This window comes from Streptomyces sp. NPDC043427 (assembly GCF_056436655.1).
The window spans coordinates 533,595-764,280 of sequence record NZ_JBWKCC010000001.1 but is presented as its reverse complement, the minus strand read 5'-3'; the positions used below and the strand labels follow the sequence as shown (position 1 = coordinate 764,280).

Here is a 230,686-nt window from a genome sequence, read left to right as displayed (position 1 = left end):
AGCGTGTGGTGTTCGGCCTGGTCATGGCCACGCTGATGGTGCCGGGCCTGGTCACCTTCGTGCCGCTGTACGTGCTGGTGGCCAACATGAAGCTGACCGGCTCCCTGCTCGGGCTGATCCTGCCGTTCCTGGCCACCCCGTTCGGGGTCTTCCTGATGCGGCAGTTCATCTCCACCCTGCCCGATGAACTCATCGACGCGGCCCGGGTGGACGGCTGCCGCGAACTGGCCATCTTCTGGAAGATCATTCTTCCGCTGACCAGGCCGGCCCTCGCCACCCTGGGGATCATCACCTTCCTCGGCTCGTGGAACAACTTCCTGTGGCCTCTGGTCGTGGCCCAGAACGAGAGCCAGTACACCCTCCCCGTCGGCCTCGCCCTGGCCAGCAGCGGACAGGACTTCACCCGCTTCGGCGTCCTGCTCGCCGGAGCCGTGGTCGTCCTGCTGCCGGTGACGATCGTCTTCCTCCTGTTCCAGCGCCACTTCGTGGCCGGCATCGCCACGACCGGTCTGAAGTGACATCAGCCCCGGCGCCCTTACCCGGGCCCCACGCGCCGGTTCCGCACCACCCCCGTCATGCACGCGCGCCGCCGTGCATGGCCGTCATGCCCGCAAGGAGCCGCACCATGAACCGCACCACCCGGCAATGGCGCCGGACCGCCCTGACCACCACCGTCGCCGCCGCCGTGCTCGCGACCCTCCCCGCCCTTCCGGCCGCCACCCCGGCCTCCGCCACCCCTGCGTCCGGCAAGGCGTCGGTCTGGCTGACCGACCCGTCCACCGGCACCTACCTCTCCAAGCAGTCGCCGGTGACCTGGAAGGCCGGCTCGGCATCCACGAGCACCAAGACCATCACGGTCGACACCACCCGCAAGTACCAGCAGATGACCGGCTTCGGGGCCTCCTTCACCGACTCCTCCGCCTGGCTGGTCGGCACCAAGCTCACCACCAAGCAGCGCAACGCCCTGATGCGCGACTTGTTCAGCCGCAGCGACGGCATCGGCCTGAGCTTCCTGCGCCAGCCCATGGGCGCCACCGACTTCACGGTCAACGGCAACTACTCCTACGACGACATGCCGACCGGCGGGAGCGACCCCACGCTCGCCAACTTCTCCATCGACCACGACCGGTCGTACACCATCCCGCTGCTGAAGCAGGCCCAGAAGCTCAACCCGCAGCTGACCGTCATGGCCACCCCGTGGAGCCCGCCCGGGTGGATGAAGACCGGTGACACGATGAACGGCGGCCAGATCAAGCCCGCCGCCTACCAGCAACTCGCCGACTACTTCGCGAGGTTCCTCAAGGCGTACAAGGCGGCCGGCGTCCCGGTCCGCTACGTCACCCCGCAGAACGAGCCGCTGAACAACACCTCCGCCTACCCGAGCACGAGCCTGACGGCGGACCAGGCCAAAACCTTCATCAACGACTACCTGGCCCCGACCCTGCGCAAGCAGCACCTGTCGACCGGCATCCTGGGCTACGACCACAACTGGGACGTCACCAGCTACCCCGAGTCCCTGTACACCGACGCGGCGAGCGCCAAGAACGTCGCCGGAACGGCCTGGCACTGCTATGCCGGCGACGTCTCGGCGCAGAGCGTCGTCCACAACGACTACCCGAACAAGCCCGCCTTCCAGAGCGAGTGCTCCGGCGGCAGCTGGGAGGGCACTGACGCGGGCGCCACCTTCGCCGGCACCATGGACAACATCATCAACGGCCCGCGGAACTGGGCCCAGAGCATCATCCGCTGGAACATCACCCTCGACGGCTCCAGCGGCCCCACCAACAACGGCTGCCAGGGCTGCCGCCCGGTGGTGACCGTCTCCCAGAACGCCGATGGCACCTACTCGTACAAGCCGACGGCCGACTACTGGGGCCTCGCCCAGGCCAGCAAGTTCGTCCAGCCCGGCGCTCGCCGGGTCGCCTCCAACTCCTTCGGCAAGGGGGACCTCGAGGACGTCGCGTTCACCAACCCCGACGGTTCCACCGCGCTGATCGCCTACAACTCCAGCACCGCGGAGCGCACCTTCACCGTCCGCTGGGGCGACCGCGCCTTCACCTACACGCTCGCCGCGGGAGCAGCCGCCACCTTCACCTGGAACGGCACCCAGCGTGGCAGCGCCGCGCCGTCCGCCATCGGCTCGGTCGACATCCCCTTCCGCAACCCCGACGGCAGCCAGGCCCTGATCACCTACGACAGCAGCCTGCTCGCTCAGCAGCCCCAGGTCCGCATCGGCAACCAGTGGCTCGGCTACACCCTTCCCACCGGCGCCTCGCTCACCCCGCCCACCGGTGAAGTGGGCCTGTCCCGCGACGGCTGGCAGGCGACAGCCTCCGCGAGCAGCTCGGACGACCCGCCGTCCAAGGCAATCGACGGCGACGCGTCCACCCGCTGGAGCCTGGGCCACGGCATGCAGCCCGGCGACTGGTTCCAGGTCGACCTCGGCTCCACCCAGACCTTCGACCAGGTCGTCCTGGACACCACCGCCTCGTCCGGCGACTACGTCCGCCAGTACGAAGTGTCCACGTCCGACGACGGCACCACGTGGAGCAAGCCGATCGCGACTGGGGCGGGCAGCACCGTGGCCCGGATCCTGCTGCCCACCACCACCGCCCGCTACATCCGGGTGACCAACGAGGCCGGCTCGGGCAGCTGGTGGTCGATCCACGACCTGTCCGTGCTCGCTCCCGACGGCAAGGCCACCACATCAAGTGCCAGCAGCGGCAAGGGCGTTCAGCGCAAGAGCGCGGCACTGCCCGACGGCACCCGGCTGACAGCCGTCTACAACTCTGGTGGCAGCACCGCCACGTTCGACGTCCCGTTGGGCGACACGACGTACAGCTACCGCCTGCCCGCCGGTGCCGCAGCGATCTTCACCACGCGTTCGGCCTGAACCCGAACCTCACCACCCCCCACAACTCCCCCTCGTGGTCTGGGTCATACACCGCGACGCCGCTCTACGAGCCGCATCGGCAGGCCGTCGTGACCCAGCCACGCGTACCACCCCGAGGAGGTGGCGTTTCGATGAAGGAAAATGAATACGGCGAGGCCGTAGGCGACATAGGAATGAGGCTCGGTACCTCGCGCCGCAGGTCGGCCTGGGCTCGTTTCACGGGCGCGGCGACATCCGTCGTGTCAGCGGTATCCGTGGTGATCGGCCCGGGTGACCGTGCCAGAGCCGGCGCCCCCGTCCACTCGCGGACCGCACAGTCCACGGTCCCGTCGGCGACCGTCCGGCCAGGTGCCCGCGCACGCACCCCCAGGAGGACAGCGTCGATCGGGCTGGCCCTGGCCGGCCTGCTCCTGGGCACGGCAGCCGTGCCCGCCTCGTCCACCCCCGAACCGGGTAAGGCCGGCGGCGACGACGGCTGGGTGCTGAGCACGACCGACACCTCGAAGAACTACGCTCCGACGTTCGTCGGCAACGGCTACCTCGCCGCGCGGGTGCCCGCGGCGGGCCACGGCTACAGCAGCACGCCCATCGTCACCCAGTCCCAGCTGGCCGGCTTCTACGGCGCCCCTTGGGAAGGGGCCGAGGAGCGGGCGAGCCTGCCGAGTTGGACCACGCTCGGCTTCGGCGGCAGTGGCAGCGGCGGTGTCTACGGCATCGGCAGCTGGTCCTGCGAATTCAACCAGCTGTGCCCGGCCGCGTACGGGAAGATCTCCGGCGGCGCGTTCGTCGAGAACTCCCATCCGGGTGGGATCGTGGGCGGCTACCTGGCCGGCCTGAACACCGGTGGGCCGACGGTCGGCGGCACCGGCGTCGTTCCGATCCGTGACGCGCCGGCCGGCAAGGCCACGCTGGCCATCCGGTACTCCAACGGCAGCGGCGACCCGCAGACGATCCACCTCGGCGTCAACGGCTCGCTCCAGCAACTCACCGTGCCCAGCACGGGCAGTTGGGACGACTGGTCGGTGCTGACCGTGCCGGTGACGCTGACGGCGGGTGACAACACACTCGAGATCACCGTCAAGGAGGGTGACACGGCGCGGGTGAACGTCGACTACCTCGCGGCGTATCCGGACGGCTCACAGCCACCCACGGAGATCGCCCCCAGGACGGTCGGCACCACCAGCAAGTACCGGCAGTCGCTGGACCTGCGCACCGGCGTGCTGAGCACGTCGTTCGACTGGACCTCGCCCGCAGGCGACACGACCAGCTTCGCCTACGAGGTCAACGCCAACCGCGCGGAGGGCCATCTGGGCACGGTGAACGTGCGCGCCGTACCGCACTGGAGCGGAACGGCCACCGTCGTGGACGAGTTCGACGGCCGGGGCCTGCACCGCGCCTCCACCACCGACCCGCACGTGGACGGCAAGGCCGCGGCCCTCTCACAGACCGTCGTCACCGACGGAAAGCTCGCCACCGCCGGGCTCAACTCGGTACTGCGCGTCAACGACAAGGCCGTGCCGACCAAGGCGATGGACGTACCCGACGGCAGCGCCGCACAGAGCGCCGTGTTCCCGGTCCGCGCCGGTCAGACGTACCGGATCACCAAGTACGTGGGCATCGCTTCCAGCGTCGACACCGATCGATCACTCAAGGCCGCGACCCCGCAGCAGGCCGCAGCGAGTACCGCGGCCCGCGCTGCCAAGGCCGGCTACCAGCAGCTGCTCGCCCGCAACAACAATGAATGGTCGCGGCTGTGGCAGTCGAGCATCTCGATCCCCGGTGACAGCGCCATGACCGCGCAGATCCACGCGTCGATGTTCTACCTGCTCGCGAGCATGCGCCCCGGTGTCACCTGGAGCACCAGCCCGGGCGGGCTGTCCTCGGACGGCTACAGCGGTCACGTGTTCTGGGACATGGAGACCTGGATGTACCCGGCGCTGCTCGCCCAGTACCCCGACATCGCCAACGGGGCGAACACCTACCGGCAGAAGCTGCTGTCCGCGGCTGAGGCGAACGCCGCCAAGCTGTCCACGCCCAGCCAGCCGATCAAGGGCGCCAAGTTCGCCTGGGAGAGCGCGCTGACCGGCAAGGAGACCGCCCCCGACCCCTGGGGCACGTACGAGGTCCACATCAACTCCGACATCGCCCTGGCGCAGTGGCAGTACTACCAGGCGAGCGGTGACAAGGCGTGGCTACGGGACAAGGCATGGCCGGTGCTGAAGGGCATCGCCGACTACTGGGCCACCCGCGCCGTACCCAACTCGTCCGGCGGCTACGACATCAACGACGTCATGGGGCCGGACGAGTACAACTACCCGGTGGACAACAGCGCGACCACCAACGCCGGAGCGCAGGAGTCACTGCGCATCGCGATCCGCGCCGCGCAACTCGTGGGCCGGACCGCCGACCCGGCGTGGAAGAAGGTCGCCGACGGCCTGAAGATCCCGGTCGACACCAAGAACAACATCCACCCCGAGTTCGACGGCTACGACGGGCGGACCGTCAAGCAGGCCGACGTCACCCTGCTGCAGTACCCGTGGGCTGTGCCGATGTCGCCCAGCCTGGCCCAGAACGACCTCGACTACTACAAGGAGCGCACCGACCCGGGCGGCCCGTCCATGACGGACGCGATCGCCGCCATCAACGGCGCGGCCCTCGGCTCGCCGGGCTGCCAGGTCTACGACTATCTCCGCAACAGCGCGGAGCCGTACCAAGCCGCACCGTTCAACCAGTGGTACGAGACCCGCAACGGCGGAGCGTTCAACTTCACCACCGGCCAGGGCGGCTACCTGCAGGAGTTCCTGTACGGGTTCACGGGGATGCGCTGGGGAACCGACGCGGTCACCATCGACCCGTTCCTGCCGCCGCAGCTGCCGGGGGTGAACATCACCGGGGTGAAGTGGCACGGACGCACCTTCGACGTGACCGTCGGCCAGCAGACCACCAAGTTGACCCTGCGCTCCGGCAAGTCACTCCCGGTACGCGTCGGCAGCGGTGACGTGCGCGAGGTCAAGCCCGGCACACCGCTGAAGGTCCCCACCAGGCACCCGGCGGGCGACGCGACGCAATGCGACTCGTAGACATGGCGAGCGCGGATCCGACCGACGCGCCATCGCCGTAACCGCCGGCCCGGTCTGTAAGTCAGGGCAGACCGGGCCGGCCCGAACCGTCCCCCTCGGCCGGTAGCATCCGGGCTCTCCGGCCGAGGGGGATGCCTAGGGCTCGGTGTCCGACCACGGCGTCCGCGCCGCGAGTGCCCGCCGATCTTCCGCCGCATGAACGACGTCGAACGCGGTGACGGCAGGGCTGCGTTCGACTTTCCCACCGCCGATGCGGTGGTCTGCCTGGTCGGTGGTCGGTGGCCTCGCTCGCGGTTGGGCGGAACTGCCTGCAGGTGAAAAGCCGACCGCTGAGGACCGCTCCCAGTGAGGCATGGGCAGCCATGGGACGGCCTCGACCATCCACCGGCCCCACCCCTCTTCGTTTCCGCCCCCTCTCGTTCCTCACAGCCCTTCAGCAAGGAGCCCCGTCCGTGCGCACCACCAGAACCCTGCGGAGAGCCTGCGCCACCGTCGCCATGGCTTTGCTGGTCGTCAGCTGCGGCCAGAGCGACGACCCCACGAACGCCAACGCCCCGACGAAGAATGCCAGCGACAGCGGTAAGGGCAAGCTGGTCATGTGGTACGTGGGTGACAAGGCCGACAAGGACCTTGAGAGCCTGGCGAAGGAGTTCGAGCAGCAGAACCCCGGCATGACGGTGCAGATCACCACGGTGCCATGGGATGCCGCGCACGAGAAGCTGACCACCGCGATCGCCGGCGGCAACACCCCCGACCTGTCCCTGGTCGACTCCAGCTGGATGACGGAGCTGGCCGCAACGAACGGCCTGCGGGCCACCCCGGCCTCGATCAGGCCGTGGCTGTTCTTCCCGGGATCGTGGGAGACCACGACGTACAAGAACACTTCCTACGGAGTCCCGTTCATCGCCGACACCTCGGTGATCTACTACCGCACCGACATCACGGCGAAGGCCGGCATCAAGGGCGCCCCGGCCAGTGACTGGGCCGGTTACCTGAAAGACCTCAAGACCATCCAGGCCACCGCGGGCAAGCGGAGCCCCAAGCTGCGCCACGCCACCCAGCTGCAAACCGGCTTCAACTCCTGGCTGATCTGGCTACCGATGGTGTGGCAGCAGGGCGGGGACATCTACGACACCACCGCCAGGAAGTTCACCTTCGACTCACCCGCGGTGACCAAGGCGCTGGAGTACTACAGCGAAATCTTTAAGGACGGCCTGTCGCCGAATGACAAGACGGACTCCGGGCAGAACTTTCAGAACGGGCTGATCGGCACCGTGCAGCAGGGCGCCGGCACTGGCGGCAACCTCCACCTCAACGCCCCCACGCTGGACAGCAAGTGGCAGACCATGCCCCTGCCGAAGGGCGAGCAGGCCGCCGGCCTGGCCGCGGGGAGCGACCTCGCGGTCTTCAAGGACGCCCGGAACCCGGACGCAGCGTGGCAGTTCGTCAGGTACCTGATCGATGTCGACAACATCGCCGCGTATGCAGACGCCTCCGGCAACCTGCCCGCCGTAGCCAACGCCTGGTACGAGGCGAAGCTGGGCGACGACTCCAAGTTGGCACCCTTCCAAACCCAGCTGCAGGCCACCAGCGCCCCGCCGGCCATCACCACCTGGCAGCAGATCGCCGACACGATCGACAGCGAACTGGAGAAGCTCGCCCACGGCAAGGCCACAGTCGCCCAAACGCAGCAGACCCTCCAAGCCAAGGCAACCACCATTGGCCCCGGCCGCTGAACCCGCAGCGTGTGTATCCCCCGTACGGACGGACAACAACCCGCGGGCAGACCGGTCGGGCCCGAACCGTCCACCTCGGCCGCTGATTGCCTTTACGCCGCGCCGAGGCGAAGCCTCCGGGCGCTGGAACGGAAATCCGCTGCCTACGAGTGCGAGCCCCTTCCCTGAGTTGGCGCAACCGGCTCCGCGCACGCTGCGCCTGTCCATCCTGGTTGCGTTCGGGACGCGTTCGGGACGCAAGGATAGGAACAGACCGGCAAAGACCGAGGGATGCCGACACGGCCTGACCGCCCTGACCAGGGAAACGTCATGGATGAGCATTGATCGACAAGGGTCGCCAAGACCCTCAAAGGACTCATAATCCGTCGGCCGTGGGTTCGAGTCCCACCCGCCCCACCATGCAGGCTCCTGACCTGCGGAAACGTTCCTTGCGGGGTGCCGGATGTCAACTCCGGTTCCGGGGACCGGAATCCGCTGCTCGCGGCTTGGGGGTATCGCGTCACGCGCGCTGCTCGGTGCGATGCTGGCCTCTTTGACCTGCGGCGACGTAAGCGATCAAAGTTGTCATGGCCGCCGAGATGGTTGTTGTCGGGTTCGAAAGCAAGATCGAGGGGCCACACAGGGGCCAGAGCGGCGCTGACGTCCGCGGTACGGTCGGCCAGGTGACGGCAGCTCGCGAGGGCTGTGCCGAGCGACCGGGCGGCGAGAGAGCCCTGTTCCACGAGATCAGTACGGAGTCGGCGCCGGCACCTGCACCGTCACGCTATTCCACGGCGCCCGCCTTCGTCCCACGCTGCTCTACTCCACCACGCCCGACGTCACCACGGCCCGGGGCGCCGCCGACGAGCAGCTCACCGTCTCCCTGCCCCGCTCCGGCACGACGGCCGTGCTCCTCCGCCTCGGCGCGGCGCCCTCGGCAGAGGGCCGTGAGGTGTGACGAGGCGGGCGTGACTCCGGCTCGTCACATGGAGCGGGCCTGGCTGGAGGCGGGCACGCGGCAGCGGGTGACCAGCGACGAAAGCCAGGAGTCCGTCGCGCGGCGGGCCGGCTCCGGTGCTCCGCAGACAAGGCGGCGGCATATCTCGGTGCGCCCTCGGTTTCTCGTCGGGCGGCTGCCGCGGTCGGCTCTGTCCCTTCGGTGGAGCCTCCGAGCGGAGGAAGGTGATCCGCTGCATGAAGGTTCCGGCCCCTTCGCCGAGCTCGGCGACTGCCGGGTGCTGCCGGTGTGCCCCTCACGGATGCTCAGGGACCAGGCAGGAACCACGGGGGCCGGAACCAACCGACAAGGACCCGTGCCGGCCACCGTCTCCTTGCGTGACCCGGCATCAAGTGAAGCGCGGTCCGCGGCATGAGACACCGCGACGAAGCGACCTCTCGGGGGCAGCCGGTTGGCGTCGCCTCGGTCCGTGGGTCGCGCCGGCCCCGGGAGCCGGCGGGGAAGCCGCCGTACACCACCCTGTCAGTCCTGACCGCGCAGCCGTCTCTGTATCCGGTCCCTGGCGTCGAGGAGGGCCGGGACGAGTTCGGCGGCCTGTGCCTGCGTGCCGAGCCGGTGCAGCGGGGCGCCGGCGGTGATCGCCGCGATGGGGTAGCCGGAGGCGGAGAGAAGCGCGACGCCCACTCCGCCGACGCTCGGATCGCTGTCTCCCAGATTGACGGCCCAGCCTCGCTCGCGGATGTGCCACAGGTCCTCCATCAGCGCGGGCCACTGTTTGGGAGGGTGGCCGTCCACCGCCTCCAGCTCCTGTGTCGGGTAGCGCCTGAGCAGCTCTTCCGGCGGCAGCGCCGCGAGCATCGCCTTCCCCCCGGAGGTGCAGTGCGCGGGCAGTACGAGCCCGAGCCGGGAGCCGACGCGGACCGAGTGGCTGCCCTCCAGTGATTCGGCGAACCGCACCTGGGCTCCTTCGAGGAGCAGCAGGTTGGTCGTCTCGCCGCAGTCGGCCGCCAGCCGCTCCAGCACCGGCCGGGCCGCGTCCCTGAGGTCGACCGTGATGGTCGTGGCGAGGGCGAGTTCCTGCACCGCCGGCCCGGGGGAGTAGGACCCGCCGGGCCGGTCCTGGGCCGCGAACCCGACGTGCTTGCAGGTGGCGAGCAGCCGGTGGGCGGTGGAGGGGGCGACCCCCAGTTCGGTGGCCGCCTCGCTGAGTGTGATGGAACCGCGCTGGGCCACCAACAGGACTAGACGCAGCGCCTGTTCGGCGGACTGCAGGACCTGGGGGCCTGCCGAGGCTGTTTTCCGCATGTAAGAAGTCTAGCCGGAAGATATTGCACAGAGAGAAAAGGGGTCGTACCTTCCGTGCAGTCGGAGCACCGTGTGCTGGTTGCTCCGTTTCTCCGCATTCGTCGAAGGCGTCGAAGGGATGGTCAGCGATGGGGCTGCTCGATGAGGCATCGTGGGCGGGCAGGATCAAGCTGCTCGACTGGACCGACGGCCGCGCCGGTACGAAGGCGGTGACGGAGCCCGCCACCGGTGCTGAGCTGGGCCGAGTGGGCATGGCCGCACCCGAGGACGTCGCCGACGCGGTGGAGACCGGTGCGCGCGCCCAGCGGGAGTGGGCGCGGCTGCCCTACACCGAGCGGGCGGCGGTGCTGCGGCGGGCCGGTGAGCTGTTCGAGCAGACCGCCGAGGAGGTCGGCGACTGGATCGTCCGCGAGACCGGCTCCATACCCGGCAAGGCCGCCTTCGAGACCCACACCGCCGCCCAGGAGTGCTTCGAGGCCGCCGCCCTGGCCTCGTACCCGTACGGGCAGCTGCTGCGCTCGGCCCAGCCCCGGCTCAGCCTCGCCCGGCGACTGCCGGTCGGCGTGGTGGGGATGATCTCCCCGTTCAACGTGCCGATCGTGCTGGCCATCCGGGCGGTCGCCCCGGCGCTGGCGCTGGGCAACGCGGTGGTGCTCAAGCCGGACCCGCGCACTGCCGTGTCGGGAGGCGTGGTGCTGGCCCGGATCTTCGAGGAGGCGGGGCTGCCGGCCGGAGTGCTGACCGTGCTGCCCGGCGGTGCGGACGTCGGCGAGGCCCTGGTCACCCACCCGCGTGTCCCCGTCATCGCCTTCACCGGCTCCACCCGCGGGGGACGGGCCGTCGCCCGCGCCGCCGCCGAGCACCTCAAGCGGGTCCACCTGGAACTGGGCGGCAACTCCGCGATGATCGTGCTCGACGACGTGGACATCGACCGCGCGGCCTCCGTCGGCGCCTGGGGCTCCTTCTTCCACCAGGGCCAGGTGTGCATGGCCACCGCCCGCCACCTGGTGCACGAGTCGGTCGCCGACGCGTACGCCGAGGCGCTCGCCGCCCGCGCGGAGAAGGTGCCGGTCGGCGACCCCGCGAGCGGAACCGTCCTGATGGGCCCGGTCATCGACACCGTGCAGCGCGACGCCATCCACGCCGCCGTCACCGAGACCGTCGACGCGGGCGCGCGGCTGCGCGCCGGAGGCACCTACGACGGACTGTTCTACCGCCCCACCGTCCTGGACGCCGTACCGCTGGACTCGCCCGCCTACGCCACCGAGGTGTTCGGTCCGGTCGCCCCCGTGGTCACCTTCTCCTCCCTCGACGAGGCCGCCGAACTCGCCCTCGGCACCGAGTACGGCCTGTCGCTGGGGATCCTGACCCGTGACGTCACCAAGGGGCTGGAGCTCGCCGAGCGCATCCCCACCGGGCTGGTCCACATCAACGACCAGACCATCAACGACGAAGCGGTGGTGCCCTTCGGCGGCCTCGGAGCCTCCGGCACCGGCTCCCGGCACGGTGGCCACGAAGCCAACCTCGAAGCCTTCACCGAGACCCAGTGGGTGACGGTGCGCGGCGACCTCCCGTCCTACCCCTTCTAGACGCGAGGCGGCACACCCTCATGCCCACCAGGTTCCCCGACATTCCGCAGCTCAGCGGCTTCAACGCCCCCCTGCGCGTCGAGGCCGACATCTACGACCTCGAAGTCAGCCAGGGCGAGATCCCGCCCCAACTGGACGGCACCTACTACCGGATCGTCTGCGACCGTCAGTTCCCGTCCTTCGTCCAGGGCGACATCCCGTTCAACGCCGACGGCATGGCGACGTCCTTCCGTTTCAAGGACGGCCACGTCGACTACAAGAGCCGTTACGTCCGTACCCCCCGCTTCAACGCCGAACGCGCCGCGCGGCGCGCCCTGTTCGGCGCATACCGCAACCCTTTCACCGACGACCCGTCGGTCACCGGCATGGTCCGCGGCGTGGCCAACACCAACCTGTACTGGCACGCCGGGAAACTGCTGGCCCTGAAGGAGGACAGCCCGCCGATCCGCATCGACCCCGACACACTCGAGACCATCGGCGAGTACACCTACGACGGCGCACTGACCGGCCAGACCTTCACCGCCCACCCCAAACTCGACCCGCGCACCGGGGAGATGGTGTGCTTCGGTTTCGCCGCCAAAGGCGAGACCACCCCGGACATCGTGTACTACGAGATGGACCGCGACGGCCGCGTCATCCACGAGACGTGGTTCCAGGCCCCGTACTCCTCCATGGTCCACGACTTCGCCGTCACACAGAACTTCGTCGTCTTCCCCGTCATCCCGCTCACCAGCGACATGGAACGCCTCAAGGCCGGACAGCCGCACTTCGGCTGGGACCCGGACAAGGACGTTTTCCTCGGGGTCCTGCCCCGCAAGGGCAGCGGACGGCAGGTGCGCTGGTACCGGGGTTCCAACCGGTTCGCGAGCCACATCATGGGCGCCTACGACGACGGCCGGTACCTCCACATCGACACGCCCGTCGCCCAGTCCAACTACTTCCCGTGGTTCCCCGACCTGTCCGGCGCCCCCTATGACCCGGAACGCGCCAAGGGCCACCTGTCCCGGTGGACCATCGACACTGACGCGGACCCCGGTGCGGGCGGCCACGGCACGGACGGCGGCGACGACTTCACCGAGATCCGGCTGACCGACTGCTCCGGCGAGTTCCCGCGCATGGACGACCGCTACGAGACCCTGCCCTACCACTGGGGTGTCCTGGCCCTGAACCACGTACCGGACGACGAACGCCCCGGCATGGGATTCCGCTGGCTCGGCGCCGTCGACCTGGACCGCAGGCGCACCACCACCCGCTGGGCGGGACCCGAGTCCTGCTTCTACGAACCGCTTTTCGTGCCCGCGCGGCCCGACGCGGCCGAGGGCGAGGGCTATGTCATGGCGATCGTCGGCCGGTACGCGGAGATGCGCAGCGACCTGCTCATCCTCGACGCCCAGCGGCTGGACGCGCCGCCCGTCGCGACCGTGAAACTGCCCATCCGCCTTCCGTACGGCCTGCACGGCAACTGGCTCGACGCCTCCGAGCTCGCCCAGCGCGCCGACTGACCCACCTCAAGGAGTCCCCTCGTGACCAGCACCCTCCCCGAGACCTCGGGAACACCGAAGACATCGGGAAACCCGGAGACCTCGGCCCTGGCGGCGACGGTCCAAAGCCTGGCCCGCCGCGTCGACGCCCTGGAATCCACCCTCGCCATCCGCAACCTCCAGCACGCCTACGGCTACTACCTCGACAAGACCCTCTACAGCGAGGTCGTGGAACTGTTCGCCGAGGACTGCACGGTGATCTTCATGAACGCCGTCTACCGCGGCAAGGCGGGCGCCCGCCGTCTCTACACAGGACGCTTCCGCTCCCTGTTCACCGACGGCCGCAACGGCCCCATGCCGGGCTTCCTCCTCGACCATCCGCAGATGCAGGACGTCGTCCACATCGACGACGACGGCAACCACGCACACGGCCGTTTCCGCACCCTCATGCAGGCCGGCGTCCACGACAGCGTCGAGGACCCGCGCAAGGGGCGGGGCCGGGCCAAGCAGTGGTGGGAAGGCGGCATGTACGAGAACGAGTACGTGCGCGAGGACGGCGTCTGGAAGATCCGCACCCTCAACTACCGGCCGCTGTGGCACGGCACCTTCGAGGACGGCTGGGCCCACACCCCGCCCCACTTCGTCCCCTCTCCCAACTCCCTCTACCCTGCGGACGAGTTCGGCGCCGACGAGATCCTCCAGGACGAGACCCGCGAACTGTGGCCCAACACAGCGGTCATGGACTTCCACTATCCGCACCCCGTCACCGGCGAACCGTGGAAGAGCTCATGACGACCAGACCGGACCAGGCCCCCGTTGCCCCCGTGCTGGTCGGCGGCGAGGAACTGCCCACCCCGACGGCGCCCGTCGTCAACCCGGCCCGCACCGATGAGGTGGTCGGCGAGCATGCCCTCGGTGGCGAGAAGGAGGTCGACGCCGCGGTCCGCGCGGCCGTCGACGCCTTCCCCGCATGGGCGGACCTGCCCGCCGCCGAGCGCGCTGCGGCCATGCTCCGCGCCGCGGACGCGCTGGACGGAATACGTGAGGACCAAGCCCGCCTGATCACGCGTGAGGTCGGCAAGGTGCTGGGCGAGTCCCGTGCCGACGCCGGCGGTGCGGCGGCGCTGCTGCGGTACTTCGCCTCCCTCGCCGACGAGGTCGACCGAGAGGAACCCGCCCCCGTGACCTTCGGCCGGGGCTGGATACGGCACATCCCGATGGGTCCCGTCGCGGTCATCTCACCGTGGAACACCCCGGTCCTCCTCACCTTCATGGCGCTCGGCCCGGCCCTGATCGCCGGGAACACCGTCGTCGTCAAACCGCCCGAGATCGCCCCGCTGGCACTGTCCCGCGCGCTGGCCGTCCTCGCCGCCGAACTCCCGCCCGGTGTCGTCGGCAGCGTCCCCGGTCTCGGCGACGCCGCGGGGGCGGCACTCACCGCCCACCCACTGGTCCGCAGAATCCTGTTCACCGGCAGCATCGCCACCGGACGGCAGGTGATGCGGTCCGCCGCCGCCACCGTCAAGAGCGTCGGAATGGAACTCGGCGGCAACGACGCCGCGCTGATCCTGGAGTCGGCCCGCATCGACGAGGCCCTGGCCAGGGAGTTCGTCGCTGGTGTCTTCGCCGCCTCCGGGCAGGTCTGCTACAACGTCAAACGCGTCTACGTACACCGCTCCCTGCACGACGAGTTCGTCGAGGCGTTCACCGACGTCGCCGCGCAGCTCACTGTCGGCGATGGCCTCGACCCGCACACCGCGATGGGTCCACTCACCACCCGCGAGGGCTGGGAACGCACCGAACGGCTGCGGGCAGACAGCGCTGCCCGCGGAGCCAAGGTCACCACGGTGGGGATCAAGCGCGACCCGGCGAGCTGGGGCGGCGGCCATTTCCAGCGGCCCACCGTCGTCACGGGTATCGACCCGCACGCCGAGCTGGTCACCGACGAGCAGTTCGGGCCGATCATCCCTGTCCTCGCCTTCGACGACGAGGACGAGGCCCTCCGCCAGGCCAACGACACCGAGTACGGCCTCGCGGGATCCGTCTGGTCCGCCGACCCCGACCACGCCCTGCGGGTGGCCCGGCGGCTGGAGGCAGGTACGGCCTTCGTCAACGTCCACCGGGTCGGCGCCTCCCCGATGAGCGTCCCCTTCGGCGGCGTCAAGCAGTCCGGGATCGGCCGCACCCACGGCATCGACTCCGTACGCGCCTGCATGGAACCCCAGGCTGTCGTGTGCGCCGACGACCACGGCTCGTTGCCCGGCCTCGGTCACTTCGCCGGACTTCGGCTTCGGCGACAGCCGTAGTCAGTTCCGCTCGCACAACCGGGGCGGGGCTTCTCCCAACGCTCTCTTCACATGCATCGACGACTGCGTCATGCCGTCATGCCCTGAAAGGAACCGCATGACCGACCAGGGATACCTCCGGATCGCCACCGAGGAGGCGTTCGCACCGCCGGAACTCATCACCCGCTGGCGCGCCATGCTCGCCGAAGGCTCCTCGGGCGACCCCGGCTTCGACAGCCTCTGGGGCTTCTACATGGGTGACAGCCCACGTGCCCGGCAGATCGTCGAGCGGCTGCAGGACCTGGGCGAACGTCGCATCGCCGACATGGACGCTACCGGCATCGACCGCCAGATCATCGCCCTCACCTCCCCGGGCACACAGATCTTCGACCCCGCCGAAGGCACCGCCATCGCCGCTGCGGCCAACGACGTCCTCGCCGACGCCTGCCGCCGCCACCCCGACCGGTTCACCGGCCTGACCGCCATCGCCCCGCAGGACCCCGAGCGGGCCGCCGAGGAGATCGAACGCGGCGTGAACCGCCTCGGATTCCGGGGCGTGATCATCAATTCCCACACCCGCGGCGAGTACCTGGACGACAAGAAGTTCTGGCCCGTCCTGGAAGCCGCCGAAGCCCTCGGTACGCCGATCTACCTGCACCCCAACACGCCCTCGCCGCGCATGATCGAGCCGATGCGGGAAGCCGGCCTGGACGGCGCCGTGTTCGGTTTCGCAGTGGAAACCGGACTGCACCTGCTCCGCATGATCACTTCCGGGGTGTTCGACCGGTTCCCCCGGCTGCGGGTCGTCGTCGGCCACCTGGGCGAGGCGCTGCCGTTCTGGTCGTACCGCATCGACTTCATGCACACCGCCAGCCTGCGCTCCGGACGTTTCCCTCACCTGTCCGCCCTGGAACTCACCCCCGGCGAATACCTGCGCCGCAACATCTGGGTCACCACGTCGGGCATGGCCTGGGAACCCGCCATCCTCTTCACTCGCCAGGTACTCGGTGACGACCGGGTTCTGTACGCGATGGACTACCCGTACCAGAGCGCGCCCGCCGAGGTGAGCGTGCACGACCGGCTCCCGATCGACGCCGCCGCCCTGCGGGCCCTGTACCAGACCAACGCCGAGAAGGTCTTCGGTCTGCCGCCCTCGTCCTGAGGCTCCTGAGGCTCTCACTTCCTCCCGAGGTACCCCATGCACGCCATCCCCTTGGCCCCGCCATGCTCGAAATAAGAGACATCCATGTCCGCTTCGGCGGCCTGACCGCACTCGACGGGGTGTCCTTCGACGTACCCGACGGAGCCGTCTGCGGCCTCATCGGCCCCAACGGCGCGGGAAAGACGACGCTGTTCAACGTGATCAGCCGCGTGTACCCGGCCGCCTCCGGCCAGGCCCGCCTGGACGGACAGGACCTGCTCGCCCTGCCCGGCCACCGGATAGCCCGGGCCGGCGTCGCCAGGACCTTCCAGAACGTCGCCCTCTTCCCCGGGCTGTCCGTACTGGACAACGTGCTCACCGGCGCCCACTCCCGATCCGGGGGCAGCTGGCCGGCCGCGGCCCTGCGGTGGCGTACGGCCGTCACGGGCCGTGCCGAGCGGGCCCGCGCCATGGACATCCTGCGCCTGCTGGACCTGGACCACCTCGCGCTCGCCCCGGTCGAGGGCCTGCCCTTCGGCACCCGCAAACGCGTCGAACTGGCCCGCGCCGTCGCCGCCGGACCCCGGCTGCTGCTCCTGGACGAGCCCGCCAACGGCCTCACCCACGAGGAGGTCGACGCCCTCGGCGGCACCATCAGGGCCTTGCGCGACCACTTCCAGCTCTCCGTGCTTCTGGTCGAGCACCACATGCGGCTGGTGATGGACACCAGCGACAAGGTCGTGGTCCTGGACTTCGGCCGCCTGATCGCCGACGGCACCCCCGACGAGGTCCGCCAGGCCCCCGCCGTGATCGACGCCTACCTGGGAGGTGCCGCATGACCGCCCCCTCACCCACAGGGGCCCGCCTCGAAGTCTCCGGGCTGCACGCCTCGTACGGACCCGGCGAAGTGCTGCACGGCCTGGACTTCCACGTCGAGGCGGGCGAGGCGGTCGTGCTCCTCGGGGCCAACGGCGCCGGGAAGACCACCACCTTGCGGGCGCTGAGCGGCATGGTCCGCACCCGGGGCTCGGCCGTTCTCGACGGACAACGCCTCCTCGGCCGGCCCGTGGACCACACCGTACGACTCGGCGTCGCCCACGTCCCGCAGGGCCGGGGCGTCTTCGGCGAACTGACCGTTGAGGAGAACCTGCGGGCGGGCGCCTACCTGCGCCGGGACCGCCCCAGTGTGGAAACCGACCTCGCTCACTGGTACGAGGTCTTCCCCCGCCTCGCCGAACGCCGCGCTCAGCAGGCGGGCGGCATGAGCGGCGGAGAACAGCAGATGCTCGCCGTCGCCCGCGCCCTGATGTCCAGGCCCCGGCTGCTGATGCTGGACGAACCGTCGCTCGGCCTGGCGCGCATCATCACCCGGAGGCTGTTCGACCAACTCGGCGAAATCAACCGGGAACAGGGCACCTCCATGCTCATCGTCGAGCAGAACGCCGAACTCGCCCTCGCCTTCGCGCACCGGGCGTACGTCCTCGAATCCGGCCGCCTCGTGCGCACCGGCACCGCCGCCGACGTACGCGCGGACGACGGACTGCGCCGCGCCTACCTCGGCTACTGAGGGGCCGGCAAGGCCACTGCCGCCCGCGAGGGACATCGAGGCCGAGAGCCGCTCGGCCGCCGAACCACCGACCTGCCACCGACTCAGGCCGTCAAGGGAGACATCCATGAGTCCTGACGCCGCCAATCCGGCGTACCTACTGACACTGCTGACCGGGGGCCTGGTCAACGGCAGCCTGTACGGGCTGGTGGGCCTGTCCGTGGTGGTGCTCTACCGCGCCACCGGGCACGTCAACCTCGCACAGGGCGAGATGGCCGTCACCGGCGCCCTCACCTTCCACACCGTGCGCCAGGCCGGGCTCGCCCTGTGGGCCGCGCTGCCGATCGCCCTGGCCGCGTCGTTCGCCCTCGGGTGCGCGGTCGAGCGGGTGGTGATCCGGCCGCTGGAGCGGCGTGGCATCTTCCCGGTGCTGCTCGCCACGCTGGCCCTTTTCCTCGGTCTGAACGCCGCCAACGCCATCATCTGGGGCACCCAGCCGTTCCCCGGCGTCGGGCTGTTTCCCACGGACCTCGGCGACCGGATCGAGTTGCTGTCCGGCCCGCCGCCGTACCGGCTCGCCTACGCCGCGATCGGCACTCTCGCCGTGGTCGCGGCCGTCGGTGGCATGCTCTGGGTGGCGCTGCACCGCACCCGGCTGGGGCTCGGCTACCGGGCGGTCGCCGCCCACCGGGAGGCAGCCGCCCTGATGGGCATTCCGGTGCGCCGGATGTTCACGGTCGGCTGGGGGACGGCGGCGGCCGTGGGCACCCTCGCCGCCGTGCTGGTCTCCCAGACCACCGGCACCCTCGACTACAACCTCATGGGCTCCGTGCTGGTGATGGGCCTCGCCGCGGCGACCCTCGGCGGATTCGACAGCGCCGCCGGGGCCGTGCTCGGCGGGCTGTTGCTGGGCACCCTCGAGGCCCTCGTACCCGGCGTGTTCACCGCGATGCAGGGCGACCTCAGTCTGCTGCTCGCCCTCGCCGTCATCCTCCCCGTCCTGCTGGTGCGGCCCCAGGGACTGTTCGGCACCCGGAAGGTGGAACGGGTATGACCGCCAAGCCCGCCAAGTCCCCCGAAGTCTCCCAGCTCACCGAGTTCCCCAAGGACGTGGTCATCGGCTCGCCCGGTCACCGGCTGTGGCAGGGCATCGGCCTCCTGCTCGCCGTCGTCTGCGTGGTCGTGCCCGCCCTGCTGCTCAACGATGCGGCCCTCACCCCGATCGCCCAGGTGGTGCCGTACGCCGTCGCCGTCCTCGGCCTCAACCTCGTCACCGGCTGGACCGGCCAGGTCTCGCTCGGACACGCCGCCTTCTTCGGCGTGGGCGCCTACACGGTGGCCGTGCTCTGCGGCGACCGGGGCTGGCCCTGGGGCGCGGCCGTGCCCGCCGCCGCCGTCGCGGGCGCGGCGCTCGGCTTCCTCGTCGGCATTCCCGCGCTGCGGCTGCGCGGCCTGTACCTGGCGGTGGTGACCCTCGCCGTGGGTGTCGCCTTCCCCGTCCTCCTCACCCAGCCGTTCGCCCTGGAACTGGGCACCGGGGGAGTGGGGGGCAAGACCACCGACGTGGGCTGGCACAAACCGGCCTGGTTCGGCCTGAACGTCACCGACTTCGGCTGGCGCTACCTCGTGGTCGCCACCGTCTCGGGGGTGCTGTTCTGGCTTGCCGCCGGGCTGGTACGAGGCAGGACAGGGCGCTCACTCATCGCCGTGCGCGACCACGAGACGGCCGCCCGGGTCTGCGGTGTGTGGCCGGCCGGCGTCAGAACCGGCGCGTTCGCGGTGAGCGCCGCCTACGGTGCCCTCGGCGGCGCCCTCTACATCCTGATCACCCCTACGGTCAGCCCCGGCACCGTGGGATTCCAGATCACCCTGCTCTTCATCACGGCGATGGTCCTCGGCGGCTCCACCACCGTCGCCGGGGCCTGGATCGGCGGCGCGGCCATGGTGTTCCTGCCCCAGTGGACCGCCGACTGGGCGGGTTCGATGCCCGGCCTGGCCGCCGTCTCCAGTCAGCCCGGACTCTTCTCCAACGCCGTCTACGGCCTCCTGCTCATCGCCGCCGTCTTCGCGATGCCTGAGGGCATCGCCCCGTTCCTCACCCGCCTGCGGGCCAGGGCGGTCCGCCTCGTACCGCGCGAGGTGACCGAGCCGCCCCCCGGACCCCCCGGCACCACGCGCCTCGCCGATCCGGCCTCCCCGCTCACACCCGTTTCCGCCCCCATGTCCGCCGCCCCCGTCAGGAGAACCCGATGAACGTCTCCATCACTTCAAGGAACCTGTGGCGCAGCGCCGCCCTCTGCGTCGCCGTCGCCCTGCTCGGCACCGCCTGCGGCAACAGCCGCAGCGCCGCCGGCTCGGCCGGGGAATCCGCCGGCGGGAAGGCCGAAGCGATCTCCGCGGCCGCCTGCCCCGCCTCCGCCTCGAAGCCCCTCGCCGACGGCGCCACCATCAAGATCGGTATGAGCACCCCGCTGAGCGGCCCGCTCGCCAGCGCCGGGCTCACCGCCCTGGGCATGAAGGCGTACTTCAAGGCCGTCAACGACAAAGGCGGCATCGACGGCCACAAGATCGAGCTGATCACGCGGGACGACGCGTTCGACGCGGCACGAGCCCTCGCCAACGCGCAGACGTTCACCGGAAAGGACAACGTCCTCGCCACGGTCAACCAGATCGGGACCCCGCAGATCAATGCGGCGCAGCCGGTCGCCGAGAAGACCTGCACACCGCAGCTGTGGTCCATCACCAGCACCACGAAGGGGCTGACCGACCCCGAGAAGCACCCGTGGTCCACCCTCGGCATCGCCCCCGCGTCCGTGGAGGCCCAGGCCATCGTCGACTACATCAAGGCCACCAAGCCGGGCGTCACCGTCATGGAACTGACCGGACCGGACGCCCTCAGCACGGACTTCCACGCCTCCTTCCCGGCCCTGGCCAAGAAGGCCGGGCTGACCGTCCTGCCGAACCAGTCCATCGCCGCCGGCGCGACCAGCGTGGACGGCCCGGTGGCCGCCATGGTCGCGGCCAAGCCCGACGCGGTGTTCCTGGAGACCCTGCCGAACTACTGCCCGGGCTTCCTGAAGGCCTTGGCCACCGCCGGCTACAAGGGCATCGTCGCCGTCAACTCCGCCTGCAACGGCGCCGCCCAGTGGATCACCCCGGTCGACCCGGCGGGCGACGGCGTCGTGGCACCGATTTTCCGCAAGGACCCCGCGGACCCGCGCTACGCGGACGACCCGGCGATGAAGCAGTACCGCAAGGACATGGCCGCCGTCGGGGGCAAGGCCGAGGCGTCCATCGGCAACGCCCTGGACGGCTACAACTTCGGCGTCCTTCTGGTGCAGAACCTCAAGGACGCGGCCGGTATGGAGGGCGGCCTCACCCGCGTCAACCTGATGAAGGCCGCCTGGGACACCGAGGTGACCCGCCCGTTGTCGATCTCCCCGCGCCAGCGGACCGACGGCGCCACCGACCCGGTTCTCCTCGAAGCCGGACGCATCGACCGGTACTCCGCGAAGACCAACGGCTGGAAGTCGACCTCGACCACGTTCGACCTCGAAGGGCACACCCCGCTCGGCTGACCCGTGCGACCGCTGACATTCGCCGGGCGACCGCCGATACTCGCCAGGCGACCGATGACCATCGCCATGCCTCCGCCGGCATGCGCCGACCTTCCGGAAGGAGCCACCCCGTGATGAGCCGCACCAGCGACTCCGCCCAGGAGCTCACACAGATCCACGCCGGCGGAGCATGGCAGCCCGCCATCGGCACCGAGACAGCCACCCTGACCGATCCCACCACCGAACAGCCGCTCGGCAGCACCGTGCTCGCAGCCGCCGCCGACGTCGACACCGTCGTCGCCTCCGCGCGCGAGGCGTTCGACCACGGCTCCTGGGGCCGCAGCACGCCCGCTGAACGCGCCGACGCCCTGGACTGCTTCGCCGACGCGCTGGACAAGCGCGCCGACGACATGAGCCGACTCGTCACCCGCGAAATGGGGATGCCACTCGGCTTCTCCCGGATCAACAACGTCGACGGCCCTGCCATGATCCTCCGCTACTACGCGGGCCTGGCCCGCACCCTGGAAGAGGAGGAGACCCGCACCCCCGTCGGACCCGGCAGCCGCACCGTGGTGCGCCGCGAGCCGCTCGGCGTGGCGGCCGTGATCCCGCCGTGGAACTACCCGGTCTTCCTGGCCATGACGAAGATCGCCCCCGCGCTGGCGGCCGGCTGCGCCGTCGTCTTCAAACCCGCGGTGGAGACCTCGCTCAGCGGCGCCCTGCTGGTCCGGATCGCCGAGGAGGCGGGCCTGCCACCCGGCGTCCTCAACTTCGTGCCCGGCGGCGCGGCCACCGGTTCCGCCCTCGTCCGGCACCCCGGCGTCGACAAGGTGGCCTTCACCGGTGCCACCCCCACCGGCCGGCACATCGGCGCGGCCTGTGCCGAGCGCCTCGTCCCGGTGAGCCTCGAACTCGGCGGCAAGTCGGCGGCCATCGTCCTCGACGACGCCGACCTGGAGCAGACCCTCGGCGGCCTGGGCTTCCTGTCCTTCCTGAACAGCGGCCAGACCTGCTTCGCCATGACCCGCGTCATCGCGACCCCTGGCCGTTACGACCAGATCGTCGCCGGTCTCGCCGACGTGGCACGCGCTCAGGTGCTCGGAGACCCGCTGGACCCGGCGACGACGGCCGGCCCGCTGGTCAGCGCCCGCCAACTGGCGAAGACGGAGGAGTACGTGGCCTCCGGCATCGCCGAGGGCGCCCGTCTGGTCACGGGAGGACGTCGGCCGGCCACGCCGGACACCGGCTACTTCTACGAGCCGACCGTCTTCGCCGAGGTCGGCAGCACGATGCGGATCGCCCAGGAGGAGATCTTCGGCCCCGTCGTGTGTGTGCTGCGCGCCGTCGACGAGGAGGAAGCCGTGGCCCTCGCCAACGACTCCGCGTACGGTCTGGCCGGAACCGTCTGGACGGCCGACCCGGAACACGGGCTGGGCGTCGGACGCCGCGTCCGGGTGGGGACGTTCGGGATCAACGGCTACCCGCCCGACCTCTCCGCGCCCTGGGGCGGCATGAAGGACAGCGGCACAGGCCGCGAGTTCGGCCCCGAGGGCCTGGAGGCATACCGCGTCCTCAAATCGCTCTACATCTGACCCGCTGACTGGGCCCGAGCCGTACCCGGTCGCCTCCGGCCCGGGCGGCGCGGCACCGCAGACGCCGCAACTCGTCGCTGAGCCAGGCACTGCTACCGAAATCGTGTCCCTGCGGCAGGCCGAGAATCGCGTCTGCCCCCTGCATGCCGGCCCGGAGCAATACCTGCAAGGGGCGCCGGTCTTTCATGGTGGCTCCGTCCCAGAGTGCTGGGGCGGAGCCTCTTTGAGGTGGAGAGGCGATCCGCTACGCGAGGGTTCAAGCGCCTTCGCCGAGGTGGGCGAAGCCGCCTCAGCGCCGTTCTGTGCGGCCCTCAAGACGCGCAGGGGCCAAACAGGGGCCACAAGGACAGGCACGGATCGACAAGGACCGTATGGGGTCGACATCGATCAGCTCCTTTGACCTGGGAAAACGTCAAGGATCGGCATGGATGGGCAAGGCCCGCCAAGATCCTCAAAGGACTCATAATCCGTCGGCCGTGGGTTCGAGTCCCACCCGCCCCACCAGTAACATGCCCTGACCTGCGGAAACGTCTCTTCAGTGCCTCTGAGTCACCTACTCGGCCCCAACGGAGAGAATCCGCTGCTCACACGTACTGCCCTACGTGTCACGGCGGGCGCCTGGACGCCCTTGTGGAGGCTCTGACCTGCGGTGATTCAGGAGTAAGCTCAACTGCTGGTGGTTACGCAGCGAAGTCGAAGGCAAGATCCAGGGGACGCGTAGGGGACACAAGGAAATGGAGCGGAGCCGCAGGAAGCCGGGCGTCCTGACCGTCGGCGCCGTCACTGTCCGCCCCGCCCCGGCCTGCCGGGCACCGCTCTCCGGCCGCTGCTGTCAGCGCCGTTACCCAGTGGTGCGCGTTGAGGCCAGCAGCCTCACCAACGCCGGGCACATCCACCCCCGTGAGATAGGCAAGCGGCGGTGTGGGTGAGACCGCGGTGCACCGGATGCCTGCTACGGCGCTGGCGCCCGACGCATCAAGGGGCGGGCGGACCGACGGGCCGAGCGGGTAGCCGACGACGTTCACCGGGCAGCGTCCGCTGCCGGGGAGTCACATGCAGGTCGTGGCCATGTGGCCCTGGTGTGCGGACGATCATGTCAGTTGCTTTGGCTGAATGCGGTCGCGCACGATCCGGCCCGCCGCTTCGGCAGCCGTCCGCATCACCCCATTGAAGAGAGACAGCGTGAATGCACGCTGCTCGTGTGGCAGCTGGTGGTCGAGATCCGGCGCAAGCTCCCGACGCCGTTGGCTCTGAGGGCGGCGGCTACCCGGCGTTCACCATCCCCTCGCTCGGGGCCCCCGTCATCGCTGATGCGCCGTAAGTCCACCGCTCGATGGCGTGCTCAGTCGTCGCAAGCGGCCACACGTGTGGACTGCCGGGTGCTCGGGTCTCCAAAGCTGCCGATCCGCGGTTGAATCCCGGTGTGGCACGGAAAGTGGTGGGATTCGGCGAGGACGACCTGAGGGTGCTGGCCGGGGCTCGGTCCTTCGAGCGGGGGCTGGGGTATCTGGACGCCGTGAGCGGTCTGGATGTGGGGGAGGGTTCGGTCACCGCCGTGGTGCACGGTACGGATGTCTACGAGGTGGAACTCACCCTCGGCGGGGGTGACGGGATCTCGGGATGGTGCGACTGTCCGTACGGGCAGGAGGGCAACTTCTGCAAGCATTGTGTGGCGGTCGGGCTGACCGTGCTGCGGCGGGCGAAGACAATTCCGCAGCAGTGGGCCGCGGCGCGAGCACGGTCTTCCGGCTTGGAAGCGTGGCTTTCAGGGCTGTCACGCGACCAACTCCTGGTGCTGGTGCGGGAGCAGGTCGCCGAGGACCGGGAACTGCGCCGACGTTTGGAGCTGCGGGCAGCCGCTGCTCGCACTGACCTCGGTACGGTCCGGGATCGGATCGCCGCACTGATCGATCCGCGGCCTTTCGCCCGCTACGGGTACATCGAGTACGCGGATGCCTCAGGGTATGGACGACAGGTCGCCGAGGCGGCGAGTGCCCTGCGCGCCCTGACCGCCGGCGGGGAGGCCGCGCAGGCGGTCGCTCTGGCCGAGGAGGCGCTCCGGGTGCTGGGAGAGACGTACGGGGAGATCGACGACTCGGACGGCGTGGTCGGGGAGGCCGCCGCTGCAGTGGCTGAGGTCCAATCTGGAGGCCTGCGGGGTCGCACGCCCCGATCCGGAGTCGCTGGCGGAGTGGCTGGTAGGACGTCTGCTCGCCGACGACAGCGATGTGACGGACCTGGATCCGCTCGACTATGCCGACGTGCTGGGGCCGAGCGGACTGGCCCGCATTCGGCAGCTGGCGGCTGAGGCACTCAGGCGCAGGCCGTCCGGCTGGGCGGAGCAGTACCTGATGGAGCGCCTGGTCAAGGCGGAGGGCGACGTCGACGCACTGGTCGCTCTGTATGCACAGGACCTCGATCCGTCCGGTGCCACCCATCTGCGCATCGCCGAGGAACTGGAAACGGCAGGCCGCACGGAAGAGGCCTGGGCCGAGCGGGGACTGCGGGAGTGTGCCGCCGAGACGCACATCGACAGCCGTCTGGTCGAGCACGTATGCGTCCGGTACGCGGAGACGGGGCGGGTGGCGTACGCGTTCGCGGTGCGGCGGGACCGGTTCCGTGTCGAACGGTCCCTCGCCGCCTACCGGCAGTTGCGCTCCGCCGCCTGGGCGGCAGACTGCTGGGAGGCCGAGCGCGCGGCGGCGCTGGCCATCTTGAAGGAGGACGCCCGTCGTGAGAGCGGCGGCCGGTACGGCGGGCCCGTGCTGATAGACGCACTGCTTGACGACGGCGACCTGGACGCCGCCTGGCGGGAGGCGGCCGACCGCGCGGACGACCGACAGTGGGAGCGACTCGCCGACCTGTCGCGCGAGATACGTCCGGCCGAGGCGCTCGGCGTGTACCTGCGGCTGGTCGAGCGGTCGAAGGAGCCGACCGGGGACCGTGCCTACGAGCACCTGGCCACATTGCTCCTGGCGGCCCGTGACTGCCATCGCGTGCTGGGGACCGAGGACGCGTTCACCGGGTATCTCGCCGGCCTGCGGGCGGAACTCAAACGCCGACGCAGGCTAATGGCACGGGCTGTGAAAGGGATCGGCAGAGGACTCATCGGCAGTGGGAGAACGACAGGGACAGAGGCCGGCTCTCCCCGTCGGAAGGCAATTCCGCTGCCGGAGGGTGGTGAAAGCGGGCCACTCGACCTGGGCTGATGCCGCCCGACATTCCCCAGTTCCCCTCACGGGAGGGGTCTGCGGACCGCCAGGGGACACGCAGGGGACGGAAGGACCCGGAAAGGATCAGGAAGGCTGGCGCAGAGTCGGAACTGCACAGGGCATCTGACCTGCAATTATTGGCCGCGATCCCGCAGCGACGTCTGCCGCATCGGCCTCGATGGAGTCCGGGCTGTGGCCGGCGTCCAGGGCGCGGCGGACGCTCGCCGGGCTGAACCGCCACACCGAGGCCGAACCGTTGGTCTCCCGGTCGGCGACCGAGTCCAGCAGCGTGATCAGCCGCGCGGCGGGTGTGCCGGTGACGACGGCGGTCAGGTCGCTGCCGAAGCGGGCCGTAGTGGTGGCGTGCGGGAAGGAGACGGTGGCAGGCGGCGCCAGTCCCTCGGTGCTGCCGGCGAGCAGAGCGGCGCCGAGCGGGGACAGGGCGACGCGGGCGAGGGCACCGAGCAGTTCGGCCTCACGGACCTTGGCAGGACGGCCCGTGGGGGAGGCGACGGGCGGATCAGATGGGCGGGGAACAGCGGCGCAGGCCAAGAAGTGGTCGGCCGCTTCCTCGGCAGGCGCTACATTGACCTTTCCGTGGCGCGACTAGTGGAAAACAGGGGGAGGACATGCCGGATTTGGTGCCGGGGGATCCCCGGACACTCGGCCCGTTCCAGCTGACCGCCAGACTCGGAGAGGGCGGCATGGGGCAGGTCTTCCTCGGCCGGTCGCCGGGAGGACGACGTGTCGCCGTGAAGACCGTACGGGCCGAGATCGCGGGGGATCCCCAATTCCGGCAACGCTTCCGGCGCGAGGTCGAGGCCGCGAAGCGGGTCGGCGGCTTCTGGACGGCGTCGGTCGTGGACGCGGACCCGGACGCGGACGTGCCGTGGGTGGCCAGCGACTACATCGACGCGCCCGACTTGGCTCAACTGGTCAGCTGCGACGGCCCGCTCGCGGAACCGGACGTGCTGCAGCTCGCCGTCGGACTGGCCGAGGCGCTCCAGTCGATCCACCGGGTCGGGCTCGTCCACCGCGATCTGAAACCCTCCAACGTCCTCGTCACGGACGACGGCCCTCGCGTCATCGACTTCGGTATAGCCAAGGCCCTGGAAGGCGGACCGCCCCTCACCTCCACGGGCCTCGTGATCGGTACGCCCGGCTTCATGTCCCCTGAGCAGGCAGGCGGTGACCGGGTCGACGAGTTGAGCGACATCTTCTCCCTTGGCTCGATCCTCGTGTACGCGGCGACCGGAGTGGCTCCCTTCGGGGAGGGATCGGTGCCGGCGCTCCTCTACCGGGTCGTGCACGACGAGCCTCGGCTGGACGCGGTGCCCGCTGGGCTGCTGCGGGAGGTGGTGGGGGAGTGCCTGGCCAAGAGCCCGGAGGGCCGGCCCACCGCAGGGGAGTTGCTGGACTGGCTGAGCGAGGGGGAGTACCCCCCTGCCCCGACGAGAAGGTTGACGGCCGTACGGAACACGACCGCGGCGACGACGGCACGGGGCCCGATGCCCGGGACGGCGACGCGAGTGGTGCCCGAGCCGGGGAACCCGATCGCCGCGCCGGTACGAGTGGAGTACTCCACGTACTTCCGCAAGCGCGGCTTTGGCTGTGCCACCATCGGCGTGCTTGCCGGCGTCGCCTTCTGGTTCGTGCCGCGGCTGGCGGGCGGCTGGAGCTACGCGCTGCTGGTGCCCTTGCTGCTCTTCGGGCTGGTGTCCCTGTGGCGGGGTCTCAACATGCTGCGGCGCCCTACCCAGGGGTCGGTCGAGGTGGGAGCGGACGGTCTGACGTTTCGGAACGGGGGTCCGGGGGGCGTCGACGTCTGGCGCGGCCGCTGGGACACCGTCGCCTGCGTCACCCTGACGCCCGTCTCCTTCCGGGGAGCGGGGAAGTACTTCGCCGTTCGTGTCGTGGCCACGCCGCCACCGGGTGCGCAATGGCAGGTGCCCCCGGTCTTCACGGTCCGGCTGCCGGCCGAGCTGAACGCCCTGCGGACGGCGCACAGCGCACTGAACGGCGCCGGAAGGGCCGTCGCCGCGACCTTGACCATGACCTATTCGGAGCTCGAAACCGCCCGCCGTGAGATCGGCCGGCTCCACGAGGCCCTGCTCGCCCATGCCCCGGCCCGTTATCGCCCCGATGCCGATCTGGTGACGGTGCTGGGTCGCTGAGTGCCGGGGCCCGGACGGCTCACCAGGCGCGGACCTCTACTCGGGGCCTCCAAAGACCGAGCCAGCAGCTCGAGGTGTGAAGAACGGCCGTCGTGCGGTCTCATGAACGGACCAGGATCAGCAGGACCGGCGGCGGACGAGGTCACGGATTCTGAGGGCACAGGCCCAGCTCGCGCAGGATGGCCTCCAGTATTCCGGCGTACGCAGCCACGGCATCAGCCGCCTCCCCCGCGCTGCGGAACCGGGTGAAAGAGCACGAGATCGACGCAAGGACAGGCCAGGGGACGACAACGGAGCAGTCCGCCCGGATCAAGGCGTTGAAGAACGTGTACGCCGGTTGATCACCGGAACCAGCTTCTCGGCCTGGGCGAGCTCCCTCAGTGACACCAGGACCTCCGTGCTCGATGCGGGGTCGGCCAGCGGACGCAGCCGCTGACGGACGAACGGGGTCCGCTGTGGACCAGTTCGGGGTTGCCGCTGAGCTGGCGACTTCGTCCCTTCCCGCCTCCCCCTGTCCTCAAAGTCCGAGTTGAGGACGCGTTGAGGACAAAAGGACGGGAACAGACCGACAAAGATCATCTGATCCCAACGCTGAGAAGCGCGTTTACCTGCAAGAACGCCATGGATTGGCGTAGAAACGCAAGGGCCGCCAAGATCCTCAAAGGACTCATCATCCGTCGGCCGTGGGTTCGAGTCCCACCCGCCCCACCAGTGCAGGTCTTTGACCTGCAGAAACGTCCCCTCCGGGACGCCGAAACCCCGACTTGGGCTCAACGGATTGAATGCGCTGCCCATGAGTTCAGGGTTCCTGCGTCGGTGATAGTTCGACACTGCGCTGACCTGCGTGAATGCGTCGGACCATGGTGTGGTCGAGTCGCGCGACGGCCTCCGCGGGGGAGCCGGAGGCGAAATTGAGGACGCTGTGAGGACGCAGGTATTACGAAGGGTGGCTGCGCGGCCGCCTCGGCCGACTCCACCAGGCTGTGGCCGGTCGGAGTGAGGAGCCCTCTGGTGGACCTTGGGCATGCCCGCGGCGCTCACCCCAACCTGCGAAAGCGATGGTTGCTGGTCGTGATGTTCCGAGCGAACACACGGCTCCCGTCTGCCTCTACCGGTAGTGGAGCACCTTCGGTCGGGTTACGGGGACGACGGTGAGGAGATCGTCCAGGCCCGTGAAGTCGTCAGGGTTGGTGGTGAACAGAGGGAGATCTTCGGCGATGGCGATCGAGGCGATCATCAGGTCGGCGATGCGTCGGCGGGGTTGGCGGCCGGTGCTGACGACGGCGGCGCAGACGCGGCCGTAGATGCGGGCGGCTTCGGAGTCGAAGGGGATGGGGTCGAACTCGTTCTCGGCGCGCTGGAGGATGTCAGTGCGTCGAGCGCGTTCGGCGTGTTCGTCGTAGTCGTCCTGTTCGGCGTTGCTGCGCACCTGGTGGGGCCCGGCGGAGAGCTCGGCGAGGGTGATGGCGGTGATGGCCATCTCGGCGGGCAGCTCCTCTGGGTTGATCCACTTGCGCAGGATCATGATGTTGGTGTCGAGAAGACCCTGCTGGTGCTCACCGGGCATAGGGATCGTCCATGCCCTGCTCAGCGGTGGCGTCCTGGTCGGCGCGGAAAGCGGCCAGGGGGATGTCGGGGGCGCTGCGGGACATGGCGGCGAACTCGCCGCGGGGGACGAAGCGTCGTCGGCGGCGCAGGGGGATGAGCTCGCCGATGCGGTGGCCGTCGCGGGTGACGGTGAAGGACTGGCCGCTCTGGACCGCGTCCATGATCTCTCTGGACTTGGTGCGCAGGTCGCGCTGGGTGATCTCGGGTTGGGCGGTCATACGTCCAGGGTAGCCATCACGTGCTATCAGGTGCCACTCCGTAGCACAACGGGTGTTCCATCGAGGTCGGCGGATCTCGTGCCCCGCACTCCGGGTGGGGGTAGAAGCGGCCGACGGCCTCGGCGTGCAGGGCTATTCGGTATCTGACCGCCGAGCGAGATGTCCGATCGGACGGACATCTGGGCGCGGGGCCGCAGGTGACGGCAGAAGGGGAGAGGGGGGACTGACCGGACTTCAGGCAGGAGTGTGCGTTCAACGCACACACCCCATGCAATGGGTGGTACTGGGCTGCCACATAGGCCTGTCGGTTGCGACAAGAGGGCTACCCAAGGAGGTCGGGCAACAATCCGCACCGTTGGCTCACAGCGAAGTCCGAGGGTGTAACGCGGACTTGAAGCCGGCATCAGAGCAAGGGGACTCTAAGCCTCGTACGCTGAGCGGTCAGCGAAGCCGCTGGTCTCGGACGTCGTGCAGGGCCTCTCGCTGGGGATGGTCGAAGTCCCTGACATGTGGAAGGGGAATCCGCTGCGCCCGAGTTCGAGATTCCTGCCTCAAGTGGATCGATGCTCGTCCCGCGCCCGGGTGGTGGGGCCATGTGGACTCGTTGGGGACGCGTTGGGGACGCAAGGACAGGAACGGACTGGCAAGGGCCGAGAAACGCTGGCATGGCTCGCCCCTTCTGACCTGCAAAAACGCCACGGATCGGCGTCGATCGGCAAGGCCCGCCAAGATCCCCAAAGGACTCATAATCCGTCGGCCGTGGGTTCGAGTCCCACCCGCCCCACTTGTGCAGGTCTCTGACCTGCGGAAACGTCTCAGCGGGCGTGCGGATTCAGGGTTTTGGGCCAAGGTGTTGAATCCGCTGCGCGCGAGTTCAACGCCGTTGCGTCGACGTTAGTTCGAAGGGCTCTGAACTGCACGGACGTGTTAGCCCACCGCCGGGGCGAGCCGCCGCAGGTGGCCTGTACGAGCGGTTGGACGCTGCATTCGGGACGCTGGCAGGACACAGGTAATCGGAAGTGGCTGCCGGGGATCATCGCCTACGCCGTCTGGCTGTGAGAGGCGGGGCGCGTGCGGTGCGGCGGTGGGCCCCCGGGGCGCTGCGCCACGTCTGCCCCGGTGCGCTCGCGGACGTCCGAGGGCGACACTCCAGGGGCAAGTTCGATCAGGAACAGGCCATCCGACGTGACGCCGAGGACGGCGAGGTCGGTGATGATCCGGTGAACACACGCCTGCCCGGTCAGCGGGAGCGTGCATTCGTCGACGATCTTCGGTGTGCCGTCCTTGGTGGTGTGTTCCATGAGGACGATGACCTTGCGGGCGCCGTGCACCAGGTCCATGGCACCGCCCATGCCCTTGATCATCTTGCCGGGTACGGTCCAGTTGGCGAGGTCACCGACTGCGGAAACCTGCATGCCGCCCAGCGCGGTGACGGTCTCCTTGCCGGCGTTGATCAGGTCGGGGTCGACCTCGTTGTCGTACGGGTAGGGGCCAGTGCCCAGGATGCCGTTCTCCGAGTGCAGCACCACGTGGACGCCGTGCGGGAGGTGGTTGGGGATGAGGGTGGGCAGACCGATGCTCAGGTTGACGTATGAGCCGTCGGGCAGTTCGCGGGCTGCACGGGCCGCCATCTGGTCGCGGGTCCAGGCCATCAGTGCCGCTCCTCACGCGTGAGGACGGTGCGCTTCTCGATGCCCTTTTCGTCGGCGGGGACGGGGCCCACGACCCGGTCGACGTAGACGCCGGGCAGCCACCCGCGTGATGCAGCCGGCCGTCAGCAGGACGCCGAGCCCCTGGCCGTCCACGCCGCAGTTGTTGGAGACCACACGCGGCCGCCGGTGCCCTGCGCGAGCAGGGCGTCGATGAGGACGGTGGGGATCCCGCACAGCCCGAAGCCGCCCACTGCCAGCGAGGACCCTTCCGGTACGTCGGCGACCGCATCGGCAGCCGAGACCATGACCTTGTCCACGTTCTCTGTGCCTTTCTCCCGGTGCCGGACGCGATATCGGGCACCGGGGCATTGCCAAAGGGGCAGGGTGTTCAGGGGGTGGAGGCATCGGGCGTGGGAGAGCCGTCGCGCCGGCCCGATTCCAGCCGGTACTCGGTCATGGCCTGCGGCGGGCAGGTGGCAGAGGTATCGGGGGGACGCCTTCGATGACGGTGTTGCTGATGGTGCCGATGCCCTCGACCGTCATGGTGACGGTGTCGCCAGGGGCCAGCGGTGGGGGCTCGAAGATGCCGCCGCGGCCCCACAGTTCGGCCAGGCAGCCGCCGTTGCCGCAGGTGCCGGAGCCCAGGACATCGCCGGGGCGGATCCAGGTGCCGCGGGAGGCGTACGCCGCCATCTCCTCGAATGTCCAGGCCATATTGGTCAGCCGATCCTGACCGACGTCCTCGCCGTTGACCTGAACGGTCAGGGCGAGGTCGAGGAAGCCTTCCGGATTGCGGTGGGGTTCCAGTTCGTCGGCGGTGACGAGCCAGGGGCCGAGGGTGGTTGAGGTGTCCTTGCCCTTGGCCGGGCCGAGTTTCACCTTCATCTCGCGGCCCTGCAGGTCGCGGGCGGACCAGTCGTTGAGGATCGTGTAGCCGAGGATGTGCTCGCGTGCCTGCTCGGGGGTCAGGTCCTGGCCGGCCTCGCCGATGACGGCAGCCACCTCGAGTTCGAAGTCGAAGCGGAGACAGCCCGGCGGCAGGGGCACGTCGTCGTGGGCGCCGATCATCGCGTACGGGTTGGTGAAGTAGAACGCGGGCGCGGCGTACCACTCCTCGGGGACGGTGTCGCCGTATCCCTGAGCAACGCCCGCCACATGGCTTTCGAAGGTCATGTAGTCGCGTACGGTCGGCGGTTGCAGCGGTGGCAGCAGCCGTACGTCGGCCAGGGGCAGCGGCAGGGAGCCGGACAGGGCACGTTCGCCCGCCCCGCGCAGGGACTGCTCGCCCTCCACGATCAGATCCAGCAGTTCGACGGGGTACTCGAACGGGTGGACCTGGTCGTCGGCGACGGCTCCCGGCTGCCGTTTCCCGTCGTGGACGAAGGTCGCGAACCTCATGCCGCGCTCCCCTCCGACTCGGCCGGCCGCGTGCCGCTGGGCCCGAAGCCGACGAAGACGGCGGCGATCACAGCGGCGGCCATGCAGGCGACGGCGGTGAGGATCAGTCCGTTGTTGTAGCCGTGGGCCAGGGCGTCCGTGGTGTAGGGGGCGAGCTTGGCGCTGAGCGGACCGAGGTCCGCGCTGTGCAGGGCGAGCGGGCCGCCCTCGTGCAGGACGGCGGAGGCGATGCCGTGCTCCTTGGGAGTCAGGCCTGCGTCGGCAAGGCTGCCGGTGAGCTGACGCGCGGCCATGCCGAGGGCGACGGCGCCGACGACCGCCGGGCCGAGGGTCTGACCGAGGTCGCGGACCAGGCTGGTGGTGGCGCCCGCCATGCCGGTCAGGGTGGGCGGTACGACGTTGACGGCGGCGGCGGTGATGGCGGCGACGACCAGACCGAAGCCGACACCGTTGAGCACCAGCGGCCCGAGCAGGGGCACCAGGCCGGTTTCGTGGATCGGCACCGCCCGCAGCCACAGTTGGGCGCCGGCCAGCGAGACGAACCCGGTGACGAGCATGGGGCCGGGGCCCACGCGGTGCAGCAGCCGGACCAGCAGCGGCCAGATGAGCGGGGTGACGCCCTGGATGACCAGGAAGGGCACCGCGGCCTGGAAGGGGCTTTGGTGCTGGATGACGCCGAGGCGGATGCTCAGGTCGTACGCGCCGCCGAGGAAGCCGAACATGCCGATCACCGCCATCGCGGCCGACGCGGCGAAGGCCGGGATGCGGAACAACTCCAGGCGCAGCATCGGGGCCGCGCTGCGGCTCTCCACCGTCACGAACGCGACGATGAACACGGCGAAGGCGACGAAGGACGCGACGACGGGTGCCGAGCTCCAGCCGTCGGAGGGGCCCTGGATGATGCCGTACAGCAGGGCGAGCATGGCCACGGCGATGGCGATCTGCCCCGGCCAGTCGAGCGAGCGGCCCTCGGGGGCGCTGGACTCGGCGGCAAGCAGCCAGGCACCCACCGCGGTGATCACGGCGAGCACGCCGGTCACGCCGAACGCCCACTGGAAGGAGGCGTGTTCGACGATCCCGCCGGACATCAGCGGGGCGAGGAAGGCGCCGAGCGACAGGGCCGTGGTCCAGGAGGCCAGCCCCTTGGCTCGCGAGGCCGGGGTGGTCGTGATCGCGGTGATCATGGACAAGGACGCGGGGAAGAGCGCGGCGGCTCCGATGCCGGAGATCGCCTGGCCGGTGATCAGCTGGGCTGCCGAGTGGGACGTGGCGGACACCAGGTAGCCGACGGCGGACAGCAGCGCCGCGCCCACCACCAGTTTCTTACGGCCGTACAGGTCGCCCAGGACGCCGAAGGTCAGCGCGAGGACGGCGGCGGGCACCAGGAAGGCGTCACTGATCCAGGTCAGTTCTCCGCCGGACGCATGGAGGGTGCGCTGCATGACGCCGTTGATCGCGGCGGGCAGGACCAGTCCGATCTGGGCCAGGCAGACGGCCAGACAGCCGGCGATGATCGTGCTGGTGTGGCGTGCCGTAGCGGCCGGTGCGGCATCGGACGACCGGGCGGCGGGTGGGGCGGGGGTGGAGACCATGTCTCCTCCTTGCTGGATTTGGCGGGATGTACGGCCTGAGGGGACGGCGGGGAGCTGGGTGCACCGGAAGGGGCGGTGCGCCGGTCGGGGGAGGGCAGGGCCTCGTCAGGGCAAGCGGGGGAGCGTGGTCAGACGCGGGGGCAGAGCTCGGCCATGCAGCCGAACAGCCCGGGGCCGTCGAGTGGGGGCAGGGCGGGGTCGAGTTCCCGGTAGACGGTGTGCACGTTGACGGCGAGGCGTTCGTTCTCGTGCAGGTCGGTGAAGCGGCCGAGGCGGATGTCGCGTGCCGCGTCCATGGCGGGCATGCCGGCGGTGAAGCGGGCGGTGGCCTGCTCGTGGACGTATTCGAGGTAGTCGCGGATCTCGCGGACGGTCTGTTTGGTGGTGACGGGGCCGTGGCCGGGGACGACGATGTCGGCGTCGAGGCCCAGCAGCAGGTCGCAGGCGGCGAGCCAGCGAGCGAAGGGGCCGTGCCAGACGATCGGCGTCGCCCCGGCGAAGACGATGTCGCCGGTGTAGACCGTCCGGGCCTGCGGCACGTGCACGATGGTGTCCCCGGCGCTGTGCGCGGGGCCCACGTCGATGAGGCGGACCTCGGTGCCGCCGATGTCCAGGACGGTCTCGCCGTCGAAGAATCGGTTCGGGAGAGCGGGTTCGATGCCGGCGTAGTCGAAACGGCCGAAGATCCGTCGCGCGAAGCGCCCGGCGGGGCTGTCCATACTGGTCAGCGCCCGCATCTCGGCCGGACCCACCTGGCGCATGTCCGCAACGGACCCGCGGGCCGCGATGATCTCGGCGTGGGCCACGAGCTGGTTGCCGAACCAGTGGTCGCCGTTGCCGTGTGTGTTGACCACGGTGGTGATCGGCGCGGTGGCGGTCAGCGGCGTCAGCGCGTCGAGCATGGTCTCGGTCAGTCGCAGGTCGTAGAGGGTGTCGACGAGTAGTGACGCGCCCCGGCCGGTGATCAGCCCGGCGTTGCTCATGCCCCATCCGACCGCGCCCGCGATCCAGGCGTAACAGCCGTGTCCGAGCTCGACACAGCCCGTCTGGGATGTCACGGAAGCCACGTTGCCTCCTTGTCAGCGTCCCGAGATCTACAGCGCGAGACTTTCATCCACTGCTGGACTGAGGTCCAGCAGTGGGGAGGAATCTAGATCTGTGCTGGGGGAGGGTCAAGAGCCGTGCGGCCTTGTGTTGTACTGGGGGTCATGAAGATCCGGGACGCGGCAGCCGCCTCCGAGGACGGCGCGGCAGTCGGGCGCCAGGAGCGCAGGCGTCGGAAGCTGCACGACCAGCTGTATGAGACGGCGGTCGGTCTCTTCATCGCCCAGGGATACGAGGCGACCACCATGGAGCAGATCGCCGAGGCCGCCGATGTCGCACGGGCCACCGTCTTCAACCACTTCGCGCAGAAGGTCGGGTTCCTCGAGGAATGGGGAGTCCGCCGCCGCGCCCGCGTCGCTGAGATTCTCGGCGCCGAGCACGCCGAGGACCTGCCGGTCGGCGACCGGCTACGCCGTTACCTGAAGGAGATGGCCGACCTCAACGTCGCCTCCCGCGCCGAGACCACCGTCCTGATGGACGCCTCCGCTCGGTACGGCCGCCTCCTCCAGGACCCGTCTCTGGAGGTCGAACTCGCCAGGATCGTCGAACAGGGTCAGCAGTGCCGGGAGATCAGGGCGGACGTCGACTGCGACCAGGCCGGACAACTGCTGGCCGCCTGCTACTTCACGACAATCCTGCGCTGGATCCGAGAGGAACCAGCCCCCTTCGACCTCCAGGGGCGACTCGTCGGCGCGCTCGACATCATCCTGCTGGGCCTCCTCGTCCGCGAAGCGGCCTGACGCGGCACATCGCCCTCGCACCGCCGCACGCGCAGAGGCGAGCCAACCTTTCGGTCGACCTGCGCCCTGGGCTTTCGGGTGGGCCGCTGGGGCACCGCCTTCTTCGCCCTGGCCGCCATCGTGCTCGCGGTGATCGGAGCGAGGCGCTCTACGCCGGCATTGGGCGCTTCGGCCGCCGGGGGATCACCGGCGCCTGGCTGCGCCTCGTCTTCCCCCGTTCATCCTCGGCTTTCGCACCTTTCTCCAGTCGGCTGCCGGGGAGGCGCCGTTGCCTTCGTGGCGCTAAGCGTCGGAAGGAGAATCCGCTGCGGGTGGGTCCGAGACTCATTTTCCGAGCGGGCGGGAACGGCCTCACGTTGCTTGGGGCCGTCCATCTCGGATGTGTTCGGGACGCGTGCGGGACACAAGGATAGGAACAGAAAGGCAAAGCCAGAGAAGGACCGACACGGCTCGTGGCATCTGACCTGCTGAAACGTCATGGATGAGCGTAGACCGACAAGGGTCGCCAAGATCCTCAAAGGACCCATAATCCGTCGGCCGTGGGTTCGAGTCCCACCCGCCCCACCAGGTGCTACACGCGCAGAAGCGTTTTGGCCTGTGGTTTTGTCGTTTCTTGTGTTCGGCTCGACTGGTTGTGCAGACGTTTCTGGGAGCCTGCCCCGCCTCAGGGGCCGAGTCAGGGGCCAGTGGGCGTCCCGTATGTGGTGATGTTTCTGCGATGGCGTACAGTGTGCGGTTGCCCCTCACCTATGTGACGCGCGGCAGCAGCTACGTACTGACGGTGCAGGATCCCGCACAGCGGGCTCATACGTCACTCCTCCGCCTGCATCCGGCCCGAGATGCTGAAGTCGGGCACCCCAGCGGGGAAGGTCACGCCACCCGGCTGGCGCGGCCATGGCACGGCTTCCAACGAGGCTCGCGGCCACCTCCTCGCCGACCGTCTCGGCGGCGCGGGAGTGAAGCACAACTCCAGACACAACCTGGTCACCCAGACCCAGGACCCCACCAACTCCCCGTATCAGCGCGATCTGGTCGAGGGCCCGATCTTCGAGGCGGTGAAGCGGGGTGAGGTCGTCCAGTACGACATCAAACCGATCTACGAGGGGACCAATCCCATACCTATCCGTCTCGAATACTCCGCGTACGGCAACAGGGGATTCGAGCTGACGGGCTGGCTCGACAACCCTGCCGCCGGGGTGCGCACCGCCATACCCGGGTGGGCCCCCTGAGCGGGTAGGGTCCCCACCCCGTCGACCGAGCCGCGTGTTCGCCTGGATCCGCCTGCGACCCCTGGGAGCCTTGGATCATGACCCGCACCACCCCGCCCCGCCCCGTCGACGTGGAAGCGGCCTTCCCGGAACTCGCCGCGATGCGCCGGACCGCCACCCGGCTGCACCCCCGGCGCGGCACCCCCACGGTGCATGACAGTTCCGTCGGCGGACCGATGCTGTGGCCCGCCGACGAGCCCTGGCCGGTCTGCACGGTTCCGCACAAGCGCAGCAGCGGCTACCGCTACTCCGAGGTGGTGCGCGAGCGGGAGCTCCTGGAACGGGCCTGGCGGCGTGACCCGCGGTCCGGGCCGAATGCCGAGGAGGTCGACGAACTCGCCGGTTTCAAGCGCGGCCGACACGCCCCGCACCTCGCCGACACGGACCCCATCCCGCTGATCGTGGTGGCCCAGCTGTACCGGCGCGACGTCCCTGGCCTGCCCGACGCCGCGGAGGGGGACCTGCTCCAGGTGTTCTGGTGCGGCTTCGAACGGCACGGCGACACCCGTCACGACCTTCATGTACAGCTGCACTGGCGCCACTCCGAGGACGTCGCCACGCCGCTGGCCGAGCAGGCCGCTCCCGAGGTCATGGGCCGCCGAGAACTCGTCCCGTCGCCCTGCGTGCTGCATCCCGAGGAGATCGTCGAGCACCCGTACTTCATGACTCTCGCCCCCTCGTTGTGGGACCGCATCGACGCATGGGAAGGACCGGAAGACGACGAAGGACCTCAGTACATCTCGGACGCGTCCACGGCCCCCGGCTGGAAGGTTGGCGGCTACATCGCCTGGCCGCTCACGGGACCGCAGCCCTTGCCCTGTTCCGTCTGCGGCACGGAACTCAGTCCGCTCCTGACGGCCGACCAAACCGAATGGGACCCCAGCACGACGAGTTGGATCCCGTACGAGGACCAGCGGGACGCGGACACCATGTGGGCCAACGACCCCACCGAAGTCTCACCGGGCCGCGGCCGCCTGACCATCGCCGTGTGTCCCCGCGACGCGAACCATCCGATCGGTCTCGTCACCCAGTGATGGGGCGGTGACGGCAACGTGTTCGAGGAACTGGCCGATGAGGAAGACAGTGAAATGAGCCCCGAGCTGACCAGGCTCACCGAGATCCTCCCCAGGCCGTCCGGTCCGCCCCGGATCCCGGACTGGGACGCCGCCGAGGCAGCGTTGCGGACCGGTCCGCCTGTGGACTACAGGGAATTCATCAACGCGTACGGTGGCGGCTTCGTCGACGGCTACCTGCTGCTCCTGGAACCGGGCTGTGCCAACGATGTCTACGACCAGCTCAAGATCTCCGCAGAACGCGAGGAAGCAAATGACGCACTGTGGCAGTTCGAGGACCGGCCGGCCGAGATGGAAACCGAGGGCAACCGGATGGTCTGCTGGGCGACCACCGACAACGGGGAGTACTTGTACTGGCTCGTACAGCCTGGCGACGACCCCGACACCCGGCCCGTCCTGATCAACGACGAATCCGGAGAGGACTGGGAACGGTACGACATGACGGTGACCCGTTTCCTCACCGCGATCCTCAGCGGCGAGATCCGCTCACAAATCTTTCGGGACGACTTCCCGCTGTCCCGGCATGAATTCCGTCCTGCGCCGGAGAGGTAGGGCACAGGAGCGCATGCCACGCATCACGCCCGCCCCGTCGGCGCGGAAGCGGTGTTCACCGGCACGGGCCCGCAGTGGGACCAGCAGGAGTACGGAAGGGGGGTCCGCTGCGTCAAAGTTCCGATGCATTCGCTGAACTGGGCGGAAGCCAGCTGCCTCAGGTCCGGTGCGCCCTCAAAGAGGCTCAGGGGCCATACAGGGGCCACAAGGTTCGGAACTGACTGACATAGACCGTCCGGAGCAGGAAACGACCACCAGTGTGACGGGGCGCGGCGACGCCACCTTCCGCGTGACGAGCTGACCCGACCGGGGTGCCGGCGTCTCCAGGAGAGCGCCGACACCCCCCCTTTTTTCTGCATCCCAAGGCGGCGGCGGTCGACGGTGTCGGCTGATGGCGGTCAGGTGGTCGGTACCAGCCGCCACTGCTGGCAGTTGTTGTTCAGCCAGGACCACTGCCGGATGTCCGTGCCGTCGGCCGTCCCGCAGTTCGCGATGTCCATGACCTTGCCGGTCGCGACGTTCACCAGCCGGTTGGTGTCGTTGCCCAGGTCCTCGATCCGCCACTTCTGGTTGGCGCCGCCGTGACAGGTCCACTGGAGGATGTTCGCGCCGTCGGCGGTGCTGGCGCCCGACACGTCCAGGCACTTGCCGCTGTTGCGGTTCACGAGCGTGTACGCGGTCGGGGTGGCCGCCGTCTCCCCGGAGGGACCCGGCAGGGTGGTGCCGAGGGCCACCGGGGTGCCGAAGTTCGGCGTGCCGTCGGCGTTCCAGGTGAACTTCTGGACCCTGGTGGTGCGCTCGTTGCCGCAGCGGTCGGTGGTGGAGTCGTTGGCGTGGTAGACGATCCAGTTCTCGGTGCCGTCGGGCGATGAAGAACCCGTTGTGGCCGGGGCCGTAGACGCCGGCCGGTGCCGCTTGCAGCTTCATCGATTGCGACGCGGTGGTGGTGCTTCTTGCCTGCATGGGCATGGGGAGGCAGAGGAAGGGGATGCCGGCGCTCTCCCATGGAGGCGCCGGCATCCCGGTTTCAGGTCAGTTCGTCACGCGGAAGGTGGCGTCGCTGCGGGCCGTCGTGGTGGTGATCGGGTCGAGGCGGAGTTCGTAGGCGTAGTGGCGGATGTAGCGGTCGGGGAAGTTGTAGGACTGGAAGGACGACCAGGTGGAGTCGGCGAGCCCGGCGACCTGGCGGAAGGTGGCGTCGGCGGCGAACTGGCTGGTGCCGTCGTTGTAGGCGAGCTGGAAGTCGTAGTTGGAGTGCCGCAGGAAGTAGCCGGGGAAGTTCACCGACTCGAAGGAGACGGTGCCCGAGCCCGCGAGGCCGGTCCTGATCCGGAACTGGGAGTCCGGGCTGGTGCTGACGTTCTGGTCGATGCGCACGTCGAAGTTGGTGTGGCGCACGTAGCGGTCCTGGAAGTTGTACGACTGGAGCCGTTGGGCCGGGGTGTTGGGCCAGCGTGCGAGCACGCGGGCCTCCTCGGCGGCGGTCAGGTTCATGATCCAGCCGTGGCGCTTCTTGGTGCCGCCCATGTTGTAGCTCGTCGACGCCTGCTTCTGGTAGGCGGCGGGGTTCGACGGGTCGGTCGTCAGGACTGGCATGTAGCCGCCGCTGGTGGCGTACTGGTCCAGGTAGAGGGCCCACTTGTTGGTGCCGTTGAACTTCATCCACATCGGGCCCTCGACCATGGACCCGGGCAGGCCGATGCCGGAGAGGTCGCCGAGCCTGGTCCAGGTCCCCAGGATCGAGTTGCTGCCCTCGAGTGTGATCTGGCCGTCGCCGGAGGCCCGCACGTAGCGGTAGTTGCCGACGCCGGCCGGCATCTCGATGATCTGGGTGTCGATGATTTCCTGGGTGCCGGGGCGCTCGATGTAGCTCTGCGGCGTGGTGATGGTGCGGAAGTCGCTGGTGCGGGCGTAGAAGATGCGGTGCTTCGTCGCGCCGTTGAGGGGCACGTTCGTCGCCCAGTACAGCACGTAGTTGTTGCTGGCCGGGTCCCAGATCGCCTCCGGCGCCCACGCGTTGCGCCCGTCGGGGATGGCGCCGGCGACGTTCAGCAGCCACGGCTGTGACCAGGTGACCAGGTCCGTCGACTCCCACACCACAAGACTGCGGCTGCCGTCGTTGATGGACTGACTCCACGTCTGCCCGCAGTCGATGCACAGGTCGGTCGCGAGGATCCAGTACTTGCTGCCATCAGGGGATCTCACGAATGCGGGGTCGCGCACACCCTTCGTGCCGACCGGGGAGCGCAGGACCATGCCTCCGCCGTTGAGGTCGTTCCAGTGCAGGCCGTCCGTGCTGTGCGAGAGGTACATCTGCTGATTGGTCGACCCCTCCCCGGTGAAGTGCACCATCAGGTAGCCCGGATCGGCGGCGGCGGCCCGCTGAGGGGTGGTCAGGGTTTGTGCTGTGAAGAGCAGGCCGACAGCGACGAATATCGCCGCCAGCCGGTTGAGAAGCACGGACATGTACATTCCTGTCTTTCTGCGGGTGCCAGGGCGAGGTGAAAGACATCCTTGTTTCGCGCCGGGAGCGGGAGCGGAGGCGAGCCAAAAGGTTCCGGCAGGTACACGCCTGGTTCGAAATGTCGGACACTGTTCGTGAAAATCAGCGAAAAATTAGAGGTGAGTAAGAGTGGTGTCAAGAGGGAGAAGTCGAGAGAAGCAGCGTTGCCTCCGTCTGTCCTCACCGATGGGGTCGTCCGCAGGAGTCGTACGCACAGGAGACGCACCGGCGCGTCGCGCATAACGGAAAACACGGAATGGATGAAGGCGTGGGGCGGCACCTGAGCAGCGACCCACGCAAATCCTCCGGATTCGCTCTGGCACACTGTCGCCCTCGACACATCGGCAAGGCGACGGGACAGGTGGGGCGGGGTGCGCTCGCAGGACACGCAAGAACGGCCGGACGTCGCCGTCGTCATGGCGGCGCGGGCCGGGGACCGGCAGGCCTCGGAACAGCTGATACGGGACTGTCTGCCGTTGGTCTACAACATCGTCGGGCGGGCGCTGGACGGGCATAGCGACGTCGACGACGTGGTCCAGGAGACGATGATGCGGGTCCTGGACGGGTTGCCCGGATTGGACCAACCGGATCGGTTCCGGTCCTGGCTCGTCGCCATCACCGTGCGACAGATCCGTGACCGATGGCGCAGCGGGCGCACCTGGCTCACTGCGGAACCCCTGGAGGAGAACGCCCACGAACCAGACCCGCAGGCCGACTTCTCCGACCTGGCGATTCTTCGGCTCGCGTTGTCGGGTCAGCGGCGTGAAGCGGTGGAGGCGACCCGCTGGCTGGAGGACGAGGAACGCGAGGTACTCGCGCTGTGGTGGATGGAGAGCGCCGGTGAACTGACCCGCGGCGAGCTCTCGGCGGCCTGCGGCCTCACACCGCAGCATGCCGCGGTCCGAATCCAGCGGGTCAAGGAGCGGCTGGAGACGGCGCGCACCGTCGTACGAGCCGTGACGGCCTCGCCGCGCTGCCCGGACCTGGCCGCCGTGCTCGCCTCGTGGGACGGGCGGCCGTCCGGGCTGTGGCGCAAGCGGCTGGCACGCCATGTCCGCGACTGTCCGCAGTGCCTGTTGAGCTCGTCCGACCTGATACCGGCGGAGGGGCTGCTGGCCGGCCTCGCGCTGGTGCCGGTGCCGGCCGGCCTGACCGGCCTGGTACTGGCCAGGGCGCTGGGGGCGGACTCGGCCGGGGCGACCGTCGGCGCAGGCACGCGTACGGCGAGCGGTGCAAGCCGTACGGCGCGGACGATCGGCAGGCTGGCCGTCAAGCCCGCGGCGACGGCAGCCGCAGGTGCCATCACGCTCGCGGCTGCCGGAGTGGCCTGGTACACCGCCACGGGGTCGCACGAGCCGGCCCCGCGGCCCGCCGTCGCGGCCCCGCTGTCGCCCGCCGCCTCGTCCGTGCCGCCGTCCCCGAGAACGTCCGCCTCACGGACACCGACACGGACACCGACATCGACGCCGACAGCAGCCCCGGCGACGACGGCTGAGGCGCGGTTTTCGGGGCGGCATGCCCTACGGTCGGTCGGCAGCCCCGGCGACTACGTGAGCCAGTCCGGCCGACTCGGCGTCCTGGGCCCCGTCGGCGCCACCAGCTCCGCGGCCACCCGGCAGGCGGCCACCTTCACCTTCGTTCCCGGCCTGGCCGACCCCCGCTGCTACTCACTCAGGGACGCCACGGGCAGGTATCTGCGGCACTACGCCTTCCGCATCCGGCTGGACACCGACGACGGATCCGTCATCTTCCGGAAGGACGCCACCTTCTGCCCCCGTTCCGGTTCCACGGCCGGTTCGCTCTCCCTGGAGTCGTACAACTACCCCGGCCGCTACCTCCGCCACAGGGACAACCTCCAGCTGTGGCTCGACCCTTTCGAGAACACGGCCGCGTACCGGGCCAGCCGCTCCTTCGTCCTCGTGGTGCCCTGGACCTGACACTGAACGGCCTTGGTCTGGAACTCGCGTGACGTCGGGTCAGGCCGGCGAGGACGCGCCGGGTGTCCTCTCGGCCATGCCGTAGCCCTGCTGCAGTGCGAAATGGGGCCGAGTGGCCGAGCCGGAAGGGCAAGGGCCGCCAAGATCCTCAAAGGACTCATAATCCGTCGGCCGTGGGTTCGAGTCCCACCCGCCCCATCATGCAGGCTTCTGACCTGCGGAAACGTCTCATCAGGGGCGCGGATTCGGGACGTTGGGTCAACGGACTGAATCCGCTGCGGGACGCTGGCAGGACACGAGGATTCGGAAGTGCCGTCCGGCGATCTTCGAGTACGCCCCTTTTGCCGGGGCCGGCGGGTGAGTACGGCCGTCCACTCGAGTGCGCCCCGCCCCGAGCTGGATGCCGGGGGAACGGCCCAGTCCGTGAGCCGGGTGCAAGTGCACGGAACGAGGGCCGCTCGTCAGTGGGGCGTCGCCGCGATGCCACCGCCGGGCGTGCGGTCGGCGAGTGGCTTGGTGCCCGTCCGCGCAACCGTGGGGGCCCTGCTGTCTGAGGCCGATCATGCGGACGGGTTGCCCTGGGGTGCGGGCGATGGTTTCGAAGTCGTGGTCGTGGGTGTCGCCATCGCGCGGGACGATCCGCGGTGAACCGCCCGGGTTCGGTAGACACTCCATTCGAGCCGGAGCGGTTCTGCGCCGAGTGGCTGTCCTCCCTGGAGGACTCGGAGGCGCGGGCGGTCGAGCGGGACGCGCGGGCCACGCCGCGGCCATAGAGCTGTTGCTGATCGGTCCGGAGTGCGTGCTTCCTGGGCGGATGGTCCGAAATCGACGGGCGGTTTTTCGCCGACCGCGCTGTGGTGCCGTTCGGTGTCGTGGGAGTCCGTGATCCATGTGGCGGTTTCCGGACGGGCCCGCGTCCGCGTGGGGAAGACGGCGCTGAGCTTCCCCTTCTCCTGTGGAGACCGTGACCGGCGGGGGAGTCGGGGGTCATGGTGATGCCGGCTACCGGGCCCAGGACGGTCCGCTCAACACCAGTCGCTTAGGCTGGTTTCCTTGTCGCCGGTAAGGAGGCGCAGGCTGCGGCAGCGTGTGCTCGCCGTCCGTCCGAGGGAGGCGTTCGCGTGGCAGTTGCCGGAGGCCGGTCGACGAAGCGGCTCCAGCGGGGAACTCTTTCCCAGGGGCTCATCGTGGCGACCGCGCTGCGGATCCTCGACGAGGACGGGCCGGACGCCCTGACTTTCCAGCGGCTCGGCAAGGAGCTGTCCTCCTCCGCGACCGCGGTCTACCGGCACTTCGCAAGTCGCGACCACATCATGATCGCCGTCGCGGATGAGCTCGACAGGATCTCCCTGGAGGGGTACGAGCCGCACGAGTCGTGGGCCGAGTCGCTGCGGGACCTGGCGATCCGTGCCTGGAACACCGCGCTGGACCACCCGGCGGCCGCCGCGCTCTGCATGGGCAGAGTCACCCGGGGCGTTCACGAGTTGCGCGCCGTCGACGCCGTCCTGGAAGCGTTCCACCGCGGCGGCTGGCGCGGCCGGGAGGCCGTCCTGCACTACCAGGCGTTCTCGAACTTCATCCTCGCCATGGCGAGCAACAACGCCTGGCGGCTCGTCAACCAGCGATTCGGCGCCGAGGTGAACTGGGTGCAGGAGTACCAGTCGGCGGATCCTGACGCCTTCCCCTACGCCGAGGCGGCGAAGGAGCATCTGCGCAGCCTCGACATGACCGACGTCTTCCACCGGCAGATGGACATCCTCCTCGCGGCCCTCGAGGCGGAGGCGGCGACCCTCCCGCGCGACTGACACGCGTCAGTCTTCGCGGCCACCGCCCAACAGCGTTTCTACGGCCGAAATCGGCGGCAGGGGTGGCGCGTGCAAAGATAGTTAACGCTATTGACTACGTCGTTCACTTGGCGGCATCCTCTCCACACCGAGTGCTCCACGGCTCGCTCCTGAGCGGGGCCCACCGAGCGCCGCGCGCACCGCCTCCACACCGAACTGCTCGCGCTCGTCCCGCCCGATTCCGCGCTACCTGCGCAGAGCGCGACATCCCTCTCCAGGAGCACCCATGCGCCAGACCCGTACCCGCGCGGTCCCTGTGACCGCAGCCGTCGCCATGACGGCCGTACTCGCCGGCTGTACCACCACGGGATCGACGTCCTCAGACCCGAGCGGCGGCGATGCCGCCACGGCGACGAAGATCCGGACGACGATCGACGTGCCGGCCGGCTTCGACCCGGCCAAGGCTCTGTCCCTGCCGGACTACCAGCTCGCCCGGAACAGTTACGACACCCTCGTGCGCAAGGACGACGGCGGGCTCGTCGGCGGGCTCGCCACCAAGTGGAAGAACACGCCGACCTCGGCCACGTTCACCCTGCGCGCCGACGCGACCTGCGCCGACGGGACGCCGATCACGCCGACGGTCGTCAAGGCGTCCCTCGACCGCTACGTCGACCCGAAGACGGCGGCGCCCGATCTCCCCACGGTCTTCGGCCCCGGCAACAAGGTGAAAGTGAGCGCCGACGACGCGGCGCGGACGGTGAAGATCACGCTCGCCAGGCCGTGGGGCGACATGGTCACCGGTCTGTCGGTCGCGAGCACGGGCATCGTCTGCCCGGCGGGGCTCAAGGACCTCAAGGCCCTCGCCGCCGGTAAGGCCAAGGGCTCCCAGTCCGGCCCGTACCTTCTTGAGAAGTCCCAGTCCGGTGTCTCGTACTCCTACACGCTTCGCCCGGAGTACAAGGCATGGCCGGCCTGGCGCACGAAGATTCCCGGCAAGATCGCCGCGACACTGGAGTACCTGGTCTCGCCCGACCCGACGGCGACCGGCAACCTCGTGACGAGCGGCCAGCTCGACATCGGCAAGATCGACGCCTCCGGCATCCCGCGCTTCGACGGCGTGGGCGGCCACAGCGTGAGCATCAGCAGGTTCTCCGACTTCTACCTGCTCTTCAACGAACGACCCGGCACGGTCTTCGCCGACGTCGCCACCCGCCGGGCGGTCGCCGAGGCCGTCGACCGCGCCGCCTTCACCAAGGTCGTCTCGAAGGACACCGGTGAGCCGTCGACGATGTTCGTGCAGAAGGGCGTCCCCTGCAACGACCCCGGCTCCTCCTTCCTCGTACCGAAGGACAAGGCCGCGGCGGCCGCCGTGCTCAAGGGCAAGAAGATCCGCCTCGTCGGCCCCCAGGTCGTCGGGCCCGCCGGCGCCGGAAACCAGTACATCCAGGAGGCGCTGCGGGCCGCGGGCGCGGACGTCACCCTCGCCAACGTCGACGTCGGGGCCTGGGTCGGGACCGTGTTCGGCAAGCCTGACGCCTGGGACCTCACGGTCTTCGCCGACCTCAACTTCCTCGGCAGCCTCGCCAACCCGCTCGCCCACTTCGTGGGCCCGACCGTCCCCGAAGGCGGCGGCAACGTCGGCGCGGTGAAGAACCCCGTGGTGAACAAGGCCTTCGCCCAGGGCGCCGAGGCGACGACCGACGAGGCCCGCTGCGCCGCCTACCAGAAGGCCGCCAAGGCCCTGATCTCGCAGGTGGACGCGGTTCCGCTGGTCAACGACCCGTTCATCTACGCGCTGCGCAAGGGATTCAGCGCACGGATGCTCGGCGGCTCGCTCGACGACCCCATCCTGCGCATCACCGGCTGACGGACAGGCCGCCCGCACGCGGCGGAGACCCACGCGGCCGGACCCGGCCGTCCGGCACGGAGAATCCCCGCGCTCTTCCGGAGCCCCGCACCGAGACCCTTGCACCTTTCCGACAGGAGCCCCTGGTGATCGACCCATTCAGTACCGCTCAGCAGATCGCCGACCTCGTGCGCACGAAAGAGGTCAGCCCGGTGGAGGTGGCCGAGACTTACCTCGACCGCATCGAGCGGATCAATCCCGCCGTCAACGCCGTCGTCTGGCTCGACGCCGACGCCGTGCGCGCGGCGGCCGTCCGGGCCGAGCGGGCGGTGCTGCGCGGCGATCCGCTCGGCCCGCTGCACGGCGTCCCCGTCCCCATCAAGGACCTCAGCTCCCTCGCGGGACAACCCAACACGATGTCCTCACTGGCGATCCGGGACACCCCGCAGACCGTCACGGACCCCGACGTCCAGCTCCTCCTCGACGCCGGCGCGATTCCCCTCGGCCGGACGAACTCGCCGGAGTTCGGCGCGCTGACCGTCTCCGAGAACGCCCGGCACGGCAAGACGCGCAACCCGTGGAACCTGGCGCACACCTCCGGCGGGTCGAGCGGCGGCGCGTCGGCGGCCGTCGCGGCCGGACTCGCCCCGGTGGCGCACGCCGGCGACGGCGGCGGATCGATCCGGGTCCCGGCGTCCGTCACCGGCCTCGTGGGCCTCAAGCCGAGCCGGGGACGCGTGCCCGCGATCGTCCGGGGCTGGGAACACTCGACGACCGAAGGCGCGATCACCCGCACCGTGCGCGACGCGGCCCTCATGCTCGACGTCATGGGCCGTGCAGACCGGCTCTCCTGGTACAGCGCGCCCGAACCGGGTCGCCCGTACATCGAGGAGGTCGGCGCCGATCCCGGGCGGCTGCGGATCGGCCTGCTCCTCGACGCGCCGACCGGGCTGCCGGTCGACGAGGAGTGCCGCAAGGCGGCGCTGACGGCCGCGCAGGCACTGCGCGACCTGGGACACGACGTCGTCGAGGCCCGCCCGAAGATGTTCTCGTACGAGGCGATCATGGGCTTCACCTGGACGATCATCAGTGCCTCCACCTACGCCATCGAGGTCGACGATCCCGACGCGGTGGACCCCTACATCCGGCGCCGTCGGGAGACCGCCCTCGAGGTCACCGCGGGCGACTACGCCCGGACGGCGGCGCTCCTGCAGGCCGAGTCGCGCGACGTGGTCGCCCAGTGGGGCAGGGACTTCGACGTTCTCCTCACCCCGACCACGGCGGTCGTGGCGCCACCGGTCGGCCCCGTGTACGACGAGGCGAACTCCGACCCGGACGGCCCGCGGGCCACCGAGACCCGGATGGTCTCGTTCACCGCGTTCGTCAACATCGCCGGGCTGCCCGCCATCTCGCTGCCCGTCCATACGACCGCGGACGGACTGCCGGTCGGTGCGCAACTCGTCGGCGCGCCCTACGACGAGGCGACGCTGCTGCGCCTGTCGGCCCAGCTCGAACCGCGGTTCCGCTGGTACGAGCGGCACCCGGACGACGCGGCACTCGCGGGGGCGCTGTGAGCGCCGGATCCGCGGTCCCGACCGGACCGCTGCCCGCCGCACCCCTCCGGCGCGCTCCCCGGCTGCGGCTGGGCGGTGGCTGGGCCGGGTTCGCCGTCCGCCGGGCGGGCGGCCTGCTGATGTCCATGCTGCTGCTCGTCGTCGTGACGTTCCTCATCGTGCCCCTGCTGCCCGGGGACCCGGCCCGCGCGATCGCCGGAACCAACTCGTCCCCGGCCACGCTCGCGGCGATACGCGAACGACTGGCTCTCGACGAGCCGATGGCGACGCGGTTCGTCCACTACCTCGGCGACATCGCGTCGGGACGCCTCGGCACCTCGTTCCGGTTCGACACCCCGGTCGCGGACATCATCGCGACCCGGTTGCCGTACACCGTCCAGCTCGTCATCCCGGCCGTCCTGCTCTCCCTGGTCATCGCCGTCCCGCTGGGCATGACCGTCGGTGTCCTCACCCGTGACGGACGCCGCCGCCGGCTCGGCGTCGGCTTCGGCACGGTCGCCGGACTCCTCGCGTCGGCGCCGGTCTACGTCGTCGCGACCCTCCTCATCGTCCTGTTCTCGATCAGCCTCGGGCTGCTGCCGTCCGGCGGCGCCACGACACCGAGCGCGCTCGTCCTGCCGATCGCCGCGCTCTGCATCGGCCCGGCCTTCGCCATCGCCCGGGTCGTCCGGCAGGAGACGGCCTCGGTGCTCGCCCAGGACTACATGAGGACCGCCCGCGGCCACCGTCTGGGATCCGTGCGTCTCCACCTCCGCCACGCGCTGCCCAACCTCGTCACGAGTGTCCTCACCCTGAGCGGTCTCGTCCTCACGTCCCTGCTCGGCGGGACGATCATCCTGGAGAACGTCTTCACCTACCCAGGGCTGGGCACCGAGGTCGTCCAGGCGATCATCTACAAGGACTATCCGGTGATCCAGGGCATCATCCTCGTCGTCGGCATGCTCGCCCTGCTCGTCAACCTCCTCGTCGACGTCGTCCTCGGGATCGTCGACCCCCGCACTCTCGAGGGAGGTCGTCGTGGCCACTGACGCGACCGTGAGCCGATGGCGCCGCAACCCCTCGCTGCTGTCCGGCGCCGTGATCCTCGCACTGCTCCTCGTCGTGGCCCTCATGGCACCGCCGCTGCTGAGCGGTTCCGCCGAGACCCTCACCGACGCCGCCCGGCTGGGGCCTGGCGCCGAGCATCTCCTCGGCACCGACGCCTTCGGCCGTGACGTCCTCGCCCGGGCGCTCGTCGCGACCCGGCTCACCCTGCTCATGGCCGCCGCCGCCACCGCCGCCTCGTTCGTCGTCGGCGTCGCGATCGGCGCGCTGGTCCACCTGGCCCCCGGCTGGCTGCGCGAGACCTGTCTGCGGCTCATCGACTCGGCGGTGGCCTTCCCCTCGCTCGTGCTCGCCCTCGTCATCGCGGCGGTGCTCGGACCGGGCATGGGGTCCGCGATCGTCGCGATCGCCGTCGCCGGCGTCCCCGGGTTCGCACGGTTGACGGCGAATCTCGCCGCGACCGTCGCGGACAAGGACTACGTGCTCACCGCGCGCCTGCTCGGCGTTCCCGGCCTGCGCATCCTGGGCCGGCATGTCCTGCCGAACATCAGCGGGCCTCTGCTGGTGCTCCTCAGTTCGAGCTTCACCCTGTCCCTGCTCGACATCAGCAGTCTGTCGTTCGTCGGCCTCGGTGTGCAGAACCCGCAGTACGACTGGGGCCGGCTGCTCAACGAGGCGCTGCCGTCGATCTTCGCCCAGCCGTCGGTCGTCCTCGCTCCGTCGATCATGCTCATCGTCACCGGTGTGGGCGCCATGCTCCTCGGAGACGGCGTGGCCTCACTCGTCGACCCGCGAACCCGCGGCACAGCGCCCGCATCGACCGGGACGGCGGACGCGGCGGGACCGGCCGCCCGGGCACAGGCGCTTCAGGCGCTTCAGGCGTCGGGCGGTGCGGGGACAGCGGCCGGCACGGAGCCGGACGGCCTGCTGACCGTCGCCGGGCTGACCGTGCGGGCCGGCGACCGGACACTCGTCGACGACGTGTCGTTCACCATCGGGGCCGGCCAGATCGTCGGCCTCGTCGGGGAGTCGGGCTCGGGCAAGTCCACCATCGCCATGGCGGTCGCGGGCCTGCTCCCCGAGGGCGTGCGGGCGAACGCGTCGCGCCTTGCCCTCGGCGACCTCGACCTGCTCGGAACACCGCCGGAGCGACGCCTCGCGACCGAGATCGGCATCGTCTACCAGGACCCGATCGGCACGTTCAACCCCGCGCTGAGGCTCGGCACCCAGCTCACCGAGGTGGCCAGGGCGCATCTGGGGACGCCCCGGCGTCAGGCCGCGCAGGACATGGTCCGCGCCCTGGCCGACATCCACGTCACCGAGCCGGACCGGCGGCTGCGCCAGCACCCGCACGAGCTGAGCGGCGGCATGCTCCAGCGCGCCTCGATCGCCTCCGCGATGACGACGACCCCGCGGCTGCTCATCGCCGACGAACCGACGACGGCCCTCGATGTCACCGTCCAGGCGGAGGTGCTGCGGCAGTTCCGGCGCATCAACCGCGAGCACGGCACGGCGATGCTGTTCATATCGCACGACATCGGCGTGGTCGGCGTGCTCTGTGACACCGTCCTGGTGCTCCACGGCGGCCGGGTCGTCGACCGGACGACGGGCGGCGACCTGCGCCGGGGGACGGTCACCCACCCGTACACCCGCGCGTTGCTCGCGGCGACGCCTGCCGCGGTCGAGGCCGGTGGAACCCTCAGCGCGGTCCGGTGGACGGCCGACGTGCATGCGGCGCAGCCGAGCGGGGCGCCGTCGGACGACTTTTCCGACAAAGCCGCGGACCGCCCCCCGGCCGCGGAAGGGAGCCGCTGATGTCCGCCACCGCCACCGCACCGGACCCGCAAGCGGCCGCCCCGCTGCTGCGCGTCGAGGATCTCACCGTCGAGCTCGGCCACGGCGTCGCGGCCCGCAGGGTGCTCAAGGGAGTCTCGTTCGACATCCCCCGGGGCAGCACCCTCGCACTCGTCGGAGAGTCCGGGTCGGGCAAGACGACGCTCGCGCGGACACTCGTCGGTGTCCACAGGCCGTCGAGCGGCCGGATCCTCGTGGATGACGCCCCGCTGCGCGCCTCGCGCGGACGGGCGGGAGCCGCGACGGTCCAGATGATTCCGCAGGACCCGTACTCCTCGTTCGACCCGCGGCGCACCGTCGCGCAGTCGCTCGCCGAGGCACTCGATCCGATCCGGGCCAGGGTCAAACCGGTCCGGGCCCGGATCGCCGAGCTGCTCGTCCAGGTGAGCCTCGACCCGGACGCCATGGACCGCTACCCGCACGAGTTCTCCGGCGGTCAACGGCAGCGGCTGGCGATCGCACGGGCCCTCGCACCGCGTCCCCGGTTCGTCATCGCCGACGAGATCACCTCGGCCCTCGACCTGACGACCCAGGCCGAGATCCTCAACCTGCTCGCCGATCTGCGCCGCCGGCTCTCGCTGACGATGCTGTTCATCTCGCACGACCTGGCCGTCGTCCGGCACGTGAGCGACACGGTCGCGGTCCTGCTGCACGGCGACCTCGTCGAGCTCGGCCCGACCGGAGCCACCTTCGCCGCGCCGAACCACCCGTACACCGCTCAACTCCTCGCGTCCGTCCCGGGCGACCCGAGGTTCCGCCTCGACGACGAGCCGGCCACGACGTGAACCGACCGGACGCGGTGCGGCTTCCAGCCCGCCGACCGGCCCATGCCGGTCGGCGGGTCGTGCGGCGCTGTGGCCCTGGGCTCCAACGTGAGCGAAGCGAGGAGGTGCTCGCGGCATGAGACTGACTCCCACGGAGCGTGACCGACTGCTGCTCTTCGGAGCCGCCGAGCTGGCCCGCGCCCGCCGCGCTCGCGGTCTGCGGCTCAACGTGCCGGAGGCGACCGCTCTGATCGCGGACACCGTCTGCGAGGCCGCCCGCGACGGTGCCCGGCTCGCGGAGGCCGTCGAGCGCGCCAGATCCGTGCTCGGCCCGGACGACGTGCTGCCGGGTGTCGCGGACGTCGTCACCGAGGTGCACGTCGAGGCGGTCTTCGACGACGGTTCGCGGCTCGCGGTCGTGAGCGCCCCGATCGGCGGGTGTCTCGGTGAGCGGGCTCCGGGCGCGCTGCTGCCGGGACCCGAGCACGCCGAGCCCGAGCCGGCCGTCCGGCTGACGGTCACCAACACCGCCACCGTGCCGGTCTCCGTCACGTCCACTTCCACTTCTTCGAGGCCAACCCGCGGCTCGCCTTCGCACGGGAGAGGGCCTACGGGATGCGGCTCGCCGTACCCGCCGGATCGTCCGTGCGGTTCGGGCCGGGGGAGAGCCTCGAGGTCGGGCTGGTGCCCATCGGGGGCGACCGGATCGCGGAGGTGGTGTGCCCTCAGCCTCGGGATCTTCTGGACTTCATCAACGACGTCGTGCGGCCCGTCGAGGGCGTCGCATCCGTGGAGAACTTCCCCTACTTCGCGATTCACACTCACCGCTTCTTGTGGCACGTCGACTGAGGGATCCGAGCGTCCGAGCCCTGTTTACCCGCACCAGCGGAGGAACCTGCATGCTGCCCGACGAGTACCGCACGATCGACTTCTTCACCAAGGACGCCCTTCCCGCACCCCGCATGGCGCCGGCCGAGGCTGAGCTCATCGCTGCCGAACACCTCGGCATCACTGCTCGCGCGCAGGCGCTGGGCAGCCAGCAGGACGCCAACTTCCTGCTGCACGCCGACGACGGGACGCCCGCGGCGATTCTGAAGATCGCCAACCCCGCCTTCGGCACGGTGGAGATCGAAGCCCAGGACGCGGCAGCCGACCTGATCGCCTCGACCCGCCCGGAACTGCGCATCGCCACGGTCGTGCGCCGCCCTGACGGCTCCCCGCGGCGCACGACGGTGGACACCGAGAACGGTCCGGCCGTCGCGCGCCTGCTGCGCTACCTGCCCGGCGGCACGCTCTCGGGACCACGGCACCTGTCCCCCGGCACCGTGGCGGGCATGGGCACGATCGTCGGAAAGGTCAGCACCGCCCTGCGCGACTTCCGGCACCCGGGCCTCGACCGCGTGCTCCAGTGGGACCCGCAGCACGCCGATCGCGTCGTCGCCAAGCTCGCCGGGCACATCGACGAACCCGACCGGCGCACCGCCGTCCAGACTGCGACCGCCGAGGCCTGGGCACATGTCCGGAAGCTCGCCGCCACGCTGCCGTCGCAGGCCGTGCACCTGGACCTCACCGACGACAATCTGATCCGCTGTCCCGACAGCCGCCCGCCCATGCCGGACGGGGTCATCGACTTCGGTGACGTGACCACAAGCTGGGCGGTCGGCGAACTCGCCGTGTCACTGTCCTCGATGCTCCACCACGACGGTATCGAGCCTCACCACGTGCTGCCGGCCGTCCGCGCCTTCCACGCCGTTCGGCCGCTCTCCCCCGAGGAAGCCGATGCGGTGTGGCCGATCGTGGTCCTGCGCGCCGCCGTCCTGGTGGCCAGCGGGCGGCACCAGGCCGCCGTCGACGAGGACAACGTCTACGCCAAGGCCGCACTCGACCGCGAATGGCGCATATTCGAGCAGGCCACCTGGCTGCCCCTGCCGGTGATGATCCGCCTCATCAGGGACGCGACCGGCATGGCCGACGTGCCTGCCCGGACGACGCAGGCCGATGCGCCGGTGCGCCCTCTCCTGCGGGACCTCGTCGCCGACGACATCACCCTCCTCGACCTGTCCGCCGACGCCGATTCCATGGACCACGGAGCCTGGATGGACGCCGGCACCGAGGCCCGGCTGGTGACCTCCGCGCTCGCGGACGGCGCGGCCGCCGTCGCCACCCGGTACGCCCATGCGCGACTCACTCGGACCTCGGCGCTGTCGACGGTGTCCACCGCCACGGTGTCCACCGGAATCGACCTCTGGCTCGGCCGGGATGCCGTGGTGCAGGTGCCCGCCGCGGGGAAGGTCCTCGCTGCGGCGCCGGGCCACGTGGAACTCACCTACGGCGCGCAGGCGCTGTCGCTGTCCTTCCCCCGCGCGGTCCAGCCCGTGGTCACCACCGGTGCGACGGTGCAGGCGGGCGAGGACATCATCCACCTCAGCTCCGGTGCCTCGGTCCATGTTGCGCTGCGCGACGCCGACGGCCCCGTCGCCCCGCGCCTGGTCCGTCCCGAGTACGCCGCCGGCTGGCTCGCGCTCACCGCCGACCCCGCCCCGCTCCTCGGCCTCCCGGCCGACTCCGACCGTACGCGCGAGAGGGACCTGCTCGACCGGCGTGACGCCGCGTTCGCCACCGTGCAGGAGCACTACTACGCCAACCCTCCGCGTATCGAACGTGGTTGGCGCCACCATCTGCTGTCCACCGACGGCCGGTCGTACCTCGACATCGTCAACAACGTCACTCCATTGGGCCACGCCCACCCCCGTGTCGAGCAGGCGGTCTCCCGGCAGTTGCGGCGGCTCAACACCAACTCGCGCTTCCACTACGCCTCCGTGGTGGAGTTCAGCGAGCGCCTCGCCGCCCTCCTCCCCGACCCTCTGGACACGGTGTTCCTCGTCAACTCCGGTTCGGAAGCGGTGGATCTGGGCCTTCGCCTGGCCATCGCGGCCTCCGGCCGGCACGACGTCGTCGCGCTGCGCGAGGCGTACCACGGCTGGACGTACGCCTCCGACGCGGTCTCCACCTCGCTCCAGGACAACCCGAACGCCCTGGCCACCCGCCCCAGCTGGGTGCACACCGTGGACTCGCCCAACTCCTACCGCGGCCGCCACCGCGGGTCGGATGCCGTGCGCTACGCACCCGAGGCCGTCGCGGTGATCGACGAACTCGCCGCTGCCGGCCGCCCGGCGGGAGCATTCATCGGCGAGACCTTCTACGGCAACGCCGGAGGAGTCGCCCTTCCCGACGGCTATCTCGCCCAGGTGTACGCGGCGGTACGGCGTCACGGCGGCCTGGCCGTCGCGGACGAGGTCCAGGTCGGATACGGCCGTCTGGGACACTGGTTCTGGGGCTTCGAGCAGCAGCAGGTCGTCCCTGACATCGTCTGTGTCGCCAAGGCCATGGGCAACGGACATCCCCTCGGCGCCGTCATCGCGTCGAAGGCGGTCGCGGACCGGTACCGCGACCAGGGCTACTTCTTCTCCTCCACCGGCGGCAGCCCTGTCTCCAGCATCGTGGGCCTCACCGTCCTGGACACCCTGCGCGACGAAGACCTCCAAGGGAACGCGGCGCGCGTCGGCGGCCATCTGAAAAGCCGGCTCGAGGCACTGGCCGACCGCTACGGCATCATCGGCGCCGTCCACGGCTCGGGCCTCTACCTCGGCCTCGAACTCGTCCGGGACCGCGCCGGCCTGGAACCCGCCACAGAAGAGACCGCCGAACTCTGCGACCGCATGCTCGACCTCGGCGTGATCCTCCAGCCAACCGGGGACCACCTCAACATCCTCAAGATCAAGCCACCGCTGTGCATCGACACCACCGCAGCCGACTTCTTCGCCGACATGCTCGACCTGGCCCTCACCCAACTCGGCCACTCCCGCTGACGCCGCACATCCGCAGGCCCGGGGCCCGGCGGCGTGTACGGCATCCATCCGAGCCGCTGGACGCCCAGGCCCCGGCTCCCGCCGATGACCGGAACCGCATACAGGCGTGAGCGGCAACGCCCCGGCGCAAACCCCTTTGAGTCAACACTTTTGACCTCAGCTTGGCGTTCAACGTCGCAGGTCACTCGACCTGTGACTTGCTCGCCCGCGTTGTCGCCCGGGACACCGAAGACCTGCACCGCATCATGAACCTGTTGCTGGAAGCACCTGGGGTTGCCCTGTCCAACACCACCATCGTCCTGCTCGAGGTACAGCCCTTCAGCGTCCGGCCCCTGCTGGAGCGGCACGCCGGCCCCTGACACGGAGCGGGTGACTCGAGCTGCGGAACGATCGGCTTTCCCATCCGGTGGCCCCCGGCTCCGGGCAGCGGCAGACATCGGCAGATCGCTCACGGTAGCTGGTTCGCCTCTCCTGACGTTCCGGCCAAGCACGATGGTCATGGAGCAGGTCCACGCTTCTTGTAGGTCCGCCGCGGCTTGGTCAATGCAACACCCCTCAGGGTCTGGTGTTGCGACCACCTCTGGAACCCAAGCTGACAAGGGGGCCGGCTCACGCTGTCGAAGCCAGTCCCTCCAGGACGCGTTTGGGACGCGTTCGGGACACAAGGACAGGAACAGACCGACAAGGACTGAGCAGCTCCGGCCTGGCTCACCCGGTCTGGCCTGGAAAAACGCCAAAGACGAGCGTTGATCGGCAAGGACCGCCAAGATCCTCCATGGACTCAAAATCCGTCGGCCGTGGGTTCGAGTCCCACCCGCCCCACCTGTGCAGGTCTGTGACCTGCGGAAACGTCTCATCGGGCGTTCGGATTCAGAACTTTGGGCCAACGGATTGAATCCGCCGCTCGCGAGTTCAACGTCGCTGCTGTCGGCTGCGGTTCGAACGATTCTGGTTTGCACGGATGTGCCACTCGGTGGCCGGAGAAGGCGCCGCATGCGGCGGCTGCGATGGCCCCGGGCGCCGGATTCGGGACTTTCGCAGGACGCAGGGAAACAGCAGGGGCCGTCTCGGAGCTGTTTCGTCGGGGGTGGCCCATGGCCTCGTACCGGAGGGGGTGCCGGCCATCGACCCGATGATTGTGTTCGGGGTCCGGGCTCTGGGTGAGGGTCCGGGAGAAGACCAGGTGCCGCAGGTGGGGATAGGCGTTGGTGACACCGGCCGCAAGGCCGACCTCGTAGCTCTTGCGTCCCTCCACGACGCTGTCGAAGCAGGTGCCCTCGGCGGTTACACCGAGCGCGGCCCGGTCCGGGCCGGGCCGGGAAGGGTTTCGGGGTATTCGGCGATGAGGTGCCGGACGAAGTCGTTTGTGGGGGTCCAGAAGCCTCCCGGCCCCGTGGGGTCGCCGCCTTCCGGTCCGGTGATGAAGCCGTCGAGGGTGGCGGCGATGTAGTACCACAAGCTTGCGCATACGGTGATTCCTTCGATTCCTTCGTAGATCGGTCGTGGTGCCTGGCGCTTGGCCGAACGCCTCGGTGAGCAGGCTGCCGGTCCTTCAGGGGCCGGGAGGCGTCGCCTGACGGCCGGAGGCGGAGGCCATGCTGAGCCAGGTGTGCGGGTTGCTTTTCCAGCACCACCCCAGCTTGGGCGGCTTCAGGCTGATCCAGATCGCCCGGACGCGGCGGTCACCGGACCGCGAGCCCGAGGGTAGGTGGGGTGACCTCTTACTCGGCCGTCCAGAGGGGCCGTACCTCGAGGGTCTCCGCGGTCGGCCACGTCTTGGCGATGTCGACGGCGGCATCCCGGTCGGCGGCCTCGACGAAGACGTAGCCGCCCAGTGTCTCCTCGCCGTCCGAGAACGGGCCCTCGGTCGCCTTGGGGATGCCGTCATCCTCCCGGCGCACCGTGACAGGACGGACGGACTCGGTCAGAACGCCTGGCCGCCCACGAGGACACCGGCTTGGGCCTGCTCGCCCATCCACGCCTCGATCTGCTTCCGGTACGCGAGGCGGTCCTCCTGGATCCTCCGCCTGGATTCGGTGTTCTCGATGATGACGATCGCGAACTACATGTGGGTTCTCCTTGTCACTGCGAGTAGGAAACGAGCTGGAATGCAGGCCGTCAGGCGGACGCGTCGCTGGTGCGGCGGCCGCCGGCGGAGGCCATGCCGAGCCAGGTGTGCGGGTTTCCCTCCCAGCACCAGCCCAGCTTGGGGGCCTTCTGGCTGATCCAGAGGGCCGGGACGCGGCGGTCACCGCTGCGGGAGTTGCCGAGCGAGAAGCACTTGTTCTTCACCAGCACCTGCGGGAAGTGCGTGACGAGGGCGATGCCCTCCTCGATGGTGAGCAGGGTGCGCCCCCGCTCCGCGATCGTGGCCATGGCGTCACGGGGTACGACGCCGCAGAACTCCTCCCCGCGTTCGACGTCGAACAGCAGGTACGCCCGCTGGTCGGGCAGTTCCGCCTCCGTCGTGGCGACGAAGCGTTCGAGGGCGCCGGGTTCGAAGGAGCGGTCGACGAATCCGGGGAGTTTCCCGCCGTGCAGGGTGGTGCGCGGCATCGTCTCCTCGATCGGGGCGAGCGCCCGGGTGACGACCAGTACGAACGGCACACGGCCGGCGACGGGGTCGTACTCGCCGTACTTCGCGTCCGCCGCCAGTGCGGTGGTGCGCAAGGGCGCGAGCAGGGCGGCGAACTGCTCCGGGGCGAGTCCGGAGAGCTTCGGGTAGCCGAGCTCGGTGAGGGTGCGGACCTGTCGGTCGAACTCGGGTGCCGGGTCGAAAGTGGTCATGCGGGTTCCTCTCGTTCGGTTCGTCCGGTGAGTGCGAGTTGGTACTCGTAGGTGGTGCGCCGGCGGCGGAAGCCGAGCTGTTCGTTGACCGCGAGCATGTGGGTGTTGTCCGCGGCATTGTCGGTCTCGACCTCGGTGACCTGGGGGTACTCGTCGTGCAGACGGCGCAGCATGTGGGCCTTGAGCCATACGCTGAGGCCGTGGCCGCGGTGGGCGGGCACCACGGCGGTGTCGTACTGCTGGGCGCGCGCCACCGTGCCGCCGGGGATCACGACCTCGGTGAAGCCGGCGATTTCGGCGTTCTCGGCGGTCTCGTCGCCGTGGACGGCGGCGACGGTCAGCAGGGTGTCGCCGTGTCCGGTCACGACCGCGGCCATGGCACGCACCTGCTCGGCGTCCCAGGCGACCGAGCCGTAGTCCAGGCCGCGGGTGGGCATGCCGTTCATGGCGTTCTTGGCTGTGGCGAAGGCGTCCGCGAGCGCGTCCGGCACGGTGCCGTGCCACTCGGCCGTGCGGTAGCCGGGGTGCTCGGCCGTGGTCAGTTCGTCGAGCCAGCCGCTGTGCACCTCGCTCAGGGGCAGCAGGAGGTGGTGCAGGGTCAGGGCGCGGCGGAAGCCGTGCCGTACGCAGAACAGGTCTGCGGGAGTGCACGCGGGTGCCTCCGCGATCAGGCTGCGGCGCCCGGCCGATGCCGCTTCGGCGGCCACAGCGGCCAGCAACTGCGTGCCGGTGCCGTTGCGCCGTGCGTCGGGGCGTACATGCAGGTCAACCTCAGCCAGGTGGTCCTGGCCCGCACGCTCGAACAGGCGCAGGGTGGCCGCGCCGACCGCTCGGCCGCGGCTCCCGCCGTCATCCTTGTACGCGAGCCAGGTCAGCATCCCGCTGCCCGGCGTCGGCCCGGTGAGCCTCGCGTGCGCCTGCGCACGGGTCGGCGGGGGTGCGTCGGGCAGGTCCTCGGCCATCGATGCGGCAACGACCTCGTGCCAGGCATCGACGTCGGCCCGTGAGACAGGCTCCACGCAGACGATGCGCACTGGTTCTGCCATGAGCTGGATGTTCTCCTCGGGTTAGGGTCTATGCGGAGCGTTGATCCAAGGGGGAGGGCGGCGTGGAGCTGCGGGACATCGAAATATTTCTGACACTGGCGGAGGAACTGCACTTCGGGCGGACGGCCGAGCGGTTACACATCACCCAGGCACGGGTCAGCCAGGCCATCGCCAAACAGGAACGCCGCATCGGCGCCGCGCTGTTCGAGCGAACCAGCCGCCGGGTCGCCCTCACCCCACTGGGGGCGCGGCTGTGCGACGATCTGAAGGCCGGGTACGACCGCATCCGCGACGGGGTGGAGTCCGCGGTGGAAACTGCACGGGGGGTCCGGGGCTCCCTGCGGCTCGGGCTGTTCGGTACCCAGGCCCACGATCTGGCGCCGGCCACCAGGCTGTTCCGGGAGAGGTATCCGTCCTGCGCCCTCTCCTTCCACGAGGTGCATTTCAGTGATCCGTTCGGGCTGCTGCGCGCCGGGGAGGTCGATCTGCAGACCTGCTGGCTGCCCCTGCACGAGCCCGATCTGGCCGTGGGCCCGGTGGTCGTGGAGGGACCGCTGTTCCTGATGGTGTCCGACTCCCATCCGCTGGCCGACCGTCGGCGCGTCCGTCTGGAGGACATCGGGGGCTGTGTCCTTCCAGCGTTCCCCGAGACAGCTCCCCGCTACTGGGAGGAGGCTGTCGAACCGTTTCACACGCCGACCGGGCGGCCGATCCCGCGGGGCCCGGTGGTCACGACCTTCCAGGAGATCGAGGGTTTCGTCCTCTCCGAGGGCCTCGCCTGTGTGGTTCACGCGGACGCACCCCGCTACTACCAACGCCCCGGCATCGTGTACATCCCGATCGAGGACGCCCCGCCCGGCCGGTGGGCGCTGATCTGGCGTACGACAGCCGAGACGGAGCTGGTCCGGGCCTACGCACAGGCAGCCGAGGACGTCCTGGACGAACTGCCCCGCGAGGCCCTCACTCCGCCTCACCCCGTAGGCGGAGCTCCTCGCCGGGCTGGAGCGAACCCCAGGGCGTCCAGTGCGGTGACCAAGGTGGCCTCCTCGTAGGCGAAGTGCCGTTCCAACCGGCCTATGAGCAGGTCCAGTTCGGCCAGCACTCCGGCCGGGTCGCCGACCTCCAGCTTCTCCAGCCGGTCCGCGATCTCCGAGCGGAGGCGGGCCACGGTGCGGTGCTCCTCGCGCAGGCGGGCGAGGGTCGGGGCGAGGCCGGGGAAGGTCTTCTCGAGGGCGGGGAAGGCGTGTTCGTCCTCGCCGACGTGGTGCACTTCCAGGGCCTGGCAGAAGCTGAGGCAGTGGTCGCGCAGGTCTTTCAGCACGTCCGGGACGAGGTCACCCGACCGCGGCTGCTCGCCCTGACCCGCGACGAACGCGGCGGCCCGCGCGCGCAGTTCGCCGATCTCCTGGCGCAGCCAGGCGTGCACCTCGGCCAGCTCCCGGCCGAGCCCGCGCGCCCGGCGCCCGTCGTCGTACTCGTCGGTCTCCAGAACGACGACGGGAATGACCCGGTCGGTCCCCCGCTGGTACTCCGCGTAGCCGGGGGCGATCTCGCAGACACGGGCGAAGAGGCGGTCACGTTCCTCGCCCTCGGTGATTCGGGTGCGGGCCTGGTAGGTGTTGGTGCCGACCTCGACGGTCAGGATGGGGTTGGCGCGCAGATTGTGGTACCAGGCGGGGTTCTTGTCGCCGCCGCCCGCGGAGGCGATGACGACCGCCTGGCCGTCGATCTCCAGGTAGCCGACGGGGCTGGTCCGCGGCCGTCCGGTCCTCGCTCCGGCCGTGGTGAGCAGGGCGAGGGTGCCGCCCTCGAAGGGGCCGCCGACCTTGCCGCCGTTCGCCCGGAACTCCTCGACGACGGAGCGGTTCCACTCGGCGACGGTCGGCTCCAGCCGCTCGGCGGCGACGGCCTCGATCTCCGTCGGGGTGCCGGACATGATCGTGCGGACGTGCTCGGAGACCAGTTCGACGGGCCAGTCCCACCAGGCGGCGCGCAGCAGCCGCTCGACGTCCTCGTCGTCGTACCGCTGCTTGATGGGGCCGGCCGGGTTGCCGCCGACGACCGTGTATGGCGGCACGTCGCTGGTGACGACGGCCCCGGTGGCGATGATCGCGCCGTCGCCGATGGTGACACCCGGCATGACGGTGACGCCGTTCCCGAACCACACGTCGTTGCCGACGACGGTGTCGCCGCGGCTCGGCATCGACGTGACGACGTCCAGGGTGCGTTCGGCCCACGCACCGCCGAACATCGTGAACGGGAAGGTGGACACCCCGAGCATGGGGTGCTCGGCGCCCGCCATGAGGAAGCGGGTGCCGGTGGCGATCGCGCAGTACTTGCCGATGACGAGGCGCTCGGGGCCGTAGGCGTACAGCACGTTGCGCCGCTCGAACTCCTCGGCGCCGTCCGGGTCGTCGTAGTACGTGAACTCGCCGATCTCGATGCGCGGATCGGTGACCAGGGGTTTGAGGAGTACCACGCGCTCGTGCTCCGGCAGGGGGTGCAGCACGGTCGGGTCGGGAATCGTGGGCATGGCCTTCACCATTCCCGACCAGGACCCGGTGATCAACGACGCATTCGGGAAGGATCCATAATCCTCGGCTTATCGATCACGCCCCGGCTGGTGGTTCGTCCCGCTGCCTCCGGCCCGTCGGCCACGGCTCGCCGCGCCAGGTTGCAGGTCCGTCGGGTGCTCGGTGAGGGCGTGCTCGGCAGCCGAGAGGAAGGCCCGGATCAGAGGGTTTTCCCCTGTGGTACGCCACGCCACACCAGAGCCCACTCTCCCAACGGGGCGTCGCGGATGGGCAGGTAGACGATGTCCGGCCAGGAGTAGTAGTGGGCGGCCTCGGCCTGGATCGGCGTGACCACCTCGCCAGACGCCACCACGGCACAGACACTCCTGCCACACGGAGATACCCGGGCCACCGCGCCGGATAGGCCGTCCGGAAGGAGTTCTGGACGGCAGCAGGGCCTCCAGCCAATAGGGAGGGATCGGTGCGTCGGGGTGCGGACGGGTCACCAGACAGTCACCCAGGTCCTCCATCTCCACCGATTCGCGCCTTGCGAGCGGGTGGGAGGCGCCGACCATCAGCACCAATGGTCTGGTGCGCAGTACCGGCCCGACGGTGAGGTCGGGTTCGCGTACCGGCAGCCACAGCAACGCCAGATCTACCTCTTCCCTGCGCAGGGGCCCGAAAGGGTCGCTGCCGTGCATCTCCTTGAAGGACCAACACGAGGCTGCCGCGGGTGCCCTCGGCGGCCTCCGTCGCCGCGGCGACACCGGCGCGGATGCGGTCATAACCGGCCTTGAGATCGTCGCGGAGCCGGGCACCGATCTCGGTCAGCGTCACTCGCCTGCTGGTGCGTTCGAACAGGGCGGCGCCGATGCGCCGCTCCTGCCGGGCGATGGACTGGCTGACCCGGGCCTGCGAAATGTGCAGCCGCTGTGCGGTCCGCCCGAAGTGCAATTCCTCCGCGAGGGTCAGGAAGATCTCGATGTCGCGCAGTTCCATGTGGTCCACTCCCCCTGGTGACGCCCGGGCAGGCGGTCCCCTATGTCGGGTCACGACCTGCCGCCAAGACGGTAACCGGTTTCCGTGCGGGTGCCGATCACGGGGCCTCGTCTGCGGACCGCCAATCCTCGCAGTGGGCCGAAGCAAGCCAGCACTCAACGGAACCCGTGCGCAGATCCCTGCAACGGCGGTTGAGCGTGCGGGTATCCGCATGGTCTCCGCCAGGATTCTGGGACTCGCGCGCTTCCGTCTTTGATGTGATCCAGGTCTACGGCCGGGAGTTGCTCCGTGGGCCGTTCGCCGACCGGCGTGCGCGGTTGGAGGAGCTGTTCGCCCGGCACGGTCTGACGGGGCCCGTCGCTGGCGACAACGAGCGCCGGGCGGTTGGCGAGGAACCGGTCGGCGTGGTCACCCAGGGGCGTAGACGGGCACCGGGAGCCGCGGGTACTGCTCGCCTGCTGAAGGGGGTGCGCAGGGCGGAGCCGAACAGGCCGCGGCCTCCGCCTCCGATGGTGACGGAGGGTGATCCGACGACTACGGCGCGGCTGCACCCTGCCCTCGTACGGCGCGGCCTGCACGGAGCGGACGCCGCCCAGGAGGCCGCGCGCGAGCTTCTTGCCCTCCCCCAGCCGCCCACCGCACTCGTCTTCGGGCCAGAACCTCCTGACCGTCGGCGTCCGCCGGACTCTGCGGGAGCTTCGGCTGCAGCGCCGCGTGGCGCTGATCGGACCACTGCCCGGCTTGGCCCGGGGGTCTCGTGAGGCCCCGTGGACGGCCCGGTGGCCGGTGCTGCTCGTTCCGCGCGACGCACCGGTGTAGGGGACCGCGCGGTGGCGGGATGCAACCCATGCGTAGGTATTGACATGCCGTGCGAACGGTCGTAACTTCCGTGCAACACTGAAGTAAAGCGCATTACTAAAGCGCATGACTAGAGAGTGGATCAGTATCTGGTCCGCTGTCCGCCGACCAAAGGGGACTGGAAGTGGCCACGAGCAAGCCGCGTCGCGTGACCATGAGTGATGTGGCGCGTCACGCGGGTGTCTCGCAGACCACAGTCTCCTTCGTGCTGAACGACAAGCCCGGCACCGCCATCGCCGACGAGACCCGTCAGCGGATCTTCGAGGCGATCGACGAGCTCGGCTACCGGCCCAACGCCGGGGCGCGGGCGCTGGCCGCGAACCGCAGCGGGTGGTTCGGGCTGATCACCGAGATCGTGACCGGCCCCTTCGCGGGGGAGGTGATCACGGGCGCGCAGAGCCGCGCCTGGGGTGACCGGAGATTCCTGCTGATCGCCGCGAGCGAGGGCGACCCCGCCCAGGAGGCCGCCGCGCTCGACCAGATGCTGGAGCACCGCGTGGAAGGGCTCCTGTACGCCACGACCTGGCACCGCGCCGTCACGCTCCCCAAGGCCGCCCGGGAGGTGCCGACGGTGCTCGTCAACTGCTACGACGCCGAAGGGGAGCTGCCGTGCATCCTGCCCGACGAGGTGTCGGGCGGATACAAGGCGACCCGCCGGCTCCTGGACGCCGGTCACACCCGCATCGGGTTCATCAACCTCGACCCGGCGATCCCGGCCGCCATCGGCAGGCGCGAGGGGTACGAACGTGCCCTGCGCGAGGCCGGGATCACCCCCGACCCCTCCCTCGTCGTCCCCGGCTGGGCGACCGCCGACGGCGCCTATGGCGCCGCCTGCGAACTGCTGGACCGCCCGGCCGGCGACCGGCCGACCGCGCTGTTCTGCGGAAACGACCGGATGGCGATGGGCGCGTACGACGCGATCAAGGAACGTGGGCTGCGCATCCCGCACGACGTGGCCGTGGTGGGGTTCGACAACCAGGAACTCATCGCCGCCTATCTGCGGCCGAAGCTGACGACGCTCGCCCTGCCCTTCGAGGCCATGGGCACCAAGGGCATCGACATGCTCGCCGCTCTCGCAGCGGGGCAGCCGCTCGACACCCATCGGGTGACGATCGACTGCCCGCTGCTCGAACGCTCGTCGGTCTGACCGCTAATCAGTCCGCCGAGGAATCCCGTCCCGTCTTCGCCCTGTGTGTTGAAGAGAGGAAAAGAGTCTCCATTATGGCACCCTCCCGCATACCCTCACGGCGGCCGCGAGCCGTCTTGAGAGCGGTCACCGCGACCGCCGCCGCGGCCCTGGTCCTGTCCGCCTGTACGGGTGGCTCGGGCGCCTCCGGCGCCGGTGACACCTCCGGCAACCAGCTGCTCACCATCCCGCGCGAGGACCTGGCGACGTTCACGCGCAACTTCAACCCTCTCTCCCCGCAGGCCGCCCCCATGACCAAGGAGGCCGTCTACGAGCCGCTGGTCGTGCACAGCATGGCGGACGCCAAGGACACGCCGTGGCTGGCCACCAAGTGGGAGCAGGCCAAGGACGGCAAGTCCCTCACCTTCACGCTGCGTGAGGGCGTCAAGTGGTCGGACGGCCAGGCACTCACCGCCGGCGACGTCGTCTACACCTTCGAGCTCCAGAAGAAGGTCCTGGGCGGCTTCGACTACCTCGACAAGGTCACCGCGGTCGACGCCCACACGGTGAAGTTCTCCTACAACAAGGCGTTCTCGCCTGCCTTCTACGAGATCAGCGGTCACTACATCGTGCCGAAGCACATCTGGTCCAAGGTGAAGGACCCGGCGAAGTTCACCAACCCGAACCCGGTCGGCACCGGCCCGTACACCAAGATCGAGAAGTTCCAGAGCCAGTCGTACGAGTTGCGCAAGAACCCCGACTACTGGCAGCCGGACAAGCAGCGGATCGCCGGCATCCAGATGCTCGCGTTCTCCGGCAACGACAGCGCCAACATCGCCTTCACCAACGGCGAGGTGGACTGGACGCAGTCGTTCATCCCGGACATCGAGAAGTCCTTCGTCGCCAAGGACAAGAAGCACAACCACTACTGGTTCCCCGCCACCGGCGCCATGATCAACTGGCAGCTGAACACCACCAAGGCGCCCTTCGACGACCCGGCCGTGCGCAAGGCGCTCAGCATGGCCGTCGACCGCGACCAGATCACCAAGGTCGCGATGAACGGCTACGCCGAACCCGCCGACTGCACGGGCCTGGCCCGCACGTACGACAAGTGGCGCGACAAGGACCTCGCCGCGTCCTGCGCCTGGACGAAGCACGACACCGACGCGGCGGCCAAGGCCCTCGACGCGGCCGGCTACAAGGAGAGCGGCGGCAAGCGGAAGCTGAAGAACGGCAAGAACTTCACACTCGACATCTCCGTCGGCTCCGCCTCCTCCGACTGGATCTCGGTCGCCAACATCATCAAGCAGGACCTCGCGAAGGTCGGCATCACCGCCACCGTGAAAACGCCCGACTGGTCGGCGGTCTCGTCCTCGTACAACACCGGCACCTTCGACACCGGCATCGTGTGGAGCAACAACGGCGCCACCCCGTACGAGTACTTCCGCGGCGTGATGTCGACCAAGATGGTGCAGCCGGTCGGCAAGCAGGCCACGGAGAACTACCACCGCTTCGGCGACAAGAAGGCCGACAAGCTCATCGACGCCTTCGCCGCGGCCACGGACGAGAGTGCGCAGCGCGAGCAGATGAACGGCCTGCAGGAGCTGTACGACAAGGACGCGCCCGTCGTCCCGCTGTTCACCGGCCCCGAGTGGGGCGCGTACACGGACGCCCGCTTCACCGGCTGGCCCACCGAAGAGAACCCGTACGCCACCCTCGGCAACCGCAACGGCAGCACGGTCCTCGTGCTCACGTCGCTGAAGCCCGTCAAGGGCTGACGCCGCCCGCACGGACCGGCGGCCGCCCTCCTCCCCGGGCGGCCGCCCCGCGCACCGAGCCACACGTTCACCCCCCACCGACAGGGAGCACGACCCGTGCGTCTGATCCTGCGCAACCTGGGGTTCTATCTGCTCGCCTTCTGGGCCTCCATCACCCTGAACTTCGTTCTCCCGCGCTTCATGCCGGGCGACCCGGTCTCGCGGATGTTCGCGCAGGCCCAGGGCACGATGCAGCCCGACCAGATAGCCCAGTTGCGAAAACTCTTCGGTCTCGACAACCGCCCCCTCTGGGAGCAGTACGTCTCCTACGTCAAGAGCGTCTTCACCGGCGACCTCGGCATCTCCATCACCCGCTTCCCCACCCCGGTCTCCGAGGTGATCGGCTCGCAGATCGGCTGGACCCTGCTGCTCGGCGGCGTCGCGCTCGTCGTCGCGGCCGTCGTCGGCAACCTGCTCGGCATCGTCGCCGCCTGGCGGCGCGGCGGCGTCCTCGACTCCGCCTTCCCGCCCCTGCTGATCTTCGTCGGCTCGTTCCCGTACTTCTGGCTGGCCATGGGCGCGCTGTACCTGTTCGGGGTGAGCCTGAACTGGTTCCCGCTGCGGCACGCCTACGACGTCGGACTGACCCCCGGCTTCAACGGCGAGTTCCTCTCCAACGTCGCCACCCACCTGGTGCTGCCGGCGCTGACCATCGTGCTGGTCTCCGTCGGCGGCTGGATGCTCGGCATGCGCAACACCATGATCGCCACGGCGGCCGAGGACTACATCACCATGGCCGAGGCGAAGGGGCTCAGCCCCTCGCGGATCATGTTCCGCTACGCAGCCCGCAACGCCCTGCTGCCCTCCGTCACCAACTTCGGCATGGCACTCGGCTTCGTCGTCGGCGGCGCCCTGCTCACCGAGGTCGTGTTCGCCTACCCCGGCATCGGCTACCAGCTGCTGATGTCCGTCCAGGGCCTGGACTACCCGCTGATGCAGGGCATCTTCCTGACGATCACGGCGGCGGTACTGATCGCGAACTTCCTCGTCGACCTCGTCTACGTCCGCCTCGACCCGCGCGTCCGCGTCCGCTGAGGAGGCTGCCGACATGACCGCCATCGAAATCGCGACGGCCGCCACGCCGACCGCCCCCGCGCGCACCTCCCGCCGGCGCGGCCTGCTGCGCCAGCTCATCGACAGCAAGAAGGCGTTGACCGGGCTGATCCTGCTCGCTCTCTTCGCGCTGCTGGCCCTGCTCGCGCCCGTCCTGGCACCGGGCGACCCGTCGCTCATCAACTCCACGGGCAGCCAGGCCCCCTCGGCCGCACACTGGCTCGGTACGACCGCCAAGGGACAGGACGTGCTCGCCCTCACCCTGTGGGGTGCGCGCAGTTCCCTCTTCGTCGGGTTCACCGTGGGGCTCGTGGCAACCGCGGTCGCCATCGTCGTCGGCCTGGCGTCCGCGTACTTCGGCCGCATCGTGGACGACGCGCTGACCCTGGTCACCAACGTCTTCCTGCTGCTGCCCGGCCTGCCCCTGCTCATCATCCTGGCCGCGTTCCTGCCGCCCGGGACCTCCACCGTGATCCTGGTCCTCGTCGTCACCGGCTGGGCGGGCTCGGCCCGGGTCCTGCGCGCGCAGGCCAAGTCGATCCGCGGCAAGGACTTCGTGGCAGCGGCCGTCGTCACGGGGGAGCGCCCGCTGCGGATCATGTTCCGCGAGATCCTGCCCAACATGGCGTCCGTGGTGATGACCACGCTGCTCGGCTGCGTGATCTTCGGCATCGGCGCCCAGGCCGGCCTGGAGTTCCTCGGCCTCGGCGACAGCAGCGTCGTCAGCTGGGGCACCAACCTGTACTGGGCCGGCAACGACGGCGCGCTGATGACCGGCACGTGGTGGGCCTTCGTCCCCTCCGGACTGTGCATCGCGCTCGTCGCGTTCGCGCTCGCGCTGGTCAACTACGCGGTCGACGAGGTCACCAACCCCAGACTGCGCAACCGCCGTTCCCGCCGTGAGAGGAGGGGCTGAGCCATGGAACCCGTACTTGAGGTGAACGGCCTGCGCGTCGAATACCGCGGCGACGGACGCACCGTCGTGGGCGCCGACGACGTCTCCTTCTCCATCGGCGCCGGAGAGATCTTCGGCCTCGCCGGAGAATCCGGCTGCGGCAAGTCGACCATCGCCAACGCGGTGATGCGGCTGCTGAAGCCCCCGGCGGAGATCACCGCGGGCAGCATCCGCTTTCAGGGCAGGGACGTCCTCGCCCTCGACGCACGCGAGCTGCGCGCCTTCCGGTGGCGGGAGATCGCCATGGTCTTCCAGTCGGCGATGAACTCGCTCAACCCCGTCCTGACGATCGGCGAGCAGATCGTCGACATCTTCACCACCCACGAGCGGATGAAGAAGCGGGCCGCGCGGGAGCGGGCCGGCGAGCTGCTTCGGCTGGTCGGCATCGACCCGGGAAGGCTGAAGGCGTACCCGCACCAGCTCTCCGGCGGCATGCGCCAGCGCGTGGTCATCGCCATGGCCGTCGCACTCCACCCCCGGCTGCTGATCATGGACGAGCCGACCACCGCGCTCGACGTGGTCGTGCAGCAGGAGATCATGGCGCAGATCCGCGACCTCCAGCGCGAGCTGGGCTTCTCCATCCTCTTCATCACCCACGACATGTCCCTGATGGTCGAGCTGTCGGACCGCATGGGCGTGATGTACGGCGGACGGATCGTCGAACTCGCCGACGCCAAGGACTTGTTCGCCCAGCCGCTCCACCCCTACACCGAGGCGCTGATGAACGCCTTCCCGCCGCTGACCGGCCCGCGCCAAGAACTCACCGGCCTCTTCGACGCCCCGCGCACCGCCGACAGCTGCGGCTTCCACGTCCGCTGTCCCGAGGACCGCTCGGACTGCTCCACGAACATCCCCGACCTGCGCGAGATCGCCCCCGGCCGGTGGGCGGCCCAGAGTGCCCAGGGAGCCCCGCGATGACCCAGCCCCTGCTGTCCGTACGCGGTCTGACCAAGGACTTCCAGGTCGGCACCGTCTTCTCCCGGCGCCGCGTCCGTGCCGTCAACGACGTTTCCTTCGATCTCCCGGCCGGCCGGATCACCGCCCTGGTCGGCGAGTCCGGCAGCGGCAAGTCCACCATCGCCCGCTGTCTCGCCCGCCTCGAACAGCCCTCCGCCGGACAGGTGCTGCTCGACGGCGAGGACGTCCTGCGCACCGAGCAGCGCCGGGCGTCACGGGCGTACCGCCGCAAGGTCCAGATGGTGTTCCAGGACCCCTTCGGCTCACTCAACCCCGTCCACCGCATCGAGCACTTCCTCACCCGGGCCCTCGTCCTGCACGGCCACTCCGCCACACCAGAGGCGCTGCGCGAGCTGATGAAAACGGTCGGCCTGACCGAGGACATGCTCCAGTCCTACCCGCACGAACTCTCCGGCGGCCAGCGTCAGCGCGTCTCCATCGCTCGCGCGTTGGCGGTGGAACCGCGCCTCATCCTGGCCGACGAACCGACGTCGATGCTGGACGTCTCCGTGCGCGTCGGCGTGCTCAACCTGATGCGGCGCCTGCGCGACGAGCGGAACATCGCCATGCTCTACATCACGCACGACCTGGGCTCCGCCCGCTACCTCGCCGACACCACGATGGTCATGTTCGCCGGCGAACTGGTCGAGGGCGGCGACGCACTGGCCGTCATGGACGCCCCCGCCCACCCCTACACGCGCCTGCTGCTGTCCGCCGTACCCGACCCCGAACGGGCCGGCAGCTACGACCCCGTCGAGCGCGCCCGCCTGCGCGAGGCGATCCTCAACCCCACTTCCTGCCCCTACGGCGACGACGGCACGTGCAGCCGCACCGAGCCCGTCCGCCACATCGTCGGCGAAGACGACGGACAACCCCACTGGGTGCGCTGCCATCTGCGCGCACCCGCCTCCGACATCGCCCGCCGCGTCCTCAAGGCCACCGACCGGCCGGACGGCGAGGCCACCGACGACACCGACGCCACTGAGAAAGCGGAGACCACCGCCGCATGACCCACGACCTCACCTTCCCCTCCGGCAGCCACACCGCCGAGGGGCTGGCCGAGCGCGCCCTGCGCGACCCCCACCGCCCCCGCTTCCACTTCACCTCGCCGGGCGGCTGGCTCAACGACCCCAACGGGCTGAGTCACTGGAACGGCGTCTACCACCTCTTCTACCAGTACAACCCGCTCGCCGCCGCCCACCACCGCATCCACTGGGGCCACGCCACCAGTACCGACCTCGTGCACTGGGCCGACGAGCCGGTCGCCCTGGTGCCGGGCTCGGACGGCCCGGACCGCGACGGCTGTTGGTCCGGTGTCCTGGTGGACGACAGGGGAGTGCCCACGCTCGTCTACTCGGGCAGGCACGGCGAGCATGAACTCCCGTGCGTGGCCAGGGGATCGGCGGATCTGAGGTACTGGACCAAGGACCCGGCCAACCCCGTCATCACCGCCCCGCCGGAGGGCGTCGACATCACGGCCTTCCGCGACCACTGCGTCTGGCGGGAGGGCTCCGGCGAGAACACGGTGTGGCGCCAGCTGGTGGGCTCGGGAATCCGGGGCGCCGGCGGAACGGCCTTCCTGTACGAATCCGACGACCTGCGCAGCTGGCGCTACGTCGGCCCCCTGCTGACCGGCGACGCCTCGCAGAACCAGGGCGAGCTCGACTGGACCGGCACGATGTGGGAGTGCGTCGACCTCTTCCGGCTCGGCGAGGACGAGGAGGCCGGCAGCACCGACGTGCTGGTCTTCTCCGCCTGGGACGAGGGCACCACCCACCACCCCCTGTACTGGACCGGCCGCTACCAGGGTGACACCTTCACCCCGACCGCCCTCCACCGCCTCGACTACGGCGGCCGCTACTTCTACGCCCCCCAGTCCACCCGTGACGAGCACGGCCGCCGCATCATGCTCGGCTGGCTCCAGGAGGGCCGGACGGACGAGGCGAACGCGCAGGCCGGCTGGTGCGGTGTGATGTCCCTGCCGAGGGTCGTCACGCTCGCCACGGACGGCGGCCTGCACCAGGCCCCGGTGCCGGAGCTGACCGAGCTGCGGCGGGAGCGCGTAGAGGTGGCTCCGGGCCGGCTGGCCGACTCGTACACCCGGCTGTCCGCCGTGCGCGGGGACCAGCTGGACATCGAGACGACCCTGCGTCTCGCTCCCGGAGCGACCGCCCGGCTCGTGCTCCGCGAGACACCGGACGGCGCGGAACGCACGGTCGTGGAGGTGAGCCGGGCGCCCGACGGAGCGAGCGGCACCCTCCGACTGCACCGCGAGACCAGCAGTCTCGACCCGACGGTCGACACCGAACCCCGGCACGGGGAACTGCGGTTGGACCCCGACGGCCGGGTCGACCTGCGCGTCCTCGTCGACCACTCCGCACTGGAGATCTTCGCCAACGGGCGTGCCCTGACCGCCCGCATCTACCCCACCCGCCCGGACGAGGCCGTCGGCGTCGGTATCGGTACCGACGGCGACGTGGCCCTGGAGCGGTTCGACGCCTGGCAGATGGCGTCGGCCTTCACCGACGGACCCCGGCCGCTGTGGCCGTGACGGTCTTACACACGGCCACGGCCCGCGGGGTGGACGTCCCCCCGGGCCGTGGTCCACCCCCCTGTTCTCCCTCAGGAGCCGCCATGAGCGTTTCCCGCCGTACTCTCCTGCTCGCGGGAGGAACCGCCGCCACCCTGCTGCCTCTCGCAGGCATCCTCCCCGCAGCGCAGGCCGCCGACCCGAGCGCCGCCGGAGCAACCCCGGTGCCCGCCCCGATTCCCGACCCCATCCCCGTCGCCGGCACCTGGACCCGCACCTTGGACGGCGGCCAGAAGGCGACCGCCGGCCGACGCGGGCCCGCCCTCGCCCTGTCCGAGCAGCAACTCGCGGCCAAGGGCACGTACGCGGCCCGCATCACGCCCCGATCCTCCTCCGCCGTAGGCGCGTTGGTGTTCCGGGCCGCCCTCGACGGCTCGACCGGATACGCGGTCGCCCTCGACCCCGGCCGCGCCCGCATACGGCTCTACGACCTGGCCGGCGGCGACACACTCGCCACCGCCCCACTCCCGGGCGCGCAGGCCGGAAAGCCCTACCACCTCGAAGTGGCAGTCGACGGACCCGAGCTGACGGTGCATGTCGACGGCAAGCGGCTCCTCCACACCGAGGATCACCGCCACGACACCGGCTCGGTGGGCCTGCTCGCCCAGGGCGGCAAGGTCACCTTCGGCCCGCCCTCCCTCTCCTCGGTCACCACCAACCTCACCGGCTGGACCACGAGCGGCGGCACCTGGACGGCGAGTCCGCTGGGCTGGCGCGCGGCCCCGACCCAGGGGGCCACCGCCCGCGCCATCACCACGACCAAGACGTACGGCACCGCGCTCCAAGCCGACCTGCTCCTGCACGACGCCTCCGCCATCGCCTCACTGCTGGTGCGCACCGACGCCACGGCCACGCACGGCTACGGCGTCCAAGTCGACGCGGACCAGGGCAGGCTGAGGCTCTACCGCATCGACGGCAACGTCACCCTCGGCACCTACGCGACCACCATCAAGGCCGACACGGTCTACCGTCTGCGCGTCGAAGCCGAACACGACGAACTGCGCGTGCACTGGCAGACCAACTTCCTCTCTCCCGACGGCTACAGCCCCGTCATCACCGCCCAGGACTCCACCCACACGAAGGGCCGACTCGCCGTCACGGCTTCGGCCGGCGAGGTGTCCTTCGAGAACATCGCCGCGGCCGACCTCACCACCGGCCTCCAGGGCTGGACGGCCCGCTCCGGCACCTGGACCCCGGACCTGCGCGGCATCCGCGGCGAGAACGGCCTGCGCACGGCCCCCTTCACCGACGGCGACCTGGTGGCGAGGGCCGACATCACGCCCGGCGACCGCTCCTCCTCGGCCGGCCTCGTCCTGCGCGCGTCCGCGGACGGCTCCGGCGGCTACGAAGCCCGCGTGGAAGCCGGCCGCAACGCCGTCGTCCTGCTGGACCGCTCCTCCGGCACCCGCCTCGCCTCCGCCTCCGGCCCGGTCCGGCGCATCACGGCCGCAGGCACGTACCGCGTCGAGGCCCGCGCGACGGGCAGGACCATCGAGGTGTACGTGGACGGCGTACGGGCGCTCAAGACCCGCGTGTCCCGCACCAAGGGCGCCGCCTTCGGCACCGCGGCCGCGCACGGGACGTCGTACTTCCAGAACGTCGAAGTCCGAAGCACCGCCGACCACTTCACCGAGCCGTACCGCCCCACGTACCACTACTCCCAGCTCACCGGCCCCACCAGCGACCCCTGCGGCCTGCTGCACCACGACGGCGAGTACCACCTCTTCCACCAGGACGAGGGACGCTGGGCGCACGCGGTCAGCACCGACCTCGTCCACTGGCAGCCCCTGCCGATCGCCCTGCCCTGGAACGCCTACGGCCACTGCTGGACCGGCTGCGCGGTCGTGGACGCCGACGACACCTCCGGTCTCTTCGACGGCGGCCCGGGCCTGATCGCCTATTACACGAGCTACCACCCGGACAAGCCGGGCGGGAACGCGAGCGTGCGCATCGCGTACAGCAAGGACAAGGGCCGATCATGGCAGCTTCACGGCGGCTCGAGTCCGGCCGTGCAGAACCCGGGCGGCCCCGACGCCGGCTGGACCTTCCGCGACCCGAAGGTCATCCGCGACGAGGCCCACGACCAGTGGCTGATGGTCGTCTCCGGCGGCGACAACATCCGCTTCCTCACCTCCACCGACCTCCTCACCTGGACCCAGGTCAGCTCCTTCGGCTACGGCGACTGGGCCACACCCGGCGTCTGGGAGTGCCCCGACTTCTTCCCGCTCCCCGTCGACGGCGACAAGGACAAGGTGAAGTGGGTCCTCACCCTGAGCACCGGTGCCGTACGCGCCACGAACGGCTCGGCCGCCCAGTACTTCACGGGTGAGTGGAACGGCACCGGTTTCACTCCCGACCAGAAGGCCGGCACGGTCCTGCGCGCCGACTCCGGCCGTGACTACTACGCCGCCATGTCCTTCTACGGCCTGCCCGACGACCGCCGCGTCTGGCTCGGCTGGATGAGCAACTGGGACTACCCCTTCAGTGCCCCGACCGGCGGCTGGAACGGCCAGCTGAGCACCCCCCGCGAACTGACCCTCACGGACACCGCCGACGGCGTACGCCTGGCGCAGCGCCCGGTCCCGGAGCTGGTCACGCTGCGCACGTCCACCACGACCCGCGAGGACCTCGCCGTCGGCCCCACCTCCGCGAACCCGCTCGCGGGAGTCCGGGGCATCGCCTACGAGATCGAGGCCGAGATCACCCTCGGCACCGCCACGGAGATCGGCTTCCGGCTCCGGACCGACGACGACCACCACACGACAGTCGGATACGACGCCGAGACCCAGGAACTGTTCGTGGACCGCTCGGCATCGGGCCTGAGCGACTTCACGCAGTACTTCACGGGCCGCACGACCGCGCCGATGAAGACGACCGACGGCCGCGCGACCCTGCGCGTGTACGTCGACTCGTCCTCGGTCGAGGCATTCGGCGCGGACGGACAGGCCGTCGTGACCAGCCTGATCTTCCCCGGCCCGGACGCCGACGGCATGGCGTTCTACGCCAAGGGCGGCACCGCGCACATCGAGTCGCTCACGGTGCACAGGCTCGACAGCACCTTCCGCCTGGTGGACCGTGTGAAGCCGCTGGTGGCCGCTCCGAGCGGCGGTGAATTCCGCTCGGACCTCGGCAAGTTGACGATCACCCCCGCCGGCCGCTGGTCGACGGACAGCGCGGGCCGCGCCGGAAGCTTCGACAAGGACTCCAACGCGATCTCGGCCCGCACGGCGACGGACTTGGACCTCACGACTCTGGTCCGGCTCGGCGGCTCCGACCCGGACACGGGCGGCGCCCTCTCCCTCTTCTGGCGCGCCTCCTCCGACGGCGCCGACGCCTACTGCCTCAACATCGACCCCGACCTACGCGTGATCCGCCTGGTCGCCAAGGCCAACGGCTACTTCGAGGACGGCGCCGCCCTCGCCCGCGTCCCGGCTCTGGTCCGCCGCGGCACGACCTACCCCGTCCGCATCCTCACCGAGGGCGACCGCATCCAGGTGTTCCTCGACGGCAAGCGGATCATCGACGTGACGGACACGACGTACACGAGCGGACACATCGGCCTGAACGTGTTCGGAGGGAGGGCGGCGTACCAGGACACCTACGCGAAGGAGCTGTGACCGCCGGCCAAGCCGACAAGCAAGAGTTCGATCCGTGACCTGTTCGGGAGCCACACCCGTCGTGGCCATGCCCATCCGTGCGCGCCGACGTTCCTACAGCTTGACTGTGGGAACGGGCGCAGCACACGAACAGGCGGCACCCCGGACGCGCTGATGCGGCGGCGTCGCCATGGTTGCGGGGTCGCGGAGCCGGGGCGCCGAGCGGGACTTGAGAGCCGCCTCGGTCTGTCGGCGGTGACGATGTCGGACGGCCCGCAGGGAGTACGCGGGACCGGCGATGGCCCGGCCGAAACCGGTCTGCTGGCCCCGGCGCCGAGCGCGCTCGCGGCCACCTGGGACACCGAACTCGCCGAGCGGCTGGGGAACCTGTTCGCGACGGAGGCGCGCCGCAAGGGCGTCGACGTCGTCCTGGGCCCGGTGGTGAACCTTCAGCGCACCCCGGTCGCCGGACGGCACTTCGAGTACTTCTCCGAGGACCCCCTGCTCACCGGCACCCTGGGCCGCCGCCCTCGTACGCGGTCTGCAGAACCGGGGCGTGAGCGCGTGCCTGAAGCACTTCGTCGCCAACGACTCCGAGACCGACCGCACCCGCTACCGCTCCCGGCTGGACGAGCGCACCCTGCGCGAGGTCTACCTGGCGCCGTTCGAGCAGGTCATCGCCGAGGCCGAGCCCTGGAGCGTGATGGCCGCCTACTCGGGTGTCGACGACGGCATCGAGTCGGCGCCGATGACCGAGAACGCCCGGCTGTTGAGCGGGAGGTCGCGGCCCGGGGGATGGTGCTGCTGCGCAACCAGGGCGAGCTGCTGCCGTTGGCACTGGGCGGCAGCCGCGAGCAGGCGGACCTGCCGCCGACGCCGGAGGGCAGCTGTGACGAGGCAGACCTGCCGCCGACGCCGTCGCCGGAAGGCATCCGCAGCGTCGCACTGATCGGCCCCAACGCCATGGCGCAAGAACGCTCAACTGCCCGACGGCACCCAACTGTCGGTGGCTTACAAGTCCGGCAGCGGCACGGCCACGTTCGACGTCCCCTGGGGCGATACGACGTACAGCTACCGACTGCCCGCAGGCGCCGCCGCGAGCTTCACCACGGCGGCCCTCCTGAAGCACGACCAGAACGCCTTCCCCAGCCGCGGGCCCCGCACGGTGAGGCAAGCCGTGTGGGGCCATCCCGCCGCACGAATCGACGGACGAGCCCCGCCGCGCAACCTTCGGGGGCGGAGCCTCTGCGCGCTGGTAGGGGAATCCGCTGCGGGCGGGTTCGAGACGCCTTCCCGAACTGGTGAGATCGCCGCGAAAGAGGGCGCCAAGACCTGCGGCTTTCCATTCATAAGCGGTGTGACCGTTTCGGTGTTGCTCGCGAATCATGTGAGATGTATTGACGCCGCTCACAGCTTCTCTATGATCCAGGTTGCTCGACACTTCGACCCTCGTTCGATATTGCGAACACGCCAGGGCCGCTCCTGGTTTTGCTTTCTTCAACCACGCCGCCCAGGCGCTCGGTGGCTCGGTCCGCGTCACGCGGTTCGAGCTGTCCGCGCCCTGAACCGAGACGATCCCGGCCACCGCCCCCGGCCGGACCCGACCGTACGAGGAGAGGCATGAACGCTCAAACGCTTCGGCCGTCGCCGAGTCTCGGTCCTGGGCTTGCCGGCTGCGACCGTCCTGATGACGCCGGGACCGTGACGGGCTCACCCGACGCCGTCCAAGCCTCCACTGCGGGCGCCCAAGCGGCCCAGGCAGGGCGGCGAACACGACTGGTGCCTTTATAACAAAGCCGTGTGACAGCTCCATTCGTCCTCCTGGCTCGGTGACGCTCGATGCCCACTTCGGGTGGGGCACGGTATGCCGTTGAGCCGAAAGAGGTCAGCCCGGCGCCCACGCACCGCCACGAACCGCACCACATTGCCGTCCGGACAGCCTCTGACGGGGCCCGGAACCGCTTACTCAAGGACGACGAGGTCCCCATGCGCAGATCACGTTTCACCCGCAGACATCTGTCTGCGGTGTTCGCCGCCGCGGTCGCGGCCCTGGTCACGTTGGCGGCGCTGCTCGTCGCCGGCCCGGCTCAGGCGGCCACCACCAGCGACGTGCGCGGTGTTGATTCCGGCAAGTGTCTCGATGTGTCGGGCTTCAGCCAGACCGACGGCGCGAACGTGCAGATCTGGGACTGCCACGGTGGTATCAACCAGCAGTGGACGTTGACGGACAGCAACCAGCTGACCGTGTACGGCAACAAGTGCCTGGATGTCCGGGGCGGCGCCACCACGTCCGGGACCCCGGTGCAGATCTGGACGTGCAACGGCAGTGACAACCAGCAGTGGCGGGTGAACTCCGACGGCACGATCGTCGGCGTGCGGTCCGGGCTGTGCCTGGAGGTCTCGGGCTGGGGCAAGGCCAACGGCACGCCGGTGCAGATCTGGTCCTGCCACGGCGGCACCAACCAGAAGTGGACCGGCCTGTCCGGGGCGAGCAACACGTGTGCTCTTCCGTCGACCTACCGGTGGACCTCGACCGGTCCGCTGGCGCAGCCCGCGAACGGGCAGGTCGCGCTGAAGGACTTCACCACCGTGAAGTACAACGGCAAGAACCTGGTCTACGCGACCACCTCCGACGGACAGAATTGGGGCTCGACGATGTTCAGTCCCTTCACGAACTGGTCGGACATGGGGGCGGCCACTCAGACCCCGATGAACGAGTCCGCGGTGGCGCCCGAACTGTTCTACTTCGCGCCCAAGAACATCTGGGTGATCGTGTCCCAGTGGAGCCAGTGGCCGCTCTACTACCGCACGTCCAGCGACCCCACCAACCCCAACGGCTGGTCCGCCAAGCAGCCGCTGTTCACCGGCACCCTCCCCCAGAACCCCGATCCGAACCGGAAGGATGCCCCGATCGACCCGACCATGATCGCCGACGACCAGAACATGTACCTGTTCTTCGCCGCTGACAACGGCAGCATCTACCGGGCGAGCATGCCGATCGGGAACTTCCCCAGCAGCTTCGGCTCCTCGTTCACGACGGTTATGAGCGACACGGAGAAGAACCTGTTCGAGGCGCCGGAGGTCTACAAGGTCAAGGGCCAGAACCAGTACCTCATGCTCGTCGAGGCTCGGGGTGTGAACGAGCAGCGTTTCTTCCGCTCGTTCACGGCCTCCAGCCTGAACGGTTCGTGGACCCCGCAGGCCGCCACCGAAAGCAACCCCTTCGCCGGCAAGGCCAACAGCAATGCCACCTGGACCAACGACATCAGCCACGGTGACCTGGTCCGCGACAACCCCGACCAGACCATGACGGTCGACCCCTGCAACCTGCAGCTTCTCTACCAGGGCAGGAACCCCTCCTCGGACGGCGCCGGGTACCTGACGCTGCCGTACCGGCCGGGCCTGCTCACCCTGCAGCGCTGACCCGCCTGATCCACGGTGATCGCGATGTGGTGCCGTCCGCCGACGCGTAGACGAGCGGTTCACGGCGTGGGCGACCCCACCTGCTGACCGATACTCACCGCCTCGAGGAACCCCAGCCGTACGTCGGCTGGGGTTCCTTTCTTCTGCGGACGCGCATCCCAGCCGAGGTGCGAGGAGCTTCAGCGATGTCGGTGCCGTCGACCATTGATCACCGGGCCACCGGCTACAGACGGGCTCACGCCTACTGGCCGGCCAAAGCATCCGACCTCGCCCAAAGGGCGAAGCCACCATCGAGGACAGGTGCGCGCCTGGGGCTTCGACCAGGTGCGGCACCACCAGACCCTGTTCAGCCCGCCCGTCCCCGAGCATGGAAGATATTTGTTCGACTCGTCGGACGCTGTTCGAAAACTATTGACGTTGGTTCGTGCTCCACTTCACACTCACGCAGCGCGATGTCATACGAGCGGAACACCAGCACCTCCGCCGAGACCTCGCGCTTCCTCCTCGTGCATGTCTTCTTCAGGGGATGTGAACCCATGCGCAGCGTGAGACCTCGGGGCCGCCGAAGAGTCCGGCCGGGCGCTCTGGCCGCCACGGCCGTCGCCTCGCTCCTGGTGGGCGTCGTCGGCCCGTCGACCTCCGCCCAGGCGGCGGCGACAACCGACGGCCTGGCTCTCTGGTACAAACTGGACGCCACCTCGGGCACCGTGGCGGTGGACGCCTCGGGGCATGGCCGGAACGGAACCGTCAACGGCACCGCCGGCTGGTCCGGCTCCGGGGAAGGGCTCACGTTCAACGGCTCCGACACCTACATCAAGGTGCCGGACAACATCATGAGCGGCATGAACTCGATCACCGTCTCGATGGACGTGCAGATCGACGCCGCCCAGGCCACGCCGTACTTCCTCTACGGCTTCGGCAACACCAGCAACGGCGCCGGCAACGGGTACCTGTTCACCACCGGCAACTCGCTGCGGACCGCCATCGCCTCCGGGAGCTTCTCCACCGAGCAGAACACCAAGACGTCCGCCGCGCTGCCGCGCTCGGTCTGGAAGCACGTCACCTACACCCAGACCGGCACCACGGGCGTCCTCTACCAGGACGGTGTGGAGGTGGCCCGCAACACGTCGGTCACCACCACCCCCGCCTCCATCGGATCCGGCACCACCACGGCCAACTACATCGGCAAGTCGCTCTACAGCAGTGACAAGCTCTTCAAGGGCAAGATGCGCGACTTCCGGGTCTACAACCGCGCGCTGACGCCCGGCGAGGTCCTCGAAGTCAGCGGGAACACCACGGGCATTGCCAAGGTGACCCACCCGGACCTGAAGATCGACGCCATCGTCGACGACGCCAACAGCAAGATCACCCTGCCGATGAAGGAGGGAACGGACCTCACCGCGCTCGCCCCGCAGTTCACCCTCGCCCAGGGCGCGTCCATCAGCCCGGCCTCCGGCACCCCGCGCGACTTCAGCAATCCGGTGACGTACGAGGTGACCGGCTCCGACGGCGCCAAGCGCACCTGGACGGTCTCGGCTCAGATCATGAGGAGCCCGGTCCTTCCGGGGCTCACCGCCGACCCGAACATCGTCCGCTTCGGCGACACCTACTACATCTACCCGACCACCGACGGCTTCGCGGGCTGGAGCGGTACGCAGTTCAAGGCGTACTCGTCCAAGGACCTGGTCCACTGGACGGACCACGGCGTCATCCTGGACCTCGGCCCCGGCATCTCCTGGGCGGACAACCGGGCGTGGGCCCCGACGATGACCGCGAAGAACGGGAAGTACTACTTCTACTACTCCGCCGACACGAACATCGGAGTCGCGGTCTCCGACTCACCCACCGGCCCGTTCACGGACCCCCTGGGCAAGCCGCTGATTGCCCGCGGCGCCTACGCCGGCCAGATGATCGACCCGGACGTCTTCACCGACGACGACGGCCAGTCGTACCTCTACTGGGGCAACGGCCACGCCTACGTGGTCCCGCTGAACGACGACATGGTCTCCTTCGACCCCGCGAAGGTCACCGAGATCACTCCCAGCGGCTACAACGAGGGTTCCTTCGTCATCAAGCGCCAGGGCACCTACTACCTCATGTGGTCGGAGAACGACACCCGGGACGAGAACTACCGCGTCGACTACGCCACCGCCCCCTCGCCCACCGGTCCCTGGACCAAGCGCAGCGTGATCCTGGAAAAGGACCTCTCGCTGGGCATCAAGGGCCCCGGCCACCACTCGGTGGTGCAGGTGCCGAACACCGACGACTGGTACATCGCCTACCACCGCTTCGCCATCCCCGGCGGCGACGGCACCCACCGCGAAACCACCATCGACAAGATGGAGTTCGACGCAGGCGGCCTGATCAAGAAGGTCGCACCCACCCTGAGCAGCATCGACCCGGTCTCCGCCGGCACCGCCCTGCCGACGAACACCACCCGCTCGCTCCAGTCGGTCAACTTCCCCGACCGCTACGCCGTCGTACGCTCCGACAGCCTCGGCTACCTCGACCCGGTGACGTCGGCCGGCACCACGGCGGTCAAGCAGAGCGCCACCTTCACCGTCGTCCCCGGCCTGGCGGACGGCAGCTGCTACTCGTTCCGTGACTCCTCCGGTCGCTACCTGCGTCACAAGGACTACCGGATCCGCTTCGACGCGAGCAACGGCACGACGCTCTTCAACAGCGACGCCACCTTCTGCGCCCGGCCGGGTTCGGTCGCCGGCTCGGTCGGCCTGGAGTCGTACAACTACCCCGGCCGCTACATCCGCCACTACAACTACGAGCTGCGCGTCGACCCCTACCAGGACAACGCCACCTTCCGCGCCGACAGTTCCTTCAAGGCGGTCAGCCCCTGGGCCTGACCGCGTTCCTCGCTCGCACAGGTGACCCGCATGGCCAGGCCGTGCGGTGAGCTGACCGGACCACCCGGCCGCCCCTATGACAGCCGCCGCCGATCGGCGGCGGCTGTCATAGGCACGGACCGCCTGGTCGTCAGCTCTCACAGGCGGTCACAGACAGCACCGGCCGGGTGAACGGCTCGACCGCCAAGTGGGCTTTCACGCGCCGCGCCTCGGACAGCACTTCGGCCGCCGAGACAGGCGCGACGGCCGCCTGGGTGAGGCTGAACAACACCGCCACCAACCAGACCGCGGTCAGCGTCGACGGCACAGCCATCGAGACGGTGAAGCTGCCGGAGGTGTCGACCACGGGGGAGGGAATGTCGACGACACGTCCAGGTGGGCAGGTCCCCTCCGAGCCCCTGGGCGACATCGGCGGACATGCACAGCGGGGCGTGTATCGGAAGTGGATCAAGGCGTGGTAGCGAGTTCGACGAGGTGCCTGGCTGTGCCGGCGGGATCGACGATCTGGTGGAGGTGTGCGCCGGGCAGGTGGGCCACACGCCAGCCGCGTGCGCGGGCTTCGGCGGAGAAGTCGTCATAAGGAGGGCCGAACAGCAGGTAGGAGCAGGGATGGTCATCCCAGCCGTCGGGGACCGGGATGTGCTGCTCGTAGTAGGACAGCGGCAGAGTGGGCTGCTCTTCGATGACTGTCTGCCGCATCATCGGGTCGGAGAACATGGGGGCGACGTCTGTCTCGTCCCACCAGTCGGTCCAGCGCGGCAGCCTGCCGTTCACCGCCAACGGGCTGAGGAACTCCAGCAGTTCGGATGAGGCGACAGGGGTCGGTCCGATCCGGGCCGGTAGCGCGGCATCGACGAAGATCGAGCTGATCACCGGATGGTCGAGGCCCGAGCGGATCGCCGGGAGAAACAAGCCCACGTTGCTGTGTGCCACCAAGGTGACGGGGCTGCCGGCCGCGACCTGCCGGAGGTCGTCGCGGACGGCTTCTGCGATGCGGGGCCAGAAGGGCGGGGCACCGGTGCCTATGTGCAGCAGGGACGGCACCCGTACCTGGTATCCCGCCGCCGTCAGGTGTTCGGCCACAGGGCGCCAGGTCGAGGGACCTACGGACGGGCTGTGCACGAGAACGAAGATCGGCTGCATGGGACGATCCTGCCGCCCACGCCATCGGAGGCGCGACAGTCTTGGCCGACAGCAGAACGCTTCGCTTCGAAGCCCGAACGAGGGGCCTCGGGCGAGCCAGAGCAGCAAGGGCAAGGCCCGGTCGGATGGTCCGCGTTCGTCGGCATGCTGGAGTACAAGGGGGTCAAGCACGGCCGCACCTTCGCCAAGGTGGACCGGGCCTTCCCGTCCGACGACTCAGGCCGGAATCCCTGGACTTGGGCCAGGGAGCATGTCAATCGGACTCTTCCCGCGGAAGAGCACGGCTGTTGATCGCGTCGGCGATGGCGTAGGCGGTGCGGACGAAGGACTCTGCCTGCTGCGCCGACAGGTTCAGCGCGGAGGTCTCCTCCAGGGCCCGCCACATGGCTGCCAGGGGCTCGCGCATGGCACGGCCCTTGTCGGTGAGGTGGACGACCATGACGCGCCGGTCGTGTTCGGCCGGCTCGCGGACGAGGAGGCCGGCTTCCTGCATGCGGCGTAGGGACTTGGAGACGGTGGAGTGGTCCAGGCCGACGCTTTCGAGCAGCTCGGACTGGGTCTGGCCGTCCCGGTCGAGGAGTTGCATCAGCAGCAGTTCCTGTCCGGGATGCAGGTCCATCTCGCGGAGCATGGCGGCGGCGCGGGCGCGGTGAGCGCGGGCGAGCTGGAAGATCGCGTAGCTCATCGGCCCCTCGGCGGCCGTCGTGGGGATGCGGGGTGTGGGGGCGGGCATGGTTCGGTTCCTCAGACGGTGTGGGTGGGGTAGTCGGTGTAGCCGGCCACTCCGCCGCCGTAGAAGGTCGCCGGGTCGGGTGTGTTCAGCGGCGCGTCAGATCGTAGCCGCTCGACCAGGTCCGGGTTGGCGAGCGCGAGGGCGCCGACGGAGACGAGGTCGGCCGTGCCGTTGTCGACGTCCTTGGCGCGGGTGGGCAGGTCGGTGCCGGCCCGGTTGAGGATCAGCGTGGTCGGCCACAGCGCGCGCAGGGTACCCAGCAACTCCTCGTCGCCCGCGTGCATCACGTGGAGGTAGGCGAGGCCGAGCGGGCTGAGGGCGCGCAGGAGCGCCGGATACAGCTCGGCGGTGTCGGACTCGGCGATGTCGTTGTAGGGGTTGCCGGGGGAGATGCGCAGGCCGGTGCGGTCGGCGCCGATCTCGTCGGCCACGGCGGCGGCGACCTCGACGGCGAAGCGGATGCGGTTGTCGAGGGAACCGCCGTAGCGGTCGGTGCGCTGGTTGGTGTTGGCGGACAGGAACTGGTGCACCAGGTAGCCGTTGGCGCCGTGGATCTCCACGCCGTCGGCGCCCGCCGCGACGGCAGCCGCTGCGGCGCGGCGGAAGTCGTCGACGGTCGCCCCGACCTCCTGCGTCGACAGAGCACGGGGCGTCGGCATCTCCTGGGGCCCGGACGCGGTGAACATCATGCCCTGCGGCCGGATCGCCGAAGGGGCGACCGGCCGGCGCCCGTGGGGGGTGTTGTCGGGGTGGGAGATGCGTCCGGTGTGCATCAGCTGGATGACGATCCGGCCGTCGGCCTCGTGCACGGCGTCGGTGACCTTGCGCCACCCGGCGATCTGCTCGTCGTTGTGGATGCCGGGGGTGAGGAGGTAGCCCTGGCCGTCGGTGGAGGGCTGGGTTCCCTCGGTGATGATGAGCGCGTGCGAGGCCCGCTGGGCGTAGTACTCGGCGTTCAGCTCGGTCGGTACGCCTTCGGGTGTGGAGCGGTCACGGGTCATGGGGGCCATGACCAGGCGGTGCGGGAGGGAGATGCCACCGACGGTTGTCGGTGTCCACAGGGCGTTCAGCATGAATGGTCCTTCGGTGCGGTGATGAACAGGTGGTGATCGCAAGAGCGGGGGCGTGGCGGAAGGAGAGGCGGGCGTGATCAGTCCAGGGTGAGGACGAGCTTGCCCCGGACATGCCCGGCGTCGCTGACCTGCTGGGCCGTGGCGGCCTGGTCGAGCGGGTAGGCGGTGACGGTGGTGACGACCTTGCCAATCTCGGCGTCCTGGGCCAGTGCGGCCAGGCGGGCGGCCGAGCGTTCCTGACCACCGCTGGCGAAGGTGATGCCGAGCTGGTGCGCGCGGAAGTCGGCGATGGTGACGATGCGCTCGGTGCCGCCCCGCAGGGTGATGGAGTCCTCAAGGGCTCCCTTCCCGGCCAGGTCGAACACCGCGTCCACGCCGTCGGGGGCGAGCGCCCGGACCCGCTCGACCAGGCCCTCGCCGTACACGGTCGCGGTGGCGCCGAGCGAGGCGAGGTATTCCTGGTTGGCGGGGCCGGCGGTGCCGATGACACGCGCTCCGCGGGCCGTGGCGAGCTGGACCGCCAGGGTGCCGACCGCTCCGGCCGCGCCGTGCATCAGCACGGTCTCCCCGGCGGCGACGCCGAGCAGGTTCAGGACCCGCTCGGCCGTCTCGCCCGCCACCGGCAGCGCGACCGCGTGCTGCCAGTCGAGGCCGGCGGGCTTGGGGGCCACGGTGGTGGCCAGCGCGTACTCGGCGTACGAGCCGGTGTCCGACCAGCCCAGCACCTCATCGCCCACCTGCACGTCCCGCACACCCTCACCCAGGGCGTCCACCACGCCGGCGAGCTCGTGACCGGGGACGGAGGGGAGCGGTGTGGGGAACACGGCCTCCAGTGCCCCGGAGCGGATCTTGCCGTCCAGCGCGTTCAGCCCGGCGGCCTTGACGCGGACGCGGATCTGCCCGGGGCCGGGCTGCGGGACCTCGATGTCCGCCTCGCGCAGCACTTCCGTGCCTCCGAAACGGTCGAACAGGATGGCCTTCATGACGACTCCTCTCGCGTCACCAGCCATTTAGGTGGCTGGACACAGAACCAACGTAACAGCAAACATGTGGCTAGCCAAGTATTTGCTGGCGCTCGTGCTGCGCAAGATCCGTCGCGGTCGCGTCGGTGTCCTCGGAACGGCGGTCGAAGCGGGAGGCGCCCGCCGGAGCGCGCCTTCCGCAGCCAGGGGCTATGTCGACCGGAAGCCGGACGACCGGGCCGGCCAGACGCTGGCGGTGCGCGGCTTCCTTCTGACCCACGTCGGAGTCCCGTCCGCGCTGTTCAGCGCCAGCAGTTCCGGCACCTGGGCGAGATCGGCGCGGTTGTAGAAGTATCCGGGCGTACCGCTGTCGAAGTCAGGCGGCGGGCAGGTGGTTGAGCTTGCGCAGTTGCTGGTCGAACATGCGAGTGGGGACGATGCGGCGCATGGTGCGCACGCGTCCTGTGATGGCGCCGGCGGTGTAGCGCAGCTTGGGCTTGGCATCGGTTGCCGCCGCGACGATCTCCTTGGCGCGACCGACGCGCCGGGCGACGTCGACTCGGCCCTGGAGGAGCTGCTCCTGGGTCCGACCGAAGCGGAGCGGAGCAAGCAGATCACCACGGATTTGCGGCCGCCCAGAGGCTTTCCGGCGCTCACCCCGGCCACCTCGACCACGGAAGGCACTGGCGCCGTGCCACAGGCGAGCCTCTGGCCCGGCGACCGCGTGACGGTGAGAGAGCGGAACGACGAAATATCCGTTCAACTCTCCTTGGGCGCAGATGAGTTGGGAACCCTCGGGGCGGCCCGGATCATCTGCACGGCTCTCGCGGCCCAGCGCGTCGCCGCCCCCACAGCCGAACCGGTGCCGGTGAGCGTCACGGCGGCGGCCGGCCGGCGCGTCGAGGGGGCCAGCGCGCAGTGCCCGGCCAACTGAGCCTCCCAGGCATGCAGGATGATGACCTGACCATCACTCATCCCGTTTCACGCGGTGGCGGGACACGGGTCCAGGACGGAGCCAGGCGGTATGACCTCTCCCCTCAGCGGCGGCGCCGGCGGCGGTGCCGCCCAGCCCTTGAAGATCGACACGAGCAGGCCCCATCCGGCCCGGATGTACGACTACTTCCTGGGCGGGAAGGACAACTACGAGGTCGACCAGGAGGCCGCCGAGAAGTTCATCAAGGCGGCCCCCGAGGTACGGGTGGCCGTCCGGGCCAACCGGCACTTCATGCACCGCGCCGTCCGGCACGTCGTCGGCGAGGGCATCCGGCAGATCATGGACATCGGCACGGGCCTGCCGACCGAGCCCAACGTGCACCAGATAGCGCGCGCCACAGCTCCCGAGACCCGCGTGGCCTACGTCGACAACGACCCGATCGTCGGCGCCCACTCGATGACCCTGCTCGACGACGACAGCAACACCTCCGTCGTCCTCGCCGACCTGCGCGATCCCCGGGCCATCCTCGACCACCCCGATGTGCGCAAGGTCATCGACTTCGACGAGCCGGTGGCGCTGCTGCTGGTCGCCATCCTCCACTTCATCACCGAGGCGGAGGACCCCGACGCCCTCGTCGCCACCCTCCGCGACGCGCTGCCCACCGGCTCCTACCTCGTCCTGTCGCACGCGACGGGCGACCTCCACGAAGACCGGCGCGAAGGCGCGGCGGCCGTCTACAACAACGCCACCGCCACCATGAACCCCCGGACCCGGTCCCGGGTCCTGAACTTCTTCGGCGACTTCACACTGATCGACCCGGGCCTGACCCTGGTCCCGGACTGGCGCCCCGAGGAGCCCCCCGCGCCCGGCACCCCGCCGATCGGCATCTACGGCGGAGTGGCCCGCAAGAACGGCTGAACCGGGTGGTGGGGGGCGGCAAACGGGAGTGCGACTGCGCAGTAGGTCGGCATCGATTCCACAGGTCAGAGGCTCCCTGATGCAGCGCGATCGGCGGTGCGTCGCTCTTCCTGTCCCGGAGAGACGATTCTCGGTCAGCGGGATATCGTTCGAGGCGGGGTCGGCGGCGAAGTGCGCGTCGTGGAGGGGGAGTTGTGTCGACACGTGGTGAGGATTCCCGGCTGGTCGCGACGGACGGCAGTCATCGGGTGACACCGGCTGAGTTGTTCTTCGACTTGGTCTTCGTTTATGCGATCACTCAGGTCACGGCGCTGATGGCGGCCGATCCGAGTGCACTGCGGCTGCTCGGTGGAATGGCTGTGCTCGCCCTGCTGTGGTGGTGCTGGTCCTGCTTCGCGTGGTTGGGCAACGTGGTGCGTGCCGACTCCGGCCCGCTGTTCGCCGTGTTGGTGTCGGTCATGGCGGTCGTCCTGGTCGTCTCCCTCGCCGTGCCCGCGGTGTACGACGATGCGCCCGGCGGGCTGCCGGCCCCGCTGGTGTTCGTCCTCGGCTACGGCGCCGTCCGTGTCCTCCACCTGGTCACCTACTGGATCTCCAGCCCCGGAGACCAGGCGCTGCGGGCGGTCCTGCGCCGTACGGCGCTGCTTTCGGTGGCTCCGCCGTTCACCCTTCTGCTGCTGGGCACGGCCTTCACCGGTATGGCGCAGATCCTGGTCTGGCTCGCCGCGGTGGCCTTCGACTACTTGGCCATTTACGTCACCGGAGGGAAGGGCTGGCGGATCTCCTCCTCGGGCCACTTCGCTGAACGCTACGGTCTGATCGTCATCATCGCGCTGGGCGAGTCGATCGTGGCCATGGGCGTCGGCGTGACCGGCTTGCCGCTGACCTCCGCCGTGGTGGCCGCCGCAGTCGCAGGTCTGCTGGTTTCGGCTGGTCTGTACCGTCTGTACTTCCGCCTGGTGAGCGAGGCCGCCGAGCATCGCCTCCATACCCTCACCGCCGACGAACGGACCCGCCTGGCCCGCGACGCCTATACGTTCCTCCACCTCCCTCTGGTGGCCGGAGTCGTCATCACGGCCCTGGGGATGAAGAAGGCTCTCCGCCAGATCGCCGACACCCGCCACTACGATCTGACCGAGCCGCTGCACGGCGTGGTCGCCTGGGCTCTGCCCGGAGGTGTCGGCCTCTTCCTCCTCGCGTCGGCGGCCATCTTGCTCCGCGTCACGAACCACCGCTCCCCAGCCCTCTTCACCGGCGCCGCTCTCTGCCTCGTGGCCGGCCCCGCCCTCGCCCTCATCCCCTCCTTGCTGTCACTAGCCCTCCTGGCCACCGCGGTGACGACCCTGCTGTTCGCCCACGACCGCACGGCCCGATCCGGCTCGGGGTCGCCGGAACAGAGCGCCGATGACACGGGTGTGCCGTCAGTCGACTGATCTAGTCGACCTCTTCGCGATCCGGACCCGGCTCGGCGGTGTTGTCCGAGGTCGTTGCGGGTTTGGTGTGGAGGATCTCGCGGGCCTGCTCCGCAGCGCGGGCGAGGCTCTCGGAGACGAAGTCGAGGAAGCGGGCGGTGTTCTCGAGGCGGGCACCGGCCGGAGTGCCGGGGCCCAGGATGCCGACGCCCTGCCGTGTGGTCTCGGCGACCTGGGCGGTGGACCGGGCGCTGGACATCATGGCCTGGTACATGACCTCGTCGTCGACGACATAGTGCTCACGGCGGCGTTCGTCGCGTTCCCGGCGGACCAGGTCCTGGCTCTCGAGGAACGCGATGGCCTTGGAGACGGACGCCGGGCTGACCTGGAGGCGCTGGACCAGTTCGGACGCGGTGAGGCTGCCCGTGTCGCTGATGGTGAGGCAGGCCATCACCCGCGCCATCATCTGGGGCGTGCCGGACTGCATGAAAACGGTGGTGAGCGTCTCCTCGTACGCGCGCACGGCCTCGGGATCGCGTCCGTAAGCCTGCGGGAGCGCCTCGGCACCGCGGGGCGCGGCCTGCCTGCGGCGGTGGGCTCGGCGTTCGCTGGCGCGATGGGCGAGGTCGGCGCGGTAGGCGGTGGGGCCGCCGTTGCGCATCACCTCGCGGGTGATGGTGGACGTCGGACGGTCGAGACGTCTGGCGATCTCCGCGTAGGCCAGCCCGTCGGCCAGCCCCTGCGCGATCTGCTGGCGTTCCTGCTGAGTGAGCCTGCCGCCCGGCATGCGCGGCCTCCTTCGTGGTGCGTGGTGGGCCCACCATAGCGTTCACCGGCAATTCATTGCAACGAAGCCGGTGGGGTTGTTGCATTACTCTGCATGACCATTGCAACAATATATCGCCACTGAGCTGCGGTGATGATGTCTCTATGCAACGAGCTTGTTGCCTGAATCTCGAACGCAACGTAGCTTTTCCAACGTCAGAAACAGCGACGAGCGCAGGAGAACACCATGCAGAAGTTCGAGACCACCGCCCCCGTCTCCGCCGTCCTCGCCCTCCCCGCGGGACGCATCCAGTTCATCGCCGCCGACCGCGCCGACACCACCGTCGACGTCCGGCCGGCGGACGCCTCCAAGAGCCGCGACGTGAAGGCCGCGGAGCAGATCGAGGTCGCGTACGGCGACGGCCTCCTGCGGATCACCGCCGCGGAGGCGAAGAACCAGCTCTTCGGCCCCTCCGGAGCCGTCGAGGTGACCGTCCAGCTGCCGGCCGGCTCCCGGGTCGAGGCGAGGACGGGCAGCGCCGAACTCCGGGTCGTCGGACGCCTCGGCGACCTCGACTTCGAGGGCGCGTACCGCCAGATCAAGATCGACGAGGCCGCGAACGTCCGCCTCACCGCCGTCGATGGCGACGTCGAGGTCGGCCGGCTGGGCGGCTCCGCGGAGATCAGTACCGCACGGGGCGACATCCGCATCGGCGAGGCCGCGCGCGGCACGGTCGTACTGCGCACCGAGTCCGGCGACATCTCGGTTGTCGCCGCCGCCGGCGTCTCGGCCGCCCTGGACGCCGGAACCTCCTACGGCCGCATCAACAACGCCCTCAAGAACGACGGCGCCGCCGAACTCGACATCCGCGCCACCACCTCCAACGGCGACATCACCGCCCGCAGCCTGTAGATCCGCATCTCGTACTAGGGGGACCTCTCATGACCGACCTGGCCATCGCGGCGAACGGACTGCGCAAGTCCTACGGCGACAAGACCGTCCTCGACGGCGTCGACCTCGCCGTCCCGGAAGGAACGATCTTCTCCCTGCTCGGCCCGAACGGCGCCGGCAAGACCACCGCCGTCAAGATCCTCTCCACCCTGATCGGCGCCGATGACGGCGTGATCCACGTCGGCGGCCACGACCTGGCCACCGACCCTCAGGCGGTGCGGGCCGCGATCGGTGTCACCGGGCAGTTCTCCGCCGTGGACGGTCTGATCACCGGCGAGGAGAACATGCTCCTGATGGCGGACCTGCACCACCTCTCCAAGCGGGAGGGACGGCAGGTCACCGCCGAACTTCTGGAGCGCTTCGACCTCACCGAGGCCGCGAAGAAGCCCGCCTCCACCTACTCCGGCGGCATGAAGCGCCGCCTCGACATCGCCATGACCCTGGTGGGCACCCCGCGGATCATCTTCCTCGACGAGCCCACCACCGGCCTCGACCCGCGCTCCCGCCACGACGTGTGGCAGATCATCCGCGAACTGGTCTCCGGCGGCGTCACCGTCTTCCTCACCACCCAGTACCTGGACGAGGCCGACGAACTCGCCGACCGCATCGCCGTGCTCAACGGCGGCAAACTCGTCGCCCATGGCACTGCCGAGGAGCTGAAGCGGCTCATCCCCGGCGGACACGTACGGCTGCGCTTCACCGACCCGGCCGTGTACCGGAACGCCGCCTCGGCCCTGCGCGAGGCCACCCGGGACGACGAGGCACTGGCCCTGCAGATCCCCAGCGACGGCAGTCAGCGCGAGCTGCGCGCCGTCCTCGACTGGCTGGACTCGGCCGGCGTCGAGGCGGACGAGCTGACCGTGCACACCCCCGACCTCGACGACGTGTTCTTCGCCCTGACCGGCAGCACCGACGTCCCCAACCAGCCCAACCAGCCCAACCAGCCGAACCAGCCCAACCAGCCCAACCAGTCCAAGGAGGCCGTCCGATGAGCGCTCCCCTGGCTCCCGCCCGCCCGACCCGGATCTCCCTCGCCGTGCGCGACTCGTCCACGATGCTGCGCCGCAACCTCCTGCACGCCCGGCGCTATCCGTCGCTCACCCTGAACCTGCTGCTCACCCCGATCATGCTGCTGTTGCTCTTCGTCTACATCTTCGGTGACACGATGAGCGCGGGCATCAGCGGCGGCGCTCCGGACCGCTCCGCGTACATCGCCTATCTCGTCCCGGGCCTGCTGCTGATGACCATCGGCAGCACCGTGATCGGCACCGCGGTCTCCGTCTCCACCGACATGAACGAGGGCATCATCGCCCGCTTCCGCACGATGGCGATCCACCGCCCCTCGGTGCTCGTCGGGCACGTCGTCGGGAGCGTGCTGCAGTCGATCATGAGCGTGGTCCTCGTGGGCGCCGTCGCCGTCGCCATCGGCTTCCGGTCCACGGACGCGACCGCCCTGGAGTGGCTGGCGGCGTTCGGGCTGCTCGTGCTCTTCACCCTCGCGCTCACCTGGATCGCGGTCGGCATGGGCCTGTCCAGCCCGAACGCCGAGGCCGCCAGCAACAACGCGATGCCGCTGATCCTGCTGCCGCTCCTGTCCAGCGCCTTCACCCCGGTCGACTCCATGCCGGGCTGGTTCCAGCCGATCGCCGAGTACCAGCCGTTCACGCCGGCCATCGAAACCCTGCGGGGCCTGCTGCTCGGCAGCGAGATCGGCCACAACGGGTGGCTCGCCGTCGTCTGGTGCCTGGGGCTCGCGGTGCTCGGCTACTTCTGGTCGACGTCGAAGTTCAACCGCGACCCGAAGTAATTGCCATGAGAGAGCGGGGACAGGTGAGGCCCCTGGCCGGTGGTGACGCCGACCAGGGGAGCGGACCTGCTCGCCGTCACCGCGCTCATCGAGGCCGGCAAGCTCACCCCGGTGGTCGACCGGACCTATCCACTGGCCGACACGGCCGAGGGCATACGCCATGTGGAGCGGGGGCACGCCCGCGGCAAGGCCGTGGTCACCGTGCCGTGAGCACCCGAGCCACGGCCTTGGAGAACGTGTAGTGGAAGGTCCCGTCGGCCTGTGCGGTGCGGTGGAGGTCCGTGATGCCCCGGTCCCAGTCGGCTGCGGTCATCAGTCCGGCGGCCAGCGCGTCGTCCCGGACCGATTCGACCATGGCGATGAATGTGTTGCGGGTGAAGCCGTCGACCAGTGCGGGCCGAGTCCGGTCGGCGTACACCGTGCGGGGGCGGACCACGACTTCGTCGTATCCGGCCTGAGCAAGTAGCGGTTGCAGTTGTCGGCCGATCAGTGCGTTTCCGCCGGCGGCCGACTGCAGGAGGACCTGGGCCTCGATCACTGCCTGGGCGTATGTGCTGGCGGGGTGGAAGAACGCTGATCCGTGATCCCCTTCGATCACGGTGATGGTGCCGTCGGGCCGCAGTACCCGCCGTAGTGCGGCCAGCGCCTGCCGAGGATCCGACAGATGCTCCAGGACGAAGCAGACGAAGACATGGTCGAACTCTCCGGCCGCAAAGGGGAGGTCGAACACATCCGCGTGACACCACTCCACGTCCGCCCCGGGTGCGTGCGCGGCGACACGGGCGCGGGCCTGTGCGAGGGAGTCACCTGAGTGGTCGACAGCGGTGATTCGGGCCGCCGGGCTTGCCTGGACGAGGTGGACCGTCTGGGCGCCGATGCCGCAACCCACCTCCAGCACCCGGCTGTCGGCCGGATAGGTCGTGCCTCCATGCACCAATGCCGCCAAGGTGTCCGCCTGGTCGCCGAGCCGGGCCGATTCGCGTTCGGAGTAGCCGTGCACATAGCCGGGCGTCACGCTCGCATCAGGAGATGCCGTCGCTGTATCCATGCGATCACCCTGCTGCCACTATGGCTCGGTGAACAGGTCCAATCGGCGCTCCTCCGACCGGTCCATAGTGTCCGGATCCGATTTCCTGCAACTGAACATCGACGATGCGCCAGTGGGCAGGCGATCCGAATGGCTGGCCCAGCAGCTTCGGCTCGCGATATCGGACCGCCGCCTGCCGGTGGGGAGCAAGCTGCCGGCCACCCGTGTACTGGCCGGCGAGTTGCGGGTGTCGCGAGGCGTGGTCACCGAGGCGTACCAGCGGCTGACAGAGGACGGGCATGTGGCGGGACGCGGGCGCAATGGAACGATCGTGGTCGCCGCACCCGCCGCGCCGCTGGAAGTCCCCCCGACCACACCTGGCGCCCCTCCCTCGCCGAGCGCGTTGTTCACCGCCGTACCCGGCGCCGACATCTTCGACTCGATGCGAGCGGCACCAGCCCGGATCGATCTGTCGCCAGGCGTGCCCGACCTTGCCGCGTTTCCGCGCTCGGCGTGGCTGCGTGCCGAACGCTCCGTACTGGCAAGCCTCTCCGCGTCCGACCTCGGGTACGCGGACCCGCGTGGGACGCCTGCGCTGCGTCACGCCGTCGCCAACTGGCTTACGCGCAACCGCGCGGTCAGGGTGGATCCGAACGACATCCTCGTCGTGGCCGGCACCGCCCAGACACTCAGTCTGCTCGGACAGGTGCTGCGCGACGACGGGATCTCCGCGGTGGCCGTGGAGGACCCGGGATCACTCGGGGCACGCCAGCATCTGCGCAATCAACAGCTGGACACTCCGCCGGTCCCGGTCGACTCCCACGGCGTGCGCGTCGACCTACTGCATGATGTCGCCGCTCGAGCGGTCCTGCTGACTCCCGCGCATCAGTTCCCGACCGGAGTGGTGCTCAGCGGTGCGCGGCGTCGTGAACTGATGCACTGGGCCTCCGAAAGCGACGCGCTGATCATCGAGGACGACTACGACGCCGAGCACCGCTATGACCGGCCTCCGGTCCCCGCGCTGCGATCCGTACTCCCCGACCACGTCTGCTACGCCGGGAGCGTGTCCAAGCTGCTCGCCCCCGCACTGCGCGTCGGCTGGGTGGTCGCACCGCCGAAATACCGGGACGCTCTCGTCGCCGCCAAACGGTTCGCGGACCTGGGCAATGCCACACTGCCTCAGCAGGTGCTGGCCCGGTTCATGGACTCGGGCGAGATGGAACGCCAGTTGAGGCTCCTGCGAACACGCCACCGCCGTCGCCGGAACGCCATGGTCGACGCGATCAGAACCCACCTCCCGGAGGCGGTCGTACACGGTGCCGCGGCGGGCCTGCACCTGACGATCACCTTCGACACCGAGTTCGCCGACACCGACCTCGCCGCCGCGGCACTCGCGCGCGGCGTGAAGGTGCAGCCACTGTCATGGCACAGCCAGCGCTCACAACGGCCCGGACTGGTCCTCGGCTACGCAGTGAGCGCGCCCACCGCCATCAGCGAAGGTGTGGCAATCCTCGGCGAGGTCCTACGGCGCCTGCCCTGATCAGTACAACCGGGACCGGTCCTGAGGGGTCTAGCCAATGTGACCTCATCAGGGTCCGCCGTAGGAAGACGGCGAGCCCGACGATCCCGAAGGGGGATCTCATGCGCATCCGCCCTGCCGTTTCCGTCGTGTTCGGTGTGACCGCCCTTTCTGCCTCGGTGATTCCGGCAACCGCCCAGGCGTCGAGCCCGGCCGCATCCAGTGACACGACGTTCTCGAAGGTCGTGGTCAACGGCGGCAAGGACATCGTGCTCGACCTGACCACCAAGAAGACCGTCACCCTCACGTGGACCGCGACGGACCCGGACGGTGTCGTCGCGTCGTGGGCCTACCTGTGGCACGGCCCCAACACCGACGACGCCGACGGCTACCTGCCGGCGGCCTACCTGCCGGCGGGCACGTGCACCGTGTCGCCGACCGACCGCACCACGTCCTCCTGCAAGGTGAGCTTCGTCGTGGACGCCGCGCGGGACCTCGACCACAACGCCCTCGCCGGCACCTGGAACGTCCTCGCCGGGGCGCAGGACGCCACCGACGACTGGACGGAGATCGACGTCGCCGGCACGGCGCAGGTCAAGCGGTACGCCAAGGTGACGGTCAACGCCTCGCCCGAGCCCGTGACGAAGGGCAGGACCATCACGGTCACCGGCAAGCTGACCCGCGCCAACTGGGAGAGCAACACTTACACCGGTTACCAGGACCGGCCGGTCCAACTGCAGTTCCGCATGAAGGGCAGCACCACCTACACCACCCTGAAGACCATCACCAGCGGCAGCGCCGGCGCGCTGAAGACCACCACCAAGGCCATAACCGACGGCTACTTCCGCTTCGTCTTCGCCGGTACCAACACCACGGGCCCGTCCACGGCAGCCGGCGACTTCGTCGACGTCAAGTGACGGTGCCGAGCAACTAGGGCATGTCCGCACCTTGGCTGATGGTCCCCAACAGGCGTGCGACCAGGGGATCGTGGTCGTTGTCGCGCCAGGCGACGGCCACTCGTGTGCGGGCGGTGCCGGGTTCGATCCTACGGAAGGCGACGCCTTTGAGGCGGATGCGTCGCATGCTCGCCGGGGCCAGGGAGACGCCCGAACCGGTTTCCACGAGGGCGCACACGGTCTGCCACTCCACCGCGTGCTGGACCACCTGCGGTGTGAATCCTGCTGCGGTGCACAGGCCGATGATCTGGGGTCGTGCAGTGGCGGGCCGACCGTGCGGGCAGCAGCACGAAGGGCCAGTCCGCCAACTGCACAAGCAGTAAGGCCCGTTGGGCGACCAGAGGATGGGTGGACGGCAGCACGGCCACGTACCGTCCTGAAGCCGAGCTCTGTCTCGTCGGTGGGGGGCTCGCGCAGTAGACCGATGTCGATGGTCTTGTCCTCCAAGGGTCTTGTCCTCCAAGCGGCGGATCTGCCGGCTCAGCGGCGGCTGGGCGATGTCCAGGCGGGCGGCCGCGTGGCCGAAGTGGATTTCCTCTGCGAGCACGACGAAGGCGTGCAGCTGCGGCAGGGGGAGTTCGGGGCGCTCCATACGCCTGGAGATATCAGACCATGCACGCGACCGTATTAGACGTATCAGTGCTGGTCACTTAGCGTTCGGCGCATGACAGAGCGACGCGCGATCCTCAGCGGCTCGACCTTTGAGGAGCAGATCGGCTACGCCCGTGCTGTGGTCGACGGCGACTGGGTGCATGTGTCCGGGACGACCGGGTTCGACTACGCCACCATGACGATCTCCGACGATGTGGTGGAGCAGGCCGAGCAGTGCCTGCGCAACATCGAGGCCGCACTGGCCGAGGCGAAGTGCACCTTCGCCGACGTGGTGCGTGTGCGCTACCTACTGCCCGACCGCGAAGACTTCGAACCCTGTTGGCCGGTCCTGCGCCGCTACTTCGGTGATGTTCGGCCGGCCGCCACGATGCTCATGAGCGGTCTCGCCGACCCGCGGATGAAGATCGAGATAGAGGTGTACGCGCGGCGGCGCATCACGCCTCATGGTGCCGCGACGACCAATCACTCGGAAGCGCCTGTCGTGCCCGTCGGAGCCTACGAACCCCCCTACTACGTGGCTGTCTTCACCACGGTGCGAACCCAGGACCAGAGCGGCTACAGCGAGACCGACGCACACCTGGAAGACCTGGTGAAGGGCGTCCCCGGGTACTTGGGGATGGACCACGCGCAGACTCCTGGCGGCCTGGGCATCACCGTCAGCTACTTCCGCGACGCCGACGCCCTCACCGAGTGGCGGACCAACGCCGAGCACCGCGCGGCACAAAAGCGCGGACGAGCCGAGTGGTACCAGAGCTACACGCTGCACGTGGCGAAAGTGGAACGGAGCAACGGGTTCACGCGAGCGGAGGACACGCCCCCGACAGCAGGCTGACCAACCCGCCCCCTCACGTCGGGATTGTCGGCGCACGGCCATTGACACCGGGTTGCGCCGAGGCGAAGATCTCGCCTGCACATATGTGGTTGAAACGATTCAATCGCTCGCCAGTAGGAGCCCGCGATGCCGTCTGTGACGCGCCGGTCCGCTCTGCGCTCGGCCATAGCCGTGGCCCTCGCCCCGACCCTCGGTTCCCTGGTCCTTCCCGCGCTCGCGCCCACGGCGTCCGCCGCGGTCTCGTGGACCGCGAAGTGGATCTGGGCGCCCTCCAGCACCACGAACCAGTGGGTGGCCTTCCGCAGATCGTTCACGCTGGGATCCGCGCCGTCCAAGGCGGTGACGCAGATCGCGGCGGACTCCAAGTACTGGCTGTGGGTCAACGGCACGCTCGTCGTCTTCGACGGGCAGCTCAAGCGCGGCCCCAACCGCACGGACACCTACTACGACGAGATCGACCTCGCCCCCCTACCTGACCGGCGGCAACAACACCGTCGCGCTTCTACACCTTCGACACCCGCTGCCACGCCCTCGGCGCGAAGGCCATCTCACAACTGGCGTCCTGGCAGAAGCCCACGGGGGCGCTGTACTCCCCGGTGCCCACGACCATCTGGACCAGCGAACTGCCCGTCCAGATGCTCGCCTCGGTCTGGTCCTTCTGGACGTACTACCTCTACACCGGCAACGCCGACGCCGTCACCGGCGCCTACCCGGCCGTGAAGAAGTACCTGAGCCTGTGGACCCTGGACAGCGACGGCCTGGTCAACCACCGCGCAGGCGACTGGGACTGGGAGGACTGGGGCTCCAACATCGACGCCCGTGTCCTCGACAACTGCTGGTACTACCTCGCCCTGGACACCGCCGCCAAGCTCGCCGACCTCAGCGGCAACAGCGCCGACACGGCCGGATGGAAATCCCAACGCGACAGCATCAAGGCCAACTTCGACCGTGTGCTGTGGAACGCCTCGAGGAACGAGTACCGCTCACCCGGCTACACCAAGGACACCGACGACCGCGCCAACGCCCTCGCCGTCGTGTCCGGCCTGGCCCCCACCGCCCGCTGCCGACGGCACAGACAACCACGCCTGGAACGGCGGCCCGCTGTACGCCCTGTCCGCGTGGCCAGGCCAACTCGGGCGGAGCGGCCCAGACCTACTCCCTGACCTCCGCCGCCGGCCGCTACCTGCGCCTGAAGGCCACCAGGCTGGGAGCCCCCGCGACCGACGAGTCCACCCGCTACCGTCTCCAACTCGCCGAGATCCGCGTCAAGTAACAGGCGGTGGACCGCATCGGCCTCCCATGCCACCCGACTTGATCGGGCACAGGATGTCGGGTCCGGAGGGAGGTGTGCTCCCTAGCGTGGTGAGCGCGAAGAGGAAGGAGACCGGGGTGCTGGAGCGGCTGAACCAGGCCATGGAGCACATCGAGGGCCGACTCGACCAGTCGATCGACGTGGCCGGGCTGGCGCGGATCGCGGCGACTTCGGAGTATCACCTGCGCCGGATGTTCTCCGCGCTCGCGGGCATGCCGCTGTCGGAGTACATCCGGCGTCGGCGGCTCACCGTAGCGGGTGCCGAGGTGCTCGCCGGAGGTGACTCGCTGCTGGAGATCGCGGTGCGCTACGGCTACAGCTCCGGCGAGGCGTTCGCGCGGGCGTTCCGTGCCGTGCACGGCGTCGGGCCGGGCGAGGCCCGCCGCGCGGGTGCCGCGCTCGTCTCCCAGCCCCGGTTGACCTTCCGCCTCACCGTCGAAGGGAGCAGCAGCATGCGCTATCGCGTAGTGGACCGGCCGGGCTTCACCGTGGCAGGCCTCAAGGCCCGGGTGCCACTGGTGCACGCGGGGCCGAACCAGGCGATCATCGACTTCGTCCGCGGGATCGACCCGCAGGTCCTGGAGCGCCTGGAGAAGCTGTCGGACCAGGAGCCGAACGGCATCGTCGCGGTCTGCGACGACCTGGATCCGAGCCGCGCCGAGGGCACCGAACTCGATTACTACCAGGGGGTGATCACGTCCGCGGCCGCCCCCGAGGGCACGACGGCACTGGCGGTCCCGGCCGGCACGTGGGCGGTGTTCACCGTCTCCGGTCCGGCACCGCGGGCCATCCAGGAACTGTGGCGGGACGTGTACACCGAGTGGTTCCCCTCCAACCCGTACCGCAGCCGCCCCGGCCCGGAGATCTTGCGTACCCGCCTGTCACCGGACGGGACCGAGGCCGACGCCGAGCTGTGGCTGCCGGTGGAGCGGGCGCAGGACTGAGGTTATGTGATCTGCGTCACAATATGTCACAGCGGTCGGTCGTTCGGTGTCTTGAGGTCGACCCCCTGAAGACGGGGGAGACGGAGGAGACACCATGGCTGAGAACATCGATGTGGTCGTGATCGGCGGAGGGTACGCCGGCGTCATGGCGGCCAATCGTCTGACGCAGCGCGACGACGTGACGGTGACGCTGATCAACCCGCGCCCGACCTTCGTCCATCGGGTCCGCCTGCACCAGCTGGTGGGCGGGTCCGATGACGCGGTCGTCGACTACCGGGAGGTGCTGGGCGAGGGGGTCCGGCTGGTGGTCGACACCGTGACACGGATCGACGCGGCCGAGCGCGGCGTGGTGCTGGCGACCGGCGGCACGGTCGGCTACGACTACCTGATCTACGCGGTGGGCAGCGGCAGCGCCGACCCGCGCGTGCCCGGAGCGGCCGAGTTCGCCTACCCGATCGCCGGACTGGAGGAGGCGCAGCGGCTGCGGCCCGTCGTCGAGGCCGCGCCCGCGACGGCCGCGGTGACGGTGGTCGGAGCCGGTCCGACCGGCATCGAGACCGCCGCCGAGCTGGCGGAGGCGGGCCGCGCCGTCACCCTGGTCTGCGGCGGGGTGCTCGGCCCGTACCTGCACCCCCGGGGGCGACGCTCGGTCGCCAAGCGGCTCGCCGCACTCGGTGTGACCGTGCTCCAGGGCCCCGGTGCGAAGGTGACGGCGGTGACCCGCGATGCCGTGCGGCTCAGCGACGGCCGCGAGCTCCCGAGCGGGGTGACCATCTGGACCGCCGGATTCGGCGTGCCGGACCTGGCCGCGCGCAGCGGGCTGAGCACCGACGCCCTGGGCCGCCTCCGCACGGACGAGACGCTGACGAGCGTGGACGACGTACGCATCGTCGCGGCCGGGGACTCGGCGGCACCCTCGGGCCTGCCGCTGCGGATGAGCTGCCAGGCCGCGATGCCGCTGGGCGCACGGGCCGCCGACACGGTGCTCAGCCGGATCGGGGGCGAGCGGCCGGCGCCCCTCAACCAGACGTTCGCCGGCCAGTGCATCAGCCTGGGGCGACGCGCCGGCATCTTCCAGTTCGCCCACCGGTACGACGTAGCGGTGTGGTTCCACATCGCCGGCCGCCCTGGCGCGAAGCTCAAGGAGTTCGTGTGCCAGGGCATCGTCAAGCACCTGGCCGACGAGGCACACAAGCCCGGTTCGTACAGCCTGCACCGCGTCTCAGGAGGCCCCAAGCGTCAGCAGCTGCTGCAGGCCCAGCAGCACCAGGAGGCCCCGGCCCCCGCTGAACAGGCGGCCTAGGCCGCGCACGAACGGGGGAGGGACCAAGACATGCACGAACGGGGGAGAGGCCCAGACATGAGCGACCGCACCACCGACCCGGCGACCGAGACCTTCGTCGCCCACCGCAACCTGCTCTTCACCGTCGCCTACGAGATGCTCGGATCGGCGACCGACGCGGAGGACGTCCTCCAGGAGACCTGGCTGCGGTGGATCGAGGTCGACCTGGAGCAGGTGCGCGACCAGCGCGCCTACCTGGTCCGGATCACGACCCGCCAGGCACTCAACCGGCTGCGCACCATGACCCGCCGCAAGGAGGCGTACGTCGGTCCCTGGCTGCCCGAGCCGATGCTCACCGCGCCGGACGTCGCCGAGGACGTGGAGCTCGCCGAGAGTGTGTCGATGGCGCTGATGCTCGTCCTGGAGACGCTGTCGCCGACCGAACGCGCCGTCTTCGTGCTGCGCGAGGCCTTCGACATCGGCTACGACGAGATCGCCGCCGCCGTCGACAAGAGCCCCGCCGCCGTACGCCAGATCGCGCACCGCGCCCGCCGCCACGTCGAGGCCCGCCGCCCCCGCGAGACGGTCTCCGCGAGCGCCACCCGGGCGGCCCTGGAGTCGTTCCGGCACGCGCTCGAAACGGGGGACCTGCAGGGCTTCCTGGACGTGCTCGCCCCCGAGGTCGTCCTGGTGAGCGACGGCGGCGGAATCAAACAGGCCGCGGTACGGCCGATCACCGGCGCGGACAAGGTGGCCCGCTTCATCGTCGGCGGCGTCGGCAAGTCCGGAGCCACGCTCACCAGTGACCTCATGGTGGTCAACGGCAACCCGGCCCTCTTCCTACGCTGGGACGGCGAGCTCGACGGCGTCATGGCGATCCGTCTCGAGGACGCCCGTATCACCGGCCTCTACTACGTCCGCAACCCGGAGAAACTGACCCGCGTCGAGTCCGAGACCCCGCTCACCCGGCGATGAACAGCCGTATCGTCGCCGTGACGGCCCCGCGCGGGACGATCACCGCCGACCCCGAGGGCGCCTGGTACGCCCTGCTCGCGGTCGCGTCACCAGCGCCGACCGCCTGGCCTTCGGCCGCCGCCCGGTCCCAGCACCGGCATCGGCACCACCGTCTACGTCGTCCTGCTCAACGCCCTCTGAGCCCTCGGCGCGGCGAGCGGCCTCACTCCGTGCCGCGCAGCGCGGTCCAGGTGGCGTGGCCCACGATGCCGTCGGCGGACAGCCCCTTGTCGGACTGGAAGCCGCGCACCGCGGACTCCGTCGCGGTGCCGAAGTCGCCGTCCACGTCGCCGACGGCGTACCCGCGTTTCGACAGCATGCACTGCACCTGGAGCACGCGTTTGCCGCTGTCGCCCTGGCGGGTGCGGCCGCTGCCGGAGTAGTGGGTGCAGTCCGAGATCCAGGGCGGGGTCGCGGGCTCGGGATCCTGGGCGCTCGGGTCCGGAGCGGGGTCGTCGGACGAGGCGCCGGGCTCGACGGTACGAGAGGAGGGGACCACGCTGCTGCGGCCGGCGCCGGTGGCGTCGTCGCCCTCCTCGCCCGCTTTGGCGTCCTCGGCGGCGGAACCGGAGACCTCGGGGCGCGAGACCGCCCCGTCCGCGTCGCCCGCCTTCTTGCCGGACGCGCCCTCGGCGGACGGCCCTTCCGAGGCGCCGGGCGCCGGTGAGATGGGCGCGTCTCCGGGGGTGCCGCCGGTGGAGGTCGCCGTACGGGAGCCCGGAGCGTGGGCGGTGGCGTCGGCGTCCTGACGAGTGAACAGGTAGACCCCAGCGGCCACCACACAGACGACCACGGCCGCGACGACAGCCAGCGCCTGCTTCCGCCGCGCCCAGCCACGAACGCCGGACGACCGGAGCGGCTGCGGCGGTACGACGACGGCGGGTTCTGCCGCTTCGGCGGGGCGGCCTGCCGACTCCACGGGCACGGGCAGCACAGGCCCGACCGGCCCCACCGCGTCACGACGGTCGTTGTCCGGGGCCTGTAAGTGGGCGCCGCGTTCGACAGGAAGGCGGTGCAGCAGGTCGTACGCCCGCTGCCGGGCCCCGACCGCGCTGCCCAGCGGCTCGGACCAGTCGGGGGCCGCTCCGGCGTGTGGCTGGGCCGTGGTGACGAGGTCCGCGGGGCTGGGGCGGTTCTCGGGTTCCTTGGACAGACAGGCGGCGAGGAGGGAGCCGAGTGCTGGGTCCGCCGCCGAGATCCGGGTGATCAGCGCGGGGTTGGGCTCCTCGAACGCCACCCGGTGCATGACGTCGACACCGGTGCCGTCGCCGAACGGGGCACGACCGGTCGCCGCGTAGACAAGGGTCCCGGCGAGGGAGAACACGTCCGAGGCGGTGTCGGAGTGGCCCGTCCTCAGGTGCTCGGGCGACATGTAGGCGGGAGTGCCGACCCGGTTGCCCGTACCGGTGATCGCGCTCGCGTCCACGGCCCTGGAGATGCCGAAGTCGATCACATGGGCGCCCCGGACGGACAGCAGCACGTTGCTGGGCTTCAGATCCCGGTGCACGATCTCCGCGGCGGCGAGGTCGGCGAGCGCCCGCCCGAGCTCCGCCGTGAGCCGCCAGACCGTGCCCGTCTCCAGGGCGCCGCCCTCCCGTACGGCCTCCGCCAGATCGAGCCCCGGAAGGTACTCGGTGGCCATCCACAGCAGTTCGTCGCGGAAACCCGTGCCGCACAGCCTCGGCGCGTAGGGCGTACGGAGCCGGGCGTGCACCGACGCCTCCCGCTCGAACCGGCGCCGGAACCGGGCGTCGTCCGCGTACTCCGGTCTGATCACCTTCACGGCGACCAGACCGGGACGGCCGTCCACGGGACGTGCGAGGTAGACCCGCCCCATGCCACCGCTGCCGAGCAGGGCCAGCGGCACATAGGGGCCCACCTGCTCCGGGTCGCCGGGGCGCAGGGGTGAGGCACCGGTCTGCCGCAGCGCGGCCGCCTCACTCGTCGCCGACCCCGGTGGCAGCGGCCGCTGTTGTGACACGAATCCCCCGAAATGATGTTCGCCGTACGTCAGTTCGCCCTCTCAAAAGGAAGACGAGGCTAACCCAGCCGTGGCGCACGGTCAGGCTTTCCCTCACTTCCGTCACACGGCCGGCTCCGAGCGCCCGGTCGCGCCCCCGGCCGGACGTGATCCAGCCGGCCCACATCCTGCCGAGCCGCATCCATCCGGTTCTGATCCAGCCGCACCGGGTAAAGCCAGTCCTGATCCAGCCGCCTCTAGTACAGATGGCCGTAGACCTCGGCCGTCGTCCCGGCGCGGGCGCAGGCCTCCACGGCTTCCGCCCTGGCCTGATCCGCCTCGTCGTGACGGTGGACGGTTCGGAGTGCCACGGCGAGATTGTTCAAGGTCAGGCCGGTCGCGTACCAGTTGTCGTACTCCCGGCGGATCTCCACGGACCGCTCGTACGCGGCAATGGCCTCCTCCACTCGGCCCGCCGCCCGCAGGGCCACGCCCAGGCTGCTCAACGAATCGCCGTGGAGAAGCCGGTCACCGGTGCGGCGGTGGATCTCGCAGGCGTGGACGAAGGCGACGACGGCCTGTTCCGCCCGGCCTGTCTCCTCCAGGGCCAGGCCGAGGTTGTGCCACGCGCGGCCCTCATGGGACAGCTTTCCGAGGCTGTGAAAGCGGTCGCGCGCCCGGGTATGGGCGGTGATCGCCTCCTCCACCCGGTCCACTCTCCGAAACGCGAGACCGAGGATGTTCCATGCCATGGCCTCACCGACCCGGTCGCCGTCGGTGTGGAACAGCTCTCCGGCGTGCGTCACCGGCTCGATCGCCTCTTCGGGGCGTCCCGCCCGCAGCAGGGCGTTGCCGAGGTGGTTGCACAGGGCCGCCTCGTTGGGCCGGTCTCCGGAGCGCCGGGCTGCGTCACGGGCGGCCCGGCTGACGGCGACCCAGTCGTCGAAGTAGCGGCGCCAGCGCAGGAACTCGGCCAGGCTCAGGGCCAGGCGAACGCAGGCCGGCGCGAACCGGTCGTCGGCCCACTGGGCCGCGGCGACCAGATTGACCCGCTCGGCGTCGAGCCACGCCAACGCCGCCGCGCGCCCCTCGAAGGTTTCCGGCAGCGGTTCGCCCGGCAGGGCCCGCAGATGGCGGTCGGCGGGGCCGGCCAGCAGGCAGTGGAAGGCCAGTAACCGCTCCCGTGCCAGGGCACCTTCCTCGGCCAGTGCCGGGTCGTCGGACGTCAGCGTCGCCGCGTAGCCGCGGACGAGGTCGTGGATGCGCCACCGTTCCGCCTGCCCCTGGGACGCGTGGCTTCCGGTGATGAGGTGGGCGGAGGCCAGGTCGTCCAGCAGGCGCAGCGCGTCGGACCGGCCCAGGCCGGCCATGGCCGCCGCCGTGGCCGTGCTGAACTCCGTGCTGGGGGCCAGCGCCAGCAACCGCAGCATCCGGGCCTGTCCGGTGCCCAGCCGGCTGAAGGACACGTCGAACACCGGAGGCAGTGCCAGAGGCCTGCCGTACTCGTCGACACCCGGGCTGACCAGCGCACGCGTCGTGTCGGCGGCCGTGCGGAACTCATCGACCAGCGAGGCGACGGGGCGGTTCGGACGGCGTCGGCGCAGCAGCGCGGCGGCGATCTGCAGGGCCAGCGGTAGATGACCGCACAGCTCGGCCAGTTCGCGAACAGCCCCGGCCTCGCGCGAAGGCCGGTCGTCCTCGGGGTCACGCAGGTGCAGCGCGGTGGCGATCAGGGTCGCGGAGTCGTCCGGACTCAACGTGTCCAGCGCGAACTGGCGGGCTCGCAGCGAATCAAGACAGTCACGGGAGGTGATCAGGACACGGTGCCGGCCGCTGCCGGGGAGCAGAGGCGAGATCTGCTCCGGGGCCGAGGCGTTGTCCAGCAGGAGCAGCACGGGCCGGTCCTCGTCGGCGAGCTGGGCGAGGCGGCTGCGGTACAGCGCGTACTGGTTCACGTCGTCGGAGGGGAGATCCACTTCCTGGACGCCGAGTGCGTGGAGGAGGAACGTGACGGCCTGGTCGGCGGTCACGGGGGTGTTGCCGTAGCCGCGCAGATCGACGAAGAGAGTGCCGCCCGGGAACCAGTTCTCGTCCCGGGCGGTGTGCGCGGCGTGCAGGGCGAGCGCGGTCTTGCCGATGCCCGCGAGCCCGGTGACGGCACAGACGGCGGCAGGGCTCGGGGTCGTGGGGCGGGCGGAGGGGCGCAGAGCGTCCAGAAGTCTGGCCAGCTCCGTGTGCCTGCCGGTGAAGCCCGGCGGAGCGGTGGGCAGGGCGGACGGGGCGGTCGGTCCGGGGTGCCGACACTGGTGGATGACCATCTTGCCCACTACGGCGCCCTGGAACTCACTGCCCCGTAAGTCGACGTGATCGTGCTGCCCGTCCTCGTTCGGCGATGTGCCTTCCACCCCTGCCCGCCCCGCCTTCCGCAGCGTGCTCCGCCGCCTGGCCCCGCCGTGCGCTCCCGGCCGTTTCACGGTAGGACATGCCGTCCCCGCCCGGCGGTGAATCCACGGCAAGGCGGGCGGCTCGCGCGTCGCGTACGGGATGCCGCGCGGCTTCTCGGGCTCGGTGCGGTCAGCGGCGCGGTGCGGTCAGCCCACGTGGCGGGCGATGGCCCCGCGCAGGGCCGTGCGCAGTTCCTCCGGGGGTGTCGGCCCGTCGACGCTGGTGGTGATCGCCTCGGCGACGGTGCGCAGCTTGGTGTTGGAGTGCTGGGAGGTCTCGCGCAGGATGTCCCAGGCCTGGTCGGAGGTGCAGGCGTGGACGGCCATGAGGATGCCGCGGGCCTGGTCGATCACCGGCCGGGAGGTGATCGCCCGGCGCAGCTGCTCGATCTCCTCCCGCAGCACCGTCAGCAGCTCCGCTCGCTCCAGCGCCACCGGGGAGTGGGCGGGAGAGGGCTGCTCCCGCTCCACCGGGGCGTCGGGGCGCGGTGCGGTGGGGGCAGCGGTCAGCGGGTCGACCGTGTCCAGGCCGGTGAGTTCCAGGATGCGGCGTGGCTGGCCGTTCCAGCCGGACGTCGCCACCGGGACACCGGTGCGCCGGCCGTAGTCCTCCAACAACTCCAGGAACTGCAGCCCGGCCGTGTCCATGAACGTCACCCCGCTCATGTCCAGCTCCACCCCGCGGACGTCGGCCGACAGCTCGGCCAGCGCCTTGGCGAGGATGTCCCCGCACCCGTGGACGAGCTCTCCCCGCGTGCGGAGCAACGCGCGGCCCCCGTCCACCTGTCCGTCGATGACCAGGGTGCTCAGCATTGCTCCCGCGAGAGATGGTGGCGCCACAGAAGTCATGTTCCCCCTGCCTCTTCGGTCGCCGACAGTCGTCATGGCGTGGCGGCGCGCCTGCGGTCCGTCACGCCGTACGTGCGAGTGCGTCTGCCCTGCGCGCGGCCCCCTACACCCGTCCGGTGCATGGAGGGGCCCGCAAGGGGGTAATGCCCTCTCGATCAGGAGCATCGGGGAGACTGGTGTGGGTATCCGATACGGGACACCGTCCGCGGCCGTCGACGCGGAACCGGGACTGACGGTGTCCCCGTTGTCCGGGCGGCGAGGCCTGCGGGCGGCAGGGGAAGTCGGCCTGGCCACACGCGTGATCTGGGAGCGCGCGCTGGATGAGGCGCTACGCGGGGACGAGGACGTGTACGAACTGGAACTGTCGGCCGTGACGTTCATCGACGTCGCCGGTGCCGGAGCTCTCGCGGACGCCGTCCGCCGTCTGGGCCCGGACCGGCGGGTCGTGCTGCACGGGCCGCCACCCGCCCTGCGCCGGTCGCTGGAGCTGCTGTGGCCGGGTCTCGACGGGATCGAGGTGCCGGTGTCATGACAGCCGTGGCCGACCCCTTCGTGCACCCCGCGCTCTTCTACCGGGACGAACAGGAATACCTCGCGGGCACCGTTCCCTTCGTACGCGAAGCCCTCGAGGCCGGGGAACCGGTCGCGGTGGCCGTGCCCGGCGAGAACCTGCGGCTCATCCAGGACGGGCTCGGGGACGCCGCCGCGGCGGTGCGCCTCCTGGACATGCGCCAGGCGGGACGCAACCCCGGCCGGATCATCCCCGGAGTGCTGCGCGCCTTCGCCGACCACCAGCCGCCCGGCGTCCGCGTACGGATCATCGGCGAGCCGATCTGGGCCGGACGTACGCCGACGGAGTATCCCGCCTGCGTCCAGCACGAGGCGCTCATCAACGCGGCCTTCCAGGGCCGCGAGGTGACCATCCTCTGTCCCTACGACGTGAAACGCCTCGACGAGCAGGTCCTCACCGACGCCCTGGCCACCCACCCCACCCTCATCACCTCCGGCTCCCCCCTGGGCCAGGCCAGCACCGCATACGACCCCGACGGCGTCGTCGCCACCTACAACCACCCGCTGCCCCCCGTACCGGCCACGCCGGCCCACGTCTTCGACACGGTCACGCTCCCGGGAGCCCGCTACCACGCCACCGCCGAGGCCGCGCGGCTCGGACTCGCGGGCGCCCGGCTCGACGACCTGTCCCTCATCGCCGCCGAGCTGACCACGAACAGCGTGGTGCACGGCGGCGGCGTGGGCGAGCTGCGGGTGTGGGCCGAGGACGGGTACGTGGTGTGCGAGGTGCGCGACCAGGGACACCTGGAGGATCCGCTCGCCGGGCGCCGGCCCGCCCCGCACGAGCAGCGCGGCGGCCGCGGGCTCCTCCTGGTCAACCTCATCGCCGACCTCGTCCGCGTCCACACGGGCCCCGAGGGCACGACGATCCGCGTGTTCCTGGCGCCTTGAGCCGATAGGGTCACGCGCGCTCAGCCGGACATCGGGTCCAGCTCCAGCGGCTGGATCCTGCCCTCCAGCATGGCGCCCAGGCCCATGGCCGCGCACACGTCGGGCCGCTCGGCGATGTGCACCGGAATGCCGGTGGCCTGCCGCAGCATCTGGTCGAGGCCGGGCAGCAGCGCGCTGCCGCCGACCATCATGATCCCGCGGTCGATCAGGTCGGCCACCAGGTCGGGCGGACACTCCCGCAGCACCCTGCCGATGCCGTCGAGCACCGCAGTCAGCGGAGTCTCGATCGCGTCCCGCACGGCGGCGGTGTCCACCCGCACGGAACGGGCCAGACCGGTCGCGACGTCCCGTCCGTGGATCTCGGTCGAGGCCGGGCCCTGCGGGGTGAGCCCGTTGCCGGAGAGGGCGAGTTGCAGGGGCCGTACGGACTGGCTGGGGAGCATCAACTCGTGCTCGTGGCGCAGATGCTGCACGATCGCGTGGTCCACGGCCTCACCGCCCACCGGGATGCGTTCCGCGGTCACGATCGACCCCAGGGAGAGGACGGCCACCTGCGTGGCCGCCGCCCCGCACACCATGATCATGGTCGCCTCGGGCTGCTCCACGGGCAGCCCGCAGCCGACGGCGGCGGCGATGAGGGTGTCGACGAGTTCCACCCGACGCGCGCCGAGCCCCACCAGCGTCTCGATCGCGGCGCGCTGCGCCAGCGGGTCGGCGTCGTGCGGGGTGCACGCGGCGGCGCGCAGGAACGGCTTGCGGCGCAGCGAGCGGCGGACCTTGTCGCCGAGCAGGTGACGCAACATGCGCTGCGCCATCTCGATGTCGACGACGGTGCCGCCGGAGACGGGACGGACCACGCGGATGTAGTGGGGGGTGCGACCTGTCATCTTCTCCGCGAACTCGCCGACCGCGATCAGCGCGCCGGTACGGGTGTTCACGGCGGCGGCGGACGGCTGGTCGACGATGAGCCCCGCCCCCTTCACATACACCCGCGTCCTCGCCGCACCCAGGTCGACGGCGAAGTGGCAGCGGCGCAGCTGCTCCAGACTGGCGGTCATTCCAGGTCCTCCCGAGTGCGCAGGCCGTGGGGGCCGCCCGGTGGCGGGCCTCCCTCGCATGGTGCGGGGCATGGTGCGGGGGCCGCCTTCTGGAGGGGGCCGGGCGGGGCGCCGCTGAATGGGGGGTTTTGCAGCCAGGACAGGCCCTGGGGCCTGTCTGACAGACCCCGGGCGGCGGAAGCGTGCTCAGAGGGTGCGGGCCGCTTCCAGTACGGGGGCGAGGGAGGGGACGGTGATCTCGCAGCCCGCCTCGCGCAGGCGCTGCTCGGCCGTGGGGTTGCGGGCGAGGCCGACGAAGCGGAGGCCGACCTGCTGGGCGGCGGTGAGTTCGGCGACCGTCGAGCCGATCACGACGCCCGTGGGGGCGGGCGTGCCGGGGGAGCTGAGGGCCCGCAGGAGGCAGTCGGGATGAGGCATGAGCAGGCCCAGGTCCTCGCCGCGGCCGTGGACGCCGGCGAGGGGGAGGCCGTAGGGCTGCAGATAGCGGTGTACGGCCTGCGGGCAGACGTCCGTGACGACGTGGACGGGGCGGCCCGAATCGTGCAGGGCGCGCACGAGCGGCACGGAATTGTGCGTGGTCGGCGCGTCGGGGACGGCCGCCACCTCCAGCTCGTCGAGGCGCCGGCGCAGCAGGGGTCCGAGCCTGTCCTGGGCGAAGGCGCGCAGGAGGTCCAGCGGGTGCGCGAACACTTCACGACCCGCCGCGTTCACACGAGGCAGGGGGCGGCCCGAGAGCGCGTCCTCAGGGTCGCGGTGCTCGGCGACGACGGCGAGCAGGTCGAGCACGGCGTCGCGTGCGGTCTGCGACGAGTACAGGCGGGTCAGGGGACCGTCGAAGCCCAGCAGCACCGTCTCGGCGTCGGCGATTACCCCGGACAACGGACGGGACGGCGGCGCCGTGCGCCGCGGCTCCGGCAACGGCGCGCCCTCCGGCGCCAGGTGCACCGCGCACGCCACCGTCAGCCCAGGCACCGGCCATCGGCGCAGCCCCGAGTTCACCGCCCGCTGGGCCGCGCCCGCCCGGCGCAGGGGGTGCCGGCGGGTGATGCGGGGCGCCGACTCCAGCACGTGCTCCAGCAGCCGCTCCGACACACCCGTGACCTCCGCGCGCACGAACGCGACCGGATCGTCCACGTGCCACGACAGCTCCACCGCGGCGGCGAACGCGCCCTTGCCCGAGCTCGGAAGGGAGATGCGGTAGTGGGCCTGGTGCGTGGTGAGGTCCACCTCGTAGTACGTCGTCACCCGCGGGGGGCGCGTGCCGTGCGGGCGGGCCGGGTTGAGCAGCGTGAGCGGGCCGTCGGGCTGCGTGTGCACGATGGCCGTGCGGCCGGGGGCGGGGATGCCGAGCTGACGCAGGTCGTGCGTGATGAAGGGGCCCTTCACGAGGTCCCGTTCCCCGGTGTCGGGCTGTGCCTGTGCGCGGGGCGGGGTGAGGGGGCAGTACCAGGCGATGGGTGGGGTGCCGGGGTCGCTGCCCCGGTAGAGGGGCTGGAAACGCCGGGGGCCCTGGGCGGCGGAGCTGTCGGCGAACTGCTCGTACAGGGACGGAGGGACGACGACCAGGAGGTCGGCCGGGGGGATGGAGCCGAGTGGGGCCTGGGGGACGTCGGCGAGCTGGTCCGAGAACGTCACCCGCAGGTTCGGCGGGTCCGTGAGCCCCGAGAGGGCCTCCGGGAGGCCGCGCAGGACCGCGACGAGCACGGGCAGGACGTAGGTGCCAGGTTCGGTGACGACTTCGTAGCCGTCCTGGCGGACACGCACCTCGTACTGCTGGGGGAGGAGGGCGCCGCGGGACAGCATCTGGTGCACCGCGTACTCGAGCGTGATGCGGGCCTCGGGGCGGCCGGTCAGGTCGTCGGCCTCGAAGAGGATCGTGGGGCGGGCGTTGTCGGGGTGGCCGACCAGCCCCTCCGACTTGCCCCCGCCGAGCCGCCGTACCGTCTCCTCGCTAACCGTGGCGAACGCCGAGCCCGCGCTGTCCGAGGAGTCGCCGTCGCCGCCCCTCTCCGCCCGGAACTCACCCGCCGCGAGCCCCGCCCGGTCGTCGATCAGCGCGCCCACCTCCGCCAGGAACTCGCGGGTGCGGCCACGGGCCGAGCGGGGGAGGGAGCGCAGCAGCAGGTCGCGTACGCCGGGGCGGAAGGCGTACGAGCCCGGCGGGCCCGGCGTGGTCGTCAGCATGCCGCTGAGGATCACCTCGGCGAGATGCTGCGGGCGCGGTTCGCGGTCCACCGCGCGCTGGACGAGCCGCATCACCGGCACGGAGGGCACGGCGAGCGCGAGGTGCCCGGCGAGGCGGAACGCCTCCGGCGACGCGGTCGCCCGGAAGCGCAGGACCAGGTCCTCCGGGGTGGAGGAGGTGACGGCGGGGGCCGGTTCGGCGGGCGGGGCCGGGGACGCGGGCAGCCACGCCACCGCACCCGGCATACGACGGCCGCCCGGATCGGCCAGCAGCGCCGCCCAGTTGGCGAGCCACGGCGCGCCCGGCTCCAGGACGGGGAGGGGAACGGCGTACGGGGGCGGCGGCGGGGTGTCGGGGTCGTACGGGGTGAAGGCCAGCGTGGACGAGGGCGCCGCCGCGGCCGGTGACGTGAGCAGGCCCGGCTCGGCGGGCAGGGCCGTCGAGGGCCACAGGTGTTCCGGCAGCGGCTGCAGCGCGGCCACCGGCATACGGTGCGCCCAGCGGCGCAGGGTGGCGTACCAGCGCTCGCCCGCCGGGCCGGGGCGCCACTGCGGGCCCATGCAGTCGCTGACGAGGAGGGTGACGGTACGGCCGTCGTCGGGGGCGGGGACGTGACGGGCCCGGCCGTCGGGGCCCGCCGGATGCAGGGTGACGGTGCGAAAGATGCCCGACTGGGCGAGGACCGTGTGCAGTTCGCGCACCAGGGGGCGCCAGACCGGCATGGTGGGGCCCGTGTCGTGCACCAGGTTGAGGTGCAGCCAGCGGTCGGGGGCGGGACGCAGGACGGGCAGCCAGACGTCGGGGTGGGCACCGAGGCGCGCGATGCGGTCGACGGTCGCCCGCTCGTCCAGAACCCGAGCCCGCGGCGCGGGCACCTTCCGCTTCAGCGGCCGCAACGCCCGCTGCAACGCCAGGGGGTGGGTCAGCATCGGCGGCGCGGGGGCGAGCAGCGCCGGCCCACCCCTGTCGCCCTCCGACGGGTGTGCGGGGGTGGGCAGATGGAGCGGGACGCGACCGTCGGGGTGCGGGGCGGGGTCTTGCGCGGGGGGTTCGGAGCGCGGCGCTGCGGCGGCGGGCGTGTCGCCACTGACCGGAGCCGCCACGGTGCCGGGTTCACCGTCTCGGTCATCGACCACCGGCACCTCGGCGGAGGGTTCTCGCTCGCCCAACTGCCCTGCCAGCCACAGCAGTTCCGCGATCTCCAGCGGAGTCGGCCCACCCGACGACCCCGCCTCACGCCCCGCGGCCGCGGCGAGCACCGACACCAACCGCGCGACGGGGGAGGCGGCAGCGGCTCTGTGCTCCTCGCTCCCCTCCTCAGAAGCCATCGCCGTCCGCCGTCGTGTTCAGGTACGGCATCAGTTGTTCGGCGAGTTCGTCGTGGGAGGCGGTGTCGAGGCCGGCGATGCCGGTGAGGTAGATGGCGTTGAGGAGTTGGTCGGTGGCCAGTTCGCCCGTGCCGGCGCGTTCGAGGAAGCGGGTGATGAGGTGGTCGGCGCTGCCCCCGGGGGTGCCGAGGTGGGCGCGGACGATCTCGGTGAGCTGGTCGCGGTCGGGGCGGCGCAGCCGGAGGCGGACGCACCGGCGCAGGAAGGCGGGCGGGAACTCGCGTTCGCCGTTGCTGGTGAGGACGACGAAGGGGAAGGCACGGCAGCGGACCCGGCCACGGGCGATGGGCACAGGGGTGTCGGTGCCGTCGGCCAGGACCTCGGCCCTGCCACCGTTGTCGGAGGCGTGGCGGGCGGCGCGGACCAGCTCCGGGATCTCGTACTGGCCCTCCTCCAGCACGTTCAGCAGGTCGTTGGGCAGGTCGAGGTCGCTCTTGTCGATCTCGTCGACGAGGAGGGCGCGGGGCCGGTCGTAGGGGAGCAGGGCCGTGCCGAGGGGGCCGAGGCGCAGGTGGTCCTCGACGCCTTCCGTGGTCGTGAGCTGTCCGTCGCGCCGGGCCGCCGCCTGCCGGGCCGCGTAGAGGCGGGACAGCGGGTCGTACTGGTAGAGGCCGTCGGCGAGGGTGCTGCGGCTGGTGATGTTCCAGCGCAGGACCGGGCCGAGGCGCAGCTCGCGCGCCACGGCGTACGCCAGCGACGACTTGCCGGTGCCGGGCGGGCCGGTGACCAGGAGCGGTCGGCGCAGGGTGAGCGCGGCGTTGACGAGCTGGACGCTCTCCGGGGTGGCGACGTATGTCCTGGCGCGGTGCACCCGGTCGGGGGAGATCGCCGTCTCGTCGTCGGTGTCGCGGGGCGGAGGCAGGACGGGCGCGCCGTCGAAGGCGCGCCACGGGGGTGGGGCGGGCAGCCGTTCGATGCCGTCGTGCGGCTCGCTCTTCCCGGTGTAGACGGACCAGTGGTGCATGGGGTGGTCTCCGGTCTCCGTTCTGCGCGTCTGTGCGGTATTTGCGGCGTCTGCGGCGTCTGTACGGCGTCTTCGCGGGCGCGTGGCGTCAGGCCACGGGCGACTGGACATGGGCGGCCGCGGTGGCGTGCGGGTCGGTGAAGACGCGTGGGTCGTCCCACAACAGCTGGATGTCCCGGGCCCAGTGGCCGTCCTCCGCGTCGGCCTCCTCACGCAACGCGAGGACATGCCGGGGGAGTTCGGCGGGCGGCACCCGGGAGACGCAGGCGTCCAGCTCGTCCAGGAAGGCCTTGCCGGTGCAGCCGTCGGCGCCCCCGCAGTCCCCCTCGCCGGCGACGCAGCCGCTGCGCGACCAGACGATCACCGGCGCCGGCGCGGTGAGCGAGGTGTCGAAATGGGGGCGGGTGCGCCCCGCCGCCGGGGCGGTGCCGAAGCCCGCGAGACAGGCGTCGGGCTTGCGCAGCCGCACCCGCAGCCGGCCGGGCTCCTCGGGGCTGCCGCAGTCGACACGCTGCAGCCGGGCGCCGGGGAAGGAGTCGAGCCGGTTCCAGGCGCGGGTCAGGACGTGCCGCGTGCTGGCCTTGCGGCGGGCGTGGTCGGTGACGACGAGCGGGTACACGCAGCCGAGCGGGGTGTCGTCGTCGGGGGAGCTCTCCCACCGGTCGACGGGCCAGTCCAGCCAGTCGCGGGGCAGTGCGAACGCGATCAACTCGTCCGCGCCGGGCGTCAGGTAGCGGAACGCGGCCTCGATACGGTCCTGGACGTACGCGCGCAACCGCCCCTGCGGGACGGTGTCCGAGTCGACCGGGTGTCTGCGCCCCTGGCTGTACGCCGACACCTCGACGCGGACCAGGCCGTCGCCCGCGCCGCTGTGCTTGAGCTCGACCAGGATGGGCGCCCACTCCGGTGCGGGCGTCTCCGGCTCACGGGTCTGCAGCAGCGCCTCCAGCCGGTCGGTGAGCCGGGCCAGCGTCTCCCCGGCGCCCGGCCCGTCGAGTTCGCACAGCACGAACAGGGCCGCCGACCACAGGGAGTCGAACCCCTCCTCGGGCGGGTCGGGATCGAACGGTCCGGCGGCGGCCGTGTAGAGCCGTACCGGATCACAGTCCACGCCCGCCCGGACCGCCCGCTCGACCAGCGCGCGCAGCCGGGCACGGTCGGCGGTGCGGTGGTCGGACGTGGGGACCAGGCCCTTGAGGTCGGGCCAGTACTGGGCCATGACCTGTGTGGGCATCATCCGCCCGTTGCGCACTCCCCGGGCGCCGGCCGCCGCCGTGACCATGCCGACGACCTCGCCGGTGTCGACCAGGGTGACCGCCGCGCCGCTGAACCCGGGGGCGAGCGGCTGCCCGTCCGGCTGCCACGCTTCCAGCTGGAGCCACTCGCGGCTGATCAACTGCGGTGCGGTGATGCGGTACTCGGCGAGGGTGCCCTCGTCGAAGCCGGCCGGGAACCCGTACACGACCAGCTTGCGGGGTGTCGTGCCGTGCGCGCCGTCCACGGGGGCCAGCGCGGCCGGGGCGATCGCGACCTCCCGCTCCAGCTCCAGGACGGCCACGTCACCGAGGTCGGTGGCGCCGCCGCCCCAACCGCCGTCCGCCACCACGCGGGCGGGTACGGCGGGCAGGCCCGGGCGCTCCGTGAAGGTCACCGTCAGCCCGTCCCCCGCGCCGTCCCGCACCACGTGGGCGCAGGTCAGCACCTTGCTCGGGGTCACCAGGAAGCCTGCCCCGGCCACCTTGCCCCCGCATTCGATCCGGGCGTGCCACTCGGCGCTGTTCATGTGGACGGGCCGGCCTCCGGGGTGGACGGGGACTGCGGGGCGGGCGGCGTCGGCGGACTGGACGGCATCGGCGGCGCGGACGGCGCCGGCGGGGCGGGCCGGGGCTGCGGGGCGGACGGGGACCAGGACAGCCGCACGACGAGATGGCCCTCCGCCGTGCCCTTGGCGATGATCGCGCCCGTCTCCGCGGCCAGCTTCACCCCGAACTCGATCTCGACGCCGTCGGGCCGCAGGGAACCGTCCCTGAAGACTCGCAGCGCCGACTCGGCCGCGGCGCGCACCCCGTCGAGTGCGCCTTCGAAGGTGCGGGCCGCCTGGACCGTACCGTCACCGCGGGCCACCAACCGGGAGCCGTACTGCTCCTCGACGGCCTCGACGGCGATGACGGCACCGTCACCCGTCTTGAACTCGACCACGCCTTCCATGCGTCCCCCGTCGTGCGACCGCGTTGTGCGCTTTCATTGTTACGGAAGGTACTTGAGGTTGTCCCCGTTTCCCCAGCCCGTAACCGGCCTCGTCGACCCTTACTCGCCCTAGGACGCGATCCCGCGCACCACGCCGAGCTCCACCAAGTCCTGGGGCCGCAGCCGGAGTTGATCGGCCGTCGGCTCGACCTCGTCCGGGGTGCGCTTCAGGATCGCGGCCGCGAGCTCCGGGGCGATCACCGAAAAGTAACTGTCCGGCGTGGCCCACGTGTTGCCGGGCGCCGCCAACGCCAGCGCGCCACCGGAACCGCCCTCCCCGATCACCAGCGTGGTGACCGGCGTCCGCGCGGCGGCCACCGCACCGAACAGGTCCGCGATCGCCGCACCGGCCCCCTGCCGCTCCGCCTCCGCGTCGTTGGCCGCACCCGGCGTGTCCACCAACGTCAGCACCGGGATGCCGAGCCGGTCCGCGAGCCGGATCAGCCGGGAGGCTGTGCGATAGCCCGCCGGGCGGGTCGCCGCCCCGGTCTGCGCCGCATAGGCGACCGTCCGCCCCGCGTGCTCCCCGAAACCACACAGCATGCCTTCGGGGTCACTGCCCCCGCATCGGTCGCCGGAGAGGGCGACGCGGTGAGTGAAGTAGGCGTCCAAGTAGCGCTCGGCGCGGGGGCGTCGAGGGTGCCGGGCACGCTGGACGGCGCCCCAGCCGGAGAGGGGCAGGTCGGCGGCGCCGAGGGCCGGGGGGACCGGCGCGGGGGTGATGGACTGCGGGGCCCCGGGCAGGTCGGCGGCGCCGAGGGCCGGGGGGACCGGCGCGGGGGTGATGGACTGCGGGGCCCGCGCCGGCGACCCCGGCGCCAGGAGCCGTAGCCAACCCCCCAGCTCCTTCCGCAGCTCCCCCGGGGGGATCACCGCGTCCGCCGAGCCCGCCGCCACCTGGGCCTCCGCCGTGTACGCGGTCGGGTCGGCGTTCGGTGGGCGTACGCGGGAGCCGGCGAAGCCGACCTGGACGCCGGGGAGGGCGAGGGTCACGTCGGCGCCCGCGCCCAGGGTGGCCCAGCCGCCGCCTGTCGTGGGGTCGCGCAGGACGGCGATCTGGGGCAGCCCGGCCTCCCGGGTGAGTGCCGACTGCCGGGCCACACGCTGGAGTTGGGTGAGGGCGAGCATGCCCTCCTGCATCCGGCTGCCGCCCGTGGCCACCAGCGGGACGACCGGCAGCCGGTGGGCGCGGGCGTGGGTGTACGCCGCCTCCAGCCGGTCACCGGTGCGTTGGCCCAGCGAGCCGCCCAGGAAGCCGAACTCGAACGCGATCAGCACGGCCCGCGTGCCTTCGACACTCGCGGTGCCGCAGACGACGGACTCCTCCTCACCGGTGCGCTCGGCGGCGCGGGCGCGCGAGGCGTCGTAGCCCTGCCAGCCGAGCGGACCGTCGGGCCCGGAGAGCCGCTCGGGGTACGGGAGTTCCTCGAACCGGTCGGTGACGAGGGCGATGGCGTCGCGTGCGGTGAGGCGGACGCTCATGACGTCAGCGCCCGCTTCATGATCTTCCCCATGTCGTTGCGCGGCAGGACGTCGAGGTACCGCACCACGCGCGGCCGCTTGTGCGGCGCGAGCCGGCTCGCCACATGGTCGGCCAACTCCTCGGCCCCGGGCGGCGCCTGAGGATCCGTCGGGACGATCCAGGCGACGATCCGCTCACCCAGATCGGCGTCCGGCTCCCCGGTGACGGCGGCCTCGCGCACCCCTGGGTGTTCGAGGAGCGCGTTCTCGATCTCCCCGGCCCCGATCTTGTAACCGCCGCTCTTGATCAGGTCGGTGGCCTTCCGGCCGACGATCCGGACGTAGCCGTCGGGATCGCGCACCGCCATGTCACCGGTGCGGAACCAGCCGTCCGCCGTGAAGGCCTCGGCCGTGGCGTCGGGCCGGTTGAGGTACTCGGTGAACAGGTTGGGCCCCCGCACCTGGATCTCGCCCACCGTCTCACCGTCGTACGACGCCACCGCCGAGCCGTCCTCCTCCACCAGCCGCAGCTCCACGCCCGGCAACGGCACTCCGACCGTGCCCGCCCGGGCCTCCCCGTCGGCGCGCACGCTGGTGTTCATCAGCGTCTCCGTCATGCCGTACCGCTCGATCACCCGCCGCCCGGTCGCGGCCGCGATCCGCTCGTGGTCGTGCACCGGCAGCGCGGCGGAGCCGGAGACCAGCAGCCGGGCCCCGGAGAGCGCCTTGACCAGTTCGGGCTCGGCGGACAGGGACTCGGCGACGCGGTGGTACATCGTCGGCACGCCGAACAGCATGGTCGCGCCGGCGTTCAGCTCACGGGCCACGCCCTCGGTCGTGAACCGGCCCAGGTGCCGCACGGATCCGCCGCGCCGCAGCGGGCCCAGGATGCCGAGCACCAGCCCGTGCACATGGAACAGCGGCAGCCCGTGCACCAGTACGTCGTCGCCGGTCCACTGCCAGGCGTCGGCGAGCGCGTCCAGCGTCGTGGCGATCGCCCGCCGGGGGATGACGGCACCCTTGGGCGGGCCGGTCGTACCGGAGGTGTAGACGACCAGGGCGGGATCCTCGTCGCCGGCCGACGGCTCGGGAGCCGGGCTCCCGGTGCCGTGCACCTCGACATCGACGCGGGTCAAGTCCCGTAGGGGCGACGGGAGTTCCACGCCGGGCTCGGCCAGCACCACGTCCGGTGCGCTGTCCGACAGGATGTGTCCGAGCTCCTTCTCCCCGGACTTCGGGTTGAGCGGCACGGCGGCCACACCGGCCTCGAGCGCCGCCATCACCGCGACGGCGGTCTCCAGGGTCGGCGTCGCCCAGACGGCGACCCGCCCGCCGCCCGCGATCCGGCCCGCGAGGGCACCGGCCGCGGCGGCCAGTTCCGCGTACGTCAGGGACCGGGCACCGAACCGCAGGGCGACCCGCCCCGCCGGACCGCCCGTGAGGGCCGGGAAAAGAGAGGACACGCGTCATGCTCCTTGACTGTCGAACCGTCGCTGCCTGTTGCCGTCCCGCCGGTACTACCCGAAGCCGGCTCCTACCCGAATCCGGGTACGGCCATCACCAGCCACACCATCGCGACCACGATCCCTCCGTAGACCATCAGCTGCGTCAGCGACCCGGGACTAAAGTCCCGGGCTTGCAAAACGGGCGCCACTGGTTGTGGTGCTGCGTTTGCGTCCTGTCCCACGCCCCGGTTCGGGAAGCGGGTCTGGGGCGGTTGACTGCGCCCCGCGTCGCCACAACTCCCGCGCTCTGGCGCGGATGTTGCGGGAGCTGTTCCGGTCCGCGTGCGCAACGACGCCGCAGTTCATGCACGCGAACCAGGCCTGGGAGACCCGGTTCGCTTTGTCGATGTGGCCGCACTCGGCGCAGGTGCGCGAGGTGTACGCCGGATCGACGTGCACCACCGGCACCCCCGCCTTGCGGGCCTTGTACGCGATGAACGATCCCAGCTGGGCGAAGGACCAGCTGGAGTGGGTGGCCCGTTGGGGCTTTCGAAGCCGTACCCGTTCGCGGATGCCCGTCAGATCTTCCAGGGCGATTCCGCGACCGGTGCGTTCTGCCTCGGCCACCACATGCTTCGCGATCTTGTGGTTGATGTCCTTCGCCCGCCGCGCCTCCTTACGCCGACGCTTATTCAGCCGACGCTTCGCGGACGGGGTGCTCTTCTTCTGCAACTTGGTGCGGAGCGCGCGCTCCCGGGTGCGGATGCGGTTGAGGTCTCGTCCGGCCATGATCTCGCCGTCACTGGTGGTGGCGCTGTTCACGATGCCCAGGTCGATGCCGAGGAAGTCCACCGGATCACTGTTCAGTGGCGCTTCGGGAACGTCGCAGGTGGCCTGCAGAAACCACATGCCGTCCCGCCACAGCAGGTCGGACTCGCCCCTGCGGTACCGAGCGAGGGTGGCCAGTTGCTCCGGTGAGGCGGTGAACGCCACGTGCTTCATCCGCCCGGCAGTCGTCCAGATCGAGATCCGGCGCCGGTCGATCTGCCAGGACAGCATCCGGTCGTCGTAGGGCTGCGCGCCCTCCGGACGGAAGACGACCGGCTTCTCCACCGCCCTGCGGTAGCGCTTCGAGCCCAGCCTGCCCAGGTTCCCGGCCCTCAGGTTGGCTTTCAGCGGGGCGTACGCGTCGCAGGTCTTCTTGATCACGTGCTGGGCAGCCTGCGCCCCCAGCCCCCACCGTGCCTTGATCTCACCGTACGTGTGCTCGCGCAGCGCGAAGTTCCGCTTCACATCGTTCTCGAAGGCCACGCCGCTGGCCCAAGTCGCCGCTTCAATGCAGGCGCGCAGGGTCGCCTCCAGCGCCGCCGCCTGCCCGGGCGTCGGCAGCAGTCTGACCTGCACCACCAGCTTCACGATCACCAAAGCTACACACGCGTACGATTGCCAACTGTACGTTCACCATGCTTCACCCAACCGAGTGAAGGCCGGGGCGGTCCCGGAACCGGGGCCATCACTCACGGGGCCGTCCTCGACGCCATCTCCGAGAGCCGGCCCACCCAGGCGGCCACCGCAATGCGCCGCCCCGTCCGCACCGTCGCGAAGGTACGCCTGCTGGACTGGGAGCCGGAGGAGGAGCGGTAGCGGACGGTCGTACGCCCCCTGGGAGGGGAGAGGTCAGGCGGCGCCGGTCACGCCCGGGGCCACGAAACGCCGGTGGAGCGGCAGGAACTTGGACTCCGGGTCGCCGGGCACGCCGATCTCCTTGACAGCCGGGGCGATCCGCTCGGTGAAGAACCGCTCGAAGTCCGCCTCGGAGTCCCACACGTCGGTCACGTGCAGGGCCCCCTCTTCGAACCAGGCTGTGTGCAGCACGACACCGGGCGGGACCTGCTCCTCCCAGCCCGCCGCGTCCCGTACTGCGTCGTACTGCTCGGGTGTCATTCCGGCCCAGCGCAAGGACAACACAACAGCCATCGGAATCCCTCCTCGGTTCGGTGCTCCCGCTCAGTAGACCGGCCGCCGGCGGTCACGGCCCGCCGTCGTACGCCGTTCGAGTCAGCTGTCCGTCCCTCGGCCCGCGGTGCGCACGACGTCCGCCACGACACAGCTGACGTTGTCCGGCCCGCCGGCGTCGTTCGCGGCGCTGATCAGGGACCGTACGGCCCGGTCCGGGTCCGGGGTCGCCGTGAGGAGGTCGCGGACGCGGTCGTCGGGGACGACGGTGGACAGGCCGTCGGAGCACAGGAGGTACCGGTCGCCGGGGCGGGCGTCGTGCAGGCGCAGGTCGGGACCGGCGGGGGCGCCGCCCGTCAGCGCCTTCAGCAGCAGGGCGGGCTGGGGGTGGCTCATGGCCTCCTCCGGTGTCAGCCGGCCCTCGTCGAGCAGCGACTGGACCACCGTGTGGTCGTGGGTGATCCGGAAGAGCTCGCCGTCGCGCAGCACATACGCGCGCGAGTCGCCGATGTGCACCAGGGCCAGCTGGGAGCCCGTCCACAGCAGCGCGGTCAGCGTGGTGCCGCTCTCGTCGGTGCCCTCCGCGATGTCGTGAACCGCCTCGGTCGCGCCCCGCACGGCGTCCTCCAGCAGATTGAGCACGCTGCCCGCCGCGACCTCCTCGGTCTCCAGGGACTTCAGCGCCTCGACGGCGGCGCTGCTCGCGGGCCCGCCCGCCGCGCCGAAGCCGTCCGCGACGGCGAGCAGCCGGGTGCCCGCGTACGCCGTGTCCTGGTTGGCGGGTCGCACCCGGCCCCGGTCGGAGTGGGCGGAGTAACGGAGTTCCAGCATGGTGGTGTCCTTCCTCGGTGTGGCCGTCAGATGGTCGACGAGGAACGCGGCGAGGTCCCGCCGTACCGCCGTCTCCGTCTCGACCCGCGCCCAGTAGGCACGGATCTCGCGGGCGGCGGCCGCCGGTTCACGGGCGTGCAGGGCGCACACCTCGCGGATCCGGGCCAGCGGCATGCCGAGCCTCCGCAGCCAGGCCACCAGCCGGGCCCGCTCCAGCTGCTCGGGCGCGTAGTAGCGGTATCCGGTGTCCGGATCGACCCGGGCGGGCGGCAGCAGCCCCAGCTCGTCGTAGAGCCGTAGCGCCTTGGGCGACAGCCGGCATGCCTTCGCGAAGGCCCCGATGGTCAGCACGTCCCCACCCTCCCGGGGCGTGTCCACGCCCCCTTCCGGTTCCGCCACCGATGGTGTGGCTTCACCGAGGGGGAAGGTCAACGAGGTGTCCCGGTTGCGGGAGGCCTTGTTAGCCTGCGGGTCGATCAGCCGTTCGTACGAGAGGCCCGCCGTGCCCCGCATCGCACTCGTCACCTGCCGCCCCGGTCCCGAGATCAGCGTCGACCGGGACCTTCCGGTGCTGGTGCGGGCGCTGGAGGAGGCCGGAGCCGAGGCGGCCGCCGTGTTCTGGGACGACCCGGACGCCGACTGGGCCTCCTTCGACCTCGCCCTGATCCGCTCGACCTGGGACTACAGCTGGCGGGCGGCGGAGTTCACGGCCTGGGCGGAGAAGACCGGTGCGGCGACCCGGCTCGCGAACCCGGCCGACGTCATCCGCTGGAACACCGACAAGCGCTACCTCGGCGACCTCGCGGAGGCCGGCGTGCCCACCGTCCCCACCCGCTACCTCGCCCCCAGCGAGGCGGCCGGCCTCCCCGACGACCACGAGTACGTGATCAAGCCGACGTCCGGCGCGGGCGCGCGCTTCGCCGCCCGCTACACCCCCGACGAGCACGACACGGCCGTACGACATCTCGCCCGCATGCACGCCGAGGGCTTCACCGCGATGATCCAGCCGTACGTGCGCACCATCGACGTCAGCGGCGAACGGGCCGTCCAGTTCTTCGGCGGCAGCCTCCTGCACGCCAGCCGCAAGGGCGCGGTGCTGTCGCCCGGCACCCCCTACGACGAGCGCAAGGTCGCCCACCCCGGCCTCGAACCCTGGCAGCCCACCCCCGCCGAACTCTCCGTCGCCGAGCAGGCCCTGTCCGCGATACCCGGCGCCCCGGACCTCCTCTACGCCCGCGTCGACCTCGTGGACGGGGAGGACGGCGAGCCGCGGGTGATGGAGCTGGAGCTGGTGGAGCCGAATCTGTTCCTCTCCCTGCACACCGGGTCGGTGCCGGGCGTGGCCGACGCGATCCTGGCCGCCGCTAGCCGCTAGCTGTATTGATCACGAGCGTTGTTGACGCTAGCCGCTGACCGCCGTCCGCTGGAGCAGCCCGTACGTGAACTCGGCGGCCACCTCGTGGCGTACGCCCTGCGTGTCCGGGGCGGTGAAGGCGAGGCCCCAGCGGGTGGGGGCGAAGGCGCGGGCCGCCTCGTCGACCGTGCAGGACCACGGAGTGAGGTCGTCGAGGGTCTTCAGGACCGGCGGTTCGGCTCCGGGGGCGCGGACCAGCCACTCGTTCCAGACCGTGCCGTTGGGGGCGAGGAGGATCTCGAAGCGGAGGTCGGGCCAGAGGGGGAGCGGCCAGAGCCGGGCCTCGCAGTCGAGGTCGCCGATCCGGCGGGCGGTCGTGGACTCGGGGGCACCCAGGACCGAGCGGTAGCGAGAGGCGGCGGAACGGGACCGCGGGGAGCGGACCATCGCCTGCCAGCGCTTGTTCGCCTCGCGCATCTCGGCGATCGAGACGCCCAGCTCATGACGGGCGTCCTCCACCAGGCCGGAGTTGTGGTCGGCCATGCGGCGCAGCAGGACGAGCTGGAAGTCGAGCGGGGTGAACTGCATGGCACCCATCGTCGCCCACTCCTTCACGACCATTGCTCGTTCCACCCACTATGACTAGCCTGTGTTCGTCATGTCGATCGCCAGTTGAAATCTCGAACGCTTCGAGCGTCGCAACCAACAAGGGAGGGGGCCAGTCGTGGGACGCCTCGTACCAGCCGTGACCCGGGCTCTCGACATTCTCGAGCTCTTCCTCGACGGGGACGGGACGCTCTCCGCCCCCGACATCGTGCGCAAGCTCCAGCTGCCGCGCACCACCGTGCACGAGCTGGTCACCACGCTCGCCGCCCGGTCGTACATCGTCCCCGTGCAGGGCCAGCCCGGACGCTACCGGCTCGGGGTACGCCCCTACCAGCTCGGCAGCCGCTATTCCGAGCAGCTCGACCTCGCCGCCGAGGGCATGCAGGTCGCCCGTTCCGTCGCCGAGACCTGCGACGAGACCGTGCACGTGGCGATCCTGGAGGGCACGGACGTCATCTACATCGCCAAGGTCGACTCCACCCACGCGGTCCGCATGGTGTCCGCCGCCGGCCGGCGCCTCCCGGCGCACTGCACCTCCGTCGGCAAGATGCTGCTGGCCTCCCTTCCCGAGCCGGAGCTCGCCACGCGGGTCCCGGCCGACGCCGATCTGGTCGGCATGACCCCCAACAGCATCACCGACCCGGCCGTCCTGCGCGAGGCCCTGGCGGAGATCCGGCAGCGGGGCATCGCCGTGGAGCGCCGTGAGTCCAACCCGGACGTCTCCTGCGTGGCCGCCCCGGTCCGCGACCGCACCGGGCAGGTGGTCGCCGCCCTCTCCATCTCCATCCCCATGATCCGCTGGAGCGACGACCGCCGGGGCGAGCTGGAGCAGCTCGCCGCCAAGGGTGCCGCCGAGCTGTCCGAACGCCTTGGCTACCGGAGCGTGGCATGACCCACAACACGTACGAGGTGGCCGTCCGGGCGGAGGCGACGCTCGGCGAGGGCCCCACGTGGGACGCGGCGGCCGGCCGCCTCATATGGATCGACATCCTCGGCTCCCGCGTCCACACCTACGACCCCGCCACCGGCCGGCGCACGGTTCGTACGACCGAGCAGCACGTCGGCGCCGTCAAGCCCCGCACGGGCGGCGGGCTCGTCCTCAACCTGCGCGACGGCGTCGGCCTCCTCGACCCCGACGACACCTTCCGCTGGCTCCACCACGAGCCCGTTCCCGGCCGCCGCGCCAACGACGCCGCCGTCGCCCCCGACGGCTCCCTCTGGGCCGGCACCATGCGCTACGACGAGGCACCGGGCGGTGGCGCGCTCTCCCGCGTCACCGGTGACGGTGTCGTCGAGGTGATCCTCGACGACGTGGCGGTCAGCAACGGCACCGGCTGGAGCCCCGACGGGCGCCTGATGTACTACATCGACTCACCGACCCGCCGCGTCGACGTCTTCGACTTCACCGACGGGCGCGCGGTGAACCGGCGCCCGCTCGTCGAGATCGAGGAGGGCGCGGGTTTCCCCGACGGCCTCACGGTCGACGCGGACGGCTGTGTGTGGGTGGCGCTGTGGGAGGGTGGCGCGGTTCGCCGGTACACCCCGGCGGGGGCGCTGGACCGGGTGATCGAGCTGCCGGCTCCTCGGGTGACGGCCTGTGCGTTCGGCGGCTCCGACCTGACCGACCTGTACATCACGACGGCTCGGGTGGGCCTGGACTCGCCGCCACCGCTGTCGGGGTCGTTGGTGGTGGTACCCGGCGTGGGCAAGGGGCTGCCGCAGCGGGCCTTCGAGGGCTAGGGCCTCTCGTTCGGATCAGGCCGGGCTCGCGGGCCCCGGCACCGCGCCTCGCCGCGTTGTCGTCGGTCGGCAGGGCTCCGCCCTGCCGCCCTCCTCCGCCTTGCGATGCACGGCACCGGACCCCGCTTCCTGATCCGGCCTGATCCAAACGAAAGACCCTGGGGCGTCGAACGTCCCGCCCGCCCTGCGACGCCCGGCACGCGCGCTCGCCGCGTTGTCGGGATCGCCCACGTACGCCCAGTACGCGGGCGGCCCTCCGCGTTGCGATCGCACGCACCGGACGCCGCAGGGCGTCGGGCGGACGACGGGACCTTCGCAACACGCCCTGGCCTGCGGGCAGTCGTGCCGCTGGGGCGATGGGGGAGCGTGGGTGCAGGCGGCACCCGCCAGCGGGGGCGAGCGGTCCCGCCCGTCCCGGCCCCAGCACCGCCCAGCGCGTCAGACCGACGTACGGTCAAGTCCTCGGAGGATCTCCCGCTCCCCGTGGGACAACGGGGGGTCGGCCAACGAAGGCAACAACGGCCCGTTCAGCACGGCCAGCAGCGTCCCGGGACGCAACAACCGCCCCACCCCCGAGTTCAGGCTGGTGACGTCCCAGAGCGCGGCGGCCGCCTCGTAGGACCCGGTCGACGCCCGCGTCAGCCGTCGCGAGTACCGCGTCACCAGCCGGTCCGCGGCGCTCGGCCGCCCACCCCGGGTCTGCGGGTACCAGACGTCCTGCCCCACGGCCATCGCCCAGGCCGTCTCGACGGGCCGCGCCACCCCTCGCTGGACCCGCCGCGCCAGCCCGGCCGACCCCAGCCCACTCTGCCGTACCTCGTCACCCAGCACCCGCGCCCCCAGCGCGGCCACGGCCATCCCCTGCCCGTACGCCGGGTTGAACGTGGCCACGGCGTCGCCGAGCACCACGAGCCCCTCCGGCCACTCCCGGACCTTCTCCAGGTACCGCCGGACATTGCTCGTACTGCGACTGAGGTGCACGTCGGTCAGCGGCTCCGCACCGGAGACGAGTCGCCCCACGATGGGATCCGGGAGGTCGAGGGCGTATCGAAGGAACCCGTCCGGGTCGGTGGGCGGCTCCCCGCCGCGCGTGCCGGCGAGGCTCACCATCCACCGCCCGCCCTCGATCGGCAGGACCATGCCACTGCGCCCGGGGAGCCCCGCGTACGGGTCGGCCTGAATCACCGTCAGAGGAAACCGCTCGGCCCCGTCGGGCACCCGGTACACGCGGGTGGCGTTGACGAGCCCGGAGTCCACCGTGCGTTCACGGATGCCGGTCACCCCGAGGCTCTCCAGCCAGTGCGTCACGCGAGTGCCGCGCCCACTGGCGTCGACGACGAGGTCCGCCTCGAGCTCCGCCTCCCCGTCGGCACTTGAGACACGCACCCCGTCAACACGCCGGGCCGTGCCCGTGAGTTCGACGACCCGGGCCTTGCGGACCTCGACCTTCGTGTTCGCCAGCACCGCGGCCCGCACCGCCCAGTCCAGCAACGCCCGGCTGCACGCGAGCATGCGGGGCCCCTCGTGCCGCCACCGCCGGTACCAGCCCTCGGGCGTCAGTCCCACCATGCCCGACCCGAGCGATATCTCGTGCGCGCCCGCGGCGAGCAGATGCCGGCGCATGCTCACGCCCGGCACCAGGTCCTCCATGGCGGCCAGGCCCCCGGCCATCAGCAGGTGGGCGTGGCGCCCTTGCGGGAGCCCCTTGCGGTGGTCGGGTCCGTCGGGCAGGTCGTCGCGGTCCAGGACGATCACGTCGTCCACGGTGGGCGACAGCGCGGCCGCGGCCAGCATGCCGGCCAGGCCGGCACCGATGACGACAGCTCTCCGCGTCATGGGGCTCCTCGTGTTCAGCCAGGGGTGGCATTCACAGTACCTTCACGCACGGCGCCTCCGCGGGCCGACCGGGTGAGCGCCTGCGCCAACTCCACCAAACCGCCGGTGCCGGAGACTTCGGTGGCGTAGAGGCGGTACGTGCTGGGCGTGGCCTGCGGTTCCCGCCGGTCGGCGGCGCGGCGTGCGGCCTCGGCCACCATGGCGGCCTCGGCGGCGACCCGGGCGTCGTGCGCCGGTCGGCCCTCGCGCAGGGCGGCGTCCAGGGCCTGTTCGCGGACGCGGTCGTCGAAGTACGGGGCGAGCGCCAACAGAGCGTCGTGGATGGATACTTCACGCCAGCGCAGGCGCGCCTGCGGAAGCTGCCACCAGGCGCTCGGCGGCTTCGGCGCGGTGGAGGCGAATCGCACCCGCGACCACAGCGGGCCCAGCCTGCGGTGGTCGTCGAGGCTGTGCCACTGGGCCTGGGCGGCGGGCAGCAGCCGGGGCAGGACGAACCCGGCGGAGAACACCAGCGCGCCGAGCGAGGCCATGGGCGGGGCGACGTCGGTGGACAGGAAGTCGAGGTCGTGGCCGGACCAACGGGCAAGGACGGCCGTGTACTTGGTGAGCTGGAAGCCCACCACGTCCAGCAGCGCCCCGGCCAGGATCAGCCGCAGCCCGGTCCGCAGCAGGCCGGTGACCTCACGGGCCCACTTCACGCACACCACGCACATCGCCAGCATGGCCGCGCTGTGCCCCAGCAGGTAGAGCACGACCATCTCGCGCATGTACGGCGTGTTCGCGTAGAACGTGTCGAGGTCCGAGAGCCGCTCCACGTCCGCGTCCGCCAGGGTGAACAGCACGACGATGGCGACGATCAGCGCGGCGTACGCGGCGACGGCCCGCAGCACCAGGCTCCGGATGCGCTCGGGGGAGCCGCCCCGCCAGTGGATCAGCAGGATGAGCAGGGAGCAGCTGTACGCGGAGAGCATCCCGTAGGTGAGCGGCGCGCCGAAGTTGGGGATGCCGGTGAGGTCGTTGACGGCGGCCAGGGTGAGCGGGGCCGAGCAGACGAAGACGACGGCTCCGAGGGTGATCGCCACGCAGGTGGACACGGTCAGCGGGCTCGGGGCGGCGGTGCGGGGTGTGTTGCGGAACAGCACGGCACAGGCGAGCGCGGAGGCTGCGGCCGCCAGATACACGACGAGACTCATGCCCGGGGACTCCGTTCAGACGATCGTGCGGCAGTGGGGGAGGGGGTGCCGCTGACGGGCTCACGCCATGCCCGTCGTGGTGGTGCCGGCGTGGGGGTGGGGGTGGTGCCGTGGGCGCCGGACCGACGCCGTGGCCGCCGAGGTCGTACGACGTGGGGGACTGCGGGTGTCGGGCTCACGCCGTGCCCGTCGTGGCGTTGCCGGTGTGGGCGCGGGCGGCCGCGACGAGGGGGGAGGCGGTCAGCGCGTCGGCGATGTGCACGAGGGTGGCCGGACCGGGGGCCCCGTCCTGGAAGCGGTCGGCCTCCTCGGGCGGGGCCACGGGTCTCTCCCGGTGGCGTTCCTCCACGACGGCGGCGGCGACGACCGCGGCCCACGCGGTGGCCTCGGCCCGCTCCAGGTCACCGGTCGCCTGCGCCTCGGCCTCCAGTGTCCGTTCGTACAGGGCCCGGTCGAAGAACGCGTCCAGGCAGCTCAGCGCGTTGTGGATGCTGGTCTGCCGCCACACCAGGCGGGTGGTGGGGGAGGCCAGGCGCGGCCGGGGCAGGCGCAGCGCCCGGCGGGTCAGGAGTTCGTCCAGTTCCCGCTCCAGCGGTTCGAGGCGTACGTAGTCCCGTCGCGCCCGCCGCCGCTCCGTCAGCTGCGGCCCGGCCAGCGGGATCAGGATGCCCCCGACCGTCATGAGGGCGCCGAGTCCCGCGGCGGCGGGCGAGACCGTCGTACCGAGCCCCGACCAGTCCCGTCCGCACCACTGGGCGGCCACGGCGGCCAGCTTGCCCACGCTGTATCCGGCGTTGCACAGCGTCCCGATGCCCAGGGTGATCAGGCCCGCGCGCAGCCAGCCGTCGACCTCGCGGGCCCAGCACAGCGACGACACGGTGGTGACGCTGACGGCGGCGAGGTGTCCGGCCAGGTACAGCACGATCATCTCGGCGATGTACGGAGTCGTCGCGTAGTAGGTGTCGAGGTCGGTGCGGCGTTCCACGGGCGCGTCGCCCAGCGCGAACGTCGTGGCGATGCCCAGCAGGACGAACGCGTACGCCACGATCCAGCGCCGGGTGGTGCGGTGCACGCGGGGTCCGCCGCGCCAGTAGACGATGAGGATCTGCGAGGCGGCGCTGTAGGCGGTGATCGACGCGTACGTCAGCGGCGCGGCCAGGTTGGGGATGCCGCTGAAGTGGTTGACGGCGGCGACCGTCGGCTCGGCGCCGAGGAAGAAGCAGACGCCGGCGAGGCCCAGCACGGCGCAGATCGCCCGCAGGTAGGGGTCGCGCCGGTGCCGTAGGAGATCGGGGGCCTTGACCACCAGGCCGAGCCACAGCACACCGCAGCTGATGTAGTTGATCAGGCCGTTCATCTTCGTGTCCCGCGGTAGTCGAGGGCGGCTCCGATGCGCCCGGCGAGGTCCTGGGCGCCGTCGCCCGGGGTGGGGTCCGCTTCCAGCCAGGGACGCAGCCGCCCGCTCATGAGCATGCCGAACCGGTCGGCCTCCTGCTCGTCGGCGAGGCTGAAGTCGGTGCGCGCGGCGACGGGTACGGGGCGGCCTTCGGCGGCCGCCACGGTGGGGGTGTCCGCATCCTGTTGGTGCATGTGCCACACCTCGTGGCAGAAGATCACGATCTGGTGCCACACGGCGGCCCGCCGGTCGACGACGACGATGTCCTGCGTGTCGCCCTCCAGCCAGAGCCCGCTCGCGGTGTGCGGCGGGAAGACCTCCCGGCGCACGACGACCTCGCGGCCCCGCCACCGGCTGACGGAGTCGACGAGCGCGTCGAACAGCGCCTCGGGATCCGCGGGCACCGAGACCCGCATGGGTCCGATGAGCACGCCGGCGAGCCGGCGCATCTCCTTCTTCCTGCGTACCGTTGCGATGTTCCAGGCCATGCGTTGCCTCAGTTACCTCACCTCCGGTGCGGCAGGGGCGGACCGGCCGCCTCCGCCGCGGCGGCCGCCCGGGCGCGCACCGCGTCGATGACCTCGGGATGCCGTAGGGCCCGGGAGACGGCCCCGATCTCCCGCAGCAGGTCCGTGGGGTCCGGGTGGCCGCCCTCGTCGCCGTCCGCCGCGCCGCCCCCGGTTCCTGCGGTGCCGACGGCGTCCAGGATCGCCGCAGCCTCGGCGAGCTCCTTGGCCCGCCCCGGGGCGTGTCCGAGGGCGAGCGCGGCGTCGTACGACCGGGTGCGCAGGTCCTCGTCGATGTGCCGGGCCAGCGGGAGCAGCGTGTCGCGGATGAACGTCTCCCGGCGCGTCAGGCGCAGTTCGGGAGCGGCGCGCAGCAGCAGGGGTGCGCGGTGGCCGTCGACGGTCCGCATCAGCTGGTACAGCGGCCGTAGTTCGCGGTGGGCGAGCCGCACCCGCCAGCGGTCGTGCAGGTATTGGCCGGCGTGCGGCAGGATGAAGCCGACCGCGATCAGGACGGCCGACAGACAGGCCACGGGCGGGGCGACGTCGGTGCTGAGCCAGTCCAGGTCGTGACCGGTCCAACGCGCCACGACCGCCGTGAGTTTGGCGGCGTCGAAGACCAACTGGGTCGCGTAGCCCATGCCCAGGAACTTCAGCCCCCAGCGCAGCCAGGCGTCGAGTCCGTCGGTGCGTACCCAGTTCCAGATCAGCCGTGAGGTGATGACGGTGGCCAGGGTGTGCGCGAGCAGGTAGAGCATGATCTCCTCGCGCATGAACGGGGTGTTGGCGTAGTAGGTGTCCAGGTCCCGCAGCCGCTCCACGGGTGTGTCGGCGAGTGCGAACAGCATCCACAGGGCCACGATCACGCCCGAGTAGACGGAGATCACCCAGCGCATGGCGCGGCAGGTCGCGTCCGAGCGGTCGGACAGGCCGTTGCGCCAGGCGATGATCAGCAGCAGGCAGGAGCCCGAGAACGCGGTGAGCAGTGAATAGACCCAGGGCGCCGAGATGTTGGGCACGCCGGTGACGCGGTTGGTCCAGGCGATGGTCGACGGTGTGACGAAGACGAACACGCAGCAGGCGAGGAGCAGCAGTCCGCCGACCGCGCGCAGCAGCGGTTCCTTCCACAGCCGGATGATCGTGGGCAGTTTGATCGCCAGAGCTACGGCCAGAACCCCGGTCGGGATCCAGAAGGAGATGGAGCACTCGCTGAGCTCCAGGGCCAGGGACACGGGCGTCGCTCCCCCCTCCTCGCCGTCCGTCGGCCGCTCGGCAGCCGGTCCGAGATTACGCGTCCTGAACTGTCCGCGTCATGCGATCCGATGGCCATAGTTCAGCCGGAAACAATCGCTCGGTGACCGAAGTGCGTCGGCGCTCGAACAACCGTAGTAGAAAGCGCTGTCATGAGTCGCGTCGAAACCATTGACGGGAACGCGCATCGATTTTACGGTCCGTTCGAAGTTACGAGCACGCTCCGAAATGTCGAACAGTAAGGGCAGGGAATGGAACAACCCGGCCTCACCCGCAGGCATCTTCTGGCCACCGCAGGCGGTTTGGCGGTGGCGGGCAGCTTCGGTTTCGCCGCTCTCGGCACCGGCGCCGACGCACTCGCCTCCAGCGCGGACACCCGCGTCCGCTACTGGAACCTCTTCAGCGGTGGCGACGGCGCCAACATGATCGCGATGCTGGACGCCTTCCGTCAGGCGAACCCCGGCATCGACGTCAAGGACTCGACCCTCCAGTGGGGCAACCCCTTCTACACCAAGCTGGCCATGGCCGCCGCGGGCAACCGCGCCCCCGACCTCGGCGTCATGCACCTCGGCCGGGTCACCGGCTTCTCACCCGGCCGCCTCCTGGACCCCTGGGACGCCGGGCTGCTCGCCAAGTACGGCGTACGGGAACAGGACTTCAACCCCGCGCTGTGGAAGCGCGCCGTCATCGACGGCAAGCTCTACGCCCTCCCGCTCGACATCCACGTCCAACTCTGCTTCTACCGCAAGGACGTACTGAAGAAGGCGGGCCTGCTCGGTGACGACGGCCGGCTCGTCCCGGTCACGTCGACCGACGAGTGGTTCGACGTACTGAAGGAGGCCAAGAAGGCCACCAAGAAGGGCCTGCAGACCATCGGCCTGTGGATCAACGACCAGAACTTCCAGTGGTGGTTCTTCCTCGCCTTCTACACCCAGCTCGGCGGCACCTGGTTCAACGACGCCCGCACCGAGGTCACCTTAGACACCGACAAGGCCACCCAGGTCCTGGAGTTTCTGCGCCGACACGTCACGGACGGCTACGCGAACCCCGGCATGGGCTCCGTCGGCGCCGAACAGTTCATCAACGGCACCCCCTTCACCTGGGAGGGCAACTGGTCGGTGCCGGTCTTCTCCGGAGCCGAACTCGACTACGGCGCCACCCCGCTGCCGCCCGTCTTCGGCAAGCAGGCCACCCACGCCGAATCGCACGCCTTCGTCCTGCCCCACCAGTCCGACCGCGGCGGCCCCGCCAACGAGGCCGCCCACCGACTCGCCGCCTACGTCGTCCAGCACGCCCAGCAGTGGGCCGCCGGCGGCCACATCCCCGCCTACACGCCGACCCTGTCCACGGCCGCGTACAAGAAGCTGGACCCGCAGAGCGAGTACGTCTCCGCCATGGACCACCAGGCCACCGAGCCGAAGGTGTGGTTCGCCGGCTCCACCGGCATCCTCGCCCAGCGCGTCGGCCCGATCGTCGTCTCCTCGACCGTGGGCTCCGCCAAGCCGGAGGCCGTCGCCCGCCGGATGAAAGGCGCGCTCACCCAACTGCTCGCCATGAAGAACCCCATGGACGGCAAGACCGCGGTGCAGGGAGGTGCGGTCGCATGACGACCAGCGCTCAGACCGTCATCGCACCGGCGCGCGCGAAGACCGCTGCCGCCGGCGCCACCGTCCGTCGCAAGCAGGGCTTCCAGCACGGCGGCTGGTTCGTCGCCCCGTTCCTGGCGCTCTTCACCCTGTTCGTGATCTGGCCCCTGCTGCGCGGTGTCTACCTCAGCTTCACCGACGCCAACATCTCCGGCGACGGCGCGAACTTCGTCGGCCTCGACAACTACCGCGAAGCCCTCGACGACCCCCTGATGTGGGACGCGCTCGGCCACAGCGCCTACTTCACGCTCCTGGTGGTGCCCTGCATCACGGTCCTCGCCTTCCTGCTCGCCATGCTCGCCCACCACATCGAACGCGGCCAGTAGCTGTGGCGGCTGTGCTTCTTCGCTCCGTTCCTGCTGCCCTCCACCGTCGCGGGCAACCTGTGGCAGTGGCTGTTCAACCCCGGCACCGGCATGATCAACCACGTCTTCGGCATCGAGACGCCGTGGCTGACCGACAAGTCGTACGCCATGCTCGCCATCGTCATCGAGACCCTCTGGTGGACGGTCGGCTTCAGCTTCCTGCTCTACCTCGCCGCCCTCCAGGGCATCCCCGACCACCTCTACGAGGCCGCGAGGCTCGACGGCGCGAACGCCTGGCACCGCATGGTCCACATCACCCTGCCGATGCTGCGCAACATCACCGGCCTCGTCATCGCCCTGCAGATCCTCGCCTCGCTCCAGATCTTCGACCAGGCCGTCGTGATGATGGACTTCAGCCCAGGCCCCGAGGAATCGACCCGCACCATCGTCCAGTACACCCTCGAAGAGGGCTTCACCAGCTACCGCGTGGGCTACGCCTCCGCGATCTCCATCATCTTCTTCGTGATCATCGCGTCCGTCGCCCTCGCGCGGATGTGGCTGCTGCGCAAGCGTGAGGAGGGCGTGCGATGACCGCCACGCAGATCCGCGTCAGGCCCGCGAAGGCCCGCAAACCCTGGACCCTGAGCCAGATCGTTCTCACCCTGATCGGCGCCGCCGTCTCCCTCGTGTGGATGGCACCGCTGGCCTGGGGCCTGTTCACCTCTCTCAAGTCCGAGACCGAGGCCGTCGAGGTGCCGCCGCACTGGCTGCCCGAAGTCTGGACAACCCAGGCCTGGAAGGCCATCTTCGAGACCGGCAACCTCACCAACTGGTTCGTGAACTCGCTCGTCGTCTCCGTCTGCGTCACCAGCGTCGTGCTCCTGGTCAGCGCCCTCGCCGGATACGGCTTCGCCCGCACCGAGTTCCGCGGCAAGGGCGCCCTGATGGGCCTCGTCATGGCCGGCCTGATGGTCTCGCCCGCCGTCCTCGGCGTCCCCCTCTTCACCACCGTCCAGCAGATGGGGATGGTCGACACCTACTGGGGCATGATCCTGCCGCAGTGCGCGCCCGCCGCCATGGTCTACATCCTCTACAAGTTCTTCCAGGGCATCCCACGCGAGCTGGAGGAGGCCGCCTTCATCGACGGCGCGGGCCGCTGGCGGGTCTTCTTCACCATCGTCCTGCCCCTCTCCCGCCCCTCCCTCGCCGCGGTCGGCATCTTCACCTTCATCGCCTCCTGGAACAACTTCCTGTGGCCCTACATGGTGACCAACAACCCCGACCTGATGACCATGCCGAACGGCATCGCGACCGTCATGAACTCCTACGGCATCCAGTGGGCCCAGCTCATGGCCGGCGGCCTCATGGCGGGCCTGCCCCTGATCATCGTCTTCGTCTTCTTCCAGCGCCAGATCGTGGCGGGCGTCGCGCACACCGGCCTCGCCGGCCAGTAACGAACAGAGAAGACAACGAAGTTGAGTCGCTGCACTCTTCAGGGTGGAGAAGTCATCGATATGCGGCTCCGCCGCGTGAGCGCGACCAGCCACGACCCACAAGCAACACAAAACCGAACCCGAAAGGTCACGATGCGCACCGCCCGCTTCACCCTCGACCCCGCCTTCACCATCGGCCAGGTCAACCCCCGCCTCTTCGGCTCCTTCGTAGAACACCTCGGCCGCTGCGTGTACACCGGCATCTTCGAACCGGATCACCCCTCCGCCGACGCCGAAGGACTCCGGACCGACGTCCTCGACCTCGTCCGGGAACTCGGCGTCACCGCCATCCGCTACCCCGGCGGCAACTTCGTCTCGGGCTACAAGTGGGAGGACTCCGTCGGCCCGGTCGAGGACCGCCCCCGCCGCCTCGACCTCGCCTGGCGCTCGACGGAGACGAACCGCTTCGGCCTCTCCGAGTACATCGCCTTCCTTCGCAAGATCGGCCCGCAGGCCGAGCCCATGATGGCGATCAACCTCGGCACGCGAGGCGTCGCCGAGGCCCTGGAACTCCAGGAGTACGCCAACCACCCCGCCGGCACCGCGCTCGCCGAGCAGCGGATCGCCCACGGCGACAAGGACCCCTTCGACATCAGGCTCTGGTGCCTGGGCAACGAGATGGACGGCCCCTGGCAGACCGGCCACAAGACCGCCGAGGAGTACGGCCGCATCGCGGCGGAGACCGCCCGCGCCATGCGCCAGATCGACCCGCACGTCGAACTCGTCGCCTGCGGCAGCTCAAGCCAGTCGATGCCCACCTTCGCCGAGTGGGAGGCGACGGTCCTGAAGGAGACGTACGACCTCGTCGACTACATCTCCCTCCACGCCTACTACGAGCCGCACGACGGCGACATCGACTCCTTCCTCGCCTCCGCGGTCGACATGGAGTCCTTCATCGAGAACGTGGTCGCCACCTGCGACCACATCGGCGCTCGGCTGAAGTCGAAGAAGAAGATCAACCTCTCCTTCGACGAGTGGAACGTCTGGTACCTGTCGAAGTGGGAGGAGCACGCCCGCACCAGCGACCCCACCCACTGGCCGGAGGCCCCCCGCCTGCTGGAGGACAACTACAGCGTCATGGACGCGGTCGTCTTCGGCTCGCTCCTCATCGCCCTGCTCCGGCACGCCGACCGCGTCACCGTCGCCTGCCTCGCCCAGCTCGTCAACGTCATCGCGCCGATCCTGACCGAGCCGGGCGGCCCGGCCTGGCGGCAGACGACGTTCTTCCCGTTCGCCCAGGCGTCGAAGTACGGCCGGGGCGAGGTCCTGGACGTCCGGGTGGACTCGCCGACGTACGAGACGAAGAAGTACGGCGAGGCGGACCTCCTGCACGCCACGGCGGTCCGCGCGGAGGACGGCTCGGTCACCGTCTTCGCCGTCAACCGCAGCCGCACCGAGTCGCTGCCCCTCGACGTGGCCCTGAGCGGCCTCGACCTCTCCTCCGTCGTCGAGCACAGCGCGCTCGCGGACGCCGACCCGGACGCCCGCAACACGCTCGCCGAGCCCGAGCGGGTCGCCCCGCACGCGGTGGAGGGCACGGCGCTCCAGGACGGCCGGCTGGCCGCCGTACTGGAGCCGCTGTCCTGGAACGTGATCCGGCTGGCGTGACGGAGCCTATGGAGTAGGTGGAGTACGCGCAGCAAGCGATCGCATTCCGCCGCATGCGAAGGGTTGTGTGCCTCCCGTCACGGGAGGCACGCTTGTGTGACTATCACCCTTCGGTGAGGGGGGATCCCTCGATGAACCGTCCGGGCCCGGCCGTTCGATGGGCGGGACGCCTCCTGTGCTGGACCCTCGGCGTCGCCATGCTCGCGGCGGCGACCGAGGCGGTCTTCTCCCCGGCCGCCGACTGGTGGCAGGCCGGGTGGCCGGTGCCCTGGTACCTCGTCCCCGCGTGGGCGCTGCTCTGGGCCGTGCTACGAGCCTGGGAGAAGCGCGGCCAGGGCCACGGCAGGCCCACCGACGAGGACGTACCGGCCGACTACGACCAGGCGGCCTGACCGGACCGGTACGGACTGGAGCCTGCCTCATCGACCCGCCCTGGCACCGCTGGTGCCGTCGCGGACGAGCCCGATGATGAGGCGCGTCCACGAGAGGAAGGTGCACGTAGGCTCTGGGGTGGACGAAGGGAGCGTTCCGCTGTGACGCATGCTGACGAGGAAGAAGTCCTGGCCCGGATCGCCAAGGGGCTTGTCTACACCGAGTCGGAAGCGGCCTTCCAGGCCCCTCGGCGCCGCACGGAGCAGATCTTCGCGTACAACCACACACCACCGAGCGAACCGGACAAGCGTCGATCGCTGCTCCTCGAGATCTTCGGTTCGGTCGGTGAACGCACGGTGCTGCTGCCGCCGTTCCACGCCGGGTTCGGCAGCAACATCCACATCGGCGACGACTTCTTCGGCAACGTGAACCTCACGTTCGTCGACGACGTGGACATCCGCATAGGCGACGGTGTCATGATCGCGCCCAGCGTGACGCTGACCACGACGGGACACCCGGTGCATCCCTTACGACGCGCTGACTTCGGGCGGTTCTCGGAACCGATCGTGATCGAGGACAAGGTGTGGATCGGCAGCAACGCAGTGGTCCTGCCCGGCGTTCGCATCGGATACGGGTCGGTCATCGGTGCCGGGAGCGTCGTCAGCCGCAGCATTCCCCCGATGACCGTCGCGGTCGGAACCCCTTGCCAGGTGGTCCGCCGCGTCACGGACGAGGACCTCACCACACGTACCGCCGAGCGGTAGAACCTGGTTTCCACCCGATGTTCATCCGGTGACGAGGGAACGCCCGACGGAGTCCCGCGCACCGCCCGCCGCCGCGCCCAGCAGTGTGAGCCGCGCCTGGCCCGGTCCCGCCGGAGTGGTCCCGTCGGACAGGACCGCCAGGGCCAGGGTGTTGATGTCGCGGGTGCGCAGGATGCCGTTCGGCAGGACGAAGGTGTGCTGCGGGCCCACGTCGTTGATGTACTGGCCCATGTTCCAGCCGTTGAGGAAGATCTGGACGCGGTACGAGCGGTTCGGGTCGTCGTCGAGGAACAGGCCGACCGAGGCGTCGGTGCCCGGGTCGACGGCGAGCCGGAACTCGGTGCGGTACCAGGTGACCCCCTGCCGCCGCTCGGCACGCGGGAGCGCGGTCCGGCGCCACCCGTGGTCCGCGTACCCCGGCAGATGCCAGCCCTCGCGCTCCCCGTACAGCCCGCCGTTGTTCTGCGGCCCGCGCACCGGATCGACCGTCGCCTCGCCCTGAAGCCGCCACGTCACGTGGGGCGACGCCCCCTTGAAGGTGACCGCCGTCAGCCCGCGCGCCACCTTGTGCGTGTCCAGCGCCTTGCCGTCCTGGTCGTGCTGCATCCGCCGCACCAGCACGGACAGCACATGCGCGCCACCCGTGCGCAGCTTCTCCGGTACGGGCAGCACGACCGTGTCCGCCCAACTCCCCTGACGGACCGTGCTGTTGTCCGGCACCGGCATTCGATGCCCGCCCAGCGGCTCCCCGTCCAGCCAGGCCAGCAGCATCCCCTGCGTGCCGGTGCTGTACGCGAGCGACACCTCCTGCAGACCGGTCGCGCCGGTGAAGTGCCCCCGGTACCAGACGTCGCCGTAGTGGAAGCCGTAGTCGTCCGCGAAGAGGACGGGCTGCCCGTCGGGTACGGGTGTCGTGCTGTACGACGTCGTCCGGTCGGCGACCGTCCAGCGGGAGTCGTCGAAGCCGGGCGCGGACTCGGGGTTCTCCGCCCGGAACCGCCAGCCGCCCAACAGCGGCAGCGTCACCGCCCCCACACCGGTCAGCCGCCGCTCCGCCAGCAGACCGCCGGATTGAGTGCCCCGCATCGCCAAGTCGGCGCCGTTCCATGTCACTTGCCCGAGACCGTCCGGCGCCCAGACCTCCAGGTCGACGGCCCCGACCGTGTCCCCGGTGAGGTGAAGGGCCGCGCCGCTCGTGTCGGCGGTGCGCAGGAGGGCAGGCCCGTACACCAGGACCGGCCCGGCCGGGGTGTCCCGGGGCCACAGCCGTACGGAGGTCTCGTCGTCGGCGAGCAGAAGCAGCAGCGGCGTGGAAACCCCGCCGCCCTCGACCAACACCCTGGTGAGCCCGCCGAGTTCGGCGTCGATGCGCAGGGCGCCCGAGGCGTAGGAGTGCGTGGCTTTCCCGTCGAGCACGCTCACCGTCGGCTCGTCGGCGCACTCCAGTACGGTCTGCGTCTGCTCACCGGCCCGCCCGGTCAGCACGGCGATGTCCCGCCGCCCGACGGTGAGGGCCAGCATGGGCTGGGCCGTGGAGTGGCTCAGCGTGCGGTGTTCCAGCCGGAGCCCGGTGACGAGGAGGCGGGCGTCAAGGCCGGGGACGGTGACCGGGAGCTCGGCCCCGGCGGTGCGCAGGGTCGAGGTGACGGACTCCGCGCCGTCGTTGCGCAGGACGTACACGTGGGCGCCGGTGTCGGGGCTCGTGAGGTGGTACACGCGCAGCCCGTCCGCCGTGACGTCCGCCGCCCGGTCCAGCTTGGCGAAGTCAGGCACGTACTGGAGCAGATGCCCGAGCTGGTGCATCGGCACCAGCTTGGCGGTCGGGTTGCGCCCCTCGTCGAAGGCCGCCCCGTAGTCGTACGAGGTGTAGACGACCGGCGCGGGCAGCCAGCCCCACGAGGTCCCGCCGAAGGTCATGTACACGTTGTGCAGGGTGATCCCGTTGGCGAGGTTGGTCAGGTAGAAGCGCCGCTCGTACGCCGCGTCCCGGGTCCGCCGTGACTCCGCGTACCCCTTCCCCTTGAACCACACCCCGCCCCACGGATCGAACCAGCCACCACCGAACTCCGGCACGAACCCGGGCGTCTGGGGACTCGCGGTGGCCCCACCCGTAGTCCCCCCGCTCCCGAAGTGCCCCCAGTCCGGCGGCACCTGGGCCGGCGAGGGATACCCGTCGAACCCGTACAGCCAGAGCCCGCCCTCCCCGCCGGTGTCGAACGACCCCGGCACCCAGTGCCCGTTCCGCCCCTTGTCGTTGTGGAAGAGAGGCACGTCGATGCCGTCGGCGCGCACCCGCTGATAGAGGTGGGCCATGTAGTCGCGCCCGGCCGGTTCGGTGACGTGGGAGTCGTACTCGTTCTCGATCTGGTAGAGCAGGATCGTGCCGCCGCCGTCGCTGTACAGATGCCGGGCGGCGATCCGGTTCACCGCTGCAAGCCACTGGTCGACGTGGGAGAGGTAGGTGGGGTCGGCGGTGCGGGCGGTCCCCTTGGTGACCGTCAGCCAGCCGGGGAAGCCGCCGCCGTCGATCTCCGCGTTGATGTAGGGCCCGGGGCGGAGGATGACGTACAGCCCGGTCTCGCTCGCCATCCGCAGGAACAGATCCAGATCCCGGATGCCGGTGAAGTCGTACCGGCCGGGGGCGGGGGAGTGGTAGTTCCAGGACACGTAGACGCTGACCGCGTTGTAGCCGTGCGCCCGCATCTTCTGCAGCACGTCCCGCCACAAGGAGGGGCTCGGCAGCCGGAAGGGGTGCATCTCACCGGACCACACGAACAGACGGCGGCCGTCGACGAGCAGGGAGTAGCGGTCGAAGCCGATCGTGTGCGGCTTCCCGTCGGCGCCGGGCGGCGCGGGCGGCGGCCCGGTCGGCGCGCTGGGCGCGGCGTGGGCGTCGCCGGCCCCGCCGCTGCCGCCCAGGGCCAGGCCGAGGGCCGCGGTGCCCGCGAGGGCGCTGAAGGTACGTCTGCTGAGCTCCATGGGAGCCTCCGGGGCCCGGGGTCCGTGTGCGGGGTGCGGGGTCATTGTGCACACCGGGACACCGCACAATGGGCGCATGAGGATCTCGGCACGGGCGGATTACGCGGTACGGGCGGTTCTGGAGCTCGCCGTACGGCAGGGTGCCGACCCCGTGAAGGCGGAGGTGGTCGCCGCCGCGCAGGACATCCCGCACAAGTTCCTGGAGGGGATCCTCGGCGACCTGCGGCGCGGCGGCATCGTCGACAGCAGGCGCGGCGGAGGTGGCGGCTACCGGCTCGCCCGCGACCCCGCGACGATCACCGTCGCGGACGTGATCAGGGCGGTCGACGGCCCGATCGTCTCCGTACGCGGCGAACGCCCGACCGGCCTCACCTACACGGGCACGGCCGAGCCCCTCCTCCCCCTGTGGATCGCGCTACGGGCCAACGTGCGGCGCATCCTGGAGGGCGTCACGATCGCCGACATCGCGGCGGACGCGCTGCCGGAGCCGGTGCGGCGGCTGGCGGCGGAGCCGGCGGCTTGGGAGAACCCGTAGGGGCGGTCGCGGGTGTCAGGGATCGCCGGGTGCGGGATCCCTGGGTGTGTGGGTGTGTGGGTGTGTGGGTGTGTGGGTGTGAACTGGCCGAGGTGAATGGCCGGAGTTCGACCTGGCCGGTTCGCGGGGGTCTCCCTACGATTCGATCGCCCCGCCTCTTCACAGCAACTCCATGGATTCTTCACAGAGCCTTGTGGGGTGCCGGGGCGCATCCACCCCCCACCGATTCGAACGAAGGGGAGAGACCATGGCAAGTGGGCTGCTCCTGGGCGGCGCGATAGCCGCTCTCGTCACCGCTGCGGTGCCCGCGCACAACCCCTCCACCGGGTTCGACAACCCGCCCCCGGACAAGATCGTCATCAAGGTCGCCACGGTGAACGGCTCCGGCTGTCCCGTAGGCTCGGCGGCGGTCGCCGTTTCCGAGGACAACACCGCGTTCACGGTGACGTACAGCGACTACCTCGCCCAGGTCGGCGGCAACTCCGACCCCACGGCGTTCCGCAAGAACTGCCAGCTGAGCCTGATCGTCCACGTCCCGCAGGGCTTCACGTACGCCATCGCCAGCGCGGACTACCGAGGCTTCGCCTCGCTCCAGCGGGGCGCGACCGCGGTGCAGCGGGCCTCGTACTACTTCCAGGGCTCTTCCAGCACGGTGTACAAGAACCACAACTTCTCCGGCGCCCTCAACGACAACTGGCAGGCCACCGACACCACGGACTGGGCCCAGCTCGTCTACGCCCCCTGCGGCGTCCAGCGCAACTTCAACATCAACACCGAGCTGCGCGTCAACGCCGGCACGTCGTCCCCCAGCAAGGTCAGCTTCATGACCATGGACTCGACGGACGGCGACATCAGCACGACGTACCACATGGCCTGGAAGGAGTGCCCTGGCAAGTGAGACGGGGGGGCGACCCTCGCTACGACGCTTGCGGGTGGCGTGGGGTGGGGGTCGCCTCTGTGGTTCAGGTTCAGCGCTCGGGACAGCGGCTTACGGGTGTGAGGGGGGTGATTGGCGGCTGTGTGCCAGTTTCTGGGCGGCCCGCCCAGGTGTTTTGCTGTCGGGGTGGCACACAGCCGCCAATTACTGGCGTGGGGCGGAGAGCCGGGCCCTTCGCCGGCGGTCCTGCGAGGCGGATGCCCCCTGACTACCCAGCCCCGCCGCACGGCTTCCTCTCCCGCCGCCGGCTGGGTCCCACCGCCGAGCCGCCCGCCCCGCCCACTGCCCGCAAGCCGCTTCGCCGGGCCGGCGTGCATGCGAGGCGCGGTCGCGACCACCGGCCCCGGACCACAACGCAGCAGGCCTCTGCCCGCAAGCAGGCGTTGGCCACCCGTTTTTCCGGGCCGCCCGCTCGCTTCTCACCCGTGCTGGAGCGGACCTGGTCAAGGGGCGGCCGCAGGCCGATCGGCGTAGCCGACGCGAAGCGCCCTTGAGGCGGGCCGTGGAAGCACGACACTGACAAGGAAGCGGGCGGCCCCCACGGTCACTTCGTGACGGAGGTGAGCCGGACCGTGCGCGCGGAAGTCGACCTGTGCAGGCCTTGGACACCGCAGCGCCCTGGGTGACCGCCGCACCTCCGACAGCGCGGTGGCCCAGGGCGCCTCGGCCAGGCGCTACGGCGGTTTGAGGTTCAGCTTCGCTCGACGCCCAGCGTGAGCGTCCCCGCGTAACCCGCCGACGTCGAGCTGCCCAGGGCCGTGAGGGTGAGGAGGCCGGACGCGGCGCCTCCGTCGTCGTAGATGGAGTCCTGGGCGAGGGTGGTGCGGGTGACCGTGTTGGTGGAGTACGGGGAGATCGCGGCGACGCGGCGGGTGATCGTCTCGTCGAAGAAGAGCTGGCCGGTGTGGAGTTCCTGGCCGCCCGTGAAGGAGCCGTCGGAGGTCAGGGTGACGTTGGTGTGCACCTTGATGTGGATGTGGATACAGCGGCCGCGGTACCAGCCGGGGTAGATCGTGGTGAGGTTCGCGACGCCGCTTGCGTTGGTGAGGACGCCGCCGCGCAGGAACGTGCCGTTGTCGGGTTCGTTGTGGCCGTTGTTGCCGACGAAGCCGGAGTACTCGCCGAGCGCGTCGGAGTGCCAGATCTCCACGAGCGCGTTGCTGAGCGGGACGCAGGTGTCGTCGTCGACGACGGTGAGGGCGAGCTTGAGCGGGATGCCCGCCTTGCCTTCGCTGATGTCGGCGCGGACGAGCTGGCCGTCGAGGTAGTAGGGGCCTTCGGTCATCTCCTTCGTGAGGGTGCAGACGGCCGCCGCGGCCACGGGGGCGGTCTCGGCGGCCTCGCTGGTCGGCGCCTCGGGCGCGGCGGCGCCCACGGCGAGGGTGGCTGCTGTGGCGCCCGTGGCGATCAGCACGGTACGGCGCGCGATGGTGCTGCGAACTTTCGGAGTGTCTGTCATGGACACGGCACCGTAGGAGCCGATCCTGTTGGCAACCTGTCAGTTGGGCAAAGTGACTTTCCGTCAAGTCCTCTGCCGGACAGGGCCCGAGACGGTGAGGCGGCCGGTCGCGGCCGGCCGCCTCACCTCAGGTGGCGCTCAGGAGATCGTCGTGGAACGGGCGGAGGCTCCCGGCCGAAAGCCGGTCGGCCGGGAGCCTCACCGTTTCTCGAAGTGTTTCGGGTGCGCGCGCGAACCATTGACGCGCAAGGGATTCGATTCTACGTTCCGTCCGAATCTGCGATCAGTGTTCGAGATTGCGGACATCCCCCCACTTCCCAGGAGGACCCACGTGAGCCGCACCTCCCGCCTCCGCAAGCGCACCGCACTCCTCGCGCTGCCCGCCGCCTTACTGCTCGCCCTGGTTCCGAGCACCGCGTCGGCATACCCCAACCCCGGCCGCGTCACCGGCGCCACCGTCGTCCACGACCCGACGATGATCCGCACCTCGTCGGGCCGTTACCTGCTGTACGCGACCGGCGGCGGTCTCGCCTACCGCACCTCCACCGACCGGATCGCCTTCAGCGCGGGCGGCGACGCGTTCGCCGGCAGGCCCGGGTGGTGGTCGGCGTACGGGACCACCGAGGCGTGGGCGCCCGACATCTCGTGCCACGGCGGCAAGTACCTGATGTACTACGCCGTCTCGACCTTCGGCTCGAACAAGTCCGCCATCGGGCTGGCGACCTCCACGACCGGCCTGCCCGGCTCCTGGACGGACCAGGGCACCGTCTACACCTCCACCACCTCCAGCGACTACAACGCCATCGACCCGAACCTCTTCGTCGACGGCGACGGCAAGTGGTGGCTGTCGTTCGGGAGTTGGTGGACGGGGCTGAAGATGATCCAGATCAACCCGTCCACCGGGAAACAGCTCTCCTCCCACACCACCCGCTACTCGATCGCCTCCCGCCCCACCGGGACCAAGGCCGTGGAAGCGCCCTACATCGTCAAGCGGGGCGGCTACTACTACCTCTTCGCCTCCTACGACACCTGCTGTGCCGGCACCAGCTCCACGTACAAGGTCAAGGTCGGGCGCGCCACCAGCGTCACCGGGCCCTACTACGACAGGAACGGCGTCTCGCTGATGAACAACGGCGGGACACCGGTGCTGGAGTCGCACGGCAGCGTCATCGGGCCCGGCGGACAGTCGATCATGAACGACTCCGGCGGCGACCTGATCGTCTACCACTACTACGACGGCAACGACAACGGAACGCCGAAGCTCGGCGTCAACCTACTGAACTGGAGCAGCGGATGGCCCGTCGCATACTGACCCTCCTCGCGGCACTTCTCCTCGCCCTGTCCATCGGGCAGCCGTCCGCCGGCGCGGCCTCGTTCAGCAACCCGATCAAGACCCAGAAGGGCGCCGACCCCTGGATCTCCTACTACAACGGCAACTACTACCTGGTGACGACGAGTTGGACCGACGTCATCACCATGCGCAAGTCGGCCACCCTCGCCGGGCTGGCCACCGCGCCCAGCGTCCAGGTGTGGAAGGGTGACGCCGCCTCGCGCTGCTGCAACATCTGGGCGCCCGAGATCCACTTCCTCAACGGCCGCTGGTACCTGTACTACGTCGCCGGACAGAACATCTCCGACTACAACCCCACGCAGAGATCCCAGGTGCTGGAGAGCACGGGATCCGACCCGATGGGCCCGTACACCTACAAGGGCCAGCTCAACTCCTCCTGGATGCTGGACCCGACGGTCGCCACCATCAACGGCCAGCTGTACCTTTTCGGCAGCGCGAGCGGCGGCGGGACACAGAACCTGGTCGCCGCGCGGATGTCCAACCCGTACACCCTCGCCACCGGCTTCTCCACCGTCTCCACGCCGACCTACGACTGGGAGCGCAACGGCACGGTCAACGAAGGCCCCGAGATCCTCCAGCGCGGCGGGAAGACCTTCCTGATCTACTCCGCGAGCGGCTGCTGGACCCCCGACTACAAGCTCGGCCAGCTCACCCTCACCGGCTCCGACCCGCTCTCCGCGTCCTCCTGGACCAAGAAGTCCACGCCCGTGTTCCAGCGCAACGACGCCGCCGGGGTCTACGCGCCCGGCCACAACGGCTTCTTCACCTCACCCGACGGCAGCGAGAGCTGGATCGTCTACCACGCCAACGACTCCGCCTCCGACGGCTGCGACAACGGGCGTACGACACGGGCGCAGAAGTTCACCTGGAACGCCGACGGTACGCCGAACCTCGGTACGCCCGTCGCGCTGGGGGCGGGCATGAACGGGCCGTCCGGAGAGCCGGCCACCACCTCCACGACGTACACGATCAGCAACCGCAACAGCGGCAAGTGCCTGGACGTCGCCGGGAGTTCTACGGCCGACGGGGCCAACGTGCAGCAGTACTCCTGCAACGGCGGCAACAACCAGAAGTGGCGCATCGAGGACCAGGGCGACGACACCAGCCGTCTGGTGAACGTCGCCACCGGCAAGGTCCTCGACACCGCCGACTGCTCGTCCGCCGACGGTGCCGACCTGCGCCAGTGGTCCTGGCTGAACAACACCTGCCAGCGGTTCCGGTTCCTCGTCACCGACAGCGGCTACGTACGGATCGTGAACCAGGCCACCGGCAAGGTCGCCGACGTCGCCAACTGCTCCACCGCGGACGCCGCCGACGTACGTCAGTGGTCGTGGCTCAACAACAACTGCCAGCAGTGGAAGCTGAACCCCGTCTAGAAGACTCTGGAGGGCTCTGGATGGCTCTGGTGGGCCCTCCTCAGGTCTTGCTCAGCCCGCCTGGCCCATGCCCGCCGCGTTCGGCCAGCTCTGGGCGTTGGGCCAGCCGGTCGCGGGGGCCGTGGTCAGGCCGCCCGGCATGCCTGTCGTGCCGCGTACCTGGGCGGCGGTGAGGCCACCTCGGGCGGGGACACCGGGCGGGGTCGGGCCCATGGGCGGCGGGGCCATCGCGGCGGCGGCCGGAACCGGTGCCGCCGCCGGGACGGGGGTCGCGGGCGAGGCGGGGGGCGCGGCCGGGAAGGGGGACGCGGCCGGGAAGGGGGACGCGGGCGGGATCGGGGACGCCGGCGGGACCGGCGTCGGGAAGGCCGCGGGAGCGGGGGCAGGAGCGGGGGGGGGGGGGGGGGGGGGGGGGGGGGGGGGGGGGGTGGGGGGAGGGGGGGGGGGGGGGGGGGGGGGGGGGGGGGAAAGACAGGCCCCCCCCCCCCCCCCCCGGGGTGGCGACCGGCTGGGGGAAGGTCTGGGCCGCGGCCGGCATCGGCATCCCGGCGCCGTTGGACGGGGCGGGGGCCTGGGCCGCAGCGGGCATCGGCATCGGGGCGGCCGCGGCGGGGGCAAGACCCTGCAGGCCGACGGCTCCCACCGCCTGAGCGGCGAGGCCCTGCAGGCCCGCGCCGTTGGTGGCGCTGACCAGGCGGTCCACCGCCGCCGTACCCGAGCTGTACTGGTTCCCTGTACCCAGCTCGGGTACGGCGGCTCCCCTCCTGGTCCCGTAGAGCACCTGTTCCAGGCCGGACACCAGGCGACGCACGTCCACCTGGGGGCGCACCACGAGCCGCAGGAAGCGGCTGGACGAGCCGATCTTGTTGCCGCACTCACGGACCAGGATCCGGTGCTCGGTGAGCATCCGGTCCCGGACCACGGTGCCCTCGGCGCCCACGGGGAGGCGCACGAAGAGGAAGTTGCCCTGCGACGGGTAGACCGTCAGGCCGGGCAGCGCGGAGAGCTGGCTCGCCATGTCGAGACGGTCCCGGCGCACCTGCTGGAGGCTCTGCGCGTACTCGGGGCCGTGCTCCTTGAGCATGAAGACGACATGCTCGGCGAAGGAGTTGAGGTTCCACTTGGGCAGCATGGCGCGGACCCGGCCGGCCAGGGAGGGGTTGGCGACCAGGTAGCCGAAGCGGATGCCGTGCAGGCCGAAGTTCTTGCCGAGGCTGCGCAGGACGACGACGTTCGGGCGCAGCATCGCCTCGTGCACGACGCTGGGTTCGGCCTCGGCGTCGGCGAACTCCAGGAACGACTCGTCGATCACGACGAGGTCGAGGTCGGCCATCGCGTCCATGAACTGCACGATCGCGTGCTTGTGCAGGAAGCCGCCGTCGGGGTTGTTCGGGTTGCAGATGACGGCGACGCGGGTGCCGCGGGCCCGGATGAACTCGGCGTACTGCGCGAGGTCGAGGGCGAAGCCGTTGGACTCCTGGAGCGGGAACATGTCGACCCGCTTGCCGGTCTCCATGGGCTGGTCGGTCCAACGGCCGAACGTGGGGACGGGGATGGCGAGGGACTCACGGACCAGGAGATGGTCGATCCAGGTGATCAGCTCGGTCGAGCCGTTGCCCATCGCCACGCACTGCGGCGGAAGCTGGAGGAGGTTGCACAGCTCGGCCGTGATCGTGTCGGCGCTGCTCGGGTAGTACGTGATGATGTCCCGCAGGCGCCCCGCCATCTCCTCGAACATGGCCGGGGTCGGGAAGTAGGGGTTGCACGGGATACAGAAGTCCACCGGCCCGGTTCCCTCGCCGCCCTCGCGCGTCAACGCCGCCATGGAGGGGCTGTGCGCCGCGGTGCTGCGGAACAGCGAGGTGACGTTGTCGGCCATGGAACCTCCGTATGGGGCGGGTCCGGTGGGGACGGCCGGGCCCGTCGAATATGGGTGGCCCGCGCGGGGGAGCACGGGCCATCCATGGATACGGAGGCTGGGGTGGGGCTGTTCAACTGTTGTGGAACGAGTGTGGTTTCACGGGTTTCAGTGGCTGAAGGTGTGGATTGTCGTCGTGCGGTACGTCTGTCCTGGTCGCAGCACGGTCGACGGGAACGACGGCTGGTTCGGGGAGTCGGGGAAGTGCTGGGTCTCCAGGCAGAGGGCGTCGCCCTGGCGGTAGACGGTGCCGCCGCTGCCGACGAGGGTGCCGTCGAGGAAGTTGCCCGAGTAGAACTGCAGGCCCGGTTCGGTGGTCGCGATCCTCAGGGTGCGGCCGGAGGCCGGGTCCCGGAGGGTGGCCACGTGCTCGGGGCGGTCCGTGAGGCCCTTGTCGAGGACGTAGTTGTGGTCGATGCCCTTGCAGTGCAGGAGCTGCGGGTGGGCGACGCGCAGGTCCCGGCCGACCGTCTTGGCCTCGCGGAAGTCGAACGGGGTGCCCGCCACGTCCGCCGGTTCGCCGGTGGGGATGAGTCCCGCGTCCACGGGCAGGTAGCGGGAGGCGGCGATCTGCAGCTCGTGGTCGTGGACCGAGCCGCCGGCCTCGCCGGCGAGGTTCCAGTAGACGTGACTGGTGAGGTTGACGACGGTGGCCCTGTCGGTGGTGGCCTCGTAGTCGATGCGCCAGTCGCCGTCGCCGGTGAGGGTGTACGTCACCTTCACCTTCAGCGTGCCCGGGTGGCCCATCTCGCCGTCGGCGCTGGTGAGGTACAGGCGCAGGCCGACGTCGGGGCCCTCGGTGAACGGCTCGACCTCCCAGACGCGCCGGTCGAAGCCCTCCGGACCGCCGTGCAGGGTGTTGTCGCCGTCGTTGACGGGCAGCTGGTGGCTCTCGCCGTCCAGGGTGAAGCGGCCCTTGGCGAGGCGGTTGCCGAACCGGCCGATCAGCGCTCCGAAGTACGGGCTGCCGGCGACGTAGTCCCCGATGTTGTCGAAGCCGAGGGAGACGTTGGCGTACCGGCCGTGCCGGTCGGGGATCTCCAGGGACTGGACGACCCCGCCGTAGTCGAGGACCTTCAGCCGGGTCCCGCCGTTCTCCAGGGACCAGCTGGAGACCTTCGTGCCGTCGGCGAGCTCGCCGAAGAGCTTCTTCACCACTTCCTGCCTTCCCCGGACAAAGAAAACCCAGACAAAGAAAACCCCAGACAAAGAAAAAACGGGCCCCGCCTTCCGGCGGGGCCCGTTCCGGTTTCAGGAACCGGACTTGCGCTTGTTCCACACGTCGAAGCCGACCGCGGCCAGCAGGGCGAGGCCCTTGATGACCTGCTGCCAGTCGGTGCCGACGCTGAGGAGGTTCATGCCGTTGTTCAGCACACCGAGGACGAGACCACCGATGATCGCGCCGAGGACGGTACCGACACCGCCGCTCATGGACGCGCCGCCGATGAACGACGAGGCGATCGCCTCGAGTTCGAAGTTCAGGCCCGCCTTCGGAGAGGCCGCGTTCAGACGGGCGGCGACCACCATGCCCGCGAGGGCCGCGAGCACGCCCATGTTCAGGAAGACGTAGAAGGTGACCTTCTTGTCCTTGACGCCGGACAGCTTCGCCGCCGGCAGGTTGCCGCCGATCGCGTAGATGTGCCGGCCAAAGACCGCGTTGCGCATGACGTAGCCGTAGCCGACCACCAGCACACCGAGGACGAGCAGGATGATCGGCGCGCCCTTGTAGCTGGCGAGCAGCATCGTGACGGCGGCGACCGCCGCGATGATGGCGACGAGCTTGAGCAGGAAGGCGTTCCTCGGCAGCACGTCCAGCGAGAACTCCTGCTGGCGCTTGCGGTCCCGGATCTCCTGGGAGACCACGAAGCCGGCCAGGACGAGGCCCAGCAGCAGCGTGATGTTGTGGTAGTTGGTGGTCGGGCCGACCTCCGGCAGGAAGCCGTTACCGAGCTTCTGCAGACCGTCCGGGAACGGGCCGAGGGTCTGGCCCTCGAGGAAGATCTCCGTCAGGCCGCGGAAGAGCAGCATCCCGGCGAGGGTGACGATGAACGACGGTATGCCGAGATACGCGATCAGGTATCCCTGCACCGAGCCGGCCACCGCGCCCACCACCAGGCACAGCACCAGGGCCAAGGGCCACGCCACATCGTGCTGAACCGTCAGCACGGCCGCGAACGCGCCCACGAACGCCGTCAACGAGCCGACCGACAGGTCGATGTGGCCCGCGATGATCACCAGCATCATGCCGATCGCGAGGATCAGGATGTAGCTGTTCTGCAGCACCAGGTTGGAGACGTTGCGGGGCAGCAGCAGGTCGCCGTCGGTCCACACCGCGAACAGGACCACGAGCAGGCCGAGCGCGATCAGCATGCCGTACTGCCGCATGTTGCGGCGCAGGCCGTCCAGCATCAGCTGCAGCAGGCCGCCTCCCGCCGCTGATCCGCCGGACTTCCCGGGCGGCGCCGGGGCCGGGGTCTTGGCGGTCACATCCGTGCTCATCGGGTTACCTCTTTGTCCTTCGTCATCTGGCGCATCAGCACTTCCTGCGTGGCCTCGGCCCGGGAGAACTCTCCCGTGAGCCGCCCCGCGGCCATGGTGTAGATGCGGTCGCACATTCCGAGCAGCTCCGGCAACTCGGAGGAGATGAAGACGACCGCCTTGCCTTCGGCGGCCAGCTTGTCGATGACCGTGTAGATCTCGTACTTGGCGCCGACGTCGATACCGCGTGTGGGCTCGTCCAGGATCAGCACATCCGGACCCGCGAAGATCCACTTGCTGAGTACGACCTTCTGCTGGTTGCCGCCGGACAGCCTGCCCACCGTCTCGAAGACGGTCGGCGCCTTGATGTTCATGGACTTGCGGAAGCCCTCGGAGACCTTCCGCTCCTCGTGCTCGTCGACCACACCGCGCTTGGCGACCTTGCCCAGGGCGGTCAGCGAGATGTTCCGGTTGATGTTGTCGATGAGGTTGAGGCCGTAGTGCTTGCGGTCCTCGGTGACGTACGCGATGCCGTGATCGATCGCCTCCGCGACGGTCTTCGTACGGATCTCCTTGCCGTCCTTGAGGACGGTGCCGCCCGCGTGCCGGCCGTAGGCGCGCCCGAAGACGCTCATCGCGAGCTCGGTGCGGCCGGCTCCCATGAGGCCCGCGATGCCGACGATCTCACCCCGGCGCACGTTGATCGACACGTCGTCGACGACCTTGCGCTGCTGGTCGATCGGGTGGTGCACGGTCCAGTCGCGGATCTCCAGCGCGGGGGCCGCGCCCACCTCCGCCTCGTGCGGTGTGCGCTCGGGGAAGCGGTTGTCGAGGTCGCGGCCGACCATGCCGCTGATGATCCGGTCCTCGGTCGTCTCCGGCGCCTTCACGTCGAGCGTCTCGATGGACCGCCCGTCGCGGATGATCGTCACCGAGTCGGCGACCTTGCGGATCTCGTTGAGCTTGTGGGAGATGATGATCGAGGTGATGCCCTGGTTCTTCAACTCCAGGATCAGGTCGAGGAGTTTGCCGCTGTCCTCGTCGTTCAGCGCCGCGGTGGGCTCATCCAGGATGAGCAGCTTCACCTTCTTCGACAGCGCCTTCGCGATCTCCACCAGCTGCTGCTTGCCCACGCCGATGTCGGCGACGCGGGTCTCCGGGTGGTCGTCGAGACCGACCCGGCGCAGCAGGTCGGTGGCGTGCCGCAGGGTTTCCCTCCAGTCGATGAACCCGCCCTTGGCGTGCTCGTTGCCGAGGAAGATGTTCTCCGCCAGCGAGAGGTACGGCGACAGCGCCAGCTCCTGGTGGATGATGACGATGCCGCGCTCCTCGCTCGCGCGGATGTCCTTGAACTCGCAGACGTCACCCTCGAAGAGGATGTCACCCTCGTACGTGCCGTGCGCATGGACGCCGGAGAGCACCTTCATCAAGGTTGACTTGCCAGCGCCGTTCTCACCGCAGATGGCGTGGACCTCGCCCTGGCGGACGGTCAGCGTGACGTCCGACAGCGCTTTGACACCGGGAAAGGTCTTGACGATCGAGCGCATTTCCAGGACGGGTCCCGCCATGGTCGTGCCTTCCAATCAGTAGGTCTGACGGTTACTTGAGGTCGGACTCGGTGTAGTAGCCGCCATCGACCAGGACCTGCTTGTAGTTCGACTTGTCGACGCTCACCGGCTGGAGCAGGTAGGCCGGCACGACCTTGGAGCCGTTGTTGTAGGTCTTGGTGTCGTTGACCTCCGGCTTCTTGCCGTTGAGGACCGAGTCGACCATGTTCGAGGCGACCTTGGCCAGCTCACGGGTGTCCTTGTAGACGGTCTGCGTCTGCTGGCCCGCGATGATCGACTTCACCGAGGCGAGCTCGGCGTCCTGGCCGCTGATGACCGGCAGCGGCTTGCTCTTGGAGCCGTAGCCGTCCGACTTCAGCGCGGCGAGGATGCCGATGGAGATGCCGTCGTAGGGCGAGAGCACGGCGTCGACCTTGTCGCTCTTGTAGGTCGAGGTGAGGACGTCCTCCATGCGCTTCTGCGCGGTGGCGCCGTCCCAGCGCAGGGTGGTGACCTGGGTCAGCTTGGTCTGGCCGGACTTGACGACGAGCTGCTTCTTGTCGATGTACGGCTGCAGGACCTTCATCGCGCCGCCGAAGAAGTACTTCGTGTTGTTGTCGTCGTTGGAGCCGGCGAACAGCTCGATGTTGAACGGGCCCTTCTTGGAGCCGTCCTTCAGACCCAGCTTCTCGACGAGGTAGCCGGCCTGCAGCTCGCCGACCTTCTCGTTGTCGAACGACGCGTAGTAGTCGACGTTCGGCGTGCCGAGGATCAGACGGTCGTAGGCGATGACGGGGATGTCCGCGTCCTTCGCCTGCTGAAGCACGTTGTTCAGCGACTTGTTGTCGATGGCCGCGACGATCAGGCCCTTGACACCCTGCGTGATCAGGTTCTCGATCTGCGAGACCTGCTGGTCGGGGTCGTCCTCGCCGTAGACCAGCTTGGTCTTGTAGCCCTTGGACTGGAGGTCCTTGACGACGTTCTTGCCGTCGGCGATCCAGCGCTCGGAGGACTTGGTCGGCATCGCGATGCCGATGGTCCCGCCCTTGGCGCTGCCCTTGTCCTCCTTGGCACCTCCCTCGCTGTTCTGGCCGCAGGCGGACAGGGTGAGGGCGAGGGACGCGGCTCCGGCTATGGCGGCGAGAGCGGCTCTGCGGTTACGCATGGTCATCATCCTTGATGGTTGTGCAGGGGTCGGTCTCGCGATGCGAGGACACTCCCGGCAGGATCGGTTGCCGGGACACCGAACAGATGTGTGGGATTCTGCGTGCTTGTGGGAGCTTCTGTGAAGCGAGGTTTCCGGAACGTTATGACCCGATGGCGAACCTGTTGAGTTCGCCGGGAAGCCGGGAGCCCAGCGGGGCCATGTCGCCGGCCGCTCCGTGCCGCTCGAGCAGGTCCAGGGCGAGCCGGCCGCGCCGCACCCGCTCCTTGGCCGTGGACAGTGTCAGGTCCCGCATGTGGTGCCCGTAAGGGTAGATCCCCGGGGCCTTGGACAGGCCGAACTTCAGATACAGCGGCGCACCGCGCCGGATCAGCTCGGCGATCTCGTACATCCGGATGTAGCCGCCCAGATCGTCGGGCGCCTCGACGTACATGTCCATGGGAGCGCCCGACACCCGCCGGATCTCCGTGAGGTGATCGAGCGTCAGGTCGCTGGGCACGTTGATCGAGTCGCCGCCCAGACGCTCGTACACCGCGTACGCCGTCGGGTTGACCGGACCGATGAGCGCGGACACCTTCAGCGTGGTGTCGGCCGGGATGATGCCGGCCGCACGCGCCCGGTGCAGCGTCCACAGCACGCCCTCGTCGGCCACGAGCAGGCACTTGACGCCCAGCTCCGTGGCCCGCACGGCGTCTTCCACACAGCCGGCCACCGCGTCGTGGCCGCGGGCTCTGAGACCCCCGCCGCGCGAGTCGGTACGGGTGGAGCCGCCGATGTCCCACGTGCCGCGCGGGCCGGTGAAGAGGCAGAGCTCGATGTCGCGTTCGCCGGTGGCGTCGACCATCTCGGTGATCTCGGCGTCGGTCAGCATCCAGATGCCGCTGCCCTGGCTGATCCGGTGGACCGGCACGTCGAGGCGCGAGGCCTCCTTGAGGACGACGGCCAGCGCTTCCGGCCCCTCGCACGAGGGGATCTCGGTGCGCCAGCGGCCGCCACCCGGGAAGGTGTGGGGCGAGGCGTCGGCGGGGGAGAGCTCGGGCGCGCCCAGGCCGAGCGCGGCGAGCGCCTGCTCACCGGGTCGACGGGGCGCCGTGGCGGAGACGTCGGTCACTGAGTGTCCTTCGTGTTCGATATTTCGGGCGAGGTTCGCGACTCAAGGCGTACGTATGTGGGTGTACGCCGGTACGGGGACCGTCAGGTCGCCCCCGTACCGGCGTACGTCTATGGGCGGAGCAGGACCTTGCCCACCTTCGGATCGCCGGATCCCACCAGCTCGATGGCCTGCGAGAACTCTGCGAGCGGCAGCTCGTGCGTGATCAGCGGCGTCGGATCGAGCAGCCCGGCGCCGAAGACCCGCACGGTGTGCGCCCAGGCGTCCGGCGGCGCCCCGAAGACGGTGTGCACCTCCAGCTGCCGTACGACCAGGTCGGTGGGGTCGAGGCCCTCCGCGCCCGGCGCCGGGATACCGGTCAGGACCAGCCGGCCGCCGCGCCTGAGCAGCGCGGCGGAGGTCCGCGCGGCGGACGCGGACCCGGCGGTCTCGATCACCACGTCGAAGTCGTCGGGGAGCTCCTCGTCGCGCAGCCGGAAGTCGGTGGCCCCGTACTGCCGCGACAGCGCCTCCCGGTCGCCCTTGGTGCCGACGACGAGCAGCTCGGCCGGGGAGCCCGCCTTCAGGAACTGCACGGCGAACATGCCGAGCGTCCCGGTGCCGACCACCGCGACCCGCTCACCGGGCCGGGCGTTCGCCTTGATCGCGGCGGCCGCGATGCAGGCGGCCGGCTCCAGCAGGGCGGCGGCGGACAGGTCGGCGTCGTCCGGCAGGGCGTGCAGCAGCCGCGCGGGGAGGGTGAGCGTGCTCGCCATCGCCCCCGGCTGCGTGAAGCCCGTCTCCTCGTATCCGGCCGTGCACAGGGTCGTCTCGCCCGCGTGGCAGCGGTCGCACACCTGGCAGTTGCGGAAGCCCTCGCCTACGACCTTGCGGCCGACCAGCGACTCCGGTACCCCGGTGCCGACCGCCTCCACCGTCCCGGACCACTCGTGGCCCGGGGTCAGCGGATAGCGGACGTAGCCCTCGGGCCGGTTGCCCTGGTAGACCTCGCGGTCGCTGCCGCAGATGCCCACGGCGTGCACCCGGACGAGTGCCTCACCGGCCTCCGGCTGCCGGGGCTCGTGCGAGGTGAGCCGGTGCTCGCCCGGCGCCTCGATCACGACAGCGGTGCTCACTTGGAGCCCTTCGGCTTGCGCTGCTCCCAGCCCTCGGCCCACAGGTCGAAGCGGGCCTGCTGCTGCGGGAACTCGGCCGCCGCGTCGACGTCCAGCTCCACACCGAGACCCGGCGCGTCGGAGAGGTGGAAGTAGCCGTCCACGACCTGCGGCGCGCCCTTGATCACCTTCTTGATGTCCGCGTCCGCGAAGTCGTTGAAGTGCTCGAGGATCTTGAAGTTCGGCGCGGTGAAGCCGACCTGGAGGGAGGCGGCGGTCAGGACCGGCCCGCCCACGTTGTGCGGGGCCACCAGCATGTAGTGGGTCTCGGCGGTGGCGGCCAGCTTGCGGGTCTCCCAGATGCCGCCGATGTGGCCGACGTCGGGCTGGATGATGTCGACGGCCTGGCTCTCGAAGAGCTCGCGGAACTCGATCCGGTCGTGGATGCGCTCACCGGTGGCGACCGGCATGTCGACCTTGGCGGCGACCTTCTCCAGCGCCTTCAGGTTCTCCGGCGGAACCGGCTCCTCCAGCCAGGCCGGCTTGAATGGCGCGAGCTCCTTGGCCAGGCGGACCGCGGTGGCCGGGGAGAAACGGCCGTGCATCTCCAGCATCAGCTCGGCGTCCGGGCCGATGGCGTCGCGGACGGCCTCGATGAGGGAGACGGCGTACAGGCTCTGCTCGTGGTCGAGCTCGAAGTGGCCGGTGCCGAAGGGGTCGATCTTGAGCGCCTTGTAGCCGCGCTCCATGACCCCGCGGGCGGCCTTGTGGTAGGCCTCCGGGGTGCGCTCGGTGGTGTACCAGCCGTTGGCGTAGGCCTTGACCTTGTCGGTCACCTTGCCGCCCAGCAGCTGCCAGACCGGCACGCCGAGGGCTTTGCCCTTGATGTCCCAGCAGGCCATCTCGATGACGGCGATCCCGGACATCACGATCTCGCCCGCGCGGCCGTAGTCGCCGTACTTCATCCGCTTGACGAGGTCCTCGACAGCGAACGGGTCCGACCCGAGAATGTGATTGTTCTCGGCTTCCCGCAGGTAGCCGAGCAGCGCGTCGGTGTGGCCCAGCATCCGGGTCTCGCCGACTCCGGTGATGCCCTCGTCGGTGTGCACCTGGACGTAGGTCAGGTTGCGCCACGGCGTCCCGACCACGTGTGTGCTGATTCCGGTGATGCGCACGGCAGTTGCCCCTTGCTGCTTCGTCGGTAAGCGTACGTCGGCTGGTGTAGGTGCGTCTCGGCGTGTTCGAGATTTCGTCACGCGTTCGAAATGCTGGGCAGACAGTAAGGACGGGGCGCCTCGAGTGTCAATGGGTCGCACACATAACGGTTTCGACAGTTTCGATGGCCGGTTTCGAGGTGATCTCGGGGAGAAGGGGTGGTGATGCCGCGATTCCCGTGGGAAGCCGCAAGTTGGAGTGGAATGGTGGGCCGTTTCCTTCAGGGGGTGTGCCGGAACGGTGGGTTTCCCACATAACTTTCACAGAGGACCCTAGGAACGTCACCTGGCCGGAACTTAGTCTTCCCGCGTCATGGACTACTGCCACCCGTGCCGACGGCACCTCAACGGCGCCCTCGCCTGCCCGGGCTGCGGCGCCCCAGCGGAACCTCTACGCGCGTACGTGCAGCAGGCGGACGTGCGGCAGGCGGACGTGCGGCAGACCGACGCCGACGAGCCGTACGAGACCGGGACCGGCCGGGAGGCGGGCGGCTACGACGCTCACGACGGGAGCGGCCGCGACGACGAGGGTGAGCCGCGCGGCCGAGCTGCCAGGCGCCGCGAGCAGGGGCGTCGCCGGGGGCCTGGGCGAGGCGCCGACGAGGAGGCGTACGGGGCCGAGGCCGGCGCGGACGACTGGGACGGCGAGGACGAGGACGAGCCGCGGGGGCGGGCGGCTCGGCGTGGGGACCGAGGCCGTCGACGAGGGCGTGGGCGGGGGGTCGTCGAGGAGGCGACCGGGCCCGCCGGTGCGGTCGCGAGTCGTCGGGACCGCAAGGCGGCCGCGCACCGGCGGCGCCGTCGCCGTGTCCTGCTGGTCGCAGCAGGCTTCGTGCTGGCGGCGGGCGGTCTGAGCCTCGCGGAGCTGGGCCTGGACGCGCCGGGCTCGCACCCCAAGGAGGCGAGCGCCGGGGACGCTTCGGCGGAGGGCGGAACCTCGGCGGAGGCGGAGGAGACGGCACGCCCGGCGGAGGCTCCCAACGGCAAGGGTGGCGGCGGGAGTTCGACGTCGGCCTCCCCGGACGCCTCGGCGTCCGCCTCACCCTCCGCGTCCCCGTCGGAGAGCGAGTCGGGCAAGCCCGACGAGGACAAGGACAAGGACGCCCAGTCGGCGACGAGGGCCCCGCGGCCCACCAGCCCGACGACGGCCCCGCCGGCGAACCCCACCCCGACGACCGCCCCCACCTCCGCCCCGGCCACCTCGAAGCCGGAGCCGGCCCCTTCACCTTCGGAGACGTGCAACCGCTTCTTGTGGTGGTGCACGTAAGGCACTTGGGGCACGGGCGCCCCGTCCGCACCGAGACTCACCAATCGTTTTCGGCCAACTGGCGTGGCACGGAACCCGTCTTGAACGTCGCCCAGACCGTCTTGCCGACCACGTGTTCGGTCACGCCGAAGTCGTCGGCCAGCTCTCGCGCCAGGAGGAGACCGCGGCCTGAGCACTCGTCAGGGGGAGGGTCGGGCCGCAGGTGATGGGCGGTCAGCCGGCGGTCGCCGGTGTCGCGGACCTCCAGGCGGATCACCGTGCCGTCGAGAGAGAGGTTCACGCAGTACTCCCGGCCGGGAGGCACTCCGTGCAGCAGGGCGTTGGTGGCGAGTTCCGACACGCACAGGCGTATGTCGTCCAGCCGGTCGGTGCAGCCCCAGTCCCCGAGGACCTGGAGGGCGAAGTCCCGGGCTTCGCGCACGGAGGTGCGTGAGCGGGGGAAACGGCGTTGCCGTGGCGCGGGCATGGTGGGCGTCCTCCGTGGTTCCTGGGGCGTCCAGCGGGCGTCACGTTACTTCTGTTCACGAAAAGCGGCAAGGTCGGGCCAAAGGTACAGGGGATGGGAGTGGTTCGGACGCGTCGCCTAACGTGTAGGGCACAAAAGGCCGGAGAGCCCCGACGGGAGGACGTCTTGAGCGCGAGCAGCTGGGTCAGCACGTCGTTGCCGTATCTGACGCCCCGCCGGTCGGGACACGGCGACGCCTGGGGCGCCGAGGCGGCCGCCCGGGGCCGACGGGGCAGCCAGCGGATCGCGCACGCCGGCGAGGTACCCGCGCCGGCCGCCGTCGCCGAGCTGTTCGCCATCGCCGAGGGCGAGCCCGTCGTCGTACGACGACGGCTGATCCTCCTCGACGAGGAGCCGAACGAACTGACCGACACCTACTACCCGATCGGCATCGCCCGCGACACCGCCCTCGCCCGCCCCGCCAAGATCCCCGGCGGCGCCGTCACCCTCCTCGCCGAACTGGGCCACGTCGGCGCCCTCGTCCGGGAGGACGTGACCGCCGGGATGCCCGACGAGGAGGAGCGCACGACCCTGCGCACCGCGCCCGACGAGCCCGTGCTCCGGCTGATCAGGCTCACCCTCGACCGCGACGACCGGCCGATCCAGGTCGACCGTATGGTGATGCCCGCCCTCCGGCAGCGACTGCGCTACGAGATCAGGATCGGGTGACGCCGTGCCCAAGGCCGAACCGGACGCCCCCGACCGCCGTTCGCTGCACGAGCGGATCGCGGCCGACCTGCGGGACGAGATCATGGGCGGGGAACTGCCGCCGGGCGCCAACCTGCCGTCCACCGCGCAGCTGAAGACCCGTTTCGACGCCTCCAACGCCACCGTGCAGAAGGCCCTGCACCTGCTGAAGGAGGAGGGGCTGGTGATCGGCCGGGCGGGCGCGGCGGTCACGGTCCGCGAGCACCGCCGGCGCACGGTGCGGCCTGCCGCCTCCATGGCCACGGGCGGCCCCGGGCAGACCTACGGCTGGCTCACCGAGGCGGCCGGGCACGGCGCGCAGGCCCGCAGCGCGCTCCTCGACGTCAGCGAATGCCGCCCGCCCGCCGACGTCCGCGCGGCCTTCGGCCTCCCGGAGGACGGCACGGTGTTACAGCGCGGCCAGCTCCTGCTGGTGGACGGCGAACCCGCCGAACTGGTCACCTGCTACTACCCCTGGGAGATCGCCCGGGACACGGCGCTGATGGACCGCCGCCGGATCAGGGGCGGAACGCCCGCCCTCCTCGCACAGCTCGGCCACCCGCCCCGCCGGAGCGTGGACCGGGTCTCCGCCCGTGTCCCCACCCAGGAGCAGTACCGGGCGCTCCGGCTCACCAGCAGCACCCCGGTCCTGCGCACGCTCCGCATCGTCCACAGCGAGGGCGAACGGCCCGTCGAGGCGACGGTGATGGTGAAGGCGGGGCACCTGTACGAGGTGCAGTACGAGTTCGTCCCCGAGTGACGAGTCGATCCCCGGGCGATTGGATCTCGGGGCCTATGCGGCGGTGTCCGTGCGCAGCATCCGCGCCAGCAGCCCCCGCAGCACCAGCCGCTCCTCCTCCGACAGACCGGCCAGCGGCTCCCGGGCGAAGTGCAGCGACTCGCGCAGTCCCCGGGCCACCCGGCGCCCCTCGTCGGTCGCCGCCGCGACCTTCACCCGGCGGTCGGCCGGGTCCGGGCGCCGCTCGACCAGACCGCGCGACTCCAGGCGGTCCACGATCCCCGTCACGTTCGACGGCTCGCACTTCAGTTTCTGCGCCAGTTTGCGCATCGGCAGCGGCTCCAGGGAGAGCAGGCTGAGCAGCCGGGCCTGCGCGCCGGTGAGCGTGTGACCGGCGGCGGCTTCCTCGTAGTCCTCGTAGTAGCGGGCCACGACCTCCCCGATCAGCTCGACGACTTCCAGCGTCAGGGCGTCGGGTCGGCGGGTCTGCTGTGGTGTGACCATGCGATCCAGGGTACCCGTTTACTTGACAACCTGAAATATTCAGGAGCATGGTTGTTTCAGGTACTGAAGTAAATGGAAAGGTCTGGTCATGATCAACCGCGAATGGCACCTGCTCAGCCGCCCGGTCGGCTGGCCGAAGCCCGAGGACTTCGCCATGGTCGAGGCGGAGGTCCCCACGCCGGGCGAGGGTCAGGTGCTGGTGCGGAACAAGTACCTCTCCGTCGACCCCTACATGCGTGGCCGCATGAGCGCCGCCAAGTCCTACGTCGCCCCCTTCGAACTCGGCAAGGCCATGCAGGGCGGCGCCGTCGGTGAGGTCGTCGCCTCCAACGCCGAGGGCATCGCCGTCGGCGACCACGTGCTGCACTTCCTCGGCTGGCGCGAGTACGCGGCGCTGGACGCGAAGAACGCCGTCAAGGTCGACCCCGAGGCCGCGCCGCTGTCGACGTACCTCGGCGTGCTCGGCATGACCGGCCTCACCGCCTACGCCGGCCTGCTGCGCACCGCCTCCTTCAAGGAGGGCGACGCCGTCTTCGTCTCCGGCGCGGCCGGTGCCGTCGGCAGCCAGGTCGGCCAGATCGCCAAGCTCAAGGGCGCCTCCCGGGTCATCGGCTCCGCCGGCTCCGACGACAAGGTCAAGCTCCTCGTCGAGGAGTACGGCTTCGACGCGGCCTTCAACTACAAGAACGGCTCCGTGAGCGAGCAGCTGCGCGAGGCCGCGCCCGACGGTGTGGACGTCTACTTCGACAACGTCGGCGGCGACCACCTCGAGGCGGCCATCGGCTCCCTCAACGAGGAGGGCCGCATCGCCGTCTGCGGCATGATCTCGGTCTACAACAACACCGAGCCCGCACCCGGCCCGAGGAACCTCGCCCGCCTCATCCAGACCCGCGGCCGCATCGAGGGCTTCCTCGTCAGTGACCACTACGACCTCCAGCCCCAGTTCGTCCAGGAGATCGGCCCCTGGGTCCGCAACGGCGACCTCAAGTACCGCGAGACGGTCGTCGAGGGCATCGAGAACAACCTGGAGGCGTTCCTCGGTGTCCTGCGAGGCGACAACACGGGCAAGATGATCGTGAAGCTGTAGAGCAGTCGTGCCGCTGGGGCGGCACGGGCGGGTGCGGCGCACCCGACGACGCGGGCAAGCGCACCCGCCTTCCCCGGCACCAGCACCCCGCACAACTCGTCACGCACGAAGAAGGCCGCACCCCTGTACGTGGGGTGCGGCCTTCGTCCGTGCCGGTCCAGGACTACCGTGCCGCCAGCGCAGCCCTGTGCACCGCCCCCACCAACCGCTCGTTCTCCGGCGCCGCCCCACCGGGGAACGCGTTGCGCCGCCGCGTGTAGCCGTACGCCAACCCGCTCCGCGGATCCGCGAACGCCTGACTCCCACCCGCGCCGCTGTGTCCGAAGGCCCCCGCGCCCAGGAACGCATGCCACGTGTCAGCGGTCGCCTGGAAACCGAGCCCGTACGACTTGTGAGTACGGGCCACCAGGTCGTACCCCACGGAGTGGAACTGCCCGAACTCCGCCACCGTGTCCTCCTTCAGCAGCGGCGCCTTCCCGTCCACGTCACTGATCGCCGCCGCGTACATCCCGGCGAGCCCGCGCGCGGAAGCCACCCCACCGACCGACGCCGGCCCCTTCGCACGGACCGTACGGTCGTTGGGCAGGGCCACCAGGTCGGTCGGATCGTCGGTGTGCCGGTTGAAGGCGATGGACGCGAGGGTGTGCGGCCCCGAGGCCAGCGAGTCCAGGAGCGCCTGCTGCTTGGCGGTCGGCTCCATCGGCTGCACCGGCCGGAAACGGGGCTCGTGCACGGCCGGCAGCCCCAGGAAGAAGTCCAGCCCGTAAGGAGCGCGGACCCGCTCCTCGTACACCTCCTGGAGCGTACGGCCCGTGGCCCGCCGTACGACCTCGCCGGTGAGCGCGCCGATGACCAGCGCGTGGTAGCCGAAGGCCGTGCCGGGACGCCAGAACGGCCGCTGGTCGGCGAGGCGTTCGGCGAGCAGCCGGTCGTCGGCCAGCTCCGCCGCCGTGAAGCCGGTGTCGGTGCCGACGAGCCCCGCCCGGTGGGCGAGCAGTTCGCGCAAGGTCAGGGCGCCCTTGCCCTCAGCGGCGAACTCGGGCCAGTAATAGGTCACTTTGCGGTCGAGTTCCAGCGTGCCGTCCTGGACGAGGAGCGCGACCACGAGGTGCGCGGCGCCCTTGCTGGACGAGTACACGCCGTACAGGGACCCGGCGTCGACGCCGTCCCCGGCCCACAGGTCGACGACCCGGCGGCCACCCACGTAGGCGCTCAACTGCCCCTCGTAATCGGGCCGTTCACTGGCCACGAAAGCGGCGAACTCCTCCCGCACGGCCTCGTAGCCGTCGGCGACGGTGCCCTGGATCTCCTGCGTCATCCGCTCTCCTCAACTTCAGCCGCTGTGTGCGTGTGCCATGGTGAACAATGCCCGTCCGACCTGGGTGAATTCTCAGCTGCTGTGGATCGGTACGGTGAGGCGGGCCCTTTCGACTCAACGCCCCCCGCAGACCGGCCGCAGGCGATCGAGCCACCCCTCGATAGAGTTCGGCCATGCGTGATCTCGGGGCGGGTTTCGGATATCTCCTGAAGGGCCAGCGATGGGTGGCCCGGCACGGCAAGCAGTACGGCTTCGGGCTCGTCCCCGGGCTGATAACGCTGGTCCTCTACGCGGCGGCGCTCGTCGCCCTCGCCCTGTGGGGTCAGGACTTCGTCGCCTGGGCGACCCCCTTCGCCGACGACTGGTCGAGCCCCTGGCTCGGCCTCTTCCGCGGCTTCCTCACCGTCGTCCTGTTCGCCCTCGCCCTTCTCCTCTCCGTCCTGACCTTCACCGCGGTCACCCTCCTCGTCGGCCAGCCCTTCTACGAGAGCCTCTCCGAGAAGGTCGACCGTGACGTGTCCCCCGACGGCACGGCGCCCGAGTCCGGTCTTCCGCTCTGGCGCGAGCTGTGGATCTCGGCCCGCGACAGTCTGCGCATCGTGGTGCGGGCGCTGCTGTGGGCGGTCCTGCTCTTCGCCCTCGGCTTCCTCCCGTTCGTCGGCCAGACCGTCGTCCCGGTGCTCGGCTTCTTCGTCACCGGCTTCTTCCTCACCGAGGAGCTCACCGCGGTCGCCCTCCAGCGGCGAGGCGTCGAACTGCGCGAGCGCCTCGCGCTCCTGCGTTCCCGCAAGACCCTCGTGTGGGGCTTCGGTACCCCCCTCGGCCTCGCCTTCCTCGTCCCCTTCGTCGCGGTCTTCCTGATGCCGGGCGCGGTGGCGGGCGCGACGCTGCTGGCGCGGGATCTGCTGGGGGAGGAGACGGAGGAGGACGGCGACGACGCCGCCGAGGAGCCGGAACGCGCCGAGCTTCCCGGCCACACCCCCTGAACTGTCATACGAGGACCCCGCCCCACCCGTCCCCCGGTCGACATCCGCTGACGCGGGCCGTCGACCACCGCAGAAACAGGGGGACCCGTGAACGCACGCAAAGCGCTCAGGGCGCTGACCACCACCTGCCTCGTCGCCGCCGCCACGGTGGGCGGCTCCTTGGTCGGCGACGAAGCGGAGAGCTCCCTCGACGTCCCGGCACCCGCATCCGCCGCATCTCCCGTGTCCGCCGCCGAACGGTCACTGCTGTACGACGCGGAGCAGACCCTCGTCCAGCGATGCATGAACCGGCACGGGTACACCCTCTGGAAGGTGCCCGAGCACCCGATACCCGAGCAGCGGGACTTCCCGTACGTGCTCGACGACGTCGCCTGGGCCAGGAAGCACGGATACGGAAGCGACCTGGAGCGGCAGGCCCGTGCGCTGCGGAACGCCGACCCGAACCGGCGCTACGCCCAGTCGCTCGGCGCCGAACGCCGTGCCGCCGCGATGGACGCGCTGCACGGACGCAAGCGCAACGCGCTGACCGTGAAACTGCCCTCCGGGGCCGAGGTGGGCCGCAGTGACGAGGGCTGCACCGCGGAGGCGGAGCGGGAGCTCTACGGGGACCTCGCGGCCTGGTTCCGCGCCGAAGCCGTCACCCAGGCCCTGTCCGGCCTGCGCCGGTCGCAGGTGACCGCAGACCCCGCCTACGCCGACGCCGTACACGCCTGGTCCGCCTGCATGCGCGGGCGCGGCCTGCCCCACCCGACCCCGGCGGCGGCCCGTGCCCGCTTCCTGGACGCGCCCGGCAAGGCCACGCCGGCCGAGGAACGGCGCACGGCGGTCGCCGAGGCACAGTGCGCGCTGAGCAGCGGGCTGTCCCGCACCGTCGGCCGGCTCAGCAGCCACTACGGCGATGAGCTCAAGGCCGGGCACCACTCGACGTTCCGCGAGCGGGACCGCCTGCAGCGCGCGGCGCTGCCACGGGCCCGGGCGATCGTCGACACCGACTGACCCGACACGGGCCTGACCCACGAGGAAGACCACCACGAAAGAAGGGGAAGAGCATGAAGACCACTGCGTTCCGCGCCGGCCTGGTCGCGGCTGTTCTGACCGGCCTCGCCGCGTTCGCCGTACCGGCGACGGCCCAGGCGGCGGACCCGCACAAAGCCCCGGCGCCCCAGGCCGCCGCGGCCGACGGAAACTTCTACGCCTACGAGTACGTGGGCCTCATGGGCACGTACTGTGCCTGGAGCGGCGACGACGCCAACTGGAGCTCCTGCTCGCCGCGAGGCGGCATCCGCAACCAGGCGAGCTCGGTCGAGAACCGGGGCTTTCCGGGCGCCTACGAGGACGTCCTCGTGTACTGGGACAACGCGGACGACGCCGGCGGCTGGGACGGCGCACGGGCCTGCATCCAGAACGGCTGGTCGTACGGAAACCTGTACTTCTACTACTTCCCGGAGAACGGGGCGGGCGGCGGCGAGAAGATGGAGAACAACATCTCCGCCCACCGCTGGGTGCACTCCTGCACCGAGGACCCGCTGTAGAGGCTAAGAACCCACCGCCGCCACCAGGATCGCCCGCACCTGCGCGATGATGTCCCCCCGGTTCCGTACGAACTCGGGATCGGTGACGTCGGTGGTGTTCCCCGTCCCGAACTGCAGGACCGGCGTGTGCACATGCCCGCCCGGCAGCGCCTCGCGCAGGCCCAGCCGGTCCCGCAGCAGCGTCGCCCGGTAGGCGATCTCGTTGGAGAGGTAGTCCCCGCCGCCGCCCGCCCGCGCGGTCGACCCGGGCGTAGGCCCGTCCGGCCGTACGACGGCTTGCGTCCCTCCCGCCGGGATCTCGGTGACGCTCGTGTTGTCGTACACGGGGAAGCGTCCGGTGTTCGCGGCCACGATCCGTGCGTACGGCAGGGTCGTGGTCGTCCACTGCGGCTGCGAGGCCGGGTCGGTCACCGGGATCGTCTCGGTCCGCCCGATGTCGTCGTTGTCCCCGAAACCGCCCCGCCAGGCCCCGTTGGTCCGCTCCACGTCGAAGCGCCCGACTCGCCCCTGGCTCACGGTCGCGAAGAGGTCCACCTTCGGCAGACACGGCCGTAGCGTCCGCTCCACCGTCCCCTGCGTGAAGTCCGCCCACCGCACCGGGAACACGGCGGTCTCCACCCGCGCCGGACCCTGCGCCGTCTCGATCACCGTCCCGTCGAGGGCGAGCGCACTGGCCCCGGACGGGTTGGAGATCCGCACGTCCCGGTCCAGCGTGAACGGATCGAAACCGGTGACGAGGACGCGCCGGACACCGGCTGCCGGATACCGGATGGACGTCTGCCCACGCGAGTTCTGCTCCAACGCGTCCAGCAGACCCGCCCGTCGGGCATCGCTCAGCCCGAACTTCGGGTGCCACGTCCGCACTTCACGCGTCATCCCCAACCGCGCCCAGTACAGCGGCCGGTCGTCGTCCCGGCTGAGGTCACCGCCCGCCGGACCCCGCCCCTGCGCCCGGTCCACCGCCCGCCGCCACAGCGCCGACCCCTCCCGTACGACGACCTGGCGGGCCTGCGCGTACGAGCGTGCTGTGCCCAGGGCACGGGCGAACTGCGGTGCCACGTCGTCGAATCCGGACCGCCGGAGGATCTCCTGGGGCACCGCCCGGTCGAGGCGCTGCTCCTCGACGGTCGGCGCGGATGCCGCGTCCGTGGCGCTCGCGGTCGTCGGGGCCGAGAGACCGGCCAACAGGGAAAGGCCGAGGACGCCGATCCGAACTCGTATGGCATGCACGGAGGTTGAGTCCTTCCGTCGCGGTGGGGGACCCGCGCAGTATCGCGTGACGGAAGTGGCCCACGCCATGGTGCGTGACTCAGGAGGGGATCGCTCTGGTGGGGATCACTTTGGTGGGGATCCTCGCCGCTGCCTCCCGCAGCGCTCCGACGAACGCCTCGGCCGCCGTCGTCAGCGACCGCCCCCGTGCCGTCGCCGCGTACACCGCCCGCGCCGGGCCGCCCTCGTCGTGTACGGGCACCAGCGCGAGGTCCGGGCGTACGGACGCGGCGGCCAGCGCCGGTACGAGGGTCACGCCGAGGCCGGCGGCGACGTAGCCCTGCTTGGCGGTCCACTCGGCCACGACGTGCGCGACGCGTGGCCGGAACCCCTGGCGCAGGGCCGCGTCGAGGAGGGTGCCCTCGGGCCGGGGGCCGCCGGAGATCCAGTCGGCATCGGCGAGCCGGCCGAGCCGTACGGGGCCCGGGTGGTCCGCGAGGGGGTGGTCGGCTGGGACGGCCACGTACAGGGGTTCGTCGAGGAGATGGTGCAGGTCGTACGCGTCGAGCGGGGTGCGGCTGGTCGTGGAGACCACCGCCAGGTCGAGGTGTCCGGCGGTCAGCCGGTCGAGGAGGCCCGCGGTGAAGCCCTCCTCGCGGGTGACCCGGACGCCGGGGTGGCGGGCGCGGAAGGCGGCGAGGGCCTGCGGGACGAGGGCCGCGTCGGCGGTCGCGAAGGCACCGAACCGCAGCCGTCCGCCGGTCCCCGCGCGCAGGGCCGCCAGTTCCTCCCCGGCCCCGCGCAGCGCCCCGGCCACGGCCCGCGCGTACGGCACCAGGATCCGCCCGGCCTCCGTCAGCCGGACGCCCCGCGGGAGCCGGTCGAAGAGCGGGGTGCCGCCCAGGGCCGTCTCCAGTGAGGAGATCTGCCGGGACACCGCGGACTGCGTCCACCCGAGGCTCCGCGCGGCCACCGTGAAGGACTCCTCCCGGGCGACCTCCAGGAACACCCGGAGCCAGACGGTGGAGAGGTCCGGCAACTCCCCAGGGATGTCATGCGAATTCGGCATGACGGCCATGCTAGACATTCGCTTGTCGCATTCCTGGTCCCGGCCTAGCGTCGACCGCATGCAGATCACCCTGGACAACCCCGCCGCCGCGCCCCAGCCGCTCAGTCCCTACTACTCCCAGGTCGCCCGGGTCGAACACGCCGACGGCAGCGCCCTGTTGTTCGTCTCCGGTCAGATCGCCGAGGGCGCCACGCTCGCCGAGCAGAGCAGGGGCGTCTTCGAGACGCTCGACGCGCTGTTGAAGGCCCATGGGGCTACTCTCGCCGACGTCATCAGCATCCGGACGTATCTGACGGACATCGGCCGGCTCGACGAATACGGCGCCGTCCGCCGGGAGTTCCTCACCGGGACCCCGCCGACCAGCATGACCTTCGAGGTGCCCCGGCTGTTCCGGCCGGAGGCGCTGATCGAGGTCGAAGTGGTGGCCGCGGTGCCCGCCGCCGGGTGATACTTCCGACCATGAAGGCCATGAAGGCAGCCAACCTGGGCGTTCTCTTCCTGATCGAACTGGGTGCCCTCGCGGCCGCGGCGTACTGGGGGTTCACCCTCGAGGCGCCGACCCCGGTGACGTGGCTGGTCGGCCTCGGCGCACCCCTGCTGCTGATCGTGCTGTGGGCGCTGTTCGGGTCGCCGAGGGCGCGGTTCAAGACGCGGGGTGCGGGCCGGGTGGTCTTCGAAGTGGTCTGGTTCGGGGCGGGTGTCGCCGCACTGTTCGCCGCCGGGGCGTGGCAGTGGGCGGTCGCGTTCGCCGCACTGTGCGTGGTGAGCAAGGCGCTGGCCGTCGTCTGGGACCAGTGAGCCCCGGCCCCTTCCCACGAGAAGACCATTTCGTGGGTGTTTGTGAAAGGTTCGTACGAAATTCAGGTGGGATGCTCGATCGCGGACCGCAGGATCAGCGCGACGGTTAACGTCTGACGCACGTACCTGCCCCGGTCCGGAACCTGACGCCGGGCCGGGGCTCGTACTGCTGCGTCCTACCGCGTTCTACGGCTCTACGTCCTACCGTACGGAGAACGCGTACACCGTCTCCGATCGGTACACGTCCCCCGGTCGCAGAACCGTGCTCGGGAACTCCGGCCGGTTCGGCGAGTCGGGGTAGTGCTGCGTCTCCAGCGCGGTGCCCGCGCACGGCCCGAACGGGTCGCCCAGATGGTCGCCGGTGTACAGCTGGAGGCCCGGCTCGGTCGTCGCCACGCCCAGCACCCGCCCGGACTCCGGGTCGTACAGCTCGGCCACCTCCACCGGAGTGTCCGTGACGCCCTTGTCCAGCACGTAGTTGTTGTCGTATCCGTAGCCGGTCCTGCGCGGCCTGCGGAAGTCGAACGGTGTCCCCGTCACGTCCTCCACCTTGCCGGTCGGGATCAGGTCCGCGTCGACCGGCGTGTACCGGGAGGCGGCCAGGCGCAGCTCGTGCCCGATCGCGTCCCCGTGGCCGCCGAGACGGAAGTAGCTGTGGTTGGTCAGGTTCACCACGGTGGGCGCGTCCGTGACCGCCTCGTACGCGATCCGCAGCGCACCGGACGCGTCCAGCGTGTACGTCACCGCGACCTCGAGCCGACCCGGGAAGCCCTCCTCGCCGTCGGGGCTGACCCGGCTCAGCCGCACCCCGTGCTCCACCGGCGCCGCGTCCCACACCCGCTTGTCGAAGCCGCGCTCCCCGCCGTGCAGCGAGCTGGGACCGTTGTTCGCGGCGAGCGCGCAGGTCCGCCCGTCCAGGACGAAACGAGCGCCGCCGATCCGGTTGGCGTACCGGCCGACCAGCGCGCCCAGGTACGGCCCCGGATGCGTGAGATAGCCATCGAGATCCTCGAACCCCAGCACCACGTTCCCGACACGCCCGTCCCGGTCCGGGACCTCCGCCGACTGCACGATCCCGCCGTACGACAGGATGCGTACGCGAACACCCGCTCGCTCCAGGGTCCAGCGGCGCACCGGGGTGCCGTCGGAAAGTGTGCCGAAGAGTTCGTTCATGTTCGAACTCTAGCCGTCATGAGCCGTCATGCCCCCTTCGCCGTGACCGTGCGGTACGCGATCTCGGCCAACCTGGCCTGCCCGTTCACACTCGGATGGAACCAGTCCCAGTGGCTCAGCTGATCGGTGCCGAAGCGGTAGTCGTGCACGGCGTCGCCGTCGAAACGGCACCGCCGGTCCTTCGCGCACACCTCCCGCAACACCGTGTTGTAGTCCTCCACCCGCTTCTCCACCGTGTCCCGGCGCTGGGTCGCCGCCGCGTCCAGGGCATCCGCGTCGCCCAGCATCGACGGGCAGATGCCCAGCTTCCACACCTGCTTGCCCAGCGCGTTCGTACGCCCCTGCGACCACAGCCGCTTCAGGTTCGGCACACTCGCCACATAGACCTGAGCCTTGGGCAGAGAACCGCGCAGGGTGCTCATCGACTCCTCGAACTGCGCGCGGAAGTCGGCGACCGACGTCATCGCCGAGGTCGTCGCCCGGCAGGCGTCGTTCGCCCCCGCCATCACCGCCACCAACTGCGGCTTGCGCGCCACCGCCCGCGTCATCTGTCCCGGCACGTCCGCCATGCGCGCCCCGGTCACCGCGTAGTTCCAGCTGTGCGTGGCCGCCTTCGACTTCCCCAGCAGCCGTACGGCCAGACTGTCCACCTTGGAGCTGCTGCCGGTCGCCCACGACACCTCCGGGCAGTCCGTCAGGACCGCGCACGCGTCGAAGCCACGCGTGATCGAGTCGCCCACGGCCGCCACGGACGCCGGGCTGCTGTCCCACAGCGGGGTCCGGCTCGGCGACGGCTTCGCCTTCGTGCCGGACGGCCCCGAGGAGCCACCGACGACATCGCACCCTGCGACGCCCAGGACGGCCGCCGCCGTCATGGCGAGAACGGCACGCGCCCGGTGGCTTCGCTTCAGCATTCCCTGGTGATCCCCTCGGTCGTCGTGCACGGGTCGCGCCGTGCTCCCCTCCATAACAACGCGCGAGGGTTCCCGCCCGCACAAGATGCCCCGCACAAGATGGAACGCTTCACACCCGTACAGGCGTCCTGCCGGGTGAATGGCAGGCGTTCGGCGGCAACGGGACCGACGGTACGTCACACTCCTTGCGCCGCCGCACGGTAGCCTCGCCATCAACGTGGCCCGCACGCCACTGCCGTCCAGCCCAGTAGCAAGATGTCCCGCTCTGCCCGGAGGTTCCGGTGACGACACGTGGAGTTCTGTACGTGCACTCCGCGCCGCGCGCGCTGTGCCCGCACGTCGAGTGGGCCGTCGCCGGGGTGCTCGGCACGCGCGTCAACCTCGACTGGATCCGGCAGCCCGCGGCCCCCGGCACCTGGCGCTCCGAGTTCTCCTGGCAGGGCGAGGCGGGCACCGCCTCCAAGCTCGCCTCCGCACTGCGCGGCTGGCACCTCCTGCGCTTCGAGGTCACCGCCGAGCCCTGCTCCACCGCCGAGGGCGAGCGCTACAGCTGCACCCCCGACCTCGGCATCTTCCACGCCGTCACCGGCATCCACGGCGACATCCTCATCCCTGAGGACCGCCTCCGCGCGGCCCTGCTCCGCAGCCAGCGCGGGGAGACGGACCTCGAGGCGGAGCTGTCCAAGCTGCTCGGCAAGCCGTGGGACGACGAACTGGAGCCGTTCAGATACGCGGGCGAGGGAGCTCCGGTGCGCTGGCTGCACCAGGTGGTCTGAACAACCGGCCGACGGCGTACGGATCGCGGGACACGCCGCCCTCGCCGACGAACCGTGGCGACACGCCCGACCGGGCCGGCCGTCGGGGAGCGCGGCGCGCAGGCGCCCGCCTCCGGATCACCCAACGCCGCGTCCAGCTCCTCGGCCGCCTGCGACAGGCGCTCGACATGCCATCGCGGCCCCAGGCGCTCGCACTGCGAACCGATGACCGGCGAGAGCCGTCCCCCTTCACCATGCGCCCCGGGAACAGGCCGCGGCCCGCCTCCCGGAGCGCCGAAGCGAGGGAGACGGGCCGTCGGCATTCTCGCCGGGATCCTCGACTGAAACTCCTCAGCGAGCGGTGATTTCAGACCGAGCGGAAGGCCAGCACCACGTTGTGACCGCCGAACCCGAACGAGTCGTTCAGGGCGGCGATACGGCCCTCGACGGGCAGCTTGCGCGCCTCGCCGCGGACGATGTCGGCGTTGGCCTCGGCCTCGGGGTCGATGTTCTCGACGTTGATGGTCGGCGGGGCCACCCGGTGGTACAGGGCGAGGATGGTCGCGACGGACTCGACACCGCCCGCGCCACCGAGCAGGTGACCGGTCATCGACTTGGTCGCCGAGACCGCCATGTGGTCGGTGTCGTCGCCGAACACCTTGCGCAGCGCCTTCAGTTCGGCGATGTCACCGGCCGGGGTGGAGGTGGCGTGCGCGTTGACGTGCACGATCTCCGCCGGGTTCAGACCGGTGTTGTCGAGCAGGTTCTGCAGGGCGTGCGAGATGCCCCGCCCCTCCGGCTCGGGCTGCACGATGTCGTGGCCGTCGGCGGAGATGCCCTGGCCGACCGCCTCCGCGTAGACGCGGGCCCCGCGCCTGGTGGCGTGCTCGGCGGACTCCAGGACGATCACGCCGGCGCCCTCGCCGAGGACGAAGCCGTCGCGGGCTACGTCGTAGGGGCGGGAGGCGCCCTGCGGGTCGTCGTTGTTCTTGGTCATCGCCATCATGTTGCCGAACGCGGCGATCGGCAGCGGGTGGATCGCCGCCTCCGTGCCACCCGCGACGACGATGTCGGCGCGGCCGGTGCGGATCATCTCGATGGCGTAGCCGATGGCCTCGGCGCCCGACGCGCAGGCGGAGACCGGCGTGTGCACGCCCGCACGGGCGCCCACGGCCAGGCCCACGTTCGCGGAGGGGCCGTTCGGCATCAGCATGGGGACGGTGTGCGGGGAGACGCGGCGGACGCCCTTCTCCTTCAGCACGTCGTACTGGTCGAGCAGGGTCGTCACACCGCCGATGCCGGAGGCGATGACGGCGCCGAGCCGGTCAGGGTCGACGCTCGTGTCCTCACTACCGGCGGGACCGGTGAAACCGGCGTCCGCCCAGGCCTCCTTGGCCGCGATCAGCGCGAACTGCGCCGAGCGGTCCAGACGGCGGGCCTGCGGCCGGGGGATGACCTCGGTGGGTTCCACGGCGACGCGCGCCGCGATACGGACGGCCTGCTCGGCCGCCCAGTCCTGCTCCAGGGGCTTCACGCCGGACTTGCCTGCGATCAGACCTTCCCAGGTAGAGGCTGCGTCGCCACCCAGCGGTGTGGTTGCGCCGATACCGGTGACGACCACGGTGCGATTGGTCGGGCTCACGGATTCTTTCTCCAACGTTACGAGGATTCAGCGGCGCCACCGCCGGGTGGCGGGGCCGGTCAGCGGCCGGCCCAAGCGTTGCTCAGGCCTGGTGCTTGAGGATGTAGTCGGTCGCGTCACCGACGGTCTTGAGGTTCTTGACGTCCTCGTCCGGGATCTTGACGTCGAAGCGCTCCTCGGCGGCGACGACGACCTCGACCATGGACAGCGAGTCGACGTCCAGGTCGTCGGTGAAGGACTTGTCCAGCTGGACGTCCTCAACCGGGATGCCGGCGATCTCGTTCACGATGTCGGCGAGACCGGCGACGATCTCTTCCTGAGTGGCGGCCATGTTGGCGCTCCTTCTTTGTGTTTCCAGAGGGTGTGGCGCCCGCCGCGTGAGCGGCAGGTTGGTGCATGTCCCGTGCCGGACCGAATGATCCGGCACGGAGTGCCTAGGGGAGGGTAACGACAGTGGCGGCGTACACGAGACCCGCCCCGAATCCGATGACGAGTGCGGTGTCGCCGCTCTTCGCCTCACCGGTCGCCAGGAGCCGCTCCATCGCGAGCGGGATCGAGGCGGCCGAGGTGTTGCCGGTGGTGCGCACATCACGGGCGACGGTGACGTGCTCCGGCAGCTTCAGGGTCTTCACCATCGAGTCGATGATTCGCTCGTTCGCCTGGTGCGGGATGAAGACGTCCAGGTCGCTCGGGTCGATTCCGGCCGCGTCCAGCGCCTGCTGGGCGACCTTCGCCATCTCGAACACGGCCCAGCGGAAGACCGCCTGGCCCTCCTGGGTGATCGCGGGGAACTTCTCGACCTCGCCGTTGCGGTAGTCCGTCCATGGCACGGTCTGCTTGATGGTCTCGGACTTGTCGCCCTCGGAACCCCAGACCGTGGGGCCGATCGCCGGCTCCTTGGAGGGGCCCACGACGACCGCGCCCGCGCCGTCACCGAACAGGAAGGCCGTGGCCCGGTCCTCCAGGTCGGTCAGGTCGGACAGCCGCTCGACGCCGATGACAAGTACGTACTCTGCCGACCCCTCGACGATCATGCCCTTGGCGAGCGTGAGCCCGTACCCGAACCCCGCGCACCCGGCCGAGATGTCGAAGGCGGCGGCCTTGGCGGTGCCCAGCTTGTCGGCGATCTCGGTGGCGACGGCCGGGGTCTGCTTGAAGTGCGAGACCGTCGAGACGATCACCCCGCCGATCTGCTCGGCGGAGATCCCGGCGTCGGCGATGGCCTTGCCGGACGCCTCGATCGACATCGCGGCGACCGTCTCCTCGTCGGAGGCCCAGTGCCGGGTCTCGATGCCCGAGCGGGAGCGGATCCATTCGTCGGACGAGTCGATCGTCTCCAGGATCACCTCGTTCGGCACGATCCGGGTCGGGCGGTAGCCGCCCACGCCGAGGATCCGCGCGTACGGGGCGCCCTTGCTTGCCTTGATCTTCGACATTGCTCTCGGGGCTCCCTGTCAGGCGTGCTCTGCGATGAGCTCGCGAGCGGCGTCGAGGTCGTCGGGGGTCTTCAGGGCCAGCGTCGCGACGCCGGGCAGCGCCCGCTTGGCGAGGCCGGTGAGCGTGCCGCCGGGGCAGACCTCCAGCAGGGCGGTGACGCCGAGCTCCTTGAAGGTCTCCATGCACAGGTCCCAGCGGACCGGGTTGGCGACCTGACCGACGAGACGGTCGAGGACCTCGGCGCCGACGGCGACGGTCCGCCCGTCCCTGTTGGAGACGTAGGTGACCTTCGGGTCGGCGGGCGCGAGTTCCTTGGCGGCCGCGGCCAGCGTCTCGACCGCGGGGGCCATGTGCCGGGTGTGGAAGGCGCCGGCGACCTTCAGGGCGACGACACGACGGACGCCCTCGGGCTTGTCCGCCTCCAGCGCGGCGAGCTGCTCCAGCGTCCCGGCGGCCACGATCTGGCCCGCGCCGTTGACGTTCGCCGCGGTCAGGCCGAGCTTCTCCAGGTGCGGGACGGTCACCTCGGGGTCGCCGCCGAGCAGCGCCGACATGCCGGTCTCGGTGATCGCGGCGGCCTCGGCCATCGCCACGCCACGCTTGCGTACGAGGGTCAGCGCGGCGGTGTCGTCCAGCACGCCCGCGAAGGCGGCGGCGGTGATCTCGCCGACGCTGTGACCGGCGACGGCACCGGGCGACACGTCACCGAGCGCAGAGGCGGACAGCAGTCCGGCGGCGACGAGGAGGGGCTGGGCCACCGCCGTGTCGCGGATCGCGTCGGCGTCGGCCTGGGTGCCGTAGTGGGCGAGATCGAGACCGATGGCGTCCGACCAGGCGGCGACGCGGTCGGCGGCACCGGGGAGGTCGAGCCAGGGGGTCAGGAAGCCGGGCGTCTGGGCGCCCTGGCCGGGAGCGACGAGTACGAGCACTCTCACACTCTCTCTTGAGGGCGGCCACGGCCGCCCGTGGGGACAGGGACGAAGAACAGCAGGGGGTTTTGTGCGGTTCCGACAAAAGGCTAGGGCTGTGGATCTCCGTCGGCCAGACGCCCCAGGATCAGCGCGATCCGCAACGTGAAGGCCGAGCGTACATCGGATGGCGACCATCCGGTGACGTCAGTCACACGTCGAAGCCGGTAGCGCACGGTGTTGGGATGGACGAACAACATCCGGGCCGCGCCCTCCAGACTGCTCGCCTGTTCGAGATAGACGGAGAGCGTTTCCAGGAGCGCGGAGCCGGCCTCCTCCAGCGGTCTGTAGATCTCCTCCACCAACTGCTCACGAGCGCTCGGGTCACCGGCGATGGCGCGCTCCGGCAGGAGATCGTCCGCCAGTACCGGCCGCGGGGCGTCCTGCCAGGCGAAACACGCCTTCAGCCCGGCCGCGGCGGCCTGCGCGGACCGGGTCGCGGCGAGCAGGTCGGGCACGACGGGGCCCGCGACGACCGGTCCCGCCGCATACGGGCCGATCAGCGACTTGGCCACGGCGAGCGGATTGTCGCTGCCGCCCGCGATCACCACGAGCCGGGCCCCGAGCACGCCGGTGAGCACCTGGAGCTTGGCGTGCCGGGCGGCGCGCCGGATGGCCTCGACCGTCAGTTCGCTGTCCCCGTCGGGCGCGGTGCCCAGCACCACACACACGTGTTCGGGCGAGTTCCAGCCGAGGGCGGCGGCCCGGCTCACCGCCCCCTCGTCGGCCTCGCCGCTCAGCACGGCGTTGACGACGAGCGACTCCAGCCGCGCGTCCCACGCACCGCGGGCCTCGGCGGCCTGCGCGTAGACCTGGGCGGTCGCGAAGGCGATCTCCCGTGCGTAGACGAGCAGCGCCTCGCGCAGCACGTTCTCGTCGCCCGGTGCCGCGACCTCGTCGATCGCGCTCTCCATGACCTCGATGGTGGTGCGCACCATCTCCACGGTCTGGCGCAGGGTGATGGCTCTGGTCAGCTCGCGCGGCGCGGTCCCGAAGACATCGGTGGAGATGGCCTGCGGGGCGTCCGGGTGACGGAACCACTCGGTGAAGGCGGCGATACCGGCCTGGGCGACGAGCCCGATCCAGGAACGGTTCTCGGGGGGCATGGCCCGGTACCACGGCAGCGTCTCGTCCATCCGCGCGATGGCCTGAGCGGCGAGACTGCCGGACGACTTCTCCAGTCGCTTCAGGGTCGCTGCATGCGCATGGACGTCGTGTGCTGCGGCTTTACTGGCGTTGGTTTCGGGTTCGGGCACGGGACAAGACTGCCTTATCGGGACGGCCGCGTGCGTCGCCGGGTGGGGTGGGGGACTGCCCGCCGGGTCTACGGTGGTTGCGTGATGGACGTACGGCGCGCCGGTGAGCGCTACCGAGGAGGGGACGTCGAGGCGGGGATCGAGTCGTTCCATGCCTTTTCCTTCGGCCCCCACTACGACCCGGACAACCTCTGCTTCGGGGCGGTGATCGCCTGCAACGAGGAGCGGTTGGCGCCGGGCGCCGGGTTCGACGAGCATCCGCACAGCCACACCGAGATCGTGACCTGGGTCGTCGAGGGCGAGCTGACCCACCGCGACTCGACGGGACACGAGACCCGCGTCCGCCCCGGCGACGTGCAGCGCCTGAGCTCCGCGGGTGGCGTCCGGCATGTGGAGCGCAACGCCGCGGACGTCCCTCTGACCTTCGTCCAGATGTGGCTGGCGCCGCTGACTCCCGGCGGCGACCCCTCCTACGAGATGGTCCACGGCATCGCCGACTCCACCCCGTACGCGGTCCCGGAGGCGGGCGCGATGCTCCACGTACGGCGCCTTGCGCCGGGGGAGCGGACGGCGGTCCCGGACGCGGCACACGTGTACGCGCACGTGGTGCGGGGCGAAGTGACTCTGGACGACGAGCGGTTGGGCCCGGGGGACGCGGCGCGGATCACGGACGCGGAGGGGCTGGAGGCGGTGGGGGTGACGGAGGCGGAGCTGTTGCTGTGGGAGATGGGCCGAGTCAGCCCCGAGCCTCCGCCAGCACCGCGTCCGTGAACGCAGGCCACACCTCGACCGCCCAGGGTCCGAACGCCCGGTCCGTGAGCGCGACGCACGCCAGCCCCGCGGCCGGGTCGATCCACAGGAACGTACCGGACTGCCCGAAATGACCGAACGTTCGCGGTGAGGACGTGGCCCCCGTCCAGTGCGGGGACTTGGAGTTCCGGATCTCGAAGCCGAGGCCCCAGTCGTTGGGGTTCTGATGGCCGTAGCCAGGCAGGACGCCCTTCGTGCCCGGGTACTGCACGGTCATCGCCTCCGCCACCGTGCGTGAATCCAGCAGCCTCGGCGCCTGCACCTCCGCCGCGAACCGCAGCAGGTCCTCGACCGTCGACACCCCGTCCTTCGCGGGGGAGCCCTCCAGCGAGGTGCCGGTCATGCCGAGCGGCTCCAGGACCGCCTGCCGCAGATACTCCGCGAACGGGATGTCCGCCGCCTTCGCGATGTGGTCGCCGAGCTGCTCGAACCCGGCATTGGAGTACAGCCGCCGCTCACCGGGCGGCGCCGTCACGCGGTGCTCGTCGAAGGCCAGCCCCGAGGTGTGCGCGAGGAGATGACGGACCGTCGCCCCGGGCGGCCCGGCCGGCTCGTCGAGCTCGATGGCGCCCTCCTCGTACGCGACGAGCGCGGCGTACGCGGCGAGCGGCTTGGTGACCGAGGCCAGCGGGAACCGCTGCCCGACCGGCCCGTGCACCCCCGCCACCGTGCCGTCCGCGCGCACGACGCCCGCCGAGGCGGTGGGTACCGGCCAGTTCTCGATCAAGGCGAGGCTCTTCAACGACATGCGTCCGAGCCTATGCGGCTCAGAGTCGCAGCTCCATCATCGGGTCGGGCTTGGGCGCGAAGCCCAGGGAGGCGTACAGCGGCTCGGCGTCGGCCGACGCGGTGAGGTGGACCTGCCGGGCGCCACGCTCGCGGAACCACTCCAGCAGCGTCTCCATGCACGCGCGCGCGTACCCGCGGCGCCGGGCGTCCGGGTCGGTGGCGACGCTGAAGACGTAGCCGATCGTGCCGCGCGGGTTGCCGGCCCGCCCGATCCGGTACTCGATCGTCCCGACCGCCAGCGCCGCCAGCGCCCCGGGCCGCTCGGGGTGGTCCACGACGAAGGCCGCGAACTCCCCGTCGGGCTCGGCGAGTCGGACCGCCAGTTCCGGTCGGGACTCCGCCTGCCAGCCCGTGGAGGAGTCCGCCCCCGCCATCGAGTCGATCATCACCTGACGCAGCCGCAGCACTTCGGCGGCGTCCTCGGGCACGGCACGGCGTACGAGACTCATGACCGCACGCTAATCGCAGTGATCACGCCACGTCCCGCGGTTTTCTCACCTTTCCCGCTTGCTTGGAGTGCACTCCAAGGTTCTAGCGTGGGGGGCATGACGGTGATGCAGACCACGCCCGTGACCACCGAGGAAACCCCCGCCCCCGCCGACGTCTGTTCCGCCCCGCCCCGGCGCCACCCGCGCCCCGAAGGGCAGGACAAGTACACGATCAGCGAGGTCGTCGCCTTCACCGGCCTGACGGCGCACACCCTGCGCTGGTACGAGCGGATCGGGCTGATGCCCCACATCGACCGCTCGCACACCGGCCAGCGCCGCTACTGCAACCGTGACCTGGACTGGCTCGACTTCGTCGGAAAGCTGCGGCTGACCGGCATGCCCGTCGCCGACATGGTCCGGTACGCCGAGTTGGTGCGCGAGGGCGAGGACACCTACGGCGCGCGGCGCGAGCTGCTCGAGGCGACCCGCCGGGACGTGCTCACCAGAATCGCCGAACTGAACGACACCCTCGCGGTACTCGACCGCAAGATCAGCTTCTACACGGACGCCGGGCGCGCGTAGGAAGCGGAGAGGACACGATGACTGACAGCACGATCCCCACGGCACGACTCGGCACCGACGGCCCCGAGGTGGGCGTCCAGGGCCTCGGCTGCATGGGCATGAACTTCGGCTACGGCCCCTCGGACGAGAAGGAGTCCCGGGCCACCCCGGAGAGGGCCCTGGAACTGGGCGTCACTCTCTATGACACGGCGGACGCGTACGGCGCCGGCGAGAACGAGCGCTTCCTCTCCCCGTTCTTCAAGGCGCACCGCGACGAGGTCGTCATCGCGACCAAGTTCGCCCTGGCGATACCCCCGGACGACCCGACCCGGCGGATCATCCGCAACGACCCGCCGTACATCCGCGAGGCCGTCGAGGCGAGCCTGAAGCGCCTGGACGTCGACGTGATCGACCTCTACTACATGCACCGCCGCGACGTGAACGTCCCGATCGAGGAGACCGTCGGCGTCATGGCCGACCTCGTCCGCGAGGGCAAGGTCAAGCACCTGGGCCTGAGCGAGGTCACCGGCGACGAACTGCGCGCCGCCCAGTCCGTCCACCCCATCGCCGCCGTCCAGTCGGAGTGGTCCCTCTTCAGCCGCGACATCGAGCCCCAGGTCGTCCCGGCGGCCCGCGAGCTGGGCGTGACCCTGGTCCCGTACTCCCCGCTGGGCCGAGGCTTCCTCACGGGCTCCTTCGCCAACGCCGACCAGGACCTCACCCCCGACGACTTCCGCCGCCAACATCCCCGCTTCACGGGCGAGAACGCGACGACCAACGCGGCCCTGCTGGCACCGATCCGCGAGATCGCCGCATCCCACGACGCGTCTCTCGGCCAGATCGCCCTGGCGTGGGTCCATCACCAGGCGACGGTCCACAACCTCCCGCTGGTCCCGATCCCGGGCACCCGCAAGCCGACGAGGGTGGAGGAGAACGTAGGGGCCACGCGCATCGTGCTGAGCGAGGAGGAACTGTCCTTGCTGGATCCCATAGCGGCGAAGGTGGCAGGCACCAGGTACGCGGACATGACCTTCGCGTCAGCGGGCCGGGAGTAGACAAGCCGCACTTTTCGGGCGCCGGGAAACTGCAACACCGCAAGGGCGGGGGAGCTGCGCGGCCAGCTCCCCCGTGCCCGCACCCGAGAACGACTAAAGCTCAGCCAACAACTCGGCCTTCTTGGAAGAGAACTCCTCATCTGTCACCAGCCCCGCCTGGTGCAGCTCCCCAAGATGCCGAATCCGCTCAGCGATATCCGCGGGATCCCGGCGCGGCACAGCCGCAGCCGGGACGACGGCCGGACCCGCGGAGCGAACCGCCGCCAACACCGCCGCAGCGAACGGCAGTGACTCGTGCACAGGCCCGTACCCCAGCCCGAACACCACCGCCGCCGGATCCTGGTCGGCCTGCACCGGCGCACCATCCCGGCCCAGCAGCCGCAGATGCCCTTCGAAGACCTCCGGTGAGCGCCACTCGACTCCGCTGAGGTCGGCGACCTGGAAACTCTGGTCGCCGGCCTTCCACTTCGCCGAGGACGCGCCCGTCCAGAACCACCGGAAATGCACGGTTCGTCCGTCGAAGGACGCCTTCCCGTCGTACGCCTTGAACTGCATCGGCGCCTCGGGCGGCGCCACCAGATACCGCTCGGCGGGCCCCGGTTCGGCGTCCGTCAACTGTGCGCGCAGCTCGTCGGCGTAGTACTCCGCGAGCGTCCCCCGCTCGGCCGGCAGCACCAGCCGGTACGGATCGCACCCTTCCTTCAGCTGTCCCGCGGCCGCCTCCATCAGCGGATCCGCGCCGGGCCGAGGCTCGGCGCGCAGGACCACGGTCCCCCGTCTGCCGGGGGTGAGCGTCACTCCCGCGATCGCCCGCAGGGGGATGCGGCGCTCACCGAGCGCCTGGAACAGCTTGGGCGTTCGTATCCCCCGTTCGTAGCGGATGAGCACGGAGTCGGACTCGAACTCCCAGGCGGCATGAAAACCGGCCAGTACGTCACCCATGCGGCTCATCGTATGCGGCACAAGCTCCTCCGTCGCCTCCCCGCGCACACCGCAGTTTCTGCGTCTCTACGCGCGTCCGACCGCCGACGTGTCGGACAAACCCTCTCGGCATGCGTCAGTATCGTTCGCGCACTCCACGGCTCGGTATGCGCCAACCCCGATCTCGGCGAAGTTGCGCAGGCTGTCCGTGCCCGGTTCGAAGTAGCCGGCGTGCCCGCGCGCGTCCCGTGCCGACAGCACACGCGCGCCGAACCCGGCCGACACCGGATCCTCGCCGTGTCCGAGGCCGCCGAGCTCCAGGTAGGGCACGTCCTGCACCCAGTCGTCGGCGTCCCGCATCGCCCACACGCGCGCGGTGGTGTCCAGGTGCTCGGCGTCGGGGACCCGCATGCCGGGGCTGCCGGCCACCGCTATGTCGGCCACCCGGGACGGCAGGTCGTGTGCGGCGACCCCGCACACCACGGAGCCGTAGCTGTGGCAGAAGAGCGACACCGGCGAGATGCCGGGCAGCGCGCGCAGCAGGGCGTTGAGTCGGATGGCACCGCTCTCCGCGCGCATCGCGGTGGCGGAGTCGATGCCGAGCCCGGCGGGGGTGGTGTAGTCGGCCCAGGCGATCACCGCCGTACGCGTGCCGCGGTTCGCCGCGCGCTCGGCCGCGTACAGGGCCTGGCCCATGCCGACCGGTGCCGAGAACCTGCGGTTGGTGCGCTGGAAGGTGAGCAGGTCGGTGTCGACGCCGGGGACGACGACGGAGATCCGGCGCGCCTTGTCGAGGTCGCCGAAGACCTCGGCGGCCCGTCCGGACCCCTCGGGGTCGAAGGCGAGGATCTGGCGGTCGGCGCTCATCATCGACTCGAAGCGGTGCATACGGCGGCCCGCCTCCTGCTGCCCGGCCTGCGTGAGGCGCGGGTCGTGCATGCGCTTTCGCTCGGCGGCACGCGCCTGCGTCAGCGCGATGCGGTTGGCGCGGTAGCGCAGTTCGGCGGGGGCGCCGTTCATGTTGCCGACCGCGAGCGGGTAGCGGCGTGCGAGGGACGCGCGCTGTGCCGCCGTGAGCGAGGCGAAGAAGTCGGAGAGCCGGGCGGGGGCCGCGTGCGGGTCCGGCAGGTGGTGCCCGGCGACCTTGCCGTGTTCCCAGGCGGTGAGCGAGGCCTGGAGTGCGGTGTCCTCTCGCTGGTTGCGCAGGGCGGTCCAGCCAGTGGTCGCCAGCATCACGAACACCACGGCCAGGGCAAGCAGTGCGCGCCAGACGTTGAGTTGCGGGGAGGTGTCGAAGGAAGTCACTGGGAGGACACACTAAGAGAACGAGAGGGTCTCGCGTTAACCAAGTGACGGGGATCACGTTTCGTGCTACGTGACGACGACCTCAGCGTGTTCGTGGCATGACGTCGGCGTGCGCGTGAAGTGGCCTCAGCGTGCGCGCCAGTTCTCGGTGAGCGCCGGTCCCACTTGTTCGAGGTTCGAGATGGTCAGCGTCCGCATCGCCTCCAGGCTGAAGTCCGCACCCGCGGCCCACTGACGTTCCGTCAGTCGCATCACCCCGCCGAAGACGGCCACGGTCAGCCGCGGGCGCGGGTCGGCGTCCACGTCGACGCCCTCGCGCTCGGCGAGCACGTGCGCGATGGTCTCCTCGACCTCGACGGATCGCCGCAGATGGGCGGCGAGCAGGACCGGGCTCGACTCGATCACGTGGTACATGCGCAGGTACTGCTCGACCGGGACGACGGACTCGATGACCTCGTTGAGGGTGTCCCAGCCCTCCACGACGGCCTGCCGCATCGCCTCCAGGGGTGCCTCGTGCGGCGGGCGCTCGCGCACCGACTCCACGAACCGCGCGACCGCCATGTCCTGGAGGGCGAGCGCGGCCTCCTCCTTGCCGGCGAAGTAGCGGAAGAAGGTGCGCTGCGAGACGTCGACGGCGGCGGCGATGCCGTCGACGGTGGTGCGGTCGTACCCCTGGGAGGTGAACAGTTCCACGGCGGCCCGCACCAGCGCGTCCCGGGTGCGCTGTTTCTTGCGTTCGCGCAGTGTTTCCATAGGTGTCAGTTACTGACTTGTGAACTCGTTTGTCAATTGTCAGAGGCTGTCATTAGCCTCGCCGGTATGACTAGTCAGACCACCATGGACACGACGGGGCCGGGGGACAAGGCATCCGCCTCGTCGAAGCCGGCACCGGCCAGCGGGCTGCGCGGCCATCCCTGGTTCACCCTCATCACCGTCGCCGTCGGCGTCATGATGGTGGCCCTCGACGGCACCATCGTGGCCATCGCCAACCCGGCCATCCAGAAGGACCTCGGCGCCACCTTCGCCGAGGTCCAGTGGATCACCAACGGCTACTTCCTCGCCCTCGCGGTCTCCCTGATCACCGCGGGCAAGCTCGGCGACCGCTTCGGCCACCGGCAGACCTTCCTCATCGGCGTCGTCGGCTTCGCCGCCGCCTCGGGCGCGATCGGCCTCTCCGACAGCATCGCGCTGGTCGTCACCTTCCGTGTCTTCCAGGGCCTGTTCGGCGCGCTGCTCATGCCGGCCGCGCTCGGCCTGCTGCGGGCCACCTTCCCGGCCGAGAAGCTCAACATGGCGATCGGCATCTGGGGCATGGTCATCGGCGCCTCCACCGCGGGCGGCCCGATCCTCGGCGGTGTCCTGGTCGAGCACGTCAACTGGCAGTCGGTCTTCTTCATCAACGTGCCGGTCGGCATCCTCGCCGTCGTCCTCGGTGTGCTGATCCTCCTCGACCACCGCGCCGAGAACGCCCCGCGCTCCTTCGACATCCTCGGCATCGTCCTGCTCTCGGGCGCGATGTTCTGCCTGGTCTGGGCCCTGATCAAGGCCCCGACATGGGGCTGGGGGGACGGCAAGACCTGGGCCTTCATAGCCGGTTCCGTCCTGCTCTTCGCGTTCTTCGCCTTCTGGGAGACGAAGGTCAAGGAGCCGCTGATCCCGCTCGCGCTCTTCCGCTCCGTCCCGCTCTCCGCGGGCGTGGTCCTGATGGTCCTCATGGCCATCGCCTTCATGGGCGGCCTGTTCTTCGTCACGTTCTACCTCCAGAACGTGCACGGCATGAGCCCCATCGACGCCGGTCTGCACCTGCTTCCGCTCACCGGCATGATGATCGTCGGCTCCCCGCTCGCGGGCGCGATGATCACCAAACTGGGCCCGCGCGTCCCGCTCGCCGGCGGCATGGCGGCCACCGCCATCGCCATGTACGGCATGTCCACGCTGGAGACGGACACCGGTAGCGCCGTGATGTCGCTCTGGTTCGCCCTGCTCGGCCTCGGCCTCGCGCCGGTCATGGTCGGCGCCACCGAGGTCATCGTCGGCAACGCCCCGATGGAGCTCTCCGGTGTCGCCGGCGGCCTCCAGCAGGCGGCGATGCAGATCGGCGGCAGTCTCGGTACGGCCGTCCTGGGTGCCGTGATGGCCTCCAAGGTCGACAGCGACCTGCCCGCCAACTGGAAGGACGCGGGTCTGCCCGAGCTCAGCCCCGCCCAGCTGGACCAGGCCTCCGAGGCGGTCCAGGTCGGCGTGGCACCTGTGGCCAAGGGCACCCCGGAGGCGATCGCCGCGAAGATCGCCGACGTCGCCCACGACACCTTCATCTCAGGGATGAGCCTGGCCTCCCTGGTCGCCGCGGGCGTGGCCGTCGTCGCCGTATTCGTCGCCCTGCTCACCAAGCGCGGTGAGAACGCGGAGGCGGGCGCGGGGCCCGGCCACATCTGACGGGCACATCTGACGGGTTTTCGGCGAAATTCCCCTATCAGGGTGACTTCGCTAAAGATCCCTCCCCTCTGGCGCGCTCCGCAGGTGACAGTGGGACAGCTCCCACGGGCCTGGACGCGCTGCCGGAGGGGGACAGCGCGCCCAGGCCCGTGGAATCGCGGTGATTGAACCCCGGATCGCGGGTACCCGCCACAGTGAACCCCGGTTGAGCATTCAACTGACCCCGGGGTTCTGGGAGTTGATGATGGCGAGCTTCGGACACGGAACGCGCGGGAGCCCCCGGCCACGTGGCCGGACGAGGTCAGGGACCGGGCCGGACCGCGCGACGCTGCCCCGCACTCCATAGCTGCGGGCATGCGTGCCGCCTGGGGCGGCACGGGTGGGCGCAGCGCCCACCCGGCCGGCCCCACCCCAGCTCACTGTCTGACGGACCGCTCCTGCAACGCCGCCACCTCGGCCCGAAGCGCCCGAACTTCCTCCGTGAGCGCCCGGATGGCCTCCGTCTGCTCCCGCTCCTCCACATCGTCCTTCTCGAACCGCTCGATGAACCACGCGGCGATGTTCGCGGTCACCACACCCAACAACGCGATGCCGCTCAGCATCAGGCCCACGGCGATCAACCGCCCCACCCCCGTGGTCGGCGCGTGATCCCCGTACCCCACCGTCGTCATCGTCGTGAAGGACCACCACACCGCGTCACCCAGCGTGCGGATGTTCCCGTCCGGCGAGTCCCGCTCCACCGACAGCACGGCCAGCGAGCCGAACATCAGCAGCCCCACCACCGCCCCGCCGACATACGTCGTCAGCTGGATCTGTGAGGCCATCCGCGCCCGCCGCCCCACCAGCAGCAGCGTCGACACCAGACGCAGCAGCCGCAACGGCTGGATCAGTGGCAGCACGACCGCACACAGGTCCATCCAGTGGGTACGGACGAAAGTCCGCCGGTCGGGTGTCAGCGCCAGCCGCACCAGGTAGTCCGCGGCGAACGCCCCCCACACCAGCCACTCGACCACGGTGCACGCCACCATCAGCGAGTGGCCGGCCGACGTGTCCACGATCGGCACGGCGTAGGCGATGGCGAACACCACGGCGAGGGCCAGCATGGGCCGTTGGGTCCACTGTTCCCACCGGTCCTGCGCCGTTCTTCGTTGCATGGACGCATCGTAAAGAACGAGTAAGGGGTGGTGGGGCCACAAGCCCTCACCACCCCTTGGTGCGCTGTGCGCTACGCGTCGCCCCCGGCCGCCCCCGGGTCCGCCGCGGACACGTCGAGCAGCTGGTACCGGTCGATCGCCTGCTTCAGCACCGAGCGGTCCACCTTCCCCTCCTTGGCCAGCTCGGTCAGCACCCCGACCACCACCGACTGCGCGTCGATGTGGAAGTGCCGCCGCGCGGCACCCCGGGTGTCGGCGAACCCGAACCCGTCCGCGCCCAGCGACTGGAACGTCCCCGGCACCCAGCGCGCGATCTGGTCCGGAACCGCTCGCATCCAGTCGGAGACGGCCACGAACGGCCCCTCCGCCCCGGCCAGCTTCCGCGTCACGTACGGGACGCGCTGCTCCTCCTCGGGCCGCAGCAGGTTGTGCTCCTCGACCTCGACGGCGTCGCGCCGCAGCTCGTTCCATGAGGTCGCCGACCACACGTCGGCCTTCACGTTCCACTCCTCGGCGAGGATCTTCTGCGCCTCGACGGCCCACGGGACGGCCACGCCCGAGGCGATGATCTGCGCCGGGATGGCGCCCGCCGTGGCCTCGCTGAAGCGGTGGATGCCCTTGAGGATGCCCTCGACGTCCACGTTCTCCGGCTCGGCCGGGTGCTGGATCGGCTCGTTGTAGACGGTGAGGTAGTAGAAGATGTCCTCGCTGTCGGGCCCGTACATCCGGCGCAGACCGTCCTTGACGATGTGCGCGATCTCGAAGCCGAACGCCGGGTCGTACGCCACACAGCCCGGGTTCGTCGACGCCAGCAGCTGGGAGTGCCCGTCCGCGTGCTGCAGGCCCTCACCGGTCAGCGTCGTACGGCCGGCGGTCGCACCGAGTACGAAACCGCGCGCCAACTGGTCCGACATCTGCCAGAACTGGTCGCCGGTGCGCTGGAAACCGAACATCGAGTAGAAGACGTACACCGGGATCAGCGGCTCGCCGTGCGTGGCGTACGCCGAACCCGCCGCGATCAGCGAGGCCGTGCAGCCCGCCTCGGAGATGCCGTCGTGCAGCATCTGCCCGGTCGGCGACTCCTTGTACGCGAGCAGCAGGTCCCGGTCCACGGACTCGTACTGCTGGCCCAGCGGGTTGTAGATCTTCGCACTCGGGAAGAACGAGTCCATGCCGAACGTGCGGTACTCGTCCGGTGCGATCAGCACGAACCGCTTGCCGATCTCCTTGTCCCGCATGAGGTCCTTCAGCAGTCGTACGAACGCCATGGTCGTGGCGATGGACTGCTGACCGGAACCCTTCTTCACGGTCGCGTACGTCTTGTCGTCCGGCAGTGGCAGCGGCTTCGCGCGCACGACACGCGTCGGGACGTACCCGCCGAGCCCCTTGCGCCGGTCGTGCATGTACTGGATCTCCTCGGAGTCCCGGCCCGGGTGGTAGTACGGCGGCGCGCCGGACTCTAGCTCCTTGTCGGAGATCGGCAGGTGCAGGCGGTCGCGGAAGTGCTTGAGGTCGGCGACCGTCAGCTTCTTCATCTGGTGGGTGGCGTTGCGGCCCTCGAAGTTGGGGCCCAGCGTCCAGCCCTTGACGGTCTTCGCGAGGATGACCGTCGGCTGACCCGTGTGCTCCACGGCCGCCTTGAAGGCCGCGTAGATCTTCCGGTGGTCGTGACCGCCACGGCCCAGGTGCAGGATCTGATCGTCGGTCATCCCCTCGACCATCGCGCGCAGCCGCTGGTCGTCACCGAAGAAGTGATCGCGGATGTACGCGCCGGACTCGGTGGCGTACGTCTGGAACTGGCCGTCCGGCGTCGTGTTCATCCTGTTGACGAGGATGCCGTCCCGGTCCTGCGCGAGCAGCGGGTCCCAGGAGCGGTCCCAGATCAGCTTGATCACGTTCCAGCCGGCGCCCCGGAAGACCGACTCCAGCTCCTGGATGACCTTGCCGTTGCCGCGCACCGGCCCGTCGAGGCGCTGGAGGTTGCAGTTGACGACGAAGGTCAGGTTGTCCAGGCCCTCGCGCGCGGCGATGGTCAGCTGGCCGAGCGACTCCGGCTCGTCCATCTCGCCGTCGCCGAGGAACGCCCACACGTGCGACTTGGACGTGTCCGCGATCCCGCGCGCCTGCATGTAGCGGTTCATCCGCGCCTGGTAGATCGCGCCGATCGGGCCAAGACCCATCGACACGGTCGGGAACTCCCAGAAGTCCGGCATCAGCCGCGGGTGCGGGTAGCTGGACAGCCCGTACGGCGCCTTCGACTTCTCCTGGCGGAAGGCGTCCAGGTTCCGCTCGTCCAGCCGGTCGAGGAGGAACGCGCGGGCGTAGATGCCCGGGGAGGCGTGCCCCTGGAAGAAGACCTGGTCGCCGCCGTCGCCCTCGTCCTTGCCGCGGAAGAAGTGGTTGAAACCCACGTCGTAGAGGGAGGCGGAGGAGGCGAAGGTGGCGATGTGGCCGCCGACGCCGATACCGGGCCGCTGGGCCCGCGAGACCATCACGGCCGCGTTCCAGCGGGTGGCGTTCAGGATCCTGCGCTCGATCTCCTCGTTGCCCGGGAAGAACGGCTCGCTCTTGGTGGGGATCGTGTTGACGTAGTCCGAGCTGCGCATCTCGGGCACGGCCACGCGCTTCTCGCGGGCCCGCTCGATCAGTCGGAGCATCAGATAGCGTGCCCGTTCCCGGCCGCGCTCGTCGATGGCGGCGTCGAGCGAATCGAGCCACTCCTGGGTTTCCTCGGGATCAAAGTCAGGGACCTGACTCGGAAGGCCGCCAATGATGATCGGGTTGCGATCGGATCCGGAAGCCACGCTGTTCCTTACCTGTCAGAGGGCACCTGCCTGAGGGCCACTTTCCGGTATGCCTGCACCGTTCCCCATCGTGTACCTCGGGGCGGCAAACGTCATCTCTACTGTGGGGTAACCAGGACCTCGTACCCAGGTACGGTTCTCAAACACACAAACAGGGCAGAAAGGTGTGGTGTGCGTCACCTAAGGCAGGGGTGGCATGCCGTAGGTTGCGGCGACACGGCCGGGATCGTCACCGTTTCGGCGGTCTGAAACGCCGGGTACTTGCGCGATCCGTCCCGCCCGTGTGGACTACGGCCAATGCTTCGCGCACGCGCGTGGCTGAGACATTCACCAAAACATGATCAGGAGGCAACCCGTGAGCGCGACCGCGGACCACGCGGAGGAGCGGACGAGCCCTGCCGTCAGGCTGGGGTTCCAGCCCGAGCAGGTGGTCCAGGAGATCGGCTTCGACGACGACGTCGACCAGGAGCTCCGCGAGTCCATTGAGGAAGTCATCGGCAGCGACCTGGTGGACGAGGATTACGACGACGTGGCCGACGCCGTGGTGCTCTGGTTCCGCGACGAGGACGGCGACCTGACGGATGTACTGGTGGATGCCACCACCTACATCGAAGAGGGCGGCGCGATCCTCCTCCTCACGCCGAAGACAGGCCGTGATGGGTACGTGGAGCCGAGCGACATCTCGGAGGCCGCTACGACGGCGGGGCTGTCCGCCTCCAAGAGCGTCAGCGTGGGCAAGGACTGGATCGGCAGCCGGCTGCTGACGCCGAAGGCCGCCAAGTCCAAGAGGTAGTTCCCGGCCTCATCTCATCCCCGGACGGGCTGACCCGCTCAGCCCGTCCGCAGGGCCGTCGTGCGGGCTGCGTAGGGTGTTCCCGAGTGTTCTGACCCGAGCAGCCCATCGAAAGGGAACCACGACGATGTCGATCCAGGTCGGCGACAAGGCCCCCGACTTCGAGCTCAAGGACAACCACGGCGCGAGCGTGAAGCTCTCCGACTTCCGTGGCGAGAAGAATGTCGTCCTGCTCTTCTACCCCTTCGCCTTCACCGGCGTGTGCACCGGCGAGCTGTGCGAGCTGCGGGACAACCTGCCGAAGTTCTCCGACCGTGACACCCAGGTGCTCGCCGTCTCCAACGACTCCATCCACACCCTGCGCGTCTTCGCCGAGCAGGAGGGACTGGAGTACCCGCTGCTCAGCGACTTCTGGCCGCACGGCGAGGTCAGCCGCGCCTACGGCGTCTTCGCCGAGGACAAGGGCTGCGCGGTGCGCGGCACCTTCGTCATCGACAAGGAGGGCGTCGTGCGCTGGACCGTCGTCAACGCGCTCCCGGACGCCCGCGATCTCGGCGAGTACGTCAAGGCACTCGACGCCCTCTGATCCCCTCAGGTCACCCGCGCGTTCCCCTCGGGTCGCCTGAGCCGCCGCGGTCCGCCGACACCTGTGATTCTTCGGCGCCAGGGTCTGCGTGGGGCGGGAACCCGTCACTAGGATCGACTCGTTGATCCGATATCCAACGCACGACGGGGCTCCCGCCCCAAAACACCAATGGAGGACTCGTGGGAGTCAGCCTCAGCAAGGGCGGCAACGTATCGCTGACCAAGGAGGCCCCGGGCCTGACCGCGGTCATCGTCGGTCTGGGGTGGGACGTGCGCACCACGACCGGCACGGACTTCGACCTGGACGCCAGCGCGCTGCTGCTGAACAACTCCGGCAAGGTCTCGAGCGACCAGCACTTCGTCTTCTTCAACAACCTCAAGAGCCCCGACGGCTCGGTCGAGCACACCGGCGACAACATCACCGGTGAGGGCGAGGGTGACGACGAGCAGATCAAGGTCAACCTGGCCGGCGTCCCGGCCGACATCGAGAAGATCGTTTTCCCGGTGTCGATCTACGACGCCGAGAACCGCCAGCAGTCCTTCGGCCAGGTCCGCAACGCGTTCATTCGCGTGGTGAACCAGGCCGGCGAGGCGGAGATCGCGCGCTACGACCTGTCCGAGGACGCCTCGACCGAGACCGCCATGGTCTTCGGCGAGCTGTACCGCCACGGCGCGGAGTGGAAGTTCCGCGCCATCGGCCAGGGCTACGCCTCGGGCCTGCGCGGCATCGCGCAGGACTTCGGCGTGAACGTCTGAGACGCCTGACGGTCTCATCATCCGGCGCCGCACTGTTTGGGTGCGGCGCCGGATGCGCAGGACAACCGAAGAAGCACCACCAAGGGGAGGACCAGCATCATGGGCGTCACGCTCGCCAAGGGGGGCAACGTCTCCCTGTCCAAGGCCGCGCCGAACCTCACACAGGTGATGATCGGGCTCGGCTGGGACGCTCGCTCCACCACCGGAGCCGCCTTCGACCTCGACGCCAGCGCACTGCTGTGCAACGGCGGGCGGGTGCTGGGGGACGAGTGGTTCGTCTTCTACAACCAGCTCAAAAGCCCGGACGGCTCGGTGGAACACACCGGCGACAACCTCACCGGTGAGGGCGACGGCGACGACGAGTCGCTCCTGGTCGATCTCTCCAAGGTGCCCACCCACTGCGACAAGATCGTCTTCCCGGTCTCCATCCACATGGCCGACGAACGCGGCCAGACCTTCGGGCAGGTCAGCAACGCCTTCATCCGCGTGGTCAACCAGGCCGACGGCCAGGAACTCGCCCGCTACGACCTCAGCGAGGACGCCTCCACGGAGACGGCCATGATCTTCGGCGAGCTCTACCGGTACCAGGGCGAGTGGAAGTTCCGCGCCGTCGGCCAGGGGTACGCGTCCGGCCTGCGGGGAATCGCCCTCGACTTCGGTGTCGATGTCTCCTAGGTGGTCGGCATCTCCCGCCGAACCCCTGCTACCGGCCGGTAAGGGCCCGCCCGTACCGGCCGCAACGGCCGCCCCTTAGACTTTGCAGCACAAGGTCAACTTTAGGTAAAGCCGAGTACGGCGCGGGGGAGACCCGTACACACACGATTGGGTAGCCAGTGCTTCTGAAAACCTTCGGCTGGTCGTTCGCGGTCACCGCGATCGGCCTGGTCGCGGCGGTCTTCTACGGGGGGTGGGAGGCCTTCGGCATCGTCGCGATCCTCTCCGTCCTCGAGATCTCGCTGTCCTTCGACAACGCGGTGGTCAACGCCGGAATCCTGAAGAAGATGAATGCCTTCTGGCAGAAGATCTTCCTCACCATCGGTGTGCTCATCGCCGTCTTCGGTATGCGGCTGGTCTTCCCCGTCGTCATCGTGGCGATCAGCGCCAAGATCGGCCCGATAGAGGCCGTCGACCTCGCGCTCAACAACAAGGACCACTACCAGGAACTGGTCACCGACGCCCACCCGGCGATCGCCGCCTTCGGTGGCATGTTCCTGCTGATGATCTTCCTCGACTTCATCTTCGAGGACCGGGACATCCAGTGGCTGCGCTGGCTCGAGCGCCCGCTGGCCAAGCTCGGCAAGGTCGACATGCTGTCGGTCTGCATCGCCCTGGTCGTCCTGCTGGTCACCGCCATGACCTTCGCGACCCACGCCCACCAGCACGGCGGCGCACACGTCGACAAGGCGCAGACCGTCCTGATCTCCGGCATCGCGGGTCTGATCACCTACATGGTGGTCGGCGGCCTCTCCGGCTACTTCGAGGACAAGCTCGAGGAAGAGGAGGAGCGCGAACACGAGGCCGAGGAAGAGGCCGAACGCAGCGGCAAGCCGCGCTCGGCGGTCCAACTGGCCGGCAGTGCCGCGTTCTTCATGTTCCTCTACCTGGAAGTGCTGGACGCCTCCTTCTCCTTCGACGGCGTCATCGGCGCGTTCGCCATCACCAACGACATCGTCCTGATGGCGCTGGGCCTGGGCATCGGCGCGATGTACGTCCGGTCGCTCACCGTCTACCTCGTCCGCCAGGGCACCCTCGACGACTACGTCTACCTGGAGCACGGCGCGCACTACGCGATCGGCGCGCTGGCCGTGATCCTCATGGTCACCATCCAGTACCAGATCCACGAGGTCATCACCGGTCTCGTCGGCGTCCTCCTGATCGCCGCGTCCTTCTGGTCCTCCGTCCGCCGCAACCGCGCGCTGGCGGCCGCCGAGGGAAAAGCGGAGACCCCGGACAAGACTGAGGTCTCGTCCGGGGTATAACACCCACCTGGGTGAGGAACGCTCTGTGCGGGGCGGCCGACGAGGACGTGTCCTCCGGCCGCCCCGCCGGTCTTTTCGAGTGACATGAGGGAACGTGGGGGCGGGAATGGGCTTCTTCGACGGGCTCCTGGGCAGCCGAGCGGCCGAGTTCGACTCCGGCAGCGCGGCGACCAACGCCATCGAGCTGACCAAACGGCACAGCCAGGTCTCCCTCACCAAGCAGGGCGCGGCCACCGGCCACCTGCGCGTCAACCTGAACTGGCGGATGCGGACGTCCGACATCGGCGGCTTCCACCGCGAGAGCATCCTGCGGCACCCCTTCAAGGCGCTGAAGCCGCCGGAGGTCGTCGGGCACAGCCAGAGCATGGTCAACGTCGACCTCGACCTGGGATGCCTGTACGAGTTGCAGGACGGCACGAAGGGGGTCGTGCAGCCGCTCGGGGGCTACCTCGGGGACGCTAACGCGGCGCCGTACGTGAAGCTCAGCGGGGACGACCGGTTCGGGTCGGCGTCCGGGGAGACGATGTACGTCAACCTCGACCATCGCGACGAGATCAAGCGGCTGCTGGTGTTCGTCTACATCTATGACCAGACGCCGGCGTTCGACCGTACGCACGCGAGCGTCACGCTGTACCCGAGTAACGGGCCGCGGATCGAGATAGGGCTCGATGAGCGCCACCCGCAGGCTCGGTCCTGTGCGGTGGTGATGATCGAGAACGTGAAGGGGGAGGTGATGGTGCGGCGCGAGGTGAAGTTCGTTTATGGGTTTCAGGCGGAGATCGATCGGTTGTACGGGTGGGGGTTGCAGTGGGGGCGGGGGTACAAGGCGCAGGCGGAGCGGTAGCTCTGCGGGTGCGGGTTGTCTGCGGCTCGTCGCGCCGCGCGGCGGAGCCGCATATCGATACGGCCCCGCGCCCCTGAGGATGCTTCCCTAACGTCCGATGAATTGTGGCCCTTGTGGCGGCAGGGCGAAGTCCGGGCTCGGCGCTGCCGTGACCGGAGGCGGATAGCCGTAGGCCGACGGGGCGGCTGTCGTTGCCGGGGTCTGCTGCGGGTAGCCGTAGGACGGCTGGGGCTCGGGGTAGCCGTACGCGGGCTGGGTGGGTACACCCGTCGGCTGTTCCGGGGGGAGGGGCTGGGCGGCCGTTGCCGCCGCCGCTGCCGCCGCTGCTGCTGCTGCCGCCGCCGCCGCTTCCGACTCGTCGACCGAGATGCCGAAGTCCGTGGCCAGGCCCTTGAGGCCGTTGGAGTAGCCCTCGCCGAGGGCGCGGAACTTCCAGACGCCGCCGCGGCGGTAGAGCTCGCCGCAGATCAGGGCCGTCTCCTCGCCGGTCTCCGGCTTGATGTCGAAGCAGGCCAGGGGTTCCCCATCGGTCACCGCGGCGTCGTACAGCAGGATGCGCAGGTCGCGTACGCGGTCGAAGGTGACGCCGTCCGCCGAAGCGACCAGGAGAATCCGGCTGACATCGGGCTCGACACCGGGAAGCTCTGTCTGGATGGTGTCGGTGAGGCCCTCGGCGATCCGCTTCTTGCCGAGCCGCCACACCTTCCCGGAAGGGTGCCGGGGCTGGTTGTAGAAGACGAAGTCCTCGTCGGAGCGCACACGCCCGTCGGGGCCGAGGAGCAGTGCGGAGGCGTCGACGTCCGGAACCCCCTGCCCGGGCGTCCAGCGCAGCACGGCACGTACCGTGGTGGCTTCGAGCGGGACGTTCGACCCCTTCAACATCGCGTGCGTCATGCGGTCATCCTGCCTTCTCGGTCCTGGTCACGACAACGCGGGGGTACGACAGTCGACACAGCCCAGTTACCAGAAATTCATGCCCTGCGGGAACCCCTGACATGGATTGCTACGTACTATTACCGGCCACTCAGTAGACATGTCATCAGCCATGTCCCGGCCCGTTCCACACGCCGTACCGTCTCCACGGGGGAGTTCTATGCGTCATTTCGGGCACGTCGCCCCTGAGGTGCGGAAGCGTCTCTTCTTCCAGGAGCCGTGCGAGTTCGACTCGAACTCCCCGGCCCGGCTGCTCGCCGTCGCCCTCGGCGCCACGCTCTACAGCCCGGCCACCCGGCCGCGGCTCGCGGACGACATCGTCAAGCAGGCCGACCGCGGCGTGGTCTCGATGGTGCTGTGCCTGGAGGACTCCATCGGAGACGAGGACGTCCCGGCCGGCGAGGAGAACCTCGTCCGGCAGTTCACCGAGCTGACGGCACGCCCCGCGACCGCGCTGCCACTGCTGTTCGTCCGGGTCCGCACCCCCGAGCAGATCCCCGACCTCGTGGCACGCCTCGGCCCCGCCGTCCGGCTGCTGTCCGGATTCGTGCTGCCGAAGTTCACCGAGGAGCGCGGCATCCCGTTCCTGGAGGCCCTCGCCGTGGCCGAGGCCGCGAGCGGCCGCCGCCTGTTCGCCATGCCGGTCCTCGAGTCGCCCGAGCTGCTGTACCGCGAGTCACGCGTGGACACCCTGGAGGGCATCTCCCGCGCGGTCGACAAGTACCGCGACCGGGTCCTCGCGCTGCGCCTCGGCGTCACCGACTTCTGCTCCTCCTACGGCCTGCGCAGAGCCCCCGACATGACGGCGTACGACGTCCACGTCGTCGCCTCCGTGATCTCCGACGTGGTGAACATGCTCGGCCGGGCCGACGGCACCGGGTTCACGGTGACCGGGCCGGTCTGGGAGTACTTCCGCGTCCAGGAGCGCATGTTCAAGCCGCAGCTGCGCCGCAGCCCCTTCCTGGAGGGGCAGGCCGAGGAGCTGCGCGAGGCGCTCATCGAGCACGCCATGGACGGGCTGCTGCGCGAGATCGCCCTCGACCAGGCCAACGGCCTGCTCGGCAAGACCTGCATCCACCCCTCCCACGTGCTGCCCGTGCACGCACTGTCCGTGGTCAGTCACGAGGAGTTCAGTGACGCCCAGGACATCCTGCGGCCGGAACGCTGCGGCGGGGGTGTGCTCAGGTCGTCGTACACGAACAAAATGAATGAAGTGAAGCCGCACCGCGCCTGGGCCGAGCGGACCCTGCTGCGCGCCGAGGTGTTCGGCGTCGCAGGCGAGGACATCGGCTTCGTGGAGCTGCTCGCCGCCGGGATCCCCACCTGAGGAACCCGGCCCGGAAGGGCCCGGACACCCCGGGCCCCGACACAAGGGACGCATGAACAAAGCAGTGAACAACGGGGAATGGGACGGCACCTGGGTCGCCGAACGGCTCGGGGTCGAACTCGTGGGCGACGACACCCTCAAGGAGATGCTGGGGCTGGCGCTGCGCCGCAACCCCAAGCGGGCCCACCTCCTGGTGTCCAACGTGCTCGGCAAGCACGTACCGCAGTCGCCGTCCGTCGTCTTCGGCGCCGGGTTCGCCCTGGGCCGCAGGGTGCGGGAGCTGCTGGGCGAGACCGGGGCGCGGTCCGCGGTCGTGGTCGGGTACGCCGAGACGGCCACCGGGCTCGGTCATTCGGTCGCCGACGGTCTGGGCCACGCGCCCTACCTGCACTCCACGCGCCGGCCGGTGCCCGGGGTCGCGCAGGCCGGCGGCTTCGAGGAGTCCCACTCGCACGCCACCTCGCACCTGCTGCTGCCGGAAAACCAGGCCCTGCTGGCCGGGGACGGCCCGCTGGTCCTCGTCGACGACGAGTTCTCCACGGGGAACACGGTGCTGAACACCGTGCGCGATCTTCATGCGCGGTATCCGCGTCGCCGGTATGTCGTGGTGGCGCTGGTCGACATGCGGTCGGCGGATGACGCCGGGCGGCTGGAGGACTTCGCGCGGGAGATCGGTGCGCGGGTGGATCTCGTGGCCGCGGCTTCGGGGACGGTACGGCTGCCGGAGGGGGTGTTGGAGAAGGGGCAGGAGCTGGTGGCGCGGTACGAGGCCGACAGCGCCGCGATGGGTGGTCGGTCGTCCGCGGGATCGTCGTGGGCGCGACCAGCCCAGGACGGCCCGCACCCGGACGACAACCGCACCCACCCCCGCCTCACCCGCATAGACCTGCACTGGCCCGACGGCCTTCCCGACGGCGGTCGCCACGGCTTCACACCCCAGCACCGAATACGCCTGGAGAACGCCCTCCCCGCCATGGCGGCCCGCCTCGCGGAGGCACTGCCCGCCGACGCACGCCGCGTCCACGTCCTCGGCTTCGAGGAACTGATGTACGCCCCGCTGAGGCTGGCCCACGAGCTGGAGCGGGCCGTGGACGCCGAGGTGCGCTACTCCACCACCACCCGCTCGCCCGTCCTGGCCGTCGACGACCCCGGTTACGCGATACGCAGCCGCCTGGTCTTCCCCGCCCACGACAACCCGGCCGACGGCCCCGGCGAGCGCTACGCGTACAACGTCGCCGGCGCCGGTTTCGACGCCGTCGTCGCCGTCGTCGACTCGGTCGCCGACACGCCCGCCCTGCACGCGCCGGACGGTCTCCTCGCCCAGCTCGCCGCGCACACCCCGCACGTGCTGCTCGCGGTCGTCCCGTCGTACGTCCCCGAGCCCCTGTACGTTCCCGAAAGGCCCTCCATGCTGCCCGAGCCCCTCCGCGGCCCCGCCTTCTCCTCGTATGCGCCGGAGGAGGTCGGCTGGCTGCTCCAGGACCTCTCGGACGTGACGCTGGAGGCGCCGACCGAGGAGCGCGAGGAGGCCATCCAGAGCGGCGGCGCGCACTACGCGGAGTCGCTGCCGGTGGAGTACCAGCCGAGCGAGCAGTACCAGGAGCTGTTCCACGCGGCGCTGGACGACTCGGCCGCCCGGATCGCCCGGGCCGTGGGCGTGGTCACCGAGACCGTCCTCGCCGAGCGCTCGCCCCGCCCCGTCCTGGTCTCCCTCGCCCGCGCGGGCACCCCGATCGGCGTCCTGATGCGCCGCTGGGCCCAGTTCCGGCACGGCCTCGACCTGCCGCACTACGCGGTGTCGATCGTGCGCGGCCGGGGCATCGACGCCAACGCGCTGCGCTGGCTGGCCGCCCACCACGAGCCGTCCGACGTCGTCTTCGTCGACGGCTGGACCGGCAAGGGCGCCATCACCCGCGAACTGGCCGACGCGATCGAGGAGTTCGTCAAGAGCGACGGCATCACCGGCTTCGACCCGGAGATCGCGGTCCTCGCCGACCCGGGCTCCTGCGTGCGGACGTACGGCACCAGGGAGGACTTCCTCATCCCCTCCGCCTGCCTCAACTCGACCGTGTCCGGGCTGATCTCGCGCACGGTGCTGCGGGCCGACCTGGTGGGCCCGCAGGACTTCCACGGCGCGAAGTTCTACCGCGAACTCGCCGGCGCGGACGTCTCGGTGGACTTCCTGGACGCGGTCGCGGCGCGCTTCCCGGAGGTCGCGGAGCAGGTGGACGCGGCCGTGAAGGAGCTGCTGGCGAGCGACCGCAGCCCGACCTGGGAGGGCTGGGCGGCCGTGGAGCGCATCAGCGAGGAGTACGGCATCCACGACGTGAACCTCGTCAAGCCCGGCGTCGGCGAGACCACCCGGGTACTGCTGCGCCGGGTGCCGTGGAAGATCCTGGCGCGGGCCGGCGCGGGAGCCGACCTCGACCACGTACGCCTGCTCGCCGAACAGAGAGGGGTGCCCGTGGAGGAGGTCGCCGACCTGCCGTACACCTGCGTGGGGTTGATCCACCCCAAGTACACGCGCGGTGCGACCGGTGCCGACGGCAAGGCGGTGACGGTCTGATGCCGGTGCTGGTGGCGAGCGACCTCGACCGTACGCTGATCTACTCCGCGGCGGCCCTCGCGCTGACCATGCCGGACGCGCGGGCGCCCCGGCTGCTCTGCGTGGAGGTGCACGAGAGCAGGCCCCTGTCGTACATGACGGAGACGGCGGCGCAGCTGCTGACGGAGCTCGGGGACGCGGCCGTGTTCGTGCCGACGACGACCCGGACCCGCAAGCAGTACCAGCGCATCAACCTGCCCGGCCCGACTCCGAAGTACGCGATCTGCGCCAACGGGGGCCACATCCTGGTGGACGGGGCCACCGACTCCGAATGGCACGCGCGGGTGACCGAGCGGCTGGCGGGCGAGTGCGCGCCGCTGGCCGAGGTGCAGGCGCACCTGGCGGTCTCGGCCGACCCGCTCTGGGTGCGCAAGCACCGCATCGCCGAGGACCTCTTCGCCTACCTCGTGGTGGAGCGCGAGCTGCTCCCGGAGGACTGGGTGAAGGAGCTCGCGGTGTGGGCGGAGAACCGCGGCTGGACGGTGTCGCTCCAGGGCCGCAAGCTCTACGCCGTGCCGAAGCCGCTGACCAAGAGCGCGGCCGTGCGGGAGGTCGCCCGCCGCACCGGCGCCGACCTCACCCTCGCCGCCGGTGACTCGCTGCTCGACGCCGACCTGCTGCTCGCCGGGGACCGGGGCTGGCGCCCCGGGCACGGCGAGCTGGCCGACAGCGGCTGGACGGCCCCCGCGATCAGCGCGCTGCCCGAGCGGGGCGTACTGGCCGGGGAGCGCATCCTGCGCGAGTTCCTGAAGGCATCCAGGGCGCCGCTGTAAGCCTCCAGGGCGGCCTGGCAGACCTCCAGGGCGCCCCGGTGCGTCAGCCGCAGCGGTGAGTCTCAGCCGCAGCAGCCCCCGCCGCAGCACCCGCCCCCGCCTCCGCCGCCCGCGCGGGGCGCGGGGGCGGGGGCCTGCGAGGACGCGGTTCCGCCGACCGCGACGGTCGACAGGAGCTTCACGGTGTCGCCATGGCCCGCGGGGCAGGCGGCGGGGGAGGCGGACTCCGCCATCGGACGGCTCAGTTCGAAGGTGTCGCCGCAGGTACGGCAGCGGTACTCGTAGCGAGGCATGAGCACAGGTTAACCGGCGCTTCCAGGGGCGAACGGAACCCGTGGTTCAGTGGTGTTCGCTTCTGTCCGATACTTGTGAGGAGAAATTGCGAAGATCGCTGGTAATTTGTTAGTGCCGCGAGGAACCGCAACCGGAAGGTCGGGGGGAAGTGGGGGTCCGCAGCCGAGTCCGTACAGACCGGTACGTGACCGCTGCGTCTACAACCCACGTACGCACCAGTACGTCTTACCTGCGCGAGCAACACCGAAGTGCGGAGGGAGACGCGTCGTGACCCAGGCGGGGCAAAGGGGGGAGCCCCAGGAGCCCGAACTCACCATGCAGTTGAAGGTCCCTGCCGTTCCCCCGGCGGACGAGACCATGCAGCTGCGGGTGCCTCCGGAGGGCCTGGGCATACCCGACGGCCAAGAAAAACCGCTCATATCGAGCAAGCAGAGCAAACAGAGCAAGCAGGGTAAACAGAGCAATCAGCGAAAATCCCGCAAGGCACCCCGCCCCTCCGTCCTCTCCCGGCTCGCCACCGCCGTCCGTCTCCGGCTGGCCCCCCTCGCCCCCCTCCTGGCCCGCGCCCTGCCCTACGTGCGCCGCCTGCGGCCCCAGTACCCGCGGCCGGGCCGCGTCGGCTGGCGGCGCTGGATGCCCTCCTGGCGGCAGTGGCTGGGCGGTGCGTTCGCCTCGATGGGACTGAGCACCGCCTTCCTCGTCGTCGCCTACGCGGCCACCGACATACCGGACAACCTCAACTCGTACGCCACCCAGCAGGACAACGTGTACTTCTGGGCCGACGGCACGCCCATGGCCCGCACCGGCTGGGTCCAGCGGCAGGCGATGCCACTGAAGGACATACCCGAAGACGTCCGCTGGGCGGTGCTCGCGGCGGAGAACGCGAGCTTCTACAGCGACCCCGGCATCTCCTTCAAGGGCCTCTCCCGCGCCCTGGTCCGCACCATCGGCCAGGGCGACACCCAGGGCGGCTCCACGATCACCCAGCAGTACGTCAAGAACGTCTACCTGAACCAGAACCAGACGATCAGCCGCAAGCTCACCGAGGCGATGATCTCCCTCAAGCTCGACAACCAGATGAGCAAGGACGACATCCTCGAGGGCTACCTCAACACCAGCTGGTTCGGTCGCGGCACCTACGGCATCCAGCGCGCCTCCCAGGCCTACTACGGCAAGGACGTCAGCCGGCTCAACGCCAGCGAGGCAGCCTTCCTCGCCTCCCTGCTCAAGGGCGCCGGCCTCTACGACCCGACCCTCAACAGCGCCAACCGCGCCCGGGCCGTCGAACGCTGGTCCTGGACCCTCGACCGGATGGTCGAGATCGGCAAGCTGTCGAAGACCGAGCGGGCCAAGTACACGAAGTTCCCCGAGCCGCTGAAGAGCAACCCGCTCTACGACACCGGTGAGCAGACCGACTACCTGGTGGAACTCGCCTCGCAGTACGCCAGGAAGGCCGCGAACCTCTCCGACAAGGACTGGGACCTGGGCGGCTACCAGATCTACACGACCTTCGACCGCAAGCGGGTGACCGCGCTCACCGACGCCGTGACCAAGGCCCGCAAGCAGGCGCTGAAGGACGACCCCAAGAAGGCGAAGGCCACGCACTTCGGCGCCGCCTCGGTGGCCACCGATGGCCGGATCCTCGCCGTCTACGGCGGCCCCGACCACCGTACGCAGGGCTACAACGAGTCCAACGCGACCACCGTCCCGGCCGGCAGCGCCTTCCTGCCGTTCGTGTACGCGGCCGGCCTCGAGAACGGCGTCGTCAAGCAGCGCGACGAGCCCCGCCAGGAGGTCTCCGGGCAGAGCCTGTACGACGGCAACGACGGCGTGCTGGTCACCACACCGGAGGGGCCCTACTGGGACCGCAACGGCAAGAAGGTCGCCGCGCACAACGACGGCAAGCAGTCCTACGGGCAGATCAGTCTGCACCGGGCGCTCGCCCTCTCCGTGAACACGCCGTTCATGCAGCTCGGCATGGACACCGGCCTGGACAAGGTCAAGCAGACCGCCGAGGCGGCCGGTCTGCTCCCCTCCAGCATGGGCCCGCAGGTACCGGCGCTGTCCCTGGGCAACTCCACGCCGAGCGCGATCCGCATGGCCAGCGGTTACGCCACCTTCGCCGCCGAGGGCCGGCACACCGAGCCGTACTCGGTGCGCCGGATCACCCACAACGGCTCCGCGGTGGAGATGGCCAGGCCCGCCGCGAAGCGCGCCGTCGGCGCCGACGTGGCCGAGGAGGTCACCTCGGCGCTCAAGGACGCCTTCCGCGTCGTCCACCCGGCCGCCGCCACGTCGGAGACGGTGGCCGGGAAGGCCGGCACCAACGAGAAGGACACCGCCTCCTGGTTCGTCGGCACCGCCGAGTCCGTGTCGACCGCCGTCGTCGTCTACCGCATCGACCTCACCAAGAGCCTCGAACCACTGCCGCTCGAAGGCGTCGCCGGCACCTCTGCCGAGAGCGTCCCGTACGGCATCTGGTCACGTGCCACAAGTCCGGTCGGCTGAACCGGTGGCCGGGCACCGCAACCCCCCACTCCCTCGCAGAATGAGCCGCACATGAAGTCACCGTCGGGCCGCCGCCGGAAAACCAGGGCACCCCGCCGGACCACCCCGCCGGGGGTCCTGGGCCTGGCGGCCCTCCTCGTCATCGCGTCCCTGGTCGCGGGCTACCTCGCCCTGACCCGCTCGGACAACACCGCGCCGACCGCGTCCTCCGGGACGGGAGGCGGCACCACGAAGGGCTCCGCCGGCGCGAACCGGGAGGAACCCGAGTGGGACGGGAAGACGAAGGTCCTCGGAGACGGCTCCACCTCCTACACCGGCCCCCAGACCGGCCAGCTGAAGGCCGTGCCGCTCAAGCCCGGTGAGAAGCCTCCCCAGTTCGTCGTCTTCTCCTGGGACGGCGCCCTCGCGGGCGACGACGAGCTCTTCCAGCACTACCGGAAGATGTCGAAGGACTACAACGCCCACATGACCTTCTTCCTCACGGGCATCTACCTGCTGCCCAAGAGCAAGAGGGACCTGTACTCCCCGCCGCAGCACTCCAAGGGCGCGGCGGCGATCAGTTACCCCACCGACGAACACATCCGCACCACGCTGGAGCAGCTCGGCAAGGCGTGGAAGGAGGGGAACGAGATCGGCACCCACTTCAACGGCCACTTCTGCGGCGCCAAGGGCGGCGGGGACTGGAGTGTCGAGGAGTGGAAGAGCGAGATCGACCAGTTCTTCGAGTTCGCCGAGAACTGGAAGACCAACACCGGCTACAAGGACATCGACCCGCTGCCGTTCGACTTCAAGAAGGCGGTCACGGGCGGCCGCGCGCCCTGCCTGGAGGGTCAGGAGAACCTGATCAAGGCCGCCAAGAGCTACGGCTGGCGCTACGACGCGTCTTCCCCGGGCGCCTTCCAGGTCTGGCCGTCGAAGAAGGGCGGCCTCTGGGACTTCCCGCTGCAGGCGCTCCCCTACGACGGCGGCGACTACCAGGGCCTGTCCATGGACTTCAACTTCCTGGCCAACCAGTCCGACGGCCAGCCCGACGGCGATCCGTCCCGGTACGCCGAGTGGCAGCAGGAGACCACCGACGCCTACATGGCGGGCTTCAACCGGGTGTACTACGGCAGCCGGGCCCCGCTGTTCATAGGCAACCACTTCGAGCAGTGGAACGGCGGCATCTACATGAACGCCGTCGACGAGGTCATCAAGAACGTCTGCACCAAGAAGGACGTCAAGTGCGTGTCCTTCAAGGAGCTGTCCGACTGGCTCGATGTGCAGAAGCCCCAGACCCTTCAGGCGCTGCGCACGCTGGATCCGGCGCAGGGGCCCGACTGGCCGACCCTCGTGAAGTGACGTTCCAGTAACGTCCGGAACCCGCAAGGGCATCCCTCTTCACAACGCCCACACATGCCATGCAAAGATGCCCTTCCCCGGCCATCCCTCCCGCCGGGGCAAGAGGGGAAACATCAGTGAAGTCAAGGAAATTGAGCCGTACGCGCCGCCGCGCAGCGATACTCGGCGCGGCAGCCACCTCCGTGGTCGCCGGAGTGGCGCTGCTGCCCAACTGGAGCGCCGGCGCGGCAGTCGTCGACGACCCCACGGTCGACGCGAAGACCAAGGCCACCTTCCAGCGGCTGGCGGACGCGGTGTTCACCGACCGCACCGACGCCCTGGTCGACGGCCAGCAGGGTGACCGAGCCAAGCCGCTGACTGACGGCTTCTCCGGCGACGTCAAGCTGTCCTCCGGCACCGCCCGCACCGAGGACACCACCCTGTCCTCGCTGGAGCAGCGCAAGGACAAGCTCGCCAAGGCGGGCGAGAAGTACAGCAAGGCCAGCACCACCGTCACCCTGAACGCCACGCGCGTGACGGGCCGTACGGCCAAGGCGGCGGTCACCGAGACCACGACCCTGACCTACGCCAAGGCCCGCGGCAACGCGCCGAAGACCACCGGCTTCCAGGCCCAGCACGAGCTGACCTTCAAGGCCGACAGCCAGGGCAACTGGCAGCTCACCGGCATCCAGGACACCGACCAGGGTGGCCTCGCGGTGAACACGCTCTCCAAGCCGAAGTCCGTCAAGGCTCCCGCCCCCGAGCCCGACGACACCATGCCCAGCGCCCCGCGCGCGGCGACCACCCGCAACCCGGCCGCCGTCCCGAAGACCGCCACCACCTACGACTACAAGGCGATGGCGGCCTACGCCGAGAAGTTCTGGAACGTCTACAACAAGGACTACCCGGACTACAACGGCCACGGCGCCGGCGGCGACTGCACCAACTTCGTCAGCCAGTCCCTGAAGGCGGGCGGCTGGAAGCACGTGCCGGGTTACGTCTACGACTACACCAAGTGGTTCGGCAACAACGAGATCCAGTCGGACTCGTTCGTCGGCGTCAACGAGTGGTCCTGGTTCGCCCAGAACTCCAAGCGGACCAAGCCGCTCGCGAACGTCTACCAGCTCGAGGTCGGCGACGTCCTCCAGATGGACTTCGACCGCGACGGGTCCAAGGACCACACGATGATCGTCACCTACAAGAGCGGCGGCGTGCCGTACGTGACGTACCACTCCAACAACACCCTGCGCAGGTCGGTGGCGAGCCTCGTCGCGTCGTACCCGACCGCGTACTACTACGCCTACCGCACCTGATCCTCCTCGTGCGGAGGCCAGTTCTCCCGTAGTTCGCGCTGGCGGTCCCGCTCCTCGGCCAGGTCGGGGTTGCGGGCCCGCCAGTAGGGGTTGTCATGCGGCAGGGCGGAACCGACCCTGCCGTACATCCCGAAGACCATGAGCAGGATGCCGGCGACGAAGGTGAACATGACGTTCTGGATCTCGAAGGCCAGGAAGTTGTAGTCCGTCTCCAGCAGGCCGAGGAACAGGAATCCGTTCAGGATGAACAGGACGCCGAGCACCATGTTCAGCGTCGACGCGAAGTTCCCGCCGATCACCATGCCGACGAAGAGCAGCAGCCCCACGCCGATCGACAGCCAGCTGAGCGCGCCGTTCGTGTTCAGGCTCCAGAGGGTGTCCCCGCCGGTGTCGAAGAAGCCGATGTTGTCGACGACACCGAAGACGCCGAAGACGACCAGCGCCAGACCCATCAGGCCCGCGCCGATCCGGTAGACCATGTTCAGGCGGTGGTCGACGGGAAGGTGCTCGTCGAAGTCGATGCGCCTGCGCGAGCCCGAGCGCTGTACGTGCGTGGCCATGTCCGCCTCCCTTGGATGCGAGCGGAGGCTGTACGTCCGTTCCCTTCAAATATCCGCCCACCGCGCCCCAGGCAGCAACAGGACGGGCAACACAGCGGGCCTACGGCGCCTCAGTGCCCGGCCCCGCGCTCCTCCCGGATCCGCGCCACCACGTCCGCCACGGCGTGCCGCACCGCTTCCGTCTCGGTCAGGAAGTGCCAGTAGTCCGGGTGACGGCCCTCCAGGCCGGCGATCGCCCGCTCCAGTCGGGCCACGGAGTCGTCCAGCGGCCGGGCGTCCCGCGGGTCGGGCGTGTTGCGGCCCGCCATGGCCAGCCGCTGCGCGTCCCGGATAGCGAACCGCGTCCGGTCGATCTCCTGCTGCGGATCCTTCTGCACGGCGTTCAGCCGCGTCAGCCGGTCACCCGCCGCCGACACGGCCTCGTCGGTGGTGTTCAGCAGCGCCCGCGCCGTCGACAGCAGCGCCGTCGCGTCCGGCCAGCGCTGGGCGTCCCGCGCGGCCCGCGCCTCGGCCAGCCTCGCCTCCGCCTGCCGTACGTGCTCGGCCGCCTGCTCCGGCACATGCTGCAGGTCCTGCCAGCACGCCGCCGCGAACCGCCGCCGCAGCTCACTCAGCACCGGCTCCACCTGCCCGGCGCGGGTCGTCAGCGCCTCGGCGCGGGTACGCAGCGACACCAGCCGGTGGTCGATCTCCGCGGCCTTCTCCGGCAGCCGCTCGGCCTCCACGCGGATCGCCTCGGCGTCCCTCGCGACCCGCTCGGCGCGCTCCAGCGTCCGCGGCACCCCGTGCTGCCCGGCGCCCTGGTTCAGCTTGGTCAGATCCGGCGACAGCGCGGCGAGCCGGGCCGCGAGGTCGTCCGCCGTCAGCCCGGAGCCCCGGACCGCGTCCAGGGCGTTCGAGGCGGCGAGGAGCGCCTGCCGGGCCCGTTCCACGGCCGGCGCGAGCCGCGCCAGCTGGGTCTCCGCCTTGCCCAGCAGCGGCCCGAGCCCGTCGGTGAAGCGGTCCAGCTCCCCCTTGACCCGGCCCAGCTCGTCCTTCGCCTTCGTGAGTGCGGTACGCGCCTGCGCCGCCGCCGAGGCCTCCAGATCGTCCCGGTCGAGGTCATGGGCGTCGACGGCGCTGATGTACTGGTGGCTGGCCTCGTCGATGCGGCCGCTGATCGCCTGGAAATCGGCGACCGCCCGCCGCGCGGCCGGGGAGTCGTCGACCGCCGTGATCGTCTCGATCGAGATCCTGAGGTCCCGCTGCGCGGTGTCCAGCTCGTAGAACGCGGCAGCGGCGGCGTCCTTCGCGGCCTGCGCCTCCGCCCGCTGGCTCTCCGCCCGCCCGCCGAACCACCGCCGCGTGCCGCCCCCGGCGAACGCGGCCGGCAGCGTCAGCGCGGCCAGCAGCGGCAGCCCCACCAGGGTGAGGGTGTCCCGCAGCGCGGTTCTGTGCGCGCGCGGCGCCGACGGCGAGTACGGCCGCGGAGGTGTCGCCGTCACATCCCTCTCCCGTGCTGTCATTCGCCCTGCCCGGTGTCATTCTCCCACCGTGTAAGGACGAACACACGGGCCGGTTAGTTCACGGTCCGCACCGTGACTTTGCCGTCGCCGGTACGGGCCGACACCACATGCGAGCTGGACTCGTCCCGAGGCACCGACACGTCCACCCCGCCGTCCCCGGTCTCCGTCGTCACCCGGTACGTCGCCGAGGGCAGCGCGATCGTCACGGAGCCGTCGCCGCTGCGGGACTCCACCAGCTCCGGTATGGAGCTCAGTTCGATGTGGGCGGAGCCGTCACCGGTGTGCGTGCTCACCCGGCGCGAGGAGACGTCGGCGCGCACCGAGCCGTCGCCGGTACGCACCTTCAGGGAGCCGGAGGAGTCGGTGACGCGCACCGAGCCGTCGCCGGTCCGCAGCTCCAGCGGCCCCGAGGTGTCGCTGACGCGCACGGAACCGTCCCCCGTGCGGATGTTCAGCGCGTCCCGGAAGCCACTCGCCCGCACACTGCCGTCCTTGTCCTCGACCCGCACCGCGACGCCCCGCGGCACCTCGATGCGGTGCTTGGCCGCGCAGTCGGCGACCACCCCGGAGCATTTCACGCGCAGGGTGATCCGGTCGTCCTCGAACGACCAGGTGACCTTCGGCTCCTTGCCCACGACCACCGACCCCTTGAACCAGCGGGTGACCTCGATACGGCCCGCCTTGTTCGAGTCCGCCGAGACGATCTCCAGCGCGGAGTCGTCGGAGTCGACGGTGAGGGTGCGCCCTTCCAGCGTGAAGGACCGGTGCTCGGGCTCCTTGTCGTCCGCGGGGGAGGCGCAGGCGGTGGCGGTGGCGACGAGGGCCACGACGGCTCCTGCGGCGAGCGCGGTGCGGACGGCGACGGTACGGGCCATGGTGATCTCCCCCTGGGACGGACGGCGCGAGCTGCGCCTGCCCTACGACCGTATGGACCCGCGCCCCGGCACGGGATCCGGCGCACTCCCGGATCCGGGGTGGGGTTAACCGTTCCTCCGGGGTGGGGATAACCAGTCCCAGACACTGAGCGGGAGTGCGTCCTGTTGCCAGGGCTCATGCTCAGCCGAACGCCCCGAACGGTGTTGGGCGTTCTGGTCCGCCGCGTTCGCTCCGTGTCCGGCGCGTACGGATCGTGTCCGTGGTCCGGGGATGCGGGGGCGGCTTCCCTCACGCCCCGGGGTGGGCGGGCCGGCCTGGACGGTCCGATGCCCCTGCTCATCGCTCCGGTGAGCAGGGGGCGGTGCCGTCCGTCGCCGGACCGGGTGCCCCAGGGCGCGTCTTCCGATCGCCCCGGCGGCTGCGTCGTGGCGGGTGGTCTTGCGGGTGTCGGTGGTGAGGGGTTTGTGCCAGTGCTGCGCGCCCCAGCGGCTGGTGTAGGCGGGGTCGACGGCGATGACGGGGATGCCGAGTCCGGCCGCCATGGCCACGAGCCGGGCCCGCAGCCTGGCCAGGGGCATGCCGGAGATCAGCTTGCGGAAGCGCTTCTTGCCGCCGTGCTTCTCCCGGGTGGTCTCCGCGGTGAAGTCCAGGTCTTCCAGCGCGATCGCCAGGCCGTGGCGCCTGGCCCAGTGCAGCAGGCGGATCAACGCATGACGGACCTGGGCGTCGCGGTGGTCGGCGGTGCCGGTGAGGTCGTAGCCGAAATGTCGGGGTTCGCCGACGGGGTTGCCGTGTGCGTCCAGACGCCACGCGGCCAGGTGGTCGGCATTGGTGTCCACCCCCACCACTCCGCTGGCGCGGGCCGTGGCCAGGGGGACGGTCCGGAGGGGGGGATGGTCCAGGAGGCGGTCAGGTACCAGCGGCCGCGCACGGTGTCTTCGTGGATGCGGTAGGCAACCGCCCGACCGGCGGTGACCCGGTCGCGCCACTGCTCGCCCCGGTGCGCGAAGCCCACCCGGGCGCCGAGCACATACCGGCCGTGCGGCGCGTTCGCCAGGTGCGCCAGCGGCGCGGGAAGCTCGACCGAGACCTCACCGCCGGGGCTGACACGGATGGTCTCGTTGCCGAACCGCTTGCCGGACTCGCCGTCGGCCTGGAGGAAGCGGCGTTCGGCCTGCCATCGCGTACGCCACTCAACTTCGCTGAGCTGAGCTGTGTCCAGGTGGTGGCGGGTGTTCAGCAGCCGCTTCTCGCCACGAACCACGCGCACCCGCCCGGCCTCACGCTCGACCCGCGCCGCCTCCAACCGGTCGGCCAGCACGTGCAGGCGGCGGGTCTTGGCATGCCACTCCCGCTTGCTGCGGTAAGCGCCCGGAACCCTCTTGCTGCCCTTCTCTTCGACCGGCAGGGACAGCCGGTGCTCGATCGCCCGCACACCCGCTTCCAGGCTCTGGATGTGTGCAAGCTGGCCGCGCCGGGCCAGCGCCCACTGATCGTGCGTTGCCTTCGTGATGCTGCCCGCCCAGCGAGACGACGACTGCGGGGTCAGGGCGCGCTTGCGCTCCGCCCATCGCTCGGCGTCGTGCTCCAGCCCGACCGCGCACCGCGCCTTCAGATCCCGGGCAGCCAGCCCACCCAGATGATCACCGACCAAACGCAGTACTTTCTCGTCCCCGGCCGTCAGCTCCTTGAGCCGGTCACGAACCGCCACTCCCGAAGGGCCGGGAACCACGAACGGCGCCGCGATTTCCCGCAGTCCGCCCATACCCTCACCCCGCCCCGCGTCAGCCGAAGACCCCGTCCCACAACCCAACGACCATCTCTGGCGGAGGTCACACACTCGACAGACAAACTCTTGTTCCCTGCGCAGGGCTGCATCAGCCACCGCCACTCATGCACGCCAGAACCTACTCAAACGCTGTCACGCGCCAGCAGCTCACATCCCCTGTCCCGCCGGGACCCCGGGGCCGGACACGTACGGGAAACGGGTTTGCGGGGCAGTGCCTCCGGCAAGGTAGGCTGTCGACTCGTCCTGGGTGCGTAGCTCAGGGGTAGAGCGCCTGCCTTACAAGCAGGATGTCGGCGGTTCGAAACCGTCCGCGCCCACCAGGAGTGCGAAGGGCCCCCGTGCAGACACGGGGGCCCTTCGCGTGTCATGGTCCGGCTGTCCGTAGGATGTGCCGCGTGAACGGCCCCGAGCAGTACGTCCCGCGCCCGCCCCTGCGGCGGTGGCGCGCCTGGTGCGTGCTCGGGCTGCTGGTGGGGCTGCTGTCCATGCACGGGCTGGCGCCCGGCGGCGCGCCCCACGCACACTCCTCCACCCGGGTCATGGCCACCGCCGAGACCGCGCACGACGGCTGCGCCGGAAACGGCCACTGCGGCGGGCACGCCCAACACGCCGACGCCACCTGCGCGTCGGGCGCGGTGAGCGGCGGGCCGGTGGTGCCCGGGCTCGTGCCCGACCCCGCGCCCGTGCCCGTGACGGCCGAGACCGTGTGCTCGTACGCCCTCACGGACCAGGACGGCGCTCGGGCGCCACCCTCCCTGGCCGAACTCCAACTCCTGCGGATCTAGACACCCCCGCGCACCGCGTCACCGACCGACGCGGCGCACCGGCATGTCCAGAATCCTTCCGCTCCACAGGAGTTGACGCATGACCACTCCCCGTACGCTGACCCGACGTGCCGCCCTCGTGGCGGCGACCGCGACCGCCGCGCTCGTCCTTGCAGCCTGCGGCGGTGACGGCGACCATGAGGGCGCCCACGGCTCCTCGTCCTCGCCCTCCTCGGCGAGCGCCGGTGCCACGGCTGAGGCGGGCGCGCACAACGCCCAGGACGTCTCCTTCGCGCAGGGCATGATCCCGCACCACCAGCAGGCGCTCGAGATGGCGGCACTGGCCGCCGACCGTGCCTCCTCCGCGCAGGTCAAGGACCTCGCGGCGCGGATCGAGAAGGCGCAGGACCCGGAGATCAAGACGATGACCGGCTGGCTGAGGACCTGGGGCGAGGACGTGCCCGACTCGTCGTCCGGCATGGACCACTCGGCCCACTCCGGCATGGCCGGAATGATGGACGAGGCGGACATGGAGAAGCTGGACAAGGCCTCCGGCAAGGAGTTCGACTCCATGTTCCTGACGATGATGGTCGAACACCACGAAGGCGCCGTCGAGATGGCCACGGCCCAGAAGGCAAAGGGCCGGTACGCCCCCGCCAAGTCCATGGCCGGCGACATCGTCACCGCCCAGAACGCGGAGATCGAGGAGATGAACAAGCTCCTCGGCAAGAAGGGCTAGGGCGACACGGCCCAGGGTCTTTCGTTTGGATCAGGCCGGATCAGGGAGCGGGGTCCGGTGCCGTGCGTCGCACGACAACGCGGCGAGGCGCGGTGCCGGGGCCCGCGAGCCCGGCATGATCCAAACGAGAGGCCCTAGTCCTGGCCCTCCTCCTCGGGTGGGGTCTCGTGTGCGTGCTTCAGCCGCATGCGGGCCTCCACCCGGTCCGCCGCGGCGACCTCGGACCAGAAACGGTGGCAGCTCACGAACACCGCGAGCTCGTGTTCCCGCTGCCGGAGCTTCTCGACCTCGGCCTGCTCGTCGGCCGTCCAGCCCGGGGAGGCGGGGCGCTCCACCTTGCGCCAGCCGTTGTCGTCGCTGAAGGCGTCCAGCGGCTCGACCGACCAGGGGAGCCGCTTCAGCAGGGCCGACAGCTCGGCCCGGACCTGATGCAGCTCCTCCTGGCCGGCGCGCAGGTCGCTCGGAAACTCATAGGTCTTAGCCACAGCACAATGCTACGCCTGTTCGATTTTGAGTGGCGAGTTGTCCCGGGAGGTTCATGCGAACGAGTGTTCCGTCGTGGCGTTCGTGATGCGTGGCGCCGCGACATGGTGAAGCCGTGGCGCCGTGACATCGTGGTTCGAACACGCCGGCTTCGTCCACGCCGCCGACACCACCTCCGTGCCGGCCGGCCGTCCCCGCATACTGATGCGGCTCGACCTGCGCTGACGGATCAGCCCCGACGCACAGCGGCTCGTCGCGGCCGGGATCGTTCGGTCAGTGGCCGGATTCCCTCAACTCCCATACCAGCCGGGCCGTCACGGGCACCTGGACGCCGTGGCGCTGCGCTGCCCGCAGCAACGCCCCGCCGATCGCGTCGAGTTCGAGGGAGCGTCCGGCCTCGGCGTCGCGCTGCATCGACGACTTCGTCCCGGGTGGGAAGGCGTCGTAGCGGGCGAGTGCCTGGACGGGGTCCGCGAGGCCGCCGCAGGCGCGGCTGACGGCGGCCGTCTCCTCGACCAGCGCGGTCAACTCCTCGCGGTGGCCGGTGCGTACGTCGCCCAACGGCAGGCCGTGGCGTGTGGTGAGCAGGGCGAACGGGGCGAGGAACGACATCTTCGCCCACAGGGCGGCCGCCTCGTCGTCGAGGACCCGGGTGGTCGGTCCCGCGTCCGCGAGGGCCTGTGCGAGGGCGTCCAGGCGGGGGCGCGGAACCGGGTCGCCGGCCAGGTCGACCTCGGCGAACGGACTGCCATGCTCGATCACGCCGGGCTCGACCCGCGTCGACTCGACCCGGATGACACCGGGCGCGACGCGGTCGGGGCGGTAGCGCTCGCGCAGGGTCGTCGGGTGCTCGACGCCGTTCAGGAGCGGTACGAGCAGGCCGTCGCCGAGGGCCTCGGGCGTAACGCGGGTCAGGGCCGCGTCGAGGGTGGTGTGCTTGACGGCGACCAGGCAGGCGTCGACGGGCTCGCGCAGCTGCGTGTCCGCCTCGACGCGGGCGGTGAAGTCGCCGAAGACGGTGCTGCGGACGCGGATGCCGTCGGTGCGGAGCGTGTGTGCCGTCTTCTCGCCGGCCAGGCAGATCACGCGGCGGCCCGTGCGGGCCAGCAGCGCGGCGAGCAGGCCGCCCACGCCGCCGGGGCCCAGGACGGCCACGGTCGGTACGTCGTGCGCCATGATGCGGTGATGTCCTCTCGTCGGGTCGGCCCTACGGTGGCCGCCACGGAATGATCATCGCACTCCTGTGTGAGCCCGGGGCGACTTCGGTCACACTGGGAGCATGTGCCGCAGCATCAAGACGCTCCGTCCGCCCGTCCTCCCCGAGGAGGCCACGCAGGACGAGATCCGGGCCGCCGCCCTCCAGTACGTCCGCAAGGTCTCCGGGTTCCGGGCGCCCGCCGCCCACAACCGGGAGGTGTTCGAACGCGCCGTCGACGCCGTCGCCGAGGCCACGGCGGACCTGCTCGACGGACTGGAGATCCGGGGCCAGGCCGCCCGACAGGCGAGCTGAAGAGGTGACCGTGGTAAGGCCCGCCGCGCGCGGGCCTACGCAGGCTGCCTGCGCACGACGTACGTCGCCCCCGCGCCCGCCCCGAAGAGGGCCAGCAGGGACACGCCCGTCGCCAGCCACGTCGTACCGAGCCAGTGTGCGCCGAAGTAGCCGAGGGCGACGCTGTACGTGGCCCAGGAAAGGCCGGCCAGCGCGGACCAGGGCAGGAAGTCGCGGGCGCGGCGCTGGGCGGCGCCGGCGATGAGGGAGACGACCGAACGGCCGGCGGGCGCGAAGCGGGCCAGCACGACCAGCGCGCCGCCGCCGCGGGCGAGCGCGCCGCCGAGACGTTCCTGCGCGGTGGTCAGCCGACGGGAACGGGAGATCGCGCGGTCCAGGCGCGTGCCGCCGCGCCGGGCGAGCCGGTAGGCCACCAGGTCGCCGAGGACGGACGCGGTGGCCGCGCAGAGCGTGAGCACCAGGATGTCGGGGACCGTGCCGGGCACCTGACCCGTCGCCGAACCCGCGGCCGCCGCGGCCGCCGCCGCGATCACAAGAACCCCGCTCGGCAGGACCGGCAGGAACACGTCGAGCAGCACCGAGAGCGCCACCAGCGCGTAGATCCACGGGCTGCCGGTCAGCGACCCCACACTCTCCAGCACTGCTTCTCCCCGTTTGTCTCCCCCGTGTGGCCAGACCGTGCCGCGATGTCGCGGGGGAGCGGCAGGGGCGGCCAATGACAGCCATACAGCGTACGCGTGGGGTGTGACAGGAGGTTCACCGGGGGCACGAGTGTTCGGCACAGCACTTTCACCAGTGCGGACGCGAAGGCGCCCTCCCCGCCGGTGCGAAGAGGGCGCCCGCTGCCTGTGCGGAGGGATTCAGGCCGCCACCGGCGAACGCTCGGCCGCGGACGGCTGCTCCTCGGCCGTACGCCGGGAGATGAGCTTGTCCAGACCCAGGGCTCCGGAGCCGGTGAAGACCAGCAGCAGGAAGGCCCAGCAGAACATCGCGGAGGCCTCGCCGCCGTTCTCTAACGGCCACAGGGCGTTCGGCTGGTGGACCTTGAAGTACGCGTACGCCATCGAGCCCGAGGCGAGGAACGCGGCGGCGCGGGTGCCGAGTCCGACCAGGACGAGGCTGCCGCAGACGAGCTGGATCACGGCCGCGTACCAGCCGGGCCAGGTGCCGGCCTCGATCGTGCCGCCGTTGGAGCCCACGGCCCCGCCGAGGACTCCGAAGAGCGAGGCGGCGCCGTGGCAGGCGAAGAGCAGGCCGACGACGATACGGAACAGGCCTATGGCGTACGGCTGCGCCCTGTTGAGGCGAGCGGACATGTGGGGACACTCCTTCGGTTTCGTTTCTGACCGGTCGGGGACTGGACCGATCGGTGGCGCGCGGCGGTACCGAACGAGGGACCCAGGCTAGGTGGCTCTATTTGGTGCTTGCAAGTTCAACTTCTGGCCATGGTTTGGCTTCCGTTTGGTGTTCCGTTTGCGTTTCGGCTGCACGTAGGACGGCTCTGGCCACCGAATCGGCGTCCGAAAGTGTGACCGAATCCACCCCTGGCCGAGCGCCCGCCGCAGTCACCCAGTGCACCCCCTCCGTGGGGACTCCGAAGGCGAACCTCCTTGCATGGAACCGTCCTTGACGGTCAATCAGATGATATGGGCGCTCTGTGACATCCACTCCTCCCGTCTCATAACCGTCGACGGTGTGCGGGCGGCACTGCCCGCTCCTCAGCAGCCGGGCGAGGAGCTCGTCGGCGGTGCGGCGCAGGCTCGGCTCCGGGAGCCGGGCCTCCATGAGGGTGGTCACACGCACCTCGGAGCCCCGCACCACGGGCGAGCGCGCCACCCAGGCCCCGTCCTCCTCCCGCACCTCGAGGCCGGGCCCGAGCACCTCCACCACGCCCGCCTCCACCAGCGCGACCAACTCCTCGATACGCCGGCGGGGCGGACCGATCGACAGGAACGCGTTCAGCGGGGTGTACCAACGGTCCAGGTGCTCGCGCCGGGACGCGCCGGTGAGGCCGCCGTGGTCGACGATCAGCCGCAACTCGTTGCGCAGGTCACGCAGAACGTCGAGGGCCGCCTTCAAGGGGCCGCGCACGTTGCCGAGAGCCGCCTGCGCCGCGTCCTCCCGCAGATGCCCGAGCAGCCACTCCCGCCACCGCGCCGGATCCGCGAACTCCTCCTCCGCGTACGGCCGCGAGACCCGCTCCCAGCACCAGCGCTCGGCATCCCGGACTCCGAACTCCTCCAGTACGCGCGCCTCATCGAAGCCGCCGTGCGGGACGGCGAGGAAACGCTCCGCGAACTCCGGCCGCCCGGTCAGGGCCGCGTAGTACACCGTCTCCACCTCCTTCGCCACCAACGGCCATATCTCCGCGAGGAAGTCCGGCGCCTCCCCGGAGTCCGCGCGCTTGCGGAAACCCGCGACCACCTCCGGGGTGAGCACCAGCGGAACGTGCCGGCCGTACGGCCCCTTCGCGTTGTCGCCGCGCGCCTGATACGGGATGCCGCGCCGCGAACCGGCGTACAGGCGCGGCTCGCGCCCGGACGGTATGTAGCGCGGGCCGCGACGGTCGCGTACGAAACGGCCGCCGCGTCCTGTCGTCAACAGGGCGACCTGGTCGAAGAAGTTGAGGCCCAGGCCGCGCAACAGCACCGGTTCGCCGGGCGCGATCGGGGAAAGGTCGAGGTCGGCCGGGTTGGCAGGCGGAATGTGACGCAGGCCGTGCCGCTCGGCGTAAGCGGCGAGACGCCGCCCGTCCGCGTCCGCGACCACCGGGAGGTGCCCCTGGGTGAGCACCACCGCGGACAGGCCCGACAGCACGTGCCCGTCGTCGAGCGTCAGCACCTGCCGTCCGTCCGGGGCGTCCTCCAGCCGTACCGCCCGGGCCGCATGCGTCTCCACGCGCACCGCGGGTGGCGCCTCACGCACCACCCGCGCGAACACCCACTCCAGATAACGGCCGTAGTCGGCGCGGGTCGGGTAGTCGTCGGGGCTCAGCTCGCCGCCCGCCCACTCGTGCAGGCTCGGCCCCGGACGGATCGGGCCCGAGCAGTCCACGCTGTCGTCGGTGAACAGGGTCACCTGACAGGCCACCGTGTTCATCAGCAGCTCTCGCGACTGCGCGGTACGCCACACCCTGCCCGGGCCGGGCGGCGCCGGGTCGACCACATGGACCGTCAGCCGCGCACCCGGCGGCAGGAGCTCCGGTGCGGAGGCGCACAGGCGCTCCAGGACGCTGGTGCCGCGCGGGCCGGCACCGACGAGGGCGACGGAGATCGCCACCGTTTCCGCTTCCGCGTTCGCTGCAGACAAAGGGGTGTCTCCTGGGCGTGTGGGGCGCAAGGGAGGGGGCCGCCCATGGGAAGTGGACGGTCCGCCTCATCATGCCCCCGGGTGTCACGGAAGCCAACGCACGCCCTTCGCGCCCCAGTTGTCCCATATATGGCCTCATGTGGCTCATATGTGGCCCTCATGCGGCCGCTTGTAGCCGCATGCGGCCTCATATGGAGGAGAGGGTGGACTCCTTCACGGTCTCGAGCGTCCCGTTCGCCCGCGCCTGCTCAAGCCGCAACCGCGCCGAACGCCCGCGCATCGTCAGCGTCATGAGCTGGTTGCCGAACCAGGGTCCGTCCGTCTTCCGCCAGTCGACCGGCGGCCGCGCACACCGTCCGTGCCGGGCGAAGAGACGCCCCAGAGCACGAGCCGGCGCGCTCCAGCCGAAACGGAAGCTGAGCCTTATCGACAGCGGGATGGAGTTGTGGACGGGTGAGCAGGTCAGCTGGAGCACCCGCGCCTCGGGCCCCCGGGAGGACCAGTGCGGCTCCGCCACGTACGCGTGGTGCACGTCCCCGGACAGCACGAGCACCGTCGCCGGCGCCTCAGGACCCGACCCTGCGTCCGCGATCAGCCGCGCCAGCGAGGCGAAGGACGCCGGGAACGCCGCCCAGTGCTCCAGGTCCGCCGCCCGGCGCAGCTTCTCTCCCCACCGCGCCCAGCGCCGGCCCCGCACGCCCCGCGCCAGCGCCGCGCTCCACGCCTCCGCGTCGTGCACCAGCTGCGGCAGCAGCCAGGGCAGGGAAGTGCCGATGAGGAGGTGGTCGTAACTGCCCGGGTCCTCCAGCGCCTGCGCGCGTACCCACTCCGCCTCGCCCGGGTCGAGCATCGACCGACTGTCCTCGTCCAGGACCCGCGCCGCACGCGAGTCCACCATCACCAGGCGTACGCGCCCGAAGTCGCGCCGGTAGCTCCAGCGCGCGGTCGTCGGATCCACGTCGGCCTCGGCGGCGAAGGCGTGCAGCAGGTCGGTGCCGTCGGGGCTCTCGCGTACGGCGGAGTAGAGCGGGTCGGCGGCGAGTTCGGCCGGCGCGAGGTTGCCGATGTGCTGGTGCACCCAGTACGACATCAGGCCGCTCAGCAGCCGCTCGCGCCACCAGGACGTGGCCCGCATGTCGGCGAGCCAGGAGGCGGAGGTGTTCCAGTCGTCGATCACGTCGTGGTCGTCGAAGATCATGCAGGTCGGCACCGTGGACAGCAGCCAGCGCACCTCGGGGTCGAGCCAGGACTCGTAGTAGAGCCGGGTGTACTCCTCGTAGTCGGCCATCCCGGTACCCGGGGGCTCGGAGAGGTCGCGCCGGCCGGCCAGCCAGCGCTGGGTGGCGTCGGAGGTTTCGTCCGCGTACACCTGGTCGCCCAGCAGGAGCAGCACGTCGGGCCGCTCGCCCGCCGGGTCGGCGGCGATCCGGGTCGCCAGCGTGTCCAGGGCGTCGGGACCGACCGGGTCGTGCCCGTCGGCGGGTGGCGCGGCCCAGCGGCACGAGCCGAACGTCACCCGCACGGCCTCACTGTCGCCGTCGGCCGGGGTGCTGATCACGGAGGGCGGGAAGGGTGAGTCGGGCAGCGGCCAGGCACGGGCGCCGTCGAGCAGGACCTCGTACGGGGCCGAGGCGCCCGGTGTGAGTCCGGTCACCGGGATCAGGGCGTAGTGGTGGCCCGCGATCTGGAAGGTGTGGGCCGCGCCGCGGGCGCCGTCCGAACAGTGCACCTCGGCGGTGCACGGGTGGCTCGTCTCGACCCAGACGGTCGCGGACGAGCCGTCGACGTATCTCAGCAGTGGTCCCAGGCGCAGTTCGGCCACGGTATCGCCCGTCCCTTTCCATGGTCGGGCTCGCCTCGGGGACGCGCCCTCCTTCGTCGCCCCGTACGGTACGGAACGACGGAGGAGGACGGGGAGATCCCTGCGCTCAGCAGTTCACTCAGCAGCTCGCGAGGTAGCTGGTGAGCGCGCTCTTCTCGGCGGAGTCCACGGAGAGGTCGTAGTAGTACTTCACCTGGACCCAGGCGCGGACGTAGGTGCAGCGGTAGGCCGTGCGCGACGGCATCCAGGTGGCCGGGTCCTGGTCGCCCTTGGCCTGGTTGACGTTGTCGGTGACGGCGATGAGCTGCGGGCGGGTCAGGTCGTTGGCGAAGGCCTGGCGCCGCGAGGTCGTCCAGCCGCTCGCGCCGGAGTCCCAGGCCTCGGCGAGCGGGACGAGGTGGTCGATGTCGAGGTCGGAGGCGGCGGTCCAGGTCGCGCCGTCGTACGGGGAGTACCAGCTGCCGCTTGTGGAGGCGCAGGAGGAGTCGGTGACGACGCCGGAGCCGTCACGCTTGAGGACCGTCTCGCGGGTGTTGCAGCTGCCGCTGATCGTGATCCAGAGCGGGAAGAGGTCGCGGCTGTAGCCGGTGCGGTCCTCGGTGGCCACGGTGAGGGAGGCCAGGTAGGTGCGGGCGGTGGCGGCGCTGACCGGGGTGGGGAGGGCGGCGGAGGCGGTCGGGGAGTTGAACAGTGCGACGGAGGCTATGAGGCCGGTGAGGGCCGAGAGTATGCTGAGGTGTCGACGCGCGTAGAACTTCGACATGCGAACTCCCTTGGGGTGGGGCGGCGTTGGGGTGCGGGCGAGGGAATGCTCGCGGCGCCGTGTTGCGGTGGGGTGTGGGGCGGGTTAGAAGTTAATGACGCGTACATGACACGACAAGGGGTGCGGGCAGGGGAGTTTTCACGGGCGTCACGTACGATGGACGGAGTTGAAGGGGAGTAGCTCTTCGCCGGACCGTCGACATACTGCTCAGCTCGCCTGAGCCGGCGCCCGGAGGCGGACCTCGGTCATGAGGTCGGCCAGCGAGACCTTCGGCAAGCAGTGCACACCCGTGTCGTACGGCACGGGCGCCGAGTGTGCTGCCGTGCCGAGGTGTCATGTCGCAGGGCCGCGAAGGCTTCGAAGGTCGCGAAGGTTCAGAACACTCTCGGTGGGGCGGCCCCGACCGATTGAGGACCCTTGATCAGCTTCACCGTGACAGCGCTCGTGTTCGGCGTCGTCTTCCTCGCCGAACTCCCGGACAAGACGGCCCTCGCCGGCCTCGTCCTCGGCACTCGCTACCGCGCCTCCTACGTCTTCGTCGGCGTCGCCGCCGCGTTCGCGCTGCACGTCGCCCTCGCCGTGGCGGCCGGCAGCGTACTGACGCTGTTGCCCCAGCAGATCGTGCAGGCGCTGACGGGCGTGCTCTTCCTCGGGGGTGCGGCGGTGCTCCTGATGAAGAAGGGCGAGGACGAGGAGGAGGTCCGCAGTCCCGAGAACCAGTCCTTCTGGAAGGTCGCCGGCGCCGGATTCATGCTCATCCTGGTCGCCGAGTTCGGTGACCTGACCCAGATCATGACCGCCAACCTCGCGGCCCGCTACGACGACCCCCTCTCCGTCGGCCTCGGTGCGGTCCTCGCGCTGTGGGCGGTGGCCGGGCTGGGCATCGTCGGCGGAAAGGCACTGATGAAGCGCGTGCCGCTGCGGCTGATCACACAGGTGGCGGCCATGCTGATGATCGGGCTGGGGGTGTGGAGCCTCTGGGAGGCGGTGTCCTGAGGGCTCTGGGGGCCGGCGTGAGCTGAACGGCGGGTGAACGGTTGCGGGAGGTTGCGTCGGGGCTCTGGCGCATCCGGCCCCGGTTTTGTACCGTAGAGGAACAAAGTGGCTCCCGCCCGTTTTCCCTGACCGGCGGGCGGGGCGCTTTGTTTCTTTTGCGTTCTCCCGTGCTTGAGCCTGTGCTTGGAGCTGCCGATGACGGCCACCGCCGTGCTCACCGCCCGCGCCCTCCTCCTCGACATGGATGGCACCCTCGTCAACTCGGACGCCGTGGTGGAACGCATCTGGCGCCGCTGGGCAGAGCAGCACGGGCTGGACGGCGACGAGGTGATGAAGGTCGTCCACGGCAGGCAGGGCCACGCGTCGATGGCACTGCTGCTGCCCGACCGCCCCGTGGAGCAGAACCACGCGGACAACGCACGCATGCTCGCGGAGGAGACCGCGGACATGGACGGCGTCGTACAGATCCCCGGCGCGCGGGACTTCCTCGCCTCTCTCCGGGGAATCCCGCACGCCCTCGTGACCTCAGCGGACGCCGCCCTCTCCACGGCCCGCATGACCGCAGCCGGCCTCCCCCTCCCCGAAATCCGCATCACCGCGGAATCCGTAGGCGCCAGCAAGCCCGACCCCGAGGGCTTCCTCAAGGGCGCGGCCGAACTGGGTGCAGCCCCTGCGGACTGCGTGGTCTTCGAGGACTCGGGCGCGGGGATCGCGGCGGGGCGCGCCGCGGGGATGCGGGTGGTGGGGGTGGGGGAGCGGGCCAGGGGTTACGGCCCTGACGTGTGGGTGAGTGATTTGCGCGGCGTGCGGGTTGAGGTTTTGAGCGGCGGTGGGGTGCGTTTGGTGGTGGACGGCGGGTTGGGGGCCTGAGGCGCGGCTGAGCCGACCCGGCGTGGGCCGGCTGGTGCTTACGGCTCCCTCGTCTCCGCCTCCAGCGCAGTTCGCGTGGCCGGGCCGTACACGCCCGGTTCGTCGGCCTGGATGCCGCGGGACAACTGGTAGTTGCGGACGGCGTTTTCGAGCTGGGTGTCGTATTTACCGTTGATGTCGTCGTTGTAGAGGCGCAACTGGCGCAGCCGCTGCTGGAGTTCGGTCACCTCGGGGCCGCGATCGCCGCGGCGTAGGGCGAAGGTGTCGGTGTCGGCCTTGTCGGCGCCGGCGTCGGGGCCGCCTTGGCGGGCCGCGCTTTCCTCGGGCGTGGGGGAGCCGGTGGCGGTGACAGAGGGGGTGGCCGGGGTCGGTTCGGTCGAGGGGGACGGGGAGGGGGGTGCGCTCGACGCCGAGCGGGAAGGGGACGGGCTCAGACTGGCCGACGATGGTGCGGTCGTGGGCGTCGGAGCAGGGGATGCCGGGCCGGGTGTGGTCGCCGGGGGTGTGGAACCTGCGCTCGTCGACGGGGCCGGTACCGCCGCTCGTACGTCCTTCGACGCCGAACCGTCCCTCGACGGGGTCTCGTAGGAGAACAGGCCGCTCGCGTACCCGGCCGCGGCCACCACCGCCACGACCGCCGCCGTGACCCCGAGCAGGACCGTCCGGCGGTGACGCTGAGGTCTCCCGGCCCCCGCGTCCGAGGTGGGCAGGTCGTCCGGGGCGTACGTGTCTCCCGGCGCGCCCTCGAACAGGCTCAGGTCCCTCCTGCTGGGCGTGCCCGACGCGGGCGCCAGGGGAGTGGGCAGCGCCGCCGTCGCCTCCATGGGCCCGGGCCGCTCCGCGGCGACCGCGCGCAACGGCATCGTCGCGTCCGGAGCGGGCGGCACCTGGTGCGTACCGTCGGCCTCCCCGGCCTCCCTCTCGATCTCCACGTACGGCCGTATCCGCAGCGGATCGAAATCCTCCGCCGCGGCCGCCTCCGCCGTGCGCGCGGCGCGCAGGGCGTCGGACGCCCGTTGGGTGCAGGCGCACGACGGGGTGTTGTCCCGTGCCCTGAGCGCCCCGCATTCCGGGCACTGATGGCCGTTCGACTCGTCCACGTGTTCGGTCCCTCCCCATACGAATTCCAGAGATTATGCAGATCCTCCACACACGCCCCCGCGTTCGACCCCCGGAACGTGTCCTTCCAACAGGACTCAACGGGCCATAATTGGTCACACCGTTCAGGATGGAGGTGTCACGAGAGCCTCAGGAGGTCTCCATGGCCCTGGACGCGCACGCCCGGACGGGAGAGGCGGAGCGGCATGTGCCCGGCAACGTCCTCGTGTCGATCGGCGCCCTGCTCCTCGGGATGCTGCTCGCCGCCCTCGATCAGACCATCGTGTCGACCGCGCTGCCCACGATCGTCAGCGAACTCGGCGGTATGGAGCACCTCTCCTGGGTGGTGACGGCGTACCTGCTGGCCTCGACGGCCGCGACTCCGCTGTGGGGCAAGCTCGGTGACCAGTACGGGCGGACGCGGCTGTTCCAGATCGCGATCGTGATCTTTCTCGTCGGCTCCGCGCTGTGCGGGGCGGCGCAGGACATGACCCAGCTCATCGGCTTCCGGGCCCTGCAGGGGCTCGGCGGCGGCGGGTTGATGGTGCTGTCGATGGCGATCGTCGGGGACATCGTCCCGCCACGTGAACGAGGGCGCTACCAGGGGCTGTTCGGCGCTGTCTTCGGCGCCACGAGTGTGCTCGGACCCCTGTTGGGCGGGCTGTTCACCCAACACCTGAGCTGGCGCTGGGTGTTCTACGTCAACCTGCCGATCGGTGTCGTCGCCCTCGCTGTGATCGCGACCGCGCTGCACATCCCGCGCCGGGCGACCCCGCACGTCATCGACTACCTCGGCACCGTCCTCATCGCCTCCGTGGCCACCTGCCTGGTCCTCGTCGCCTCCCTCGGCGGCACGACGTGGGCCTGGGGATCCGTCCAGATCGTCGGCCTCGCGGTCCTCGGTGTCGTACTGGCCGCCCTGTTCGTGTCCGTCGAACGGCGGGCCGCCGAGCCCGTCCTGCCCCTGAAGCTGTTCCGCATCCGCACCTTCACCCTCTCCGCCGTCATCAGCTTCATCGTCGGCTTCGCGATGTTCGGCGCGATGACCTATCTGCCGACCTTCCTCCAGGTCGTCCAGGGCGTCTCCCCGACCATGTCCGGAGTCCACATGCTGCCCATGGTGCTCGGCATGCTGCTGTCGTCCACCGGCTCCGGTCAGGTCGTCAGCCGTACCGGCCGCTGGAAGGTGTTCCCGGTCGTGGGCACGGGGGTGACCGCGGTCGGTCTGCTGCTGCTCCATCAACTCGACGAGGGCAGCTCCACCGCCGAGATGAGCGCCTGCTTCTTCGTCTTCGGCCTCGGTCTCGGCCTCGTCATGCAGGTCCTCGTGCTCATCGTCCAGAACGCCGTCTCGTACGAGGATCTGGGCGTCGCCACCTCCGGCGCGACCTTCTTCCGCTCCATCGGCGCCTCCTTCGGCGTGGCCCTCTTCGGTACGGTCTTCGCGAGCCGCCTGGGCGACAAGCTCACCGACGCCTTCCGGGGCGCCCAGCTCCCGCCCGATGTCTCGGCGGACTCCCTCGAGGCCGACCCGCGGGGCATCGCCGCCCTGCCGCCCGCGCTGCGCCCGGAGGCGCTGCACGCGTACGCGTCCGCCATCACCGACGTCTTCCTGTACGCCGCCCCGGTCGCCCTCCTCGGTTTCGCCCTGGCCTGGTTCCTGAAGGAGGAGCCCCTGCGCGGCTCGGTCACCGCGCCCGATGTCACGGAGACGCTGGCCAGCAACCCGGTCGAGCGGTCGTCGTACGACGAGGTGTGCCGCGCGCTGTCCGCCCTCGGCACCCGGGAGGGCCGCCGCGAGGTCTACCGGAAGATCACCGCACGTGCCGGGTACGACCTGCTCCCGGCGGCGAGTTGGCTGCTGCTGCGGATCAAGCGGCACGGCAGGGTGGAGCCGGCCGAGCTCGCGGGCCGCAGCCCGGTACCGCTGGGCGTGATCGTCGAGGCCACCCGGCAGATCGAGGAGCGGCGGCTCGCCGTACGCGCGGGCCCCGACCTCGTACTGACCGATCAGGGGCGCGAGGCCGCCGAGCGGCTGGCGACGGCCCGGGAGGAGTCCCTGGCCGAACTGCTCGGCGACTGGTGGGGACCGGACCGCCCCACCGACCTCACCCTGCTCGTCAGGGACCTGAACGAGGAACTGTGCGGCTCGGACCGCGAACAGCCCCACAACGAGCGCCCGGTGCCACATCCGCGCTGAGCGCTTGGCTCAAAGGCAGGGACTTCGCCGTAAGCGTGGATGACGCCGAACGCGGCGCCGCACTCCTGAACTCCTTGGGCGCGCACCGCTCAAGGTGAGAGCCGGTCCCGGCTTGCGTTTCCCCCGGCGTAGGCCGGGGCCGACTTCGACGGAAACCGCTAGATTTCCGTTCGTATTGCGGCAAGCATAATTTTGGCAAGAGGGCAGATTTAAGCCACTGGCGCCTGAAGAGGGGGCAAATTCGCCGCATGTGACGCCGGTCACTTTCGGTCGACATCTTTGTGTTTCCCATGTGACGATCTTTGAAGAAATCACGCGCCGGGGGGAGCGTGGTGACCGCGCGCTTTCCTCCCTCGGTGCGTTCCTGTAAAACGAGGGGAAAAATGAGTATCAAGCAGCGCGGAATTTGTGTTGCCGCTGCCGCCGGAGCTTTCCTTGCCGGGGCTGCCACACTGCTGGCCTTGGCGCCAGTGGCCGCAGCAGCTGACGGTGCCACTGACGGCCGTCAAGCTGCCGAGAGAGCACCCTTTGCCTGGTCGGTGACGCACGGAGCGGGTAGCGCCTCAGGCACGATCCGTCCTCTCGAAGGCAAGAGTTTGATCGATGGGGAACTCCGAAGCTCCAGTGCAGAATGCTATTCGCTGCTGATCCAGCCGATGTTGGGCTCCTTCCCCGCGCCCGCCACGAAGGTGCAAACTCATTGCGGATCCGGATCAACTCCGGTTCGCAAGGAGTACACCGGCACACCCGGTATCAAAATCTGCCGCGGTAGTGCCGCCCCCTTCTCCGACTGCGGTCCCATCCAGCGTCTCCCCGAGGGGTGGGTGCCGCCGCAGGGATACGTCAAGGAGGCCGAGTGGCTGGCATCCGCGGCCTACTGCCAGTCCCAGGGGGACAAGGGAGTCGCCGAAGGACGGTGGAGCGCATACGTCTGTCACGCGGAGTTGAGAGGAGCCGACGCGCCCTCGCTGCAGTACCAGGTGCTCTACGTGAAAAAGTAACCCGTTGTCCTAGTCCGGGCTTGGCGCCTGGCCGACACCTGGGCTGAGCACCTTGCTGAACCAGTGCTCCGCATACGGCTCGTCGTTGTGCGGCTCGGTCTCCGTGTAGCCGAGTCGGGCGTACAGGGTGCGGGCCTCCACCAGGTCGCCGCGCGTGTCGAGGATCAGCCGAGCGGCGCCGAGCTCACGGGCGGCGTCCTCGGCGGCGCCGACGAGCAGCGCCGCCCCGCCCTTTCCGCGCACGCCGGGCAGCAGGAACACGCGCTTGAGTTCGGCGGTCGTCGCGTCGAGGAGCCGTACGCCCGCGCTGCCGGCCGGCTCACCCCCGTACCGCGCGACGAGCAACTGCCCGCCGGGCGGGGCGAGGTCCGAACCGGTCGTCGCGGCGACCTCGCGCTCCAGCTCGTCCGGATCGGTCCTGCGCCCCTCGTGCAGCAGGTACCAGCGGTCGCTGACCTCCGTGTAGTACGCCCGCCAGAGCGCGGCGGCGACGGGCGAGTCGAAGGGTTCCGGGGCTACGGTCCAGGAGAGTTGGGCGGCCGGGGCAGTCATGCCGGTCATTCTCGGCGGTCGGCGGGCACCGCGCGCAACCGAATATGCGTGACCCCGGGCGAGTCCACGACCTGGGTCTTCGCCCACTCGATGTGCTGGTCGCCGAGGTCGCCGAAGAGCCGTCGACCGCCGCACGCCAGGACCGGTACGACGTGCAGGAGGAGCTCGTCCAGCCATCCGGCGCGGATGAACTGCTGCACCAGGTCGGCGCCTCCCGCCAGCGACACGTCCTTGTCCCCGGCCGCCGCACGGGCCAGCTCCAGGGCGCGCCCGGGGCCCTCGGTGACGAAGTGGAAGGTGGTTCCGCCCTTCTTCACCAGTGGCTCGCGAGGGTGGTGGGTGACGACGTAGACCGGCGCGTGGAAGGGCGGGTCGTCGCCCCAGGGGATCTCGCCGGTGATGTACATGCCGTGGCCCATCACCACCGCGCCCGGCCGTTCGGTCCACTCGGCGATCAGGTCGTCGTCCGGGCCGCCGGTCCCGCCCTCCATGCCCTGCATCCGGCGGAACGTGCGCAGCCCGTACACCCATTGGTGCAGCCGCTCCCCGCCGATGCCCAGGGGGTGTTCGCGGCCCGACTCGGGGCCTGCGACGTACCCGTCCAGCGACATGGCCAGCCGTGCGATGACCTCACCCATGACGGCCTCCTCTTCAGCTCTTCTGTCTTTCGTCACCCTGACGTCGATCGGGCCGTCGGCGAATCGACACGCCCGTCACACGAATTTCAGGCGGGACCGATGGCGGCACCGACGGCCGGACCGATGGCGGCGGCGATGGCGTGTCTGCGCCGAGCCGATGGCCTGTCGTCGTCGTTTGGGAGGGGCCTTCCGGGTAACTCGACGTGAAAGTCGGCCCACTGGGCCATACACCGGAAGGCAACCATGTCCACAGGCGTGATCATCGCTCTGATCGTGATCGTGGCGGCCGTCGTCGCAGTGGCGGCCGTCCTGGCTTTGCGGAGCCGAGGAGCGCGGGGCGGAGGAAGCCTGAAGCGGCGCTTCGGGCCCGAGTACGACCGTGCCGTGGCACGGCACGACGGAGACACCAAGGCCGCCGAGCGGGAACTCGGCGCACTCGTGGAGCGGCACGGCGGGCTGCGCGAGCGGCCGCTGGAGCCGGCGGAGCGGGAACGGTTCGAGGCTCGCTGGACGGCCACGCAGGAGCGGTTCGTCGACTCGCCGCAGGAGGCGGTGGTCGAGGCGGAACAGCTGCTCTCCGAGCTGGCCGGAGCCCGGGGCTTCCCCGACGGCGGACGGTACGAGGAGCAGGTCGCCGCGCTGTCCGTGCACCACGGGCACCACGTGCACGGCTACCGGCGCGTCCACAGTGTGGTGCGCGGGCGTGCGGGCAGTGAGCAGGACGGCCGGACCCCGGGCACGGAGGAGCTGCGCGAGGCGCTGGTCGAGGCCCGTGACCTGTTCGAGGACCTGATGGGCCCGGTCCGCCGTGACTCAGGACGCCACCGCGCGACCGACGACCACCACAGCAAGGCCCGCGCCGGCGGCCGCGGTCACCTGCCGTCCTTCCAGCGGCACCAGACGAGGCAGGGGTGAACGAGATGGCCGACGTGACACCCGATGAGGGCAGGCGACGCACACCGGAGCCGGGCGCCAAGGGCATCCCGGGCGAGGACACGGACCAGCGCAGGGCCCCTGGGGCGGGACCGCACGGCGGTCTCGGCGCCGGAGCGGAGGACGTTGCGGGCGCGGGCGCGACCGGCACCGGAACCCGGGGCACCCCGACCGGCACCGGAACCCGGGGCACCCCGACCGGCAAGGAGACCCGGGGAATCCCCGAGGAGCACGGCACGCCCATGGGTGGGAAGTCGCTGAGCGGAGCCGGCCTCGCCCAGGAGGACACCTTCACCACAGCGGGTCGCGCCGCTTCCACCCCGTCGGACGAAGAGGCCCGGCTCCTCTCGCACGACGAGGCCGACAAGCTCGCGCTGCAGCTGCACCACGCCGTGTCCGGGTTCGTCGACGGACCCAGGACCGCCGTGGAGGAGGCCGACCACGTGCTGGAGGAGGTCGCCGCGCGCTTCACGGAGGCCGTCACGCGCCGTCGCAGCACCCTGCGCGGGGCATGGCAGTCCACTGAGGGCGGCGAGGGCAGGCCCACCACGACCACCGACACCGAACAACTCCGCTTGGCCCTGCGGGACTACCGCGAGCTGGCGGAACGCCTCCTACGCGTCTGACCTACGGGTCTGACGCCCGCGTCCGACGTCCGCGTCTGACACACGCGGAACATCCGACGACGCGTCCACCGCCGTCCGGAGCTCCCGCCACTGCCGTACGACGTCCTCGACGTCGTACGGCTTCTTGCCCAGCGGGGGCCCGGGCGGCGGTTTGAACATCATCTCGCGGATCTTGACGTTGACGTCGGTGATCAGCTTCCGCACGATCCGCTCCGAGGGCGCCACCAGGGCCGCCGCGAGCGTGTCCTCGGCCTCCTTGCGCAGGGCCAGGGCGGGCGGCAGCACGACCAGACCCTCGCGGGCCATCTTGCGCCGGATCCACCACAGTTCGTCGTACGACGTGT

The 230,686-nt window shown here is 70.3% G+C and carries 192 protein-coding genes, 2 tRNA genes and 17 pseudogenes (2 of these 211 only partly in view); 116 read left to right on the top strand and 95 right to left on the bottom strand.

Annotation, left to right across the window (positions count from 1 at the left end):
* From AC067M_RS03520 to AC067M_RS03505, 4 genes are all read left to right on the top strand, one after another.
* Nucleotides 1-518, top strand: the 3' portion of a protein-coding gene (locus AC067M_RS03520) for a carbohydrate ABC transporter permease (RefSeq protein WP_478695275.1). The gene continues 352 nt to the left of window position 1, outside the view; the window shows 518 of its 870 coding nt (coding positions 353-870); its start codon lies beyond the left edge, outside the window; it ends in the stop codon at nt 516-518.
* Between the two features lie 107 nt (nt 519-625).
* Entirely contained in the window at nt 626-2,893 is a 2,268-nt protein-coding gene (locus tag AC067M_RS03515) for a discoidin domain-containing protein (protein WP_478695274.1), read from the top strand.
* 131 nt (nt 2,894-3,024) lie between these two features.
* On the top strand, nt 3,025-5,973 hold the full coding sequence (locus AC067M_RS03510; RefSeq protein ID WP_478695273.1) for a glycosyl hydrolase family 65 domain-containing protein: 2,949 nt from the start codon (nt 3,025-3,027) through the stop codon (nt 5,971-5,973).
* A 452-nt stretch (nt 5,974-6,425) separates the two neighbouring features.
* Nucleotides 6,426-7,709 carry an extracellular solute-binding protein gene (locus AC067M_RS03505; protein WP_478695272.1) on the top strand — a complete coding sequence of 428 codons (1,284 nt, stop codon included), beginning with the start codon at nt 6,426-6,428 and terminating at the stop codon, nt 7,707-7,709.
* Nucleotides 7,710-9,168: 1,459 nt separating this feature from the next.
* Here AC067M_RS03505 and AC067M_RS03500 read toward each other — a convergent pair.
* On the bottom strand, nt 9,169-9,951 hold the full coding sequence (locus AC067M_RS03500; RefSeq protein WP_478695271.1) for an IclR family transcriptional regulator: 783 nt from the start codon (nt 9,949-9,951) through the stop codon (nt 9,169-9,171).
* A 128-nt stretch (nt 9,952-10,079) separates the two neighbouring features.
* Between AC067M_RS03500 and AC067M_RS03495 the strand changes: the two genes are divergently transcribed.
* From AC067M_RS03495 to AC067M_RS03440, 12 genes and pseudogenes are all read left to right on the top strand, one after another.
* Nucleotides 10,080-11,540, top strand: a complete 1,461-nt coding sequence (locus tag AC067M_RS03495; protein ID WP_478695270.1) for a benzaldehyde dehydrogenase — start codon at nt 10,080-10,082, stop codon at nt 11,538-11,540.
* A gap of 20 nt (nt 11,541-11,560) precedes the next feature.
* A complete protein-coding gene (locus AC067M_RS03490) occupies nt 11,561-13,042 on the top strand; it encodes a carotenoid oxygenase family protein (protein WP_478695269.1) in 1,482 nt (493 codons plus the stop codon).
* A gap of 21 nt (nt 13,043-13,063) precedes the next feature.
* Nucleotides 13,064-13,813: a nuclear transport factor 2 family protein gene (locus AC067M_RS03485; protein ID WP_478695268.1), complete on the top strand. Its 750-nt coding sequence runs from the start codon at nt 13,064-13,066 to the stop codon at nt 13,811-13,813.
* Entirely contained in the window at nt 13,810-15,327 is a 1,518-nt protein-coding gene (locus AC067M_RS03480; protein WP_478695267.1) for an aldehyde dehydrogenase family protein, read from the top strand. The genes AC067M_RS03485 and AC067M_RS03480 overlap by 4 nt, the downstream gene beginning before the upstream one ends.
* Nucleotides 15,328-15,424: 97 nt before the next feature.
* Nucleotides 15,425-16,468 (top strand): amidohydrolase family protein, encoded by a 1,044-nt coding sequence (locus AC067M_RS03475; RefSeq protein WP_478695266.1) that lies wholly within the window; start codon nt 15,425-15,427, stop codon nt 16,466-16,468.
* Between the two features lie 62 nt (nt 16,469-16,530).
* Nucleotides 16,531-17,286, top strand: a complete 756-nt coding sequence (locus AC067M_RS03470; protein WP_478695265.1) for an ABC transporter ATP-binding protein — start codon at nt 16,531-16,533, stop codon at nt 17,284-17,286.
* Nucleotides 17,283-18,014, top strand: coding sequence for an ABC transporter ATP-binding protein (locus tag AC067M_RS03465; protein WP_478695264.1), 732 nt, complete (start codon nt 17,283-17,285; stop codon nt 18,012-18,014). The genes AC067M_RS03470 and AC067M_RS03465 overlap by 4 nt, the downstream gene beginning before the upstream one ends.
* Before the next feature lie 106 nt (nt 18,015-18,120).
* On the top strand, nt 18,121-19,047 hold the full coding sequence (locus AC067M_RS03460) for a branched-chain amino acid ABC transporter permease (RefSeq protein WP_478695263.1): 927 nt from the start codon (nt 18,121-18,123) through the stop codon (nt 19,045-19,047).
* Nucleotides 19,044-20,246, top strand: coding sequence for a branched-chain amino acid ABC transporter permease (locus tag AC067M_RS03455; protein ID WP_478695262.1), 1,203 nt, complete (start codon nt 19,044-19,046; stop codon nt 20,244-20,246). The genes AC067M_RS03460 and AC067M_RS03455 overlap by 4 nt, the downstream gene beginning before the upstream one ends.
* On the top strand, nt 20,243-21,571 hold the full coding sequence (locus tag AC067M_RS03450) for an ABC transporter substrate-binding protein (protein WP_478695261.1): 1,329 nt from the start codon (nt 20,243-20,245) through the stop codon (nt 21,569-21,571). The genes AC067M_RS03455 and AC067M_RS03450 overlap by 4 nt, the downstream gene beginning before the upstream one ends.
* 113 nt (nt 21,572-21,684) lie before the next feature.
* Complete coding sequence (locus AC067M_RS03445; RefSeq protein WP_478695260.1) at nt 21,685-23,142, top strand: aldehyde dehydrogenase; 1,458 nt, start codon at nt 21,685-21,687, stop codon at nt 23,140-23,142.
* A 1,333-nt stretch (nt 23,143-24,475) separates the two neighbouring features.
* Nucleotides 24,476-24,781 (top strand): annotated as a pseudogene (locus tag AC067M_RS03440) (SWIM zinc finger family protein); the annotation flags it as partial.
* A 318-nt stretch (nt 24,782-25,099) separates the two neighbouring features.
* On the opposite strand, the gene AC067M_RS03435 reads toward AC067M_RS03440, so the two are convergent.
* Nucleotides 25,100-25,285 (bottom strand): hypothetical protein, encoded by a 186-nt coding sequence (locus tag AC067M_RS03435; protein ID WP_478695365.1) that lies wholly within the window; start codon nt 25,283-25,285, stop codon nt 25,100-25,102.
* Between the two features lie 85 nt (nt 25,286-25,370).
* Between AC067M_RS03435 and AC067M_RS03430 the strand changes: the two genes are divergently transcribed.
* Nucleotides 25,371-26,351, top strand: a complete 981-nt coding sequence (locus AC067M_RS03430) for a hypothetical protein (RefSeq protein ID WP_478695259.1) — start codon at nt 25,371-25,373, stop codon at nt 26,349-26,351.
* 87 nt (nt 26,352-26,438) lie between these two features.
* On the opposite strand, the gene AC067M_RS03425 is transcribed toward AC067M_RS03430, so the two are convergent.
* Nucleotides 26,439-26,906: a helicase-associated domain-containing protein gene (locus AC067M_RS03425; RefSeq protein WP_478695258.1), complete on the bottom strand. Its 468-nt coding sequence runs from the start codon at nt 26,904-26,906 to the stop codon at nt 26,439-26,441.
* A gap of 77 nt (nt 26,907-26,983) precedes the next feature.
* On the opposite strand from AC067M_RS03425, the gene AC067M_RS03420 reads away from it, so the two are divergent.
* The gene (locus AC067M_RS03420) at nt 26,984-28,528 is read left to right on the top strand and encodes a serine/threonine-protein kinase (RefSeq protein ID WP_478695257.1); all 1,545 of its coding nucleotides are present in this window, start codon (nt 26,984-26,986) and stop codon (nt 28,526-28,528) included.
* A gap of 1,108 nt (nt 28,529-29,636) precedes the next feature.
* Here the strand turns inward: AC067M_RS03420 and AC067M_RS03415 are convergent.
* The 7 genes and pseudogenes from AC067M_RS03415 to AC067M_RS03385 all read right to left on the bottom strand — a co-directional run bounded on the left by AC067M_RS03415 (nt 29,637) and on the right by AC067M_RS03385 (nt 36,063).
* On the bottom strand, nt 29,637-30,095 hold the full coding sequence (locus AC067M_RS03415) for a PIN domain-containing protein (RefSeq protein WP_478695256.1): 459 nt from the start codon (nt 30,093-30,095) through the stop codon (nt 29,637-29,639).
* The gene (locus AC067M_RS03410) at nt 30,085-30,354 is read right to left on the bottom strand and encodes a type II toxin-antitoxin system Phd/YefM family antitoxin (protein ID WP_478695255.1); all 270 of its coding nucleotides are present in this window, start codon (nt 30,352-30,354) and stop codon (nt 30,085-30,087) included. The genes AC067M_RS03415 and AC067M_RS03410 overlap by 11 nt, the downstream gene beginning before the upstream one ends.
* A gap of 1,040 nt (nt 30,355-31,394) precedes the next feature.
* Nucleotides 31,395-32,006 (bottom strand): CoA-transferase, encoded by a 612-nt coding sequence (locus tag AC067M_RS03405; protein WP_478695254.1) that lies wholly within the window; start codon nt 32,004-32,006, stop codon nt 31,395-31,397.
* Nucleotides 32,007-32,105: 99 nt separating this feature from the next.
* A pseudogene (locus AC067M_RS03400) lies at nt 32,106-32,323 on the bottom strand (CoA-transferase); the annotation flags it as partial.
* Nucleotides 32,324-32,459: 136 nt separating this feature from the next.
* Nucleotides 32,460-33,404, bottom strand: a complete 945-nt coding sequence (locus AC067M_RS03395; RefSeq protein WP_478695253.1) for a fumarylacetoacetate hydrolase family protein — start codon at nt 33,402-33,404, stop codon at nt 32,460-32,462.
* A complete protein-coding gene (locus AC067M_RS03390; protein ID WP_478695252.1) occupies nt 33,401-34,996 on the bottom strand; it encodes an MFS transporter in 1,596 nt (531 codons plus the stop codon). The genes AC067M_RS03395 and AC067M_RS03390 overlap by 4 nt, the downstream gene beginning before the upstream one ends.
* 128 nt (nt 34,997-35,124) lie before the next feature.
* Complete coding sequence (locus AC067M_RS03385) at nt 35,125-36,063, bottom strand: MBL fold metallo-hydrolase (protein ID WP_478695251.1); 939 nt, start codon at nt 36,061-36,063, stop codon at nt 35,125-35,127.
* Nucleotides 36,064-36,204: 141 nt separating this feature from the next.
* Here AC067M_RS03385 and AC067M_RS03380 point away from each other — a divergent pair, with 141 nt between their 5' ends.
* From AC067M_RS03380 to AC067M_RS03365, 4 genes are all read left to right on the top strand, one after another.
* Nucleotides 36,205-36,840, top strand: coding sequence for a TetR/AcrR family transcriptional regulator (locus tag AC067M_RS03380; protein ID WP_478695250.1), 636 nt, complete (start codon nt 36,205-36,207; stop codon nt 36,838-36,840).
* Between the two features lie 839 nt (nt 36,841-37,679).
* Nucleotides 37,680-38,069 carry a DNA/RNA non-specific endonuclease gene (locus AC067M_RS03375; protein ID WP_478695249.1) on the top strand — a complete coding sequence of 130 codons (390 nt, stop codon included), beginning with the start codon at nt 37,680-37,682 and terminating at the stop codon, nt 38,067-38,069.
* Between the two features lie 77 nt (nt 38,070-38,146).
* Nucleotides 38,147-39,142 (top strand): hypothetical protein, encoded by a 996-nt coding sequence (locus AC067M_RS03370; RefSeq protein ID WP_478695248.1) that lies wholly within the window; start codon nt 38,147-38,149, stop codon nt 39,140-39,142.
* 54 nt (nt 39,143-39,196) lie between these two features.
* Complete coding sequence (locus AC067M_RS03365; RefSeq protein WP_478695247.1) at nt 39,197-39,733, top strand: SMI1/KNR4 family protein; 537 nt, start codon at nt 39,197-39,199, stop codon at nt 39,731-39,733.
* A 404-nt stretch (nt 39,734-40,137) separates the two neighbouring features.
* Here AC067M_RS03365 and AC067M_RS03360 read toward each other — a convergent pair.
* Together AC067M_RS03360 and AC067M_RS03355 are read right to left on the bottom strand one after the other, a co-directional pair.
* Nucleotides 40,138-40,699, bottom strand: a pseudogene (locus tag AC067M_RS03360) (RICIN domain-containing protein); the annotation flags it as partial.
* 66 nt (nt 40,700-40,765) lie between these two features.
* Complete coding sequence (locus AC067M_RS03355; protein WP_478695246.1) at nt 40,766-42,199, bottom strand: glycoside hydrolase family 43 protein; 1,434 nt, start codon at nt 42,197-42,199, stop codon at nt 40,766-40,768.
* A gap of 408 nt (nt 42,200-42,607) precedes the next feature.
* Between AC067M_RS03355 and AC067M_RS03350 the strand changes: the two genes are divergently transcribed.
* The 12 genes and pseudogenes from AC067M_RS03350 (at nt 42,608) to AC067M_RS03295 (ending at nt 57,730) form a co-directional block, all read left to right on the top strand.
* A complete protein-coding gene (locus tag AC067M_RS03350) occupies nt 42,608-44,173 on the top strand; it encodes a sigma-70 family RNA polymerase sigma factor (RefSeq protein WP_478695245.1) in 1,566 nt (521 codons plus the stop codon).
* Nucleotides 44,174-45,294: 1,121 nt separating this feature from the next.
* Nucleotides 45,295-45,978, top strand: a complete 684-nt coding sequence (locus tag AC067M_RS03345; protein ID WP_478695244.1) for a TetR/AcrR family transcriptional regulator — start codon at nt 45,295-45,297, stop codon at nt 45,976-45,978.
* A 265-nt stretch (nt 45,979-46,243) separates the two neighbouring features.
* Nucleotides 46,244-47,824, top strand: coding sequence for an ABC transporter substrate-binding protein (locus AC067M_RS03340; protein WP_478695243.1), 1,581 nt, complete (start codon nt 46,244-46,246; stop codon nt 47,822-47,824).
* A gap of 125 nt (nt 47,825-47,949) precedes the next feature.
* A complete protein-coding gene (locus AC067M_RS03335) occupies nt 47,950-49,377 on the top strand; it encodes an amidase (RefSeq protein WP_478695242.1) in 1,428 nt (475 codons plus the stop codon).
* Nucleotides 49,374-50,405 (top strand): ABC transporter permease, encoded by a 1,032-nt coding sequence (locus AC067M_RS03330; RefSeq protein ID WP_478695241.1) that lies wholly within the window; start codon nt 49,374-49,376, stop codon nt 50,403-50,405. Before AC067M_RS03335 ends, AC067M_RS03330 begins: the two co-directional genes overlap by 4 nt.
* Nucleotides 50,395-52,236: an ATP-binding cassette domain-containing protein gene (locus AC067M_RS03325; protein WP_478695240.1), complete on the top strand. Its 1,842-nt coding sequence runs from the start codon at nt 50,395-50,397 to the stop codon at nt 52,234-52,236. Before AC067M_RS03330 ends, AC067M_RS03325 begins: the two co-directional genes overlap by 11 nt.
* Nucleotides 52,236-53,060, top strand: coding sequence for an ABC transporter ATP-binding protein (locus tag AC067M_RS03320; protein WP_478695239.1), 825 nt, complete (start codon nt 52,236-52,238; stop codon nt 53,058-53,060). Before AC067M_RS03325 ends, AC067M_RS03320 begins: the two co-directional genes overlap by 1 nt.
* 115 nt (nt 53,061-53,175) lie before the next feature.
* Nucleotides 53,176-53,750: pseudogene (ureA, locus tag AC067M_RS03315) on the top strand (urease subunit gamma); the annotation flags it as partial.
* Nucleotides 53,733-53,888 (top strand): annotated as a pseudogene (locus AC067M_RS03310) (AsnC family transcriptional regulator); the annotation flags it as partial. The pseudogenes ureA and AC067M_RS03310, both read left to right, overlap by 18 nt.
* Before the next feature lie 50 nt (nt 53,889-53,938).
* Complete coding sequence (locus AC067M_RS03305; RefSeq protein ID WP_478695238.1) at nt 53,939-56,908, top strand: aminotransferase; 2,970 nt, start codon at nt 53,939-53,941, stop codon at nt 56,906-56,908.
* Nucleotides 56,909-57,105: 197 nt separating this feature from the next.
* Nucleotides 57,106-57,267, top strand: coding sequence for a hypothetical protein (locus AC067M_RS03300; RefSeq protein WP_478695237.1), 162 nt, complete (start codon nt 57,106-57,108; stop codon nt 57,265-57,267).
* 386 nt (nt 57,268-57,653) lie between these two features.
* A tRNA-Leu gene (locus AC067M_RS03295) sits at nt 57,654-57,730 on the top strand.
* 462 nt (nt 57,731-58,192) lie between these two features.
* Here AC067M_RS03295 and AC067M_RS03290 read toward each other — a convergent pair.
* The 5 genes from AC067M_RS03290 to AC067M_RS03270 form a co-directional block, all read right to left on the bottom strand.
* Nucleotides 58,193-58,366, bottom strand: coding sequence for a hypothetical protein (locus AC067M_RS03290; RefSeq protein ID WP_478695236.1), 174 nt, complete (start codon nt 58,364-58,366; stop codon nt 58,193-58,195).
* A 94-nt stretch (nt 58,367-58,460) separates the two neighbouring features.
* Nucleotides 58,461-58,706 (bottom strand): DUF5701 family protein, encoded by a 246-nt coding sequence (locus AC067M_RS03285; protein ID WP_478695235.1) that lies wholly within the window; start codon nt 58,704-58,706, stop codon nt 58,461-58,463.
* Nucleotides 58,630-58,809 carry a YciI family protein gene (locus tag AC067M_RS03280; protein ID WP_478695234.1) on the bottom strand — a complete coding sequence of 60 codons (180 nt, stop codon included), beginning with the start codon at nt 58,807-58,809 and terminating at the stop codon, nt 58,630-58,632. The genes AC067M_RS03285 and AC067M_RS03280 overlap by 77 nt, the downstream gene beginning before the upstream one ends.
* 217 nt (nt 58,810-59,026) lie before the next feature.
* Nucleotides 59,027-59,695, bottom strand: coding sequence for a DUF5701 family protein (locus tag AC067M_RS03275; protein ID WP_478695233.1), 669 nt, complete (start codon nt 59,693-59,695; stop codon nt 59,027-59,029).
* On the bottom strand, nt 59,692-60,741 hold the full coding sequence (locus AC067M_RS03270; protein ID WP_478695232.1) for a GNAT family N-acetyltransferase: 1,050 nt from the start codon (nt 60,739-60,741) through the stop codon (nt 59,692-59,694). Before AC067M_RS03270 ends, AC067M_RS03275 begins: the two co-directional genes overlap by 4 nt.
* A gap of 62 nt (nt 60,742-60,803) precedes the next feature.
* Between AC067M_RS03270 and AC067M_RS03265 the strand changes: the two genes are divergently transcribed.
* Nucleotides 60,804-61,793, top strand: coding sequence for a LysR family transcriptional regulator (locus AC067M_RS03265; protein ID WP_478695231.1), 990 nt, complete (start codon nt 60,804-60,806; stop codon nt 61,791-61,793).
* On the opposite strand, the pseudogene AC067M_RS03260 reads toward AC067M_RS03265, so the two are convergent.
* The 3 pseudogenes from AC067M_RS03260 to AC067M_RS03250 form a co-directional block, all read right to left on the bottom strand.
* A pseudogene (locus AC067M_RS03260) lies at nt 61,712-62,599 on the bottom strand (nitroreductase/quinone reductase family protein); the annotation flags it as partial. The gene AC067M_RS03265 and the pseudogene AC067M_RS03260 sit on opposite strands and share 82 nt — an antisense overlap.
* A 42-nt stretch (nt 62,600-62,641) precedes the next feature.
* Nucleotides 62,642-63,274 (bottom strand): annotated as a pseudogene (locus AC067M_RS03255) (CatB-related O-acetyltransferase); the annotation flags it as partial.
* Nucleotides 63,275-63,343: 69 nt separating this feature from the next.
* Nucleotides 63,344-64,253, bottom strand: a pseudogene (locus AC067M_RS03250) (LysR family transcriptional regulator).
* A 1,012-nt stretch (nt 64,254-65,265) separates the two neighbouring features.
* Here AC067M_RS03250 and AC067M_RS03245 point away from each other — a divergent pair.
* From AC067M_RS03245 to AC067M_RS03190, 12 genes and pseudogenes are all read left to right on the top strand, one after another.
* Nucleotides 65,266-66,258 (top strand): LacI family DNA-binding transcriptional regulator, encoded by a 993-nt coding sequence (locus tag AC067M_RS03245; protein WP_478695361.1) that lies wholly within the window; start codon nt 65,266-65,268, stop codon nt 66,256-66,258.
* A gap of 116 nt (nt 66,259-66,374) precedes the next feature.
* On the top strand, nt 66,375-68,015 hold the full coding sequence (locus AC067M_RS03240) for an ABC transporter substrate-binding protein (protein WP_478695230.1): 1,641 nt from the start codon (nt 66,375-66,377) through the stop codon (nt 68,013-68,015).
* A 96-nt stretch (nt 68,016-68,111) separates the two neighbouring features.
* Nucleotides 68,112-69,089: an ABC transporter permease gene (locus AC067M_RS03235; protein WP_478695229.1), complete on the top strand. Its 978-nt coding sequence runs from the start codon at nt 68,112-68,114 to the stop codon at nt 69,087-69,089.
* A 13-nt stretch (nt 69,090-69,102) separates the two neighbouring features.
* Complete coding sequence (locus AC067M_RS03230; RefSeq protein WP_478695228.1) at nt 69,103-70,023, top strand: ABC transporter permease; 921 nt, start codon at nt 69,103-69,105, stop codon at nt 70,021-70,023.
* 3 nt (nt 70,024-70,026) lie between these two features.
* Complete coding sequence (locus AC067M_RS03225) at nt 70,027-70,980, top strand: ABC transporter ATP-binding protein (RefSeq protein WP_478695227.1); 954 nt, start codon at nt 70,027-70,029, stop codon at nt 70,978-70,980.
* Nucleotides 70,977-72,029 carry an ATP-binding cassette domain-containing protein gene (locus AC067M_RS03220; RefSeq protein ID WP_478695226.1) on the top strand — a complete coding sequence of 351 codons (1,053 nt, stop codon included), beginning with the start codon at nt 70,977-70,979 and terminating at the stop codon, nt 72,027-72,029. The genes AC067M_RS03225 and AC067M_RS03220 overlap by 4 nt, the downstream gene beginning before the upstream one ends.
* On the top strand, nt 72,026-73,570 hold the full coding sequence (locus AC067M_RS03215) for a glycoside hydrolase family 32 protein (RefSeq protein WP_478695225.1): 1,545 nt from the start codon (nt 72,026-72,028) through the stop codon (nt 73,568-73,570). The genes AC067M_RS03220 and AC067M_RS03215 overlap by 4 nt, the downstream gene beginning before the upstream one ends.
* 83 nt (nt 73,571-73,653) lie before the next feature.
* Complete coding sequence (locus AC067M_RS03210) at nt 73,654-77,226, top strand: glycoside hydrolase family 32 protein (protein WP_478695224.1); 3,573 nt, start codon at nt 73,654-73,656, stop codon at nt 77,224-77,226.
* 153 nt (nt 77,227-77,379) lie between these two features.
* Nucleotides 77,380-77,670: pseudogene (locus AC067M_RS03205) on the top strand (glycoside hydrolase family 3 N-terminal domain-containing protein); the annotation flags it as partial.
* A gap of 91 nt (nt 77,671-77,761) precedes the next feature.
* Nucleotides 77,762-78,154: a glycoside hydrolase family 3 N-terminal domain-containing protein gene (locus AC067M_RS03200; RefSeq protein WP_478695223.1), complete on the top strand. Its 393-nt coding sequence runs from the start codon at nt 77,762-77,764 to the stop codon at nt 78,152-78,154.
* 1,037 nt (nt 78,155-79,191) lie between these two features.
* Complete coding sequence (locus tag AC067M_RS03195) at nt 79,192-80,628, top strand: non-reducing end alpha-L-arabinofuranosidase family hydrolase (RefSeq protein ID WP_478695222.1); 1,437 nt, start codon at nt 79,192-79,194, stop codon at nt 80,626-80,628.
* A 545-nt stretch (nt 80,629-81,173) separates the two neighbouring features.
* Nucleotides 81,174-83,489: a family 43 glycosylhydrolase gene (locus AC067M_RS03190; RefSeq protein WP_478695360.1), complete on the top strand. Its 2,316-nt coding sequence runs from the start codon at nt 81,174-81,176 to the stop codon at nt 83,487-83,489.
* A gap of 130 nt (nt 83,490-83,619) precedes the next feature.
* Here AC067M_RS03190 and AC067M_RS03185 read toward each other — a convergent pair whose 3' ends face one another.
* The 5 genes from AC067M_RS03185 to AC067M_RS03165 all read right to left on the bottom strand — a co-directional run bounded on the left by AC067M_RS03185 (nt 83,620) and on the right by AC067M_RS03165 (nt 87,421).
* Nucleotides 83,620-83,835, bottom strand: a complete 216-nt coding sequence (locus AC067M_RS03185; RefSeq protein WP_478695221.1) for a hypothetical protein — start codon at nt 83,833-83,835, stop codon at nt 83,620-83,622.
* 101 nt (nt 83,836-83,936) lie between these two features.
* Nucleotides 83,937-84,632, bottom strand: coding sequence for an esterase/lipase family protein (locus AC067M_RS03180; protein WP_478695220.1), 696 nt, complete (start codon nt 84,630-84,632; stop codon nt 83,937-83,939).
* 253 nt (nt 84,633-84,885) lie between these two features.
* Nucleotides 84,886-85,365, bottom strand: a complete 480-nt coding sequence (locus AC067M_RS03175; RefSeq protein ID WP_478695219.1) for a MarR family winged helix-turn-helix transcriptional regulator — start codon at nt 85,363-85,365, stop codon at nt 84,886-84,888.
* Between the two features lie 11 nt (nt 85,366-85,376).
* Nucleotides 85,377-86,438: an alkene reductase gene (locus AC067M_RS03170; protein WP_478695218.1), complete on the bottom strand. Its 1,062-nt coding sequence runs from the start codon at nt 86,436-86,438 to the stop codon at nt 85,377-85,379.
* 77 nt (nt 86,439-86,515) lie between these two features.
* Nucleotides 86,516-87,421 carry an NADP-dependent oxidoreductase gene (locus AC067M_RS03165; RefSeq protein ID WP_478695217.1) on the bottom strand — a complete coding sequence of 302 codons (906 nt, stop codon included), beginning with the start codon at nt 87,419-87,421 and terminating at the stop codon, nt 86,516-86,518.
* 64 nt (nt 87,422-87,485) lie between these two features.
* Between AC067M_RS03165 and AC067M_RS03160 the strand changes: the two genes are divergently transcribed.
* Complete coding sequence (locus AC067M_RS03160; RefSeq protein ID WP_478695216.1) at nt 87,486-87,749, top strand: hypothetical protein; 264 nt, start codon at nt 87,486-87,488, stop codon at nt 87,747-87,749.
* 27 nt (nt 87,750-87,776) lie between these two features.
* Here AC067M_RS03160 and AC067M_RS03155 read toward each other — a convergent pair.
* A pseudogene (locus tag AC067M_RS03155) lies at nt 87,777-87,932 on the bottom strand (short-chain dehydrogenase/reductase); the annotation flags it as partial.
* Nucleotides 87,933-88,184: 252 nt separating this feature from the next.
* Between AC067M_RS03155 and AC067M_RS03150 the strand changes: the two are divergent.
* The 3 genes from AC067M_RS03150 to AC067M_RS03140 all read left to right on the top strand — a co-directional run bounded on the left by AC067M_RS03150 (nt 88,185) and on the right by AC067M_RS03140 (nt 90,685).
* Nucleotides 88,185-88,334 carry a hypothetical protein gene (locus AC067M_RS03150; protein ID WP_478695215.1) on the top strand — a complete coding sequence of 50 codons (150 nt, stop codon included), beginning with the start codon at nt 88,185-88,187 and terminating at the stop codon, nt 88,332-88,334.
* A gap of 90 nt (nt 88,335-88,424) precedes the next feature.
* Nucleotides 88,425-89,252: an SAM-dependent methyltransferase gene (locus AC067M_RS03145; protein WP_478695214.1), complete on the top strand. Its 828-nt coding sequence runs from the start codon at nt 88,425-88,427 to the stop codon at nt 89,250-89,252.
* Between the two features lie 194 nt (nt 89,253-89,446).
* Entirely contained in the window at nt 89,447-90,685 is a 1,239-nt protein-coding gene (locus tag AC067M_RS03140) for a low temperature requirement protein A (protein WP_478695213.1), read from the top strand.
* Nucleotide 90,686: 1 nt separating this feature from the next.
* On the opposite strand, the gene AC067M_RS03135 is transcribed toward AC067M_RS03140, so the two are convergent.
* On the bottom strand, nt 90,687-91,451 hold the full coding sequence (locus tag AC067M_RS03135; RefSeq protein ID WP_478695212.1) for a helix-turn-helix domain-containing protein: 765 nt from the start codon (nt 91,449-91,451) through the stop codon (nt 90,687-90,689).
* Between the two features lie 225 nt (nt 91,452-91,676).
* Between AC067M_RS03135 and AC067M_RS03130 the strand changes: the two genes are divergently transcribed.
* The 4 genes from AC067M_RS03130 to AC067M_RS03115 are packed head-to-tail and all read left to right on the top strand — an operon-like array spanning nt 91,677 to nt 94,398.
* Nucleotides 91,677-92,342, top strand: coding sequence for a DUF4097 family beta strand repeat-containing protein (locus AC067M_RS03130; protein WP_478695211.1), 666 nt, complete (start codon nt 91,677-91,679; stop codon nt 92,340-92,342).
* A 29-nt stretch (nt 92,343-92,371) separates the two neighbouring features.
* Nucleotides 92,372-93,373: an ATP-binding cassette domain-containing protein gene (locus AC067M_RS03125; RefSeq protein WP_478695210.1), complete on the top strand. Its 1,002-nt coding sequence runs from the start codon at nt 92,372-92,374 to the stop codon at nt 93,371-93,373.
* Complete coding sequence (locus AC067M_RS03120) at nt 93,370-94,188, top strand: ABC transporter permease (RefSeq protein WP_478695209.1); 819 nt, start codon at nt 93,370-93,372, stop codon at nt 94,186-94,188. Before AC067M_RS03125 ends, AC067M_RS03120 begins: the two co-directional genes overlap by 4 nt.
* Before the next feature lie 39 nt (nt 94,189-94,227).
* Entirely contained in the window at nt 94,228-94,398 is a 171-nt protein-coding gene (locus AC067M_RS03115) for a zinc-binding dehydrogenase (RefSeq protein ID WP_478695208.1), read from the top strand.
* Here AC067M_RS03115 and AC067M_RS03110 read toward each other — a convergent pair.
* Nucleotides 94,385-95,236 (bottom strand): methyltransferase domain-containing protein, encoded by an 852-nt coding sequence (locus AC067M_RS03110; RefSeq protein WP_478695207.1) that lies wholly within the window; start codon nt 95,234-95,236, stop codon nt 94,385-94,387. The two genes, AC067M_RS03115 and AC067M_RS03110, sit on opposite strands and share 14 nt — an antisense overlap.
* 28 nt (nt 95,237-95,264) lie before the next feature.
* Here AC067M_RS03110 and pdxR point away from each other — a divergent pair, with 28 nt between their 5' ends.
* Nucleotides 95,265-96,755 carry a MocR-like pyridoxine biosynthesis transcription factor PdxR gene (gene pdxR, locus AC067M_RS03105; protein ID WP_478695206.1) on the top strand — a complete coding sequence of 497 codons (1,491 nt, stop codon included), beginning with the start codon at nt 95,265-95,267 and terminating at the stop codon, nt 96,753-96,755.
* Between the two features lie 101 nt (nt 96,756-96,856).
* Nucleotides 96,857-97,651: a hypothetical protein gene (locus tag AC067M_RS03100; RefSeq protein ID WP_478695205.1), complete on the top strand. Its 795-nt coding sequence runs from the start codon at nt 96,857-96,859 to the stop codon at nt 97,649-97,651.
* Nucleotides 97,652-97,664: 13 nt separating this feature from the next.
* Here the strand turns inward: AC067M_RS03100 and AC067M_RS03095 are convergent, their stop codons facing one another.
* Both AC067M_RS03095 and AC067M_RS03090 read right to left on the bottom strand, forming a co-directional pair.
* Nucleotides 97,665-97,898, bottom strand: coding sequence for a LysR substrate-binding domain-containing protein (locus AC067M_RS03095; protein ID WP_478695359.1), 234 nt, complete (start codon nt 97,896-97,898; stop codon nt 97,665-97,667).
* Nucleotides 97,899-98,141: 243 nt separating this feature from the next.
* Nucleotides 98,142-98,282 (bottom strand): annotated as a pseudogene (locus AC067M_RS03090) (LysR family transcriptional regulator); the annotation flags it as partial.
* A gap of 72 nt (nt 98,283-98,354) precedes the next feature.
* Here AC067M_RS03090 and AC067M_RS03085 point away from each other — a divergent pair.
* The 6 genes and pseudogenes from AC067M_RS03085 to AC067M_RS03060 form a co-directional block, all read left to right on the top strand.
* Nucleotides 98,355-98,669, top strand: a pseudogene (locus AC067M_RS03085) (RidA family protein); the annotation flags it as partial.
* 30 nt (nt 98,670-98,699) lie between these two features.
* The gene (locus AC067M_RS03080; RefSeq protein ID WP_478695358.1) at nt 98,700-99,134 is read left to right on the top strand and encodes an antibiotic biosynthesis monooxygenase family protein; all 435 of its coding nucleotides are present in this window, start codon (nt 98,700-98,702) and stop codon (nt 99,132-99,134) included.
* Nucleotides 99,135-99,679: 545 nt separating this feature from the next.
* The gene (locus AC067M_RS03075) at nt 99,680-100,297 is read left to right on the top strand and encodes an alpha-L-rhamnosidase-related protein (RefSeq protein WP_478695357.1); all 618 of its coding nucleotides are present in this window, start codon (nt 99,680-99,682) and stop codon (nt 100,295-100,297) included.
* A gap of 226 nt (nt 100,298-100,523) precedes the next feature.
* Nucleotides 100,524-101,390 carry an AraC family transcriptional regulator gene (locus AC067M_RS03070; protein WP_478695356.1) on the top strand — a complete coding sequence of 289 codons (867 nt, stop codon included), beginning with the start codon at nt 100,524-100,526 and terminating at the stop codon, nt 101,388-101,390.
* A 94-nt stretch (nt 101,391-101,484) separates the two neighbouring features.
* Entirely contained in the window at nt 101,485-102,693 is a 1,209-nt protein-coding gene (locus tag AC067M_RS03065; RefSeq protein ID WP_478695204.1) for an NAD(P)/FAD-dependent oxidoreductase, read from the top strand.
* A gap of 57 nt (nt 102,694-102,750) precedes the next feature.
* A complete protein-coding gene (locus AC067M_RS03060) occupies nt 102,751-103,647 on the top strand; it encodes an RNA polymerase sigma-70 factor (RefSeq protein ID WP_478695203.1) in 897 nt (298 codons plus the stop codon).
* A gap of 202 nt (nt 103,648-103,849) precedes the next feature.
* Here AC067M_RS03060 and AC067M_RS03055 read toward each other — a convergent pair whose 3' ends face one another.
* The 3 genes from AC067M_RS03055 to AC067M_RS03045 form a co-directional block, all read right to left on the bottom strand.
* On the bottom strand, nt 103,850-105,667 hold the full coding sequence (locus tag AC067M_RS03055; protein ID WP_478695202.1) for a protein kinase domain-containing protein: 1,818 nt from the start codon (nt 105,665-105,667) through the stop codon (nt 103,850-103,852).
* A 236-nt stretch (nt 105,668-105,903) separates the two neighbouring features.
* Nucleotides 105,904-108,051 (bottom strand): tetratricopeptide repeat protein, encoded by a 2,148-nt coding sequence (locus AC067M_RS03050; protein ID WP_478695201.1) that lies wholly within the window; start codon nt 108,049-108,051, stop codon nt 105,904-105,906.
* 186 nt (nt 108,052-108,237) lie between these two features.
* Nucleotides 108,238-108,939, bottom strand: coding sequence for an ANTAR domain-containing protein (locus AC067M_RS03045; RefSeq protein WP_478695200.1), 702 nt, complete (start codon nt 108,937-108,939; stop codon nt 108,238-108,240).
* A 178-nt stretch (nt 108,940-109,117) separates the two neighbouring features.
* Here AC067M_RS03045 and AC067M_RS03040 point away from each other — a divergent pair, with 178 nt between their 5' ends.
* Both AC067M_RS03040 and AC067M_RS03035 read left to right on the top strand, forming a co-directional pair.
* Nucleotides 109,118-109,471, top strand: a complete 354-nt coding sequence (locus tag AC067M_RS03040; RefSeq protein WP_478695199.1) for an STAS domain-containing protein — start codon at nt 109,118-109,120, stop codon at nt 109,469-109,471.
* Nucleotides 109,468-110,400, top strand: coding sequence for an anti-sigma factor RsbA family regulatory protein (locus AC067M_RS03035; RefSeq protein WP_478695198.1), 933 nt, complete (start codon nt 109,468-109,470; stop codon nt 110,398-110,400). The genes AC067M_RS03040 and AC067M_RS03035 overlap by 4 nt, the downstream gene beginning before the upstream one ends.
* Nucleotides 110,401-110,420: 20 nt before the next feature.
* On the opposite strand, the gene AC067M_RS03030 is transcribed toward AC067M_RS03035, so the two are convergent.
* From AC067M_RS03030 to AC067M_RS02995, 8 genes are all read right to left on the bottom strand, one after another.
* A complete protein-coding gene (locus AC067M_RS03030; protein WP_478695197.1) occupies nt 110,421-111,458 on the bottom strand; it encodes a rod shape-determining protein in 1,038 nt (345 codons plus the stop codon).
* Between the two features lie 186 nt (nt 111,459-111,644).
* The gene (locus AC067M_RS03025; RefSeq protein ID WP_478695196.1) at nt 111,645-114,971 is read right to left on the bottom strand and encodes an SAV_2336 N-terminal domain-related protein; all 3,327 of its coding nucleotides are present in this window, start codon (nt 114,969-114,971) and stop codon (nt 111,645-111,647) included.
* Nucleotides 114,961-115,995 carry an AAA family ATPase gene (locus tag AC067M_RS03020; RefSeq protein ID WP_478695195.1) on the bottom strand — a complete coding sequence of 345 codons (1,035 nt, stop codon included), beginning with the start codon at nt 115,993-115,995 and terminating at the stop codon, nt 114,961-114,963. The genes AC067M_RS03025 and AC067M_RS03020 overlap by 11 nt, the downstream gene beginning before the upstream one ends.
* Nucleotides 115,996-116,083: 88 nt before the next feature.
* Nucleotides 116,084-117,778 (bottom strand): VMAP-C domain-containing protein, encoded by a 1,695-nt coding sequence (locus AC067M_RS03015; RefSeq protein WP_478695194.1) that lies wholly within the window; start codon nt 117,776-117,778, stop codon nt 116,084-116,086.
* Nucleotides 117,775-118,203, bottom strand: coding sequence for a CU044_2847 family protein (locus AC067M_RS03010; RefSeq protein WP_478695193.1), 429 nt, complete (start codon nt 118,201-118,203; stop codon nt 117,775-117,777). The genes AC067M_RS03015 and AC067M_RS03010 overlap by 4 nt, the downstream gene beginning before the upstream one ends.
* A 108-nt stretch (nt 118,204-118,311) precedes the next feature.
* Complete coding sequence (locus AC067M_RS03005) at nt 118,312-119,724, bottom strand: carboxyl transferase domain-containing protein (RefSeq protein WP_478695192.1); 1,413 nt, start codon at nt 119,722-119,724, stop codon at nt 118,312-118,314.
* Entirely contained in the window at nt 119,721-121,166 is a 1,446-nt protein-coding gene (locus tag AC067M_RS03000) for an acyl-CoA synthetase (RefSeq protein ID WP_478695191.1), read from the bottom strand. The genes AC067M_RS03005 and AC067M_RS03000 overlap by 4 nt, the downstream gene beginning before the upstream one ends.
* Nucleotides 121,167-121,325: 159 nt before the next feature.
* Nucleotides 121,326-122,564 (bottom strand): RNA-guided endonuclease InsQ/TnpB family protein, encoded by a 1,239-nt coding sequence (locus AC067M_RS02995; RefSeq protein WP_478695190.1) that lies wholly within the window; start codon nt 122,562-122,564, stop codon nt 121,326-121,328.
* A 102-nt stretch (nt 122,565-122,666) separates the two neighbouring features.
* Between AC067M_RS02995 and AC067M_RS02990 the strand changes: the two are divergent.
* Nucleotides 122,667-122,792 (top strand): annotated as a pseudogene (locus tag AC067M_RS02990) (GntR family transcriptional regulator); the annotation flags it as partial.
* Nucleotides 122,793-122,825: 33 nt separating this feature from the next.
* Here AC067M_RS02990 and AC067M_RS02985 read toward each other — a convergent pair.
* Together AC067M_RS02985 and AC067M_RS02980 are read right to left on the bottom strand one after the other, a co-directional pair.
* Entirely contained in the window at nt 122,826-123,125 is a 300-nt protein-coding gene (locus AC067M_RS02985) for a hypothetical protein (protein WP_478695189.1), read from the bottom strand.
* An 81-nt stretch (nt 123,126-123,206) separates the two neighbouring features.
* Nucleotides 123,207-124,448, bottom strand: coding sequence for a MerR family transcriptional regulator (locus AC067M_RS02980; RefSeq protein ID WP_478695188.1), 1,242 nt, complete (start codon nt 124,446-124,448; stop codon nt 123,207-123,209).
* Here AC067M_RS02980 and AC067M_RS02975 point away from each other — a divergent pair.
* Nucleotides 124,438-125,310, top strand: a complete 873-nt coding sequence (locus AC067M_RS02975; RefSeq protein ID WP_478695187.1) for an ATP-grasp domain-containing protein — start codon at nt 124,438-124,440, stop codon at nt 125,308-125,310. The genes AC067M_RS02980 and AC067M_RS02975 overlap by 11 nt on opposite strands.
* Nucleotides 125,311-125,337: 27 nt before the next feature.
* Here the strand turns inward: AC067M_RS02975 and AC067M_RS02970 are convergent, their stop codons facing one another.
* Nucleotides 125,338-125,886 carry a hypothetical protein gene (locus AC067M_RS02970; RefSeq protein WP_478695186.1) on the bottom strand — a complete coding sequence of 183 codons (549 nt, stop codon included), beginning with the start codon at nt 125,884-125,886 and terminating at the stop codon, nt 125,338-125,340.
* Between the two features lie 127 nt (nt 125,887-126,013).
* Here AC067M_RS02970 and AC067M_RS02965 point away from each other — a divergent pair, with 127 nt between their 5' ends.
* Together AC067M_RS02965 and AC067M_RS02960 are read left to right on the top strand one after the other, a co-directional pair.
* Entirely contained in the window at nt 126,014-126,787 is a 774-nt protein-coding gene (locus tag AC067M_RS02965) for an IclR family transcriptional regulator (RefSeq protein ID WP_478695185.1), read from the top strand.
* Complete coding sequence (locus tag AC067M_RS02960; RefSeq protein WP_478695184.1) at nt 126,784-127,635, top strand: SMP-30/gluconolactonase/LRE family protein; 852 nt, start codon at nt 126,784-126,786, stop codon at nt 127,633-127,635. Before AC067M_RS02965 ends, AC067M_RS02960 begins: the two co-directional genes overlap by 4 nt.
* A 438-nt stretch (nt 127,636-128,073) precedes the next feature.
* Here AC067M_RS02960 and AC067M_RS02955 read toward each other — a convergent pair whose 3' ends face one another.
* The 5 genes from AC067M_RS02955 to AC067M_RS02935 form a co-directional block, all read right to left on the bottom strand.
* Nucleotides 128,074-129,471, bottom strand: coding sequence for an FAD-dependent monooxygenase (locus AC067M_RS02955; RefSeq protein ID WP_478695183.1), 1,398 nt, complete (start codon nt 129,469-129,471; stop codon nt 128,074-128,076).
* A gap of 14 nt (nt 129,472-129,485) precedes the next feature.
* On the bottom strand, nt 129,486-130,664 hold the full coding sequence (locus tag AC067M_RS02950) for an MAB_1171c family putative transporter (RefSeq protein ID WP_478695182.1): 1,179 nt from the start codon (nt 130,662-130,664) through the stop codon (nt 129,486-129,488).
* A gap of 175 nt (nt 130,665-130,839) precedes the next feature.
* On the bottom strand, nt 130,840-132,021 hold the full coding sequence (locus AC067M_RS02945; protein WP_478695181.1) for an MAB_1171c family putative transporter: 1,182 nt from the start codon (nt 132,019-132,021) through the stop codon (nt 130,840-130,842).
* A complete protein-coding gene (locus AC067M_RS02940; RefSeq protein ID WP_478695180.1) occupies nt 132,018-132,548 on the bottom strand; it encodes a toxin in 531 nt (176 codons plus the stop codon). The genes AC067M_RS02945 and AC067M_RS02940 overlap by 4 nt, the downstream gene beginning before the upstream one ends.
* Before the next feature lie 17 nt (nt 132,549-132,565).
* Entirely contained in the window at nt 132,566-133,798 is a 1,233-nt protein-coding gene (locus AC067M_RS02935; protein WP_478695179.1) for a DUF6545 domain-containing protein, read from the bottom strand.
* A 270-nt stretch (nt 133,799-134,068) separates the two neighbouring features.
* On the opposite strand from AC067M_RS02935, the gene AC067M_RS02930 reads away from it, so the two are divergent.
* The 6 genes and pseudogenes from AC067M_RS02930 to AC067M_RS02905 all read left to right on the top strand — a co-directional run bounded on the left by AC067M_RS02930 (nt 134,069) and on the right by AC067M_RS02905 (nt 140,005).
* Nucleotides 134,069-135,424, top strand: coding sequence for an extracellular solute-binding protein (locus AC067M_RS02930; protein ID WP_478695178.1), 1,356 nt, complete (start codon nt 134,069-134,071; stop codon nt 135,422-135,424).
* Nucleotides 135,421-136,359 (top strand): annotated as a pseudogene (locus AC067M_RS02925) (carbohydrate ABC transporter permease). Before AC067M_RS02930 ends, AC067M_RS02925 begins: the two are co-directional and overlap by 4 nt.
* Nucleotides 136,356-137,222, top strand: a complete 867-nt coding sequence (locus AC067M_RS02920) for a carbohydrate ABC transporter permease (protein ID WP_478695177.1) — start codon at nt 136,356-136,358, stop codon at nt 137,220-137,222. Before AC067M_RS02925 ends, AC067M_RS02920 begins: the two are co-directional and overlap by 4 nt.
* A 132-nt stretch (nt 137,223-137,354) precedes the next feature.
* The gene (gene arfA, locus AC067M_RS02915; protein WP_478695176.1) at nt 137,355-138,869 is read left to right on the top strand and encodes an arabinosylfuranosidase ArfA; all 1,515 of its coding nucleotides are present in this window, start codon (nt 137,355-137,357) and stop codon (nt 138,867-138,869) included.
* Nucleotides 138,870-139,000: 131 nt separating this feature from the next.
* Nucleotides 139,001-139,261, top strand: coding sequence for a hypothetical protein (locus tag AC067M_RS02910; protein ID WP_478695175.1), 261 nt, complete (start codon nt 139,001-139,003; stop codon nt 139,259-139,261).
* A gap of 141 nt (nt 139,262-139,402) precedes the next feature.
* Nucleotides 139,403-140,005 (top strand): sugar O-acetyltransferase, encoded by a 603-nt coding sequence (locus AC067M_RS02905; RefSeq protein WP_478695174.1) that lies wholly within the window; start codon nt 139,403-139,405, stop codon nt 140,003-140,005.
* A gap of 21 nt (nt 140,006-140,026) precedes the next feature.
* On the opposite strand, the gene AC067M_RS02900 is transcribed toward AC067M_RS02905, so the two are convergent.
* On the bottom strand, nt 140,027-142,984 hold the full coding sequence (locus AC067M_RS02900; RefSeq protein ID WP_478695173.1) for a beta-galactosidase: 2,958 nt from the start codon (nt 142,982-142,984) through the stop codon (nt 140,027-140,029).
* A gap of 76 nt (nt 142,985-143,060) precedes the next feature.
* Here AC067M_RS02900 and AC067M_RS02895 point away from each other — a divergent pair, with 76 nt between their 5' ends.
* On the top strand, nt 143,061-143,519 hold the full coding sequence (locus tag AC067M_RS02895; RefSeq protein WP_478695172.1) for an RrF2 family transcriptional regulator: 459 nt from the start codon (nt 143,061-143,063) through the stop codon (nt 143,517-143,519).
* Between the two features lie 247 nt (nt 143,520-143,766).
* Nucleotides 143,767-144,417 (top strand): DUF4360 domain-containing protein, encoded by a 651-nt coding sequence (locus tag AC067M_RS02890; RefSeq protein WP_478695171.1) that lies wholly within the window; start codon nt 143,767-143,769, stop codon nt 144,415-144,417.
* Nucleotides 144,418-145,147: 730 nt separating this feature from the next.
* Here AC067M_RS02890 and AC067M_RS02885 read toward each other — a convergent pair.
* A complete protein-coding gene (locus AC067M_RS02885; protein ID WP_478695170.1) occupies nt 145,148-145,915 on the bottom strand; it encodes an intradiol ring-cleavage dioxygenase in 768 nt (255 codons plus the stop codon).
* A gap of 331 nt (nt 145,916-146,246) precedes the next feature.
* Here AC067M_RS02885 and AC067M_RS02880 point away from each other — a divergent pair, with 331 nt between their 5' ends.
* Nucleotides 146,247-147,227: an arabinan endo-1,5-alpha-L-arabinosidase gene (locus AC067M_RS02880; RefSeq protein WP_478695169.1), complete on the top strand. Its 981-nt coding sequence runs from the start codon at nt 146,247-146,249 to the stop codon at nt 147,225-147,227.
* Entirely contained in the window at nt 147,209-148,642 is a 1,434-nt protein-coding gene (locus AC067M_RS02875; protein ID WP_478695168.1) for a family 43 glycosylhydrolase, read from the top strand. The genes AC067M_RS02880 and AC067M_RS02875 overlap by 19 nt, the downstream gene beginning before the upstream one ends.
* Nucleotides 148,643-148,693: 51 nt before the next feature.
* On the opposite strand, the pseudogene AC067M_RS02870 reads toward AC067M_RS02875, so the two are convergent.
* The 8 genes and pseudogenes from AC067M_RS02870 to AC067M_RS02835 form a co-directional block, all read right to left on the bottom strand.
* A pseudogene (locus tag AC067M_RS02870) lies at nt 148,694-150,521 on the bottom strand (pyridoxal phosphate-dependent aminotransferase).
* Between the two features lie 147 nt (nt 150,522-150,668).
* Entirely contained in the window at nt 150,669-151,718 is a 1,050-nt protein-coding gene (locus tag AC067M_RS02865; RefSeq protein WP_478695167.1) for an aldose epimerase family protein, read from the bottom strand.
* A 93-nt stretch (nt 151,719-151,811) separates the two neighbouring features.
* Nucleotides 151,812-153,059 (bottom strand): multiple monosaccharide ABC transporter permease, encoded by a 1,248-nt coding sequence (mmsB, locus tag AC067M_RS02860; RefSeq protein WP_478695166.1) that lies wholly within the window; start codon nt 153,057-153,059, stop codon nt 151,812-151,814.
* Complete coding sequence (mmsA, locus tag AC067M_RS02855; protein WP_478695165.1) at nt 153,056-154,606, bottom strand: multiple monosaccharide ABC transporter ATP-binding protein; 1,551 nt, start codon at nt 154,604-154,606, stop codon at nt 153,056-153,058. Before mmsA ends, mmsB begins: the two co-directional genes overlap by 4 nt.
* Nucleotides 154,607-154,637: 31 nt before the next feature.
* Entirely contained in the window at nt 154,638-155,750 is a 1,113-nt protein-coding gene (gene chvE / locus AC067M_RS02850; protein WP_478695164.1) for a multiple monosaccharide ABC transporter substrate-binding protein, read from the bottom strand.
* A gap of 142 nt (nt 155,751-155,892) precedes the next feature.
* Complete coding sequence (locus AC067M_RS02845; RefSeq protein WP_478695163.1) at nt 155,893-156,861, bottom strand: hypothetical protein; 969 nt, start codon at nt 156,859-156,861, stop codon at nt 155,893-155,895.
* A 110-nt stretch (nt 156,862-156,971) separates the two neighbouring features.
* Nucleotides 156,972-157,976, bottom strand: coding sequence for a zinc-dependent alcohol dehydrogenase (locus AC067M_RS02840; protein ID WP_478695162.1), 1,005 nt, complete (start codon nt 157,974-157,976; stop codon nt 156,972-156,974).
* Nucleotides 157,973-159,130, bottom strand: a complete 1,158-nt coding sequence (locus AC067M_RS02835; RefSeq protein ID WP_478695161.1) for a mandelate racemase/muconate lactonizing enzyme family protein — start codon at nt 159,128-159,130, stop codon at nt 157,973-157,975. The genes AC067M_RS02840 and AC067M_RS02835 overlap by 4 nt, the downstream gene beginning before the upstream one ends.
* 352 nt (nt 159,131-159,482) lie before the next feature.
* On the opposite strand from AC067M_RS02835, the gene AC067M_RS02830 reads away from it, so the two are divergent.
* Nucleotides 159,483-160,436 carry an SCO2400 family protein gene (locus tag AC067M_RS02830; protein ID WP_478695160.1) on the top strand — a complete coding sequence of 318 codons (954 nt, stop codon included), beginning with the start codon at nt 159,483-159,485 and terminating at the stop codon, nt 160,434-160,436.
* A gap of 37 nt (nt 160,437-160,473) precedes the next feature.
* Here the strand turns inward: AC067M_RS02830 and AC067M_RS02825 are convergent, their stop codons facing one another.
* Nucleotides 160,474-160,902, bottom strand: coding sequence for an ATP-binding protein (locus tag AC067M_RS02825; protein WP_478695159.1), 429 nt, complete (start codon nt 160,900-160,902; stop codon nt 160,474-160,476).
* A 165-nt stretch (nt 160,903-161,067) separates the two neighbouring features.
* Here AC067M_RS02825 and AC067M_RS02820 point away from each other — a divergent pair, with 165 nt between their 5' ends.
* Together AC067M_RS02820 and AC067M_RS02815 are read left to right on the top strand one after the other, a co-directional pair.
* On the top strand, nt 161,068-161,610 hold the full coding sequence (locus AC067M_RS02820) for a GntR family transcriptional regulator (protein WP_478695158.1): 543 nt from the start codon (nt 161,068-161,070) through the stop codon (nt 161,608-161,610).
* Nucleotides 161,611-161,614: 4 nt separating this feature from the next.
* Nucleotides 161,615-162,388: a GntR family transcriptional regulator gene (locus AC067M_RS02815; RefSeq protein WP_478695157.1), complete on the top strand. Its 774-nt coding sequence runs from the start codon at nt 161,615-161,617 to the stop codon at nt 162,386-162,388.
* 33 nt (nt 162,389-162,421) lie between these two features.
* On the opposite strand, the gene AC067M_RS02810 is transcribed toward AC067M_RS02815, so the two are convergent.
* On the bottom strand, nt 162,422-162,871 hold the full coding sequence (locus AC067M_RS02810; RefSeq protein WP_478695156.1) for a MarR family winged helix-turn-helix transcriptional regulator: 450 nt from the start codon (nt 162,869-162,871) through the stop codon (nt 162,422-162,424).
* A gap of 88 nt (nt 162,872-162,959) precedes the next feature.
* Here AC067M_RS02810 and AC067M_RS02805 point away from each other — a divergent pair, with 88 nt between their 5' ends.
* Nucleotides 162,960-163,958: an NADP-dependent oxidoreductase gene (locus tag AC067M_RS02805; protein WP_478695155.1), complete on the top strand. Its 999-nt coding sequence runs from the start codon at nt 162,960-162,962 to the stop codon at nt 163,956-163,958.
* A 163-nt stretch (nt 163,959-164,121) separates the two neighbouring features.
* On the opposite strand, the gene AC067M_RS02800 is transcribed toward AC067M_RS02805, so the two are convergent.
* A complete protein-coding gene (locus AC067M_RS02800) occupies nt 164,122-165,276 on the bottom strand; it encodes a serine hydrolase domain-containing protein (RefSeq protein WP_478695154.1) in 1,155 nt (384 codons plus the stop codon).
* Between the two features lie 173 nt (nt 165,277-165,449).
* Between AC067M_RS02800 and AC067M_RS02795 the strand changes: the two genes are divergently transcribed.
* From AC067M_RS02795 to AC067M_RS02785, 3 genes are all read left to right on the top strand, one after another.
* Complete coding sequence (locus AC067M_RS02795) at nt 165,450-166,262, top strand: EI24 domain-containing protein (RefSeq protein ID WP_478695153.1); 813 nt, start codon at nt 165,450-165,452, stop codon at nt 166,260-166,262.
* Between the two features lie 87 nt (nt 166,263-166,349).
* Entirely contained in the window at nt 166,350-167,258 is a 909-nt protein-coding gene (locus AC067M_RS02790) for a hypothetical protein (RefSeq protein ID WP_478695152.1), read from the top strand.
* 53 nt (nt 167,259-167,311) lie between these two features.
* Nucleotides 167,312-167,794, top strand: coding sequence for a hypothetical protein (locus tag AC067M_RS02785; protein ID WP_478695151.1), 483 nt, complete (start codon nt 167,312-167,314; stop codon nt 167,792-167,794).
* A gap of 3 nt (nt 167,795-167,797) precedes the next feature.
* Here AC067M_RS02785 and AC067M_RS02780 read toward each other — a convergent pair whose 3' ends face one another.
* On the bottom strand, nt 167,798-169,024 hold the full coding sequence (locus AC067M_RS02780; protein WP_478695150.1) for a pyroglutamyl-peptidase I: 1,227 nt from the start codon (nt 169,022-169,024) through the stop codon (nt 167,798-167,800).
* A gap of 79 nt (nt 169,025-169,103) precedes the next feature.
* The gene (locus tag AC067M_RS02775) at nt 169,104-170,081 is read right to left on the bottom strand and encodes a LysR family transcriptional regulator (RefSeq protein WP_478695149.1); all 978 of its coding nucleotides are present in this window, start codon (nt 170,079-170,081) and stop codon (nt 169,104-169,106) included.
* 49 nt (nt 170,082-170,130) lie between these two features.
* On the opposite strand from AC067M_RS02775, the gene AC067M_RS02770 reads away from it, so the two are divergent.
* Together AC067M_RS02770 and AC067M_RS02765 are read left to right on the top strand one after the other, a co-directional pair.
* Entirely contained in the window at nt 170,131-170,520 is a 390-nt protein-coding gene (locus AC067M_RS02770; protein WP_478695148.1) for a RidA family protein, read from the top strand.
* Between the two features lie 20 nt (nt 170,521-170,540).
* On the top strand, nt 170,541-170,870 hold the full coding sequence (locus AC067M_RS02765; protein ID WP_478695147.1) for a YrdB family protein: 330 nt from the start codon (nt 170,541-170,543) through the stop codon (nt 170,868-170,870).
* A gap of 201 nt (nt 170,871-171,071) precedes the next feature.
* On the opposite strand, the gene AC067M_RS02760 is transcribed toward AC067M_RS02765, so the two are convergent.
* Nucleotides 171,072-172,043 (bottom strand): aldose epimerase family protein, encoded by a 972-nt coding sequence (locus AC067M_RS02760; RefSeq protein WP_478695146.1) that lies wholly within the window; start codon nt 172,041-172,043, stop codon nt 171,072-171,074.
* A 26-nt stretch (nt 172,044-172,069) separates the two neighbouring features.
* On the bottom strand, nt 172,070-172,957 hold the full coding sequence (locus AC067M_RS02755) for an SGNH/GDSL hydrolase family protein (protein ID WP_478695145.1): 888 nt from the start codon (nt 172,955-172,957) through the stop codon (nt 172,070-172,072).
* 281 nt (nt 172,958-173,238) lie between these two features.
* Between AC067M_RS02755 and AC067M_RS02750 the strand changes: the two genes are divergently transcribed.
* Nucleotides 173,239-173,733, top strand: a complete 495-nt coding sequence (locus AC067M_RS02750; RefSeq protein WP_478695144.1) for a DUF3145 domain-containing protein — start codon at nt 173,239-173,241, stop codon at nt 173,731-173,733.
* A 346-nt stretch (nt 173,734-174,079) separates the two neighbouring features.
* On the opposite strand, the gene AC067M_RS02745 is transcribed toward AC067M_RS02750, so the two are convergent.
* The 5 genes from AC067M_RS02745 to fasR form a co-directional block, all read right to left on the bottom strand.
* Nucleotides 174,080-175,354, bottom strand: coding sequence for a beta-ketoacyl-[acyl-carrier-protein] synthase family protein (locus AC067M_RS02745; protein ID WP_478695143.1), 1,275 nt, complete (start codon nt 175,352-175,354; stop codon nt 174,080-174,082).
* Between the two features lie 82 nt (nt 175,355-175,436).
* Entirely contained in the window at nt 175,437-175,685 is a 249-nt protein-coding gene (locus tag AC067M_RS02740; RefSeq protein WP_015660680.1) for an acyl carrier protein, read from the bottom strand.
* 103 nt (nt 175,686-175,788) lie between these two features.
* Nucleotides 175,789-176,790, bottom strand: coding sequence for a beta-ketoacyl-ACP synthase 3 (locus AC067M_RS02735; RefSeq protein WP_478695142.1), 1,002 nt, complete (start codon nt 176,788-176,790; stop codon nt 175,789-175,791).
* A gap of 18 nt (nt 176,791-176,808) precedes the next feature.
* Nucleotides 176,809-177,720 carry an ACP S-malonyltransferase gene (locus AC067M_RS02730; RefSeq protein ID WP_478695141.1) on the bottom strand — a complete coding sequence of 304 codons (912 nt, stop codon included), beginning with the start codon at nt 177,718-177,720 and terminating at the stop codon, nt 176,809-176,811.
* Nucleotides 177,721-177,809: 89 nt separating this feature from the next.
* The gene (gene fasR / locus AC067M_RS02725) at nt 177,810-179,015 is read right to left on the bottom strand and encodes a fatty acid biosynthesis transcriptional regulator FasR (protein ID WP_478695140.1); all 1,206 of its coding nucleotides are present in this window, start codon (nt 179,013-179,015) and stop codon (nt 177,810-177,812) included.
* Nucleotides 179,016-179,099: 84 nt separating this feature from the next.
* Here fasR and AC067M_RS02720 point away from each other — a divergent pair, with 84 nt between their 5' ends.
* Nucleotides 179,100-179,786, top strand: a complete 687-nt coding sequence (locus tag AC067M_RS02720; RefSeq protein ID WP_478695355.1) for a pirin family protein — start codon at nt 179,100-179,102, stop codon at nt 179,784-179,786.
* Here the strand turns inward: AC067M_RS02720 and AC067M_RS02715 are convergent.
* Entirely contained in the window at nt 179,752-180,573 is an 822-nt protein-coding gene (locus tag AC067M_RS02715; RefSeq protein ID WP_478695139.1) for a serine hydrolase domain-containing protein, read from the bottom strand. The two genes, AC067M_RS02720 and AC067M_RS02715, sit on opposite strands and share 35 nt — an antisense overlap.
* Before the next feature lie 19 nt (nt 180,574-180,592).
* Nucleotides 180,593-181,063, bottom strand: a complete 471-nt coding sequence (locus AC067M_RS02710; RefSeq protein WP_478695138.1) for a GNAT family N-acetyltransferase — start codon at nt 181,061-181,063, stop codon at nt 180,593-180,595.
* Between the two features lie 96 nt (nt 181,064-181,159).
* Here AC067M_RS02710 and AC067M_RS02705 point away from each other — a divergent pair, with 96 nt between their 5' ends.
* Both AC067M_RS02705 and AC067M_RS02700 read left to right on the top strand, forming a co-directional pair.
* On the top strand, nt 181,160-181,624 hold the full coding sequence (locus AC067M_RS02705) for a MerR family transcriptional regulator (protein ID WP_478695137.1): 465 nt from the start codon (nt 181,160-181,162) through the stop codon (nt 181,622-181,624).
* Nucleotides 181,625-181,641: 17 nt separating this feature from the next.
* Nucleotides 181,642-182,658, top strand: a complete 1,017-nt coding sequence (locus AC067M_RS02700) for an aldo/keto reductase (RefSeq protein WP_478695136.1) — start codon at nt 181,642-181,644, stop codon at nt 182,656-182,658.
* Between the two features lie 93 nt (nt 182,659-182,751).
* Here the strand turns inward: AC067M_RS02700 and AC067M_RS02695 are convergent, their stop codons facing one another.
* The 3 genes from AC067M_RS02695 to AC067M_RS02685 all read right to left on the bottom strand — a co-directional run bounded on the left by AC067M_RS02695 (nt 182,752) and on the right by AC067M_RS02685 (nt 185,637).
* Complete coding sequence (locus AC067M_RS02695; protein ID WP_478695135.1) at nt 182,752-183,609, bottom strand: DUF4429 domain-containing protein; 858 nt, start codon at nt 183,607-183,609, stop codon at nt 182,752-182,754.
* 57 nt (nt 183,610-183,666) lie between these two features.
* The gene (locus tag AC067M_RS02690) at nt 183,667-184,884 is read right to left on the bottom strand and encodes an alpha/beta hydrolase (protein ID WP_478695134.1); all 1,218 of its coding nucleotides are present in this window, start codon (nt 184,882-184,884) and stop codon (nt 183,667-183,669) included.
* Nucleotides 184,885-185,010: 126 nt separating this feature from the next.
* Nucleotides 185,011-185,637, bottom strand: a complete 627-nt coding sequence (locus tag AC067M_RS02685; protein ID WP_478695133.1) for a TetR family transcriptional regulator — start codon at nt 185,635-185,637, stop codon at nt 185,011-185,013.
* 84 nt (nt 185,638-185,721) lie between these two features.
* Between AC067M_RS02685 and AC067M_RS02680 the strand changes: the two genes are divergently transcribed.
* Nucleotides 185,722-187,320 (top strand): MFS transporter, encoded by a 1,599-nt coding sequence (locus AC067M_RS02680; protein ID WP_478695354.1) that lies wholly within the window; start codon nt 185,722-185,724, stop codon nt 187,318-187,320.
* Nucleotides 187,321-187,736: 416 nt separating this feature from the next.
* Here the strand turns inward: AC067M_RS02680 and AC067M_RS02675 are convergent, their stop codons facing one another.
* Entirely contained in the window at nt 187,737-188,474 is a 738-nt protein-coding gene (locus AC067M_RS02675; protein ID WP_478695132.1) for a potassium channel family protein, read from the bottom strand.
* Nucleotides 188,475-188,545: 71 nt separating this feature from the next.
* On the bottom strand, nt 188,546-191,278 hold the full coding sequence (gene aceE, locus AC067M_RS02670) for a pyruvate dehydrogenase (acetyl-transferring), homodimeric type (protein WP_478695131.1): 2,733 nt from the start codon (nt 191,276-191,278) through the stop codon (nt 188,546-188,548).
* A 355-nt stretch (nt 191,279-191,633) separates the two neighbouring features.
* Here aceE and AC067M_RS02665 point away from each other — a divergent pair, with 355 nt between their 5' ends.
* The 6 genes from AC067M_RS02665 (at nt 191,634) to AC067M_RS02640 (ending at nt 196,235) form a co-directional block, all read left to right on the top strand.
* Nucleotides 191,634-192,071 (top strand): DUF3052 domain-containing protein, encoded by a 438-nt coding sequence (locus tag AC067M_RS02665; RefSeq protein ID WP_037669438.1) that lies wholly within the window; start codon nt 191,634-191,636, stop codon nt 192,069-192,071.
* Nucleotides 192,072-192,198: 127 nt separating this feature from the next.
* Nucleotides 192,199-192,657: a peroxiredoxin gene (locus tag AC067M_RS02660; RefSeq protein ID WP_133926641.1), complete on the top strand. Its 459-nt coding sequence runs from the start codon at nt 192,199-192,201 to the stop codon at nt 192,655-192,657.
* A 179-nt stretch (nt 192,658-192,836) separates the two neighbouring features.
* A complete protein-coding gene (locus tag AC067M_RS02655; protein ID WP_478695130.1) occupies nt 192,837-193,412 on the top strand; it encodes a calcium homeostasis/redox stress adaptation protein in 576 nt (191 codons plus the stop codon).
* Between the two features lie 99 nt (nt 193,413-193,511).
* The gene (locus AC067M_RS02650; RefSeq protein ID WP_478695129.1) at nt 193,512-194,087 is read left to right on the top strand and encodes a TerD family protein; all 576 of its coding nucleotides are present in this window, start codon (nt 193,512-193,514) and stop codon (nt 194,085-194,087) included.
* A gap of 158 nt (nt 194,088-194,245) precedes the next feature.
* Nucleotides 194,246-195,391 carry a DUF475 domain-containing protein gene (locus AC067M_RS02645; protein ID WP_478695128.1) on the top strand — a complete coding sequence of 382 codons (1,146 nt, stop codon included), beginning with the start codon at nt 194,246-194,248 and terminating at the stop codon, nt 195,389-195,391.
* Nucleotides 195,392-195,497: 106 nt separating this feature from the next.
* The gene (locus tag AC067M_RS02640; protein WP_478695353.1) at nt 195,498-196,235 is read left to right on the top strand and encodes a TerD family protein; all 738 of its coding nucleotides are present in this window, start codon (nt 195,498-195,500) and stop codon (nt 196,233-196,235) included.
* 87 nt (nt 196,236-196,322) lie between these two features.
* On the opposite strand, the gene AC067M_RS02635 is transcribed toward AC067M_RS02640, so the two are convergent.
* Nucleotides 196,323-197,129, bottom strand: coding sequence for a TerD family protein (locus tag AC067M_RS02635; RefSeq protein WP_478695127.1), 807 nt, complete (start codon nt 197,127-197,129; stop codon nt 196,323-196,325).
* A 199-nt stretch (nt 197,130-197,328) separates the two neighbouring features.
* On the opposite strand from AC067M_RS02635, the gene AC067M_RS02630 reads away from it, so the two are divergent.
* Genes AC067M_RS02630 through AC067M_RS02620 form a run of 3 tightly spaced genes read left to right on the top strand, consistent with a single transcriptional unit; the run spans nt 197,329 to nt 201,873 of the window.
* Entirely contained in the window at nt 197,329-198,495 is a 1,167-nt protein-coding gene (locus AC067M_RS02630; protein WP_478695126.1) for an HpcH/HpaI aldolase/citrate lyase family protein, read from the top strand.
* Between the two features lie 52 nt (nt 198,496-198,547).
* On the top strand, nt 198,548-201,061 hold the full coding sequence (locus tag AC067M_RS02625) for a phosphoribosyltransferase (protein ID WP_478695125.1): 2,514 nt from the start codon (nt 198,548-198,550) through the stop codon (nt 201,059-201,061).
* A complete protein-coding gene (locus AC067M_RS02620; protein WP_478695124.1) occupies nt 201,061-201,873 on the top strand; it encodes an HAD family hydrolase in 813 nt (270 codons plus the stop codon). Before AC067M_RS02625 ends, AC067M_RS02620 begins: the two co-directional genes overlap by 1 nt.
* Nucleotides 201,874-201,935: 62 nt before the next feature.
* Here the strand turns inward: AC067M_RS02620 and AC067M_RS02615 are convergent, their stop codons facing one another.
* Nucleotides 201,936-202,166, bottom strand: a complete 231-nt coding sequence (locus AC067M_RS02615) for an FmdB family zinc ribbon protein (protein WP_478695123.1) — start codon at nt 202,164-202,166, stop codon at nt 201,936-201,938.
* Nucleotides 202,167-202,482: 316 nt separating this feature from the next.
* Here AC067M_RS02615 and AC067M_RS02610 point away from each other — a divergent pair, with 316 nt between their 5' ends.
* The 3 genes from AC067M_RS02610 to AC067M_RS02600 all read left to right on the top strand — a co-directional run bounded on the left by AC067M_RS02610 (nt 202,483) and on the right by AC067M_RS02600 (nt 207,308).
* Nucleotides 202,483-204,675, top strand: a complete 2,193-nt coding sequence (locus AC067M_RS02610; RefSeq protein WP_478695122.1) for a transglycosylase domain-containing protein — start codon at nt 202,483-202,485, stop codon at nt 204,673-204,675.
* 51 nt (nt 204,676-204,726) lie between these two features.
* The gene (locus AC067M_RS02605; RefSeq protein WP_478695121.1) at nt 204,727-206,016 is read left to right on the top strand and encodes a polysaccharide deacetylase family protein; all 1,290 of its coding nucleotides are present in this window, start codon (nt 204,727-204,729) and stop codon (nt 206,014-206,016) included.
* 116 nt (nt 206,017-206,132) lie between these two features.
* On the top strand, nt 206,133-207,308 hold the full coding sequence (locus tag AC067M_RS02600; RefSeq protein WP_478695120.1) for an amidase domain-containing protein: 1,176 nt from the start codon (nt 206,133-206,135) through the stop codon (nt 207,306-207,308).
* Here AC067M_RS02600 and AC067M_RS02595 read toward each other — a convergent pair.
* The 4 genes and pseudogenes from AC067M_RS02595 to AC067M_RS02580 form a co-directional block, all read right to left on the bottom strand.
* On the bottom strand, nt 207,296-207,868 hold the full coding sequence (locus tag AC067M_RS02595; protein ID WP_478695119.1) for a DUF4383 domain-containing protein: 573 nt from the start codon (nt 207,866-207,868) through the stop codon (nt 207,296-207,298). The two genes, AC067M_RS02600 and AC067M_RS02595, sit on opposite strands and share 13 nt — an antisense overlap.
* Before the next feature lie 110 nt (nt 207,869-207,978).
* Complete coding sequence (locus AC067M_RS02590) at nt 207,979-209,352, bottom strand: hypothetical protein (RefSeq protein WP_478695118.1); 1,374 nt, start codon at nt 209,350-209,352, stop codon at nt 207,979-207,981.
* Between the two features lie 74 nt (nt 209,353-209,426).
* Entirely contained in the window at nt 209,427-210,248 is an 822-nt protein-coding gene (locus tag AC067M_RS02585) for a DUF4097 family beta strand repeat-containing protein (protein ID WP_478695117.1), read from the bottom strand.
* 105 nt (nt 210,249-210,353) lie between these two features.
* Nucleotides 210,354-212,014 (bottom strand): annotated as a pseudogene (locus AC067M_RS02580) (IS200/IS605 family accessory protein TnpB-related protein).
* Nucleotides 212,015-212,283: 269 nt separating this feature from the next.
* Here AC067M_RS02580 and AC067M_RS02575 point away from each other — a divergent pair.
* From AC067M_RS02575 to AC067M_RS02565, 3 genes are all read left to right on the top strand, one after another.
* Nucleotides 212,284-212,358: transfer RNA gene (locus AC067M_RS02575), tRNA-Val, on the top strand.
* Nucleotides 212,359-212,433: 75 nt separating this feature from the next.
* The gene (locus tag AC067M_RS02570; RefSeq protein ID WP_478695116.1) at nt 212,434-212,823 is read left to right on the top strand and encodes a DUF6153 family protein; all 390 of its coding nucleotides are present in this window, start codon (nt 212,434-212,436) and stop codon (nt 212,821-212,823) included.
* Nucleotides 212,824-212,902: 79 nt separating this feature from the next.
* Entirely contained in the window at nt 212,903-213,541 is a 639-nt protein-coding gene (locus AC067M_RS02565; RefSeq protein ID WP_478695115.1) for a DUF305 domain-containing protein, read from the top strand.
* A gap of 134 nt (nt 213,542-213,675) precedes the next feature.
* On the opposite strand, the gene AC067M_RS02560 is transcribed toward AC067M_RS02565, so the two are convergent.
* Nucleotides 213,676-214,026 carry a hypothetical protein gene (locus AC067M_RS02560; RefSeq protein ID WP_478695114.1) on the bottom strand — a complete coding sequence of 117 codons (351 nt, stop codon included), beginning with the start codon at nt 214,024-214,026 and terminating at the stop codon, nt 213,676-213,678.
* Between the two features lie 133 nt (nt 214,027-214,159).
* Here AC067M_RS02560 and AC067M_RS02555 point away from each other — a divergent pair.
* A pseudogene (locus AC067M_RS02555) lies at nt 214,160-214,249 on the top strand (GNAT family N-acetyltransferase); the annotation flags it as partial.
* 48 nt (nt 214,250-214,297) lie between these two features.
* Here the strand turns inward: AC067M_RS02555 and AC067M_RS02550 are convergent.
* Nucleotides 214,298-215,200 (bottom strand): ketopantoate reductase family protein, encoded by a 903-nt coding sequence (locus AC067M_RS02550; protein WP_478695113.1) that lies wholly within the window; start codon nt 215,198-215,200, stop codon nt 214,298-214,300.
* A gap of 103 nt (nt 215,201-215,303) precedes the next feature.
* Here AC067M_RS02550 and AC067M_RS02545 point away from each other — a divergent pair, with 103 nt between their 5' ends.
* Entirely contained in the window at nt 215,304-215,534 is a 231-nt protein-coding gene (locus AC067M_RS02545; RefSeq protein ID WP_478695112.1) for a DUF2277 domain-containing protein, read from the top strand.
* 35 nt (nt 215,535-215,569) lie between these two features.
* Here the strand turns inward: AC067M_RS02545 and AC067M_RS02540 are convergent, their stop codons facing one another.
* The 5 genes from AC067M_RS02540 to AC067M_RS02520 all read right to left on the bottom strand — a co-directional run bounded on the left by AC067M_RS02540 (nt 215,570) and on the right by AC067M_RS02520 (nt 221,428).
* Nucleotides 215,570-216,175 carry a DedA family protein gene (locus AC067M_RS02540; protein ID WP_478695111.1) on the bottom strand — a complete coding sequence of 202 codons (606 nt, stop codon included), beginning with the start codon at nt 216,173-216,175 and terminating at the stop codon, nt 215,570-215,572.
* A gap of 219 nt (nt 216,176-216,394) precedes the next feature.
* The gene (locus tag AC067M_RS02535; RefSeq protein WP_478695110.1) at nt 216,395-216,850 is read right to left on the bottom strand and encodes a DoxX family protein; all 456 of its coding nucleotides are present in this window, start codon (nt 216,848-216,850) and stop codon (nt 216,395-216,397) included.
* Nucleotides 216,851-216,947: 97 nt separating this feature from the next.
* A complete protein-coding gene (locus tag AC067M_RS02530) occupies nt 216,948-218,843 on the bottom strand; it encodes an FAD/NAD(P)-binding protein (protein WP_478695109.1) in 1,896 nt (631 codons plus the stop codon).
* A 187-nt stretch (nt 218,844-219,030) separates the two neighbouring features.
* The gene (locus AC067M_RS02525; RefSeq protein ID WP_478695108.1) at nt 219,031-220,665 is read right to left on the bottom strand and encodes an alkaline phosphatase D family protein; all 1,635 of its coding nucleotides are present in this window, start codon (nt 220,663-220,665) and stop codon (nt 219,031-219,033) included.
* Between the two features lie 118 nt (nt 220,666-220,783).
* Nucleotides 220,784-221,428 (bottom strand): HNH endonuclease family protein, encoded by a 645-nt coding sequence (locus tag AC067M_RS02520; protein WP_478695107.1) that lies wholly within the window; start codon nt 221,426-221,428, stop codon nt 220,784-220,786.
* A 417-nt stretch (nt 221,429-221,845) separates the two neighbouring features.
* On the opposite strand from AC067M_RS02520, the gene AC067M_RS02515 reads away from it, so the two are divergent.
* Both AC067M_RS02515 and AC067M_RS02510 read left to right on the top strand, forming a co-directional pair.
* Nucleotides 221,846-222,424 (top strand): TMEM165/GDT1 family protein, encoded by a 579-nt coding sequence (locus AC067M_RS02515; protein WP_478695106.1) that lies wholly within the window; start codon nt 221,846-221,848, stop codon nt 222,422-222,424.
* A gap of 195 nt (nt 222,425-222,619) precedes the next feature.
* Nucleotides 222,620-223,294 (top strand): HAD-IA family hydrolase, encoded by a 675-nt coding sequence (locus AC067M_RS02510; protein ID WP_478695105.1) that lies wholly within the window; start codon nt 222,620-222,622, stop codon nt 223,292-223,294.
* Nucleotides 223,295-223,332: 38 nt separating this feature from the next.
* Here the strand turns inward: AC067M_RS02510 and AC067M_RS02505 are convergent, their stop codons facing one another.
* Complete coding sequence (locus AC067M_RS02505) at nt 223,333-224,394, bottom strand: peptidoglycan-binding domain-containing protein (protein ID WP_478695104.1); 1,062 nt, start codon at nt 224,392-224,394, stop codon at nt 223,333-223,335.
* A 161-nt stretch (nt 224,395-224,555) separates the two neighbouring features.
* On the opposite strand from AC067M_RS02505, the gene AC067M_RS02500 reads away from it, so the two are divergent.
* Nucleotides 224,556-226,592 carry a DHA2 family efflux MFS transporter permease subunit gene (locus tag AC067M_RS02500; RefSeq protein WP_478695103.1) on the top strand — a complete coding sequence of 679 codons (2,037 nt, stop codon included), beginning with the start codon at nt 224,556-224,558 and terminating at the stop codon, nt 226,590-226,592.
* A 383-nt stretch (nt 226,593-226,975) separates the two neighbouring features.
* Nucleotides 226,976-227,593 carry a hypothetical protein gene (locus AC067M_RS02495; protein WP_478695102.1) on the top strand — a complete coding sequence of 206 codons (618 nt, stop codon included), beginning with the start codon at nt 226,976-226,978 and terminating at the stop codon, nt 227,591-227,593.
* Between the two features lie 9 nt (nt 227,594-227,602).
* Here the strand turns inward: AC067M_RS02495 and AC067M_RS02490 are convergent, their stop codons facing one another.
* Nucleotides 227,603-228,145 carry a GNAT family N-acetyltransferase gene (locus AC067M_RS02490; RefSeq protein ID WP_478695101.1) on the bottom strand — a complete coding sequence of 181 codons (543 nt, stop codon included), beginning with the start codon at nt 228,143-228,145 and terminating at the stop codon, nt 227,603-227,605.
* A 5-nt stretch (nt 228,146-228,150) separates the two neighbouring features.
* Nucleotides 228,151-228,783: a dihydrofolate reductase family protein gene (locus tag AC067M_RS02485; RefSeq protein ID WP_478695100.1), complete on the bottom strand. Its 633-nt coding sequence runs from the start codon at nt 228,781-228,783 to the stop codon at nt 228,151-228,153.
* A gap of 243 nt (nt 228,784-229,026) precedes the next feature.
* Here AC067M_RS02485 and AC067M_RS02480 point away from each other — a divergent pair, with 243 nt between their 5' ends.
* Together AC067M_RS02480 and AC067M_RS02475 are read left to right on the top strand one after the other, a co-directional pair.
* Nucleotides 229,027-229,698, top strand: a complete 672-nt coding sequence (locus tag AC067M_RS02480) for a hypothetical protein (RefSeq protein ID WP_478695099.1) — start codon at nt 229,027-229,029, stop codon at nt 229,696-229,698.
* Nucleotides 229,699-229,703: 5 nt separating this feature from the next.
* Nucleotides 229,704-230,342, top strand: coding sequence for a hypothetical protein (locus tag AC067M_RS02475; protein WP_478695098.1), 639 nt, complete (start codon nt 229,704-229,706; stop codon nt 230,340-230,342).
* Here the strand turns inward: AC067M_RS02475 and AC067M_RS02470 are convergent.
* On the bottom strand, nt 230,331-230,686 hold the 3' portion of the coding sequence (locus AC067M_RS02470; RefSeq protein ID WP_478695097.1) for a DnaJ family domain-containing protein. The gene runs 127 nt beyond the window's last position; only the last 356 of its 483 coding nucleotides appear in the window; its start codon lies off the right edge, out of view — the gene reads right to left on this strand; it ends in the stop codon at nt 230,331-230,333. The two genes, AC067M_RS02475 and AC067M_RS02470, sit on opposite strands and share 12 nt — an antisense overlap.

Coding starts and splice junctions, on each gene's coding strand:
- AC067M_RS03020 (WP_478695195.1), bottom strand. CDS start 115,995: ATGCACCACTGGTCCGTCTACACCGGGAAGAGCGAGCCGCACGACGGC.
- AC067M_RS03390 (WP_478695252.1), bottom strand. CDS start 34,996: ATGGTCTCCACCCCCGCCCCACCCGCCGCCCGGTCGTCCGATGCCGCA.
- AC067M_RS03160 (WP_478695216.1), top strand. CDS start 87,486: ATGTGGCTAGCCAAGTATTTGCTGGCGCTCGTGCTGCGCAAGATCCGT.
- AC067M_RS03395 (WP_478695253.1), bottom strand. CDS start 33,404: ATGAGGTTCGCGACCTTCGTCCACGACGGGAAACGGCAGCCGGGAGCC.
- AC067M_RS02825 (WP_478695159.1), bottom strand. CDS start 160,902: ATGCCCGCGCCACGGCAACGCCGTTTCCCCCGCTCACGCACCTCCGTG.
- AC067M_RS03195 (WP_478695222.1), top strand. CDS start 79,192: ATGCGCAGATCACGTTTCACCCGCAGACATCTGTCTGCGGTGTTCGCC.
- AC067M_RS03065 (WP_478695204.1), top strand. CDS start 101,485: ATGGCTGAGAACATCGATGTGGTCGTGATCGGCGGAGGGTACGCCGGC.
- AC067M_RS03145 (WP_478695214.1), top strand. CDS start 88,425: ATGACCTCTCCCCTCAGCGGCGGCGCCGGCGGCGGTGCCGCCCAGCCC.
- AC067M_RS03500 (WP_478695271.1), bottom strand. CDS start 9,951: ATGCGGAAAACAGCCTCGGCAGGCCCCCAGGTCCTGCAGTCCGCCGAA.
- arfA (WP_478695176.1), top strand. CDS start 137,355: ATGCGCACCGCCCGCTTCACCCTCGACCCCGCCTTCACCATCGGCCAG.
- AC067M_RS02715 (WP_478695139.1), bottom strand. CDS start 180,573: ATGTCGTTGAAGAGCCTCGCCTTGATCGAGAACTGGCCGGTACCCACC.
- AC067M_RS02585 (WP_478695117.1), bottom strand. CDS start 210,248: ATGGCCCGTACCGTCGCCGTCCGCACCGCGCTCGCCGCAGGAGCCGTC.
- AC067M_RS03220 (WP_478695226.1), top strand. CDS start 70,977: ATGACCCAGCCCCTGCTGTCCGTACGCGGTCTGACCAAGGACTTCCAG.
- AC067M_RS02625 (WP_478695125.1), top strand. CDS start 198,548: ATGAACAAAGCAGTGAACAACGGGGAATGGGACGGCACCTGGGTCGCC.
- AC067M_RS02640 (WP_478695353.1), top strand. CDS start 195,498: ATGGGCTTCTTCGACGGGCTCCTGGGCAGCCGAGCGGCCGAGTTCGAC.
- AC067M_RS03130 (WP_478695211.1), top strand. CDS start 91,677: ATGCAGAAGTTCGAGACCACCGCCCCCGTCTCCGCCGTCCTCGCCCTC.
- AC067M_RS02510 (WP_478695105.1), top strand. CDS start 222,620: ATGACGGCCACCGCCGTGCTCACCGCCCGCGCCCTCCTCCTCGACATG.
- AC067M_RS02610 (WP_478695122.1), top strand. CDS start 202,483: ATGCAGTTGAAGGTCCCTGCCGTTCCCCCGGCGGACGAGACCATGCAG.
- AC067M_RS02910 (WP_478695175.1), top strand. CDS start 139,001: ATGAACCGTCCGGGCCCGGCCGTTCGATGGGCGGGACGCCTCCTGTGC.
- AC067M_RS03495 (WP_478695270.1), top strand. CDS start 10,080: ATGGGGCTGCTCGATGAGGCATCGTGGGCGGGCAGGATCAAGCTGCTC.
- AC067M_RS02740 (WP_015660680.1), bottom strand. CDS start 175,685: ATGGCCGCCACTCAGGAAGAGATCGTCGCCGGTCTCGCCGACATCGTG.
- AC067M_RS02630 (WP_478695126.1), top strand. CDS start 197,329: ATGCGTCATTTCGGGCACGTCGCCCCTGAGGTGCGGAAGCGTCTCTTC.
- mmsB (WP_478695166.1), bottom strand. CDS start 153,059: ATGAGCACGGATGTGACCGCCAAGACCCCGGCCCCGGCGCCGCCCGGG.
- AC067M_RS02565 (WP_478695115.1), top strand. CDS start 212,903: ATGACCACTCCCCGTACGCTGACCCGACGTGCCGCCCTCGTGGCGGCG.
- AC067M_RS02550 (WP_478695113.1), bottom strand. CDS start 215,200: ATGGCGCACGACGTACCGACCGTGGCCGTCCTGGGCCCCGGCGGCGTG.
- AC067M_RS02945 (WP_478695181.1), bottom strand. CDS start 132,021: ATGAACGGCCTGATCAACTACATCAGCTGCGGTGTGCTGTGGCTCGGC.
- AC067M_RS03170 (WP_478695218.1), bottom strand. CDS start 86,438: ATGCTGAACGCCCTGTGGACACCGACAACCGTCGGTGGCATCTCCCTC.
- AC067M_RS03490 (WP_478695269.1), top strand. CDS start 11,561: ATGCCCACCAGGTTCCCCGACATTCCGCAGCTCAGCGGCTTCAACGCC.
- AC067M_RS03100 (WP_478695205.1), top strand. CDS start 96,857: ATGCGCATCCGCCCTGCCGTTTCCGTCGTGTTCGGTGTGACCGCCCTT.
- AC067M_RS02830 (WP_478695160.1), top strand. CDS start 159,483: ATGGACTACTGCCACCCGTGCCGACGGCACCTCAACGGCGCCCTCGCC.
- AC067M_RS03015 (WP_478695194.1), bottom strand. CDS start 117,778: ATGAACAGCGCCGAGTGGCACGCCCGGATCGAATGCGGGGGCAAGGTG.
- AC067M_RS03355 (WP_478695246.1), bottom strand. CDS start 42,199: ATGTCCGTGCTTCTCAACCGGCTGGCGGCGATATTCGTCGCTGTCGGC.
- AC067M_RS03365 (WP_478695247.1), top strand. CDS start 39,197: ATGAGCCCCGAGCTGACCAGGCTCACCGAGATCCTCCCCAGGCCGTCC.
- AC067M_RS03215 (WP_478695225.1), top strand. CDS start 72,026: ATGACCCACGACCTCACCTTCCCCTCCGGCAGCCACACCGCCGAGGGG.
- AC067M_RS02900 (WP_478695173.1), bottom strand. CDS start 142,984: ATGGAGCTCAGCAGACGTACCTTCAGCGCCCTCGCGGGCACCGCGGCC.
- AC067M_RS03340 (WP_478695243.1), top strand. CDS start 46,244: ATGCGCCAGACCCGTACCCGCGCGGTCCCTGTGACCGCAGCCGTCGCC.
- AC067M_RS02920 (WP_478695177.1), top strand. CDS start 136,356: ATGACCGCCACGCAGATCCGCGTCAGGCCCGCGAAGGCCCGCAAACCC.
- AC067M_RS02940 (WP_478695180.1), bottom strand. CDS start 132,548: ATGGCCTGGAACATCGCAACGGTACGCAGGAAGAAGGAGATGCGCCGG.
- AC067M_RS02890 (WP_478695171.1), top strand. CDS start 143,767: ATGGCAAGTGGGCTGCTCCTGGGCGGCGCGATAGCCGCTCTCGTCACC.
- AC067M_RS02500 (WP_478695103.1), top strand. CDS start 224,556: ATGGCCCTGGACGCGCACGCCCGGACGGGAGAGGCGGAGCGGCATGTG.
- AC067M_RS02765 (WP_478695147.1), top strand. CDS start 170,541: ATGAAGGCAGCCAACCTGGGCGTTCTCTTCCTGATCGAACTGGGTGCC.
- AC067M_RS03455 (WP_478695262.1), top strand. CDS start 19,044: ATGACCGCCAAGCCCGCCAAGTCCCCCGAAGTCTCCCAGCTCACCGAG.
- AC067M_RS03005 (WP_478695192.1), bottom strand. CDS start 119,724: ATGAGCGTCCGCCTCACCGCACGCGACGCCATCGCCCTCGTCACCGAC.
- AC067M_RS03450 (WP_478695261.1), top strand. CDS start 20,243: ATGAACGTCTCCATCACTTCAAGGAACCTGTGGCGCAGCGCCGCCCTC.
- AC067M_RS02695 (WP_478695135.1), bottom strand. CDS start 183,609: ATGAGCCGCATGGGTGACGTACTGGCCGGTTTTCATGCCGCCTGGGAG.
- AC067M_RS02755 (WP_478695145.1), bottom strand. CDS start 172,957: ATGCTGAAGCGAAGCCACCGGGCGCGTGCCGTTCTCGCCATGACGGCG.
- AC067M_RS02970 (WP_478695186.1), bottom strand. CDS start 125,886: ATGGGTGCCATGCAGTTCACCCCGCTCGACTTCCAGCTCGTCCTGCTG.
- AC067M_RS02675 (WP_478695132.1), bottom strand. CDS start 188,474: ATGCAACGAAGAACGGCGCAGGACCGGTGGGAACAGTGGACCCAACGG.
- AC067M_RS03120 (WP_478695209.1), top strand. CDS start 93,370: ATGAGCGCTCCCCTGGCTCCCGCCCGCCCGACCCGGATCTCCCTCGCC.
- AC067M_RS02885 (WP_478695170.1), bottom strand. CDS start 145,915: ATGACAGACACTCCGAAAGTTCGCAGCACCATCGCGCGCCGTACCGTG.
- AC067M_RS02960 (WP_478695184.1), top strand. CDS start 126,784: ATGACCCACAACACGTACGAGGTGGCCGTCCGGGCGGAGGCGACGCTC.
- AC067M_RS02480 (WP_478695099.1), top strand. CDS start 229,027: ATGTCCACAGGCGTGATCATCGCTCTGATCGTGATCGTGGCGGCCGTC.
- AC067M_RS03470 (WP_478695265.1), top strand. CDS start 16,531: ATGCTCGAAATAAGAGACATCCATGTCCGCTTCGGCGGCCTGACCGCA.
- AC067M_RS02770 (WP_478695148.1), top strand. CDS start 170,131: ATGCAGATCACCCTGGACAACCCCGCCGCCGCGCCCCAGCCGCTCAGT.
- AC067M_RS03165 (WP_478695217.1), bottom strand. CDS start 87,421: ATGAAGGCCATCCTGTTCGACCGTTTCGGAGGCACGGAAGTGCTGCGC.
- AC067M_RS03480 (WP_478695267.1), top strand. CDS start 13,810: ATGACGACCAGACCGGACCAGGCCCCCGTTGCCCCCGTGCTGGTCGGC.
- AC067M_RS02520 (WP_478695107.1), bottom strand. CDS start 221,428: ATGTCGAAGTTCTACGCGCGTCGACACCTCAGCATACTCTCGGCCCTC.
- AC067M_RS03125 (WP_478695210.1), top strand. CDS start 92,372: ATGACCGACCTGGCCATCGCGGCGAACGGACTGCGCAAGTCCTACGGC.
- AC067M_RS02955 (WP_478695183.1), bottom strand. CDS start 129,471: ATGACGCGGAGAGCTGTCGTCATCGGTGCCGGCCTGGCCGGCATGCTG.
- AC067M_RS03060 (WP_478695203.1), top strand. CDS start 102,751: ATGAGCGACCGCACCACCGACCCGGCGACCGAGACCTTCGTCGCCCAC.
- AC067M_RS03475 (WP_478695266.1), top strand. CDS start 15,425: ATGACCGACCAGGGATACCTCCGGATCGCCACCGAGGAGGCGTTCGCA.
- AC067M_RS02535 (WP_478695110.1), bottom strand. CDS start 216,850: ATGTCCGCTCGCCTCAACAGGGCGCAGCCGTACGCCATAGGCCTGTTC.
- AC067M_RS03465 (WP_478695264.1), top strand. CDS start 17,283: ATGACCGCCCCCTCACCCACAGGGGCCCGCCTCGAAGTCTCCGGGCTG.
- AC067M_RS02615 (WP_478695123.1), bottom strand. CDS start 202,166: ATGCCTCGCTACGAGTACCGCTGCCGTACCTGCGGCGACACCTTCGAA.
- AC067M_RS02705 (WP_478695137.1), top strand. CDS start 181,160: ATGACGGTGATGCAGACCACGCCCGTGACCACCGAGGAAACCCCCGCC.
- AC067M_RS02805 (WP_478695155.1), top strand. CDS start 162,960: ATGATCAACCGCGAATGGCACCTGCTCAGCCGCCCGGTCGGCTGGCCG.
- AC067M_RS02495 (WP_478695102.1), top strand. CDS start 226,976: ATGAGTATCAAGCAGCGCGGAATTTGTGTTGCCGCTGCCGCCGGAGCT.
- AC067M_RS03035 (WP_478695198.1), top strand. CDS start 109,468: ATGACAGCCGTGGCCGACCCCTTCGTGCACCCCGCGCTCTTCTACCGG.
- AC067M_RS02595 (WP_478695119.1), bottom strand. CDS start 207,868: ATGGCCACGCACGTACAGCGCTCGGGCTCGCGCAGGCGCATCGACTTC.
- AC067M_RS02735 (WP_478695142.1), bottom strand. CDS start 176,790: ATGTCGAAGATCAAGGCAAGCAAGGGCGCCCCGTACGCGCGGATCCTC.
- AC067M_RS02980 (WP_478695188.1), bottom strand. CDS start 124,448: ATGCGGGGCACGGCGGGCCTCTCGTACGAACGGCTGATCGACCCGCAG.
- AC067M_RS03270 (WP_478695232.1), bottom strand. CDS start 60,741: ATGGCAGAACCAGTGCGCATCGTCTGCGTGGAGCCTGTCTCACGGGCC.
- AC067M_RS02875 (WP_478695168.1), top strand. CDS start 147,209: ATGGCCCGTCGCATACTGACCCTCCTCGCGGCACTTCTCCTCGCCCTG.
- AC067M_RS03510 (WP_478695273.1), top strand. CDS start 3,025: ATGAAGGAAAATGAATACGGCGAGGCCGTAGGCGACATAGGAATGAGG.
- AC067M_RS03515 (WP_478695274.1), top strand. CDS start 626: ATGAACCGCACCACCCGGCAATGGCGCCGGACCGCCCTGACCACCACC.
- AC067M_RS03410 (WP_478695255.1), bottom strand. CDS start 30,354: ATGACCGCCCAACCCGAGATCACCCAGCGCGACCTGCGCACCAAGTCC.
- AC067M_RS03445 (WP_478695260.1), top strand. CDS start 21,685: ATGAGCCGCACCAGCGACTCCGCCCAGGAGCTCACACAGATCCACGCC.
- AC067M_RS03175 (WP_478695219.1), bottom strand. CDS start 85,365: ATGCCCGCCCCCACACCCCGCATCCCCACGACGGCCGCCGAGGGGCCG.
- AC067M_RS03110 (WP_478695207.1), bottom strand. CDS start 95,236: ATGGATACAGCGACGGCATCTCCTGATGCGAGCGTGACGCCCGGCTAT.
- AC067M_RS03415 (WP_478695256.1), bottom strand. CDS start 30,095: ATGCCCGGTGAGCACCAGCAGGGTCTTCTCGACACCAACATCATGATC.
- AC067M_RS03460 (WP_478695263.1), top strand. CDS start 18,121: ATGAGTCCTGACGCCGCCAATCCGGCGTACCTACTGACACTGCTGACC.
- AC067M_RS02545 (WP_478695112.1), top strand. CDS start 215,304: ATGTGCCGCAGCATCAAGACGCTCCGTCCGCCCGTCCTCCCCGAGGAG.
- AC067M_RS03180 (WP_478695220.1), bottom strand. CDS start 84,632: ATGCAGCCGATCTTCGTTCTCGTGCACAGCCCGTCCGTAGGTCCCTCG.
- AC067M_RS03045 (WP_478695200.1), bottom strand. CDS start 108,939: ATGACTTCTGTGGCGCCACCATCTCTCGCGGGAGCAATGCTGAGCACC.
- AC067M_RS02795 (WP_478695153.1), top strand. CDS start 165,450: ATGCGTGATCTCGGGGCGGGTTTCGGATATCTCCTGAAGGGCCAGCGA.
- AC067M_RS02620 (WP_478695124.1), top strand. CDS start 201,061: ATGCCGGTGCTGGTGGCGAGCGACCTCGACCGTACGCTGATCTACTCC.
- AC067M_RS02710 (WP_478695138.1), bottom strand. CDS start 181,063: ATGAGTCTCGTACGCCGTGCCGTGCCCGAGGACGCCGCCGAAGTGCTG.
- mmsA (WP_478695165.1), bottom strand. CDS start 154,606: ATGGCGGGACCCGTCCTGGAAATGCGCTCGATCGTCAAGACCTTTCCC.
- AC067M_RS03320 (WP_478695239.1), top strand. CDS start 52,236: ATGTCCGCCACCGCCACCGCACCGGACCCGCAAGCGGCCGCCCCGCTG.
- AC067M_RS02605 (WP_478695121.1), top strand. CDS start 204,727: ATGAAGTCACCGTCGGGCCGCCGCCGGAAAACCAGGGCACCCCGCCGG.
- AC067M_RS02660 (WP_133926641.1), top strand. CDS start 192,199: ATGTCGATCCAGGTCGGCGACAAGGCCCCCGACTTCGAGCTCAAGGAC.
- AC067M_RS02985 (WP_478695189.1), bottom strand. CDS start 123,125: ATGGCTGTTGTGTTGTCCTTGCGCTGGGCCGGAATGACACCCGAGCAG.
- AC067M_RS03305 (WP_478695238.1), top strand. CDS start 53,939: ATGCTGCCCGACGAGTACCGCACGATCGACTTCTTCACCAAGGACGCC.
- AC067M_RS03275 (WP_478695233.1), bottom strand. CDS start 59,695: ATGACCACTTTCGACCCGGCACCCGAGTTCGACCGACAGGTCCGCACC.
- AC067M_RS03080 (WP_478695358.1), top strand. CDS start 98,700: ATGAAGATCGAGATAGAGGTGTACGCGCGGCGGCGCATCACGCCTCAT.
- AC067M_RS03245 (WP_478695361.1), top strand. CDS start 65,266: ATGAGTGATGTGGCGCGTCACGCGGGTGTCTCGCAGACCACAGTCTCC.
- chvE (WP_478695164.1), bottom strand. CDS start 155,750: ATGCGTAACCGCAGAGCCGCTCTCGCCGCCATAGCCGGAGCCGCGTCC.
- AC067M_RS02635 (WP_478695127.1), bottom strand. CDS start 197,129: ATGACGCACGCGATGTTGAAGGGGTCGAACGTCCCGCTCGAAGCCACC.
- AC067M_RS02650 (WP_478695129.1), top strand. CDS start 193,512: ATGGGCGTCACGCTCGCCAAGGGGGGCAACGTCTCCCTGTCCAAGGCC.
- AC067M_RS03010 (WP_478695193.1), bottom strand. CDS start 118,203: ATGGAAGGCGTGGTCGAGTTCAAGACGGGTGACGGTGCCGTCATCGCC.
- AC067M_RS03025 (WP_478695196.1), bottom strand. CDS start 114,971: ATGGCTTCTGAGGAGGGGAGCGAGGAGCACAGAGCCGCTGCCGCCTCC.
- AC067M_RS02680 (WP_478695354.1), top strand. CDS start 185,722: ATGGACACGACGGGGCCGGGGGACAAGGCATCCGCCTCGTCGAAGCCG.
- AC067M_RS02800 (WP_478695154.1), bottom strand. CDS start 165,276: ATGACGCAGGAGATCCAGGGCACCGTCGCCGACGGCTACGAGGCCGTG.
- AC067M_RS03370 (WP_478695248.1), top strand. CDS start 38,147: ATGACCCGCACCACCCCGCCCCGCCCCGTCGACGTGGAAGCGGCCTTC.
- AC067M_RS02775 (WP_478695149.1), bottom strand. CDS start 170,081: ATGGCCGTCATGCCGAATTCGCATGACATCCCTGGGGAGTTGCCGGAC.
- AC067M_RS03420 (WP_478695257.1), top strand. CDS start 26,984: ATGCCGGATTTGGTGCCGGGGGATCCCCGGACACTCGGCCCGTTCCAG.
- AC067M_RS02895 (WP_478695172.1), top strand. CDS start 143,061: ATGAGGATCTCGGCACGGGCGGATTACGCGGTACGGGCGGTTCTGGAG.
- AC067M_RS02490 (WP_478695101.1), bottom strand. CDS start 228,145: ATGACTGCCCCGGCCGCCCAACTCTCCTGGACCGTAGCCCCGGAACCC.
- AC067M_RS02720 (WP_478695355.1), top strand. CDS start 179,100: ATGGACGTACGGCGCGCCGGTGAGCGCTACCGAGGAGGGGACGTCGAG.
- AC067M_RS02760 (WP_478695146.1), bottom strand. CDS start 172,043: ATGAACGAACTCTTCGGCACACTTTCCGACGGCACCCCGGTGCGCCGC.
- AC067M_RS02950 (WP_478695182.1), bottom strand. CDS start 130,664: ATGAGTCTCGTCGTGTATCTGGCGGCCGCAGCCTCCGCGCTCGCCTGT.
- AC067M_RS02700 (WP_478695136.1), top strand. CDS start 181,642: ATGACTGACAGCACGATCCCCACGGCACGACTCGGCACCGACGGCCCC.
- AC067M_RS03225 (WP_478695227.1), top strand. CDS start 70,027: ATGGAACCCGTACTTGAGGTGAACGGCCTGCGCGTCGAATACCGCGGC.
- AC067M_RS03030 (WP_478695197.1), bottom strand. CDS start 111,458: ATGACCGCCAGTCTGGAGCAGCTGCGCCGCTGCCACTTCGCCGTCGAC.
- AC067M_RS02810 (WP_478695156.1), bottom strand. CDS start 162,871: ATGGTCACACCACAGCAGACCCGCCGACCCGACGCCCTGACGCTGGAA.
- AC067M_RS03380 (WP_478695250.1), top strand. CDS start 36,205: ATGAAGATCCGGGACGCGGCAGCCGCCTCCGAGGACGGCGCGGCAGTC.
- AC067M_RS02930 (WP_478695178.1), top strand. CDS start 134,069: ATGGAACAACCCGGCCTCACCCGCAGGCATCTTCTGGCCACCGCAGGC.
- AC067M_RS02685 (WP_478695133.1), bottom strand. CDS start 185,637: ATGGAAACACTGCGCGAACGCAAGAAACAGCGCACCCGGGACGCGCTG.
- AC067M_RS02485 (WP_478695100.1), bottom strand. CDS start 228,783: ATGGGTGAGGTCATCGCACGGCTGGCCATGTCGCTGGACGGGTACGTC.
- AC067M_RS03285 (WP_478695235.1), bottom strand. CDS start 58,706: ATGCCGCCGTCGACATCGCCAAGACGTGGCCGACCGCGGAGACCCTCG.
- AC067M_RS03405 (WP_478695254.1), bottom strand. CDS start 32,006: ATGGCCTGGACCCGCGACCAGATGGCGGCCCGTGCAGCCCGCGAACTG.
- AC067M_RS02785 (WP_478695151.1), top strand. CDS start 167,312: ATGAAGACCACTGCGTTCCGCGCCGGCCTGGTCGCGGCTGTTCTGACC.
- AC067M_RS03375 (WP_478695249.1), top strand. CDS start 37,680: ATGCTGAAGTCGGGCACCCCAGCGGGGAAGGTCACGCCACCCGGCTGG.
- AC067M_RS03230 (WP_478695228.1), top strand. CDS start 69,103: ATGACCGCCATCGAAATCGCGACGGCCGCCACGCCGACCGCCCCCGCG.
- AC067M_RS02475 (WP_478695098.1), top strand. CDS start 229,704: ATGGCCGACGTGACACCCGATGAGGGCAGGCGACGCACACCGGAGCCG.
- AC067M_RS03135 (WP_478695212.1), bottom strand. CDS start 91,451: ATGCCGGGCGGCAGGCTCACTCAGCAGGAACGCCAGCAGATCGCGCAG.
- AC067M_RS03210 (WP_478695224.1), top strand. CDS start 73,654: ATGAGCGTTTCCCGCCGTACTCTCCTGCTCGCGGGAGGAACCGCCGCC.